General features: G+C 57.6%; 228 protein-coding genes, 3 tRNA genes and 2 riboswitches (2 of these 233 cut by a window edge). Of the genes, 105 read left to right on the forward strand and 126 right to left on the reverse strand.

The window, feature by feature from the left end:
* The 6 genes from GOV90_RS07270 to GOV90_RS07295 form a co-directional block, all read right to left on the reverse strand.
* Window positions 1–437, reverse strand: the 5' end (the start) of a protein-coding gene (locus tag GOV90_RS07270; RefSeq protein ID WP_171093290.1) for a pitrilysin family protein. 904 nt of this gene lie to the left of the window's left edge; 437 of the gene's 1,341 nt are visible here — the first part of the coding sequence; its start codon is at window positions 435–437; its stop codon lies beyond the left edge, outside the window.
* Window positions 438–518: 81 nt separating this feature from the next.
* A complete protein-coding gene (locus GOV90_RS07275) occupies window positions 519–1,034 on the reverse strand; it encodes a DUF3035 domain-containing protein (RefSeq protein ID WP_171093288.1) in 516 nt (171 codons plus the stop codon).
* Between the two features lie 50 nt (window positions 1,035–1,084).
* Window positions 1,085–1,561, reverse strand: coding sequence for a signal peptidase II (gene lspA, locus GOV90_RS07280; RefSeq protein ID WP_171093286.1), 477 nt, complete (start codon window positions 1,559–1,561; stop codon window positions 1,085–1,087).
* Window positions 1,561–3,150, reverse strand: coding sequence for a bifunctional phosphoribosylaminoimidazolecarboxamide formyltransferase/IMP cyclohydrolase (purH, locus tag GOV90_RS07285; RefSeq protein ID WP_171093284.1), 1,590 nt, complete (start codon window positions 3,148–3,150; stop codon window positions 1,561–1,563). Before purH ends, lspA begins: the two co-directional genes overlap by 1 nt.
* Before the next feature lie 22 nt (window positions 3,151–3,172).
* A complete protein-coding gene (locus tag GOV90_RS07290; RefSeq protein WP_171093282.1) occupies window positions 3,173–4,912 on the reverse strand; it encodes a heparinase II/III family protein in 1,740 nt (579 codons plus the stop codon).
* A 90-nt stretch (window positions 4,913–5,002) separates the two neighbouring features.
* Complete coding sequence (locus GOV90_RS07295; RefSeq protein WP_171093280.1) at window positions 5,003–6,262, reverse strand: RsmB/NOP family class I SAM-dependent RNA methyltransferase; 1,260 nt, start codon at window positions 6,260–6,262, stop codon at window positions 5,003–5,005.
* An 88-nt stretch (window positions 6,263–6,350) separates the two neighbouring features.
* On the opposite strand from GOV90_RS07295, the gene GOV90_RS07300 reads away from it, so the two are divergent.
* Entirely contained in the window at window positions 6,351–6,533 is a 183-nt protein-coding gene (locus GOV90_RS07300) for a DUF1674 domain-containing protein (protein WP_171093279.1), read from the forward strand.
* Window positions 6,534–6,537: 4 nt separating this feature from the next.
* Here the strand turns inward: GOV90_RS07300 and GOV90_RS07305 are convergent, their stop codons facing one another.
* A complete protein-coding gene (locus tag GOV90_RS07305) occupies window positions 6,538–7,392 on the reverse strand; it encodes a LysR family transcriptional regulator (RefSeq protein WP_171093277.1) in 855 nt (284 codons plus the stop codon).
* Between the two features lie 100 nt (window positions 7,393–7,492).
* Between GOV90_RS07305 and GOV90_RS07310 the strand changes: the two genes are divergently transcribed.
* Genes GOV90_RS07310 through GOV90_RS07320 form a run of 3 tightly spaced genes read left to right on the forward strand, consistent with a single transcriptional unit; the run spans window position 7,493 to window position 9,881 of the window.
* Window positions 7,493–8,629, forward strand: coding sequence for a TauD/TfdA family dioxygenase (locus tag GOV90_RS07310; RefSeq protein WP_171093274.1), 1,137 nt, complete (start codon window positions 7,493–7,495; stop codon window positions 8,627–8,629).
* A complete protein-coding gene (locus tag GOV90_RS07315; RefSeq protein WP_171093272.1) occupies window positions 8,626–9,216 on the forward strand; it encodes an HD domain-containing protein in 591 nt (196 codons plus the stop codon). Before GOV90_RS07310 ends, GOV90_RS07315 begins: the two co-directional genes overlap by 4 nt.
* The gene (locus tag GOV90_RS07320) at window positions 9,213–9,881 is read left to right on the forward strand and encodes an ureidoglycolate lyase (RefSeq protein WP_171093270.1); all 669 of its coding nucleotides are present in this window, start codon (window positions 9,213–9,215) and stop codon (window positions 9,879–9,881) included. Before GOV90_RS07315 ends, GOV90_RS07320 begins: the two co-directional genes overlap by 4 nt.
* Here the strand turns inward: GOV90_RS07320 and GOV90_RS07325 are convergent.
* Both GOV90_RS07325 and dapB read right to left on the reverse strand, forming a co-directional pair.
* Window positions 9,868–10,551 carry a DUF2306 domain-containing protein gene (locus tag GOV90_RS07325; protein WP_171093268.1) on the reverse strand — a complete coding sequence of 228 codons (684 nt, stop codon included), beginning with the start codon at window positions 10,549–10,551 and terminating at the stop codon, window positions 9,868–9,870. The two genes, GOV90_RS07320 and GOV90_RS07325, sit on opposite strands and share 14 nt — an antisense overlap.
* A gap of 39 nt (window positions 10,552–10,590) precedes the next feature.
* Window positions 10,591–11,400 carry a 4-hydroxy-tetrahydrodipicolinate reductase gene (gene dapB / locus GOV90_RS07330; protein ID WP_171093266.1) on the reverse strand — a complete coding sequence of 270 codons (810 nt, stop codon included), beginning with the start codon at window positions 11,398–11,400 and terminating at the stop codon, window positions 10,591–10,593.
* A 91-nt stretch (window positions 11,401–11,491) separates the two neighbouring features.
* Between dapB and rbfA the strand changes: the two genes are divergently transcribed.
* From rbfA to rpsO, 6 genes are all read left to right on the forward strand, one after another.
* Window positions 11,492–11,887: a 30S ribosome-binding factor RbfA gene (gene rbfA, locus GOV90_RS07335; RefSeq protein ID WP_171093264.1), complete on the forward strand. Its 396-nt coding sequence runs from the start codon at window positions 11,492–11,494 to the stop codon at window positions 11,885–11,887.
* Entirely contained in the window at window positions 11,884–12,627 is a 744-nt protein-coding gene (locus GOV90_RS07340) for a phosphodiester glycosidase family protein (RefSeq protein ID WP_171093262.1), read from the forward strand. The genes rbfA and GOV90_RS07340 overlap by 4 nt, the downstream gene beginning before the upstream one ends.
* Window positions 12,628–12,681: 54 nt before the next feature.
* On the forward strand, window positions 12,682–13,587 hold the full coding sequence (truB, locus tag GOV90_RS07345; RefSeq protein ID WP_171093260.1) for a tRNA pseudouridine(55) synthase TruB: 906 nt from the start codon (window positions 12,682–12,684) through the stop codon (window positions 13,585–13,587).
* Window positions 13,588–13,608: 21 nt separating this feature from the next.
* Window positions 13,609–14,112: a DUF1643 domain-containing protein gene (locus tag GOV90_RS07350; RefSeq protein WP_171093258.1), complete on the forward strand. Its 504-nt coding sequence runs from the start codon at window positions 13,609–13,611 to the stop codon at window positions 14,110–14,112.
* Window positions 14,113–14,206: 94 nt separating this feature from the next.
* Entirely contained in the window at window positions 14,207–15,220 is a 1,014-nt protein-coding gene (locus tag GOV90_RS07355; RefSeq protein ID WP_171093256.1) for a calcium-binding protein, read from the forward strand.
* 143 nt (window positions 15,221–15,363) lie between these two features.
* Window positions 15,364–15,633, forward strand: coding sequence for a 30S ribosomal protein S15 (rpsO, locus tag GOV90_RS07360; RefSeq protein WP_170329634.1), 270 nt, complete (start codon window positions 15,364–15,366; stop codon window positions 15,631–15,633).
* Between the two features lie 91 nt (window positions 15,634–15,724).
* Here rpsO and GOV90_RS07365 read toward each other — a convergent pair whose 3' ends face one another.
* Window positions 15,725–16,102 carry a helix-turn-helix domain-containing protein gene (locus tag GOV90_RS07365; RefSeq protein WP_171093255.1) on the reverse strand — a complete coding sequence of 126 codons (378 nt, stop codon included), beginning with the start codon at window positions 16,100–16,102 and terminating at the stop codon, window positions 15,725–15,727.
* A gap of 181 nt (window positions 16,103–16,283) precedes the next feature.
* On the opposite strand from GOV90_RS07365, the gene GOV90_RS21135 reads away from it, so the two are divergent.
* Together GOV90_RS21135 and GOV90_RS21355 are read left to right on the forward strand one after the other, a co-directional pair.
* Window positions 16,284–16,646 (forward strand): nuclear transport factor 2 family protein, encoded by a 363-nt coding sequence (locus tag GOV90_RS21135; protein WP_254429063.1) that lies wholly within the window; start codon window positions 16,284–16,286, stop codon window positions 16,644–16,646.
* The gene (locus GOV90_RS21355) at window positions 16,568–17,053 is read left to right on the forward strand and encodes a nuclear transport factor 2 family protein (protein WP_371732497.1); all 486 of its coding nucleotides are present in this window, start codon (window positions 16,568–16,570) and stop codon (window positions 17,051–17,053) included. Before GOV90_RS21135 ends, GOV90_RS21355 begins: the two co-directional genes overlap by 79 nt.
* A gap of 60 nt (window positions 17,054–17,113) precedes the next feature.
* Here GOV90_RS21355 and GOV90_RS07375 read toward each other — a convergent pair whose 3' ends face one another.
* Window positions 17,114–18,715 carry a BCCT family transporter gene (locus tag GOV90_RS07375; RefSeq protein ID WP_171093253.1) on the reverse strand — a complete coding sequence of 534 codons (1,602 nt, stop codon included), beginning with the start codon at window positions 18,713–18,715 and terminating at the stop codon, window positions 17,114–17,116.
* Between the two features lie 76 nt (window positions 18,716–18,791).
* On the opposite strand from GOV90_RS07375, the gene GOV90_RS07380 reads away from it, so the two are divergent.
* The 3 genes from GOV90_RS07380 (at window position 18,792) to GOV90_RS07390 (ending at window position 22,529) form a co-directional block, all read left to right on the forward strand.
* Window positions 18,792–19,079, forward strand: coding sequence for a hypothetical protein (locus GOV90_RS07380; protein ID WP_171093251.1), 288 nt, complete (start codon window positions 18,792–18,794; stop codon window positions 19,077–19,079).
* Window positions 19,080–19,197: 118 nt separating this feature from the next.
* The gene (gene pnp / locus GOV90_RS07385; protein ID WP_171093248.1) at window positions 19,198–21,345 is read left to right on the forward strand and encodes a polyribonucleotide nucleotidyltransferase; all 2,148 of its coding nucleotides are present in this window, start codon (window positions 19,198–19,200) and stop codon (window positions 21,343–21,345) included.
* A gap of 179 nt (window positions 21,346–21,524) precedes the next feature.
* On the forward strand, window positions 21,525–22,529 hold the full coding sequence (locus tag GOV90_RS07390; RefSeq protein ID WP_171093246.1) for a Hint domain-containing protein: 1,005 nt from the start codon (window positions 21,525–21,527) through the stop codon (window positions 22,527–22,529).
* A 6-nt stretch (window positions 22,530–22,535) separates the two neighbouring features.
* Here the strand turns inward: GOV90_RS07390 and GOV90_RS07395 are convergent, their stop codons facing one another.
* Window positions 22,536–23,171, reverse strand: a complete 636-nt coding sequence (locus tag GOV90_RS07395) for a DUF1326 domain-containing protein (RefSeq protein WP_171093244.1) — start codon at window positions 23,169–23,171, stop codon at window positions 22,536–22,538.
* Window positions 23,172–23,426: 255 nt separating this feature from the next.
* Here GOV90_RS07395 and GOV90_RS07400 point away from each other — a divergent pair, with 255 nt between their 5' ends.
* Window positions 23,427–24,116: an outer membrane protein gene (locus GOV90_RS07400; RefSeq protein ID WP_171105790.1), complete on the forward strand. Its 690-nt coding sequence runs from the start codon at window positions 23,427–23,429 to the stop codon at window positions 24,114–24,116.
* Between the two features lie 218 nt (window positions 24,117–24,334).
* On the opposite strand, the gene GOV90_RS07405 is transcribed toward GOV90_RS07400, so the two are convergent.
* Window positions 24,335–24,985: a peroxiredoxin gene (locus GOV90_RS07405; RefSeq protein ID WP_171093240.1), complete on the reverse strand. Its 651-nt coding sequence runs from the start codon at window positions 24,983–24,985 to the stop codon at window positions 24,335–24,337.
* A 214-nt stretch (window positions 24,986–25,199) separates the two neighbouring features.
* On the opposite strand from GOV90_RS07405, the gene GOV90_RS07410 reads away from it, so the two are divergent.
* A complete protein-coding gene (locus tag GOV90_RS07410; protein WP_171093237.1) occupies window positions 25,200–26,639 on the forward strand; it encodes an aldehyde dehydrogenase family protein in 1,440 nt (479 codons plus the stop codon).
* A 59-nt stretch (window positions 26,640–26,698) separates the two neighbouring features.
* On the opposite strand, the gene GOV90_RS07415 is transcribed toward GOV90_RS07410, so the two are convergent.
* Window positions 26,699–27,304, reverse strand: a complete 606-nt coding sequence (locus tag GOV90_RS07415) for a glyoxalase superfamily protein (RefSeq protein ID WP_371732496.1) — start codon at window positions 27,302–27,304, stop codon at window positions 26,699–26,701.
* A gap of 7 nt (window positions 27,305–27,311) precedes the next feature.
* Window positions 27,312–28,163, reverse strand: coding sequence for a bifunctional helix-turn-helix domain-containing protein/methylated-DNA--[protein]-cysteine S-methyltransferase (locus GOV90_RS07420; protein WP_171093235.1), 852 nt, complete (start codon window positions 28,161–28,163; stop codon window positions 27,312–27,314).
* A gap of 139 nt (window positions 28,164–28,302) precedes the next feature.
* On the opposite strand from GOV90_RS07420, the gene GOV90_RS07425 reads away from it, so the two are divergent.
* Genes GOV90_RS07425 through GOV90_RS07435 form a run of 3 tightly spaced genes read left to right on the forward strand, consistent with a single transcriptional unit; the run spans window position 28,303 to window position 30,878 of the window.
* On the forward strand, window positions 28,303–29,190 hold the full coding sequence (locus GOV90_RS07425; RefSeq protein WP_171093233.1) for a serine hydrolase: 888 nt from the start codon (window positions 28,303–28,305) through the stop codon (window positions 29,188–29,190).
* Between the two features lie 57 nt (window positions 29,191–29,247).
* Window positions 29,248–29,892, forward strand: coding sequence for an endonuclease III (nth, locus tag GOV90_RS07430; RefSeq protein WP_171093231.1), 645 nt, complete (start codon window positions 29,248–29,250; stop codon window positions 29,890–29,892).
* Window positions 29,889–30,878, forward strand: a complete 990-nt coding sequence (locus GOV90_RS07435) for an adenosine kinase (RefSeq protein ID WP_171093229.1) — start codon at window positions 29,889–29,891, stop codon at window positions 30,876–30,878. The genes nth and GOV90_RS07435 overlap by 4 nt, the downstream gene beginning before the upstream one ends.
* A gap of 62 nt (window positions 30,879–30,940) precedes the next feature.
* On the opposite strand, the gene GOV90_RS07440 is transcribed toward GOV90_RS07435, so the two are convergent.
* Window positions 30,941–31,582 (reverse strand): hemolysin III family protein, encoded by a 642-nt coding sequence (locus GOV90_RS07440; RefSeq protein ID WP_171093227.1) that lies wholly within the window; start codon window positions 31,580–31,582, stop codon window positions 30,941–30,943.
* Between the two features lie 66 nt (window positions 31,583–31,648).
* Window positions 31,649–32,143: an RNA pyrophosphohydrolase gene (locus tag GOV90_RS07445; protein ID WP_171093225.1), complete on the reverse strand. Its 495-nt coding sequence runs from the start codon at window positions 32,141–32,143 to the stop codon at window positions 31,649–31,651.
* A gap of 137 nt (window positions 32,144–32,280) precedes the next feature.
* Here GOV90_RS07445 and GOV90_RS07450 point away from each other — a divergent pair, with 137 nt between their 5' ends.
* A complete protein-coding gene (locus tag GOV90_RS07450; protein WP_171093223.1) occupies window positions 32,281–34,308 on the forward strand; it encodes an NADPH-dependent 2,4-dienoyl-CoA reductase in 2,028 nt (675 codons plus the stop codon).
* Window positions 34,309–34,314: 6 nt separating this feature from the next.
* Here the strand turns inward: GOV90_RS07450 and GOV90_RS07455 are convergent, their stop codons facing one another.
* Both GOV90_RS07455 and GOV90_RS07460 read right to left on the reverse strand, forming a co-directional pair.
* Window positions 34,315–34,923, reverse strand: a complete 609-nt coding sequence (locus GOV90_RS07455; RefSeq protein ID WP_171093221.1) for a LysE family translocator — start codon at window positions 34,921–34,923, stop codon at window positions 34,315–34,317.
* A gap of 67 nt (window positions 34,924–34,990) precedes the next feature.
* On the reverse strand, window positions 34,991–35,431 hold the full coding sequence (locus GOV90_RS07460) for a DUF4399 domain-containing protein (RefSeq protein ID WP_171093219.1): 441 nt from the start codon (window positions 35,429–35,431) through the stop codon (window positions 34,991–34,993).
* Window positions 35,432–35,658: 227 nt separating this feature from the next.
* On the opposite strand from GOV90_RS07460, the gene GOV90_RS07465 reads away from it, so the two are divergent.
* Window positions 35,659–36,564: a LysR family transcriptional regulator gene (locus tag GOV90_RS07465; RefSeq protein ID WP_171093217.1), complete on the forward strand. Its 906-nt coding sequence runs from the start codon at window positions 35,659–35,661 to the stop codon at window positions 36,562–36,564.
* 78 nt (window positions 36,565–36,642) lie between these two features.
* Here GOV90_RS07465 and GOV90_RS07470 read toward each other — a convergent pair whose 3' ends face one another.
* From GOV90_RS07470 to GOV90_RS07485, 4 genes are read right to left on the reverse strand one after another with little or no spacing between them, the layout of a single operon-like run.
* Complete coding sequence (locus tag GOV90_RS07470) at window positions 36,643–37,545, reverse strand: OmpA family protein (protein ID WP_171093215.1); 903 nt, start codon at window positions 37,543–37,545, stop codon at window positions 36,643–36,645.
* The gene (locus GOV90_RS07475) at window positions 37,542–38,099 is read right to left on the reverse strand and encodes a peroxidase-related enzyme (RefSeq protein ID WP_171093364.1); all 558 of its coding nucleotides are present in this window, start codon (window positions 38,097–38,099) and stop codon (window positions 37,542–37,544) included. The genes GOV90_RS07470 and GOV90_RS07475 overlap by 4 nt, the downstream gene beginning before the upstream one ends.
* A 30-nt stretch (window positions 38,100–38,129) precedes the next feature.
* On the reverse strand, window positions 38,130–38,840 hold the full coding sequence (locus GOV90_RS07480) for a GNAT family N-acetyltransferase (protein ID WP_171093213.1): 711 nt from the start codon (window positions 38,838–38,840) through the stop codon (window positions 38,130–38,132).
* Window positions 38,837–39,559, reverse strand: a complete 723-nt coding sequence (locus tag GOV90_RS07485) for a molybdopterin-binding protein (RefSeq protein WP_171093211.1) — start codon at window positions 39,557–39,559, stop codon at window positions 38,837–38,839. Before GOV90_RS07485 ends, GOV90_RS07480 begins: the two co-directional genes overlap by 4 nt.
* 50 nt (window positions 39,560–39,609) lie before the next feature.
* Between GOV90_RS07485 and sfsA the strand changes: the two genes are divergently transcribed.
* Entirely contained in the window at window positions 39,610–40,317 is a 708-nt protein-coding gene (gene sfsA, locus GOV90_RS07490) for a DNA/RNA nuclease SfsA (RefSeq protein ID WP_171093210.1), read from the forward strand.
* 164 nt (window positions 40,318–40,481) lie between these two features.
* Here the strand turns inward: sfsA and GOV90_RS07495 are convergent, their stop codons facing one another.
* Window positions 40,482–41,327, reverse strand: coding sequence for a hypothetical protein (locus tag GOV90_RS07495; RefSeq protein WP_171644533.1), 846 nt, complete (start codon window positions 41,325–41,327; stop codon window positions 40,482–40,484).
* 401 nt (window positions 41,328–41,728) lie between these two features.
* On the opposite strand from GOV90_RS07495, the gene map reads away from it, so the two are divergent.
* Window positions 41,729–42,541, forward strand: a complete 813-nt coding sequence (gene map, locus GOV90_RS07500; protein WP_171093205.1) for a type I methionyl aminopeptidase — start codon at window positions 41,729–41,731, stop codon at window positions 42,539–42,541.
* Here the strand turns inward: map and GOV90_RS07505 are convergent.
* From GOV90_RS07505 to GOV90_RS21145, 4 genes are read right to left on the reverse strand one after another with little or no spacing between them, the layout of a single operon-like run.
* On the reverse strand, window positions 42,529–42,708 hold the full coding sequence (locus GOV90_RS07505) for a hypothetical protein (RefSeq protein ID WP_171093203.1): 180 nt from the start codon (window positions 42,706–42,708) through the stop codon (window positions 42,529–42,531). The genes map and GOV90_RS07505 overlap by 13 nt on opposite strands.
* Before the next feature lie 19 nt (window positions 42,709–42,727).
* Window positions 42,728–43,369, reverse strand: coding sequence for an HAD family phosphatase (locus GOV90_RS07510; protein WP_171093201.1), 642 nt, complete (start codon window positions 43,367–43,369; stop codon window positions 42,728–42,730).
* Window positions 43,362–43,925, reverse strand: coding sequence for a 16S rRNA (guanine(966)-N(2))-methyltransferase RsmD (gene rsmD / locus GOV90_RS07515; protein ID WP_171093200.1), 564 nt, complete (start codon window positions 43,923–43,925; stop codon window positions 43,362–43,364). Before rsmD ends, GOV90_RS07510 begins: the two co-directional genes overlap by 8 nt.
* On the reverse strand, window positions 43,922–45,133 hold the full coding sequence (locus GOV90_RS21145; RefSeq protein ID WP_171093197.1) for an NAD(P)/FAD-dependent oxidoreductase: 1,212 nt from the start codon (window positions 45,131–45,133) through the stop codon (window positions 43,922–43,924). The genes rsmD and GOV90_RS21145 overlap by 4 nt, the downstream gene beginning before the upstream one ends.
* 100 nt (window positions 45,134–45,233) lie before the next feature.
* Between GOV90_RS21145 and GOV90_RS07525 the strand changes: the two genes are divergently transcribed.
* From GOV90_RS07525 to GOV90_RS07540, 4 genes are all read left to right on the forward strand, one after another.
* Window positions 45,234–45,719: a peroxiredoxin gene (locus GOV90_RS07525; RefSeq protein ID WP_171093195.1), complete on the forward strand. Its 486-nt coding sequence runs from the start codon at window positions 45,234–45,236 to the stop codon at window positions 45,717–45,719.
* A 101-nt stretch (window positions 45,720–45,820) separates the two neighbouring features.
* Window positions 45,821–46,066 (forward strand): glycine zipper 2TM domain-containing protein, encoded by a 246-nt coding sequence (locus tag GOV90_RS07530; RefSeq protein ID WP_171093193.1) that lies wholly within the window; start codon window positions 45,821–45,823, stop codon window positions 46,064–46,066.
* Between the two features lie 11 nt (window positions 46,067–46,077).
* Window positions 46,078–46,425 carry a hypothetical protein gene (locus GOV90_RS07535; RefSeq protein ID WP_171093191.1) on the forward strand — a complete coding sequence of 116 codons (348 nt, stop codon included), beginning with the start codon at window positions 46,078–46,080 and terminating at the stop codon, window positions 46,423–46,425.
* A gap of 24 nt (window positions 46,426–46,449) precedes the next feature.
* Window positions 46,450–46,758, forward strand: coding sequence for a hypothetical protein (locus GOV90_RS07540; RefSeq protein WP_171093188.1), 309 nt, complete (start codon window positions 46,450–46,452; stop codon window positions 46,756–46,758).
* Here GOV90_RS07540 and GOV90_RS07545 read toward each other — a convergent pair.
* From GOV90_RS07545 to GOV90_RS07560, 4 genes are read right to left on the reverse strand one after another with little or no spacing between them, the layout of a single operon-like run.
* The gene (locus tag GOV90_RS07545) at window positions 46,755–47,048 is read right to left on the reverse strand and encodes a 4a-hydroxytetrahydrobiopterin dehydratase (RefSeq protein WP_171093186.1); all 294 of its coding nucleotides are present in this window, start codon (window positions 47,046–47,048) and stop codon (window positions 46,755–46,757) included. The two genes, GOV90_RS07540 and GOV90_RS07545, sit on opposite strands and share 4 nt — an antisense overlap.
* Entirely contained in the window at window positions 47,045–48,232 is a 1,188-nt protein-coding gene (locus GOV90_RS07550; RefSeq protein ID WP_171093185.1) for a GNAT family N-acetyltransferase, read from the reverse strand. The genes GOV90_RS07545 and GOV90_RS07550 overlap by 4 nt, the downstream gene beginning before the upstream one ends.
* A 45-nt stretch (window positions 48,233–48,277) precedes the next feature.
* A complete protein-coding gene (locus GOV90_RS07555) occupies window positions 48,278–49,048 on the reverse strand; it encodes a glycerophosphodiester phosphodiesterase family protein (RefSeq protein ID WP_171093183.1) in 771 nt (256 codons plus the stop codon).
* A complete protein-coding gene (locus GOV90_RS07560; protein ID WP_171093181.1) occupies window positions 49,045–49,500 on the reverse strand; it encodes a RidA family protein in 456 nt (151 codons plus the stop codon). The genes GOV90_RS07555 and GOV90_RS07560 overlap by 4 nt, the downstream gene beginning before the upstream one ends.
* Before the next feature lie 290 nt (window positions 49,501–49,790).
* Between GOV90_RS07560 and GOV90_RS07565 the strand changes: the two genes are divergently transcribed.
* Window positions 49,791–50,606, forward strand: coding sequence for a VacJ family lipoprotein (locus GOV90_RS07565; protein ID WP_371732269.1), 816 nt, complete (start codon window positions 49,791–49,793; stop codon window positions 50,604–50,606).
* Window positions 50,596–51,195, forward strand: coding sequence for a phospholipid-binding protein MlaC (locus tag GOV90_RS07570; protein WP_171093179.1), 600 nt, complete (start codon window positions 50,596–50,598; stop codon window positions 51,193–51,195). The genes GOV90_RS07565 and GOV90_RS07570 overlap by 11 nt, the downstream gene beginning before the upstream one ends.
* Window positions 51,196–51,287: 92 nt before the next feature.
* Here GOV90_RS07570 and fliP read toward each other — a convergent pair whose 3' ends face one another.
* The 4 genes from fliP to fliF are packed head-to-tail and all read right to left on the reverse strand — an operon-like array spanning window position 51,288 to window position 54,475.
* Complete coding sequence (gene fliP, locus GOV90_RS07575) at window positions 51,288–52,016, reverse strand: flagellar type III secretion system pore protein FliP (protein ID WP_171093177.1); 729 nt, start codon at window positions 52,014–52,016, stop codon at window positions 51,288–51,290.
* On the reverse strand, window positions 52,016–52,303 hold the full coding sequence (locus GOV90_RS07580; RefSeq protein ID WP_171093175.1) for a FliM/FliN family flagellar motor C-terminal domain-containing protein: 288 nt from the start codon (window positions 52,301–52,303) through the stop codon (window positions 52,016–52,018). Before GOV90_RS07580 ends, fliP begins: the two co-directional genes overlap by 1 nt.
* Entirely contained in the window at window positions 52,296–52,892 is a 597-nt protein-coding gene (locus GOV90_RS07585; protein WP_171093173.1) for an ABC transporter ATP-binding protein, read from the reverse strand. Before GOV90_RS07585 ends, GOV90_RS07580 begins: the two co-directional genes overlap by 8 nt.
* Window positions 52,892–54,475, reverse strand: a complete 1,584-nt coding sequence (fliF, locus tag GOV90_RS07590; protein WP_171093171.1) for a flagellar basal-body MS-ring/collar protein FliF — start codon at window positions 54,473–54,475, stop codon at window positions 52,892–52,894. Before fliF ends, GOV90_RS07585 begins: the two co-directional genes overlap by 1 nt.
* 118 nt (window positions 54,476–54,593) lie before the next feature.
* On the opposite strand from fliF, the gene fliL reads away from it, so the two are divergent.
* From fliL to GOV90_RS07615, 5 genes are read left to right on the forward strand one after another with little or no spacing between them, the layout of a single operon-like run.
* Window positions 54,594–55,091, forward strand: a complete 498-nt coding sequence (gene fliL, locus GOV90_RS07595; RefSeq protein ID WP_171093360.1) for a flagellar basal body-associated protein FliL — start codon at window positions 54,594–54,596, stop codon at window positions 55,089–55,091.
* A 9-nt stretch (window positions 55,092–55,100) separates the two neighbouring features.
* Complete coding sequence (locus GOV90_RS07600) at window positions 55,101–55,586, forward strand: DUF6468 domain-containing protein (protein ID WP_171093169.1); 486 nt, start codon at window positions 55,101–55,103, stop codon at window positions 55,584–55,586.
* Complete coding sequence (locus GOV90_RS07605; protein WP_171093167.1) at window positions 55,583–56,167, forward strand: MotE family protein; 585 nt, start codon at window positions 55,583–55,585, stop codon at window positions 56,165–56,167. Before GOV90_RS07600 ends, GOV90_RS07605 begins: the two co-directional genes overlap by 4 nt.
* Before the next feature lie 47 nt (window positions 56,168–56,214).
* On the forward strand, window positions 56,215–57,084 hold the full coding sequence (gene motA, locus GOV90_RS07610) for a flagellar motor stator protein MotA (protein WP_171093164.1): 870 nt from the start codon (window positions 56,215–56,217) through the stop codon (window positions 57,082–57,084).
* Complete coding sequence (locus GOV90_RS07615; RefSeq protein ID WP_171093163.1) at window positions 57,081–59,219, forward strand: hypothetical protein; 2,139 nt, start codon at window positions 57,081–57,083, stop codon at window positions 59,217–59,219. The genes motA and GOV90_RS07615 overlap by 4 nt, the downstream gene beginning before the upstream one ends.
* Before the next feature lie 222 nt (window positions 59,220–59,441).
* Here the strand turns inward: GOV90_RS07615 and betB are convergent, their stop codons facing one another.
* A complete protein-coding gene (betB, locus tag GOV90_RS07620) occupies window positions 59,442–60,896 on the reverse strand; it encodes a betaine-aldehyde dehydrogenase (RefSeq protein WP_171093161.1) in 1,455 nt (484 codons plus the stop codon).
* A gap of 186 nt (window positions 60,897–61,082) precedes the next feature.
* Here betB and GOV90_RS07625 point away from each other — a divergent pair, with 186 nt between their 5' ends.
* Window positions 61,083–61,412, forward strand: a complete 330-nt coding sequence (locus GOV90_RS07625) for a hypothetical protein (RefSeq protein WP_171093159.1) — start codon at window positions 61,083–61,085, stop codon at window positions 61,410–61,412.
* A gap of 3 nt (window positions 61,413–61,415) precedes the next feature.
* Here the strand turns inward: GOV90_RS07625 and GOV90_RS07630 are convergent, their stop codons facing one another.
* Both GOV90_RS07630 and GOV90_RS07635 read right to left on the reverse strand, forming a co-directional pair.
* On the reverse strand, window positions 61,416–61,928 hold the full coding sequence (locus GOV90_RS07630; RefSeq protein ID WP_171093157.1) for a potassium channel family protein: 513 nt from the start codon (window positions 61,926–61,928) through the stop codon (window positions 61,416–61,418).
* Window positions 61,929–61,993: 65 nt separating this feature from the next.
* A complete protein-coding gene (locus tag GOV90_RS07635; protein ID WP_171105783.1) occupies window positions 61,994–62,899 on the reverse strand; it encodes a rhodanese-related sulfurtransferase in 906 nt (301 codons plus the stop codon).
* A 96-nt stretch (window positions 62,900–62,995) separates the two neighbouring features.
* On the opposite strand from GOV90_RS07635, the gene pncA reads away from it, so the two are divergent.
* Window positions 62,996–63,589 carry a bifunctional nicotinamidase/pyrazinamidase gene (pncA, locus tag GOV90_RS07640; RefSeq protein ID WP_171093153.1) on the forward strand — a complete coding sequence of 198 codons (594 nt, stop codon included), beginning with the start codon at window positions 62,996–62,998 and terminating at the stop codon, window positions 63,587–63,589.
* On the opposite strand, the gene GOV90_RS07645 is transcribed toward pncA, so the two are convergent.
* Entirely contained in the window at window positions 63,586–64,116 is a 531-nt protein-coding gene (locus tag GOV90_RS07645; RefSeq protein ID WP_171093151.1) for a hypothetical protein, read from the reverse strand. The genes pncA and GOV90_RS07645 overlap by 4 nt on opposite strands.
* Window positions 64,117–64,280: 164 nt before the next feature.
* Between GOV90_RS07645 and pncB the strand changes: the two genes are divergently transcribed.
* A complete protein-coding gene (pncB, locus tag GOV90_RS07650) occupies window positions 64,281–65,573 on the forward strand; it encodes a nicotinate phosphoribosyltransferase (protein WP_171093148.1) in 1,293 nt (430 codons plus the stop codon).
* Here pncB and GOV90_RS07655 read toward each other — a convergent pair.
* The 6 genes from GOV90_RS07655 to GOV90_RS07680 form a co-directional block, all read right to left on the reverse strand.
* On the reverse strand, window positions 65,570–67,021 hold the full coding sequence (locus tag GOV90_RS07655) for an aldehyde dehydrogenase family protein (protein ID WP_253284741.1): 1,452 nt from the start codon (window positions 67,019–67,021) through the stop codon (window positions 65,570–65,572). The two genes, pncB and GOV90_RS07655, sit on opposite strands and share 4 nt — an antisense overlap.
* Window positions 67,022–67,054: 33 nt before the next feature.
* The gene (locus tag GOV90_RS07660; RefSeq protein ID WP_171093143.1) at window positions 67,055–68,653 is read right to left on the reverse strand and encodes an ABC transporter ATP-binding protein; all 1,599 of its coding nucleotides are present in this window, start codon (window positions 68,651–68,653) and stop codon (window positions 67,055–67,057) included.
* Window positions 68,650–69,465, reverse strand: a complete 816-nt coding sequence (locus GOV90_RS07665; protein WP_171093141.1) for an ABC transporter permease — start codon at window positions 69,463–69,465, stop codon at window positions 68,650–68,652. The genes GOV90_RS07660 and GOV90_RS07665 overlap by 4 nt, the downstream gene beginning before the upstream one ends.
* The gene (locus GOV90_RS07670; RefSeq protein ID WP_171093139.1) at window positions 69,462–70,409 is read right to left on the reverse strand and encodes an ABC transporter permease; all 948 of its coding nucleotides are present in this window, start codon (window positions 70,407–70,409) and stop codon (window positions 69,462–69,464) included. The genes GOV90_RS07665 and GOV90_RS07670 overlap by 4 nt, the downstream gene beginning before the upstream one ends.
* A 40-nt stretch (window positions 70,410–70,449) precedes the next feature.
* A complete protein-coding gene (locus tag GOV90_RS07675) occupies window positions 70,450–71,520 on the reverse strand; it encodes a hypothetical protein (RefSeq protein WP_171093137.1) in 1,071 nt (356 codons plus the stop codon).
* A 62-nt stretch (window positions 71,521–71,582) separates the two neighbouring features.
* Complete coding sequence (locus GOV90_RS07680; protein ID WP_171093135.1) at window positions 71,583–73,070, reverse strand: ABC transporter substrate-binding protein; 1,488 nt, start codon at window positions 73,068–73,070, stop codon at window positions 71,583–71,585.
* Between the two features lie 170 nt (window positions 73,071–73,240).
* On the opposite strand from GOV90_RS07680, the gene panB reads away from it, so the two are divergent.
* The 4 genes from panB (at window position 73,241) to GOV90_RS07700 (ending at window position 77,124) form a co-directional block, all read left to right on the forward strand.
* Window positions 73,241–74,080 carry a 3-methyl-2-oxobutanoate hydroxymethyltransferase gene (panB, locus tag GOV90_RS07685; RefSeq protein WP_171093132.1) on the forward strand — a complete coding sequence of 280 codons (840 nt, stop codon included), beginning with the start codon at window positions 73,241–73,243 and terminating at the stop codon, window positions 74,078–74,080.
* Window positions 74,077–74,928, forward strand: coding sequence for a pantoate--beta-alanine ligase (gene panC / locus GOV90_RS07690; RefSeq protein WP_171093130.1), 852 nt, complete (start codon window positions 74,077–74,079; stop codon window positions 74,926–74,928). The genes panB and panC overlap by 4 nt, the downstream gene beginning before the upstream one ends.
* Window positions 74,929–74,997: 69 nt before the next feature.
* Entirely contained in the window at window positions 74,998–76,476 is a 1,479-nt protein-coding gene (gene glpK, locus GOV90_RS07695) for a glycerol kinase GlpK (RefSeq protein WP_171093128.1), read from the forward strand.
* A 78-nt stretch (window positions 76,477–76,554) separates the two neighbouring features.
* On the forward strand, window positions 76,555–77,124 hold the full coding sequence (locus GOV90_RS07700) for a carboxymuconolactone decarboxylase family protein (RefSeq protein ID WP_171093126.1): 570 nt from the start codon (window positions 76,555–76,557) through the stop codon (window positions 77,122–77,124).
* Between the two features lie 83 nt (window positions 77,125–77,207).
* Here the strand turns inward: GOV90_RS07700 and smpB are convergent, their stop codons facing one another.
* The 10 genes from smpB to GOV90_RS07750 all read right to left on the reverse strand — a co-directional run bounded on the left by smpB (window position 77,208) and on the right by GOV90_RS07750 (window position 85,421).
* A complete protein-coding gene (gene smpB / locus GOV90_RS07705; RefSeq protein ID WP_171093124.1) occupies window positions 77,208–77,684 on the reverse strand; it encodes an SsrA-binding protein SmpB in 477 nt (158 codons plus the stop codon).
* A 58-nt stretch (window positions 77,685–77,742) separates the two neighbouring features.
* The gene (gene idi, locus GOV90_RS07710) at window positions 77,743–78,285 is read right to left on the reverse strand and encodes an isopentenyl-diphosphate Delta-isomerase (RefSeq protein WP_171093122.1); all 543 of its coding nucleotides are present in this window, start codon (window positions 78,283–78,285) and stop codon (window positions 77,743–77,745) included.
* Window positions 78,286–78,483: 198 nt separating this feature from the next.
* A complete protein-coding gene (locus GOV90_RS07715) occupies window positions 78,484–78,897 on the reverse strand; it encodes a cytochrome c family protein (protein ID WP_171093120.1) in 414 nt (137 codons plus the stop codon).
* Window positions 78,898–79,010: 113 nt separating this feature from the next.
* On the reverse strand, window positions 79,011–80,027 hold the full coding sequence (locus GOV90_RS07720) for a P1 family peptidase (protein WP_171093118.1): 1,017 nt from the start codon (window positions 80,025–80,027) through the stop codon (window positions 79,011–79,013).
* Between the two features lie 81 nt (window positions 80,028–80,108).
* The gene (locus GOV90_RS07725) at window positions 80,109–80,855 is read right to left on the reverse strand and encodes an SDR family oxidoreductase (RefSeq protein WP_171093116.1); all 747 of its coding nucleotides are present in this window, start codon (window positions 80,853–80,855) and stop codon (window positions 80,109–80,111) included.
* A gap of 57 nt (window positions 80,856–80,912) precedes the next feature.
* On the reverse strand, window positions 80,913–81,332 hold the full coding sequence (gene arfB / locus GOV90_RS07730) for an alternative ribosome rescue aminoacyl-tRNA hydrolase ArfB (RefSeq protein ID WP_171093114.1): 420 nt from the start codon (window positions 81,330–81,332) through the stop codon (window positions 80,913–80,915).
* Window positions 81,333–81,597: 265 nt separating this feature from the next.
* Window positions 81,598–82,245: a queuosine precursor transporter gene (locus GOV90_RS07735; RefSeq protein ID WP_171093112.1), complete on the reverse strand. Its 648-nt coding sequence runs from the start codon at window positions 82,243–82,245 to the stop codon at window positions 81,598–81,600.
* 91 nt (window positions 82,246–82,336) lie between these two features.
* On the reverse strand, window positions 82,337–83,221 hold the full coding sequence (locus tag GOV90_RS07740; protein ID WP_171093110.1) for an esterase-like activity of phytase family protein: 885 nt from the start codon (window positions 83,219–83,221) through the stop codon (window positions 82,337–82,339).
* Complete coding sequence (gene mepA / locus GOV90_RS07745) at window positions 83,194–84,057, reverse strand: penicillin-insensitive murein endopeptidase (protein ID WP_171093108.1); 864 nt, start codon at window positions 84,055–84,057, stop codon at window positions 83,194–83,196. The genes GOV90_RS07740 and mepA overlap by 28 nt, the downstream gene beginning before the upstream one ends.
* Complete coding sequence (locus GOV90_RS07750) at window positions 84,054–85,421, reverse strand: MFS transporter (RefSeq protein WP_171093106.1); 1,368 nt, start codon at window positions 85,419–85,421, stop codon at window positions 84,054–84,056. Before GOV90_RS07750 ends, mepA begins: the two co-directional genes overlap by 4 nt.
* Window positions 85,422–85,550: 129 nt before the next feature.
* On the opposite strand from GOV90_RS07750, the gene GOV90_RS07755 reads away from it, so the two are divergent.
* From GOV90_RS07755 to yaaA, 3 genes are all read left to right on the forward strand, one after another.
* Window positions 85,551–85,838, forward strand: a complete 288-nt coding sequence (locus GOV90_RS07755; protein ID WP_171093104.1) for a YggT family protein — start codon at window positions 85,551–85,553, stop codon at window positions 85,836–85,838.
* 78 nt (window positions 85,839–85,916) lie between these two features.
* Window positions 85,917–87,956 carry a DNA helicase RecQ gene (recQ, locus tag GOV90_RS07760; protein ID WP_171093103.1) on the forward strand — a complete coding sequence of 680 codons (2,040 nt, stop codon included), beginning with the start codon at window positions 85,917–85,919 and terminating at the stop codon, window positions 87,954–87,956.
* Between the two features lie 133 nt (window positions 87,957–88,089).
* Window positions 88,090–88,860, forward strand: a complete 771-nt coding sequence (gene yaaA / locus GOV90_RS07765; RefSeq protein ID WP_171093101.1) for a peroxide stress protein YaaA — start codon at window positions 88,090–88,092, stop codon at window positions 88,858–88,860.
* Between the two features lie 84 nt (window positions 88,861–88,944).
* On the opposite strand, the gene GOV90_RS07770 is transcribed toward yaaA, so the two are convergent.
* Window positions 88,945–91,203, reverse strand: coding sequence for a response regulator (locus GOV90_RS07770; protein ID WP_171093099.1), 2,259 nt, complete (start codon window positions 91,201–91,203; stop codon window positions 88,945–88,947).
* Between the two features lie 116 nt (window positions 91,204–91,319).
* On the opposite strand from GOV90_RS07770, the gene GOV90_RS07775 reads away from it, so the two are divergent.
* Window positions 91,320–96,746, forward strand: coding sequence for an alpha-2-macroglobulin family protein (locus GOV90_RS07775; protein WP_171093097.1), 5,427 nt, complete (start codon window positions 91,320–91,322; stop codon window positions 96,744–96,746).
* A 36-nt stretch (window positions 96,747–96,782) separates the two neighbouring features.
* Window positions 96,783–98,819, forward strand: coding sequence for a penicillin-binding protein 1C (pbpC, locus tag GOV90_RS07780; RefSeq protein ID WP_171093095.1), 2,037 nt, complete (start codon window positions 96,783–96,785; stop codon window positions 98,817–98,819).
* Here pbpC and GOV90_RS07785 read toward each other — a convergent pair.
* The 4 genes from GOV90_RS07785 to GOV90_RS07800 are packed head-to-tail and all read right to left on the reverse strand — an operon-like array spanning window position 98,816 to window position 105,493.
* On the reverse strand, window positions 98,816–100,858 hold the full coding sequence (locus GOV90_RS07785) for a hypothetical protein (RefSeq protein ID WP_171093093.1): 2,043 nt from the start codon (window positions 100,856–100,858) through the stop codon (window positions 98,816–98,818). The two genes, pbpC and GOV90_RS07785, sit on opposite strands and share 4 nt — an antisense overlap.
* Window positions 100,855–103,617 carry a DUF4159 domain-containing protein gene (locus GOV90_RS07790; protein WP_171093092.1) on the reverse strand — a complete coding sequence of 921 codons (2,763 nt, stop codon included), beginning with the start codon at window positions 103,615–103,617 and terminating at the stop codon, window positions 100,855–100,857. The genes GOV90_RS07785 and GOV90_RS07790 overlap by 4 nt, the downstream gene beginning before the upstream one ends.
* A complete protein-coding gene (locus GOV90_RS07795; protein WP_171093090.1) occupies window positions 103,614–104,489 on the reverse strand; it encodes a DUF58 domain-containing protein in 876 nt (291 codons plus the stop codon). Before GOV90_RS07795 ends, GOV90_RS07790 begins: the two co-directional genes overlap by 4 nt.
* Window positions 104,486–105,493, reverse strand: coding sequence for a MoxR family ATPase (locus tag GOV90_RS07800; protein ID WP_171093089.1), 1,008 nt, complete (start codon window positions 105,491–105,493; stop codon window positions 104,486–104,488). Before GOV90_RS07800 ends, GOV90_RS07795 begins: the two co-directional genes overlap by 4 nt.
* A 64-nt stretch (window positions 105,494–105,557) precedes the next feature.
* Here GOV90_RS07800 and GOV90_RS07805 point away from each other — a divergent pair, with 64 nt between their 5' ends.
* A complete protein-coding gene (locus tag GOV90_RS07805; protein ID WP_171093087.1) occupies window positions 105,558–106,133 on the forward strand; it encodes a DUF1285 domain-containing protein in 576 nt (191 codons plus the stop codon).
* Here GOV90_RS07805 and GOV90_RS07810 read toward each other — a convergent pair.
* Window positions 106,116–107,072 carry a DMT family transporter gene (locus GOV90_RS07810; RefSeq protein ID WP_171093085.1) on the reverse strand — a complete coding sequence of 319 codons (957 nt, stop codon included), beginning with the start codon at window positions 107,070–107,072 and terminating at the stop codon, window positions 106,116–106,118. The two genes, GOV90_RS07805 and GOV90_RS07810, sit on opposite strands and share 18 nt — an antisense overlap.
* 178 nt (window positions 107,073–107,250) lie before the next feature.
* Here GOV90_RS07810 and GOV90_RS07815 point away from each other — a divergent pair, with 178 nt between their 5' ends.
* Window positions 107,251–108,006 carry a hydroxypyruvate isomerase family protein gene (locus GOV90_RS07815; RefSeq protein ID WP_171093083.1) on the forward strand — a complete coding sequence of 252 codons (756 nt, stop codon included), beginning with the start codon at window positions 107,251–107,253 and terminating at the stop codon, window positions 108,004–108,006.
* 62 nt (window positions 108,007–108,068) lie between these two features.
* Window positions 108,069–108,299 carry a DUF2798 domain-containing protein gene (locus GOV90_RS07820; protein WP_171093081.1) on the forward strand — a complete coding sequence of 77 codons (231 nt, stop codon included), beginning with the start codon at window positions 108,069–108,071 and terminating at the stop codon, window positions 108,297–108,299.
* Between the two features lie 42 nt (window positions 108,300–108,341).
* Here GOV90_RS07820 and polA read toward each other — a convergent pair whose 3' ends face one another.
* The 3 genes from polA to GOV90_RS07835 all read right to left on the reverse strand — a co-directional run bounded on the left by polA (window position 108,342) and on the right by GOV90_RS07835 (window position 111,940).
* Window positions 108,342–111,140: a DNA polymerase I gene (gene polA, locus GOV90_RS07825; RefSeq protein WP_171093079.1), complete on the reverse strand. Its 2,799-nt coding sequence runs from the start codon at window positions 111,138–111,140 to the stop codon at window positions 108,342–108,344.
* 70 nt (window positions 111,141–111,210) lie between these two features.
* Window positions 111,211–111,681: a hypothetical protein gene (locus GOV90_RS07830; protein ID WP_171093076.1), complete on the reverse strand. Its 471-nt coding sequence runs from the start codon at window positions 111,679–111,681 to the stop codon at window positions 111,211–111,213.
* An 82-nt stretch (window positions 111,682–111,763) separates the two neighbouring features.
* Window positions 111,764–111,940, reverse strand: a complete 177-nt coding sequence (locus tag GOV90_RS07835; protein WP_170533977.1) for a zinc-finger domain-containing protein — start codon at window positions 111,938–111,940, stop codon at window positions 111,764–111,766.
* Window positions 111,941–112,027: 87 nt separating this feature from the next.
* On the opposite strand from GOV90_RS07835, the gene GOV90_RS07840 reads away from it, so the two are divergent.
* Entirely contained in the window at window positions 112,028–113,017 is a 990-nt protein-coding gene (locus GOV90_RS07840) for an ABC transporter ATP-binding protein (RefSeq protein ID WP_171093358.1), read from the forward strand.
* Here the strand turns inward: GOV90_RS07840 and GOV90_RS07845 are convergent.
* The gene (locus GOV90_RS07845; protein ID WP_171093074.1) at window positions 113,014–113,478 is read right to left on the reverse strand and encodes a DUF1203 domain-containing protein; all 465 of its coding nucleotides are present in this window, start codon (window positions 113,476–113,478) and stop codon (window positions 113,014–113,016) included. The genes GOV90_RS07840 and GOV90_RS07845 overlap by 4 nt on opposite strands.
* A 109-nt stretch (window positions 113,479–113,587) precedes the next feature.
* Between GOV90_RS07845 and GOV90_RS07850 the strand changes: the two genes are divergently transcribed.
* The 3 genes from GOV90_RS07850 to GOV90_RS07860 all read left to right on the forward strand — a co-directional run bounded on the left by GOV90_RS07850 (window position 113,588) and on the right by GOV90_RS07860 (window position 118,051).
* The gene (locus tag GOV90_RS07850; protein WP_171093072.1) at window positions 113,588–116,506 is read left to right on the forward strand and encodes an error-prone DNA polymerase; all 2,919 of its coding nucleotides are present in this window, start codon (window positions 113,588–113,590) and stop codon (window positions 116,504–116,506) included.
* A gap of 48 nt (window positions 116,507–116,554) precedes the next feature.
* Window positions 116,555–116,968, forward strand: a complete 414-nt coding sequence (locus GOV90_RS07855; RefSeq protein WP_171093071.1) for a group III truncated hemoglobin — start codon at window positions 116,555–116,557, stop codon at window positions 116,966–116,968.
* A gap of 144 nt (window positions 116,969–117,112) precedes the next feature.
* The gene (locus GOV90_RS07860; protein ID WP_171093069.1) at window positions 117,113–118,051 is read left to right on the forward strand and encodes a DMT family transporter; all 939 of its coding nucleotides are present in this window, start codon (window positions 117,113–117,115) and stop codon (window positions 118,049–118,051) included.
* 39 nt (window positions 118,052–118,090) lie between these two features.
* Here GOV90_RS07860 and GOV90_RS07865 read toward each other — a convergent pair whose 3' ends face one another.
* Together GOV90_RS07865 and GOV90_RS07870 are read right to left on the reverse strand one after the other, a co-directional pair.
* On the reverse strand, window positions 118,091–118,795 hold the full coding sequence (locus GOV90_RS07865) for an NYN domain-containing protein (protein ID WP_171093356.1): 705 nt from the start codon (window positions 118,793–118,795) through the stop codon (window positions 118,091–118,093).
* Window positions 118,796–118,903: 108 nt separating this feature from the next.
* Window positions 118,904–120,016, reverse strand: a complete 1,113-nt coding sequence (locus tag GOV90_RS07870) for an S-(hydroxymethyl)glutathione dehydrogenase/class III alcohol dehydrogenase (RefSeq protein WP_171093067.1) — start codon at window positions 120,014–120,016, stop codon at window positions 118,904–118,906.
* 129 nt (window positions 120,017–120,145) lie between these two features.
* On the opposite strand from GOV90_RS07870, the gene GOV90_RS07875 reads away from it, so the two are divergent.
* Together GOV90_RS07875 and GOV90_RS07880 are read left to right on the forward strand one after the other, a co-directional pair.
* Window positions 120,146–120,433: an I78 family peptidase inhibitor gene (locus GOV90_RS07875; protein WP_171093065.1), complete on the forward strand. Its 288-nt coding sequence runs from the start codon at window positions 120,146–120,148 to the stop codon at window positions 120,431–120,433.
* Between the two features lie 60 nt (window positions 120,434–120,493).
* Window positions 120,494–122,146, forward strand: a complete 1,653-nt coding sequence (locus GOV90_RS07880; RefSeq protein ID WP_171093063.1) for a DUF6504 family protein — start codon at window positions 120,494–120,496, stop codon at window positions 122,144–122,146.
* 3 nt (window positions 122,147–122,149) lie between these two features.
* Here the strand turns inward: GOV90_RS07880 and GOV90_RS07885 are convergent, their stop codons facing one another.
* Entirely contained in the window at window positions 122,150–122,875 is a 726-nt protein-coding gene (locus GOV90_RS07885) for an SDR family oxidoreductase (protein WP_171093061.1), read from the reverse strand.
* 192 nt (window positions 122,876–123,067) lie between these two features.
* Between GOV90_RS07885 and GOV90_RS07890 the strand changes: the two genes are divergently transcribed.
* Genes GOV90_RS07890 through GOV90_RS07910 form a run of 5 tightly spaced genes read left to right on the forward strand, consistent with a single transcriptional unit; the run spans window position 123,068 to window position 127,274 of the window.
* On the forward strand, window positions 123,068–124,399 hold the full coding sequence (locus GOV90_RS07890) for an NAD(P)/FAD-dependent oxidoreductase (RefSeq protein ID WP_171093059.1): 1,332 nt from the start codon (window positions 123,068–123,070) through the stop codon (window positions 124,397–124,399).
* On the forward strand, window positions 124,353–124,898 hold the full coding sequence (locus tag GOV90_RS07895) for a hypothetical protein (RefSeq protein WP_171093057.1): 546 nt from the start codon (window positions 124,353–124,355) through the stop codon (window positions 124,896–124,898). Before GOV90_RS07890 ends, GOV90_RS07895 begins: the two co-directional genes overlap by 47 nt.
* A complete protein-coding gene (locus tag GOV90_RS07900; RefSeq protein ID WP_171093056.1) occupies window positions 124,898–126,121 on the forward strand; it encodes an MFS transporter in 1,224 nt (407 codons plus the stop codon). Before GOV90_RS07895 ends, GOV90_RS07900 begins: the two co-directional genes overlap by 1 nt.
* Window positions 126,118–126,735, forward strand: a complete 618-nt coding sequence (locus tag GOV90_RS07905; protein WP_171093054.1) for a DUF3833 domain-containing protein — start codon at window positions 126,118–126,120, stop codon at window positions 126,733–126,735. The genes GOV90_RS07900 and GOV90_RS07905 overlap by 4 nt, the downstream gene beginning before the upstream one ends.
* Window positions 126,732–127,274, forward strand: coding sequence for a DUF3833 family protein (locus GOV90_RS07910; RefSeq protein WP_171093052.1), 543 nt, complete (start codon window positions 126,732–126,734; stop codon window positions 127,272–127,274). Before GOV90_RS07905 ends, GOV90_RS07910 begins: the two co-directional genes overlap by 4 nt.
* A 27-nt stretch (window positions 127,275–127,301) precedes the next feature.
* On the opposite strand, the gene GOV90_RS07915 is transcribed toward GOV90_RS07910, so the two are convergent.
* Window positions 127,302–127,526, reverse strand: coding sequence for a hypothetical protein (locus GOV90_RS07915; RefSeq protein ID WP_171093050.1), 225 nt, complete (start codon window positions 127,524–127,526; stop codon window positions 127,302–127,304).
* A 396-nt stretch (window positions 127,527–127,922) separates the two neighbouring features.
* On the opposite strand from GOV90_RS07915, the gene GOV90_RS07920 reads away from it, so the two are divergent.
* Entirely contained in the window at window positions 127,923–129,299 is a 1,377-nt protein-coding gene (locus GOV90_RS07920; RefSeq protein WP_171105775.1) for a hypothetical protein, read from the forward strand.
* Window positions 129,300–129,516: 217 nt separating this feature from the next.
* Here GOV90_RS07920 and GOV90_RS07925 read toward each other — a convergent pair.
* Window positions 129,517–129,592: transfer RNA gene (locus GOV90_RS07925), tRNA-Lys, on the reverse strand.
* Between the two features lie 221 nt (window positions 129,593–129,813).
* On the opposite strand from GOV90_RS07925, the gene dapF reads away from it, so the two are divergent.
* Complete coding sequence (gene dapF, locus GOV90_RS07930; protein WP_171093046.1) at window positions 129,814–130,647, forward strand: diaminopimelate epimerase; 834 nt, start codon at window positions 129,814–129,816, stop codon at window positions 130,645–130,647.
* Window positions 130,644–131,900, forward strand: a complete 1,257-nt coding sequence (mtaB, locus tag GOV90_RS07935; RefSeq protein ID WP_171093044.1) for a tRNA (N(6)-L-threonylcarbamoyladenosine(37)-C(2))-methylthiotransferase MtaB — start codon at window positions 130,644–130,646, stop codon at window positions 131,898–131,900. Before dapF ends, mtaB begins: the two co-directional genes overlap by 4 nt.
* 144 nt (window positions 131,901–132,044) lie before the next feature.
* Here the strand turns inward: mtaB and GOV90_RS07940 are convergent, their stop codons facing one another.
* The 3 genes from GOV90_RS07940 to petA are packed head-to-tail and all read right to left on the reverse strand — an operon-like array spanning window position 132,045 to window position 134,785.
* On the reverse strand, window positions 132,045–132,836 hold the full coding sequence (locus GOV90_RS07940) for a cytochrome c1 (protein WP_171093042.1): 792 nt from the start codon (window positions 132,834–132,836) through the stop codon (window positions 132,045–132,047).
* Between the two features lie 18 nt (window positions 132,837–132,854).
* Window positions 132,855–134,186, reverse strand: coding sequence for a cytochrome b (gene petB / locus GOV90_RS07945; protein ID WP_171093028.1), 1,332 nt, complete (start codon window positions 134,184–134,186; stop codon window positions 132,855–132,857).
* Between the two features lie 14 nt (window positions 134,187–134,200).
* A complete protein-coding gene (gene petA, locus GOV90_RS07950) occupies window positions 134,201–134,785 on the reverse strand; it encodes a ubiquinol-cytochrome c reductase iron-sulfur subunit (RefSeq protein ID WP_171093027.1) in 585 nt (194 codons plus the stop codon).
* A gap of 464 nt (window positions 134,786–135,249) precedes the next feature.
* Here petA and GOV90_RS07955 point away from each other — a divergent pair, with 464 nt between their 5' ends.
* Entirely contained in the window at window positions 135,250–135,693 is a 444-nt protein-coding gene (locus GOV90_RS07955) for a cytochrome c family protein (protein ID WP_171093025.1), read from the forward strand.
* A gap of 22 nt (window positions 135,694–135,715) precedes the next feature.
* Here GOV90_RS07955 and GOV90_RS07960 read toward each other — a convergent pair whose 3' ends face one another.
* Window positions 135,716–136,324: a glutathione S-transferase gene (locus tag GOV90_RS07960; protein WP_171093023.1), complete on the reverse strand. Its 609-nt coding sequence runs from the start codon at window positions 136,322–136,324 to the stop codon at window positions 135,716–135,718.
* A gap of 70 nt (window positions 136,325–136,394) precedes the next feature.
* Window positions 136,395–137,009: an FMN-binding negative transcriptional regulator gene (locus GOV90_RS07965; protein ID WP_171093021.1), complete on the reverse strand. Its 615-nt coding sequence runs from the start codon at window positions 137,007–137,009 to the stop codon at window positions 136,395–136,397.
* 54 nt (window positions 137,010–137,063) lie between these two features.
* A riboswitch (FMN riboswitch) is annotated at window positions 137,064–137,264 on the forward strand.
* A 71-nt stretch (window positions 137,265–137,335) separates the two neighbouring features.
* On the opposite strand from GOV90_RS07965, the gene GOV90_RS07970 reads away from it, so the two are divergent.
* The 5 genes from GOV90_RS07970 (at window position 137,336) to cobO (ending at window position 141,285) form a co-directional block, all read left to right on the forward strand.
* Window positions 137,336–137,776 (forward strand): 6,7-dimethyl-8-ribityllumazine synthase, encoded by a 441-nt coding sequence (locus GOV90_RS07970; protein WP_171093019.1) that lies wholly within the window; start codon window positions 137,336–137,338, stop codon window positions 137,774–137,776.
* Window positions 137,777–137,901: 125 nt separating this feature from the next.
* The gene (gene aroC / locus GOV90_RS07975; protein ID WP_171093017.1) at window positions 137,902–139,002 is read left to right on the forward strand and encodes a chorismate synthase; all 1,101 of its coding nucleotides are present in this window, start codon (window positions 137,902–137,904) and stop codon (window positions 139,000–139,002) included.
* The gene (locus GOV90_RS07980; RefSeq protein ID WP_171093015.1) at window positions 138,986–139,648 is read left to right on the forward strand and encodes an HD domain-containing protein; all 663 of its coding nucleotides are present in this window, start codon (window positions 138,986–138,988) and stop codon (window positions 139,646–139,648) included. The genes aroC and GOV90_RS07980 overlap by 17 nt, the downstream gene beginning before the upstream one ends.
* A gap of 45 nt (window positions 139,649–139,693) precedes the next feature.
* Window positions 139,694–140,629 carry a DMT family transporter gene (locus GOV90_RS07985; protein WP_171093012.1) on the forward strand — a complete coding sequence of 312 codons (936 nt, stop codon included), beginning with the start codon at window positions 139,694–139,696 and terminating at the stop codon, window positions 140,627–140,629.
* Window positions 140,630–140,685: 56 nt separating this feature from the next.
* The gene (cobO, locus tag GOV90_RS07990; RefSeq protein WP_171093010.1) at window positions 140,686–141,285 is read left to right on the forward strand and encodes a cob(I)yrinic acid a,c-diamide adenosyltransferase; all 600 of its coding nucleotides are present in this window, start codon (window positions 140,686–140,688) and stop codon (window positions 141,283–141,285) included.
* A gap of 35 nt (window positions 141,286–141,320) precedes the next feature.
* On the opposite strand, the gene GOV90_RS07995 is transcribed toward cobO, so the two are convergent.
* The 5 genes from GOV90_RS07995 to GOV90_RS08015 form a co-directional block, all read right to left on the reverse strand.
* Complete coding sequence (locus tag GOV90_RS07995; protein ID WP_171093008.1) at window positions 141,321–141,539, reverse strand: hypothetical protein; 219 nt, start codon at window positions 141,537–141,539, stop codon at window positions 141,321–141,323.
* Between the two features lie 208 nt (window positions 141,540–141,747).
* Window positions 141,748–143,316 (reverse strand): alkaline phosphatase, encoded by a 1,569-nt coding sequence (locus GOV90_RS08000; protein WP_171093006.1) that lies wholly within the window; start codon window positions 143,314–143,316, stop codon window positions 141,748–141,750.
* A 137-nt stretch (window positions 143,317–143,453) separates the two neighbouring features.
* The gene (locus GOV90_RS08005; RefSeq protein WP_171093004.1) at window positions 143,454–143,819 is read right to left on the reverse strand and encodes a hypothetical protein; all 366 of its coding nucleotides are present in this window, start codon (window positions 143,817–143,819) and stop codon (window positions 143,454–143,456) included.
* A gap of 111 nt (window positions 143,820–143,930) precedes the next feature.
* On the reverse strand, window positions 143,931–144,881 hold the full coding sequence (locus GOV90_RS08010) for an AraC family transcriptional regulator (protein WP_171093002.1): 951 nt from the start codon (window positions 144,879–144,881) through the stop codon (window positions 143,931–143,933).
* A 106-nt stretch (window positions 144,882–144,987) separates the two neighbouring features.
* On the reverse strand, window positions 144,988–145,854 hold the full coding sequence (locus GOV90_RS08015) for a branched-chain amino acid aminotransferase (protein ID WP_171093000.1): 867 nt from the start codon (window positions 145,852–145,854) through the stop codon (window positions 144,988–144,990).
* Between the two features lie 159 nt (window positions 145,855–146,013).
* Here GOV90_RS08015 and GOV90_RS08020 point away from each other — a divergent pair, with 159 nt between their 5' ends.
* The 6 genes from GOV90_RS08020 (at window position 146,014) to dxs (ending at window position 151,272) form a co-directional block, all read left to right on the forward strand.
* A complete protein-coding gene (locus tag GOV90_RS08020; protein ID WP_171092999.1) occupies window positions 146,014–146,526 on the forward strand; it encodes a MarR family winged helix-turn-helix transcriptional regulator in 513 nt (170 codons plus the stop codon).
* On the forward strand, window positions 146,523–147,224 hold the full coding sequence (locus GOV90_RS08025) for a response regulator (protein ID WP_171092997.1): 702 nt from the start codon (window positions 146,523–146,525) through the stop codon (window positions 147,222–147,224). The genes GOV90_RS08020 and GOV90_RS08025 overlap by 4 nt, the downstream gene beginning before the upstream one ends.
* A gap of 70 nt (window positions 147,225–147,294) precedes the next feature.
* Window positions 147,295–148,221 (forward strand): histone deacetylase family protein, encoded by a 927-nt coding sequence (locus GOV90_RS08030; RefSeq protein ID WP_171092995.1) that lies wholly within the window; start codon window positions 147,295–147,297, stop codon window positions 148,219–148,221.
* The gene (locus GOV90_RS08035) at window positions 148,218–148,460 is read left to right on the forward strand and encodes an exodeoxyribonuclease VII small subunit (protein WP_171092993.1); all 243 of its coding nucleotides are present in this window, start codon (window positions 148,218–148,220) and stop codon (window positions 148,458–148,460) included. Before GOV90_RS08030 ends, GOV90_RS08035 begins: the two co-directional genes overlap by 4 nt.
* On the forward strand, window positions 148,461–149,327 hold the full coding sequence (locus GOV90_RS08040) for a polyprenyl synthetase family protein (protein WP_171092991.1): 867 nt from the start codon (window positions 148,461–148,463) through the stop codon (window positions 149,325–149,327).
* A 16-nt stretch (window positions 149,328–149,343) separates the two neighbouring features.
* Window positions 149,344–151,272, forward strand: a complete 1,929-nt coding sequence (gene dxs, locus GOV90_RS08045; RefSeq protein ID WP_171092989.1) for a 1-deoxy-D-xylulose-5-phosphate synthase — start codon at window positions 149,344–149,346, stop codon at window positions 151,270–151,272.
* A 257-nt stretch (window positions 151,273–151,529) separates the two neighbouring features.
* On the opposite strand, the gene GOV90_RS08050 is transcribed toward dxs, so the two are convergent.
* Complete coding sequence (locus tag GOV90_RS08050; RefSeq protein WP_171092987.1) at window positions 151,530–152,345, reverse strand: DUF2189 domain-containing protein; 816 nt, start codon at window positions 152,343–152,345, stop codon at window positions 151,530–151,532.
* 275 nt (window positions 152,346–152,620) lie between these two features.
* Window positions 152,621–152,696: transfer RNA gene (locus tag GOV90_RS08055), tRNA-Thr, on the reverse strand.
* Window positions 152,697–152,922: 226 nt separating this feature from the next.
* Between GOV90_RS08055 and GOV90_RS08060 the strand changes: the two genes are divergently transcribed.
* The 3 genes from GOV90_RS08060 to arsJ are packed head-to-tail and all read left to right on the forward strand — an operon-like array spanning window position 152,923 to window position 156,013.
* Window positions 152,923–153,756: a helix-turn-helix domain-containing protein gene (locus tag GOV90_RS08060; protein WP_171092985.1), complete on the forward strand. Its 834-nt coding sequence runs from the start codon at window positions 152,923–152,925 to the stop codon at window positions 153,754–153,756.
* Entirely contained in the window at window positions 153,753–154,751 is a 999-nt protein-coding gene (locus GOV90_RS08065; protein ID WP_171092983.1) for an ArsJ-associated glyceraldehyde-3-phosphate dehydrogenase, read from the forward strand. The genes GOV90_RS08060 and GOV90_RS08065 overlap by 4 nt, the downstream gene beginning before the upstream one ends.
* Entirely contained in the window at window positions 154,748–156,013 is a 1,266-nt protein-coding gene (gene arsJ, locus GOV90_RS08070) for an organoarsenical effux MFS transporter ArsJ (protein ID WP_171092982.1), read from the forward strand. The genes GOV90_RS08065 and arsJ overlap by 4 nt, the downstream gene beginning before the upstream one ends.
* Before the next feature lie 182 nt (window positions 156,014–156,195).
* Here the strand turns inward: arsJ and GOV90_RS08075 are convergent, their stop codons facing one another.
* Together GOV90_RS08075 and GOV90_RS08080 are read right to left on the reverse strand one after the other, a co-directional pair.
* Window positions 156,196–157,083, reverse strand: coding sequence for an AraC family transcriptional regulator (locus tag GOV90_RS08075; protein WP_171092980.1), 888 nt, complete (start codon window positions 157,081–157,083; stop codon window positions 156,196–156,198).
* 132 nt (window positions 157,084–157,215) lie between these two features.
* Window positions 157,216–157,292: transfer RNA gene (locus GOV90_RS08080), tRNA-Arg, on the reverse strand.
* 115 nt (window positions 157,293–157,407) lie between these two features.
* Here GOV90_RS08080 and GOV90_RS08085 point away from each other — a divergent pair.
* A complete protein-coding gene (locus tag GOV90_RS08085) occupies window positions 157,408–158,433 on the forward strand; it encodes a LacI family DNA-binding transcriptional regulator (RefSeq protein WP_171092978.1) in 1,026 nt (341 codons plus the stop codon).
* Window positions 158,434–158,480: 47 nt separating this feature from the next.
* Window positions 158,481–159,650, forward strand: coding sequence for a winged helix-turn-helix domain-containing protein (locus GOV90_RS08090; RefSeq protein WP_253284798.1), 1,170 nt, complete (start codon window positions 158,481–158,483; stop codon window positions 159,648–159,650).
* A 3-nt stretch (window positions 159,651–159,653) separates the two neighbouring features.
* Here GOV90_RS08090 and GOV90_RS08095 read toward each other — a convergent pair whose 3' ends face one another.
* On the reverse strand, window positions 159,654–160,352 hold the full coding sequence (locus GOV90_RS08095; protein ID WP_171092975.1) for a fumarylacetoacetate hydrolase family protein: 699 nt from the start codon (window positions 160,350–160,352) through the stop codon (window positions 159,654–159,656).
* A gap of 580 nt (window positions 160,353–160,932) precedes the next feature.
* Window positions 160,933–161,367 carry a homoprotocatechuate degradation operon regulator HpaR gene (hpaR, locus tag GOV90_RS08100; RefSeq protein WP_171092973.1) on the reverse strand — a complete coding sequence of 145 codons (435 nt, stop codon included), beginning with the start codon at window positions 161,365–161,367 and terminating at the stop codon, window positions 160,933–160,935.
* Window positions 161,368–161,586: 219 nt separating this feature from the next.
* Between hpaR and GOV90_RS08105 the strand changes: the two genes are divergently transcribed.
* Entirely contained in the window at window positions 161,587–162,357 is a 771-nt protein-coding gene (locus GOV90_RS08105; RefSeq protein WP_171092971.1) for an HpcH/HpaI aldolase/citrate lyase family protein, read from the forward strand.
* A gap of 4 nt (window positions 162,358–162,361) precedes the next feature.
* On the opposite strand, the gene GOV90_RS08110 is transcribed toward GOV90_RS08105, so the two are convergent.
* On the reverse strand, window positions 162,362–163,504 hold the full coding sequence (locus GOV90_RS08110) for a DUF3095 domain-containing protein (RefSeq protein WP_171092969.1): 1,143 nt from the start codon (window positions 163,502–163,504) through the stop codon (window positions 162,362–162,364).
* A 139-nt stretch (window positions 163,505–163,643) separates the two neighbouring features.
* Here GOV90_RS08110 and GOV90_RS08115 point away from each other — a divergent pair, with 139 nt between their 5' ends.
* The 3 genes from GOV90_RS08115 (at window position 163,644) to GOV90_RS08125 (ending at window position 166,995) form a co-directional block, all read left to right on the forward strand.
* Entirely contained in the window at window positions 163,644–164,816 is a 1,173-nt protein-coding gene (locus GOV90_RS08115) for an MFS transporter (protein WP_171092967.1), read from the forward strand.
* 21 nt (window positions 164,817–164,837) lie between these two features.
* Window positions 164,838–165,869 (forward strand): glycosyltransferase family 4 protein, encoded by a 1,032-nt coding sequence (locus tag GOV90_RS08120; RefSeq protein WP_171092965.1) that lies wholly within the window; start codon window positions 164,838–164,840, stop codon window positions 165,867–165,869.
* Between the two features lie 103 nt (window positions 165,870–165,972).
* Complete coding sequence (locus tag GOV90_RS08125) at window positions 165,973–166,995, forward strand: aspartate-semialdehyde dehydrogenase (RefSeq protein ID WP_171092962.1); 1,023 nt, start codon at window positions 165,973–165,975, stop codon at window positions 166,993–166,995.
* A gap of 150 nt (window positions 166,996–167,145) precedes the next feature.
* On the opposite strand, the gene GOV90_RS08130 is transcribed toward GOV90_RS08125, so the two are convergent.
* Window positions 167,146–168,024, reverse strand: coding sequence for a LysR substrate-binding domain-containing protein (locus tag GOV90_RS08130; protein WP_171092960.1), 879 nt, complete (start codon window positions 168,022–168,024; stop codon window positions 167,146–167,148).
* 117 nt (window positions 168,025–168,141) lie between these two features.
* Between GOV90_RS08130 and GOV90_RS08135 the strand changes: the two genes are divergently transcribed.
* The 3 genes from GOV90_RS08135 (at window position 168,142) to GOV90_RS08145 (ending at window position 170,409) form a co-directional block, all read left to right on the forward strand.
* Window positions 168,142–168,891, forward strand: coding sequence for an SDR family oxidoreductase (locus tag GOV90_RS08135; protein ID WP_171105767.1), 750 nt, complete (start codon window positions 168,142–168,144; stop codon window positions 168,889–168,891).
* Window positions 168,892–168,908: 17 nt separating this feature from the next.
* Window positions 168,909–169,313: an ectoine synthase gene (locus GOV90_RS08140; protein ID WP_171092957.1), complete on the forward strand. Its 405-nt coding sequence runs from the start codon at window positions 168,909–168,911 to the stop codon at window positions 169,311–169,313.
* Window positions 169,314–169,491: 178 nt separating this feature from the next.
* Window positions 169,492–170,409 (forward strand): endonuclease/exonuclease/phosphatase family protein, encoded by a 918-nt coding sequence (locus GOV90_RS08145; protein ID WP_171092954.1) that lies wholly within the window; start codon window positions 169,492–169,494, stop codon window positions 170,407–170,409.
* Window positions 170,410–170,450: 41 nt separating this feature from the next.
* Here GOV90_RS08145 and GOV90_RS08150 read toward each other — a convergent pair whose 3' ends face one another.
* Both GOV90_RS08150 and GOV90_RS08155 read right to left on the reverse strand, forming a co-directional pair.
* Complete coding sequence (locus GOV90_RS08150; RefSeq protein WP_171092952.1) at window positions 170,451–170,987, reverse strand: SRPBCC family protein; 537 nt, start codon at window positions 170,985–170,987, stop codon at window positions 170,451–170,453.
* A 99-nt stretch (window positions 170,988–171,086) separates the two neighbouring features.
* Window positions 171,087–171,737 (reverse strand): carbonic anhydrase, encoded by a 651-nt coding sequence (locus GOV90_RS08155; RefSeq protein ID WP_171092950.1) that lies wholly within the window; start codon window positions 171,735–171,737, stop codon window positions 171,087–171,089.
* 144 nt (window positions 171,738–171,881) lie between these two features.
* Here GOV90_RS08155 and GOV90_RS08160 point away from each other — a divergent pair, with 144 nt between their 5' ends.
* From GOV90_RS08160 to GOV90_RS08170, 3 genes are all read left to right on the forward strand, one after another.
* Window positions 171,882–172,271, forward strand: a complete 390-nt coding sequence (locus GOV90_RS08160) for a hypothetical protein (RefSeq protein ID WP_171092948.1) — start codon at window positions 171,882–171,884, stop codon at window positions 172,269–172,271.
* 63 nt (window positions 172,272–172,334) lie between these two features.
* Complete coding sequence (locus GOV90_RS08165; RefSeq protein WP_171092946.1) at window positions 172,335–173,717, forward strand: M17 family metallopeptidase; 1,383 nt, start codon at window positions 172,335–172,337, stop codon at window positions 173,715–173,717.
* Entirely contained in the window at window positions 173,714–174,451 is a 738-nt protein-coding gene (locus GOV90_RS08170; protein ID WP_171092944.1) for a C40 family peptidase, read from the forward strand. The genes GOV90_RS08165 and GOV90_RS08170 overlap by 4 nt, the downstream gene beginning before the upstream one ends.
* On the opposite strand, the gene GOV90_RS08175 is transcribed toward GOV90_RS08170, so the two are convergent.
* From GOV90_RS08175 to GOV90_RS08220, 10 genes are all read right to left on the reverse strand, one after another.
* Entirely contained in the window at window positions 174,448–174,798 is a 351-nt protein-coding gene (locus GOV90_RS08175) for a DUF2794 domain-containing protein (protein ID WP_171092942.1), read from the reverse strand. The genes GOV90_RS08170 and GOV90_RS08175 overlap by 4 nt on opposite strands.
* 73 nt (window positions 174,799–174,871) lie before the next feature.
* Window positions 174,872–176,536, reverse strand: coding sequence for an iron ABC transporter permease (locus tag GOV90_RS08180; RefSeq protein WP_171092940.1), 1,665 nt, complete (start codon window positions 176,534–176,536; stop codon window positions 174,872–174,874).
* A 122-nt stretch (window positions 176,537–176,658) separates the two neighbouring features.
* Window positions 176,659–177,876 (reverse strand): phenylacetate--CoA ligase family protein, encoded by a 1,218-nt coding sequence (locus tag GOV90_RS08185; protein WP_171092938.1) that lies wholly within the window; start codon window positions 177,874–177,876, stop codon window positions 176,659–176,661.
* A gap of 19 nt (window positions 177,877–177,895) precedes the next feature.
* Window positions 177,896–178,729: an ABC transporter ATP-binding protein gene (locus GOV90_RS08190; protein WP_171092937.1), complete on the reverse strand. Its 834-nt coding sequence runs from the start codon at window positions 178,727–178,729 to the stop codon at window positions 177,896–177,898.
* 99 nt (window positions 178,730–178,828) lie between these two features.
* Window positions 178,829–180,112 carry an ABC transporter substrate-binding protein gene (locus tag GOV90_RS08195; RefSeq protein WP_171092935.1) on the reverse strand — a complete coding sequence of 428 codons (1,284 nt, stop codon included), beginning with the start codon at window positions 180,110–180,112 and terminating at the stop codon, window positions 178,829–178,831.
* A 74-nt stretch (window positions 180,113–180,186) separates the two neighbouring features.
* Window positions 180,187–181,263 carry a branched-chain amino acid ABC transporter permease gene (locus GOV90_RS08200; RefSeq protein ID WP_171092932.1) on the reverse strand — a complete coding sequence of 359 codons (1,077 nt, stop codon included), beginning with the start codon at window positions 181,261–181,263 and terminating at the stop codon, window positions 180,187–180,189.
* 3 nt (window positions 181,264–181,266) lie between these two features.
* Complete coding sequence (locus GOV90_RS08205) at window positions 181,267–181,524, reverse strand: hypothetical protein (RefSeq protein WP_171092930.1); 258 nt, start codon at window positions 181,522–181,524, stop codon at window positions 181,267–181,269.
* Window positions 181,525–181,527: 3 nt separating this feature from the next.
* Window positions 181,528–182,514: a branched-chain amino acid ABC transporter permease gene (locus GOV90_RS08210; protein WP_171092928.1), complete on the reverse strand. Its 987-nt coding sequence runs from the start codon at window positions 182,512–182,514 to the stop codon at window positions 181,528–181,530.
* A 29-nt stretch (window positions 182,515–182,543) separates the two neighbouring features.
* Entirely contained in the window at window positions 182,544–183,362 is an 819-nt protein-coding gene (locus GOV90_RS08215; protein ID WP_171092927.1) for an ABC transporter ATP-binding protein, read from the reverse strand.
* A gap of 52 nt (window positions 183,363–183,414) precedes the next feature.
* A complete protein-coding gene (locus tag GOV90_RS08220) occupies window positions 183,415–185,379 on the reverse strand; it encodes an AMP-binding protein (RefSeq protein ID WP_171093354.1) in 1,965 nt (654 codons plus the stop codon).
* Between the two features lie 323 nt (window positions 185,380–185,702).
* Between GOV90_RS08220 and GOV90_RS08225 the strand changes: the two genes are divergently transcribed.
* Complete coding sequence (locus GOV90_RS08225; protein WP_171092925.1) at window positions 185,703–186,068, forward strand: cupin; 366 nt, start codon at window positions 185,703–185,705, stop codon at window positions 186,066–186,068.
* A 100-nt stretch (window positions 186,069–186,168) separates the two neighbouring features.
* On the opposite strand, the gene mutT is transcribed toward GOV90_RS08225, so the two are convergent.
* Genes mutT through GOV90_RS08240 form a run of 3 tightly spaced genes read right to left on the reverse strand, consistent with a single transcriptional unit; the run spans window position 186,169 to window position 188,645 of the window.
* Window positions 186,169–186,567 carry an 8-oxo-dGTP diphosphatase MutT gene (mutT, locus tag GOV90_RS08230; RefSeq protein WP_170334201.1) on the reverse strand — a complete coding sequence of 133 codons (399 nt, stop codon included), beginning with the start codon at window positions 186,565–186,567 and terminating at the stop codon, window positions 186,169–186,171.
* Window positions 186,564–187,790 (reverse strand): bifunctional glutamate N-acetyltransferase/amino-acid acetyltransferase ArgJ, encoded by a 1,227-nt coding sequence (argJ, locus tag GOV90_RS08235; protein ID WP_171092922.1) that lies wholly within the window; start codon window positions 187,788–187,790, stop codon window positions 186,564–186,566. Before argJ ends, mutT begins: the two co-directional genes overlap by 4 nt.
* 6 nt (window positions 187,791–187,796) lie before the next feature.
* Window positions 187,797–188,645: a peptidylprolyl isomerase gene (locus tag GOV90_RS08240; protein WP_171092921.1), complete on the reverse strand. Its 849-nt coding sequence runs from the start codon at window positions 188,643–188,645 to the stop codon at window positions 187,797–187,799.
* 176 nt (window positions 188,646–188,821) lie between these two features.
* On the opposite strand from GOV90_RS08240, the gene secA reads away from it, so the two are divergent.
* The 3 genes from secA (at window position 188,822) to GOV90_RS08255 (ending at window position 194,132) form a co-directional block, all read left to right on the forward strand.
* Window positions 188,822–191,539, forward strand: coding sequence for a preprotein translocase subunit SecA (gene secA, locus GOV90_RS08245; protein WP_171092919.1), 2,718 nt, complete (start codon window positions 188,822–188,824; stop codon window positions 191,537–191,539).
* Between the two features lie 100 nt (window positions 191,540–191,639).
* A complete protein-coding gene (locus GOV90_RS08250) occupies window positions 191,640–192,557 on the forward strand; it encodes a hypothetical protein (RefSeq protein ID WP_171092917.1) in 918 nt (305 codons plus the stop codon).
* Window positions 192,558–192,581: 24 nt separating this feature from the next.
* Window positions 192,582–194,132: a phosphate ABC transporter substrate-binding/OmpA family protein gene (locus GOV90_RS08255; protein ID WP_171092915.1), complete on the forward strand. Its 1,551-nt coding sequence runs from the start codon at window positions 192,582–192,584 to the stop codon at window positions 194,130–194,132.
* Between the two features lie 3 nt (window positions 194,133–194,135).
* On the opposite strand, the gene radC is transcribed toward GOV90_RS08255, so the two are convergent.
* The 14 genes from radC to GOV90_RS08325 all read right to left on the reverse strand — a co-directional run bounded on the left by radC (window position 194,136) and on the right by GOV90_RS08325 (window position 205,820).
* Entirely contained in the window at window positions 194,136–194,891 is a 756-nt protein-coding gene (gene radC, locus GOV90_RS08260) for a DNA repair protein RadC (protein WP_171092913.1), read from the reverse strand.
* A gap of 35 nt (window positions 194,892–194,926) precedes the next feature.
* Entirely contained in the window at window positions 194,927–195,661 is a 735-nt protein-coding gene (locus GOV90_RS08265) for an ABC transporter permease (RefSeq protein WP_171092911.1), read from the reverse strand.
* Window positions 195,658–196,386, reverse strand: coding sequence for an ABC transporter ATP-binding protein (locus GOV90_RS08270; RefSeq protein ID WP_171092909.1), 729 nt, complete (start codon window positions 196,384–196,386; stop codon window positions 195,658–195,660). The genes GOV90_RS08265 and GOV90_RS08270 overlap by 4 nt, the downstream gene beginning before the upstream one ends.
* Window positions 196,383–197,057: a thiaminase II gene (gene tenA, locus GOV90_RS08275; protein WP_171092907.1), complete on the reverse strand. Its 675-nt coding sequence runs from the start codon at window positions 197,055–197,057 to the stop codon at window positions 196,383–196,385. Before tenA ends, GOV90_RS08270 begins: the two co-directional genes overlap by 4 nt.
* A complete protein-coding gene (locus GOV90_RS08280; protein ID WP_171092905.1) occupies window positions 197,054–197,989 on the reverse strand; it encodes an ABC transporter substrate-binding protein in 936 nt (311 codons plus the stop codon). Before GOV90_RS08280 ends, tenA begins: the two co-directional genes overlap by 4 nt.
* A 20-nt stretch (window positions 197,990–198,009) precedes the next feature.
* Complete coding sequence (locus tag GOV90_RS08285) at window positions 198,010–198,975, reverse strand: HesA/MoeB/ThiF family protein (protein WP_171092903.1); 966 nt, start codon at window positions 198,973–198,975, stop codon at window positions 198,010–198,012.
* Window positions 198,972–199,568 carry a thiamine phosphate synthase gene (locus tag GOV90_RS08290; protein ID WP_171092901.1) on the reverse strand — a complete coding sequence of 199 codons (597 nt, stop codon included), beginning with the start codon at window positions 199,566–199,568 and terminating at the stop codon, window positions 198,972–198,974. Before GOV90_RS08290 ends, GOV90_RS08285 begins: the two co-directional genes overlap by 4 nt.
* Window positions 199,565–200,329, reverse strand: coding sequence for a thiazole synthase (locus GOV90_RS08295; RefSeq protein ID WP_171092899.1), 765 nt, complete (start codon window positions 200,327–200,329; stop codon window positions 199,565–199,567). Before GOV90_RS08295 ends, GOV90_RS08290 begins: the two co-directional genes overlap by 4 nt.
* A 2-nt stretch (window positions 200,330–200,331) precedes the next feature.
* Window positions 200,332–200,526, reverse strand: coding sequence for a sulfur carrier protein ThiS (thiS, locus tag GOV90_RS08300; RefSeq protein WP_171092897.1), 195 nt, complete (start codon window positions 200,524–200,526; stop codon window positions 200,332–200,334).
* The gene (locus GOV90_RS08305; RefSeq protein WP_171092895.1) at window positions 200,510–201,487 is read right to left on the reverse strand and encodes an FAD-dependent oxidoreductase; all 978 of its coding nucleotides are present in this window, start codon (window positions 201,485–201,487) and stop codon (window positions 200,510–200,512) included. Before GOV90_RS08305 ends, thiS begins: the two co-directional genes overlap by 17 nt.
* A complete protein-coding gene (gene thiD, locus GOV90_RS08310; RefSeq protein WP_171092893.1) occupies window positions 201,484–202,287 on the reverse strand; it encodes a bifunctional hydroxymethylpyrimidine kinase/phosphomethylpyrimidine kinase in 804 nt (267 codons plus the stop codon). The genes GOV90_RS08305 and thiD overlap by 4 nt, the downstream gene beginning before the upstream one ends.
* A gap of 44 nt (window positions 202,288–202,331) precedes the next feature.
* Window positions 202,332–202,438: riboswitch (TPP riboswitch) on the reverse strand.
* A gap of 207 nt (window positions 202,439–202,645) precedes the next feature.
* Window positions 202,646–203,914: an ABC transporter permease subunit gene (locus GOV90_RS08315; protein ID WP_171092890.1), complete on the reverse strand. Its 1,269-nt coding sequence runs from the start codon at window positions 203,912–203,914 to the stop codon at window positions 202,646–202,648.
* Window positions 203,911–204,717: a taurine ABC transporter ATP-binding protein gene (locus tag GOV90_RS08320; protein ID WP_171092888.1), complete on the reverse strand. Its 807-nt coding sequence runs from the start codon at window positions 204,715–204,717 to the stop codon at window positions 203,911–203,913. Before GOV90_RS08320 ends, GOV90_RS08315 begins: the two co-directional genes overlap by 4 nt.
* A 101-nt stretch (window positions 204,718–204,818) precedes the next feature.
* Complete coding sequence (locus tag GOV90_RS08325) at window positions 204,819–205,820, reverse strand: ABC transporter substrate-binding protein (RefSeq protein ID WP_171092887.1); 1,002 nt, start codon at window positions 205,818–205,820, stop codon at window positions 204,819–204,821.
* Window positions 205,821–206,111: 291 nt separating this feature from the next.
* Here GOV90_RS08325 and GOV90_RS08330 point away from each other — a divergent pair, with 291 nt between their 5' ends.
* Entirely contained in the window at window positions 206,112–206,900 is a 789-nt protein-coding gene (locus GOV90_RS08330) for an IclR family transcriptional regulator (RefSeq protein WP_171092885.1), read from the forward strand.
* A gap of 48 nt (window positions 206,901–206,948) precedes the next feature.
* Window positions 206,949–208,253 carry an FAD-binding oxidoreductase gene (locus GOV90_RS08335; protein ID WP_171092882.1) on the forward strand — a complete coding sequence of 435 codons (1,305 nt, stop codon included), beginning with the start codon at window positions 206,949–206,951 and terminating at the stop codon, window positions 208,251–208,253.
* A gap of 75 nt (window positions 208,254–208,328) precedes the next feature.
* Here GOV90_RS08335 and dnaJ read toward each other — a convergent pair whose 3' ends face one another.
* Window positions 208,329–209,477, reverse strand: coding sequence for a molecular chaperone DnaJ (gene dnaJ, locus GOV90_RS08340; protein WP_171092880.1), 1,149 nt, complete (start codon window positions 209,475–209,477; stop codon window positions 208,329–208,331).
* Between the two features lie 74 nt (window positions 209,478–209,551).
* Window positions 209,552–211,459 carry a molecular chaperone DnaK gene (gene dnaK, locus GOV90_RS08345; RefSeq protein WP_171092878.1) on the reverse strand — a complete coding sequence of 636 codons (1,908 nt, stop codon included), beginning with the start codon at window positions 211,457–211,459 and terminating at the stop codon, window positions 209,552–209,554.
* A 212-nt stretch (window positions 211,460–211,671) separates the two neighbouring features.
* Here dnaK and GOV90_RS08350 point away from each other — a divergent pair, with 212 nt between their 5' ends.
* On the forward strand, window positions 211,672–212,274 hold the full coding sequence (locus tag GOV90_RS08350; protein WP_171092876.1) for an alpha-ketoglutarate-dependent dioxygenase AlkB: 603 nt from the start codon (window positions 211,672–211,674) through the stop codon (window positions 212,272–212,274).
* On the opposite strand, the gene GOV90_RS08355 is transcribed toward GOV90_RS08350, so the two are convergent.
* Window positions 212,271–213,095, reverse strand: a complete 825-nt coding sequence (locus GOV90_RS08355; RefSeq protein WP_171092875.1) for an ABC transporter permease — start codon at window positions 213,093–213,095, stop codon at window positions 212,271–212,273. The genes GOV90_RS08350 and GOV90_RS08355 overlap by 4 nt on opposite strands.
* Window positions 213,096–213,216: 121 nt before the next feature.
* On the opposite strand from GOV90_RS08355, the gene cysQ reads away from it, so the two are divergent.
* The 7 genes from cysQ to GOV90_RS08390 all read left to right on the forward strand — a co-directional run bounded on the left by cysQ (window position 213,217) and on the right by GOV90_RS08390 (window position 221,246).
* Window positions 213,217–214,014 (forward strand): 3'(2'),5'-bisphosphate nucleotidase CysQ, encoded by a 798-nt coding sequence (cysQ, locus tag GOV90_RS08360; protein WP_171092873.1) that lies wholly within the window; start codon window positions 213,217–213,219, stop codon window positions 214,012–214,014.
* A complete protein-coding gene (locus GOV90_RS08365) occupies window positions 214,014–214,814 on the forward strand; it encodes a manno-octulosonate cytidylyltransferase (protein ID WP_171092871.1) in 801 nt (266 codons plus the stop codon). The genes cysQ and GOV90_RS08365 overlap by 1 nt, the downstream gene beginning before the upstream one ends.
* 71 nt (window positions 214,815–214,885) lie before the next feature.
* Window positions 214,886–215,869, forward strand: a complete 984-nt coding sequence (gene galE / locus GOV90_RS08370; protein WP_171092869.1) for a UDP-glucose 4-epimerase GalE — start codon at window positions 214,886–214,888, stop codon at window positions 215,867–215,869.
* 7 nt (window positions 215,870–215,876) lie between these two features.
* Window positions 215,877–216,926: a glycosyltransferase family 2 protein gene (locus GOV90_RS08375; protein WP_171092867.1), complete on the forward strand. Its 1,050-nt coding sequence runs from the start codon at window positions 215,877–215,879 to the stop codon at window positions 216,924–216,926.
* 178 nt (window positions 216,927–217,104) lie between these two features.
* Complete coding sequence (locus GOV90_RS08380) at window positions 217,105–218,091, forward strand: glycosyltransferase family 2 protein (RefSeq protein ID WP_171093352.1); 987 nt, start codon at window positions 217,105–217,107, stop codon at window positions 218,089–218,091.
* Complete coding sequence (locus tag GOV90_RS08385; RefSeq protein ID WP_171092865.1) at window positions 218,088–219,788, forward strand: beta-1,6-N-acetylglucosaminyltransferase; 1,701 nt, start codon at window positions 218,088–218,090, stop codon at window positions 219,786–219,788. Before GOV90_RS08380 ends, GOV90_RS08385 begins: the two co-directional genes overlap by 4 nt.
* A 6-nt stretch (window positions 219,789–219,794) precedes the next feature.
* Window positions 219,795–221,246: a nodulation protein NodH gene (locus GOV90_RS08390; protein WP_171092863.1), complete on the forward strand. Its 1,452-nt coding sequence runs from the start codon at window positions 219,795–219,797 to the stop codon at window positions 221,244–221,246.
* Here the strand turns inward: GOV90_RS08390 and GOV90_RS08395 are convergent.
* The 5 genes from GOV90_RS08395 to GOV90_RS08415 all read right to left on the reverse strand — a co-directional run.
* Entirely contained in the window at window positions 221,230–221,748 is a 519-nt protein-coding gene (locus tag GOV90_RS08395) for a murein L,D-transpeptidase family protein (RefSeq protein ID WP_171092861.1), read from the reverse strand. The genes GOV90_RS08390 and GOV90_RS08395 overlap by 17 nt on opposite strands.
* Window positions 221,749–221,809: 61 nt before the next feature.
* Window positions 221,810–222,595 (reverse strand): ion transporter, encoded by a 786-nt coding sequence (locus tag GOV90_RS08400; protein WP_171092859.1) that lies wholly within the window; start codon window positions 222,593–222,595, stop codon window positions 221,810–221,812.
* A gap of 21 nt (window positions 222,596–222,616) precedes the next feature.
* Window positions 222,617–223,846 (reverse strand): class I SAM-dependent RNA methyltransferase, encoded by a 1,230-nt coding sequence (locus tag GOV90_RS08405; RefSeq protein ID WP_171092857.1) that lies wholly within the window; start codon window positions 223,844–223,846, stop codon window positions 222,617–222,619.
* Between the two features lie 140 nt (window positions 223,847–223,986).
* Window positions 223,987–225,819 (reverse strand): ABC transporter ATP-binding protein, encoded by a 1,833-nt coding sequence (locus tag GOV90_RS08410; RefSeq protein ID WP_171092854.1) that lies wholly within the window; start codon window positions 225,817–225,819, stop codon window positions 223,987–223,989.
* On the reverse strand, window positions 225,816–227,444 hold the 3' portion of the coding sequence (locus tag GOV90_RS08415) for an ABC transporter ATP-binding protein (protein WP_171092852.1). 210 nt of this gene lie beyond the right edge of the window; the window shows 1,629 of its 1,839 coding nt (coding positions 211–1,839); the start codon falls outside the window, past its right edge; it ends in the stop codon at window positions 225,816–225,818. The genes GOV90_RS08410 and GOV90_RS08415 overlap by 4 nt, the downstream gene beginning before the upstream one ends.

Raw genomic sequence — 227,444 nt, forward strand, 5'->3', positions numbered from 1 at the left:
ACATCACGCTCGGTCAGGATGTCCTCTTCGCTCAGGCGAAGGTTCCGCATCCGATCGGATTCCATTTGCATCATCAGCTCAAGCCGATCAGCCGCGACGCGCTGGAAATACGCGGTGTAGTCGTATGAGGTGAACGCATTGTCATTGCCACCATTGGCCGCAACTGTGGCCGAAAACTCACCCGGAGCAAGCGTATCGGTGCCCTTGAACAGCAGGTGTTCCAGAAAATGCGCAATCCCGGATGTCCCCACCGGTTCATCCGCAGATCCGGCGCGATACCAGACCATGTGTTGCACAACTGGTGCACGGTGGTCTTCGACCACGACGACATCCATGCCGTTGTCCAAAGTGAATGTGGTAACCGCTTCTTTTCCGTCCTCGGCCAAGACCGGGGTGGCAGCGATAAGGGCAGCCGACAGGGCTAGGGCCCGAACCATGGGGCATCCTCCGTTTCGTTTCTGGTATTCAAACTACGGTGGTGCGGCCCGGGTTCAAGCCCGATGACGGAAAGTTAAGAATTATTCATTCGGAGGAGAGGACGGCGTTTCAATACCGGCACTACGGGCTGCATCGGTTTCCGCATAAGGATTGATCGATTGCCGTTCATAGACCTGACCATAGCGATCCACCGGGAACAGGCGCAATCCGGTCCAACGACCACGGCGCTTGCGGAACGCAGCATCTTCGGCTTCGACAACCTGGCGGGCATCAGGTGCGACGCCATACCGGCTGGAGGCTGTGACCAGTGCTGCGTCGGACGACGGTACCGCCGCATTCGGGTTCAACGCGGCCGGGTTTCCACCCAGTGCGGCAACGGCCTCGGCATTGGGGTTCGGATCTGTCAGGTTGCCACCGCCCGGTGTGGGTGCAGGCAAAAACGCATAATCCTGAGGCTGCGTCAGCGGTTTGACCGGCAAGACCGAAAACTCATCCGGACCCTGCCCCGGAGGCGCCAGATCCCGCAGACCGGGATTCGAACATGCCGCAACCGCTGCGACAACAGTCAGAACAAATATGGCGCGCGGCATCCGCATTGGTGTCTCCAGCCTGTTTCTGGCGCTTTTATCTCATATATTTCCGCGCGTCACGAGGGCTTTTTGCTGTCGAACAGAACCAACCCCAAAGCGCCTGCAAATATGAACACATCTGCAAGGTTGAACACAAACGGGTTGTTGATGCCGCAACATGACATGTTCAGGAAATCCAGCACATAGCCGTATAACAGCCGATCCACCACGTTTCCAAGCGCACCGCCTATCAACAGACCTGCGCAAAAGAGCATGAGTTTTGATGCGGCTGTACGGCTGAGCCAGATAAGAACGCCAACACAGATCGCAATCGAAATACCGATCAGCACCCAACGCGCGGCGTCGGAATTCCCCTGAAACAGACCGAAATTGATACCGCGATTCTCACCGTATTTGAAAACCAGCAGCGGGGGCAGAACGTCGATGCCACCGGGTTGTTCGGCCACGCGCATGACATGCACGACCAGATACTTGCTGATCTGGTCGATCGCAAAGGCGGCAATCGCCGCCCAGAGAAGCAGGCCAGACCGCATCAGTGACGGAAATGCCGCATACCGGTGAAGACCATAGCCAGACCGGCCTCATCCGCAGCAGCAATCACCTCGTCGTCGCGCATGGAGCCACCGGGTTGGATGACGCAGGTTGCACCGGCCTCGGCGGCTTCCATCAGACCGTCAGGGAAAGGAAAGAAAGCGTCAGAGGCGACAGCAGATCCGATGGTCAGCGGCTGAGGCAGGCCCAGCACATCCGCCATCCGTTCGGCTTTCTTGGCGGCGATCAGGGCCGAATCCACCCGGCTCATCTGTCCCGCACCCACGCCCACGGTTGCACCGTCTTTGACGTAGACAATGGCGTTGGACTTGACGTGTTTGGCCACTTTCCAGGCAAAAAGCAGATCGCGCATCTGTTCGTCCGTCGGGGCCTTTTTGGTGACGACCTTCAGATCATCCATGCCGACAAACCCGTTATCCTTGTCCTGAACCAGCAAGCCACCAGCTACCTGACGAACGGTTTTACCACCGGCGGTCACGTCCGGCAGACCCTCGGTCGTCAGCAGACGGAGGTTCTTTTTGGCCGCAAAGATTGCCTTGGCTTCGTCAGATGCTCCGGGGGCAATCACGACCTCGGTGAAAATCCCGGTGATCTCTTGCGCGGTTTCCGCATCCAGCGGCTGGTTCAAGGCCACGATCCCACCAAAGGCCGAAGTGCGGTCGCAGTCGAACGCGGCCTTGTATGCCTCAAGCAACGTCGCGCCTGTGGCCACCCCACAAGGGTTGGCATGTTTGATAATAGCACAAGCTGCGCCCTGAGCAGGGTCGAATTCAGCAACCAGCTCAAACGCCGCATCGGTGTCATTGATGTTGTTGTAGCTGAGTTCCTTGCCCTGATGCTGCACGGCAGTGGCCACACCGGGGCGGTTGGTCCCGTCCGTATAGAAGGCAGCCTGTTGATGGCTGTTCTCGCCATAGCGCAGGGTCTGCTTCAATTCGCCTGCAAAGGCACGGCGTTTAGGTGCTTCAAGTTCCAGCGCGTCAGCCAACCAGTTGGACACGGCGGTGTCGTAAGCAGCTGTACGGGCATAGGCTTTCTGTGCCAGCTTACGCCGGAATTTCGGGCAGGTTGCACCGTTGTGCTGATCCAAGTCGCCCAGCAATTTTTCGTAATCCTCAACATCCACAACCACGTTCACAAAGGCATGGTTCTTGGCCGCCGCGCGGATCATTGCAGGGCCACCAATGTCGATGTTCTCGACACATTCATCGTAATCGGCGCCTTTGGCGACGGTGGCCTCAAACGGATAAAGGTTCACAACCAGCAGATCGATCGCGCCAATCCCGTGCTCGGTCATCGCAGCGACATGAGTGTCGTTGTCGCGCAACGCCAGCAGCCCACCATGCACCATCGGGTGCAGAGTCTTGACCCGACCATCCATCATCTCAGGGAAGCCGGTGACTTCGCTTACGTCCTTCACCGCAAGCCCGGCCTCGCGCAGCGCCTTGGCCGTGCCACCGGTCGACAGCAGTTCGACCCCGCGCTCGGCCAGCGCCTTGCCCAGCTCGATCAGCCCGGTTTTGTCGGATACGGAAAGCAGCGCGCGGCGCACGGGGTGAAGATCGGTCATGGGTCCAAAGGTCCTTTTGGCGTCAGTCGAATTCTGGCTCGTCCCGGTGCGTATCGCGGACGGCATAGGCTGTGTCCTGCGCCTTGCTTAGCGTCCACCGGATGCGCGTCGCATACTCCATTGCGCGCCCGGATAGAACGATCTGTTTTGTCGCGCGTGGCTTTAATCGCCCTTTTTCAAGGTAAACGCTTGGCTCGACGGACAATTTTCCAATGCCATCATGGCGGAAAACCCAGATCTCACCGCTTTTGAGCGCCATGGACACCGCCGCCCCGCCCAAATCCAGCGCCGCATCCACGTCAGGATGCAGATGAAAACGGATATCGTACCCGATCCCCTTGAGCGCTGAGGCGTCCATCGCCTTGTCGAATTGGCGCTTCGCCTTGTCGGTTGCTGTCAGCAGAATATCCTCGACCGCAAGCTCGCGGCCATCGAAGCGCAACTCAAAAGTCCGGGCATGGGTCAGGCCGAACACTTTGGCATATCCATCATGACCGGCCATGAAGCGGATGCCTTCAAACGCGTCCTCGAAATCAACTGGCACGTCCTGTGGCGCATCCACCAACGCCTGACTTTCGCGGCCCGGCAATGGATTGGCCAACCGCGCGCTGGAAAACCCATCCAGGCACAATGTCGAATGCGAGGGCGTTGCCCGCCCAGCGCGTCGCCATTCCAACCCGAAGCTGGCCCCCGACCCGCAATTCACGATCAACGGACGCCGCCCCGAGGTCAACTCGAACGCCAGCGTAGAGGCATGTGCATTGAACGAGGCCGCACCAGTGGGCGGTGCGCTGGAATCCACGATTACCGTGGTACGCGCGGCAGACAGGCGCGCATAGCCCATCGGCAATTCGGTCGCCGCCTTATGTTTGACGCCGCTTTGAGCAAGGGCCTGCTCAAGCCGCCCTTCAATTCCGCGACCACCACCATGGAACCGCGCCAGCGCCCCATCCGCATGGCGCAGGCTACGCAGGGTCGGCGCGATCCGCTTGATTGCATTGACTTGCGCAACAGGCGCTCCGCGCCCCAGATCATTCAGTGCCGCCGTGGTCCAACTGAGCAACGTGAAAACTTCCAGCAACTCCTCTGGGTTGCGCGTCGGAATACCACCCTGCGCGTCCACCTGCCGATCACATTCGCTGGCAAGCGCCCGCAACGCCGGATCGGCCATATGCTCCAGCCCTTCCAACGCCAGCCCGGCCTGAACCAGACCCGCCAAAGCTTCAAATCGGGGGAGGCCGGGGGTCGCCGCCTGCCAGCGTTTGGACAGAAACCATGTCTGTTGCGCCAGCGAGCGGAAGAACAGCTTGCTTTGCCTTTCATCTGCACCGTGCAGCAGGAAAATCGCGTGGTTGATCCAGCGCATGACGCGCCGACCGGTCAGATCAGGCACCCAGCCGGGACCTTGGCCACGACCATGCGCTTCGATCCAGCCAAAAACCCAGCGCTGCGCCTTTTCACGTGCGCGCATGTCTCCAACCGCAGCCAGATCGTCCAACCAGGCAAAACCATGGCGTTCGTCGTCAAAGCCCGCGCTGGGGGCCGCGACGTCCCACAACCCGGTGTCTTCCGCCTCGACCAGATACCCGGCGAACAAAAGGTTTCCGGCAACCAGTTGCCGACCACGCGCAAACGAGCCCACAGTGCGCGGATCCGGTTGCGCGACAAACCCCGTGACCGCCTTTTGCCGCTGGCTCAGGCGCGCGTAGAAACGGTTCTGAAACCGCATCCACCGACTGGTCATGGTGTCCGAGTTCGACATGACGTGTGTTACTCTGCCCCTTGCGCTCTGCTGGCGCTTGAGACCCAACGATAGACCGCGCCGATCGTCAAGTCATCGAAAAGCGTGCGCTTAGGCGGATTTGGTCAGACAGGCGATGTAGAACCCGTCCATGCCACCGCGATCCGGCCAATAATCAGGCCGCAGACGCAGGCCGCCTTCTTCTGTTATCCAATCCGTATCAACACCTGATATGTTCACTGCGTCGCGATCCACGCTCATGTCGGAATACATCTCCAGCGCCTCTTCGATCTGTACTTCACCTTCGTCCGGCAGCAATGAACAGGTGCAATAAACCAAGCGCCCGCCGGGCTTCAACAAACCCCATGCATGGGCCAGCATCTGCGTCTGAAGCTCGATCAAGCCGCCAAATTCAGACCCATCCTTGGCGAAAGGCAAATCCGGGTGCCGCCTTATTGTACCTGTTGCCGAACACGGTGCGTCCAGCAGAATCGCGTCATACTGACCTTCATGTTCCAGCGCATCGCCGACAATGACCTGCGCTGTCAGACCCGTCCGTGCAAGGTTTTCGCGTACCCGCTCCATCCGAGCTTCTGAAACATCCAGCGCGGTGACATCCGCCCCCGCCGCAGCCAGTTGCATCGTTTTGCCACCGGGCGCAGCGCAAAGATCCAGCACGTTCTCACCGGCCTTCGGAGCCAGGACGCGAACAGGCAAAGCAGCCGCCGCATCCTGCACCCACCAGTCCCCGGCTTTGTATCCCGGCAGGGCCGAAACCTGACCGGCATCCTGCAGACGAATTGAGCCTGTCGGCAGCACATCGCCCGAGGGACCTGTCCCCCCCGGCTTCAAAGTCAGATCAAGCGGTGCGCCTGTGAAATGCGCCTGCTCCATTCCAGCCACGGCACCCGCGCCCCACGCCATGATCAAGGGATCACGAAGCCATTCCGGCAAACGCGGGACACGCATTTTGGGCCAGGCTTCAGGGCCTTCGGCGGCCACCTTGCGCAGAACCGCATTCACCAGGCCCTTCAGACGCCCATGCTTGCGCGAACGGCTAATGATCTCGACCATGGAATTCACCACACCATGCGCCGCTTCGCCGTTACACAGCTCGACTGCGCCCAGCCTGAGCGCGTTATGGACTGTCAGAGCAGGCGTGCGGTTCAAGTGATTGTCCAGCAACCTGTCGGCGCGTTCCAGCCCGCGCAAGGTCTCCAACGCCAACCTTTGAGCACGCGCGCGATCTTCAGGTCCCAGCCGGTCCAATGCACCTGCTGCAAGACATTCGGACAACAGGCGGCCCTCACCCAGAACCTGATCGAGAAGATAGATTGCGCTGCGCCGTGCTGCTGTTGCGCTGTTTGCCATGGTACCGCCTTACTGTGACTTGCGCCCGCATTGCCAATGGCGGACGCGGGCGTATATCAAGACACAGCACGGAAAGGAACCCGATGTCATGAGTGACGACCGCAAAGATCTACCCCCAGCCGCCCAACGCGCACTGGCCGAAGCGGAAGAACGCCGGCGCAAAGCCGAGGCTGAGGCCAAGGCGTTGCCCAAGGAACTGGGCGGGCGCGACGGACCAGACCCCGCGCGTTACGGCGATTGGGAAAAGAAGGGCATCGCCATCGATTTCTAAGCGCTCAGCCGCGCAGCGCCTGTAAAAAGTCTTCGATCAATGCGCGTTGTTTTTTGGACTTCGCCCGATCTTCGGGCCAGGTTAGCCAGTACCCGTCTTTGGTTTGCAATTCCGGCAGGCCCATTCTGCGCAACCGGCCCTCTTGAAGGTCGGCAAAAGCCAGAGGAACCGACCCCAGCGCCACTCCCAGCCCGCGCCGCGCCGCCGAGATCGCGTGTTCCATCGAATCAAAACTGATTTGGGACGGCGGAGCATCCTCCTGATTGCATTTCTGGGCCCATTCCCGCCATCCGGGGCGTTCTCCGCGTAAATCGATCAAGGGCGCACCCCACTCGATTCCCGGTGCCGCCATAGGCACAAGAACCTCATGCGCGATCAGGGCCGCATCGCGCCCGGCCCACATGCCACGGCCATATCGGATTTGCAGCCAGGTCCGCTCTTCATCCAAGGTCGACCGGCGTGCCCCTGAATCGGTCAGTACCCGCACCTCGGGTCGCAGTTTTTGAAACGCTGGCAAGGCCGGCAGGACAAGCGCGTGAATGTTGGACGACAATCCGGCGACGCGCAGCTCTCGTGGGGACTTTCCGAACAGATCCTCGGTATTGCGCTCTAACGCCTGCAAGCTGTCTTGCACCAAAGGCAAATAGCTCTCGCCTTCCACCGTCAGCGACACGCCCCGCGCTTCGCGCACGAACAAAGACCGACCCAGCCACGCCTCGAGATTGCCGATCCTTTGGCTTACAGCGGCCTGAGTCAAACCAAACTCTTTGGCCGCAGCCGAGAATCCACCCAAACGCCCCGCAGCTTCGAACACGCGCAACCAGTCCAGCGGCGGCAGTCCGATCTTTTTCTTAGCCATAAGTTTTTCCAAGCCTCAGCCGAAATAAGGATTAATTGTCGTAATGCCATGAACGGCGTATCTGCTCAACCAAAGCTCGCGCCGAACAGGAGACCCCCCAATGCTGCGCACCGCCACTTATGACGCTTCGGTCGTGACCGTCGCATTCGACACCGGAGCCGAAGCCCGCTTTCACGCGATCTGGTTGCGCGACAACGCGCTTGATCCTGAGACCCGCTCACCCGGAAACGGTCAGCGCCTGATCACGATCGGCGACATTCCGTCCGACGTCTCAATCAGCGCGGCCGAGGTTGTTTCTGGCGATCTGAAGATCACGTTCCAGCCCGAGGAAAAGACCGTGGTCTTCCCCGCCGAATGGTTGGCAGACCACATCTATGACCGCGATCAGGAAAACGCGTTTGGTCGCATCGCCCCGGGCATCACCACGTGGGAAAGCGGCATCAATGCACCCAGCGGCGACTGGAATGAAGTTCACGTCAGCCCGACCGCCAAGCGTGATTGGCTGGCAGCCGTCGCGGAATTCGGGTTTGCCAAGTTAACGGGTGGCCCGACCGAACCTGAATCGCTGCTGAAAGTGGCTGATTTGTTCGGCTATGTACGCGAGACGAACTATGGACCCTATTTCGAAGTGCGGACTGAGGTGAACCCGACCAACCTTGCCTATACCGGGCTTGGCTTGCAGGCGCATACCGACAACCCGTATCGCGATCCGGTGCCAACGCTGCAAATCCTGTATTGCCTTGAGAATTCTGCCGAAGGCGGAGACTCGATCGTGGTCGATGGTTTCCGCGCGGCCGAAAAGCTGCGTGCGCAGAATCCCGAAGGCTTTGCCCTGTTGGCCGACTACCCGGCGCGGTTCGAATACAAGGGTTCAGACGGGGTTTGGCTGCAGTCGCGCCGTCCGATGATCGAACTGTCTCCGGACGGAGAGTTGATCGGCGTCCGGTTCAACAACCGCTCAACTGCGCCGTTCGTCGATATCCCGTTCGACCAGATGGAGGCCTATTACGCCGCCTATCGCCAGTTGGGCGAGATAATCGATGACCCGGCCATGGGCGTGTCGTTCAAGCTGGAACCGGGCGAAAGCTTTATCGTCGACAACACCCGCGTGCTCCACGCGCGGCTGGGCTATTCCGGCGCGGGCTCACGCTGGTTGCAGGGATGCTATGCTGACAAGGACGGCTTGCTGTCCACACTCGCCGCGATGGAAATAACGCACCCGGAGGCCGCTGAATGAAACCCGATTTCTCGACGTTGAACCGTGACAATATCGTAGCCTTCATCGGTGATATTTTCGAGCGCCGCGGCGATGAGGAATATCTGGGCGAACCCGTCACCATGGCCCAACACATGCTGCAAGGGGCCACCATCGCCGAGCAGAACGGCCAGCCTGAAGAAATCATCGTCGGCGCGTTGTTGCACGACATTGGCCATTTCACCTCCGAGTTCGGAACCTACCATCCCGACGATACCGAAGACCGCCATCACGAGGATGCAGGGGCCGAGGTGCTGGAGCAGTTCTTCCCCTCGGTCATCACCGATTGCTGCCGCTATCACGTGGCGGCCAAGCGGTATCTCTGCGCCACCAAGCCCGAGTATTTCCAGCGCTTGTCTGCCGCCTCGGTTCATACGCTGGAACTGCAGGGCGGCCCGATGAGCGAAGAAGAGGTTACCGCATTCGAATCCAACCCAAACCTGAAAGAGATCATTCAGGTGCGCTATCTGGATGAGGCCGGTAAACGCGCGGATATGGAGACTCCCGATTTCGCCCATTTTGCACCCATTGTGCAGCGCATGGTCGACAAACATCTGGGCACGTCATGACTGCACCTGAATACATCTTCGAGGCCAGTTCCAAGCCCTCGCTACCCTGGCACAAAGTTCCTCTGATCCGCGCAACGGAAGAGACGGTCAAAGGCTATGGCTGTCTGGTCGATGACCCCGAGACCTTTGAAATCGAGATCGTCCGCTGGCCGCAACAAGGTTGGCGCCCCATAGACGAAGGCACCGGCGACGAAGGCGGCTGGGTCGAAGGCACGTTCAAATGTGACTGGCGAGGCGACGTGCTGTATGGCGAGAACGAAGCCGTCAAAGGGCATTACGTTCTTGGCTGGTCCACGGATCCGCAAACCGCGCAGACGGATCGGCAAACCGCGCCCCGTGATCAGGTATTGCTCTGGCACATGAACTATCACCCCGATGGCGGACAGATGTTTTGGCCTCTGGACAACAAGCCTTTCATTGTCCCCGCCGCTCTGCCCGGTGACAACCTGACGCCCGACAAGGTGGTGGCGTTCTGGTGCGACGGCTCGCGTGGCCTCTATATCCATCCGGGCATCTGGCACGAGGGGATATTCCCGGTCGAAGATGACCAAAGATTCCTAGACCGACAGGGTGCGGTTCACGCACGAGTCAGCGCTGATATCGGGAAAGAGTTCGGTGTGTACCTGGCCTGCCCATTGCGCGAAGACAGGATCAAGGACCTGTAACCAAAGCCCCTTGATGCTCTGACCGTTTGCGCATGATCCAGATCTGCGCGGCCAGCAAATAGGGCACAAAGAACGCAAAGTTCTGAACCAGATCGAAAGGGCCCGAGAAGTCGGGCTCTGACCCCAATCCGCCGGTCAGCAGATACCACAGCGTGTAATGCACCCGGTAAAGCCATGATCCCAGCGCCAGCCAGAACAGCCGCAGCCCCCAGGCCCAGTGCCCCGCGCGATCATTGCTGAGCGCCATGCGCGCCAACATCAGCGCCGAGGCAAACAGGCACAGGCCATACAGGAAAAAGCCGGCAGTCATGACTGGACCACCGATTGTTCCACGCAGGGGAATATAGGTCATCCCGGCCAGCCCGGTGATCAGAGCCAGCGCAATCAGCACAACACCCAAGGCGCGGTGAAACCAGTTGAAGCGTTGCCGAAGGGCGCGGACCAGTTGCAGCGGCACCAGTGTTACCAACACCGTTCCGGCAAAGATATGTAGAATCATCGCCGCGTTGCCGACGCTCTGACCGTCTGCAAACAAATAGCTTTGCGCAGGCGCATCATGCGACAGCCCAATGCTGATCATACCAAAGCCATGCAGCACAAACGGCAGCAGCGTCAGATAGAACACTGCCAACAACAATCCGATTGCCACACGCGATTTCAGGATCCGCATGATCTGACCTTAGCGCCTTAAGGCGATCCGTCTAAGGGCCTACAAACCCAGCACATCCACCATGTCATACTGACCCGGCGCTTTGCCCTGCCCCCACAGCGCCGCCTTCAGCGCGCCGCGGGCAAAGATCGCGCGGTCCGAGGCCAAATGGCGCAGGACGATGCGTTCTCCAGGGGCAGCGAACAGCACATCATGTTCACCAACGATATCGCCGCCGCGAATGGCGTGGAAGCCGATATCACCCCGCTTGCGCGCACCGGTGATGCCATCACGGCCTCGATCAGACACATCCGCCAGATTGACGCCGCGCCCTTCCGCGGCCGCCTCACCCAGCATCAACGCTGTGCCCGAGGGCGCGTCGACCTTGTGGTGGTGGTGGCCTTCGATGATCTCGATATCGAAATCTTCATCCAATGCGGCAGCGACTTTCTTTGTCAGTTGCACCAGCAGGTTTACACCAAGGCTCATATTGCCCGCCCGCACGATCACGGCGTGGCGTGATGCCGGTTCAAGTGCCGCGATTTGTTCGTCGGACATGCCCGTGGTGCCGATGACATGAACACAGCGCGCCTGCGCAGCCAGAGCGGCAAATTCCAAAGTCGCTTCGGGCGCGGTGAAATCGATCACCGCCTGCGCTTGCGCAAACGCCTCTAGCGGGTCATCGGTGACGGTGACGCCCAGCGCCTGACCACCCATGGCCGTGCCCACATCCTGACCGATCCAGTCATGGCCCTTACGTTCCACCACACCAACCAAACGCGCCTGTTCGCTGTCAGTGACAGTCTTGATCAGCATCTGCCCCATACGGCCCGAAGCTCCTGTGATAACGATCCCCGGAATATGGGTCATTGCGCTGGTCCTTTTCGCTAAGTCGGCTCAAAGCCTCCTACCCCGTTCGCGCCCGCTTGGCAAAGCCCCGCTTTGGGCTTAGATCGGAGATATGGCAAAGAACAAATTCCACGATGGCCCCGGCCCGTCCCAACGACAGCTGCGTGTCGGCGAACTGATCCGTCGCACCCTGTCCGAAGTTCTGGCGCGCGGAGATGTCCACGACCCTGACCTGAACCGCATGTCAATCACCGTGGGTGAGGTCCGTACCTCACCCGATCTCAAAATCGCCACCGCCTATGTGCTGCCTCTGGGCGGCAAAGGGCAAGAGGACGTGATCGACCTGCTGGCCCGCAATAAAGGCGAATTACGACGCGTGATCGGCAAGAAACTGAACCTGAAGTTCTCGCCCGATCTGCGGTTCCGTCTGGATGACACGTTTGACCGTCTGGACGACACCCGCCGCATGTTCCAGCAGGACGCGGTGCGCCGCGATCTGGACGAGTGATCCGGGCACTGACCATTTTGGGCGCGGCTTTATGGGCCGCGCAAGCCTCTGCGGTGACCTGCGAAAAGGTGACTCATGAGGATCTGCGCTACACCGTCTGCGAGGTCGATGCGACTGCAGCAGATCTGCGCCTGTTTCTGAAGGGTGAAGACGGCGAAGTGTTGGGGCATTTCTCATCGGTTAACGAGACACTTGAACCCGAGGGCAAACGGCTGGCCTTTGCAATGAACGCCGGCATGTATCACGACGACCGCTCGCCCGTCGGCCATTATGTCGAGGATGGGCAGGAGAAGATGCGGGTGATCCCGAACCCCGGCCCCGGCAATTTCGGCCTGCTGCCCAATGGCGTTTTCTGCATCCGTGACGGGCGCGCCGATGTGTTCGAGACGCTGGATTTCGTCGACCAGGCCCCCACCTGCCGCTTTGCCACCCAATCCGGCCCAATGCTGGTGATCGACGGCGGACTGCACCCGCGCTTTCTGCCTGATTCGACCTCGCGCTATATCCGCAACGGCGTTGGCACAAGCGCTGATGGCACGCGGGCGGTTTTCGCCATTTCTGAAGATTATGTCACCTTCCACGAATTCGGCAGCCTGTTTCGCGATGTTCTGAACACCCCAAACGCGCTGTTTCTGGATGGCAATATCTCACGGATGTATGACCGGGCAGGCAATCGCTCGGATCTGGGATTCTCGTTGGGACCGATTGTGGGTGTAGTTGAGGACATGCCTGCAAATTGACAGGGCGGGTGTGATCCGTTAACCCGCGCGCCTCAGCAAAAGGCAAGGTGCAAGATGGGACGCAAACGCAAGGGTCGCGACATTTCCGGTTGGCTGGTTGTGGACAAGCCTGCGGGCATGACCTCTACGTCGGTGGTCAACAAGGTGCGTTGGGCGATGGATGCCAAAAAGGCGGGCCATGCGGGCACACTGGACCCCGAAGCAACCGGCGTTCTGGCCGTGGCCTTGGGTGAGGCGACAAAGACCGTTCCCTACATAACCGATGCGCTGAAAGCTTACACGTTCACCGTGCGTTTGGGTCAAGCCACCAACACCGACGATGCCGAGGGTGAAGTGATCGCAAGCAGCGATGCGCGCCCATCGGATGAGGACATCAAACAGGCGCTGACCCCGTTTCTGGGCGACATCATGCAGGTTCCGCCAAAGTTCTCTGCGGTGAAGATCGACGGCCAGCGCGCTTATAAACTGGCGCGCGATGGCGAGGATGTAGAACTGACCGCCCGACCCCTTTGGGTCGAGGAACTGATCCTTGTCGACCGCCCCGATGAAGACCACGTGGTGTTGGAAATGACCTGCGGCAAAGGGGGCTATGTCCGCTCAATCGCGCGCGATCTGGGTGAGGCATTGGGATGCCACGGACACGTTAGGGAGCTGCGCCGCATCTGGTCCGGCCCGTTTGAGGCCGAAGATGGCCTGACCGTCGAACAAATCGACGAGATGGCCAAGACCACTGCACTGGACGCGTATCTGCACCCGCTGGAAACCGGCCTGTCGGACCTGCCCGAATTGAAATGCACCCCTGAGGGTGCCACTCGCCTGCGCAACGGCAATCCCGGCATGGTGCTGGCATCAGACGTCGAATACGGCGATGAAGCCTGGGCCTCGCTGGATGGTAAAGCGGTGGCTGTGGGTGTCTACAAATCAGGCGAGCTGCATCCCAGCCGGGTGTTCGTTTCCTGAAACACGTGCTAGGCGGTTGGCATGATCACCCGAACGCATACCAAGGGCGATGCGCCCTCAACCGCCGTCTATTCCGATTGCGAGCACTATCGCTATAGCCTGACCCGCGTATGGGATCCGGCAGGCCGCAAAGCTTTGTTCGTGATGCTGAACCCTTCGACCGCGACCGAGGTGCAGAATGACCCCACGGTGGAGCGCTGCGAACGGCGTGCGCGGGCCTTGGGGTTTGGCGCGTTTCAGGTGACCAACATCTTTGCCTGGCGCGACACCGACCCGCGCAAGATGCGCGCTGCCGCCGAGCCGGTCGGGCCTGCGAATGACAAAGCTATTCTGGACGGCGTCGCATGGGCCGATCAGGTCATCGCCGCCTGGGGCACCCACGGCGCACATCTGGACCGTGGCCTGGCAGTTGAACAGCTGTTGCGTCAGACGGGTCAACCCCTGTTCCATCTGGGTTTGACCAAAGACGGCCACCCAAAGCACCCCCTTTACATCGCATACACTCAGCGACCCGAGCAGTGGTGATAAAGTATTAACCATTTCAACGGCTTGTCTTTGACGCCGCTGTCCCCGGCATGAAACACTCATCCTCGGAGCATTCTGCTATCGGAGGAGTGTCATGTTTCTGGCCGGATTGATCGGACTGGCCGCCATTGGCGGTGCAGCCTACGCGATGAGCGACATGCTGATCGAAGACGAGGACACGTCAGAAGACGTTCCCGAAGATGAGCCGCCGACCGAAGCCGAAACCGGGGAATTTCTGGAAATCGGCGAAAACGTCGAAGACCACGTCGAAACCGAGGTCGAACCCCTGTCCACCGGTATCGTCCTTTCCGAATTCGAAGGCGATTTGGTGATTGCCGGAGAAGACGGCCCGGACATCATCACCGGAGGGGACGGTGTGGATCAGATCAACGGCTATGGCGGTGAAGATACGATCCACGGGGGCCAGGGGGACGACGTCCTGCATGGCGGCGACGGGATAGATACCATCTATGGCGGGCGGGACAACGATGTCCTGCATGGCGAAGCGGATGATGACCTGCTGTTTGGGGACACGGGCAATGACGCTCTGTTCGGGCATTTCGGCGACGACACTCTGGACGGAGGCGAGGGCGAAGATGAGCTCTATGGTGGGCAGGGCGACGATACATTGGCAGGCGGCGACGGTGACGACGCGCTACAGGGCGGATTTGGGGATGATGTCCTGACCGGAGATGCAGGCGAGGATGCGATCTTTGGCGGCGACGGGGACGATTTTGTATTCGGCATCGAAGAGGGTGCAGCCGAGCAAGATTTCCTGAATGGCGGTGCCGGCAATGACACTCTTGTTGCCGGCAGCGGTGACGTCGTGACGGGTGGTCAGGGGGCCGATGACATTGTGGTGGGACAAGGTGAAGACGATATTACCGTCATGGGGTTCCAGCCGGGTGAGGATAAGTTGCTTGTCACTTGGGAGAACGAATCCGAGCCTGAAATAGCCGTGGAACCTGACGCTGAAGATTCAAATCTTACTCGGGTGATCATTGACGGTCAGGAAGTGGCTCAGGTTTATGGTGCCGAAGGGATGACGGCAGCCGATATCCAACTGATCACCGAAGCCCAACTGGAACAGTATGGGCAGATGGTCTGACCCCGCAGATTCCCTTTGCCATTTGATAAAAATCCGCTTATACGCGCCCATCCGCATCGGAATCGGTGCGGTTTTCTCCATGGGCCTGCGCTGGACGACATCCCGGCCTGCGCCATTAACTCTAACCTTTAAAGGAGACCCCGATGTCGATCACTGCCGCTGAAAAAGCACGCGTCATGCAAGAATTCGCAACCAAAGAAGGCGACACCGGTTCGCCTGAAGTACAGGTTGCCATCCTGACCTCGCGCATCAACACCCTGACCGAGCACTTCAAGACCCACAAAAAAGACAACCACGGTCGTCGCGGTCTGCTGAAAATGGTCGCCCAGCGCCGTAAGCTGCTGGACTACCTGAAGGGCAAAGAAGAAGCGCGTTACCAGGACCTGATCAAAAAGCTGGGCATCCGCCGCTAAGTTCGGATCGCATCGCTTGCAGATTTCAGACGCCCGTCACTTTGGCGGGCGTTTTTTTTGTGCAGGTCAACCAGCTGGGAGTCAGGTGCCCTCAATCTGGGTGGGCCCGTTCATATTCCATGCGCGCGGATTTGACCTGATCCATTTGTTCGTGTGACCAATAAACAAGCGGCTTGAGCAACTCCAACAGGTCGCGACCCAAAGGTGTCAGCGCATAAGAAACCGCAACAGGCGGGCCGGGATCGACAGTGCGAGTCAGATACCCATCCCGTTGCAACCCTCTCAGGTTTTCGGTCAACACACGTTGCGTCACGTCGCCAATACAGCGTTTGAGCTCTCCAAACCGTTTCGGCTCATCCTCAAGGGCCAAAATGATGATCATCCGCCATTTGCCTGTGACGTTGGACAGAACTGAACGGATCGAGCAGTTGGACGCTTCGGCCTTGCTGTTGACGCCAATGGGGAGCATGAGGACCTCTGGTGCGGTTTAGTAACTTATAACAACAATAGAACCTCCCGAAATAATCGCAAGGCTATGTTTTTTAATGGAGTATCCTAGGAGTAACCTTGTGACTTTTTAGTGCGTAATTGAAATGTGGTGCGCTTTTAATACTTACTATCAGCACAACTCGAATCATCAGGATATGACCATGACCCCTAAAGAGCTTGTCCTCGCCCTGTTCTCAGCCGCTTTTATCGATCACGACCCGGAAGCCGCGCGCCAGATGGTGAGCGCCGATTACATCCAGCACAATCCGCAGGTTCCGACCGGCGCTGAAGGGCTGATGGGGCTGATCCCATTGGTTGGACAATCCGGCATGACTGCCACAACCCACCGTGTGATTGCCGAAGGCGACATGGTTGTGCTGCACAACACTTATGACAATGCCGACGCGGTGGAGCCTCTTCGCTTGCGGCCTTTGATATCTTCCGCGTGGAAGATGGAAAGGTTGTCGAACACTGGGACAATCTGCAACCCATCCCCGAAACCACTGCGTCAGGGCGTGGCATGACGGACGGGCCGGTTGAAATTACCGACCTCGACAAAACCCAAGAAAACAAGGCGCTGGTGCTGGGCTTTGTGCGTGATGTGCTGGGCGGTGCCGCGCCAGAGAACGTCACAACCTACATGGACCCAGAGGTCTATATGCAGCACAATCCTTCGATTGAGGATGGTCTGGCCGGATTGATGGCCGCGATCGACGCTTTCGCCGCGCAAGGCATGGTGATCACTAAGTTCGAGCCTCAGTTCGCCGTAGCTGAGGGCAATTTCGTCTTCGTGGCCACCGATGCCATCATGGGCGGTGAGCCATGGGCCTTCTTTGATCTGTGGCGCGTAGAGGACGGGAAAATTGTTGAGCATTGGGATGTTGTCTCACCCATCCCGTCTGAAATGGCGCATGACAACGGCAAGTTTTAATACCGGATCAAAAAACGCCCACCGTCTGGTGGGCGTTTTCAATTTTCATAGCGGTCGTATTTACATCTTCGCCTTTTCCGATTTCAGCGCCAGCCACAGGCAGTAGCACATCATCAGAACCACCAGCGTGAACGGTATCCCCGTTGACACCGCTGCGCCTTGCAGGGCGGACAACCCACCCCCAAGCAGCAGGGCGATGGCGACCAGACCTTCCAACGTGCACCAGAATACGCGCTGTACAACTGGCGCATCCATCTTGCCGCCTGCCGTGATCGTGTCGATCACCAGCGAGCCCGAGTCGGACGAGGTGACAAAGAACACAACGATCAGGATCAACGCGATCGGCGCGACGATGCCGTAGAGCGGCAATTCCTTCAGGAAACCGAACAGCGCACCTTCGGGGACGTAGTCTGCGATCACTGTGGCGTGGACGCCTTCGGCTCCGCCTGCGTTCAGCATGTCGATGGCCGCACCGCCAAAGGTCGACATCCACAGGGCACAGACCGCTGTGGGGGCCAGCAGCGCGCAGAGGATGAACTCACGCACCGTGCGACCCTTCGAGATACGGGCGATGAACATGCCGACAAACGGTGACCATGCGATCCACCAGGCCCAGTAGAACGTCGTCCAGCCGTGGAAATAGCTGGTGTCTTCTCGCCCGAACGGGTTCGACAGCGCCGGAAGGTGCGTCACGTAATCCACCATCACGTTGAAATACCGCGCGATGGCTGTGCCAACGCCAGTGACAACAATCACGAAAAGGAACAGGCCCACAGCCATGATCATGTTGATCTCGCTCAGCCGTTTCACGCCTGCATCCATGCCCATCAGGACTGATCCCAGCGCGATCAGCGTGATGCCGATGATCAGTAGGACGGTCACGGTTGGGCTGGGTTCGATGCCGAACACCTCGTTCAGCCCTGCCGCAACCTGTTGCGCCCCAAGACCCAAAGAAGTCGTCAGGCCGAACAACGTCGCAAACACCGCAAGCGTGTCGATGATATGGCCCCACCAGCCCCAGACACGTTCGCCAAGGATCGGATAAAAGGCCGACCGCAGGGTCAGCGGCAGATTCAGGTTGTAGGCAAAGATTGCAAGACTCAGGCCCACAGCGGCATAGACTGCCCAGCCTTCCAGCCCCCAGTGATGGATTGTGCCGACGATGCCGATATATTCATTGCCCGGAACCGCAATATCAATGCCCAAGGGCCGCGCATTCCCGCCTTCGGCAAAGTTATAGTAGACCGGCTCCATCACGCCAAAGAACAGCAGACCGATACCAATACCGGCGGCGAACATCATCGCGATCCATCCGGCATAGGAATAGTCAGGCTTGGCGTCTTTGCCGCCGATCCGTACTTTACCAACGGGCAAAACAATCAACACCAGACAGAACAGGGTGATCGCGTCAACCGAAAGAACCAGGAACCAGTCAAATGTACTGGTCAGCCAGGGCCGGAGCCAGCCGAAGAACGAGGCCGCAGCCTCTTGGTTGGCCAATGCGATCAGAACGAACGCAAAGATCAAAATACTCGAGATCAGAAAAACCGGGTTGTGAATATCCAGACCAAATGGCCGAACGTTGTCCTGCCCCAGCTCATATTCCGTTTCGAAGTCGTAAATCCGGGGGTCCGGATCCAGCATCTTCTTTGTTTGTGCCATTCGATTGCCCTTCTGTTCGCTATTTGCAAACGCCAAGGTATTCGGTCGGCGGACGGTTATGAGATAGTTACCCCCCTTGGCGCGTTTCCGTCATTTCGACCGCGGGCTTATTCGTAAAAGCTTATACAGCCTTGTTATTTTTACAATTGCATTCGATTTTTCATATGTTAGCGATGAAAGCTCTCTTGCGAGTTTTTACCGTCTGACCGGAATGAAACGCTGTGTTTCGCCACGCTCAGTTTCAAGTTTTGACCTGAAAATTGAGCTCATAAGGAAAGCCATTGCCAGTCTCAGCATGATCCAGCCACCGGATGCGGTTTCTCTTTCCTTCCAACGCATTCTCATGTATGCGCGCGGTATCTGAGACGTTGTGCCCTGACCCCGGCACTCGAATGGAAGATAAAGTGGGGTCGGCGGCAATGGGGCCGCCATGCAAACCGGAGACCCGCAGGGGCGGGAGTGCTCCGTTCTAGGATACGCATATGTTTGATGTAACGAAGAAATCGATTCAGTGGGGCGAAGAGACGCTGACACTGGAAACCGGCAAGGTTGCCCGTCAGGCGGACGGCACTGTGATTGCCACGCTGGGCGAAACCAGTGTCATGGCCAACGTAACCTTTGCCAAGCAGCAAAAGCCCGGTCAGGACTTTTTCCCGCTGACCGTACACTACCAAGAAAAATACTATGCCGCCGGTAAGGTTCCGGGTGGCTTTTTCAAGCGCGAGGCGCGCCCGACCGAGAAAGAGACCCTGACCGCGCGTCTGATCGACCGTCCGATCCGCCCGCTGTTCGTTGACGGCTTCAAAAACGAAGTTCTGGTGATGTGCACCGTGCTGTCCCACGATCTGGTCAACGATCCCGACATCGTTGCAATGATCGCTGCTTCGGCTGCCCTGACCATTTCCGGCGCGCCGTTCATGGGCCCGATCGCTGGTGCCCGTGTTGGTTTCGTGGATGGCGAATACGTCCTGAACCCGACCGTAGACGATATGCAGGACCTGCGCCTGAACCCCGAACAGCGTCTGGATCTGGTTGTGGCCGGTACCAAAGACGCCGTGATGATGGTGGAATCGGAAGCTTACGAACTGTCCGAAGCCGAAATGCTGGGTGCCGTGACCTTTGCGCATGAGCAAATCCAGCCGGTCATCGACCTGATCATCTCGCTGGCCGAAGAAACCGCGAAAGAGCCGTTTGAGTTCGTCGCCCCCGATTACTCGGAGCTTTACGCCGCTGTTGCCGCAGCCGGTGAAGAGCAGATGCGCGCCGCCTTCGCGATCACCGACAAGCAAGAGCGCACCGCCGCCGTTGCCGCTGCCCGCGAAGCGATCAAAGAAGCGCTGACCGAGGAACAGCTGGAAGACGCCAATCTTGGATCGGCGATGAAAAAGCTGGAAGCCGGTATTCTGCGCGGCGACGTCGTCAAGGGCGGCAAGCGCATCGACGGTCGTTCGACCACCGATGTACGCGCCATCGAAGCCGAAACCTCGCTGCTGCCGCGCACCCATGGTTCCGCCCTGTTCACCCGTGGTGAAACACAGGCGCTGGCCGTGACCACGCTGGGCACCGGCGACGATGAGCAGTTCATCGACGCGCTGCATGGCAACTTCAAATCGAACTTCCTGCTGCACTACAACTTCCCTCCGTATTCGGTGGGTGAAGTGGGCCGCGTGGGTTCGCCCGGCCGTCGTGAGATCGGTCACGGCAAACTGGCATGGCGCGCGCTGCAGGCGGTTCTGCCTGCGCCGACCGACTTCCCCTACACCGTGCGCGTGGTATCGGAAATCACTGAATCGAACGGCTCGTCCTCGATGGCCTCTGTCTGCGGCGGTTCGCTGTCGATGATGGACGCAGGTGTTCCGCTGAAAGCACCGGTTGCCGGTGTGGCAATGGGTCTGATCCTGGAAGATGATGGCGATTACGCTGTTCTGACCGATATCCTGGGTGACGAAGACCACCTGGGCGACATGGACTTCAAAGTGGCAGGTACCGAGAACGGCATCACCTCGCTGCAGATGGACATCAAGGTCGCAGGTATCACGCCGCAGATCATGGAAACCGCTCTGGCACAGGCCAAAGAAGGTCGGATGCACATTCTGGGCGAGATGGGCAAAGCCCTGTCCGAGACCAACGAATTCTCGGTCCACGCCCCGCGCATCGAGACCATGAACATCCCGACCGACAAGATCCGCGAAGTGATCGGCTCGGGCGGTAAGGTCATCCGTGAGATCGTTGAGGTTTCGGGTGCCAAGGTCGACATCAACGACGACGGTGTGATCAAGATCGCCTCGCCCGATGGTGAATCGATCCAGAAGGCTTATGACATGATCTACTCTATCGTGGCCGAGCCGGAAGAAGGTCAGATCTACACCGGTAAAGTGGTCAAGATCGTCGACTTCGGCGCCTTCGTGAACTTCTTTGGCAAGCGCGATGGTCTGGTCCACGTGTCCCAGATCGAAAATCGCCGCCTGAACCATCCGTCAGACGTTCTGAAGGAAGGTCAGGAAGTGAAGGTCAAGCTGCTAGGCTTTGACGATCGCGGCAAGGTCCGCCTGTCGATGAAAGTCGTCGATCAGGAAACCGGCGAAGAGATCGTTCCCGAGAAGAAAGAAAAGAAAGAAGACGCAGAGTAATCTGTACCTATCTTCAGGCTCGAAAGGCCCCGGCGCTGTCCGGGGCCTTTTTTTGTTAAGGTGTGGCTCCGACCACGCCCCCCGTAATCTGGTCTAGGTAAATCAACCATTAACGTTTCTTAAACGTATTAGCACAACCTTAAGGGTGACTTAGTTGCTCTCAGGGATGTTGTGCGACCGTGGCCACGATTACAGTCTATGAAATCAGTGCAGACCCGTTCAGCACACGCGACGTCGATATCACGGCCGCGTATTCTGTTGAAGTAACGGACAACGACGCGATCTTAGATGACCCAGACCCCGACAGCACCCAATTGGACCTGTCCGGGCTGCCGGGCTTTACCGCCTCGTCTCAGAATTTCAGTACGTTCGAGACGTATACCGGAACGATCAACGGCGCGCCTGTCAGTTTCACCCTGATCCAGTTCAGCAACCCGCGCTATATCATCGTCACTTCGGGGCAAGCTGCGCTGAATGACACCATCGAAGACACCAGCTTTGGCGGCACCGCATCTTCTACCCCGTATCAGAGCCTGCCGTCTTTCGTGTGCTTCACCACGGGCTCGCTGATCCTGACCCCTACCGGGCATCGCCAGGTGGAAGAACTGGTACCGGGGGATCCTGTCCTGACCACAGGTGGGCATATCCGGCCCGTGCGCTGGATCGGTCGACGGCATCTGAATAAGCAAGAGCTGCGCTCTTCTCCGCATCTGTGCCCAGTGCGCGTCAAGGCAGGCTGCTTCGGTCCGAACAGTCCCACCCGCGACCTGCTGGTGTCGCCGCAACATCGGGTCGCTGTAACCTCAGCGATGATGGAACTAATGCATGGCGAGACCGTGATGTTGGCCCCGGCGAAGGCGTTGATAAATGGGCAAAGCATTGTGCAGGACCCGCCTGAGCAGGGGGTCGAATATGTTCACATCCTTTTAGATCAGCATGAGCTGGTGAATGTCGAAGGAATCTGGTCCGAATCCTTTTATCCCGGCGACACGACCCTCAGTGCAATGGCACCTGCCACCCTGCGCAAGTTGTTCGACCTGTTCCCGGACCTGTCCCACGGCGCGACTGGTTACGGACCAACGGTGCTACCGGTCCTTAAACCTTTCGAAGCCGGAATGCTGAAATCAGACCTGAAGGTTCCAAATTGGTGGGTTTACCCAAATGCGCTTAAGAAGGCCGCCTAACTCGGTTTAGTGGGCAACACCACCCGGCCCGTGTTTCAAAACGTGCCATTGGCCATAGCTGTCGTTCAAATCCAGCTTGATCGCCGCGTCTGCGCGCGTTGTAGCGCTGCCGATCTCGGCCATTGAGAACTCGATACCGCCAGGAATATCGATTCGTACGCGATGCGGTCCCCCGCCATGAGGGGCTTCAATGGGGCGACCTGTCGAGCTCAGCACATCGCCGATGGACACACGGGCGGTCCGCTCTTCCATGTTCATTTCGAAATCAATCGGCAGGTAGAGCGTGTCGTGCACCTTTTCGCACATGGCACGGAACACGTACCAATGCGTCGCCATCTCCTCCGTTTCCTCACCGTGAAAGACCTTTTCCAGCGCCGCGCGCTGTGCTGGGGTCGCAGCAGGATCAATGACAACCTGCATTTCTCCGCCGCCCTCGAAAATAGGCCCCGGCCAGGCATAGATCAGCGCGGCCTTGGCACCACCCAGATCAGTGTCACCGAAATACCCTGTGCCAATCTCTAGCACTTCGAAGCCCCGGCAGTTTCCGTGGGTGGGTAGTTCTTCGAATTGGCAAGGGCAGGCATAACCGCAATTGCAGTTTCCGAAGCTTTCTCCTTCAACATACCAATCTGTAAACGCCATGGTTCTCTCCTGCAAAGTACAGTGAAATCCCGATGGCCTTCGCCTGTGGAACAGCCCCCTTGAGCCATACTAGCACGTCCCTACGAAGATCAGAAATCGACGGCCTGCCATTCAGCGACAACAACTCGAACAAGCGATTTATTCTATCACATGGCGCCAAATTAGAGTGACCCAATGTGACCGCCGGAACCCTTTCCATGCACCACCAGACACATGATCTAAGCAGGGAAACGTTTTGGAACAAAGGACATGATCATGGTTAGTCGTTTCATCCTGACCTCCGCCGCCCTGATGCTGGGCACAACCGCAGCAACCGCACAAAGCCTGGGTGACGGCACCTATGTTCAGGGCTTTATCGGCTACAGCCAACTGCAAGACAGCGACTTTTCGGGCACAATCGGGGGCGCAACACAATCGGTCGATACAGACTTTGATGCAGGTTTCGGCCTGGGCGTGGCCATTGGTAAAGAGATCCCGCAGTGGTCCAATGACACGATCGGAACACGAATCGAACTGGAGCTTTCCTATCGCGACAGCGACGTGGATGGTGTGAACTTTACCGGCAACGGACCAGCACCAGAAGGCAACATCTCTGGCGACGTTTCGCAAACCTCGCTCTTTGCCAACATCTTGTTCGACTTCAAACAAGCCGGTGCGCTGACCCCGTTTGCAGGGTTTGGTCTGGGTGCCACCTACTCGGATCTGGATTTCGCTTACGGCCCCGGTGTGGCACTGGATGACAGCGACACCGCTCTTGCGGCTCAGGTGATCGCAGGCGTGGCATATGACATCAACCCGTCGACCGCCTTTACCGTAGACGCCCGCTATGCCCGCGCCTTTGACGTATCGTCGGAGCGGCTGGCCCCGAACGGCGCGTTGACGGGCACAGTTGAAGACGATCTGGATACATTCAGCGTCAATTTCGGGCTGCGCTACAAGTTCTGATCGCTTTGGGCGTCAGGTTTCTCTCCGGTTTTCTGCCGCCTTCTTGCCCTCGCACCTCAGGTGCGGGGGCATTCAAGCAACACAACTCACGTCGGATGTACCGTGGATCGCCCTGCCCGCAACAACCGCCTGCTTCATCTGGCCGAAAATACCTTCGGGGGGAATCGTGCCGAAAGGCGCGATGGGGGGCAGACAGCCCCCCTGAACCGGCAACCGATTTAGGACGGCGCCTTGGTTTTGCGCAGATAAGGGAAGATCGTTTCAAACTCGCCGAACTTCTCTTTTGCTTCATCGTTCGACACTGCAGGCGGAATGATCACATCTTCGCCCGGCACCCAGTTAGCCGGGGTTGCAACGCCCTTAGCCGACATCTGCAGCCCGTCCAGAGCGCGCAGGATCTCGGCAAAATTCCGACCCACGGTCATTGGATAGGTCATCGACAGTTTCAGTTGCTTGTCCGGGCCGATGATAAAAACCGAACGCACAGTGGCGCTGTCAGCCGGAGTGCGGCCGTCGGGCAGATAGGCTTCTGCGGGCAACATGTCGAAGGCTTTGGACACGGCCAAACCGTCATCGGCGATGATCGGGAAACCGGGGTTGGCCTTACCGTATTCTTCGATGTCCTTCTTCCACTTCTTGTGGTCCTCGACCCCATCGACCGATACGCCGATCACTTTGGTGTTGCGCGCGGCCCATTCGTCATTCAGCTGCGCAACAGCCGAAAACTCGGTGGTGCAAACAGGGGTGAAATCCTTTGGGTGCGAGAACAAAATAGCCCAGCTGTCGCCGATCCAGTCGTGAAACTGAACGGTGCCCTGATCCGTTTCTGCTGTAAAATTGGGGACGGTATCGTTGATGCGCAAACCCATGGGGCATCTCCTTTCCTGTTAAAAACCTGAGTCGGTTGCGTGGAACCTAATCACTTTGCGCGCAGGTTAAACCATCCCCTGCGCTCAGGGATACGGAATTCGACCGCGTTAAAGGAAAATAATTTGATCAAATTCGCTATTGCTCGATCTTGGTATGGCTGCCAGAGTATGCCCTGACAACTGGGTTAGTGCCGATCCATCAGGAGGATTCACGATGATCGAAAAGCGGGATTTTTACATCAACGGTCAGTGGGTCTCTCCTTCGTCGCCCAATGATTTTCAAGTGATCGACCCTTCGACCGAGGAACCCTGTGCTGTGATTTCACTGGGTGATGAAGCCGACACAAATGCGGCTGTTGCAGCGGCCAAAGCCGCGCTGCCCGGTTGGATGGCGACTCCGGTGGAAACCCGCATTGCGCTGGTGGAAAAACTAATCGAACTTTACGCGACGCGTTCCGAGGATCTGGCGCAAGCCATGTCACTTGAGATGGGTGCACCGATTGATCTGGCCCGTTCGGCGCAGGCCGGGGCGGGTATCTACCACCTGAAAAACTTCATCCGCGCCGCCAAGGCGTTTGAGTTCGAACGCCCTTTGGGCGACCACGCCCCCAATGATCGCATCATCTATGAGGCGGTCGGCGTCGCCGCCCTAATCACGCCGTGGAACTGGCCGATGAATCAGGTCACGCTCAAGGTCGGTGCGGCGGCAATTGCGGGCTGTACCATGGTGCTGAAACCATCAGAACAAAGCCCGCTGAACGCGATGATCTTTGCCGAGATGATGGATGAGGCACGCTTTCCGCCCGGCGTGTTCAATCTGGTTAACGGTGACGGGGTGGGCGTTGGCTCGCAACTTTCCGGCCATCCAGATGTGGATATGGTCAGCTTTACCGGCTCGACCCGCGCCGGTACCGCGATTTCGAAGAACGCTGCAGAGACGCTCAAGAAAGTACATCTGGAATTGGGCGGAAAAGGCGCGAATGTGATCTTTGAGGATGCAGATGACAAGGCCGTCAAACGCGGCGTGCTGCACATGATGCAAAACACGGGCCAAAGCTGTAATGCACCCAGCCGGATGCTGGTGCAGCGCCCGATTTACGACAAGGCGGTGGAAACGGCGACTGAAGTGGCCAACATGGTCAAGGTCGGCCCTGCCATCGAAGAAGGCCGCCACATTGGCCCGGTGGTGAATGAGGTCCAGTGGACCAAGATTCAGGACCTGATTCAGAAAGGCATCGACGAAGGTGCCCGTTTGGTCGCTGGTGGCACCGGACGGCCAGAGGGGCTGAACAAAGGCTATTATGTCCGCCCTACAGTCTTTGCCGACGCCAACAATCAGATGACCATCGCACGCGAAGAAATCTTCGGTCCGGTTCTGACCATGATCCCCTTCGACACCGAAGAAGAAGCTATCGAGATCGCTAACGACACGCCGTATGGCCTGACCAACTATGTTCAGACGCAAGACGGCGCGCGGGCCAATCGTATGGCACGTGTCTTGCGGTCGGGCATGGTCGAGATGAACGGCCAATCACGCAGCGCAGGCTCTCCGTTCGGGGGTATGAAGCAATCCGGCAACGGGCGCGAAGGTGGTGTTTTCGGTTTGGAAGACTTCCTTGAAATCAAAGCGGTCGGCGGATGGGCGGCTGAATAAGTTGTCCAATGAGTCAATCAATTTGGGCGGGGCAATACAGGTGCCCCGCCCTTAGTGTTTCAAACAGGCCGCACCACAAGCTGAGGCTCTCCGTTAGATGTGTGCCGTAGGGATTGACCATCCCAGCCAATCTCTCCGGTGACGCGCTGTCGATAGGCGGAAAAGCTATCGAACCGCACCACATCGACGGGCGTATCGAAATGCAGGGTAACACGACGGCGCGCGCCATCGCCCAGCATAGTTATGCCGCGAATTTCCCCCGTGTATGCCTGACCCAGGTATCGTCCCTCAACCCGGTCACCTACACGCAGGTGCATCCGATTTCCGGCCATTGCATGCAATGTGTTCCAGTCTCGTACGCCGTGCTGATGGGCCAGCAGTTCCAGTGTGGCGCTATGCGACAGGGATACGCCCGTCGCTTTCAGTTTTTCCCGCAGGCGTTTTGCCTGCTCTTTCAGCTCTTCAACCGGAGCAACGGTTTGGAGTCGTGTCATCATGTGCCTCGTGTCCTTGAACGGGCGCGAAGTCTGGACGGGGTTCGCATTACCATCCGCGCGCCGGAAAAAGGGCAACAGATGTCTTTCAAACCGGGTTTCACCAAAGCCAAAGGCCGCGAACGGCAGGGGACCCGAACCTGCGGTGCCTTTTGGCAGCGGTCGGGTCATCTGTCAATCAGGCGTCTGCCTGCGCTGCTTCATAGGCCAGCATGGCGCGCTTCACCGGCAGACCCCAGTGATAACCACCTAACCCACCTGATTTACGCAGCGCGCGGTGACAAGGGATCAACCAACTGACCGGGTTACGCCCAACAGCCGTTCCCACCGCACGCACAGCTTGTGGTGAGCCTACGCGCTGCGCAATCTCGGAATAGGTTGTGACCTGCCCAGAAGGGATATGCATCAACGCTTCCCACACTTTGATCTGCAAAGGCGATCCGATCAGGTAAAGCGGCGTTGGTTCCAACCGGTCGCTGGCAGCCCCAAAGGCACTCAGCACCCAAGGACGCAAACGCATCGGATCCTCAACGAAATCCGCTTTGGGCCAGCGCGAGATCATGTCTTCCATCGCGGCCTCTTCCCCGGTCTCTGCCCCGAATGCCATGCCGCAGATGCCCTTGTCTGTGCCCATGACCAGCGCAGGGCCAAAGGGGCATTCGAACCAGCCCCAATAGATCGTCAATCCTGCGCCTTTCCGAGCGTATTCGCCGGGGCTCATGGATTCCCACTTCAGGAACAGATCGTGCAGGCGGCCGCTGCCGGACAGGCCAACGTTATGCGCGGTTTCCAATGTGGTGAACCGCTCGCGCAGCAGGGCCTTTGCGTGGCCCAGCGTGAGGTATTGTTGATACCGTTTCGGCGATACTCCGGTCCAGCGCGAGAACAAGCGTTGAAAATGGGCGGGGCTCATATCCATCTGACGGGCCAGCTCATCGAGGCTCAGGCCCTCGCCACCCTGATCGATCAGGTCGATTGCGCGGCGCATGACGTTGTAGTGGTATCCGCTTTCCGGGGTCTGGACATTCATGTCGCTTACCTCTTGCACTATTTCCCAGACTATACGTCGTCTGCCTATTGGTGAGCGACCCGAAACTTGCGCAACCGTATTTCTTTGAGAATTGATCTGACTTAGGGTCGAACCACATCCAATCAATTCCGGGCCGAACATGACCCTCTCCGCCGCCATGGACCAAACAGGCCGCGTTCTTCTGGACGAGTGCGGTGAATCCCTGTTTCCCTGGTGGAGCTTCACCAAAACTGCAATCGCAGTTCTTGTCATGCAGGCGTGGGAACGCCAGCAATGCGATCTTGATGCACCGTTCCGAGAGCATCCGTTTTCGCTGCGCCAATTGATGCAGCACCGCGCCGGGCTGAGAGATTATGGGGCGCTACCGGGCTATGGAGATGCCGTCGCGCAAGGTGCAGATCCCTGGTCTGTCGAGCAGTTGTTGGCAGAAGCAGATTTTCGCAACCTCGCCTACCCGCCCGGAACGAACTGGGTATATTCAAATGTGGGCTATCTGCTTTTACGCCAATTTCTGGAAGAGGTGCACAACGCCAGTCTGGCCGAAATCATGCAAGCTCGCATTTGCCAGCCACTGGGTCTGACCGCGCGTGTTGCTCGGACACGGGATGATTTCGAACAACTGTATTGGAACGCGCATGGTTATCACCCGGACTGGGTCTACCACGGCTGCCTTATGGGCACTGCAACCGACGCCTTGCGCCTGTTACCCGCCGTCCTGAACGGCGATCTGTTATCTGCTGCAAGTAAAGATCAGATGCTCAGCCCTTCCATGCAAGGCCCGGCTATTCCGGGACGGGTTTGGAGCGAAACCGGCTATGGGCTTGGTCTGATGATCGGTGCGGCCCAACCCGTGGGCCGCGTTATCGGGCACACTGGATGCGGCCCGTTTTCGGCAAATTTGATCGCGCAGTTTCCAGACACCCCTTCCGGGCTTTTGGTGGCCAGCTTTTGCCCAATGGGTGACGAGACCCCTGCAGAGTTTGAAGCTGTAAAGCTTGCAACCAAGCTAAACGAGCTTCGCGCATGACTACATAAAGCGTGTTTTCAATTGCAGCCCGCACAATCCCACGGCATTAAGGCCCGGATGGCAAAACAACTCGACTATCATACGATCCGCGAGATCTTTACGCGCTTTCAGGAGGCCGACCCCGAACCCAAGGGCGAGCTTGAGCATGTGAACGTCTATACCCTGGTCGTGGCCGTCGCGCTGTCGGCGCAGGCGACCGATGCGGGCGTCAACAAAGCCACGCGCGAATTGTTCAAGATCGCCGACACACCACAAAAGATGCTGGACCTGGGCGAAGAGGGTCTGATCGAACATATCAAGACCATCGGCCTGTTCCGTCAGAAAGCGAAAAACGTCATCAAGCTTAGCCGGATTCTGGTCGAAGATTACGGCGGCGAGGTTCCCAATTCCCGTGCTGCGTTGCAATCGCTGCCGGGTGTCGGGCGCAAGACAGCCAACGTGGTTCTGAACATGTGGTGGCGGCAACCTGCTCAGGCGGTTGATACGCATATCTTTCGCGTCGGCAACCGAACCGGCATTTGCCCCGGTAAGGACGTGGACGCAGTCGAACGCGCCATAGAAGACAACATACCTGCTGATTTCCAGCTTCATGCACATCACTGGCTGATCCTGCATGGCCGGTACCATTGCAAGGCACGCAAGCCGCAATGCCCGACCTGCATCATCCGTGATCTCTGTCGATTCGAGGACAAAACCCAATGAAAACTTACCAACTGACCGGCATCGGAAATGCCGTCGTAGACGTGATTTCCCAAGCCGACGACAGTTTCCTGGAACTGATGGGCATCGAGAAAGGCATCATGCAGCTGATCGAGCAGGAGCGCGGTGAAGTTCTCTATGCCTCGATGGAAGGCCGCGTGCAGACGCCTGGCGGTTCAGTCGCCAACACGATTGCAGGTGCGGGTGCCCTTGGACTGGACGCTGCCTTTATCGGGCGCGTGCATGACGACGCGCTGGGGCGGTTCTATGCGGATGCGATGAACGAAGACGGCGTTGACTTCGTGAACCCGCCGGTTCCGGGCGGAGAGCTGCCAACCTCGCGTTCGATGATCTTCGTCTCGCCCGATGGTGAGCGGTCGATGAACACCTATCTCGGGATTTCATCCGAGCTGTCCTCGCAGGACGTCTCGGATGACGTTGCAGGAAACAGCCAGATCATGTTCCTCGAAGGTTATCTGTTCGACAAGGAAAAGGGCAAAGCCGCGTTTCTTGAAGCCGCGCGCGCCTGTCACAAGGGCGGCGGAAAGGCCGGTATTGCCATTTCCGACCCGTTCTGCGTGGAACGTCACCGCGTCGATTTCCTCTTGCTGATCGAAAACGAACTGGATTTCGTGATCGGCAATGAGGCCGAGATCAAATCGCTGTTCGAAACCGACGATCTGGAGGAAGCGCTGGCCAAAACCGCCGCCATCTGTCCGTTGGTTGTCTGCACCCGGTCAGGCGACGGTGTGACAGTTCTGAATAGTGACAGCCGCATTGACGTGCCGGTTGAAAAGATTGTGCCCGTGGACGCAACAGGTGCGGGTGATCAGTTCGCTGCAGGCTTCCTGTTTGGCATGGCCACAGGTCGGGATTATGAGACTTGCGCAAAGATCGGCAATGTCTGTGCCCGAGAAGTCATCAGCCATATCGGCCCACGCCCGGAAGCAAACATGCAGGAATTGTTGCGCGCCGAAGGGTTGCTCTAACCTAGGATCGAGACTTTTTCACAAAATGGATTGGGGCGCCCGCGCCCCGACCCTGCCGTATATTAAGAAAACAGCGCCAGCCAGATTCCGACGAACATCAGAACCCCACCCAGGTTCACCCAGATATGCCAAATCGCATAACGAAACGGCAGTGTCTTTTGAGCGTAAAACATCGTTCCAACAACATAGCTGACTGCACCGCCCGCAATGCACCAAAGGGTGGCTGTGGGAACGGTTGTCATGTCTGGGATTGCGCCCAAACCGATGCCCCCCAAACCAAGGTATGATGCTGTCGACCATCGTGATTTGACCGTCTCATTCGCGATCTTGTTCCAGACGGCCGCGATGGTCAGCCCCCAGCATACCAAAAGCAAGGTCATGGTCCATGTCGTTCCAGCCTGAACGAAGAAAGGCGTGAATGTCCCGCAGATACTGGGATAAATCGCGGCGTGGTCGATACGGCGCAACAGCTTACGGCGATCATGCCAAGGCGCGAAATGATAGGCGCAGGACGCAAGGTTCGACGCAAGCGCACAGAGAACATAAACGATGACCGCAAGAAGCAGCGCAGCATCCAGACGCTGATAGGCGTTCACGATCAGCAGGCTGCCAGCCAAAAGGATCAGGGACAACCCAACCACATGGACAATCATGTCAGCAGTGCGGTGCGCGCGTATCGGGCTGGGATAAGTTGTTTGTACCATGAAGAGCCTGCTAAGAACGGCTCTGCGCTAAAGGTCCGCTCGGAAAATGTCCAACTTTCCCATACGTCAATCCTTCTCACCCAAGTAGCTGTCAAAAGCCTTAAGCACATGCTCATATACGTCCCGTTTGAACGGCACGATCTCGTCGATCAACCGATCAGACGCTTGCCATTTCCATTGTGAAAACTCGGGGTGATCGGTTTCGATGTTGATCTGATCATCCGTTCCGATAAAGCGTAGCAGGAACCATTTCTGCTCTTGCCCGCGATAGCGGCCTTTCCAGATCTTGGGCACGATGTCGTGCGGCAGATCGTAAGGCAGCCAACCGTCGGTTTCGGCCACGATCTCCACCAGATCCGAGGTCACCCCGGTTTCTTCCCACAACTCTCGCAGGGCCGCATCGCGCGGGTCTTCGCCCTTGTCCACACCGCCCTGCGGCATCTGCCACGCGTCTTTGTGACGGTCGTTGCGCTGACCCACAAAGATCCTGCCATCCGCGTTTATCAGCATCAGCCCGACACAAGGACGATAGGGTAGCTTGGCGATGTCTTCGGGGGTCATAGGGGGCCTCATCGGATTGTTCCGCCAACCTCTAACAACCACAGGGGCAACAGCAAAGAGGGTGACGTGGGGTTTCGCGTGACAAAGTTGACGCGAAGGTCAATCTAACTCGCATATTCGGGAGGGAGAGTTTCGCCATGACTGCGTACCCAAACATGCTGGCCCCGCTGGATCTGGGCTTTACTACCTTGAAGAACCGCGTGCTGATGGGCTCGATGCATACGGGGCTTGAGGAAACCGGTGACTGGAACCGGGTGGCTGAATTCTATGCGGACCGGGCGCGCGGTGGCGTGGCGCTTATGGTGACAGGTGGCATTGGTCCGAATCTTGAGGGCTCGGTTCTGCCCGGCGCGTCGATGATGACCAATGAAAAAGAGGTGGCGAACCATTCCATCGTGACCCAGCGGGTGCACGAAGCAGGCGGCAAGATTGCGATGCAGATCCTGCATGCAGGACGCTATGCCTATGGCCCGAAATGCGTGGCCCCCAGCCCTGTGAAATCCCCAATCTCACCCTTTCCGCCAAATGAGCTGGATGAAGACGGCATCGAAAAACAGATCAGCGACATCGTGAACGCTGCCGTTCTGGCCCAACAGGCGGGCTATGACGGGGTCGAGATCATGGGGTCTGAAGGGTATTTCCTGAACCAGTTCCTTGTTACCCATACCAACAAACGCACCGACCGCTGGGGCGGGTCCTACGAAAACAGAATGCGCTTGCCTATCGAAGTCGTGCGCCGCACGCGCGAGGCCGTTGGCCGCGATTTCATCATCATCTACCGCCTGTCGATGATTGATCTGGTCCCCAACGGCTCGACCCATGAAGAAGTGGTGCAACTGGCGCAAGAAGTAGAAAAGGCCGGTGCCACAATCATCAATACCGGCATTGGTTGGCACGAGGCGCGGATTCCGACCATCGCCACCAGCGTGCCGCGTGCAGCCTTTGCTTGGGTGACGAAAAAGCTGATGGGTAAGGTTTCGATACCTGTGATCACCTCAAACCGGATCAACACGCCCGAGGTCGCCGAAGAGGTCTTGGCCTCCGGCTGTGCCGATATGGTGTCGATGGCCCGCCCGATGCTGGCAGACGCCGATTTCGTCAACAAAGCCGTTGCGGGGCAATCTGCGCAAATCGCACCCTGCATTGCGTGCAATCAAGCCTGTCTGGATCATACATTCAGCGGCAAGCTGACGTCTTGTTTGGTCAATCCCCGCGCCTGTCATGAGACCGAACTGGTGATTGCACCCGCCACAACGCAGAAAAACGTTGCCATTGTCGGTGCGGGCCCAGCCGGTTTGTCCACCGCGATGACCGCCGCCCAGCGCGGCCACGACGTGACTTTGTTTGACCGCGCCGCAGAGATTGGTGGGCAGTTGAACATGGCCAAACAGGTTCCGGGCAAGGAAGAGTTTTGGGGGCTGGTCGATTGGTATCGCACCATGATGGCCGATCTGGGCGTAAAGGTGGAATTGAACCGTGAGGTCAGCGCCGACGATCTGACCGGCTTTGACGAGGTGATCATCGCAACCGGCGTCACCCCGCGCGACCCACAGATTCCGGGGCAGGATCGGGAAAATGTCCTCAGCTATATAGACGTGCTGCGTGGCAAGGCCGAAGTCGGCGAATCTGTCGCCGTAGTCGGCGCAGGTGGCATCGGCTTTGATGTGTCGGAGTTTCTTTTGAAGGACGGGCACAGCGCAACCACCGACTTGCCGCTTTGGATGAAGGAATGGGGCGTGACAGACCCGGCCGAGCACCGCTCGGGCCTTGCGCCAGAAGGGCCTCAACCCAGCGCGCCTGCGCGTCAGGTCACATTGCTACAGCGCAAGAAACAGGCACACGGCAAGGGATTGGGTAAAACCACTGGCTGGATTCACCGTGCAGCGTTGAAGATGAAAAACGTCAACTTCGTGGGCGGCGTGAACTATGAGCGCATCGACGATGACGGCTTGCATGTCAGCTTTGGCGAAGACCGTGCAGACCCGACAGTGATCTCGGCGGATACAATCGTTTTGTGTGCCGGGCAGGTTTCAGACCGGTCGCTGGCGGACGCGCTGATCGAACGCGGCGTTACCCCCCACGTAATCGGCGGTGCGGATGTAGCGGCCGAACTGGACGCCAAACGGGCAATCAATCAGGGAACACGATTGGCGGCCGAGCTTTAAGCTTGGTCAGTCGGACAGCGCAAGTTTCACCCCCAGCGCGCCGAAGGCCGTCGCAAAACACCGTTTGATCCAGGCCATCACTGACGGGCGGTGGATGATGTAGTCCCGCGCCACGGCCGCGCAGGCCCCGTAGGCGATAAATACAACAAAGGTCATCGCCATAAACGCAAGCGCCAGTTGCACCAAAGCCAGCCCCGCATGGTTTGTGTCGGCGGGCAGAAATTGCGGCAGGAACGCGAGGAAGAACAACGACAGTTTGGGGTTCAACACGTTGATCAGCGTGCCGGTCGCCGCAATTCTAAGGTACCCTTTGGCTGATTTATTCGCGCTGACCTCCATCGCACCGCCCTCGCGGACAATACCCCACGCCATATAGAACAGGTAGAGCACCCCAAGGTATTTGAGCACCTGAAAGGCCAGCGCACTTGTATGCAGCAGAGCGGCCAAGCCGATAATGCTGGCCACAGCGGCGGGTACGATTCCAAGCGTGCAGCCTGCCGCCGCCGCAATGCTGGCGCGAAACCCGCGGCCAAGCCCAATGGCCAGCGTGTAGATGACGCCGGTGCCCGGCAACAGCACGACGATCAAAGATGTAATGAAAAACTCAAGCGACATAGAACCCTCCGACCACTTGCCGGAGAGTTCCCCACATCAAACCGAAAGTAAACAGGCGTGCAGCTACCTACTCAACGGTAATCGTAATCACCTCGGACACAATCGGTGGGTTATGTGGCACATGGCCCGCGTCTCCCAATACCAGTTGCAGCGTGTGCTGACCTGCGGGCAGGTCCAGTGTCACCTCGGTCTGGCCGCCGCCAAAATGCATATGGTTGTCATCGGCAGGAAGGCCATAAGCCAGCTCATCCGCTCCATCCTCGCCCTCACCAATCGGGGGGCGGTTGAGCAACAGGTGGTGGTGGCCGGTGTTTTCCTTCTCGGTCCCGGCAGGGGCGACGCCCATTCCGCTGAGACCGAAGACAACCGTGACCGGTGATTGCACTGTGTCACCGTCTGAAAGATTAACGAAATAAACCTTCGCATCGGGGTTCGAAGGCGTCTCACCCCCGGCGTATGCAAAGCCCGCAAAAAGGCAAAAGGCAGCGATGGTGAAAACGGTCTTCATGGTCTCCTCCCTTGTCACAAAAATGCCATCCTCAAGGTAACACATTAGGTCGCTGCACCAAAAAACACAGCCTGACTGGGGCTCAGGCGCATTTGGAAACCACTGTTTCTGCGTTTCCCATACGCAAACGATCCGATTCAAATCCCTGATATTATCCCATGTCTGCCGCGTTTCCGCCCAGATTCAGCGCCATAGTCAGAGAGGAAATCAAGATCTGGGGAACGAGTATGGACCGACTGACTGAAATGGAAGCCTTCGCCAATGTGGTGGACCAAGGTGGCTTCACCGATGCGGCCAAAAAGATGGGCATCTCCAAATCCGCCGTGTCCAAACATGTCTCGAGCCTCGAAGCGCGTCTGGGGGCCCGGTTGCTGAACCGCACCACACGCCGGGTGTCGCCGACGGAAATCGGCCTTGCCTACTATGACCGCGCGCGGCGTGTTCTGAATGACGCGGGCGAAGCAGATTCGCTGGTCACATCAATGCAATCGGCCCCATCGGGCCTGCTGCGCATCAGCGTTGCCACCGACTTCGGCGTGAATCACCTGTCCCCCGTTCTGTCCGAGTTCCTGGCCGCCTATCCCGATATCACCGTGAACATGGTTCTGAACAACCGTTATGTCGAACTGATTTCCGAAGGATTTGACGTGGCCGTCCGCATCGGCGAGCTGGAAGACAGCACGCTGCGCGCCCGTAAGCTAACTGAAACCGTGAAACGCATGGTGGTTGCGCCCAGCTATATTGAACGCTTCGGACGCCCGCAGAAGATCGATGATCTGAACGAACACAAGCTGCTGCACTATTCCAGCCAATCCTCGGGCAACGTCTGGAAACTGACCGCGCCATCGGGTGAAAAACGTCAGGTGCGTACCGCGGGCTGGCTGAGCGTGAATGACGGGCAATCGCTGCTGAACGCGGCCATCTCGGGGCTGGGGATCGCGTATCTGCCAAGCTATCTTTATGCCGAAGCGTTGAAATCAGGACAGGTGGTCGACGCCATGCCATCTCTGCCGGACGAGGTTCAGGGCATCTATGCCGTCTACCCGCCTGGCCGCTTCACACAACCCAAAGTTCGGGCCTTCATCGACTTCCTGGTCAATTCCTACCACGACAAAGGCCCGATGGACTGGTAATTCTCCCTGAAGACCAACCTTATGACCCGCATGTCAAAGTGCGGGTCTTTTTTTGCCTTTAGGCTTGACCGTACCTGTTCAGTTGACCAGCAAAACCGCTTCGACCCGGCGGTTCAGGTCGCGTCCCTCGGGCGTCGCGTTGGACGTTATCGGAGCCAGATAGCCCACGCCCTGCGCCTCGATCCGCTCAGGGGCCACGCCATGCGCCTCGATCAATCGGGTGCGTACGGCCTCGGCCCGGCTTTTGCTGACAGAGATATTGGCCGACAGCGCGCCGGTGTCGTCGGTATGCCCTACTAACGCAAGTCGCGTATCGGGGTTGTCAGACAAGTAACCGGCGACCAGAGTCAGCGACGCGAACGGCCCTTCACCCAATGCCACCTCGCCGGTGGGAAAATGCAAATCATCCAGGATCACATGCCCTGCGCTTGTCAGAGCCTCCAGCAATCCGCCCGAGCCTTCGACGGCCTGTTCGATCACAACCGGATCAGGGTCAGGCGCATCCTGCGGCGTTACGCGGATCAACTGTACGTAGCCATCTGGCGGGTTGCGGCTGACCAACAAGCTAAGCGCAACGGATCCCTTGGTCGCTGAAAGGAAACGGTAATCCTGAATGGCGACATACATGTCTGGTGTTGGCACAACTTCCGTCCCGAAACGGAAATCGAAGCCGCCGCAAGCTTGCGCCTCACACTCAAACAGGATCTTGTAGCCTTGCGCCTCGATCTGGTCGCGCAGCGGGGCCAGTAGCTGCAGGGTCGTGCTGGAACCTGCCTGTAACCGCCACGTGAACCGCTCAACCCGACCTTCGATTGTGTCTGAGGGCACTGCACCGTTCTCATAAGGCCCCGTCGGCAGGTCATAACTGTCCAACGGCGAGGTTCGGTCACTGATCTGGCGCGCACTGGTGGGCAGGGTCAGGTCCTGCGCCAGAACCGGGCCTGTTAGTAGCATTGATAAAAGGACAGCCGTACGGATCATCGAAACTGCGCGTGATATTCTGCGTTCGGTACCATTGCGGTCGCGCTGGCCACCCGGTTGGACATGTTGAAGAAACCGGTTACGTTGGCAATGTCCCAGATGTCCCGGTCGGTGAACCCGGCATCGCGCAGCTTCTGCCGGTCGGGTTCTTCGATCTCGGCGCTGGAGGTGGTCATCTTGGCAGCAAAATCCAGCATCGCACGCTGACGTGGATCCAGCGGCGCAACGCGGTAGTTCATCACCAGCATCTCACCCAGTTGCGGATTACTCGACAGCTGACGCACCGCCGCGCCATGGGCAACCAGACAATAAAAGCACTTGTTGATCGATGAAACGACCACCGCAATCATCTCACGCTCCAGCTTGGACAGCCCGCTGTCGGCCAACATCAGGTCATTGTACATCGCCGTGAAGGCATTCAGCTTGTCGATGTCGAACGCGTTTGCTTTCAACACGTTCGGCACCATGCCCAGCTTTTCGACACAGATATCAAAGTATTTCTGCGTTTCCGGCGGCAGCGGATCGACCATGGGCAGGTTCAGCGCGGTGGGCATGTCTTTCTGTGTCACGGCGGCCTCTTCAGTTCAATCAAGGTGACGGTAATGGTATTCGCCCGCAAGCTCCATCCCGAGCGCGCGATAAAGGCCATTGGCACCTGCATTGGCCTTGGTGCAGATCACGCTGAGGGTCTGCGCGCCATTATCCCGCGCCCAGATTGCCGCCGCGCGCATGGTCCAGTGGCCCAGACCATGGCGGCGATGATCGGGCAGAATTTCAAGCGCGTGGACCATCGCAACATCCCCATGCATAGCCACAAATGCCACGCCGCTGGGTTTATCGTTATGGCGCAGCAACAGGCTGGTCTTGGGACCTTTCGCGCGCGCCATGACCGCTTGCCGTTCTGCGCCGATCCCGGCCGAAGACCAGATTTCGCGCATGATCTCAAGTGGCTCCCAGACCGAGAAGACCATGATCGGAGGAATCGGTTGATCTGTCAGCAGGTCGACCGGACAGGCATAGATGTTGACCGGGTCCAGAACGCTGTACCCCCGATCAGCCAGTTTTGTGTCCAGCGCCTCATCACCCGGACGCAGACAGAAAATGCGTTTCTGCCCCATGGCCAGCATTGCGGCCTCGGCGGCGTCAATATCCGCGTCTGTTGCAGGACCCAGCGCATTAGCCGCAGACACGCGTGACCCACCACCTTGTCCTTCGCGCAGTTGGAACGGGCCAAGCGCCTTGTAGCCTGCGGCAGGCCATGTGCCGTCGACAATATCCGCCCAGTTCAAGCTCAAAGTTGCAACTCTTTCGCCAGACGGGTCATCGCCGCATCAATCCGCCCTCCGTCAGTGCCTCGTATCACGACGTTGGCACCGAAGGCCCCGTTGATCTGGAACGGATAACACCCGATGGATAGGTCGCTGAATTCTTCGGCCAAGGCGGACAGGTTTGCGGCAATATCGCCCTCGCCCCGATCTACGCGCAGAGTTTGCGACAGCAAGGGACTGCCTCCGGTTAACGTTGGCAGAACACTGGCCACCATCGCCTGAAACACCGAAGGCACGCCGGCCATCACATGCACGTTCGCAAGGATAAAGCCCGGTGCAGTCGAGACCGGATTGTCAATCAGCGCCGCACCATCGGGAACGCGGGCCATGCGCAGTCGGGCGGCGTTCAGTTCCAACCCCGATTTGTCGTAATGCGCCTGTAACAATGCCCGCGCGTCATCCCTGATATCAATCGGCGTATTGAAGGCCCGCGCGATGCAATCGGCCGTTATATCGTCATGGGTCGGACCGATGCCGCCACTGGTAAAGACGGTGTCATAGGCATCAGACAATGCCTTAACCGCCCCTTCGATGGCAGGGGCGTCATCGCTGACAATGCGCACTTCTTTCAGGTCGATGCCATGTTTCGTCAGCTCTTGCGCCAGAAAATGCATATTCGCATCACGGGTGCGGCCGGACAGGATTTCATCCCCGATCACCAGCATCGCTGCGGTTGGATTGGCCATGGCGCTCTCCCCTCTTGATCGTTCTCAGGGGCAGGTATAGGCCCTGAACCATGCGTTTTGAAACCCCTCTTATCCCCGCCCGCCTGATCCGTCGCTACAAACGCTTTCTGGCCGATTGCACGCTGGAAGACGGGCAAGAGGTTACAGCCCATTGCGCCAATCCGGGATCGATGATGGGGCTGGCCGAACCGGGCGAGAAAATCTGGCTGGAACCCAATGACGACCCGAAGAAAAAGCTGAAATACGGCTGGCGATTGGTGGATCACGAAAACGGGCATTTCACCGGCGTTGACACCTCGGTTCCCAATCGCGCCTTAAGGGCAGCGCTTGAAGCTGGTGAGATCGCAGAACTGGCCGCCTATGACACCGTCCGGCCCGAAGTGAAATACGGCGAAAACAGCCGCATCGATTTTCTGTTAACCGAGCCGGGCCTGCCCGACGCTTATGTCGAGGTCAAAAGCGTGACCCTCTCGCGCCAGCCCGGCCTGGCCGAGTTCCCCGACAGCGTCACGGCGCGCGGCACCAAGCATCTGGGCGAGCTGGCAGCAATGGCCGCGCAAGGACACCGCGCAATCATGCTGTACCTGGTACAACGCACCGATTGCGACCGGTTTGCGCTGGCGGCTGATATTGACCAGGCCTATGCGGCGGCGTTTGAAGCAGCACAGGCGCAGGGGGTGGAACGGTTGGTGTATGGGACGAAGATTTCGCCAGAGGGGGTATGGGTGGACATGAATGGAAGCAAGATGAATGAATGACAGCATTGAGCCCAAACTAACCGAATGTTACGATCTGCGCGAATGTAGGCTTTACTAGAAGAGGCTGATACTTCAGGACCTCAGAATTCCAGAATCCGGTCAATATAATCGGAAGCGCCATAGACGAGTTGGCAAGAATGCACTTTCATGCAGTCATTGGGATGTCACAGCGTGAACGTCCGTCTGGAGTATGGGTTTGCTGGCAATCCAAGCAACGTGTCGTCAACATCTTCATCAATCCCCTCCGACAAACAATCAAGAAATCCAGCCGAGTTAATGTCTTTAGACAGCATGTCCTGCTCTATCTCATCGAGCAGCGGCGTGAAAAGTGAACAAACCTTAGCGTAGTATTCTATATCGGTACCAACCTTTGCCCGGGGATGATCCACGTAAACATAAAACGTTTTAACAAACTCAATTTCCCCGCCATTCCAAATTCCAAACGATACTTCGATTGCTGAAACCCCAGTTCCTCCGATATCCTCAACAACGTTCTGATATAGAGTCTCTTTGAAGTATCCTTTGTGTTTAGGGGAGAAAGGCCCAGAGCGAGCAATGACATTATCGTTCTTCAAAATTCGGATTTCAGCCGGCGGGTAGTAAGTGCTAATACAATAACCGTCGGCTCTCATAGCTCCACGATAGTTGAATTTAGAAACCAATTCCTTGATGTCGTAGTCAGAGATTTTATGCATGCGCTCAAAAAAGTTTCGGGCATCGAGTTCAAAGTCGGAATTGCTCAAGTTTTGTTCAAGATCTAAAAGGTCACCGAGCAGCGAGTCATAGAATTGCCCACAAACAAAGTACTCAGCCTGCCTATCGTACCCAAAGAACACATCCGACTGAGTGTTCATCATCAGTACCATTTTTGGGTTCAAGAAGTTCATTTTGTTTAAAAGGCTTTGCCGGAACTCGAGCTTCATGCCAGCATGTTCATCTTTGACGTGCTTCAAGATAGCTTCATTTCGCTTTTTCAGCCGATCCTGTGGTGATCGAAATATCCCAAACATTACTTAATGTTATCCTGTCAGTGAGCATAAGTACCGAAGTCCAAACAACCTAAATGCCACCCAGACTGATAGCAACCGCCTTCCTCTTTTGCTTGGTGAGCGCTGGTTTAAATTAGACCCAGAAAAGGTCGGTGTGCCGCCTGCCCCCAAGTCTAAGACCTCTGCAAACCGGACATTCAAATTGGAATCGCGAACGCCCTCTTCGTCCGCATAGCACAGTTTGCCCGCTTTACCGCCTGAGCGTAAACGCCGACACAGACACTCAAAATAACTACCGTCGGTTGACGCTTGAATTCGCCACTTTTTGCACCATCTGCAACCCGCAACGCTGCGCCCTCTGGTACTTTCTGCACAAGCAGCGTAAAAGGAATGCTGCGCGAAACATTTGGAGCTTAGCGTCGATGAAAGAACATCGTGGCCGCCTGACCAAAGACGGCATCCGCATCTATGAACAAAGCGACTTTGCCGGAATGCACGCGGCAGGGGCTTTGGCGGCACGCATTCTGGATGATATTGCAGAACACGTCTTTCCCGGCCAGACGACTGGCGCGATTGACGGGCTGATTACTCAGATGGTTGAAGATGCAGGCGCAACCTCGGCCACGATTGGGTACAAGGGCTATCAACACGCCAGCTGCATCAGCGTCAATCATGTGGTCTGCCATGGCATTCCGGGTGAAAAAAAGCTGAAGGATGGCGACATCCTGAACATTGACGTGACTGTTATCGTTGATGGCTGGTTCGGCGACACCTCGCGTATGTATGTGGCCGGGAAACTGCCGCGCAAGGCGGAACGGCTGATCCAAGTGACCCATGACGCGCTGTTCAAGGGCATCGAGATGGTCAAGCCCGGCAACACTTTCGGTGATATTGGCCACGCCATTCAGGCTTATGTAGAAGCGCACCGGATGAGCGTTGTGCGTGATTTTTGTGGCCATGGTCTGGGCCGCGTGTTCCACGCGCCGCCCAATGTTCTGCACTATGGCCGTCCGGGCACCGGTGCGGTTTTGGAAGAGGGTATGTTCTTTACCATCGAACCGATGGTCAATCTGGGCCGTCCTGAAACCAAGACGCTGGCCGACGACTGGACAGCTGTGACCCGCGACAAGTCACTGTCGGCACAGTTCGAGCATTCGGTGGGTGTCACGGCGGATGGGGTCGAGATCTTTACGCTCTCGCCGGGCGACAAGTTCCACCCGACCTACTCCTCCTGATCGGCAGCCTGTTCGCGCAACACTTTCAGCAGCATCGTCTCTGCCCCCCACGGCGTCACCGCGTCGTGGATGAAAACAGGCGCGCGCATCGGCTTGCGCTCGGGCCCGGTAGAGGCTTCGGCGTCGCGGGCAAACGTCCAACTAAAGGGTGTCAGGGCGCGGTCCATGACCACACGTTAGCACAATTCAGGCTCTGAGTCCCAAAAGCCGGTGCACCTGTGCCATATCCGTGATCACTTCGGCACCCAGATCAGCCAAGCTGTCGCCACCTCCGTGCGGGGCATAAGCCAAACAGCGCATGTCTGCCCGCACGGCCGCTGTGACACCATTCTGGCTGTCTTCAATAACCACAGGGGAATTTGCTTCAAAGCGCTGAGCGGCCAGCTTGAACATCTTTGGGTCCGGTTTGCCTGTTCCCAGAACATGAGCCGAGAACATAACGTCCTTAAATCGGTCCCAAAGCCCATTCTGGCCCAGAGTGATCTTCATCTTGTCCGGGCTGCCGTTTGACGCGACGCAGAACGGGATGCCGTTTTGATCCAGTGCCGCCAACAATTCGGAAACACCAGGCACCAAAGGCACCCCTTTGCGCAGGCGGTCATAGGTTTCAGCATAGATCTGATCCACCCAGCCCTCGGGTAGATCGGCCCCCATGCTGCGTGCCTTGTCGCGCACCCCGACCATCGTTCCGCCTACAAACAGCGACATGCATTCAGGCAATGTGAGGTGCAGGCCATAACCAGCCAGATTGCCCATCAGCACCTGGTTCGAGATCACTTCGCTGTCGACCAGAACACCATCGCAATCGAAGATTACCAGATCATGCATCCGATTCGTCTTTCCATATCAAAGAGATATGCGTGTCGCCGTATTTCCGACTGTCGTGCAGCTTGAACCCTGCGGGTGCTTGCATCGGGGTGTTTTCTTCCCAAACCAGCAAGGCCTCATCAGCGACCCATCCACCAGCGGTTATTGCGGTCACTGCCTTTTGGCCCAACGCTTTGCCGTAGGGCGGATCGAGAAAGATCAGATCATATGGGGCGTTCGGGTTGTCGCCCAGCCGGGTGGCATCGCGGCGGACCAGATCGGTACGCTCGGCGCTGTGGGTCAGGTCGATATTCTTGCGGATCAGCCCTTGGGCCACACGTCCGTCATCAACAAAGGTGACATGCGCCGCACCACGCGACAGCGCCTCGAGCCCCAGCGCCCCGGTACCTGCAAACAGATCCAACACGCGCAGACCGTCAAAGTCGATCTGGTGGGTCAGGACGTTGAAAAGACTTTCGCGCACACGGTCAGTGGTGGGGCGCAGATGTGCCCCCGCATCCCCTTTGCCGACCGAGGCCAAAGCGCGGCCCCGGAACTCTCCGGCGATGATCCTCACGCTTTGAGCAGCGGTTTCAGATCCGCGTCCGGGTCGGCGACCACAGCCGGATCGGCCGTCTTGCCTGCGTCGATCAAGCGTTTGCCGACCATATACGCGCGGGGATCGTTCATTGCGTCCACAGCTATCAACTGATCGCCCTTGTAGTACCAAAAGGACACGGTCTGCCCTTCGCCCTTGCGGGTCACAACGCGGTCATATCCGGTGTTCAGACCGGCGATCTGCAATTTGACGTCATACTGGTCCGACCAGAACCATGGTGTCGCCACATAATCCCTGGCCGCGCCCAGCATGTTCTGCGCGACGATCTCGGCTTGATCAATTGCGTTAGGCACACTCTCTAGCCTGATCCGGCCTTCACCGTGTGGAAACGAAGCACAATCGCCTGCCGCCCAGATCGAAGGATCCGAAGTGCGGCCATGGGCGTCGGTCTTGATACCATTGTCCAACTCAAGCCCCGCCATCTCGGCCAATTGGGTTGCGGGCGCGATGCCCACGCCAACCACAACGAAATCAACCTCCAGCTCGGTGCCGTCGGTCAACAGGGCGCCTGTGACCTTGCCGTTTTCGCCAATCAGCCGGTCCAGTCCGACGCCTTCGCGAATGTCCGCACCATACTCGCTGTGCAATGCACGGAAATAGTCGCTGGTCTCGGGTGCTGCAACTCGTTGCAGGATACGGTCGGCCATCTCGACCAGAGTCACCTTGACGCCGCGCTTGGCGCAGACGGCTGCGGCTTCAAGCCCGATATAGCCACCGCCCACGATCAGCGCACGGGCGCCTTCAGTGACCTTGGGCTCCATATCGTCGATATGCGCCAGATCGCGCACCACATGCACACCGTCCAGGTCGCCACCAATTGCCGCTGGCAGACGACGCGGATCGGACCCGGTGGTCAGCGCCAGTTCGTCGTAGGAAATGACCTCGTCGCCCAACGTCACAGTCTTGGCTTGCGGATCGATGCCCGTGACGCGCTGACCCAGACGAAGGGTGATGTTGTTCTCGGCATAGAAACTCTCGGGTCGCAGGAACAGGCGCTCCAGCTCCATCTCGCCCAGAAGGTATGCCTTGGACAAAGGTGGGCGCTGATAGGGCAAATGCGGCTCGGCTCCGATAAGGGTGATGTCCCCGTCGAACCCATCCTTGCGCAACCGCGCCACCAAAGATGCCCCCGCCTGACCGGCACCGATCACGACAATATGGTTCATGTTTTGCCCACCCTGCAGTTTTCCCGTGGTCTCTGTGTTTGGACCACCTATATTGCGGCTAAGCCCAATTCTGCAAATCCAAACGACAGGAGCAAAAAAAATGATTTCAACAGGAGATACCCTTCCCGAAGCGACATTGACCCAGATGGGCGCCGACGGACCCGAGGAGGTTCGGATTTCAGAAAAAACCAAAGGCCGCAAAGTCGTGATCTTTGCCGTTCCAGGTGCGTTTACGCCGACTTGCCATTCCGCACATGTGCCCAGCTTTATGCGTACAAAGGATCAGTTCGACGCCAAAGGCGTGGATGAAATCATCTGCATTTCAGTCAACGACCCGTTTGTCATGAAAGCCTGGGGCGAAGCGACAGGCGCGTCCGAGGCCGGATTGACCATGTTGGCCGATGCGACATCGGAATTCACCAAAGCCATTGGCATGGATTTTGACGCCCCGCCTGTCGGTCTGATTGCACGATCCAAGCGCTATGCCATGTTGGTTGAAGACGGCAAAGTCACAGCCTTGAATTTGGAAGAAAATCCAGGCGCTTGTGAGATCTCTGCCGGTGAGGGCCTGTTAGAGGCCATTTGAACAACATCGGCCCCGGGCATCCGGGGCCTTCGCACCCCAAATTAACTTGAAGACCTGCTCCATTGCGCAAATACTTGGCCTACGCATACGTGGAGTTCTTTATGAAACTTAAGACATTATCACTCATTCTAACGGGCGCAGCCCTGATCTCGGCCTGCGGACCGGCCCCTACCCCACAACAACAAGCCGCGCGCCAGCACGAGATCGCGTGCCTGGGCGGCACATTGGGCGGCGCGTTGATCGGTGGCGCCATCGGCAACCAGTTCGGCGGTGGGTCGGGCAAGACGATCCTGACCGCGGCAGGCGCTGCTGCTGGCGGATTTGAAGGCCAAAGATTTGCATGCTGAGGGGGATGGACATGACACGAGCAATTTTCATAACCGCAGCCTTTATTCTGGCATCTGCAGCAACAGCGGAAACCGTTGCTGAACTGCATGAAAAAGAGCTGAACGCCATTGATGCCAACAATGATGGCTTCTTGTCCAAGGATGAGTTCAACGCCTTCTCGGATTACGCATTCCAGACCATGGATGAAGACAAGAATGGCACTTTGGGGCTGGACGAGGCAAAGCCGTTTTTAGACATCAAGCAGTTTCAGGATGTTGACCGCAACAAGGACAGCTTTATCTCAAGAGCGGAATATGATGCTCAGATGGGTGAGGATTTCAACGCTGCGGACAAGGATGGCAATGGCCAACTGGACTAGGCCTGCCACGGACAGGAGTTTGAGATGAACAAATGGATTGGTTTGGGTGTATTGGCGTTGGTCGCAGCGTGTGACGTTCCGCAGGCCCCGGTTGTGACGGGGCCGGACGGTCAGGCCCGCATTCAAATCAATCTATCCGGGCTGACCTGTTATGAAAACCGTTGTCTCGACATTAACCCCGCCGCGCGCAGCGTGCGCCAGATTGGAAACAAGACAACGGGTATCCCAAGATCCATCGACGTCAGCGACGGGACCGTGACACCTGCCGAGTTCCGACAGATGGGCACTGCCGCGTCCCTCGCCGGTGGCCAGGGCTCAGGCAACGATCGCTAGCAAAGACTGTCCATCTTGCGTGCCAGTTTGGCATCCAACGAGGACAGCCCGCCCACGTCATGGGTGGATAGAACGACTTCAACCGTGCGGTACACGTTTGACCATTCCGGGTGGTGGTTCCATTTCTCGGACCAAATCGCCACTTGGGTCATCCACCCAAAGGCAGAAACGAAATTGTCGAAGATGAACGTTTTGGTGATCGCATCTCGGCCTTCGACCATCGTCCAGCCGTTCTTGAACAGCGGATCCAGCAGCGGGCCACGGGTTTCGGTCGACAAGAGTTCGGTCATTGCTGTTCCTCCGGGTTCGATTTCCTGAACGGGCCGTAGTCCGTTAGAATCTCGATCTCTTCTCCCACTGCACGGCCTTCGGCGTCCAGATATTTTTTGACGGCATCAGCAAAACCCGGATCGCCGACCCAGTGCAAGCTATGCGTGCGCGTTGGCAAATAGCCTCGCGCTAACTTGTGTTCACCCTGGGCGCCTGCCTCGACCCGGGCCAGACCATGGGCAATGGCAAAGTCTATCGCCCTATAATAGCACAATTCGAAATGCAGGCAGGCATGGTGTTCAACGCAGCCCCAATACCGCCCAAAAAGCGTTTCACGACCTATGAAGTTCAACGCACCCGCGATGGCATAGCCATCCCGTTCCGCCAGCACCAAGGCCATGTCGTCTGCCATGGTTTCCTGCGCAATATCAAAGAATTGACGCGTCAGATAGGGTGAGCCCCATTTGCGCGCACCGGTATCCTGATAGAACCGCCAAAATGCATCCCAATGTTCCGGGCGCAACGCGTCGCCGGTCAGGGTGCGGATGTCACCGCCAAAGTCATTGGCCTGCGCCCGTTCCTTGCGGATGTTCTTGCGTTTGCGTGATGACAGGGCAATCAGGAAAGCGTCGAAATCAGAATAGCCTTCATTTAACCAGTGAAACTGCTGCGAGATGCGCAACATCAGGCCCATCTGTTCCCCGGCCAGCGCTTCGTCTTCAGTACAAAAGGTCGCGTGCACCGATGAGACCTGATTGTCTGCCGCCAGTTGCACTGCGCCTTGCACAAGGGCTGACATGCCGATCCTCTCGTAACCAGGACGCACCAGGAAGCGTCGCCCGGTTGCCGGGGTGAACGGCACTGAAATCTGCAGCTTGGGGTAATATCGCCCACCTGCGCTTTCATAGGCATGGGCCCAGCTGTGATCGAAGATATATTCGCCCTGACTGTGCGACTTGGCGTACATTGGGGCCGCTGCAATCAGCATCCCGTCAAGATAAGCCGTGAGATATTGGGGCTGCCAGCCAGTGCCGCGCCCGACCGACCCGCTTTCTTCTAACGCCAACAGAAACCGATGGGTCGTAAAGGGATCAAGAGGCCGCCCGCCATCAGCGGCCTCGGGACAGGCGCAGGCATCCCACTCTGCCGCAGAAATCTGCGACAAGGTGCCTAGTACCTGAATTTCGATCTGTGCCTGATCCATATGTCCTCCGCGCCTGTCCATTATCTGTGACAGGTCAGAGTGGGTTCAAGCTGAATGCGCAGCCAGATACCCTTCGAATGTCACATTGTCGGCAACTTCACGGGCCTCTGCCTCTTGTTCAGGCGACCGGATGGTCCAGCACAGGATCGGCACACCACGCGCCTTCAACTCGGCCACGCGAGGGCGCGTCAGGTCGGCAGCCTCGTGACTGATGAAGCTGGCGTTGCTCCTCTCAAAATCCGGAATGTCGCGCAGGTGTTCGCGAACGGTTTGAGACAACGGCCAATCCTCCGACTCAAAGGCGCATGTTACGATCCCGCATGGCAAATGCGGGGCCAGGCGCGCCAGTTCAGCGGTCGAGTTCGGGTTGAACGACATCAGCGCCAGCGGGCCTTCATAGCCCGACAGAATACGCAGGGCCTCTTGCTCCAGCGGACCGATGCCGGTGCCCATGGCCCCGTCCTGATCTTTGAACTCAACAAGCAACGGCACCTGACCGGCGACAATATCCAGTACTTCTTTCAGCGACGGGATACCTTCACCGTCGGAATGCAGCAACGGAACCGCCGACGCCTCTGCCCCGGTGATCTGCTGAATCGCGCCGGTCTGCCCGGTCAGACGCTTGAGGTCATAGTCGTGAAAGACCATCACCTGACCATCTGCAGTCAGTTGCAGGTCAATCTCGATCCCATATCCGGCGTCAATTGCAGCCTGAATGGCGGCGCGGCTGTTCTCAGGGCGGTTGTCGGAAATGTCATGCAACGCCCGATGCGCAATCGGGCGTTGAAGAAACTCTGACGGCAATGTGGGTGTCATTGGACTTCGAAAATCCCTTCGATCTCAACCGCGACGCCCAACGGCAGTGACGCGGCACTGACGGCAGAGCGCGAATGGCGACCGGCATCGCCCAGCGCCTCGACAAGGAAATCGGACGCGCCGTTGATCACTTGCGGCTGCTGCGTGAAATCCGCCGTCGAGTTAACAAACCCTGTTAGCTTCACCACACGCACCAGCTTTTCGATGTCGCCGCCACAGGCTGCTTTGACCTGCGCCAACAGATTGATCGCGCAAACCCGTGCCGCTGCGGCTCCGGCTTCGACATCCATGTCATCCCCCAGTTTACCGGTGATCAGTTCATCGGTTTTCGAAATCTGGCCCGACACATAAACGATGTTGCCCATGCGTACGAATGGCACATAGTTGGCAGCGGGTGCAGGCGCTTCATCCAGTGTAACACCCAGGGTTTCCAGTTTTGCGGCGATGCTCATTGAGAGGGTCCTTCCCTAAATTCGACTCCGCCGGACGCTAACCGGGAAGCTTGGTTTGGGAAAGTCGAAAACCGGCAATGTCCTGTCTGCCAGCGATCTGAGCGTTTCTTTACTTATTACGAGCTGTTGATCCTTGGTCACTTTACCCGCCCCCAAATGACAGGTTACACGCAAGGTGTTTCATTTAAGACCCGAAACGACTAGTGACAGAACTTGTGCCACCCCAGCACGTGGATTTTGATTGAACGTCCGGCGGACCATGTGTCGGACCATTTTGGGAGAAGCAAACCGTGCCAAGCAGATTGCGCCTGAAACATTTTATTGTCCTGTCATGCATGGCCATTCTGTCTGCTTGCGCTACGACTCCGCCCGAGGGGGCCTCGCGTAGCGACGTTTTTGATCCGTATGAGAACAACAACCGGGCGATCCACAAGTTCAACCTTGGTGTGGACCGATTCTTGTTCCGCCCTGCTTCGAAAGGCTATGTGAAGATCGTTCCTGACCCGATGGTGACCAGTTTCAGCACCTTCGCCGAAAATATTTCGCTGCCGGGGCAGGCCGTTGATTACCTGTTGCAGGGCAATCCGAAACAGATGGGCAACGCGTTGCTGCGCTTCGTGATCAACATGACTGTGGGTGGCTTTGGTCTTTCCGCACCGGCGGATGAATTGAACCTGCCACCAGTGGATACCGATTTCGGCGAGACGTTGCACGTGTGGGGTGTGGGCGAAGGCGCATATGTTGAGCTTCCCTTCTACGGCCCATCGACCCAACGGGATGCGATCGGGGTTGTGATCAATTTGTTCTCGAACCCAATCAATTTTTCTCCGGTGCGACCCGTCGACAACATTGGCGTATACGCCGAGATCGTCCGCCGCATGGGAGATCGCGGCCGGTTCTCGGATACAGTCGATTCGATTCTTTATGAAAGTGCAGACAGTTACGCGCAGGCACGCCTGATCTTTCTGCAAAATCGCCGCTTTGAACTGGCAAGAGATGACGAAGACGCCTATCTGGATCTATATTCTGACCCCTATGCCGAAACCGGGACAGACCCGGTCAGGGACCCCTTTTTAGACCCCTACGAGGACCCCTATGCCGAATAACGATTTGAACCGCCGTCACTTCATCGCCTCGGGCCTTGCATTGGCCCTGCTGCCGATGCCAGCCTTGGCACAGACCGAAGCCGCAGCAAAAGCGCTGGTCAACAGCGTGGTTGCTGACATCAATCGGGTGATCGATTCAGGCAAGTCTGAAAAAGCAATGCTGCGCGACTTCGAAAAGATCTTTGTTCAATATGGCGATGTTCCCATTATGGCGCGTTACGCGCTGGGTGCTGATGCCCGTACGGCCAGCCCGGCCCAATTGAAAAAGTTCACCAAAGCGTTCCAGGGCTATATCTCGCGTAAATATGGCCGCCGGTTCCGAGAGTTTATTGGCGGCGAGGTCGATGTGCGCAATGCCCGGAAAATCAAGGCCGGGTACGAAGTTCGGACGCTGGTCAAACTGCGCGGCTCGGCCCCCTTTGACGTGACCTTTCTGGTTTCCGACAAGTCGGGCCGGGACAAGTTCTATAATATGTTCATCGAAGGCGTGAACCTGCTGCTGACCGAACGCACCGAAATCGGCGCTATGCTGGATGCCCGGAAAGGCAATCTGGATCAACTGATCAGAGATCTGAACAAAACAGGCTGACCTTGCGGCCGGGCGTGGTCACGCGCCGGCTCGAAGATCTTGCCAGAGCATACGAAAGGGTCAGGTTCTTCTGACCCTTTTTTGTTTCGGTTTCAGGGTGCGTAGCTGCGTACCAAAGCGCCCGCAATCAAGGCCCAGCCGTCTGCGATGACAAAGAACGCCAGTTTGAATGGCAAGGATACGATTGCCGGAGGGACCATAATCATGCCCATCGACATCAACACCGCTGCAACAACTAGATCGATGATCAGAAACGGCAGGAAAATCAGAAAGCCAATCTGAAAAGCCCGCGCGATTTCGGATAGCATGAAAGACGGCATCAGGACGGATAGCGGCGCTTGCGCCGACAGTTCCATCGCATCTCCATCGGGACGTAGGGCAGCCATGGCATAAAAAGTATCCGCATCCAAGCGGGCTGCCATGAAAGTGCGGAAGGGGCCCAGCGCCCGTTCCAGCGCGGCCTCGACCCCGATCGTTTCCTCCATCATCGGGCGAATGCCACTTTCCCAGGCTTCGGTGAACACGGGGTCCATGATGAAATAGGTCAGAAACAACGCCAGACTGACAATCAGCATATTGGGCGGCGATTGCTGCAAGCCAATCCCCTGTCGCAGGATCGACAAGACTGTAACCAGAAACGGGAAACAGGTGATCATAACTGCCAGGCCCGGCGCTATGCTCAACACCGTGATCAAAAGGATCAACTGGATGGTCCGGGCCGAAATCGACCCGCCCTCGCCAAGGGACAAAGTCACATCCTGCGCTGCAGCGAGCGATGGGGTCAGCACAATAGCCAGAGCCAGCCAGATCGCAAAGCGCATCAACCGATCCCGTTTTGAAGGTCGGCAATCTCGGTCAGGCGCACAGCCAATTGTCCGGCCTGGTCGCCCTCCATCTCTTCCAGCAAACCACGCGCAACCAGCTGGTCCCCGACGTAAAGGTCGACCGGATCTTCGATCCGTTTGTCCAGCGTCAAAACCGCGTTCTCGCCCATGTTCAACAGATCCCTGATTAGCGGACGGGCACGACCAACCGAGACTGTCACCTCGATCGGGACAGATTCAAACGGGTTTGGTTTTTCTGTTTGCGGGATTTGAGTGTCATTCATTGGACAAAGCCTCTCTTGCCTCAAAGACATAAGCGTCAAAAATCTGTGCGACGGTGGTCAGCAACGCGCTGCAATCCACTTCGCGCCGGTTGGTTCCGACCTGCAGGCGTGCTTGCCCGGCCTCGAGTGAAGGATCTTCGATGACATTCGGTTCGCGATGCGTGCCCGAGAGCAACAGCGCCTTAACATCTTCAGCGCATCCGATGGGCACCATGATCTGCATCGGCTGCTCGATCTGCGACCGTGCCATCTCGGACAATTGTTCAACAAGACGTGCGGCCAGCCCTTGTTCAACCATCTGGGGCAAAACCTTTTGGACCAGACTTTCAAACATCGGCTCCAAAGACATGGTCATCCGCATCATTGCCTCGTGACAGGTGAAAGACATGTCCTCCAGCGACTGCGCAAGCTCGGCAGAAACCTTCCCACGGCTTTGTTCCTGTGCCTGCGAGGCGTCTTCCCAACCGGCCCCGTAGCCTTCTTCGAAAGATGCGAGCCTTTGTTCTTCCAGCGTTTCCTCATCCAGCAGCAGAACGTTGCCGGTGCTGGTCTGAGCGGTGAAATCCTCAAGCAGATGGGCAATAGACATCACACCCTCTCCTCGCCTTCTTCAAGCCAACTGCGCAGAATCTCGACTGTTTCTTCTTGCTTGTCGCCGATCATTGTCCGCAATCGCGCGACCGGATCTTCAGTGGCGCTATCGCTCAGAACAGGAACGCCCCCCTGTGGCGGCAAAGATGCGAAATCAGCACCCTCGCCTGTTGCAATTTCACCAGTCAGAACCGAAGCGCCTTCACTTGCTTCGTCAGCGGCGGGCAACAGCGCCGTCGTCATTGCAGGCTTCATAAGGATCGGTCGGATGACGAACAGCGCAAGCACCAACGAGACAACAGCCAAAACCGCCATCTGGATCAGGGACATGGCATCCAGATGAATCTTTTGCCACATTGAAGACGACGCCAAGGTGCCTTGCGGCTCTACTATCGGTAAATCCAGAGACTTCAGAGTTATCACGTCCCCGCGCGCGGCATCGAAACCCACGGCCGAAGCCACCAGTTCCTGAAGCGCGTCCAGCTCTGCCTGTGGCAGCGGTGCAAATGATTCCACGCCCGAGGCATCCACAGTCCGGGTCCCGTTCACCAACACTGCAACCGTCAGTCGTTTGATCGCACCGGGTGCAGTGTGCACTTCAAGCTCTGTCTCAGAGACCTCATAGTTCACACGCTCACGTGTTTGGGTAGCGGTGGAGTTTGACTGATCCCCGCCAGCCCCATCTCCATCGGGCAGATTCGATGCCACGGTGACATCGGAAGACTGATTGCGGGCACTGTCCGAGCGTTCTTCGACATCCGTGCTGATCGCCACACGGCTCTTGGGATCAAAGAGCCGCTCGCGGATGGATTCGGTCTTGGTTTCAGTGTCCACACTGACCTCGACCACCGCATTTCCGGTTCCAACGCGCGCTTCGACCAGACGCAGAACACGTTCACGCAGCTGGCGCGATTTGTCTTCCGCTGTATCTGCCGCCACAGCTGTGTCCTGCCCACCGATCACGGCCCCGTTCGAGTCGATCACGGTCACGTTCTCGGGTGCAAGCCCGCTCACGGCTGAGGCAACCAGGAACCGGATGGCCTTGGCCTGGTCGCTGGTGATGTCGGCGCCTGAAGGCACCAGATAGACGGAAGCCGTAGGTGATACACTGCGCTGGAACGGGTTCGCCGAGCCGTTGGCGATGTGCACACGCGCCTGGCTGACATGTCGGCTGCCGACTATTGTGCGCGCCAGCTCACCTTCTTTTGCGCGCCAGTATGCTGCATCAAACATCTGCGAGGTGGTGCCAAACCCACTCAGCGAATCCAGCAGTTCATACCCCCGGTTGCCATTCGCTGGCAGACCTTCGCTGGCCAGGGTCATCCGCAACTCATCCCGCTGCGCGCCGGGGACATAGATTGATCCACCGCGAATCTCATAGACGACACCGCGCTGCTCCAAGGCACGCACGATATCCCCCGCCGCGCCGCTTTCCAGGCCTGCATACAGCAGCGTCATGGACGGCGCCGTTACAAGGCGGGACATTCCCAGAATTCCCAAAAACACCAGCGCAACCGCACCAGCAACGATAATTTGTTTACGCCTGTCCAAACTTGCCCAGACAGTTCCGATCTGCTGCACGCTCACCTCCGACTCGCCGACATTCTGCCCGGCGCATCTCTTGTTTAGACGATTGCCCTTAACAATCGGTTAGTCCCTGACCGGTTATGAAACGACAGAACGGATGAATGAGGACGTCATGACCGACGCAACGGCTGAACAGGCAGAAGTCCCTGACAAAAAGGGAAAAAAGGCGATGCTTATCGGGGTGATTCTGGCGATTGCCGGGGCTGCAGGCGGGTATTTCCTGACCTCTTCAGGGCTGATTCCGTTCGGCGGTAAAGCCGCAAAAGAATCAAGTCAGGACGTCGAAAAGGACACGCCAGCCAGAGCATTGGCAGATGTCGGGTTCGTCGATCTGCCACCCGTGATCGTATCTGTGAATTCGGGCAGTTCTCGGCATCTGAAATTTCACGCGCAGCTCGAAGTGAACGCCCCGTATGTGGCTGACGTCGAAAAAATGCTGCCACGGATCATGGATGTTCTGAACGGATATCTGCGGGCAGTGGAGTTGCGCGATCTTGAAGATCCGCTGGCGCTGATGCGCATCCGTGGCCACTTGCTGCGGCGCGTTGAAATTGTTGTAGGCGACGGTCGCGTTCGCGACGTGCTGGTCATGGAATTTGTACTGAATTAGGAGGCGAAATTGGAGCTGATTGCGGATATTTTGCTGGTCGCTGGCGCGCTGGGTGCGGGTCTGTACTGTTTTGTTCTGTCGCGCCGCCTTAAGCGGTTTACCGACCTTGAGAAAGGCGTTGGTGGTGCCGTGGCCGTGCTATCAACACAAGCGGAAGAGCTGAAGAAATCCTTGGACAACGCGCGTGACGCATCTGATCAGTCCGGTGAACAGCTTGGGGCGCTGACACAACGGGCTGAAAGCGTCGCTCAGCGACTGGAACTCATGATGGCATCAATGCACGACATTGTCCCCGAAGAGGCACCTAAGCCGGATGCAACGGAAGAACCGGTTCCGACTGAAACCCAACCAAAAGAGCCAGGCAATATTGAGCAAGAAATCTCCGCAGACCCCGCCGAGTCCGCTGCGCCTGAAGGGAAGGAACAGCAAAACAAAGCCCCCGATGGGCTGATGTTTTTCCGCCATGACCGCAATCAGGACGGAGCCCAGGCATGAGCCGTCGCCGCGCCTCCCGACAAGACGGCCGCCCGCGAGCCGGCGTCCTAACCGTCATTGCCTTACTGATGCTCGGCTCTGCCGTTATTCGTATCGGGTTGGAGGCGGGACCAGCCCTTGCGAAGCCGACAGGACCTGAGGTTGCAGAATCCAAACCCACAGCACCAAAGGCACGCGATATTCAGGCGCTCTTGAATGAACTTCTAAAGCGAGAAGAACGGGTCAAGCAACGTGAAGACATGCTTCGTGAACAGGAAAAGGCGCTGGAGATCGCCGGTCAAGCGATTGAGACGCGTTTGGTTGCGCTTGAAGAGGCAGAACAGTCTTTGCGCGCTACTCTGGCCGTTGCCGACAACGCCGCCGAGAAAGATCTGACCCGTCTGACAGATGTTTATCAGACCATGAAACCCAAAGATGCCGCCGCGTTATTTGAAACCATGGAGCCAACTTTTGCAGCTGGATTCCTGTCTCGTATGCCGCCCGACTCTGCGGCTGGGATTCTGGCGGGTCTCAGTCCTGAAGCGGCCTATACGATCAGCGTGGTCATGGCCGGGCGCAACGCCTCAGCCCCACTGGAATAGTTACCTGTGTCACCCCGTCTAGCGCACCCTCTAACCGGAGATTTCAAATGATTGGAATTGTAGGAATTGTCGTCATTTTTGTGATGGTTTTCGGCGGCTACCTTGCTGCTGGCGGCAAGATGACCATCATTCTGAAATCTCTGCCGTTCGAAATGATGATGATCGGCGGTGCAGCAGTTGGCGCTTTTCTGATCAGCAATGACATGGGCGGTGTGAAACACACGGTCAAGGATATGGGCAAGGTCTTCAAAGGTCCGAAATGGAAACCCGAAGACTATCGCGACCTTCTCTGCCTTTTGTTTTCGCTGATCCGTATTGCGCGCGCCAATCCGGTTGAGGTTGAACAACATATCGAAGATCCGGAAAACTCCAGCCTGTTTTCTGCCTACCCCAAGATTCAAGCCGACAAGGAAGCGGTTGATCTGATCTGTGACACGATGCGGTCTGCCGCAATGAATTACGATGATCCGCACCAAGTGGAAGAGGTGCTGGAAAAGCGGATGGAGGCGAACTTTCATCACGCGATGCACTCGAGCCATGCCTTACAGACAGTGGCAGACGGCTTGCCCGCGCTTGGAATCGTGGCAGCGGTTTTGGGGGTCATCAAGACCATGGGCTCGATCGATCAACCTCCCGAGGTGCTGGGCAAGCTGATCGGCGGTGCTTTGGTAGGCACGTTCCTTGGGGTTTTCCTGGCGTATGGTCTGGTGGGCCCCTTTGCCGGGAAATTGAAATCTGTGGTCGAGGAAGACAATCACTTCTATCAACTTATCAAGGAAGTTTTGGTCGCAAACCTGCACAACCACAATGCTGCCATGTGTATCGAGGTCGGCCGTCAGAATACACCCACGCACAACCGCCCCGGCTTTACCGAACTTGAAGAAGCGTTGAAGGACCTAAAGCAGGCGGCCGCATGAAACATCTCGGACTGTTGATATTGGCTGTTGTCGCAGCGGCCACCTCAGCCACGGCGCAAGACGTGGCAGTTCGGTCAGGTGAGCATGACGGATACACGCGTTTGGTGTTTAAAGTGCCGCCGAACACAGAATGGAGATTGGCCCAGCGCAGAGACGGCGCGCGATTGACGGTGGACTTGGACGGCGTGACCTTTCGAACAGGATCGGTTTTCAGCAGATTGACGACGAACCGTCTTGAATCGCTGTCACAGGCTCAACCCGGGGACGCTTTGGACCTTGAGTTCGGCTGCGAATGCGTGGCTTCGGCTTTTCTGTACCGAGGGTCGATGATCGTTCTCGACATCACGCCGGGAGAGTTCCTGCCGCCGTTGCTGGCTGATATTCCACCGCCGATGCAACAACGGCCCGTTAATGCAACAACTGCTTCGGATACAAACGCGCAAATGTCAGGGCTTGACCTGCCGCTTCTTGAGCGTGGGTTAAAAGACCAACTGTCGACCCGGTTTTTGCAGGGCGCTGACCGTAAGCTGCTTGATCTGCATCTGGCCCCGGTTGGACCGCGCAGTTCTATCACATCCAATGAAGATCCACTGTTGAGCGGCTTGAGTGCGAATATTCGCCTGACGACTGTGCTGGACGATCTGCAGGATGTGTTGAATTCCGAGGTTCTGCAACTCGACCTTCAAAAAGCCTGCATCTCGACGTCCGAATTGGGTTTCTCAAGTTGGTCCACAGCGGACCCATTCGCCACGCAGGTATCTGTTCTACGCACAGCGCTTTATCATGAGTTTGACACGCTTGACGAAGACAGCGCTCTGAAACTGGCTAAGCTGTATGCATACCACGGTTTTGGGGCCGAGGCTTTGGCCGTTTTAGAATTGACCCAGTTAGTGTCTGATGAAGCGGATCGCATCAAGGCGGTTGCGCGGATCGTAGATGAGACGACGGTGCAAAACACCAATCCATTTAGTGGTTTGCAACGATGCGACAGCGATGCTGCGCTTTGGGCTGTCCTTTCTGACAAAACGTTATCTGCCGATGCCGATGTCGAAGCAATCGAGCAGGCATATGCAGGATTGCCGGATCATCTCCGCCGCAGGTTTGGTATGCAGCTTTCACAAATTCTCGTTGAAGGAAACCAATTGGAAGCCGCGCGCAGAGTGATACGTTCAGTCGAGCGCATTGAAGAAAGCACGTCGCACAGCATGACGCGCGCAAAGGCCATAGTTGCCGCAGCCGAAGGCAACGGAGCCCGTGAAGAAAAGTTGCTGACCGAGGTTGTTACGGCAACCGAAGCAACGCCTGAAGCACCGGTGGCCTTGGCCCGTTTGGTTGAAAAGCGTTGGACCGATCGCAAAACTGTTTCCACGCAAGAGCTTGAGTTGGCTGCGTCCTATTCGGTTGAGTATCGGCGCTCGGATCTGGGCCCTATGATGGCCCGTACCCATGCGATTGCGCTGAGCCTTAGTCAGGACTTTGATCCTGCATTCGACATCATTTTGGAACTTGAAAACGGGCAGGACAGGGACCGCGCGTTCAATCGGCATCTGCACCTGTTGGCAGAGCGGTCCGATGACGTGACCTTCTTACAGCAAACATTTCACATCCTGCAGATGGAAAAAACGCCACCCCTGACCACAGACGCCGCAATCGCATTGGCTGATCGGCTCGCCACGCTCGGGTTCGCGGATCAGGCGTTTGCTCTGGCAAACAGAACCGAAGATCAAACCCGTCGGACTGAAAGGGCCCGTTTACGAGCTAGAGCAGCCATGCTTTCGGAACGCCCCCACCAAGCGCTGCTTGAATTGGCTAAGGACGACTCGGACAAAGCACTGGCGTTGCGAGCACAGGCCATGGAAATAGCGCAGGACTATTCGGGCGCAGCTGAAGTCATGCAGAGTTTGGAGCAAGACGAGGCTGCAAAAAGACTTTTATGGTTGGCGGGTTTGCTGGGAGACACGGTTGATCCTACGGATGGGAAATACGCGACTCTGAACCGGACCACTCAATCCTTGATTGCTCCCCCCGAAAGGCATTTGGAAAAACCATTGAAAGACGCACAGAATCTGCTTGAAAACAGTGAAACGACGCGACAGAAGATCGCTGAGATGTTCAATTCGATCAATAGAGAGTGACACGCGCTTCTCGCGCGCCGGAGTCAACAGGTTTTCACAATGCGGGAATACTACGTCGTGGGATGAACCCCGCGATAGCCATTCAAAGCTTCGTCGTCACCGATTTTGGTTTTGCAAGTATCAGCAACCCCAAAAAGTCGGATAGCAATCCTGTTGATGTGCTCAGCGCCCGACATTTGTGCCGGGCGCAGAAAAATGGGTCTATAGCCGAGCCATCGTTTATCAGTAGGGTGCCTCGACATCGTTCATTGAGACATAGACGGTTTTCATCTCGCTGAAGTGGTTGATCGCCAGTTTCGAGTTTTCGCGCCCCACGCCGGACATTTTCGATCCGCCAAACGGGGCTTCGACCGGGGCAAGGTTATAGGTGTTGATGTAGCAGGTACCTGCCTCAAACCCAGCCACTACGCGGTGGGCGCGTGTCAGATCGCTGGTGAAGACACCAGCGGCCAGACCGAATTCAGTGTCGTTGGCGCGGGCCATGACCTCGGCTTCGGTGTCAAAATCCAGCACCGACATGACCGGACCAAAGATTTCTTCGCGCGCGATGGTCATGTCGTCGGTCACGTCGGCAAAGACTGTGGGTTGCATGTAGAACCCGTCGCCATCAAGCCGCGCTCCACCATAGACCAGACGCGCGCCCTCGGCCTTGCCTTTTTCGATATAGCCCAGCGCGATATTCATCTGATTTTCGCTGACCATCGGACCAAAGCTGACATCCTCATCCATCGGATCGCCGATTTTGGCGTTGGCCAAACGTTCGGAGAGACGTTTGAGGAAGGCCTCTTTGATACCCTTTTGCACAAACACGCGGGTGCCGTTGGAGCAGACCTGACCCGAGGAATAGAAGTTGCCCAGGATCGCACCCGAAACCGCGTTTTCGATATCGGCGTCATCAAACACGATCATCGGGGATTTACCGCCCAATTCCATGGTGACGTGTTTCATGCCCTCGGCTGCTGCGGCATAGACCTTGCGGCCCGTCGGAACAGAGCCGGTCAGCGAAACCTTGGCCACGCGCGGATCAGTGACCAGCGAAGCGCCCACATCCCCATATCCCTGGATCACGTTGTAAACGCCTTTTGGCGCGCCGGCCTCGATGAGGATTTCTGCGACTTTCAACGCCGAAAGGGGCGTGGTCTCGGATGGCTTGAATACCATGGAATTGCCGCAGGCCAGCGCCGGGGCCCCTTTCCAGCAGGCGATTTGGGTCGGATAGTTCCATGCCCCAATCCCGACGCAAACGCCCAGAGCCTCGCGGATCGTATAGACAAAATCGCCGCCGCCCAGAGGAATGTGTTCGCCGGTTAAACTGCCGGCCAATCCACCAAAGTATTCCAGCGCGTCCGCGCCCGAAGTGGCATCCGCCACGGTGGTTTCCTGGATCGGCTTCCCAGTGTCATGGGTTTCCAGAACGGAAAGGTCGTAATTGCGTTCGCGCATGATGTCAGCCGCTCGGCGCAACACCCGGCCCCGCTCGGTTCCCGACATCGCCGCCCAGGCTGTTTGTGCGCTTTTGGCACTGTTCAGAGCCTGTTCAACAATCGCCGGTGTTGCCGAATGCAATCGCGCGATCACCTCTCCAGTGGCCGGGTAAATCACGTCGATGGCGGCACCATCTGTATCTTCGACATACGCGCCATCAATGAAATGGCTGGCTTTGGGCTGAAACTTCATACCAAGTCCTCTTCTATTCACCCGTCTGAACGGGACAATTGGTTCGTTGAAATCGGCCCTAAAGATTATTGATTGACCAGTCAATAAATTCATTCGGACGGCAGGATCATGCCAACCGAAGCCCCCAAACCTTGAAATTTTCGGTTAATGTTCTATTTATGTTCTACATAGTCAGAGGATAAACCGATGGCCCAGCACACGCGCCAATCTGCCCTGAACGGGCCCAGCAACGACTATCATCTGCTTCCGGTGACGGACCGACAGATGCGCTATGCCCGCGCAATTGCCGAAAAATCGGCATTGGAGATACCGGTCGAGGCACAACGTGACCGAAAGCTGCTTTCGGATTGGATTTCAACGCACAAACCGCGCAGCACGTCGCAATTCGACAACTACCCAACAGGCAAGCAAGTCGCCTTTGCCGAGCGGATTTCACGCAGCAAACGCCGCCCTATCCCGTCCGAGTGTTTTCGCGACAAGAAAATGATGTCGCGCTGGATCGATCACAACAAATAGAGCCTATTTAGGGTCTTCATGGCTGTGATTGCGCGCGTACAGTGAGACCGCTGCCGCAACGAACATACCCAGCAGGATGTATCCTGTCACAGCCTCGGACACGGCAAGCCCGCGACACAGGCCGGTTGGAGACATGTCGCCATATCCAACCGTTGTGAAGGTCACATAGGAAAAATACAGAATGTCACCCGGACCCTGCGCGCCGACGACACAATGATCGTTGTATCCAAACGCGCCATATACCGCAGCAAACAGGAACGGGACCACCTGTATGAAAGACACCCCCATCAGGAACAATAGCCTACGCGGTGATTTCACTTGAGTCATGTAGTACCAGGACTGCGACACCAGCCAGATCAACAGACCAACCGAAGCGATTGTGCCGATCGTGTCACCTGCGGTCGTTTCGCTCAGGCGTGAAAGGCCATACCAGGCAAGAAAGCTTGCCAGAACCAAACCCAACGCAGCCAAAAAGGTCGACTTCCACTCTTCCAGTGTTGTGGGTTTGCGGCGCATGAGTGCCCCTTCAAGCTGATTTCCAGGTGATCATCCGACCTAAAGCAATGGCCTGCAACCCGAATTCAATCCTGCCGCAAATGCGTCTCACCCCGTTCGCGCGCCAGCAGGATCTGCTTTTGCCGCTCGCGAAAGCGCATTTTATCGGCCTCGGACGTCTCATCGATACATTGGTGGCAGGACACGCCATGTTCGTACTCCGGGCATTTCATGTCCTCAGGCAAGATCGGTCGGCGGCAACCGTGGCAAAGCATGTGTGGCCCTTCTACAAGGCCGTGGCCAACGGATACGCGATTGTCGAACACAAAACACTCACCCTGCCAGGTGCTGTCTTCAGCGGGCGTCTCTTCCAGATACCGCAGGATGCCCCCTTTGAGGTGATAGACATCCTCAACCCCCTGCCCCAGCAGATAATTGGTGGATTTTTCGCAGCGGATACCGCCGGTACAGAACATGGCGACGCGTTTGTTGTGAAAACGGTCCTTGTTTTCTTCCCACCACGCCGGAAAATCGCGGAAACTGGCCGTTTCAGGGTCTATTGCGCCTTCAAACGTGCCTATTGCCACTTCGTAGTCGTTGCGCGTGTCGATGACCACAACATCGTCCGAACGAATAAGTTCGTTCCACTCCTGCGGCTCAACATAGTTGCCAACGCGGGCACGCGGGTCGACATCCGGCTGCCCCATAGTCACGATCTCTTTCTTCAGCCGCACCTTCATCTTGCCAAATGGCGGATGATCCGAGGTCGCCTCTTTCCACTCAAGATCCGCGCAACCGGGCAAGGCGCGAATATATTCCAGAACCGCATCAATCCCAGCACGCGGACCTGCGATAGTGCCGTTGACCCCTTCATGCGCCAGCAGCAATGTGCCGGTGACTGATTGGGCGCGGCACAGGTCCAGCAGCGGGTCGCGCAACGCGGCGGGATCCGGGAAACGTGTGAAATGATACAGGGCAGCGATGGTATACATAGGCGCGATTTACCTTCGTAGACCCGAAGCCGCAAGGGAGTGCATTGACGCCTGACGCCCCGCCCCCTACCGATAAGACAATCAAAGGAGGCCGCAATGACCCATGCCCTGCTCGTCATAGATGTTCAGAACGATTTCTGCCCCGGCGGTGCTTTGGCGGTGGCAGGGGGGAATGAAATCGTGGCCCCCATCAACGCAATGATGGACGATTTTGACGCTGTGATCCTGACACAAGACTGGCATCCTGCAGGACATTCCTCATTCGCCAGCTCACATGAGGGCAAAAATCCGTTTGACCTGATCGAGATGCCCTACGGCCCTCAGGTTCTCTGGCCCGACCACTGTGTTCAAGGATCGCAGGGGGCCGCGTTTCACTCTGATCTCCGCGTCAATGGCGATCTGATCCTCCGTAAAGGGTTTCGCGGTGCCATCGACAGCTACTCTGCATTCTTTGAGAATGATCACAAAACGCCCACAGGGTTGAAAGGATATCTGGAAACACGAGGTTTCGACCGCTTGACGCTGGTTGGTTTGGCCACTGATTTCTGCGTTCATTACTCGGCCGTGGATGCCGCACGGTTGGGGTTTGATGTCTCCGTTCGCATGGACGCCTGCCGCGCCATTGATATGGAGGGGTCGCTGGCCGCATCGGAACAGGCCATGCGCGACGCCGGAGTTACCCTGATTTAAGGGGTCGTCCCGGCGGCTGCCAGAAGCTTAAGAATCACAAACAAAACGACTGCCAACCCCAAAGCCAACCCGATGCGGCCAGGTACTGTTCGCCGGTCGTTGCTAGGCTGCACCGGTTTTGGCGGTGGCGTACGCACCTGACGCGCACGCACGATCCCTGCCATCGGCTGCGCAACACGCACGTAGGTCAGGAAATCCATCAGGTCGAATTCGCCGCAATATTCCCCGCGAACCCCATGCGTCTTTATATTGGCAAACAGTGACCTCAGAACCCGCACTCGGTCGGCTTGATCCTCGGCAGGGAAAACACCCGGCACGATGCCGCTGTTGCGCGACTCAAGGCTGAACCCGGCGTCCAAGAACATCTTGCGGATTTTCGGCGAAGTTCCCCGCAAAGCATCCGCAGTTCTAATGTCGCGGAAAACTGCATGCACCTGACGGCCCCCATCCCTCTGAGCCCCCGGCTTTTCAGAGTCAAAATCGTCTAGTGCAGCTTTAACAATATCAAAATCGTACTCGAGACCCATTCACAAACTCAGTTCCGTATTTCCATCCCCTCTTCTCACTAACCGGTGAAAACAATGCACAATATGCCGGTAATGTGACGTCATACTGGCATTGTCACCAAATCAGCGACTCTTGCCATTCCCGTTGTCGATTGATCTAACTACGGAAATTGCAGGAGTTCCCCATGGTCGACATTGCGACCCGTGTATACAATCACAAATGGCAGATTGACCCTATTGTCCGGTCTTTGATCGATACGGACTTCTACAAACTGCTGATGTGTCAGTCAGTGTTTCGAAACAAGCCCCAAACAACGGTGGCTTTTTCACTGATAAACCGGTCGAATCACGTTCCTTTGGCGAAATTGATCGACGAAGGAGAACTGCGGGAACAGCTGGATCACATTTGCTCACTTAGCCTGAGCCGGGGCGAAAGCACCTGGCTTCGGGGCAATATGTTCTATGGAAAACGGCAGATGTTTCGCTCGGATTTCATGGAATGGTTCGAGAATATGCGCCTGCCGCCCTACCATCTGGAACGGAAGGGCGATCAGTATGAACTAACGTTCGAAGGCAAATGGCATGAGGTCATGCTGTGGGAAATCCCTGCGCTGGCGGTGTTGATGGAACTGCGATCGCGCGCCGTTCTCAATGATATGCGACGGTTCGAGCTGCAGGTGCTTTATGCCCGTGCGATGACCCGCGTGTGGGAAAAGATCGAAAAGCTGAGCTCGGTTGACGGTCTGAGCATTGCGGACTTCGGCACGCGGCGGCGGCATTCCTTCCTGTGGCAGGATTGGTGCGTGCAAGCCATGATCGAAGGATTGGGCGCGTCGTTTACCGGGACGTCAAATTGCCTGATCGCCATGCGGCGCGAAGTTGAGGCCATAGGCACCAACGCCCATGAATTACCCATGGTCTATTCAGCGCTGGCCGACACCGACGCAGAATTGGCGCAAGCCCCTTACGACGTCCTAAGCGACTGGCATGATGAGCATGACGGCAACCTGCGTATCATCTTGCCCGACACTTACGGAACCAAAGGTTTCCTGGACAACGCCCCCGACTGGTTGGCCGGATGGACCGGAATACGCATCGACAGCGGCGATCCGGCGGCAGGGGCCGAAGTGGCCATCGAGTGGTGGAAGTCGCGCGGTGAAGATCCGACCCAAAAGCGGATCATTTTCTCAGATGGTCTGGATGTCGAGAAAATTCAGGAGTTGCACACCCAATTCGCAGGTCGCGCCAATATTTCCTTCGGCTGGGGCACTTTGCTGACCAACGATTTTCGCGGACTTGTGCCCAATGACGCACTGGCCCCGTTCTCATTGGTCTGCAAAGCGGTTTCTGCCAACGGTCGCCCGACGGTGAAGCTGTCGGACAACCCTGAAAAGGCGATGGGACCACAAGACCAGATCGAGCGGTACAAGCGTGTTTTCGGGGTCGGCGCGCAAGAAGCGATCGAGGTTGTTGTCTAACCGTGATAGGCGGCAACCGTCTTCAGTTGTGAAAACCCGTACAACGCCTCGAACCCTTTTTCGCGACCGTGACCGGATTTGCCAACACCGCCAAAGGGCAATTCAACTCCGCCCCCGGCACCGTAGTTGTTGATAAACACCTGCCCCGAATGCAGCCCTTTCGCCAGTCGCATCTGCCGGGCCCCGTCACGCGTCCAGATGCTGGCAACCAGGCCGTATTCCGTACTGTTTGCAATTGTTAGAGCCTGTTCTTCAGTGTCAAACGGGATCAAAACCTGAACCGGGCCAAAAATCTCATCCCGCGCCAGCACATGATCGGGCGATACATCTGCAAACAAGGTGGGCCGGACGTAAGCGCCGGTTTCAGGCGCGTCACTGACAATCTGCCCCTGTGCCGCGATGGTAAGATCCGTGCCTTTGCCCAGAAAACCACTGACTATCTGTTTCTGCCGATCCGAGATCAAGGGCCCCACGCGCAGATCCTGCATTGCAGGTCCGACGGTCAGCTGTTCATAGGCTTCAGACATACGGGACTTGACTTGATCGTATACGCCACGCTGAACCAGAATGCGGGACGAGGCTGAACACGTCTGGCCTGCGTTCTGTATGCCAGCATTCACCAAAAACGGCAGCGCCGCGTCCAGATCGGCATCGTCAAAGACCAGTTGCGGGGATTTTCCGCCCAGTTCCAGAGTCACGGGCACCACATTGCGCCCTGCGGCCTGTTGCACCAATGCCCCGGTAGCGACAGAGCCCGTAAACGAGATATGGTTCACACTTGGATGCGCCGACAGCGCTGCGCCCGCCTCAGCCCCCAGGCCGGGTACGACGTTCAAAGCACCGGCAGGCAAGCCCGCCTGCTGCGCCAGATGAGCAAAAGCCAGTGCCGTTAAACAAGCTTCCTCTGCAGGTTTCAGAACGCACGCATTGCCCATGGCCAGCGCCGCCCCGACCGAACGCCCAATGATCTGCATCGGGTAGTTCCACGGCACGATATGGCCCGTCACCCCATGCGGTTCTCGCAGCGTATAAACGGTGTAGCCATCAAGATAGGGGATGGTCTCTCCCATCACCTTGTCCGCTGCGCCGCCATAGAACTCGCAATACCGGGCCAGCGCAACAGCATCGGCACGGGCTTGCGTAAGCGGCTTGCCCACATCCATCGACTCAAGCTGCGCAAGATCCTCGACCCGTTCCAGCACCAGCTGACCCAACCTCGTAAGAATACGCCCCCGCTCCAACGCCGTTTTACGCCCCCAATCGCCCTGCAATGCGGCTTGAGTCGCTTGAACTGCGGCATCGACATCTGTCTCTGAACCACGTGCGATCCGGCAGATTTCGGTCCCGTCCGAGGGGTTAATGAGCGGCAGGGATTCACCCGAGGACGCGGGCACCCAGCGTCCATCAATCAGGCAAAGAGCGGGGTCGAACCATATCTTTTGCGTCAATTTTGCCTCCATTTCAGGCTCTAATCAGGAGATTTAGGCCGATATCATTTCTATCTCTGGCAATCGCGGTGCGGCTGCGATCAGAGTTTGTGTGTAGGGGTGTTGTGGCGCTTCAAAGACCTGATTGGTCTCGCCCTGTTCAACGATCTGACCGGATTGCATCACCAACACGCGATCGGTGACGGTGCGCACAACGCTCAGGTCATGGCTGATGAACAGATAGGTCAGGTCGTAGGCGTCGCAAAGCTCGGCCAGCAGATCCAGGATTTGCGCTCGGACCGACACGTCCAACGCCGAAACAGCTTCGTCAAACAAGATCAACTCGGGCTGAATAATCAGCGCCCGCGCGATGGCAATCCGCTGACGCTGCCCGCCCGAGAATTCGTGAATGTACTTACCCGCGTCATCCGGGCTGAGGCCGACCGCTGTCAGCATCTCAGCGATCCGATCCTGGCGGTCTGATCCGGTCGGCGGGGTGTCCAGCAGATGGAACGGTTCGGTGATCAGACGCGCAACACGGTGGCGCGGGTTGAAACTGCCAAAGGGGTCTTGGAAAACCACCTGCATCTTCCGGCGCACCGCAAGGTTGGGTTTGTGGCCTGTGAACACAGGCTGCCCGCCCAGTCGAATCTGGCCCGATTGCACCTCTTCCAACCCCAAGATAGCCCTTGTTAGGGTCGATTTTCCACAGCCAGACTCGCCCACAAGCCCCAAACGCTCTCCTCGATTGAGGGTAAAGCTCACACCATCCACAGCCCGGTGATGATGCGGCCTGTCAAACAAGCCCTTCCGGGGCAGGCGATACTCACGCACGACCTGGCTCACCTCCAACAACGGCTGCGGCTGCGGCGGTTCCGGCAGCGTGACCTGATGACCGGACGCCTCAAACAGCATACGGGTGTAGGGGTGCTGCATGTTGTGCAACAGATGATTGGTCGCGCCGCTTTCGACCACTTCGCCGTGACGCATGACGGTGATCTGGTCAGCCATATCCGCGACCACAGCCAGATCATGGGTGATCATCAGCAGACCCATGTCATATTCGCGCACCAGCCCCTTGAGCAAATCAAGGATCTGCGCCTGCGTGGTGACATCCAGCGCCGTAGTGGGCTCATCCGCGATCAACAGCTTGGGGCGCAGGGCGATGGCCATGGCGATCACAACGCGCTGGCGCTGCCCACCAGACAGCTCATGCGGGTAACGGGATAAAGGGAACCGATCGGCAGGTAAACCGACGCGGGTCAGAACCTCTTGAGCGCGCACCCGGGCTTGGGAATGAGGCATCGCCTTGTGGATCAGGATCGTTTCCATCACCTGATCGCCAATGGTTTTAACGGGGTTGAGCGCTGTCATCGGCTCTTGAAAAACCATCCCGATGGATGCGCCGCGCAAAGCACACATCTGGGCCTCGTACCGGGTCAGCAGATCTTTGCCCTCCAGTTGGAGCGAGCCGTCTACCTCTGCTCCGTTCGGAAGCAACTGCATCACAGCCAAGGCCGTCATGGATTTACCCGAACCGCTCTCGCCCGTGACGGCGACGATCTGACCGTGATCGATGGACAGGTCGACCTGTTTCAGGATCGATGTCCCAAGGATCGACAGTGACAGGTTCTTGATGCGCAACAAACTCATGCCCGCGCCACCCTGATCCGGGGATCCAGCCAATCCCGCAACCCGTCGCCCAACAGGTTCAGGCCCAAGACGGTGACGATAATCGCCACGCCTGGAATCAGAGCCAAATGCGGGGCAAAACTGACCATTGTCTGCGCATCCGCCAGCATTCTGCCCCAACTTGGCGTGGGCGGCTGCGCCCCCAGACCGACGTAGGACAGACCGGCCTCAGCCAAAATTCCAAGACTGAACTGAATGGTGCCCTGCACGATCAGCAGGTTGGCGACATTGGGCAGGATATGCTCGACCGATATCCGCGCTGCCCCTTTTCCCGATACGCGCGCGGCAAGGATGAACTCGCGCTCCCACAGCGACAAGGCTGCGCCTCGGGTGATACGGGCAAAAACGGGGATGTTGAAAATGCCGATGGCAATGATGGCGTTAATCGCTCCGGCACCAAACACGGCGGTGATGAGGATGGCGATAACCAGCGAGGGGAAGGCAAAAACCAGATCGTTGCCGCGCATGATGACCTCATCCAACCACGATCCTTTGCGGGCCGCGGCTGTCAGGCCAAGTGGGACCCCCAGCGCCATACCGATCCCCACGGCCACCAAAGCCACCGCAATGGACGTGCGCGCACCAACCATGATCATCGAAAACATGTCACGCCCGAAATGATCCGTACCGAACCAGTGCTGCGCATTTGGGGGCTGAAGTTTCTCTGGAATGCTCAAGGCCGAGTAATCATAGGGGGTCCAGACAAACGAAATCAGCGCGGCCAAAACCACCAGAGAAGACAAACAAGCGCCCAGAAACAGGTTGCGGCTCATGTCCTGCTCCTCAGCCTTGGGTCGACGGCGGCATAAGCCAGATCGACTAGAAAATTCACGGTGATTACGGCAAAGACCAGTAACATGACCACCGATTCAACTACGATGAGATCACGAGCCGAGATGGCCTGAAACACCAGTCGCCCAAGGCCCGGCAGGTAGAACACCTGTTCGATGATGATCGACCCGGCCAGCAGAAAGGAAAACTGCAAGCCGATGATGGTCAGCACCGGGATCAGCGCATTTCGTACCCCGTGCCGCCACAGCGCCTGACGGCGGGACAACCCCTTGGCCCGGGCGGTGCGCATGAAATCCTCGCCCAGAATATCCAACAGAGCCGACCGCATCACGCGAGCGAGGATAGCCGCCTGTGGCAAGGCCAGTGCGATTGCGGGCAGGGTCAGCGAATGTAGTCCGGCCCACAACCCGTTGCTCCAACCGACAAACCCGCCTGCATTGAACCAGCGCAGGTTGATGGCGAAGATCAGCACAAGCATCATCGCAAACCAGAAATTGGGCACGGCAATGCCCAACTGAGTGGCGCCCATTACCGCCAGATCCCCCGGCTTGCCCCGGCGGGCGGCGGCGTAGATTCCGGCGGGAAACGCGATCAAAGTTGACAGTGTCAGCGCGTAAAGTGCCAGCGGCAGCGATACCCATAGCCGGTCTGCGATCATCTGGGACACCGGCGTGCGGTACGTGTAGGACGTGCCAAAATCCCCCACCAGCATTCCGCCGACCCAGTTGAGATACCGGTGCACTTTTGACCCGTCCAGGCCCAGTTCAGCCCGCAACGCGGCAAGTGTATCCTCTTGCGCGTTCACGCCCAGCATGAACGAGGCCGGATCGCCCGGCGCGACCTCGATCACCGCAAAGATGACGACCGAGGCGACAGCCAGGCTGATCAACAGCGAAATCAGGCGTTTAAGGGCATAGCGGAGCATTGGCACCACGTTAGGGTCACATCAGGCACGGGTCCAGCATCTAAGGCACCAGAAGGTAGGCGAAAACCGCGTAGGCCACGATTGCGGCATAGCCCAAAGGATAGATCCACTTGATCGCGTAATTGTCCAGCGTCCGCGCCGCGCCTTCTTTCCCGGACACTTTGAGTTTCCGCAACGCCACATTGAACACAATCAAGGCCCCGGTCATCAGGAACATGCATTGCAGAACAAAATCCAGAAAGGTTAGATATCCAAGCTTTGGCAAATCTGCCGAGATCGCCCAGTTGAATGCAACAAAGACCAGCAGATTGCCGCCCGCAATCTCGATCCTGCGGCGGTATTCATCAAGGAAGAACAGCGCCCAGCCGACCGAAATCAGAACCAGCATCGGCAAGAATACCCGAATGACGTAGTAGGTCAGGTGCCGGTTGCCTTCGAAGACAAGCGCGACCTGATCGCTTTCTCTGCCGGACAAACCTGTGACCTTGGTTGCTTCCAGACGTGCATTGTCCAAAATCCACTCTTCTTCGCCCAACAGATCGCCAAGTCCCGAATAGTCCTCGAGCGGGCGGTATTTCACGTAGTCAGAGGGAAAGATTGATACGACTTCGAAGTGAAACTCCTGCGTATCGAACGGGTATTTACGGAAATCAAAATGCGGTGCCTGTAATGTCAGCGAGGATTTCTCGACATAAACCACATGCCCGTCATACCGCAGGGATGCCGCAGATTCGTGTATCCACTTGTTGGACTGCTGGTTGTGGATGACGAAGGCGGGCAAAACGGTACCGATGTCGGCGGCATGATCCGCCAGATCCGGCGGGCTGAATACTCGGATCTCGCGCCCGATCTCGGCTTGATCAAAAACCATCGCGGGATCCGTCCATTCGACCCGTAAAACCACGACAGCGCCATAGTTTTCCGCCTTTTGGTCGACGCTGGTGATCTGGTCGATGCGGATGCCTATGCCCACCTCAAGCGGGTTCTCCGGTGTGCCAGTCAAGGCATCCAACCGCCCACCCAACGCGTTTTGCGCCGCAGCGATGTTCGGCGCATTCGACACAAGGCCAATGGCTAGCAACAGAAGGTAAAAACTACGAAACACGAACATAACAAGAGACACCCGAAAAGAGCGTAACACCGGGGCCGCGCTAGACAGCCCCGGCATAGGTATCATTCAGACCAACTGATCTGTGTCAGGTCGATCGCCGCAGTGGGTGCGTTTGCCCACAATCCTTGCACACCGGCCTTTGCGACGCCCAGCTTGGCCAATTGGAACAGATAGCCGTTTACATAATCGGTGGAGATCAGACGCTGGGCCTCACCCAGCAGTCGTGTGCGTTCATCGGGATCAGTGGTGGCGTTCAAAGTATCCATCAGCGCCTGAAAATCAGTGCTTTCATACTGAAAGTAATAATCTGGCCGCGCATAAATTCCGATATCCATGGGTTCGGTGTGGCTGACAATCGTCAGGCCAAAATCCTTGCCCCGGAACACCGATTCCAGCCATTGCGCCCATTCGACATTGATGATCTCGGCCGTAATGCCGACCTCGGCCAGTTGCGCGGCAACGATCTCACCGCCCCGGCGTGCATAAGACGGCGGCGGCAGGTGAAGCGTAGTTTCGAACCCATTCTCAAAACCGGCCTCGGCAAGCAGCGCCTTTGCCTGTTCCGGGTCATAGGCAGACTCACCAGTCAAATCGACATAGGCCGGATGATGCGGTGCAAAATGGGTTCCAATCGGCGTGCCATAGCCGAACATCGCACCATCGATAATCGCCTGCCGGTCGATGGCATGAGCCATGGCCTGCCGGACAAGAATGTCGTCAAACGGCGGCTGTTTGTTGTTGGTGGACAGGATCGTCTCACCCTCGGTTGTACCAACCAGAACCTGAAAGCGCGGATCGGCGTCGAATTGCGGCAGGTTTTCCGGCGCAGGGAAGTTGTCAAATACGTCCACATCCTCGGCCATCATGGCCGCAAAAGCGGCGGTTGGATCCGAGATAAACTTGAATGTAGCAGTCTCTAACGCGGGCTGATCGCCCCAATAGTCGGGGTTGCGGTTCAGCGTGATGCTGTCGCCCTGGACCCAGTTGCCAAAGGTGTAGGCCCCGGTGCCAACTGGGTTGGTCTTGATGTTTTCGATGCTGTCGGGCGCGACAATGACCGCATCCCCCCAAGCCAGGTTGAACAGGAAATTGCCGTTCGGTTCCGAAAGAGTGACTTTAACGGTCAGCGGATCGACAACTTCAACGCTTTCAATCCCCGCAAACAGCGCCTTCTGGGCGTTCGCGCTGTCTTCGGCGGTGGCGCGATCAAGGGTGAACTTGACGTCCTCGGCGTCCATAGTTGTGCCGTCATGGAAGGTCACACCATCGCGCAGTCTGAAGGTATAAACCATACCATCGTCAGAAATCTCCCAGCTTTCAGCTAGGCCGGGCACGACCGAGCCATCGCCCATAAAACGGGTCAGTCCTTCGAAAATGTTTGTATAGACCACCGAGTCAATGGCCTGCGCCGCCGCGCTGGTGGGGTCCAGATGCGGGGGTTCAAGCTGCATCGCAATGGTGATGTCCGATTTGGCATAGGCCTGCGTGGCAAGCAGACCAACGCCCACCGCCAGGGTCGACGCAAACGTCCTGAACATGAATTTTGTCATGTGAACTCTCCCTACTGAAACTGGTTGTGCCCTTGATTTCAGGGCCGTTTTATCAACAGTTTTCCTGTAAACCTGAGGTCAATCAAGGGAATGTTCGCGCAACCGGGGTTTCTTTGGACCTATCCGGTCTGCTATGCCGCACTGCAACATAATACCTGCAGGAGCGACACATGAGCGCCACCGCCCGCAAGAAAGCCCCGAATGCCGAGGATATTCGCGCCCAAAAAGGCGGCGCGCCTTTGGTCTCGCTAACCGCCTATACCACGCCCATGGCACGTCTGATGGATGCGCATTGCGACTTTGTTCTGGTGGGCGACAGCGTCGGCATGGTGCTGCACGGGCTGGAATCCACGCTAGGCGTTACGATGGAGATGATGATCCTGCACGGTCAAGCTGTATCGCGCGGATTGGATAAGGCGATGATGGTCATCGACATGCCGTTTGGCAGCTACGAACACTCTCCGGCCGATGCCTTCCGCAATGCCGCGCGCCTTATGGCGGAAACAGGTGCTGGGGCCGTGAAGCTGGAAGGTGGCGTTGAGATGACTGAAACCATCCGCTTTCTGGTCAAGCGCGGCATCCCTGTGATGGCTCATATCGGGCTGACGCCACAGTCGATCAACACGCTGGGTGGCTACAAGGTGCAGGGTCGTGCCGAGCAGGCAGAAGCCGTTATCGCAGATGCCCGCGCCGTGGCCGAGGCCGGTGCGTTTTCAGTCGTTCTGGAAAAAGTTCCCCAAGGACTGGCAGACCAGATCACCGAAGAGGTCGCGATCCCAACCATCGGAATCGGCGCATCCGCAGGCTGTGACGGGCAAATACTGGTCGTGGACGACATGGTTGGTTTTTTCACCGCCTTCAAACCCAAGTTTGTCAAACGCTATGCCGAGCTGGGCCCACTGGCCGAGGCTGCCATCGCGGAATACGCCGCCGAGGTGCGCTCACGGGCCTTCCCGGCAGACGAACATGTCTTTACAGATCAGGCTCCGACCAAAGGGGCCAAAGCATGACCGCGCCGATTTTGCGGTCTCTGGCAGAGCTGCGCGCCAAAACCACTGAATGGCACCGCAATGGCGATGCGATCGGCGTGGTTCCGACCATGGGTGCGCTGCACGAAGGGCATTTGTCGCTGGCGCAGGCCGCAAAGGAAGGGTGTGACCGGGTCATCGTGACGATCTTTGTGAACCCCAAACAGTTCAACAACCCCGAAGATTTGGCCAATTACCCCCGTACCGAACATGAAGACGCCAAAAAACTGGCCCCTTACGGCGTGGACGCGATCTATGTGCCTGATCCGCAGGAAGTCTATCCTGACGGCTTTTCAACCACAGTTACGGTTGCTGGCCTGACCGATATGATGGAAGGCCCTTTCCGCCCAGGCCATTTCGAGGGCGTAGCCACCGTTGTCGCCAAGCTGTTTTTCCAAACGCAAGCAGATCGAGCCTATTTCGGGGAAAAAGACTACCAACAGCTGCTGGTTGTCCGCCGTATGGCCCGCGATTTGGACATTCCAATCGAGGTGATCGGCTGCCCGACTGTGCGCGAGCCTTCTGGGCTGGCGATGTCGTCCCGCAACCTTCTGCTTTCCCCTGATGGGCTAAAGATCGCAGAACATATGAACAAGGTCATGCAGCAGGTCGCACAAAATCTGGCCGAGGGCGGTGATTTCGCAACTTTGGCGCAAAATGCCAAAGCGCGCTTGCTGGCCGCCGGGTTTTCAGAGGTCGAATACGTGGACCTGCGCTGCGCCGAGACGCTGGAAAGCCTGCCCAGTGCCAGCAGGCCAGCCCGCCTGTTCGTAACCGCATGGGCCGATGGCGTTCGTCTGATCGATAATATCCCGGTTGATCCAGCCTGATTTCTACTCTGGCCCCTGCGCCATTGTTTGCGCTAAAGTCCCGCGAAACGAGACCGGGGGAGAGCGGACATGACCTATATTCTGGCAATCGATCAGGGCACCACGTCCTCGCGCGCCATACTTTTTGATGCGCAAATGCAGCCAGTTAGCACCGCACAGCAAGAGTTTCCCCAGCACTTCCCTCAGGAAGGTTGGGTTGAACATGACCCCGAAGATATCTGGTCCAGTGTTTTGCACGTGTGCCGCGAGGTGATGGAAGCCACCGGCATTTCCGCCAATCAGATCGCCGGGATCGGGATCACCAACCAGCGTGAGACGACCGTCGTCTGGGACAAACACACCGGCAAAGCGATCCACAACGCCATCGTCTGGCAGGACCGCCGCACCGCCGATATCTGCGCCCGCTACAAACAGGCCGGGTGCGAAGATGACGTCACCGCTCAAACCGGATTGCTGCTGGACCCATATTTCTCGGGCACCAAGGTGAAATGGCTGTTGGATACCGTTTCGGGCGCGCGTGAGAGGGCCGAAGCCGGAGAGTTGCTGTTTGGCACGATCGACAGTTTCCTGATCTGGCGACTGACCGAAGGCCGTGTCCATGCCACAGATGCCACCAATGCCGCCCGCACCCTTTTGTTTGACATCCACAAAGGCACATGGAGCGCCGAGATTTGCGACCTGCTGGATGTACCCCTGACCATCTTGCCTGACGTGCTTGATTGCGCTGCGAATTTTGCCTCCACCACTTTATTCGGGGGTGACATTCCTATTTTGGGCGTTGCAGGAGACCAGCAGGCCGCCACAATCGGGCAGGCCTGTTTCCAGCCAGGCATGATGAAATCCACCTATGGCACGGGCTGCTTTGCGTTGCTGAACACGGGCGCGCAGCCGGTTCAGTCGAAAAACCGCCTGTTGACGACCGTTGCCTATCAGTTGGATGGACAGCGTACCTATGCGCTGGAAGGATCGATCTTTATCGCCGGAGCTGCCGTGCAATGGCTGCGCGACGCACTGCAGATCATCGACTCGGCACCTCAAAGCGGTGATCTTGCCGCTCAGGCAGATCCGAACCAACATGTCATTCTTGTGCCGGCCTTCACCGGATTGGGCGCACCGTATTGGAAACCCGATTGCCGTGGCGCGATGTTCGGACTGACCCGTGGCTCGGGCCGGGCTGAGATCGCGCGCGCCACGCTGGAAAGCATCGCATTCCAAACCCGCGACCTGTGGCATGCCATGCAGGGCGACTGGGGGGCAGACACCGATGTCATCCTGCGCGTCGATGGCGGGATGAGTGCGTCTGACTGGACCATGCAGGGTCTGTCGAACTGTCTGGGCGCGCCGGTGGATCGTCCGGTGATGCAGGAAACAACTGCATTGGGGGCTGCATGGCTGGCTGGCATGAAGGCCAGTGTTTATCCCGATCAAGATGGGTTTGCTGACACATGGCGGCTGGACACGCGGTTTGAGCCAAAAATGGCGCAGGACGACCGCGATGCGGCCTATGCCCGCTGGCAACGCGCAGTACAGGCCGCAATGGCGTTTTGATCCATAGAATTGTTTTCCGAAACATGTCTGCGCCGCTGGCGTGGGCTGACGTGCAACGCAATCCCTGCAGGAAGCGCTATGACATCTTTTGAAGTCCTCACTCCCGACAACGCACCCGAAGACGCGAAGCCATTCCTGGACAAGGCCAAAGCAGACTACGGGGTGATTCCGAATTTGCAGGGCGTTATGGCGCTGTCGCCGCAATTGCTTCAGACCTACCTGGATTGTCTGGACGAGTTTGCCAAAACAACACTGACGGCGGCAGAGCAGCAAGTGGTGTATCTAACAGTGAATTTCGAGAACAACTGCGAGTATTGCGTTCCCTGGCACACAAAATTGGCGCGAATGGCCGGGCTGACGCCTGATGCTGTGGAAAGCCTGCGCTCTGGCGACACACTGCCCGACGAAAAGCTCAATGCGCTGCATGAATTCACCAAATCCATGGTACGCACCCGGGGCAGCATCGCGCCAGCGGATCTGAAAAAATTTCTGGCCGCCGGATACACTCAGCAAAACGCGCTAGAGGTTGTTTTGGGCATCGCAAACAAGGTCGTCAGCAACTACACGGCCGCATTGACGGAAGTGCCGCTGGACAGCGCTGTGGAACGGTTCGAATGGCGAAAGCCATCTTTAAGGGCAAAGCCATAGGGCATCACAGGCCGCTTGCCGACCTTTTCCGCAAGTGTAGGCAACGCAGCAGATTATACTCGGTCACATCAAGCCAGCGCGGTCTAACTGTGATCTTTCAAAAGCCGCTGCTTCTGACGTGACCAATCGCGCTTGGCCTGCGTCTCGCGCTTGTCGTGGATCTTTTTACCTTTGGCGATGCCGATTTTAATCTTCGCCCGACCCTTGTGGTTGAAATACAGGACCAGCGGCACCAGCGTCATCCCCTTACGCTGGGTCGCGTTCCACAGGTTCGACAGTTCCTTGCGTGACACCAACAGCTTACGACGACGACGTTCTTCGTGCTTGAACACCTTGGCCTGCTCGTAAGGCGCGATGTAGCTGTTGATCAGCCACAGTTCCCCGTCGTCGACCGAAGCATAGCTTTCCGCAATGTTCGACCCGCCAGCACGCAGGGATTTGACCTCGGACCCTTCCAGGACAATGCCGCACTCGATATCCTCTTCGATCGCGTAATCGAAGCGGGCGCGCCGGTTTTCGGCGATTACCTTGTAATTCGGGTCTGTCTTCTGCTTGGCCATGACGCGTTGATTTAGGCGGCTTGCGCCGACCTTGCAAGGCAGGGTTTTCCCAACTGCATCAGGATTTGGCAGAAATGATCAGATCAGGGCCAAAAATCGTGTCAGCATATTTGTGCAGATAGATCTTGAGCCATGGCGTGAAACGATCCGGGTGACGGGTCACTTCGGCCAGAAGATCATGATAGTCGATCCAGCGGATATCCATGACTTCGTCAGGGTTAGGCTCGATCTTTAGCTGCCCGCGAACATGGGCCAGAAAGACGTCGACAACTTCGTTTTCAACCATGTTGTTGCCGACATCCGCGTGGTACTCCAGACGGTGCCGGTATTCTGGATAGAGACCGGTTATCCCAAGTTCTTCGCGCAGACGGCGCACGGCACAGGTCGACGAGCTTTCATCCCAATCCGGATGCGTGCAACAGGTATTCGCCCACAGGCCGGGCGTGTGGTATTTGCCCATTGCGCGACGTTGCAGCAGAATTTCCGTTCCGCGCACAACAAACACGGACACAGCCTTGTGCTTGAGCCCTTTTTCATGCGCTTCGAGCTTGTCCACAGGGGTCAATTCGCCATCGACCCAGGCCGGGATCATGATTCCCATCTGTCCTCTCCTGCTGCCAGTCCATTTACCGGGCGGTTGTTGTGAGTTTAGCTGCCGCCGGATCGGTCTGGCTGTGCGACGGGTGGAAACCACCTGCCTGATACCAAAGTGGCTGTGATTTGCCCCGGCATCAATCGCACGAAAGGCCGCAGGGGCTGCGGCCTTTGGTCCTTGTGCTGTTGCACCTTGCGTTAAAGCTTATTCGCCTGAAACGCTGACGATATAGGCATAGACGTCTTCAGCGCCTTTTTTCAGCTTGAAGGTCATTTTCGACTTGGCCGCAGTGTCATCCAGATAGGATTTCAGGAAAGCTTTGGGATCTTGCGAGTATTCGACAAAGGTCGTCTCGTCCCAAACCAGGCCTTTTTCGCCCGCGGCAACGATGCTGTCACCGTATTTGAAGCCCTCATATGTGCCAGCGGTGCGGCCAGCGATGCCATACAGGTTCGGGCCAGTCTTACCGCCTTTGACAATCACTTCGCCTTCCGGGTCAGCGATCAGGTGGCAGGACTTGCATTTGTTGAAGGCTTTCTTACCGGCTTCGGCATCGCCTTCAGCATAGGCGGGCAGGGCCAGAAGGCCGACAATTGCGGTAGCGAGGATGCGATTCATAGCTATTGCTCCGATACAAATTTGCTGCACCGAATGGACCTTCGGCGCAAAAAAGAGTCAACGCGCAGATTGCCGCGCAGGCTTACTGTGCCACTGCGACAAATGGGATGTCCTTAACTTATGTCATGTACCCTGGACCAGCAGGGCAAAAGGTCGCCTACGGCCGGTGTCGCCAGATACACCGCCCGCGTAATGGCCCGTGCCAGACAAATCGAAGCAGCGTGACCAATCAACCCCAGCTCAGCTTCGGTTGATAAGGGTCGCCGACCGGTGCTGGCGGCAAACACCAGATCGCCGTCGCCCGGTGTATGGGCGGGCACAATTGCACGGGCAATGCCGTCATGGGCGGCAACGGCCATCCTCTGACATTGGGGCTTGGTCAAGGCTGCATCGGTTGCGACGATGGCAATGGTCGTATTTGTCTTGGCCGGGTTTGCAGATTTCATCGCCTGCGCCTTGCGGCTTTCTTGCGGAGTACCAAGAGCGGCATTGGTATCAGGCCCTAAACCGCCAAATTCGTTGCCGATTTCAAAAGGTGCCGCCCAGAAATATTGATCACCCGGTGTGGTCACACTGCCCAGCGGATTGGCTGCAACCAGCGCGCCAACAGTGGTGCCACTGTCCAGAACACACGACGCAGAGCCCAGCCCGCCCTTTTGCATCGCAGCTAAGGCTCCGGTGCCTGCGCCTGCTGAGCCGAGATCGAATTGATCCGACGCTGCCTCGTACGCTGCGCGACCCAAGGCACGATACGGGTTTTCAACCCAGTTTTTGTCACCACCGTTGAGCAAATCGAACAGGATCGCCCCTGGGACTATGGGCACAGTGACGTCGCCAACCGGAAACCCCCGCCCCCTTTTGCGCAGCCCGTCTGAGACGCCGGAACAGGCATCCAGTCCAAAGGCAGAGCCGCCAGACAATACAATCGCATCCACATGTGTCACGGCTTTGTCTGGTGCAAGAAGATCGGTTTCGCGCGTCCCGGGTGCGCCCCCCATCACATGGACCGAAGCCACAAAAGGAGCCTGCGCCGTCAAGACTGTCGCGCCGGATTTCAGCGTGTCGTCCTGCGCGTTGCCGACCATCAGGCCGGGGATATCGGTGATCAGGTTTTTGGGTCCGGGTGTCATTTTTTGCTTCGATGTTCAGGTCGAAAAGCGCGCAAGCGCGCTGCCTCCGGCGGAGGTATTTTTAGCCAGATGAAGAGCGGATCAGATGCAGCGGCCACCGTCAACCTCAAGCGCTGTACCCGTGATCATGCAGGCCTCGTCCGAGCAGAGGAAACAGGCGGCATTGGCCATGTCTTCTGGTGTGGAGAAACGGCCCAGCGGGATGGTCGACAGGAATTTGGCGCGAATCTCGGGCGTGTCTTCGCCCATGAAGGATTTCAGCAGCGGTGTTTCTCCGGCCACAGGACAGATCGCGTTCACACGCACACCGGTCGGGGCGAGTTCCACGGCCATGGTCTTGGTTGCCGTGATCATCCAGCCTTTTGAGGCGTTATACCAATTCAGGTTGGGACGCGGGGATAACCCAGCCGTTGAGGCCACGTTCAGGATCGCACCTGCCCCGCGTGCTTTCATCGCCGGGACAAACGCGCGGGCGGTCAGATAGACCGATTTCATGTTTACATTGAACACGCGGTCGAAATCGTCTTCGGCGACATCTTCGAGCGGGGTCGGCAAATGCGTGACACCTGCGTTGTTCACCAGAATGTCCAGATCTTCGAACTGATGCCTTGCGGTATCTGCCATGGCTTGAACCGAAGCCCCGTCTGCAACGTCAACCTGGTGTCCGATTGCCTGTTCACCCAGGGTGTTTGCAAAATCCAGCGCCGCTTCGCCATTGATATCCGCGATCATGACGCGCGCGCCTTCGTCCAGGAACTTCTGCACGATCCCCGCGCCGAACCCGGATGCTCCACCGGTTACGATTGCGGTTTTTCCCTCCAGCCTCATGGCGTTACCCTCCTGCCTGTCAGGGGCAGAGTAACAACGCATCGAAAAGATGCCAGATCATTCTTCTGAGACCTTGCCCCGCAGCGCTTTGACGTCGCCGCGCGCCTTCTTGGCCGCCAACCTGCGCTTGACCGACCCATAGGTCGGCTTGGTTGCGATGCGCCGTTTGGGTTTAACGAGCGCGCGGGTGATCAGTTCGGCCAGCCGTGCCCGGGCAATTTCACGGTTACGCGCCTGAGAACGGGTTTCTTCACATTGGATGATGATTGCGCCCTCTTTGGTCCAGCGCCGCCCGGCCAGCCGTTTCAATTGGTTCTTGACCGGATCCGGCAAAGAGGGGGACCGTGCCGCTTCAAACCGCAGTTCAACAGCCGTGGAAACCTTGTTGACGTTCTGCCCACCGGGACCGGAAGAACGGACAAAGCTTTCGGTCATTTCCCAGTCTTGCAGGATGATATCGTCAGTGATGCGCAACATGACGCGGACCTTACAGGGCACGGGTGGAAACAGAAAGGGCCGCCCCTTGTGGGACGGCCCTTCGAAAGTTCAGGAGGTCGGGTCGGTTAGATCAATCGACCAGCCGGAGCGAGCGCTCCGCCAAGGGCTGCCCTAGCAGGCTTTCCCCCCGGTTGTTCCGACACCTCTCTCCAATCTCTTTCTTGACACTGGATCACCTCCTTTTCTATCTGTTGCGGTTAACTTTGAGCCTGACACAAGATGCGCCATTCTCAAAGCACTTTTTTTACGCAGGCTGTGCGGCAGTCAGCCGAGCAACAATGACTTTGAACGGGATCAAAGCAATCAGCGCCAGCGACAGTTTCACCAGCCAGTCTGCAAAAGCCAGCGTCACCCACAGCGGGGCCATCGGGCCGGACAGCATAAACGGCACAGGCTCCCACGCCCAGTTGATCGCGGCGTCTGCATTAGCGCTAAAGAAGGTGACCGAGGCCGAGAAGGCGATGGTGAAGAAGATGGCGGTATCGAGCGCTGATCCAACCAGCGTCGAGACCAGGGGCGCGCGCCACCATCGGCCGCCGCGCATGGCATTGAACACAGTGACATCAGTCAGTTGCGCGATCAGGAAGGCTGTGCCCGAGGCGACTGCGATCCGCAGCGGTACGGCGGCGTATTCAAACCCGTCGCCTTGCAGCATGATCTGACTGCCGATCAGCGAACAGATGATGCCGGTGACAAACCCGGCGAACACGACCTTGCGGGCCGGACCCACGCCATAAACGCGGTTCATGATGTCAGTGACCAGGAAGGCCAACGGATAAGTGAAAGCACCCCAGGTCAACAGCCCGTCAAGGATCAGGAACTGGACCAGGATGTTTGAGGCCACAACAATGGCGGCCATGGCAATGATGCCGGGAATGTAAGCGCGTTGCATGTTTTGATGCCCGTTTTGACAAGGTAGCGGCGACTTGGCCAAGGGACCGTCCCAAGGCAAGCCGTGCGTTTAGACCTTTGCCGTGGCTCTGTCAATCGGGCAGCAGATATTCCACCAATTCGGTTCGCTGCAGGGCCAGAAAGTTGTCATCCGAGATCATCGTGGCCCGCAAACGGCCCTGATCGTCGCGCCAGATAGACAGCCCTTCGAGGTTGTCATGCGTGCCTTTTGTTGTTTCGAACAGGAACTCTTCGGCGCTGGGTGCGTCATCGGCCACATCCCATCGACGCAGCCGCGAGCGAAAGCCGACAAAACCCAGCTTACGCTCGAGCACATAAAACTTTCCGTCCGGGCCGAAGTCGGCACCGACAGGTTTGAAGCCATCGCGTTGCGGCAAAACAAAGGGAATTGACCACGCGTCGCCATCCCAACGAAAAACCGGGATGTCCCCGCCTTTGGTGCGATTCTTTTCCGGCAATGTGTAAAGCTGGCCGCGCGCATCGATTGCAAGACCTTCGAAAGACCCATTGTCAGCGAGGTCGTTAAAGCCCGGGGGTCGCGGCAAAACCCGCGCCTTGGCACCTGGCTCTGAATAATAGGCGATCCTGTGCACCCCTTCGAACGAGATATAGAGCCCACCATCTGGTGCCAGCGCAAGCCCTTCGGAGTCGCCGACACCACCTTTCATAATGCGCCCCTGACTGGACAAGACCCGCCATTGATCCAAGACATGAATGCTGGTGATCTGGTCTCCGTCCCGGTCGACGCGAGCCGTGGCTATTCTGGCCCGATCGCTCAGCACCAGTATCTGTTGACCGTCGCCCAGAACGTGCAGCGCCGAAAACCCACCAAACCAATCCGCCGGATTATTCCATTCAAAACTGTGCAGATGGGTGGCGGACTTGATTTCGACCGCCACAGCTGCCGTGGCCGCAAACAGAAAGACGCTTAGTTGGATTGCAAAACGGCGGCGCATTGTTGTGGCAAATCAGCCAGAACATATTCCCGGCGTTTCTTGGGGGCTGGGGCGTTCGGGTCAGGTGGCGGCGGATTGAGGATGTTGTTCACCCATTCCTGCGCCTGAGCGCATCCATCGCCCTTGGGGGGCGGGTCCTGATTGACGCAACCTTTCGACCCTCGGGGGCATTTCAGACGGACGTGAAAATGATAGTGATGCCCCCACCATGGTCTGATCTTGCGCAGATAGGCGCGGTTACCCTTCTCATCCTTGCACATTTGCACTTTAGCACCGGGAAAGACGAAAATACGCGCGACACGCTTGTCTTTGGCGGCTTCGCGCAGAACAGCATGGTGCTGCTTCGTCCAGTTCCCGTTGACAAAAGCCCCATTTGCGCGACGCAGAGAAATAGACGAGATATTCTCGCGCGCTTTGCGGCTGAGACGCATGTTGTCCCCGGGCAGCATCCAGATGTCGATATCCAGACCCAACTGATGGGACCGATGGCCCGACGTCATCGGCCCACCCCGTGGTTGGCTGATATCCCCGATATAGAGACCGTTCCAGCCCGGCTGTTTCGCGGCAAACTTACTGAGGTCCTTGACATAATCGATTGCCTCGGGGTGTCCCCAGTTGCGGTTGCGTGACAGACGCATAGCTTGCCAAGTGGCCCCGGTTTCGGGCAATTGCACTGATCCGGCGGCGCATCCGCGCGAATAACTGCCGAACGCGGCCGGTTTTTGTTGCGAATTGACCCTTTGCGCCCCGAACAACTGCTTTGCCAACGGCTCTGCCGTCGCTGTACCCGCCAAAGCAAGTGCAGCCACGATTATCAAAAAACGCTTTAAAATCATCTGCTCTGATCCCCTTCCGGTCTGACCCAGCGCATCAGGAATAGTCCCAGAATAAACAACCCAACGATGGGTGACACCCCCAACCGGGCACTGCCGGTCACGGTTGTTGCAATTCCGATCAAAAGCGGTGCCGCAAATGCGGTCGCGCGCCCCGACAGACCATAAAGGCCAAAGCTTTCCACCGGAGCTTCGGGATCAGTATGGCGCACCATCATCGAGCGGCTGGCCGATTGAAGAATGCCGCCCATACCACCGATCAACACACCGCAGCCGAAGAAAACGATATCCGGCAGGCTTGACCCTTCTTCGAGCTGGATGCCGTAAATCTGCGTCCGATCCATCATGACCACAGTGGCGCAGACGAATATCAGAACCCAGATCGCAACGATGATCACGGGTTTGGGGCCGTATTTCTTGTCCAGCTTGCCGCCGATCCAGGAAAACGCGGCGGCCGCTAACACGCTCACAATCCCGAAGATACCGATCTTGATCAGGTCCCACTCCAGCACCAACCGCGCATAGACGCCGCCAAAGCTGTAAAGCCCGTTCAGCGCATCACGGTAGAACATGGACGAACCGAGGTAGCTGGCAAGACTGACGCGATGGCGCAGGTTAGACACTGATTTCGCCAGTAGCCGCAGCGCTTCGCCCACGCTGCCTGTTTTGTCACTTGGTGCGTCATCGCGCACCCACAGGAAGTAGGGCACCATAAACAGAATGAACCAAGCAGCCGTAAACGGGCCGACAAAACGTGTGCCTTCCCGGGTCGCCGCATCTAGACCCAAGGCAGGCTCCATCCCGATCAGTGTCTTCCCGTTCGCCTGCTCAACAAACAGCGCCAACATGATCGCCAGTGAGATCAGGCCGCCAAAATAGCCAAACGCAAAGCCCGAGCCCGAAATCTCGCCCACTTCACTGTCGTCGCCCAGATCAGGTAGCTGAGAATTGATAAATATCAGCGCATATTCCGCGCCCACGAAACCCAGCCCAAAGGCCGACAGCATCAGCCACATGTTCGAGCCATCGGGCATCGTGTACCACAACGCGCCGGATCCAACCGCGTACATGACCGAAAACGCAAAAATCCATGGAATGCGCCGCCCCGACACATCCGCCATCGCCCCCAGCAAAGGCGCGCCAAAGGCAATGATTAACCCTGTGATCGTCAAACAGTTCGCCCAGACAGTCTGCGCCTGTGCGGCTGCGGCTTCGGCATCCAGCCCACTGTTCGCGTAATACCCGGCTGCCACCCCGGCAAAATATGGGCCAAAGACAAAGGTGACCAACAGCGTGTGATATGGCTGGCTGGCCCAGTCAAAAAACCACCAGCCCCAGATGCGCCTGCGTTTGGAAATCTCTGCCATCACTGCCTCTGTTATCGTTGTGTTTATAAGACGGGGCTTTGGTTCAATTCGCAAGCTTTGAGTTGGCGCAGACTTGCTCTTTGCAACGAGGGCGCTTAGGTCTCTTTTCGGTGAAAGAACGGAGTGCCCATGCAATCTCTATACGAAATCTTGCAAATGTTGCTGAGCGTTGTCTGGTTCATAGTCATCGCCCACGTCATCATGAGCTGGCTGATCAACTTTCAGGTGCTCAACCTTCACCAGCAACTTGTCGCGCAAATTTGGTACGGCCTGAACCGTTTATTAGAGCCGATCTACGGTCCAATTCGGCGCTTTTTGCCCCCTATGGGCGGATTGGATCTGGCACCGCTGATTGTGCTTCTCGGTGTGTTTTCGCTTCGCATTATCCTCGCCAACAATGCCGCGTTCTTCTACTGACCTCTTGTTCACCGAATCTTAGTATGTGATTGTCCTGTCTTAAGAGCAGATAAACCTTAAAACAGGGCAACCCCGCAGATGTTCGACTCCGCACCCTTGCTGCGAGATGTCTTTGGATTCGATGACTTCCGCCCCGGGCAGGAAGAGATTGTCGATGCCGTGACCGCTGGCGAAAACGTGCTTGCGATCATGCCGACCGGGGGCGGTAAATCTCTGTGTTTTCAGCTGCCCGCCCTGCTGCGAGATGGCGTGACCGTAGTGATATCGCCACTGATCGCCCTGATGCGTGATCAGGTGCGTGGGTTGCAGGAGGCCGGGGTCGAGGCCGGGGCGCTGACCTCGGGCAACACGCCCGAAGAAACCGACGCGGTGTGGGACGCTTTGGAGGCCGGACGGCTCAAGCTGCTTTACATGGCACCGGAACGTCTGGCGGCCGGGTCGGCGTTAGGCATGCTGCGCCGGATCAATGTCAGCCTGATTGCCGTGGACGAGGCGCATTGCGTCAGCCAGTGGGGCCACGATTTCCGCCCGGATTATCTGCGGATCGGTGAACTTCGGCGCGCGCTGGACGTCCCTCTTGCTGCCTTCACCGCCACGGCGGATGCAGAGACGCAAGACGAGATTGTCGAGAAACTGTTCGACGGCATCGAACCACACAAGTTTCTGCGTGGGTTTGACCGGCCCAACATCCATCTGGCTTTTGCTGCCAAGGACGGGCCGCGTAAACAGATCCTCGATTTCGCCGCTGCCCGTAAGGGTCAATCCGGCATCGTCTATTGCGGCACCCGCAACAAGACCGAAGTGCTGGCCAAGGCTTTGCGCGACGAGGGCCATACCGCCTGCCACTATCACGGCGGCATGGATCCCGAGGACAGGCGCATCGTCGAGGCCCGCTTCGCCCGCGAGGATGGTCTGATCGTTGTGGCAACCGTTGCCTTTGGTATGGGCATCGACAAACCCGATATCCGCTGGGTCGCCCATGCTGATCTGCCCAAGTCCATAGAAGCCTATTATCAGGAGATTGGCCGCGCTGGGCGCGATGGCGGCCCTGCCGAGACGCTGACACTATTCGGCCCCGACGATATCCGCCTGCGACGGTCGCAGATCGACGAAGGGTTGGCCCCGCCCGAACGCCGCATGGCCGACCATGCCCGCCTGAACGCTTTGCTGGGTCTGGCCGAGGCGCTGGTGTGCCGCCGTCAAACTCTGCTGGGCTATTTCGGCGAACAGGCCGAAGCTTGCGGGAAATGCGATCTGTGCGACACGCCGCCCGAGGTCTTCGACGGCACCACCCCCGTCCGTATGGCCCTTTCCTGTATCCTGCGCACCGAAGAATGGTTCGGCGCGGGCCATCTGATCGATATTCTGCTGGGGAACGAGACCGACAAAATACGCGCGCGTCGTCACGACGATCTGTCCACTTGGGGCATCGGTAAAGACTGGTCGCGCCCTCAATGGCAAGCGATTTTCCGGCAGATGATGGGGCATGATCTGGTCCGCCCAGATCCAGAACGCCACGGCGCATTGCGCATGACCGAAGCTGCCAAGCCGATCCTGAAAGGCGAGGCGCAGATCAACCTGCGCAAGGACACGATCCGAAAGGCCACGCGCCGCCCCGCAGTGAAAGCCATGGTGTCCGAGGAAGACGCGCCGTTACTGTCGGCCTTAAAGGCCAAACGCCGCGCTTTGGCAGAAACCGCACGTGTGCCGGCCTATGTGATCTTCCCTGATCGTACTTTGATCGAAATGGCTGAAAAACGCCCCGCTACACTGGATGACATGGCGCGTGTTGGCGGTGTTGGTGCCAAAAAGCTGGAACGCTATGGCGACACCTTCCTTGAAGTCATCGCAGGCGCGGTTGAGGCCGTGCACCCAGCCCGCCGCAAACTGGCGGGGCGGGGCCAAGGTGAGATTTACGACCGTTTGCTCGAAGTACAGTCTCAGTTATCGCGCGGCCCCGATGGGATAGATAAGCCATTGACCTGCTCGGCCTCGCAACTGGCGAAGGTAGCGCAGATGCGGCCGGATGATCCGCGCGGGATCGAGACAGTGCTGGGTGATCGGCGTCACGAAAGGTTTGGCGCTGCCTTTCTGGACGTGCTGCGTGAGGCGGGCTAGTTCGTTTTGCGTTTCAATGCTGTCAAAAGACGCTGCCTCTCCATATGGTCGACCGCGCCTTTTGACAAAAGCACTTTTGGTAAAACGCAAAACGACCTAGATACACCAAATCAGGCAAGGAAAGAGGGCGGATATGCTGGTAGTGATTTCCCCGGCCAAGCGGCTGGATTGGGCAGAGCGGGATGTCGCGGTCACACAGCCCGACTTTCAGGATGACGCGATCCGGCTGTCAAAGACCGCACGGAACCTAACACTTGGCGACCTGAAAAAGCTGATGAGCCTGAGCGACGATCTGGCACGCCTGAACCGCGACCGCTATCGCGCCTTTGTGGACGCGCCCGAGGCCGAGGCCACGCGCCCTGCCGCGCTGGCCTTTGCTGGCGATACTTATCAAGGTTTAGAGGCTGCATCTCTGGATGCGGACGAAATGGCATGGGCCCAGGATCACCTTCGCATCCTCTCGGGACTTTACGGCATGCTGCGACCTTTGGATGCGATTCAGCCTTATCGGCTGGAGATGGGCAGCAAACTGAAAACCCGGCGCGGCAAGAACCTTTATGGCTACTGGGGCGACCAGCTCAGCAAAGCGCTGAATGCACACGGCACGGAAATTGGCAGCGATGTTCTGATCAACTGCGCCAGCCAGGAATATTTTGGCGCGGTTGACCCAAATGCGCTGAAACTGCGTGTCGTCACGCCGGTGTTCATGGAAGATAAGAACGGTACGCCGAAAATCGTCAGCTTCTTTGCTAAAAAAGCACGCGGTGCGATGGTGCGTTACATCATCCAGCACCGCCTGACCAACCCCAAGGCTTTGTTGGAGTTCGACACAGGCGGTTATGCCTACCGCGCGGACCTGTCAGAAGAGGACAAACCGGTCTTTGTTAGACCCTATGCGGCCTGAAAACATCTGTAGAACAACAAAGATCAGCGATTGCGTGGCCGGAAGGAAGCGAGGGGCCAGCCCCTCGCGCTCCCCGAGGTATTTTTAGCCAGATGAAGCAGGATCCTGTTTGTTGTCACTACAGCCTCTGCTGATCTCTTCAGGATTGGTTTCATCAACGCGGGTCACGTCGTCTGGTTGATGTTGCAGGATCATTTGATGGATGAGTGTCTTGTGCAGAGGTTTGGTCAGGTAATGGTCGAGCCCGGCAGATAGGATCCCCTCATCGTCCCCTGCCATCGCGTGAGCGGTCAAGGCAACAATGGGGACGTGTCGGCCGGTTTCAACCTCGAGCCTTCGGATTTCCGTGGTGGCCTGTTTCCCGTCCATTTTTGGCATAGAGATATCCATGAATATCAGATCGGGTTCGAACTCCTGATAGATCTCAACCGCTTCGAGGCCATGCGATGCAAAGCGTAGGTCGATATTCAAATCCTTTACCATCTTTTTCAGGATCAGTTGATTGGTGCGGTTGTCTTCAGCCGCGAGAATTTTCATGTGACGGGTATTGGTTTCTTTGGTTTTGCCCTTACTGGACTCGTCAACTTTCGGCTTTGCCAAGCAATCAGCCATGGAAGACGTTTTGAGGGCCATTAGCCTGCCATAGAGTTCAGACCGGGGGATTGGTTTTTGCAAAACGCCGCTCACCAGACCGCGCGCTGGATGGGCGTGTATCAAAGCGGGATTTGCGGACATCACGATCATAGGCAGATCCCCCCAGCCTCGATCCTCGAGCGAGGTAGCAAGGTCCAACCCGTCCATGTCCGGCAGGTCGTGATCGCACAGGACCAGCTCAACCCGATCAGTTATTTTGGCCAGCGCTTCGCCCCCCGAAGTACAAACGGTGACGTCAGCACCCAGGCGGCCGAGCTGCTTCGCAAGGATGGCCCGGTTTACGGCCATATCTTCGACCACCATGACGTGTTTCACACAATCTTTCAGATCTGGAGGTTCGGGTTGCGGACCTTCGGCGGTGGGCAGCGATATGCGAAACCCAAAACAGGACCCCTGCCCCATCTCACTTTCGACCCAGACCGCGCCGCCCATCATGGAAATCAGGCGTTTGGTGATGGCCAACCCTAGCCCCGTACCTTCGAACTGGCGGTTGCGTTCGTCTTCAACTTGATTGAACTCGCCAAAGATATGGCCGATTTTTTCAGGCTCGATTCCGATGCCTGTGTCTTCGATGGCTACATGAATATCGCAGGTTTGTGCATCTGGATGAGGCACGCCAGTAACGCGGATCAAAACGTGCCCTTCGGACGTGAATTTGACCGCATTGCCAACCAAGTTGGTTAAAACTTGCCGAATCCGGCCTGGATCACCGACGAACAGAGTGGGCAGGAACAAATCATAATCTACCAGCAATGTCAGACCCTTGTCGCGTACGCTGGGCTGCAACAGCATCGCAACCTCTAGAATACAGCGCTCTAAGTCGAAGTGTTCTGGGTGCAGGACAAGTTTGTCAGCTTCAATTTTCGAATAATCCAGAACGTCATTGATAATCACAAGCAGGGCTTCACCTGAGTTTCTGATCGTATTGACGTACAAGCGCTGTTCTTCGTTCAAAGGGGTTTCGTCCAGCAGCTCGCTCATCCCGACGATGCCGTTCATCGGAGTGCGGATTTCGTGGCTCATGTTAGCCAAGAACGCGGATTTGGCGCGGTTGGCCGCCTCGGCCCGTTCACGCGCTGCTGTCAGTTCAGTCTCATGTCGCACCGAAGCCGTGATGTTAAGCGCAAGGCTGACAACGTCGCCGCCACTTCCCCGTTGGTCGATCAGACGAATGTATTGCCCATTCCACAGTTGCAACACGATCGGTAGCGGATTGGCACGGTTCCAACGCATTTGCATCTTGGCGCGCCACGCGTCAGCGGTTTCATCCCCAATGTCAACAATGCCTTCGGTTGTCAGCAATTCAAGAATTCGAGGATAAGTTATCCCGGGCACCACCTCATCCAAACCATCGAAAACACTTAGATAAGCGGTGTTGGCCCCGATCAGGCGACCATCGCAGTCAAAAAAAGCAAAACCGTCCTGAATGGTCTGAATTGAGTGCCACAGACGACGTTCTGCCACCTCGATCTTGGCATGAGCTACGGTCAGATCGGATTTGACCTTTTCATTCTCATCCCGGACGGTTTCGACCTCGGCCTGTGTTTCACCGATACGTTTGGTCAAGGCCATGGCATGCTGGCCGAGTTTCCGGTTGGCCGCCGAAAGCTCGGCCTGTTTCAGCGACAACATACGCTCGGCGGCCAGCCGCGCGCGCCGCTCCTGTGCCAATTTTTGTGCAAGACTCATCGTGATCTGTTCCGGGATGTACAGATTTCAGCATCGCGGCAGAGAATGAAAAACTGTTTAAGCCGTTGCGCAACCGGCGCGCGCCATGCAAGGCTGAGCACAAAGAGGAGGGCAGCATGCACCGCTTTGTTTTTATTTCAATAACTTATATCTTTTCACTCTTGATCCTGCCCGTCACCGCTGTGGCGCAGAACGCCGTGCCTGACTTCCGCTATATCACCACGCGGGATACCGATTTTTATGGGTCAGATCTGGATGCGGTGTTTGACACAGATCTGAAATCATGCATTCGGGCTTGCTCGGCCAATGATCGCTGCACAGCTTTCACTTATAACACGCGATCCGATGCCTGCTTTCCCAAGGACGGGGTGACCCGGCAAGAGGCGTATCAGGGTGCGCTTTCCGCGCAAAAGGTAACGACCTCGGAACAGGCTCTGATATTGGGCAAAACCCGTGCGGCGGCGTTGAGCGTGCTGGGTTCTTCTGATTTGAATCGGGCGACAGATCAGGCGCGCAACCTGGGATTCCTGCATCCTGCCGGCGGTTACGACCTGCAAACTGTGTTGGACGCAGCGAATAGCGCGGGCAGTGCGACACAAGCGATGCAATGGACCGGTGTTGCCGTGTCTCTCAGCGATGCACCGGATCTTTGGGTGGAATACGCGCGCCTGTTGCTGACCATTAATCCCTCAGGCTGGAACGAGCGGCGCGATCTTCGAAACCGTGCACTGAATGCCGCGATCAATGGTTACTTGCGGTCCGAGGCCACCGGATCACAAATCACGGCCTTGATGACTTTGGCCAACGCTCTGGAAGACGTGGACCGTGGCCGCGATATGATCCCCGTTCTTCGGCTGGCCGAACAGCTGCAGCCGCGTGAGGACGTACTGGCCGCGCTTGATGATGCAATCGGGAAATACGGGTTCCGTGTGGTCGATACCTCGGTCGAGAGCGATGCGGTCGCGCCCCGGATCTGTGTTGAGTTTTCGGAGCCACTGGTCAAGGCTGGCGTCGACTACGATCCCTTTGTGCAGCGCAACGACACAGGACTGGTTGTTCAGGCCGACGAAAAGCAGCTTTGCGTAGATGGGGTCGCGCATGGCCAGCGCTATCGCCTGACTTTACGCCAAGGTTTGCCTGCCGCATCGGGTGAGGCATTGAATCGCAACGTTGAGCTGACCCACTATGTACGCGACCGCACACCGTCGGTTCGGTTTCCCGGACGCAGCTATGTTCTTCCGAAATCTGCGGATGCGGCTTTGCCGGTCGAAACGGTCAACGTTACTGAGCTGGAGCTGATCCTGCGGCGGGTCAGTGACCGGAACCTGTTGCGCGCGGTGCAACAGGACTTCTTTGGCCGTCCGCTCAGTGAATGGCAGGAAGAGGAATTCTCGGACCAGATTGCCGAGGATATCTGGACCGGCACTGCCGAGGTATCCAATCAGTTGAACCAAACCATGACAGCGCGCCTTCCTATGGCAGAGGCCATCGCTGGCCAGTCTGCAGGCATCTATGCGCTGACAGCCCGTGTTCCGGGGGCTGATCCTTATGACGACCCCGGCGCGACGCAGTGGTTTGTGTTGTCTGATCTGGGGATCAGCACCGCACTTGGTACGGATGGGCTTCATGTGACGGTGCGCAGTCTCAGCGATGCGGCACCGCGTCAGGATGTCGAGGTTTCGCTGGTCACTAATGCAAACGCGGTCATTGCAACCGCGCGGACCGACGAAACCGGCTATGCCACCTTCGATCCCGGCCTGATCCGCGGAAAAGGGGCCAGTGCGCCTGCCTTGGTGATGGCCTCTGCCGGGGACCGCGATTTCAGCTTTTTGTCCCTCACCGATCCCGCCTTTGACCTGTCGGATCGTGGCGTCGAAGGCCGCGCGCCTGCGGGGCCGGTTGATGTCTTCCTGACCACGGACCGGGGTGCCTATCGTGCCGGAGAGGTCATCCATGTCACAGCGCTGTCCCGAGATGGTGAAGCACAGGCAATCGAAGGGCTGCCCCTCACCGCGATCCTGTATCGCCCGGACGGGGTTGAATACCGCCGATCTGTCTCAGACGGGGGCGTTGCCGGGGGGCATGTCTTTGCTCTGCCTGTCGCCGTCGACGTACCGCGCGGGGCATGGAAGATTGAGATTAAATCTGATCCCAAAGGCGATGCGCTGGCGCGTCAGACGGTACTGGTCGAGGACTTTCTGCCTGAACGTATCGATTTCGATCTGTCCCTACCCGACGCGCCCTTGCGGCCCGGCGACAGCCCACCGCTTTCCATAGATGCGCGCTATCTTTTTGGTGCGCCGGGATCTGACCTGAGCATTGACGGACAGGTCATCGCGCGCGCCGCGGATACCGTTCCGGGGTACGAAGGTTACCGCTTTGGCCGCTACGATGCTGAGGCCGTGATCAAAAGCACGTATTTCGGAAACACGCGCACGGATGCGGCGGGACAGGCCACCGTAGCCGTCGAAATTCCAGTGTTAGAGACTGAAGGAAAGCCCATTGAGGCTGAAATCATCGCACGATTGACCGATGGCTCTGGCCGTCCGGTTGAACGTCGCCTGTCTACCCCGGTCCTGCCACCGCAGCCGGTGATCGGTGTCAAAACTTTGTTCGAAGAGGTTGTTCCCGAAGGTACCGAAGCTGCGTTTCAGATCGTCGCCCTCGCTCCTGATCTAACGCCCAGCCCTATGCGCCTGCGCTGGACTCTGAACCGGGTCGAGACGCGGTATCAGTGGTATCAGCTGTACGGCAACTGGAATTGGGAACCGACAACCCGCCGCACGCGCATTGCCACCGGCGAAGTGGACATCTCTACCGATCCTTTGACTCTGGCGCAGCCCGTGGATTGGGGCCGTTATGAACTGGTCGTCCAGCGCGTCGACGGCACATATGCCGAAACCGCCGTCGATTTCTATGCAGGCTGGTATCAGGCCGCGGATGCGTCAACTACACCGGACCGGCTTGAGATGTCGCTGGACCGTGACACCTATCGCGCAGGTGATACTGCGCAGTTGCGGATCGTCCCACGCATGGCGGGCGTTGCCCAGATCGAAATCCTGTCGAACCGGCTGATCCATCGCCAGATGGTGGACGTGCCGGAAGGTGAAACCGTGATCCCGATCGAAGTGACCGAAGATTGGGGCGCGGGGGCGTATGTCACCGCCACGGTCATCCGTCCGATGAACGTCGCAGCAGGTCAAAACCCGGCGCGTGCGATGGGTGTAGCACATGCCACCATCGATCCAGCAGATCGCAAGCTGGACGTCGCAATTGATGTGCCCGAGGTCACATCTCCACGGCAAACGCAAAAGGCCCGTGTTAGGGTCGAGAACGCCTCGATGAATGACCCTGTCTGGCTGACACTGGCTGCAGTAGATGTGGGCATTCTGAACCTGACTGGATTCGAAAGCCCGGATCCGCAGGAATATTACTATGGGCAACGCCGTCTTGGCGTGGATCTGCGCGACGTTTACGGGCGCCTGATCGACGGCATGACCGGAGCGATGGGCACCGTCCGTTCCGGCGGTGACGCCGACAACGGCTTGCGTCGCCAATCCCCGCCTCCGACGCAAGACTTGATGGCCGTGTTCAGCGGCCCGGTTCAGGTCGGCCCGGACGGAGAGGTTGAGGTGGACATCCCCCTGCCCGCCTTTAATGGCACTGTCCGATTGATGGCTGTCGCGTGGTCACCCAAAGCGGTCGGGCAGGCCGAAACCGATATGATCGTCCGCGATCCGGTGGTCGTCACCGCCAGCCTGCCGCGCTTCCTTGCCCCCGGAGATCAAAGCCGAATGCGGCTTGAGATCGTTCAGGCCGATGGCACACCCGGAGAGATGGCACTTGGTCTGACGGCTTCCGGTGGATTGGAGCTGGGCGCGGCACCGACCAGCTTTGTGTTGGAAAACGGTGGCAAGGCGATCTTTGACATCCCCGTCACAGCCAGCGTTGTTGGCGATCCCGAAATCAGTGTTTCGATCACCACACCGGACGGTCGCGACCTGTCGCAAACCCTGCGCATGCCCATACGTGCCAACGATCCGGTGATTGCACAGACACGACGTTTCGCGTTGGGGGCCGACGACAGTTTCCTGTTTTCGCAGGACGTATTTGACGGGTTCCAGCCCGGTTCGGCCAAGGCCATCCTATCTGCCGGAGCTTTGGCAAAGTTCGACACGCCCGGTCTGTTGGATCAGTTGAACCGTTACCCCTATGGCTGCACGGAACAGATCACCAGCAAAGCCCTGCCGCTGCTTTATCTGTCATCCGTCGCGCAAGCCTCGGGGCTGGGGGACGGTCCGGTGGTGGATCGGCGCATCACAGAGTCCATTCGCAGCGTCCTGACCCGTCAGGCTGCCAATGGTGCCTTTGGCCTGTGGCGCGCGGACAGCGGAGATTTCTGGTTGGACGCTTACGTGACAGACTTCCTGTCCCGTGCGCGCGCTCAGGGATACCCAGTGCCGGATCGCGCCTTTGCCCAGGCCATGGATAACCTTCGAAACAGGGTCAACTATGCGCCCGACTTCGACGAAGGCGGTCAGGATATTGCCTATACCCTGATGGTTCTGGCACGAGAAGGCGCAGCCTCGATGGGTGATCTGCGTTACTATGCAGATGTCAAAGGGGATGCGTTCGACACCCCATTGGCAGCTGCACAATTGGGCGCAGCGCTGGCATCTTATGGCGATCAGACCCGGGCGGATGCGATGTTCAACCGTGCCGCTCGCATGTTGGAACAGGTCCCCGATGAGCAGGAAAATTACTGGCGCGCGGATTATGGCACGCACCTGCGGGATGCGGCGGGTCTGTTGACCCTTGCCGTGGGCGCGGGCAGCGAGGCCGTCAATCGCGACGCAATGATCCAACGAGTCAGCGCCGGTCGCGCCCCATTGTCCACGCAAGAGGCAACGTGGTCGCTGTTGGCCGCCCATGCGCTGGTGTCTGATCCGACTGGATCGGGCTTGACCGTCAACGGCTCTCAGGTGTCTGGTCCGTTTGTGCAAGTTCTGCAATCTGGTCAGGCGGATGAGGTCAACATCACGGCAAGTGACGGCCAAGCAACGGACATCACCATGACAGTCACCGGGATTCCTGAGGTTCCGCCGGAGGCGGGTGGCACCGGTTATTCGATCGAACGGCAATATTACTCGATGGATGGCGATCCGATTGACGCCAACAGCTTTGAAACCGGTGAAAGGTTTGTCACGGTTCTGACAGTGAACCCGTTCGAAAGTGGCGGGGCTCGGCTAATGATCGATGATCCACTTGCTGCCGGGATCGAAATCGACAACCCCAGCTTGTTGCGTTCAGGCGATGTGCGGTCGCTTGACTGGCTGGATCTGTCAGATGCCACCCATACCGAGTTCCGCTCGGACCGTTTCCTGGCCGCTGTTGATCTGTCCGAGCGAGAAACAGTCACGCTGGCCTACGTCGCGCGCGCGGTTACGCCGGGCAACTTCCATCATCCTGCGGCTTCGGTCGAGGATATGTACCGCCCGCAAAACCGCGCGCGTACAGCGACTGGTCGGGTCGAGGTACAGTGATTTACGCCGCGCTATATCGCTGCCCGGACGACCGTCATGCGTAGGCCGTCGCGGTTTTTGTTTGCTCTGGCCGGTGCCCTCTATCTGACGGCGCTGGCTCGGGACGGTGTCCACCGCTGGGTCGATGCCACAGTTCTTCCCCCTGTTCTGACCGAAACATCAGTCGAGATGCGGGACCGGAACGGCGACCTTTTGCGTGCGTTTCCCGTTGAAGATGGGATTTGGAGACTGAATCCCGGTGCGGTCGATCCGAATTTCACCGCAATGCTCGTCCGGTACGAAGACAAACGGTTCTGGACACATGCCGGAGTGGACCCGGTTGCGATGCTTCGCGCTGTGGGGCAAAGCCTTTGGAATGGACGCACGGTGTCCGGTGGGTCAACCTTGACCATGCAGGTCGCGCGGCTGATCGAAGATGGCTCAACCGGGCGCTGGAGCGGTAAAATTCGTCAAATTAGAGTCGCATTGGCCCTGGAGCAGCAGTTAAGCAAACGGCAAATCCTGACCCTCTATCTGACCCACGCACCCTATGGGGGCAATCTGGAAGGTATCCGAGCCGGTACCCGTGCATGGTTTGGAAAAGACGCAACTCGGTTGACCGCAGCACAGGCGGCCCTGTTAATCGCATTGCCGCAATCCCCGGAAGCTCGGCGCCCGGATCGTCAGTCAGAGACAGCCCGAGTAGCCCGTGACCGGGTTCTGCGCAGGCTCGAGCGATATGGCACCCTGACTGCGGCTGAAACCAGCGCGGCCATAGCAGAAACCATTCCAGACCACATGCGAACCTTCCCGCGTCTGGCGCCGCACCTGACCGACCGCGTGAAACGTCTGACCCCGGCAACCGGCGCGGTCGATTTGACGTTGAACGCCCGGTTGCAGGCCCGGTTGGAGGGTTTGGTGGCCCAAGCCGCTACCCGTGCCGGGCCGCGCGTATCCGGGGCCTTGATCGTCGCGGATCACCGCAGTGGTGAGGTTTTGGCCTCGGTCGGGTCCGCCGGGTATCAGGATGCCCGTCAGGGCTTTGTGGATATGACCCAAGCGCTGCGGTCGCCTGGATCAACTTTGAAACCACTGGTCTATGGGCTGGCCTTCGATCAGGGACTGGCCCACCCCGAGACCCTGATCAGCGACAGCCCCGTAATGTTCGGTCGATACGCCCCGCGCAATTTTGATGGCGCATTCCGGGGCGATGTAAGGGTTCGGGACGCTCTGCAATTATCACTGAACATTCCTGTTGTGCGTCTGACAAACGCGTTGGGACCTGCGCGCGTGATGACGGCGCTGCGCTTGGCTGGATCAGAACCACGTCTGAACGGCGGCACGCCCGGATTGGCGATCTCATTGGGCGGTGTGGGGTTGAGCCTGCGCGATCTGGTACAGATTTACGCCACTCTTGCAGCCGGTGGGCAAGGCCCGATCCTGCATCATGACGCTCTGGCGGATACGCGGCAAACTCCGCGCGTTCTGTCAGAAACCTCTGCCTGGCAGGTTGCCGACATTCTGGCCGGGCTTTCACCCCCAGCAGGCGGTGCGACAGGGGCGCTGGCCTATAAAACCGGCACATCTTATGGCCACCGCGATGCCTGGGCCATCGGCTTTGACGGGCAGCATGTCATTGGGGTCTGGCTGGGTCGTGCGGACGGAACGCCAGTTCCCGGCGCGTTCGGAGGCGATCTCGCCGCACCGCTTCTGGCCGAAGCCTTCAGCCTGCTGAAACCCGCGCTTTCCCCGCTGCGTCCGCCGCCGCCCTCGACCTTGCTGGTCGGCGCTGCGCAATTGCCCCAACCCTTGCAACGTTTCCGCCCCCGCACGGCGGCTTTTGAAAATGATCCTTCGGCGCCGGACCTGCTGTTCCCGCCTGAAAACGCCGTGTTAGAGACATTTGGAGCACCCCTAACGGTCAAACTGCGCGGGGGTGTCGCGCCATTTTCAGTGCTGGCGGATGGTGTGCCCGTGCTGACTGGACAGCGGCAGCGAGAGTTCGATATCCCCAACCCGGGGGCCGGTTTCACCTTGCTTGTTGTGGTGGATGCGCAGGGCCAATCGGACCGGGCAGCAATCAGGATTGATTAGCGCCGCCCTTCGCGCAGCCAACCGCCCAACAGGAACCCTCCTGCCAGTAGCAGAACCAGCCAGGGCGGCAACAGACCCGCCTGCGTAACATCCCGTGTTTCATACGCATTTCGTGGGGTCAGACCGATCCAACCCCGGCCAGCCGCAGGACGCCCTGCGCGCACGTCGCGGATGGATGGCAAACCGTCTTCCAAACGGATCACGCCACCCCGCATATTGGCCAAGATCGGTTCCAGAACATCGCCGGTTGCGATGGTACGCTCAAACTCCTTCGGTGCAGCAGGGCCAAGGCCAATCACGGCCATATGGTCGCCTTCCTGCAACCGGTACAGTCCGATCTCTGGCCCATAGTATTGTGCTTCGAACCGACCGGGAGAAACTTCTTCCAAGGTGATTTCCAAAGTCTCGCCATTCGGGCGCGTCACCGTCACTGGCCCAACCTCATCTTCAAGCGTCTGGCGAATGATGCGCATCGATTGCCCGTTGGCCTCGGCCCACAGCGCCTCTTCTTCCAATTCGGGTTCCTTCATCATCCAATGGGCCAGCCTGCGCAGCAGTTCCAACTGCGGGCCACCACCTTCAAAACCGCGGCTCCACAGCCAAGCGTGGTCGGAGGCCAGCATCGCAACGCGCCCCTCGCCAACGCGATCCAGAACCAGCAGCGGGCGTTCTTCAATACCTGTCATTAAAACCTCGCCCGAGCGGTGATTCACGTCAATCTGACGCAACCACGCCCCCCAATCCTCGGAATCGCCCAGATTGGTTGTCACCGGATGACGTTGCCCCAAGTCGCTGACCATTGGCACATACCGTTCTTCGAACACTCGTGCCGAAGGCTGCGCCGGCAAGATCGGCGCCAGAGGAGATCGGAAGATACTATCGGCACTGGCGAAATCGGGACCTGCCGCAATTAGAACCGCGCCCCCGTCATTGATGTAACTGGTAACGTTGTCCAGATAGATCGCTGGCAGGATGCCGCGCCGCTTGTAACGGTCAAAGATTATCAGATCGAAATCGTTGATCTTTTCCAGAAACAGCTCACGCGTGGGAAAGGCGATAAGGGACAGCTCATCAACAGGCACACCATCCTGTTTCTCAGGGGGGCGCAGAATTGTGAAATGTACCAAATCGACCGAGCTGTCGGATTTCAACAGGTTGCGCCATGTGCGTCCACCGGGATGCGGCTCCCCCGAGACCAGTAGAACGCGCAGACGATCCCGAACGCCATTCATCTGGATCAGGGCAGTGTTGTTTCGGTCGGTCAATTCACCGTCGGCCTGCGGCACAGAAAATTGGATCACGTTGCGCCCGCCATGGGGCAGCGTGATGGGCAGTTCTACATCACGACCAATGGGAACACTGAACTGCTCGGGTGCGCCGCCATCGACCGAAATCTCTAGTGGCGCAGTCGCCGCGCCCGCAGGTGCAGCACCACTGTCTTCCACCCGAAGGGTCAATGTGACCGGCTCGCCAATAATGGCAAACGCCGGCGCATTGCGGACGATAAGCCTACGATCCCAGTCACTTTCACGCCCGGTTTGCAGAAGGTGCATCGGTGCGGGCAGGTCCGGGGCCTGATCGACATCGTGCACAATCCCGTCTGACACCACCAGGATACCAGCGATCCGGGCACGGGGTTCTTCGGCCAAAGCCTCATTCAGGGCGGCCATAACCTGCGTGCCTTCATCCCCGTCCCCGTCGCCAACCTGAATGCGGCGCAGTTCCGTGTTGTTGCGCCCCTCAATCTCGGCAGCGAGTTCCTCGGCAGCCTGTGCGGTTTGTTCCGCCCTGTCCGAAAGCGACTGGCTGGCGCTTTCATCCTCGACCATCAGGACAATATCTGTCAGCGGTGCGCGATCTTCGATCTGATAAACCGGACCGGACAGAGCCGCCAGAACCACCAGAGCCGCCAACCCACGTAGCGCCCAGCCCGACAGGCCACGCCACAGGGCCAACACAACCCCAGCCACGGCAATCGCACCCACAGCGGCCAGAATAGGCCACGGGATCAGTGGGTCGAATATGACGGTTCCGGTCATTGTCCTAGCCTGTCCAGAAGGGCGGGCACGTGGACCTGATCGGATTTGTAATTCCCGGTAAGCACGTGCATCACCAGATTGACGCCAAAACGATTGGCCAGTTCTCGCTGCCGTTCTCCGGCGTAACCGCGCCCGACAGGCAGCAGAGCCTGCCCGTTGCGATCCACAGCCCAGGCCCCAGCCCAGTCATTCCCGCCGATGACGACCGGGGTCACGTTGTCATTGAGGTTGCGGAACGGCATCCCTTCGATCTGTTCCGCATCCAGTGGCGCAGCTTCGACCCAGACCTCGGTACCGGAGTAACGGCCCGGGAAATCCTGCAACAGATAGAACGTTCTGGTCAGAACGTGATCACGTGGAATCGGCTCTAATGCAGGGATATTCAACGGTGCAGCCAGTTGCTGCAGCTTGCGGCCATTCGGGCTGGACGCGCCGAAACCAGCGATGTCCGCATCACGCGTGTCAAACAGGATCATCCCACCCGAGCGCAGATAGGCGTTCAGTTTCGCATAAGCTTCAGCAGAAGGTTGAGGCTGGCTTGGGGAAATCGGCCAGTAGAGCAGCGGAAAGAATGCCAGCTCATCGCGTTCCAAATCGACGCCGATCGGTTCAGCCGGTTCCACCGACGTGCGATAGAACAAGGTTTGTGCCAATCCCCGCAAACCTGCCTGCGCAATGTCGTCCACCTGCGCGTCGCCGGTCAGCACATGTGCCAGAACCAGTTCGTGCGTCGCCGCCAAGGCGAACTCGGTGTCTTCCGGCGTCTGCGCCTGAACCTCGGGCACCAGCAGAAACGCCGCCAGAACCCCGGCAGCCGCGCGCGTCATACCCAACCGGCCGGACAGGGCCAAAGAGGCGATCACGTCGATTGTAAGCAAGATCAGGGCAAGGCTAAGCAGCAGACCTGACAGCGGCGTTTCGGTGCTGGCCTCTTGCCCTTTGATCGGCACATTGGCTGGCCAGATCACCGGGCGAAGTTCGGTATCCTCGGAAACAACGTTCAGCGCCAGTTTCTGCTTGCCGCTTTCATACAGGCCCGGACGTAAATCCGGCCCGATCTGACCTGAAATCAATTGCACCCCGTCCACACCAACCAGCGTGCCCGCGTCAGACAATGCACCAAACCCATCCATGATCTGCACCGGCTCCCACGTGGTGCCCTGCAGCTGCGCCTCTTGCCTGGATTTCGCAGCCGAGGCCACGGCCAGACGATCCAGCATTTCGACAAAAAGACCCGACAGCGGCAGGCTGGACCATTCCGCATCTGCGGTCACGTGGAACAGCACCACCTGCCCCAATCCCAACGCCTTGCGCGTTACCAACGGCGTTCCGTCGGACAAAGACGCAATCACGCGATCCGCCAGATTAGGGTCTGGTTGAGCCATGACCTGGGTCGAGACGACCACATCATCCGGGATATCCAAACCATAGAACGGTGAATTTTCGGGGAACGGGGCCAGGGTCTTGGCCTCACCCCAGCTCATCGCGCCACCAACAGATCGCCCGCCGCTGCGCAGACGTGCGGGCAATAGAGTGTCTTCGGTGTCCCGCCCCAGATCGCTGGCTGCCATGCGCGGACCGGCAAACCGCAGCAACAGGCCACCCTGTTCGACCCATTCGATCAGACCGGCCTCTTCTGTATCCGACATCTGCGCGACATCGGAAAGAACGATCACGTCCGGGTTCGCAGGCAGAACCTCAAGCAGACCCCCATCGACAAAATCCGCCGTGGGGATCAGAACCTGTGTCAGGTAATGCAGGGGCGACAACAGCTCCAGCCCTTCGCGGTTCAGGGTTCCGGCAATCAGCGCAACCTCACGCCGACGCAAGCTGTCATCTGTCAGGGTCACGGCCCCGGCGGATCTTTGGCCCTGAATTTCAAAGCGCGTGATCCGGGCGCGCAATTCCGACGGCAGTGCCAGTTCGATCTGCGCCGTGGTTTCCCCGGCTTCAAAGGTCAGGTCGACCGAATGCAGAACCCGCGCCGTGCCTGCCGGATCGCGCCCCTGTGCCAGAACCGTCACCCGCTCTTCCGGGCCGGGACCCGCGCGTTGAACCGTCAATTGGATCAGCCCGTCCTGATAGGCTGCCGGCAGGATCGCAATGGGCCTGGATGCCCCCTGATAGACCGTCACATCACCACGCGCCTGCAGGGCAGAAACCAACCCTGCATGTTGTGCATAGTCCAACCTGTCGCTGAACCAATGCGTTTCAAAGCCGCTCTCAACCTCGTCCAGTGCCGCGATGGTTTGCGAAAGCTGATCTGCGGTCGGTTGCCAAGGGTTTGGGGCCAGCCCCGGAAGGCGCCCGCGCCAGGCCTCGGCCGCTTGAAAAACGGGTTCTTCCGGCTCTGTCAGGCGCAAAATCGCCACAGTACGTCCTGCACGTCCGGCTTCGGACAGTTGAGTGTCTATCTGGTCCAGCGTGGCCGACCAGCGCGTTGCACCGGCCCAACTGGCATCCAGAACCAGCAACAGCGGACCGGTGCCGGTCTCATCCCGCGATGGGTTCAGAACCGGTCCGGCCAGACCGATGATAATGGCCGCAGCCGCCAACATCCGCAGCAGCAACAACCACCATGGGGTACGATCCGAAACACTTTCGTCATCCTTCAGCCCCAACAACAGCGTAACAGCCGGGAACATCCGGCGGATCGGTGCGGGCGGTACGGCGCGCAGGATCAGCCACAGGATCGGCAGGGTCAAAAGACCCAGCAAAACCCATGGCGCGGTAAAGCCTATGCCCGCAAGAACCGTCATCGCGCGCCCCCATCCAAGGCCCGATAAAGCCATAACAGAGCCGCTTGTGCGCTATCGCCCGTATGATGCAAGCCCAGCTGCCAGCCGGTTGCGCGGCACAACTGCGTCAGGGCATCCTTGCGGCGTGCAAGACGTTCCAAATAGCGGTCCCGCAACTCAGCCGCTTTTAGGGTTTCGTGCCGGACGGACCCTCCGACGCTTTCGAATATCGTCCGGCCCCGATACGGAAATGTCTCTTCGCCTGGATCAAGCACTTGCAACACCACACCGCGCACGCCGCGGTCAGCTGCTTTGGTCAGGGCCAATTCAACCTCATCCATGGGACCAAGGAAATCCGAGATAAACACGGCGCGGGCATGGGGGATCATGGCACGGTGTTCAGGCGGGGCGTAATCCGTTTGATCATCTTCAGACCAGGCTTGCGCCAAACGGATGATCTGCGCGTTGCCGCGCCGGGGCGGCAGGGTTGTCCCGGTCAGGCCGACACGTTCTCCGCCGCGTACCAGCAAGATCGAGGTTGCCAGCCCCAACAACCGGGCCCGATCCACCTTTGTTGGCAGCGATTTGTCAGACGAAAACCGCATAGACGCACCTTGATCGACCCAAAGCATCACCGATTGCGCGATCTGCCATTCGCGCTCGCGCACAAACTGCTGATCCCCTCGCGCAGAACGGCGATGGTCGATCATCCTGCGGCTATCCCCGATTTGCGCAGGGCGGTATTGCCAGAAATCGTCGCCCATACCCGAACGCCGCCGCCCGTGATCGCCCAACAGGACGGTTCCGGCCAAATGTTCGGCCCGCGCCAAAAGCGGCGGCAGCCGGGACGCCTCGGCCTCGGATCTTTCGCGAAGGGTCAGCGCCGCATTCACGCCGCAGCCTCGGTGCGGATCAGACCGGCAGCCGTCGAGTCAATCAGCTCGGCAAGACTGTCACCGCGCGCCCGCGCCGCAAAGTTCAATGCCATCCGGTGGCTGAGCACCGGACGCGCCATGTCCAGAACATCCTCGGCATTCGGAGCCAACCGCCCTTGCAACATCGCACGAGCCCGCACTGTCATCATAAGCGCCTGCGCCGCGCGGGGACCGGGGCCCCAGGCCACGGTTTCCGAAACGCGTTCGGACACGCCTGCTTCTTCGGGGCGAAACGCGCGGACCAGATCAAGGATCAGTTCAACCACCGATTCACCAACTGGCATCCGGCGCAGCAGGACTTGGGCCGCCAACAGGTCTTCTTTGCTGAAAATCTGATGCGCCTCTTCCTCTTCCACACCGGTTGTGGCCAGCAGAATATCGCGCTCGGTCTGCCGATCCGGGTATTCGACGTCGATTTGAACCAGAAAACGGTCCAGCTGCGCCTCGGGCAGCGGATAGGTGCCTTCCTGTTCGATCGGGTTTTGCGTGGCCAATACGTGGAAGGGCGTTCCCAGCGAACGATCTTCACCCGCCACTGTCACCGTGCGTTCCTGCATCGCTTGCAGCAAAGCCGACTGCGTTCGCGGGCTGGCGCGGTTGATTTCGTCCGCCATCAACAACTGGCAGAAGATCGGGCCGGAGATAAAACGGAAATGCCGTGAACCGTCATCGGCAGTATCCAGAACCTCGGACCCAAGAATATCTGCGGGCATCAGGTCGGGCGTGAACTGAATGCGGTTGCCGTTCAAGCCCATCACGGTCGACAGCGTTTCGACCAACCGCGTTTTTCCCAGCCCCGGCAAACCGATCAGCAGGGCATGACCGCCACACAACAGCGCGGTCAGGGTCAGATCCACGACCCTTTCCTGCCCGATGAAGCGACGGGTGATCGAGGACTTGGCCTCTTGCAGCTTGTTTTCCAGCGCTTCGATCTCGGCTACGAGGTCGGCAGGTTCGGTCATGACTTTCCCTTCCGTGGACTAATATGATTGAAGTGTATCGCGCTAAGAGGAAATGGCAAAAGCAATGAGCGGACAAAAACCTGTGAAACCGTCGCCGGATGGTCTGGCTGCATCAGTCAAAGCGGCCAAAACCAAGGGTTTACCGCCCGTTCACCTATGGAATCCCCCGTTTTGCGGCGATCTGGACATCCATATCGCAAAAGATGGCACCTGGAGTTATTTAGGCTCACCCATCAACCGTTTCGAGCTGGTGAAGCTATTTTCCTCAATTCTTAAGAAAGAAGACGGGAAATACTTCCTCGTCACACCGGTCGAGAAGGTGGGAATCACTGTTGAAGACGCCCCGTTTGTCGCCGTGGATTTTGATCGTGAGGGCGAAGGCGAGCAGCAAAACCTGACCTTTACCACTCATGTAGGCGATCATGCTGTTGCAGGTTCAGATCATCCGATCCGGATCGTTATCGACCCGGTGACAAACGAACCTTCACCCTACATCATGATCCGTTCCGATCTTGAAGCACGCATAGATCGCAAAAGTTTCTACCGCCTGGTTGAGATTGGCACCCATCACGACGGTTGGTTTGGCGTTTGGTCTGGCCAAAAGTTCTTTGGGCTGATCCCGTCAACCGAGCTTGGCTGATCCCCGGGGCTGTCGCGGCGCCCGATCCTGCGCCAAAACAACGGCCAATGCGACGACACCCGCGCCCAGCGCGCGGGTCCAGTTCCAGTCATCCCCCAGCACCAGCATGATCAGCATCACGTAAAACGGTGCGATGTTGATGTGGAACGACGCCAAGGCAACGCCCAGTTTACCGACTGACGCGATGAAAAGAACCTGGCTCAGCCCCATGGCAATCAGCGCATAGATCACAAGCATCCCAACCTGCTGCGCATCCACAGCAGCGCGCGGCATCACATCCATACCCATTTGCGCGGACCCAAAACAAAGAACCCCGGCCATCAGCAACCCACCTGTAAAGGTGATCGTGGTGCGCCCGGTTTGGCTGAGCTCGGGAAAGTCGCGAACCGTCGCCATGCTGGCCCAGCAGAAAAGTCCGGTTGACGCAATTGCACAGACAGCGCCCAGCCCCAGTTGCGCCGGAGCATTGGCGCTGGTGGCAATCAATCCGCCCACAATCGACACCAACACGCCAAGAGCGAAGTTCCACTTTAAACGCCGGGTGCCAGCGGCAAGTTCAAGCAACGTTGCTGCCAGCGGCGCGCAGGATGCAATAATTGCAACGGTCACCGGGTCCGTCAGCTTCTGAGCCAGAATCAGAAGGAACATACCGATCCCGTAGCCGAAACTGCCAACAAACATTGCCCGGCCCCATTTCGCCCTCAATACGCGGCTTGGTCCGTCAAGAATAAACCAGAGCGGCAACATCACACCGACAGCCAAAGCCAGGCGCGCCGCCAGCAGAGCAACTGGGGGCCAGCTTTGCAAAAGCACGTCGGCCGCAGGAAACCCGGCCGCCCAAGCCATCATCGACGCCACGGCCAGTCCGTTGCCCGACAGGGCCGAACTGCGCGCAGATGAGAACGATGCCACGTTCCCGCTTGCGGGTTCAGGGCTCATGGCCATGGGATCAGACCTTTTTTGTTGTTACAGCCTGGAAATGATTCGCTGGTATGGCGTGACTGTCCCTGATCCTGCGGACATGATCTGGCCGGTTTTCGACAACTTGTCGTTTTCAGTCTCTTCCCCGGAAAAGGCGTGACGGTTAGGGTCGGACTGCCAAAACCAAAGACCGCACATGCCCAGATTTGCTGCCAACCTGTCCCTGCTCTTTACTGAATTGCCCTATCTCGACCGGTTTCAAGCCGCCGCAGATGCTGGTTTCACTGCCGTTGAGATCCTGTTCCCCTATGACATGGCCGCAAAAGAAACCCGCCGTGCCCTATTGGCCAACGGGTTAGAGCTGGTACTGATCAACGCCCCACCGCCCAATTATACGGGCGGCCAACCCGGATACGCAGCGGTTCCTGGCGGCGAGGCCCGGTTTCAGTCGGATATCCGCCGCGTTCTGCGCTATGCTGATGTTCTGCGCCCGGGGCTCATCCACATCATGTCAGGATATGCCTCGGGGTCGGATGCGCTGCATAGCTTTGTCCAGAACCTGCAGTGGGCCGCTGATAGCGCCCCGCAGCAGAAATTTACGATTGAGCCGCTCAATCCAGTGTCACAGCCTGACTACTTCCTGAACAGCTACGATCTGGCAGCCGAGGTGCTGGATCGTGTGAATCGCCCGAATGTTGGTCTGCAATATGACAGCTTTCACGCCCACATGATCCATGGCGATGCACAAGCCGTTTGGGAACAATTTCACCCGAGGGTCATCCACGCGCAGATAAGCGCTGCCCCAGACCGATCTGAACCGGGGCGCGGACCAACCGATTTCCAGAACTTGTTCTCGGCCATGGACGCGTCTGGTTACACCGGTTGGGTCAGTGCCGAATACACACCTTCGACATCACGAACACCCCAAAGCCTTGATTGGATGCAGCCCTAGCACTGGTATTTCACAAGCAAATGTTGCAGATCAAAAGCAATACGACCTTCAGGATAACCGCCATGATACCAGCCCGCTATGCCCGCGCCGTATTCAGCCTGATCATGTCCGGCCTCATGTCCTTTATCGTGACAGGGATCGCAACAGTGAAAGCCATCGGGTTCGGCCCCAGCACATTCGGCGATTGGATGGCATCTTGGGCCTTCTGCTGGCCCATCGCCTTTACCGTGATTCTGCTGTTTGGCCCAACCGTGCAACGTATGGTGAACCGCATGGTCGGGCCGCAGGACTGACCCGCGACGAAGAGGGCCCGCCGGGCCGGATGAGGCGCGTCGCTAGTGCGCCTCGGCCCAATTCGCGCCTTGCCCGGCATCCACACTTAGCTTGACGTCCAGCTTGACCGCCGGGTCCGAGGCACCCTCCATCACGTCGCGCGCCACTCCGATCACCTGATCCACGGAATCCTCGGCCACTTCGAACAACAATTCGTCATGCACCTGCAGCAGCATCTTAGCCGGTAGCCCATTGATCGCCCCAGGCATCCGCACCATGGCCCGTCGGATCACATCCGCTGCAGTGCCCTGAATGGGCGCGTTGATTGCTGCTCGTTTTGAGAACCCGGCGTGAGGTCCCTTGGCGTTGATCTCGGGCGTATGAATCTTGCGCCCGAACAAGGTCTGGACATAGCCATGTTCTTTGGCAAAGGCGACGGTGTCGTCCATATAGGCTCTAATGCCCGGGAAACGTTCGAAGTAGCGGTCGATGAAGCCCTGGGCTTCGGCCCGCGGAATGCGCAGGTTCCGCGCCAGACCAAAACCCGAGATGCCGTATATCACACCAAAGTTGATCGCTTTGGCCTGACGGCGAATGTCGGGCGTCATCTCGTCCAGCGGCACATCGAACATCTCGGATGCCGTCATGGCGTGAATGTCCAACCCGTCCGAGAATGCCTGTTTCAAAGCCGGAATATCCGCAATATGCGCCAGAATCCGCAGTTCGATCTGACTGTAGTCGAGGCTCACCAGCACATTGCCCGGCTCAGCGATAAACGCCTCACGAATGCGTCGCCCTTCCTCGGTCCGCACCGGGATGTTCTGAAGGTTCGGATCGGTCGAGGCCAAACGTCCCGTATTCGCGCCGGTGATGGAATAAGACGTGTGCACCCGCCCGGTATCGGGGTTGATATGGGTCTGCAGCGCATCTGTGTAGGTCGATTTCAGCTTGGACAGCTGCCGCCAATCCAGCACCCGGCGCGGTAGTTCGTGTTCGGTCGCAAGATCTTCCAGAATGTCCGCCCCGGTCGAATATTTCCCGGTCTTCCCCTTCTTGCCACCCTCAAGACCCATTTTGTCGAACAGAATCTCACCCAACTGCGCAGGCGATCCAACATTGAAAGTCTCACCGGCCAGCTCGTGAATTTCAGCCTCTAATCCGGACATTTTCTGCGCGAATGCGTTAGACATACGGCTCAGCACATCGCGGTCCACCTTGATGCCATGCATCTCCATCTCGGCCAAGACGGGCACCAAGGGGCGTTCCAACGTCTCGTACACCGTCGTCACTTGGACCTGATGCAGTTGAGGCTTGAACAGTTGCCAAAGACGCAAGGTGATATCCGCATCCTCAGCGGCGTAGGCCGTGGCCTCATCAATTGGAACCTTGTCGAATGTGATTGCGGATTTGCCCGATCCCAGCAGCGGCTTGATCGGGATTGGCGTATGGCTCAGATAGCGCTCGGACAATGTGTCCATCCCGTGCCCATGCTCGCCGCCATGCATCGCATAAGACATCAACATCGTGTCGTCGATTGGGTCAACGTTGATGCCATGGCGCGCAAAGATCTTGGCATCGTATTTCATGTTCTGCCCAATCTTGAGGATCGACGGATCCTCGAGCATCGGTTTCAGCAAGGTTAGAGCCTCATCCAACGGCATCTGACCCTCAGCCAATGCATCCGAGCCGAACAGATCATCGGCAGTCCCATCGCGATGGGTCAGTGGGATATAGCAAGCCTCACCAGCTTCAACACAGAGCGAGACGCCGACCAAATCGGCGATCATCTCATTCAGACCGGTGGTTTCGGTATCGACAGCGACCCAACCGCGTTCATAAGCCTGATCGATCCACTTTTGCAGGGCCTTGGCGTCACGAACACACTCGTATTTCGACGCATCAAACGGAGTAAGCGTTGCCTCTGGTTTTTCAGCCGCAGGCGCAGGCGCGTCAGCAATCACCGGAGCTTCGGCCCCCAGTTTATCTGCGATGCGCTTGGTGAGAGTGCGAAACTCCATCTCGGCCAGGAACCCCAGAAGGGTTTCGGCATCCGGGTCTTTGACCTCAAGATCGTCCAGAGTGAAATCCAGCGGCGTGTTTTCGTCCAATTGCACCAGCTTCTTGGACAGCTCGATCTGGTCTCGTTTTTCCATCAGCGTCTGGCGGCGCTTAGGCTGTTTGATCTCTTCCGCGCGATCCAGCAGCGTTTCCAGATCGCCATATTCATTGATCAGCAGAGCTGCGGTTTTCACGCCAATCCCAGGGGCACCCGGCACATTGTCCACCGAATCCCCGGCCAAAGCCTGCACATCGACCACCCGTTCGGGCCCAACACCGAATTTCTCGATAACCCCGTCCCGGTCGATGCGCTTGTTCTTCATCGCATCCAGCATCTCAACGCCGTCGCCGACCAACTGCATCAGGTCCTTGTCGGAACTGACGATGGTCACACGGCCCCCGGCCTCACGCGCCTGAACGGCCAACGTGGCGATGATGTCATCGGCCTCGTACCCTTCCAATTCCTTGCATGCGATGTTGAAGGCTTTCGTCGCCTCGCGCGTCAGGGGCATCTGCGGGCGCAGGTCCTCGGGCATCGCCTCGCGGTTGGCCTTATACAGATCGTAGAGATCGTTCCGGAACGTGTGCGAACCCTTGTCGAAGATCACCGCGACATGGGTTGGCGCATCTGGTCCGGCGTTTCCCTCGACATATTTCTGCAACATGTTGCAGAAGCCCGAGACCGCCCCGATCGGTAATCCGTCGGATTTTCGAGTCAGCGGAGGCAGCGCGTGATAAGCCCTGAAAATAAAGGCCGATCCGTCGATCAGATGCAGGTGACACCCTTTTCCAAAATTGCTCATGCGCGCTCTCCCTGTCGGTCAGGGATGGTTCTGCCACAGGGGCAGGCGGGTGACCAGTCAGGAACGTGTGTTAGCCACCAAAGAGGTCGCCGAAAACGTCCGAGAAACTGTTCAGAAGCGCCATGATCACCAGAACGCCGAGGAAGGCGAAGAAAGCGAAGGCGAAGAACTGGAACAGGATCGCGCCAGTTCCAATGGCCATTCCGGCGATGGCCGGGCGTCGTTTTTCGTGACGAAGAATGCCAATCACCGAGACAACAATTGCCAGCCCACCCAGCATAGCCACACCAATTTGCAGGTAATCGTCCAGGTCACGGGTTTGGGCCACGGGTGCGGGCTGCTCCAGCCCGGCTGCGGCGCGTAGGGTGGATTTGCCAAGCTCTGCCGCCAGTTCACCCAACGAAACGCCGGTGGACTGTTGCGGCGCAAAAGGACCGGCCCAGAACACAAACAACGCAGCGAATAAAGCCAATGCAGCAAGGAAAAACCCGATCCAACCAAAAACCGGGTTGGCCGTGTCAGTGGCAGTCATGTCGGTCATCACACTCACCTACGATGGTTGTACCAACGCACTACCATGAAAATCGCGGCGAGATTTGGGCGAAACCCGGTTAGGCGGGCAATCAGCCCTGTTCTGTGCCCTTCAGAACATATTTGCAGTCGCAATAGGGGCACTCGACCCAGCCGGTGTCTTCGGGGATTTGCAGCCACACGCGCGGATGCCCCAACGCACCTTCACCGCCATCACAGGCAACACGGGTGGTTTCGACGATCTTGGTTTCCGGCGCTTCGATGGTCACGGCTGGCGATCCTTCTTCGGTTGTCGGCCTCGCGGGCATGTACTAGGTGCGTTTATGAGCGATGAGCAAACCGGGGGCAAGAGCCACATGAGCGATGCGGCAATCAGGATCGAAGGGCTGCGCAAAACCTATCGCGGCGGCAAGGGCCAGCCCGAGAAACACGCGCTGAAAGGCATAGACCTGACCGTTCCGCGCGGGTCGGTGTTTGGGCTGTTGGGGCCAAACGGAGCTGGGAAATCGACCCTAATCAACATTCTCGCTGGGCTGGTTGTGAAATCCTCGGGCCATGTATCAATTTGGGGATTCGATCAGGATCAGAACCCGCGCCAGTCGCGTGCCGCCATTGGCGTGATGCCGCAAGAGCTGAACCTGGACCCGTTCTTTTCCCCACGTGGCGCGTTGGAGGTTCAGGCCGGTCTGTACGGCGTGCCAAAGGCGCAGCGCCGCAGCGATGAGATTCTGGAGCTGGTGGGTCTCAGCGACAAGGCCGAGGCGTATGCGCGCACGCTGTCGGGCGGGATGCGGCGACGGCTGTTGCTGGCCAAGGCGCTGGTGCATCACCCGAAGATTCTGGTGTTGGATGAACCCACGGCAGGTGTGGATATCGAACTGCGTCAGATGCTCTGGACCAATGTGCGCAAACTGAATGAACAGGGCATGACCATCATCCTGACCACGCATTACCTGGAGGAAGCGCAGGAAATGTGTGATGAGATCGCCATCATCAACCATGGCGAAAAGATCGCTCAGGACAGCACCGCCAACCTGCTGGGTCGGATGGACAGCCGGACGATGGTGATCGTCCCGGACAACCCTGTGACGAAACTGCCTGCAACAGAAGGGGTCGAAGCCGCGCTGCGCGACGATGGTAGCCTTGTGCTGCAATATCAGGGCAATCAAACCAGCGCCGAGCAGGTGCTGGAAGCCGTCCGTGCCGTGGGTATCCGTATTCGCGACGTGCGTACCGAGGAAGCCGATCTTGAGGATGTGTTCCTTGCACTGACATCGTCGCGCGCCGAGGAACCTGCTGACGATCAGGATCAGCCGCGCCGGGGAATGCACCGCGTTAAGCTTTAGGCGCGGTCGATCCGCGCCTGATAGCAGTTGTTTCTGGCCGAGCGGACATGGATATAAGCGATATCCGGTCGAGCAAAGATGCCCTTCACCGCTGCGCCGATCTGCTCCATGGGCGTGATCGCCCCGGTGCCATAGACGATCCTGTCATCCGCACCATAGCCCTTGATCAGGTAGTCAGGAGAGGTGGTCAGAATCTCGGGCATCTCTTCCCCCTCATACCGCTCGCACGGTGCGGCACACAGAAAGATCGGGCCGGTTTCCGCATACGGATGTGTCTCTAAAAAAGGACGATGGGCCAATATCAGCATCTCTTCGCCTTCGGGAATGTTCTGTAGGCAGTGGCGGCAAGGGTTGCCTGTACCCGTCGAAACGGTGCGCTCGGGCGTAGCGCCATAAGCGTCCGGCGCTCCAGCTTGAAGGGCGCGAACTTCGGATGTGGGCAGTGCGGTTATCTTGAACATATCGGGTCTCCTTTTTGCCGACCCTGCCAATCTGATCGATCTCAAGCGACCCGTTTTCTGCGCAAAGGACTCGAAAAAGAACAAAACGTGAATATAATAGTGACTCGCCATGTATGCCGAGCTGTCGATCACATCGAACTTCACCTTCCTCACCGGGGCCTCGCACCCCGAGGAATACATGGAGCGTGCCGTCACCCTGGGCCTGCCCGCCATTGCGATTGCCGATGACAACTCGGTCGCCGGGATTGTCCGCGCCCACACCCAGGCGCGCGAGATTACCCGCAAGGTCCGCGAACGGCTGGAGTGGGAAGAGCAGAACACCTCCATCGGCCCACCCTGCCCTGACCACATCCCCAAACCGCCCTCGTATCCGATTCACGCAGTGCCCCGCCTGATCCCAGCCGCGCGGCTGATCTTTACCGATGCACCCACCGTCACCGCCTTGCCGCTGAACCGACAGGGTTGGGGCAACCTATGCCGCATCCTGTCCACTGGTCGCCTGCGCGCCGAGAAAGGCGACTGCATCCTGCACCTGTCCGACCTTTTGAAGTTTTCCGACGGCCTCCACCTGCTGCTCTGGCCACAAGTGGACCGATCCCAAGGCGGCGCGGATGGGTGGCGGGCACAAGCGCAACAGCTGACGCGCCGCTTTGCCGGTCGGATAAACCTGTTGATGCACCCTCGATACGATGGTGCAGACAGCGCATATTTCTCTTTATTAGAGACTGAATCAAGGGAACTGGGCATCCCCACCCTCACCAGTGCCACACCGATGATGCATCACGGCGCCCGTCGTAAGCTGGCCGACGTTCTGACCGCCATCCGCCTGCGCCGTAAGGTGGATGATCTGGGCCGCGAAGCGCTTGCCAATGGCGAACAGCGCCTGCGATCCGAGACCGAGATGTTGCGCATCTTCAAAGGTCACGAGGGCGCTGTTGCCCGCGCCCATGAACTCAGCACGCAACTCACATTCTCGCTCGACGAGCTGCGCTATGAATATCCCAGCGAAGGCAGCGAACAGGAAACTCCGACCCAACGCCTGCACCGTCTGGCGCATGAGGGGCTGAAATGGCGCTATCCTGCGGGCGCGTCGGATAAGGCTCAGAAGATGTTGGCCCATGAGCTCACGCTGATCGGCAAACTGAAATATGAACCCTACTTCCTGACCGTCCGCGACATCGTCCATTTCGCCCGATCTCGGGGCATCCTGTGCCAGGGACGCGGCTCGGCGGCCAATTCGGTGGTCTGTTTCTGCCTCGGCATCACCGAAGTCAGCCCCGAGATGGGTACGATGGTATTCGAACGCTTTGTCTCTGAGGCCCGCGATGAACCGCCTGACATTGACGTGGATTTTGAGCACGAACGCCGCGAAGAGGTGATCCAGCACATTTATGACCGCTATGGCCGCGAACGCGCGGGGCTGTGCGCCACGGTCGTGCATTACCGCGGCAAGCGGGCCATTCGCGAGGTCGGCCGTGCTATGGGGCTGACCGAGGACACGATCTCGGCGCTGTCCTCGCAGCTTTGGGGCTTCTTCTCGACCGTCGGGCTCGAAGCGCACCGGATGCGCGAGATCGGCCTCGATCCCGAGGACCGCCGTCTGAAACAGACTCTAATGCTGGTGTATGAGATTGACGGCTTCCCCCGTCATCTATCCCAGCACGTCGGCGGCTTTATCATAACCGAGGGGCGTTTGGACGAACTTGTTCCCATCGAGAACGCCACGATGGAGGACCGCACGGTTATCTGCTGGGACAAGGACGACATCGACTCGCTTGGTATCCTCAAGGTCGATGTCCTCAGCCTTGGGATGCTCACCTGCATCCGCAAGGCATTCGATCTGATCGGTCAGCACCACCAGACCAGCTATACACTAGCAACCCTGCCGCCTGAGGATCCGGTGGTCTATGACATGCTGTGCAAAGCAGACAGTATCGGCGTGTTTCAGGTGGAATCACGTGCGCAGATGAACTTCCTGCCCCGGATGCGGCCGCGCAATTTCTATGACCTGGTGATCGAGGTCGCCATCATCCGCCCCGGCCCCATTCAAGGCGACATGGTTCACCCCTATATCCGCCGCCGGAACGGAGAGGAGGAGGTCAGCTTCCCCTCGGACGAACTGGGTGAGGTGCTGGGTAAAACGCTGGGCGTACCATTGTTTCAGGAACAGGCGATGCAGATCGCCATTGTGGGCGCGGGGTTCACCCCGGAACAGGCCGATCGGCTGCGGCGGTCGCTGGCAACCTTCAAAAAGCATGGCAATGTCAGTGAATTCCGCGCGCTGTTTCTGCGCGGCATGAAGCGCAACGGGTATGACGACGACTTTGCAGAGCGGTGTTTTTCACAGATCGAAGGGTTTGGCTCATACGGTTTCCCCGAAAGCCACGCGGCCAGCTTTGCACTGCTGGTCTATGCCAGCGCCTGGATCAAATGCCACCATCCCGGTATTTTCGCCTGCGCCCTGCTGAATTCACAGCCGATGGGGTTCTATGCCCCTGCCCAGATCGTGCGCGATGCGCGGGAACATGGAGTTCAGGTGCGTCCGGTCTGCATCAATGCCAGCTTCTGGGACAACGTGATGGAGCCCGACGGCCATGGCGGGCTGGCCCTGCGGCTGGGGTTCCGCCAGATCAAGGGCCTCAGCGAGGAAGACGCCAGCTGGCTGACCGCCGCGCGCGGCAACGGCTACCATCAGGTCGACGATGTGTGGCGCCGCGCGGGTCTGGGGCCGTCGGTGATCGAACGGCTGGCCGAGGCCGATGCCTTCGCCGCCTGCGACCTGACCCGGCGCGAGGCATTGTGGCAGGCCAAGGCGATTGCAACCGCCAAGCCCTTACCCCTGTTCTCGCAGGATCTGGAAGGTGAGGCGCTGGACGAGCCCGAAGCCTATCTGCCGCAGATGACATTGGGTGAGCAGGTGGTCGAAGATTATGTCGCCACCCGCCTCAGCCTGCGGGCGCATCCGGTCGCCTTGCTACGGCATATCCTGACGCCCGAGCCGCGCGACAAAACCACGCCTGTTGCATGACGGCTGAAGGGGATACTTCCCCGGGACAGAGTCGAATTTGGTGACCTCATGACCAGACCCATCCTGCCGCCGCGCTTTCCGGCGACACCCGATCAGATCAATGCGCAGGTCCACGCCTTCTATGCCCGCGTGCGTGAAGACGCTGTGCTGGGTCCGGTCTTTGCCAACCATGTCACCGACTGGCCCGCGCATGAGGAAAAGATCGCCGCGTTCTGGCGCAACGCCATCTTGTTTGAACGCAGCTATGACGGCAATCCACAGCGGGTCCATATCGAACGGCCTGATGTAAAACCCGAGATGTTCGCCCACTGGTTGGACCTGTTCGAAGAAATAGCCACCCAGACGCTGCCGCACGACACCGCAATCCCATGGGTCGCGCTGGCCCGACGTATCGGCGTGGGGATGAAGGCAGGCGTGCAATCGGCCCGTCAACCCAAAGACGCGCCACCGATCCTGCGTTGATCCCTCTGCATGGCGGCTTTGCGATGTTAGCGGTAAAATAGGGGCTATGCGCCCCGCAAAAATAGGGTTACTCAGGGGCAAGACAGCCCCTTTGCGCTGCCACGGCACAGTGCCACCACACCGACATCACCCGAGGCCATATCGATGAGCACTCAAAACACCACCCTCAGGGGCCTTGGTTTCGCGTTTGCGGGATTCGCGGTCTTTGCCAGCCACGACGCGCTGATCAAGGTGCTGGGCGGGACCTATTCGGTGATGCAGATCATCTTCTTCGCCACGCTGTTTTCCTTTGTGCCAATGGCCGTATCCATGCTGGCCGACCGGACGCCCAGCAACTTCCGCCCGCATCATCCCTGGCTGGTTCTGTTGCGCTCGGGCCTTGTGGTCACATCCATGGTCTGCGCCTTTTACGCCTTTTCGGTGCTACCACTGGCCGAGGTCTATTCGCTGCTGTTTTCCTTCCCGCTGATTGTGACCGTCCTGTCGATCCCCATTCTGGGAGAAGTTGTGCGCGTCCAACGCTGGGCCGCGGTCGGTGTTGGTCTGATCGGCGTTCTGATCGTTCTGCGCCCGGGCGCGACAGACATCACACTCGGCCACCTCGCCGCCCTGACAGCCGCATTTTGCAGCGCGTTTGGCTCTGTTCTGGTGCGCAAGATCGGGAACGAGGAACGATCCGCCGTGCTGATCCTCTATCCTATGCTGCTGGCCATTCTGGTCATGAGCCTTGCGCAGCCGGCTGTATATCAGCCTCCATCCTTGCTGCATCTGGCGATGATGGCGCTGGTCGGCGTGTTTTCGGTCATCGCGCAGCACCTGATCATCCTCGCCTACCGCGCGGCACCCGCCGGGGTCGTCGCGCCCAGCCAATACAGTCAGATCATCTGGGCCACGATTTTCGGCATGGTCTTCTTTGGAGAACACCCGGACGGCTGGGTCGCCGTCGGGGCCAGTATCATCATTGCGTCCGGTGTCTTTGTGGTCTGGAGGGAGAGTCGCTCTAACACCACGTCTGTGAACACCCCGGTTTTGCGGGTACGGTCTCCACGATCAGATACAGGGGCGTCGCGACCGGGTGAGTGAAATCGATGCAGACTAGGCGCTACATTTTCCGAGAACAGCTCACTTTCCAGCTTTCAATCTGACTTTGTAGTCACCGTTTGCCCCTTGCTCATCAAACTTTCCTGTCGCACGAACCAAATCGCTTAGCTTGGAAAAGCCATAGCTTCTGGGGTCAAAATCAGTATAGATTTTGTTAAGCTGGCTACCCACAAATCCTAGTTTTAACCAACCTTCAGGCTCGTCAGAATTGCGCATCACGTTTCTGATCAATTGAAACGCATGGTTCAACTCGCGTTTCGGAACCTGACTATCAGATTGCTTTCCGTTCGATGCGCCGGCTTCAATATATTCAAGATAAATAAATCTATTACACGCCGCCACAAACGCCTTGGGCGCTTTAATTTCACCAATTCCAAAAACATCCAGCCCTTGCTCTCGAACGCGACTGGCCAGACGAGTGAAATCGCTGTCCGACGACACCAGTACAAACCCGCCAAATCGACCGGAATGCAGGATGTCCATCGCATCTATGACCAGCGCGATGTCACTGGAGTTTTTTCCGGACGTATTTGCAAATTGCTGTTGGGGAACGATTGCGTATTCCGCCAATGATCCAGAATTCCAACCCTGCGGCGACCCGTTCGAAAAATCTCCGTAGATCCGCCTTAGGCTGGCCTCGCCCAAGGTGGCGATTTCTTCAAAAATCTCCGGCGCGTGTTTTGCGGGTACATTCTCTACATCAATAAGGACCGCCAAGCGATCCATGCCTGCTGTTGTCACTGAAATTCCTCAAACAAAAGTAATTCGTATTGCGGAACGTAGTAACGAAAAAGGGCGAGCAAAAGCCCGCCCTTCGAGATTACTTCAGTTTTCTCAATACACTACGACCGAACGGATACTCTCGCCCTTATGCATCAGGTCGAAGCCGTGGTTAATGTCATCCAGACCCATGGTGTGGGTGATCATCGGGTCAATCTCGATTTTGCCTTCCATGTACCAGTCGACGATCTTGGGCACGTCGGTCCGGCCGCGCGCGCCGCCAAAGGCTGTGCCGCGCCATGACCGGCCGGTGACCAACTGGAACGGGCGGGTCGAGATCTCGGCACCTGCAGGGGCAACCCCGATGATAATCGATTCACCCCAGCCTTTATGCGCCGATTCTAGCGCGTCGCGCATCACGCCGACATTGCCGGTCGCGTCAAAGGTATAATCCGCGCCGCCCTTGGTCAGGTTGACCAGATAGGGAACCAGGTCGCCTTCGACCTCTTTGGGGTTCACAAAATCGGTCATGCCGAACTTCGTGGCCATCTCGACCTTCGACGGGTTCAGGTCAACGCCCACGATCTGATCTGCCCCGGCCAGACGCAGGCCCTGAATGACGTTCAGGCCGATGCCGCCCAGACCAAACACGATGGCGCGGCTGCCGATCTCGACCTTGGCGGTGTTGATGACGGCTCCGATACCGGTGGTCACGCCGCAGCCGATGTAGCAAATCTTGTCGAAAGGCGCGTCTTCACGCACCTTGGCCAGCGCGATCTCCGGCAGAACAGTGTGGTTCGAGAAGGTCGAACAGCCCATGTAGTGCAGGATCGGGTCGCCATCCAATGTCGAGAATCGCGAGGTCCCGTCCGGCATAAGACCCTTGCCTTGGGTTTCGCGGATTGCCTGACACAGGTTGGTCTTCGGGTGCAGACAGTATTCGCATTCACGGCATTCAGGGGTGTAGAGCGGGATCACATGATCGCCCGGCTTCAGGCTGGTGACGCCGGGGCCGACCTCAACCACGATGCCTGCGCCTTCATGGCCCAGAATGGCCGGAAACAGGCCCTCGGGGTCGGCACCCGACAGGGTGAATTCGTCTGTATGACAAATGCCGGTGGCCTTGATTTCCACCAGTACCTCGCCCGCCTTGGGACCTTCGAGGTTCACATCCATCACTTCCAAAGGTTTGCCCGCCTGAACGGCGACGGCGGCACGGGTGCGCATATCACTGTCTCCCTGTCTTCTTTGACCCGACCCTGCGTCAATTGCAGGGTGTTTTCAACTGTGCTTTCATGACAGACTTGCTAATTGTTTGATATTGCAGAAACGACATTGCCGGAATGAGGAACGCCAATGCACCGATTTTTACCGATTCTGATCCTTCTGGCCGCCTGCGCCGAGACCCCGACCCCCGAAGAAGCGCGACTTGCGCCCGAGGCCGCGCCGGTTGATCTGGCCTTTTGTCAGGGCGAAGCATTTGCCGACTCGGTGGGCCAGCCGGTTTCGACCATTCAGGCCGATTTGCCGGAACGCACCCGTGTGCTGGGACCTGATGACATTGCAACGCAGGATTACCGGATCGACAGGCTGAACGTCTTTGTAAATGGTGCCGGTGTAATTCAGCGCCTGACCTGCGGGTAAGCGTGGACTCGGGCGTTGATTCTCGGATAAGAACAAAATGGGAACATTTAATGTCTGCCGATGCCAAAACGCCGAATACTTTCACTGTGGTTTCCCCGTCTTGGGGCTGAACGGCTGATCCGCGCCGCGCGGGGGCTGCATTCCGGGCCGTTGGCTGTGGTCACTGAGCAGTCGAACATGCAGGTCATTACCTCGCTAAATATCGAGGCGCAGGCCGCCGGGCTGCGTGTGGGCCAGCCCGTGCGCGATGCCCATGCCATGTGCGCCAGCCTGATCACACGGCACCGCAACGCCCCGGCCGAGGCTGCGTTTCTAACCGCGCTGCGCCGCTGGGCCGGCAAGTTCAGCCCTTGGGTGGCCGAAGAAGCTCCGGATGGGCTGATCGTGGATTTGTCGGGTTGTGCGCATCTGTTTGGCGGAGAAGAGACGCTGCTGAGTGTGCTTGAAACGGACTGCGCTGATATGGGCCTCAGCGTGCAGATGGGCATTGCCGACACGCTGGGCGCAGCCTGGGCTTTGGCGCGTTATGCGGGACAAGAGGCCACATCCGACCGCAATGGCGACGCCATCAGCCAAGAGGCCCGCGCCACCCGCGCCCGTGCGGGCAAACGGCGGCACTGGACCAAAGGCGGGGCTGCACCACAGGTGATGGCCTTGGGTGGTGGCGCGCGTATTGCAGCGCCGGGGCAATCCTATGGCGCGCTCAGCCCCCTGCCCATCGCGGCGCTGCGATTGGACGACCCGGTTGTGACGCAGTTGAACCGTCTGGGCCTGCGCCGGATCGGCGATCTACTGGGACAGCCACGCGCGTCGCTGGCGCGGCGGTTCGGGCGGGGGTTGGTATTGCGGCTGGATCAGGCCATGGGCAGCGCGCCCGAGCCGGTTTCTCCGGCCCGCCCACCACATCATTTTGCGGTGCGGATGACGTTGCCCAACCCAATCGGCCTGATTGAGGATGTGATGGCCGCTGTTGATCGGGTGCTGCCCACGCTCTGCGCCAAGCTGGAAGAGAAAGATCGCGGTGTCCGCACCCTTCGGCTGGAGGCGCATCGCGCCGATCAGGCGGCCGAGGTCGTCGAGATTGGACTAGCCCGTCCGACTTATGACAAACATCGTATTCGCCCTTTGTTAGAGATGAAGATTGATAAGATCGATGCGGGCTATGGCATCGACATGCTACGGCTTGAGGCGATCCAGACCGAGCCCATCCATGCCCGCACCATCGCCGGTCACGCCGAGGCACGCCGCGTGGCCCGTAACCGGCTTGAGGGTAATACAGCCGTGGATGACCTGATCGGCAAGCTGGGTGCGCGGGTGGGGCTGGAGGCGATCACAAGACGGCATCCGGCCGCCTCTCATATCCCCGAGAAAACGGCACAGACGCTGGCGGCTGCATGGTCGGAACCCGCGCGCGACTGGCCTGCACCGCCGCGCCCACGCCCCTTGCAGATGTGGCAGCCCGAGCCGGTGATGGCACCGGAAACCCCGGATGTCCCAACCGCCTTCCGGTGGCGTGGGCGCGACTGGCAACTGGCTCAGGCCACCGGCCCGGAACGGATCGCACCGGAATGGTGGCTGGATGACCCCAACTGGCGCAGCGGCGTGCGCGATTACTGGGTGGTGGTGACGGAACAGGGCGAACGCCTATGGCTGTTCTACGGGCATGGAGGCACCATGTCGGCAGGCTGGTTCTGTCAGGGGCAGTTTTGTTAGAGTCTATTTTCCGCGATAAACCAGCAGATCCGGCAGGTAGTCGATCAGACGAATAAACCACGAGAATGGTGCCGGGAAATCGGTACGGAACCGGCGGCGCGACATCGCTTTAACCACGCGCTCTGCGGCGTCCTCGGCCGTCATCAACATCGGCATCTTGAAACTGTTCTTGTCGGTCAGGCGGGTCTTGATGAAGCCGGGATTGATAATGCGCACCGTCACACCGGTGCCCGCCAGATCATGCCGCATCGTTTCGGCCAGCGAGATCAGCGCCGCCTTGCTGGCCCCATATCCGATCGCGGCAGGCAAACCGTGATACCCGGCCAGCGACCCGATCAAAGTGATCTCTCCCTGACCTGTCTGAACAAAGCCAGGAACCGTTTCACCTAACACCCGCAACGCCCCCGAATAGTTCACATCGCTGATCCTGAGCGACGCCTCGGTATCCCAATCTCCCGAGCGCATCGGCTCGTAAGCGCCTGCATTGTAAACCAGTCCGTCGATCTGACCGGCCTCGGCCACGGCATTGCGTACAGAGTCTAAATCGGTCACATCACACGGAATCGCGCGTGCATTTGGAAGCTTGGAACAGATTTCATTCAAACGCGCGGCGTTGCGTGCAGACAAGATCAGATGCGCGCCCTTATGGCTCAACGCCTCGGCCAAGGCACGGCCCAAGCCTTCGCTTGCGCCGATGATCCAATAGGTTTTTCCGTCAAAGCTGCTCATACCCGCGCCGTTTTGTTGAAGTTATCCTTTTTACGGCCCCGCATCCGCGGTGGATCATAGGGTGACGCAAGGAAGCGGGCGCTGAAACCCGAAGTCACAAGATAGTGCATCTGTTAAAAACTTCTATCCGTATTGATCCAGCACGCCATACCCTGCGTATCTCATTGTAAAATGTCACATAACGAGGCTGGAATGTTCGACGAAACCCGGGGTGTACGAAAGAAAATTGCGATTGTAGGTGCAGGCATTTCGGGTCTCTCTGCCGCGTATTACCTTTCAGAAAACAACGACGTGACGGTGTATGAAGCCGAACCCAGGCTGGGTGGACATGCCCGTACGGTGATGGCTGGCAAAAACGGCGACCAGCCGGTCGACACCGGCTTTATCGTTTTCAACTACGCGACTTACCCTTACCTGACGCGGCTTTTTGATGAGCTGAACGTACCTGTAATCAAAAGCGAAATGAGCTTTGGAGCGACCATCGACAATGGCCGCATCGAATACGGGTTGAACAATCTGCGCACCCTGACCGCACAGAAACGCAATCTGGCGCGCCCCGCCTATTACAAGATGATCGCAGACATTCTGCGGTTCGGCAAAGAAGCGCCCGAGGCCGCCAAGGACGACGACACAACGATTGGTGAACTGGTCGATCAACTGCGTCTGGGTCACTGGTTCCGCCACAACTATCTGATGCCGATGTGTGGCGCGATCTGGTCCACCCCTGTTGAGTTCGTAGATCAGTTTCCAGCCCGTTCTCTCGTGCAGTTCTTCCGCAACCATGCCCTGCTGGCCAGTGGACGCGCCAACCAGCATCAATGGTACACGGTCAAAGGTGGCAGCATCGAATATGTCCGCCGTATAGACGCCGCTCTGCGCGCCCGTGGCTGTGACATCAGGCTGGCCGCCCCGGTTCAACACGTTCATCGCGACGACATGGGCGTCAGCGTCACCAGCCAAGGGCATACTGATCAATTCGACGAGATCATCCTGGCAACGCACTCGGACCAGTCCCTTGCCATTCTGGGCGAAGGCGCAACACCGGCCGAGGCCGCAGCTTTGGGCGCGATCCGCTACCAACCCAATACGGCAATTCTGCATTGTGACCCACGCCAGATGCCCAAGCGGCGCGCGTGCTGGTCCAGCTGGACGTATCGCTCGCAAGCCGGCGATGTGGGCGTGACCTATTGGATGAACCGGCTTCAGAACATCCCGGACAGCGATCCGCTGTTTGTGACGCTGAACGCCTCATCAGAAATTCCCGCGGACAAAATCTATGATCAGGTCGAATTTGCCCATCCGGTGTTCGACAAAGCCGCCCTGAAAGCACAAGGGCAAATCCGCGAGATGCAGGGACAGAACCGAACTTGGTTTGCCGGCGCTTATAACCGGCACGGATTTCACGAAGACGGGATTGCCAGCGCGATGCATGTCGTTGCGCGAATAAACGGCACCCCGCAAACCATCGGAGCTGACAATGGCATTTCTGGGAACGACCCGGCCATCCCTGTGGCGGCCGAATAAGGGAATTTTGCGCGCAGCGCTACTGGCAGCGGCGCTGCTGGCCCCGTCAGGGGTATTGGCATCGCCCGTAACGGACGAGTTGAAGGACGCGCAACTGCGTGGCTCAGCAACCTTTCGGTATCTGGGTTTGCCAATCTATGACGCCAAACTTTATACCCCCGGCGGCGCGCCGTTCAGTTGGAGCGAGGATATCGGCCTGCAACTAACCTACCGCAAGAACTTCAAGAAAAAAGCGCTGGTCAACTCGACTCTGGACGAGATGGACCGGATCGGACGTTCCGCCCCGGTGCGCAATCAGTTGGACCAGTGCTTCAAAGCCGTGACCAAGGGCGACAGCTTTCTCGCGGTGTCCGATGGGCCGGATAAGGTGAGCTTCTGGTTGAACGGGCAAAAGACCTGCACCATGTCCTATCCGGGCATCAAACGCAGTTTCATGTCTGTATTTCTGGGCGACAACACACGGTCCGCTTCGTTTACACAGAAACTTCAGGGGCGCTGATGCTTTACCCTCGGGTCAGCCTATATGCGCTGATGCTCGCTGCGGCGGGCATTCCGCTTTATATCCACCTGCCGCGCTTTGCGGCGGTGAATCTGGGTATTGGCCTGGGGGTTATTGGAACCGTTCTGCTGATGATCCGCCTTGTTGATCTGGTTCAGGACCCGTTGATTGGCTGGGCAATCGACAAGTGGCCAAGGGGCCAGCTTGTATTTGCTTCTCTGGCGGCGTTAGGGCTGGCGGTCGGGTTCCCTCTGCTCTTTAGCTTGCCGCAGGGTGCCAGTGTCGCCGCGCTGATCGCGATTCTGATCCTGCTGTTCTCGGCTTACAGCCTGGGCACCATCCTCTTGTATGGGCGCAGCGCAACTTTGGCAAAACGTCCAGACCCGCAAGAGCTTATGACCTTGGCCGCCTATCGCGAAGGCGGGCAACTGACCGGCGTGGTCATCGCCGCCAGCGCCCCGGCGCTTTTGGTTGCATTTGGCGCGCAAGCCCAAGGCTATCCCGCGTTTGGAGTATTTCTGGGGCTTCTGTCCGTTCTGACCCTGTTGCTGACTGTTCCGATCTGGAGGCGTACACCGATCACCGGCACCGGTCTGTCTTTTGCAGGGCTGGGTCAGGCCGGAGGGCTTCGCCTGCTGGCGCTTGCTCTGGTCAACAGCCTGCCCGTGGCCATCACGTCGACCCTGTTTTTGTTCTTTGTAGAAGATCGGTTGCAACTGCCGGGCAAAGCAGGCCCGCTGTTGATCCTGTTCTTCCTCAGCGCGGGTGCAAGCGTGCCGCTTTGGGCCAAGCTCAGCAACCGGGTTGGCCCGAAACAGACTCTGATGATTGCCATGCCCCTCTCAATCGCGGGGTTTATCGGTGCCGCCACCCTGAGTGCTGGGAATCTAGCCGGGTTTGCCGTGATCTGCCTTGCCTCGGGCGCAGCCTTAGGTGCGGATATGGTCGTGCTGCCCGCTATGTTTTCTGTCGTCCTGACTCGGGCCGGGCTGAACGCCTCTGCGGCGTTTGGCATCTGGTCTTTCGCAGGCAAGCTGGGCCTCGCCCTGGCTGCCTTTTTCACCTTGCCTCTGCTGGAACGCAGCGGCTTCAACCCCGGTCAGACCAATTCTGCTGACGCGCTAGAGACACTCAACCTTGCTTATGCGGTGCTGCCCTGCATCCTCAAGCTCGGCGCGTTTGGAATGGTCTTGACCCTGCCCACCGAGGTCACAAGCAAATGAACGCTATCGCCATCATCCTGCTGGTCCTTCTGATCGCAGTTTTCATCCGCGCCCGCCTGCTGAGCTTTCGCGCACAATCTCCTTCGGATTACACAGGAACCGGACCTGCCTTTTCACTGAAAGAGCATCTGAACGGAGAAATCCTGTCTGAAGGGCTGATCTATGGCCCCAATGGGAAGATGTCGAACAGCTTCGTCGCGCGCATGGTCGGCGAATGGAAAGGAAATTCGGGCACGCTGTCTGAATACTTCACCTATTCCAACGGAAAACAGATGACACGAAAGTGGTATCTGACACTGGGCACAGGCAACACGTTCACGGCAACGGCGGACGATATTGTCGGTGAGGGTCGGGGCATCATTTCGGGATCGACCGTCAAACTGTCCTATCGGATCATCCTGCCCGAAGATGCCGGTGGGCACACTTTGGACGTCACAGACTGGATGTATCTGACGGAACACGGCGTCATCATGAACCGATCCGAGATGCGTAAGTTCGGCCTCAAGGTCGCTGAGCTGGTTGCCACGATGCGCCCTGCTCCCGATGTAAAAACCACGCATGTGCCAGGCGCAAACGGGTATGATGCGACATCCGAAGGGAAACCACTGCAATGAGTGTTTTTCGTTCCCTTCTCACCTTTCTTGCCATAGCAAGCCTTGCGCTTCTGGCGGCCTGTTCCAGCAAGCCGAAAGTGCCCAAAACCTTCTTGTCCGACCGGCAACTGAATCTCGAAGAGTTCTTCGAAGGCAAAACAGTGGCCTACGGTCAGTTTCAGGATATTCTGGGCAATATCCCCCGCAGATTTACGGTGGATATCGACGGGACATGGGATGGTGAAACCCTGACGCTAGTTGAAGATTTCGTTTATGACGATGGCGCCACCGAACAGCGTATCTGGACGCTGACGAAAACCGGTGAAGATACGTGGACAGGGACTGCCCCTGGCGTTTTGGGCACGGCCAGCGGGATTGAACGCGGCGATACGTTCAACTGGAAATACAAGATCGACCTGCCGATCAAAGAAGGCACGATGCGTGTCAAATTCGACGACTGGATGTGGTTGCTGGATGATGATCGACTGCTGAACCGCGCCTACGTATCACGTTTTGGCGTTCGCCTGGGCGAAGTGATCCTGTTTTTTGAAAAGAAATAGGCGACGTGGGCTGACCCTTTCATTTCATCAATAAAAGATGAATTCGTCGGTCGGAACCGGCGATGATCCCTTGGTCGAGCCTGCCCTCTTCGCTCTTGTTCCATCCGATGCGGCCGCCTCGGGCGCAAGCGCGCTTTCCGCTTTGAGGCGCGCGCGCTCGATCTCGCCCCAAAGGAAAAACAGACCGTCCCTTTTGCCCATCATACGCGCAGGCACCCTGGCCCGCAAAACACGTGTTTTTGCTTGTGGCATCTGCTCTCTCACTGCCTCCGGTGTTGTCCACCTTTTTGGAAAGGCTACCGGTTTAGTTGCAAAAAATCAATTTTGCATAGGCAAAAACGCGCCCGCAACCAAGCGTTGTCAGGATGAAAAGAGTATCTCGTTTAGCGTGCCTTATACCAACGCATAAAATTGCTGAAAGCGAAGTCTTATCGTGTTTCCTTGATCGGTCGCCGAAACAGATCAAACCGCGTTTTGACCCGTTCAACCGGGACAACACAGATTCCGATTGGACCATTGATGAAACGGGGGTGCCGGGCCAGCGCTGTGAAATGTCGCGCGTTTTGCCAAGCTGTGCCGGTTACAGCGACTAGAGCGCCCATTCTCGACGGATAAACGAAAAAAGTGTACAATGAGGCAGGTGAATTTTTGACACCTGAATTTTCCAAAAGCCCTTTTTTGTATTGGATTAAGCAAATGTTAGTACAAACCACGGCGGCGTTATACGCACGCCTTGCAATCCCGTTCCTGTCCCTTCTTGCGCTGCCCGTTGTGTTATTGGCCGACGTAGAAAAACCAGAGAGTTTTGGCAAACTATCGGTCAAGTTTGAATACGAAGGCAAACCAGCAAACGGCAGCCTCATCGTGTCCAACGGGACATCGCGTCAAGAATGGGTCGATGTCTCTGAAATATTCGCAGAAGTGCCATCATCTGCGACATATATCTTCGACCTGAAGCCCCCCGACGACGATCAAACGATACCCATAACGTTCCGTGACGTTATCCCAATCCTGGAGATCCCTGATTCAGGCTCTCTCGATCTGATCGTCTCTGTGCTTCCATCTGATCTTCCCAAGCCATTTGACCCAGTTATTTTCATTCGCGAAGCAGGCGTCGATGTCACGGTATCCAACCGGGCGGAGGAAGTGTCTTCCAAACCCAACCGTCTCAAACTTACGTCTCGCATTGAAAAGTCCAAGCCGTCACTTGTTCTTTTGGATGGGATCTATTCGACCGAAGAAACAGATCCAGACGACGAACGCGACTTCACATGTGGAGACAATTGCCCACACCTCTTTCAGGACCTTAACTGCGACCCAATGTGTTACACATGTTCATCAACTTGTGTGTCCCGTGGCTACTGGAAAGCCAATTACAACATGTGCGAAGGCATCCTCACATCGGAACCGCCAGAGTCTGAGTGGGAGGAACTGCCGCCAGGTATCGGCGGTTTGCAGTTGGCCGTGGCGACAATAAATGACGGCGCGATTTACCCAAACAAGATGGAACTCAGCGGTGCAGGATACTCAGAAGTGATGGAACCGCCTTTCAAAACAAGGAGTTTCCCAGATTTCACGGCCCCTGAAGGTGACTACCTGTATTCTCTATCGTTCGATAACGCAGGGATCGACGAGACGGCTGGAACATCGAATGTCACACTTCCGCTTTCCATTCGGGACGGTCGAATTGGCAATCTCATTGTTCGCCTGCCAGTCTCACGCGATGAACTACAAGCTCCGTTCCCCATTGCAGACAATCGAATTGGTGCTGTACTCAGGGCGTATGAATTCAGCCCAGATGGCAGAAGCATCTCGCTGGATGTAACCAGCCCCGACCCCGATCCCGGCGCAATCTGGTATGCGCTTGCCCTACCGCAAGGTCTGGCAGAGGACGAAGTGAAAGTTACCAGCAATGGATACCCGGTTGAGCACAAAAGCAGATACGTTTTTGGGGTAATAACGGACCAGCCGGTATTAATTGTTAGAAGTGAAGGTCAGCGTGATGAGATAAGAATTACGTGGTAGTACCGCGGCCTTTGTCATCAAGGCGACCATCGACATATCTGTGAAACCTGCGTCGATACGCTCTTTACCCATATGGTTTCATCGATCAATACCAATGTTACAGGAACACTGGAAACCACCAGTGTCTGCGAATTTTGTCGGTGCAAGACAGTCGCAAGCTGATCAAATTGCAGCGCCACATTTTGCGGCCGGAAGCGTTTGATACAGTATGAAAAAGTGGTGAGCCGTGCAGGATTCGAACCTGCGACCCACTGATTAAAAGTCAGTTGCTCTACCAACTGAGCTAACGGCCCACTCTTTTTGCTGGATCTCTTCGATCCGTGGCGCTCTTTAAGGCAATTCCCTGATCAGGTTCAAGCCCTTAATTTGCGCCTCGTTTCACCATCACATCTTGTGTTTCCGGCGACCCGATAGGCGGCCTAATTAGGCAGGTGTCGCAGGGGGGTCAACCCCTTTTTTCACGATTCTGCGCAACAGGGTGGATTCATGTTCTGACCAGGGTTATATCGCCGCTATGCAACACAGACTCGATACCGGTTTGCCCTTCATGAAGATGCACGGGCTGGGAAATGACTTTGTCATCGTGGATGCGCGCGCCCGCGATACCCGGATCACCCCGGCTCTTGCAAAGGGAATCGGCCATCGGCAGTTTGGCGTGGGTTTCGACCAACTGGCCGTGATTGAGAACGGCCAGGCAGATGCGCATCTGATCTTCTACAATTCCGATGGATCAACCTCGGCCGCATGTGGCAATGCCACACGCTGCATCGCGCGGTTTCTGATGGATGAGACCGGAAAATCTGAACTGTCCCTGACAACTGAACGCGGTGCCCTCTTTGCGAAAGATGTCGGCGATGGTCTGACCTCGGTAAACATGGGGCAGCCTCAACTGGACTGGCAGGACATACCGCTGGCAGAAGAGATGGACACGCTGGAGTTGCCAATCGAAGGCGCGCCTACGGCAACCGGTATGGGCAATCCGCATTGCACCTTCTTTGTCGACGACGCCGAGGCAATTCCACTGACCGAGTTTGGCGCGCGTTACGAACACCATCCACTCTACCCTGAGCGCACCAATGTTCAGGTCGCACAGTTGATCGGCCCGGATAATATCCGTATGCGCGTCTGGGAGCGTGGTGTGGGGATCACACTGGCGTCTGGCTCATCCTCTTGTGCGACAGCAGTTGCAGCAGCACGGCGCGGTCTAACGGGGCGCAAAGTTCAGATCGAGCTGGATGGCGGCACGATCTGGATCGACTGGCGCGAGGATGGAGTCTGGATGACCGGCCCAACAGCGCATGTCTTCTCAGGCACTCTCACCCCTGAGTTCTTGGGGTCTTTGGGATGAACCCGCCCAAATTCACCACTTTGGGCTGCCGCCTGAACGCCTATGAAACCGAGGCGATGAAAGAGCTGTCACAGCAGGCAGGTCTGACCGATGCTGTGGTGGTGAACACATGCGCGGTGACGGCTGAGGCAGTCCGCAAAGCCCGGCAAGAGATCCGCAAGCTGCGGCGCGAAAATCCCAACGCCCGTCTGATCGTCACCGGCTGCGCGGCGCAAACGGAACCAGAAACCTTCTCCGCCATGGCTGAAGTCGACGCAGTCATCGGCAACACCGAGAAGATGCAGCCAGACACCTGGAACGGCTTGGCCGCCGATTTCATCGGTGAGACCGAAGCAGTTCAGGTCGACGACATCATGTCCGTGACCGAAACGGCGGGCCACCTGATCGACGGCTTTGGCACACGCTCGCGTGCCTATGTGCAGGTGCAGAACGGCTGTGATCACCGCTGCACCTTCTGCATCATTCCCTATGGCCGCGGCAACTCGCGCAGCGTGCCTGCAGGTGTGGTCGTAGACCAGATCAAGCGGCTGGTGGACAAGGGCTATAACGAAGTGGTTCTGACTGGGGTCGATCTGACTTCGTGGGGGGCCGACCTGCCCGCACAGCCCCGACTGGGCGATCTGGTGATGCGCATCCTCAAACTGGTGCCCGACCTGCCGCGCCTTCGGATCAGTTCGATCGATTCGATCGAGGTCGACGAAAACCTGATGCAGGCCATCGCGACCGAGCCGCGCCTGATGCCACACCTGCATCTGTCGCTTCAGCACGGGGACGACCTGATTCTGAAACGGATGAAACGCCGCCACCTGCGCGACGATGCGATCCGCTTCACCGAAGACGCCCGTAAGCTGCGCCCTGACATGACATTTGGTGCCGATATTATCGCTGGGTTTCCGACGGAATCCGAAGAGCATTTCGAAAACTCGCTCAGGCTGGTCAAAGACTGCGATCTCACCTGGCTGCACGTCTTCCCATACTCCAAGCGCGACGGCACGCCCGCTGCGCGGATCCCACAGCAAATCAATGGAACGGTGATCAAAAACCGCGCGGCCCGACTACGCGCCGCCGGGGATGCTCAGGTCTCAAAGCACCTGTCGGAGCAAATCGGCAAAACCCATCACATCCTGATGGAAAACCCCCATATGGGCCGGACCGAGCAATTTACCGAAGTGTCCTTCGCCACGCCTCAGCCCGAAGGTCAGATCGTGACGGCTGCGATCACCGGACAGACTGCAGACCAACTCACCGTCTGATCCGCCCTTCATCTGGCCCCAAATACCTCGAGGTTGAATTGGCCAAAGGCCAAGAAGGGGCAAGCCCCTTCCAAGCAACCTCGCAAATAAAAACCCCCGCAACCGGGTGGCGCGGGGGTTTCGATTTCTAACTCCGAAAAAGGATCAATCCTCAGGACGGAGTTTGCCTTTGTGCGGCGCCCACAGGCGCTTGTTCACCAGATACAGCAGGACTGACAGAACAGACAGGAAGATGACGCCAACGAAGCCTGCATTCTTGCGGTCCATCATCTTGGGCTCAGCCGCCCACATCAGGAACGCAGAAACATCTTCGGACATCGCTTCAACACTGGCGGGGTGACCATCGGCAAACTCGACCTGATCTTCTGCCAGAGGCGGGGCCATCGAAATCCAGCCACCCGGGAAGGCGGTGTTTTCGTACAGGATGGTGCCTGCCTCTTCCTTTTCCTTGCCGGTGTAGCCGTCCAGCAGCGAGGCGATGTATTCCGCGCCACCCATGCCTTTGACCAGCTGGTTGATGCCCAACCCGTAAGGACCGTGGAAGCCTGCGCGGGCTTTGGCCATCAGGCTCAGGTCAGGTGCGCCAACGGCTGTATTGGCCGGGAAGTGGTCGGTCGGGATCGCCGGGCGGAAGTCGTCCAATTCAGGGTCAAAAACCTCAAAATTGTCCGCCGCATAGGTGATGACCTGCTCTTCGTTGTAACCCAGCGCTTCCAGATCGCGCAGAGGAACATATTGCAGGCCGTGGCAGGCTGCGCAAACCTCGGTATAGATTTGCAGACCGCGTTGCAGCTGGTTTTGATCCCAGGTGCCAAACGGACCTTCGAACGAAAAGGCGAAGTCTTCGATATGCTGATCGCCACCACCTGCCGCAAAAGATGCAGCAGGGGTCAGGGCCAGAGCAAACGCAGCGCCGATTGCAAGTTTCTTGAACATGGTATCCGGTCCCTCTTCTTACTCGGCCGGCGTGGCTTCGGCGTCAGCCTTGCCATAATGCGCGTTGAAGTCTTCTTCGATGGTCTCCGGTGGGGTCAGCGGTTTTTCGATGACACCCAGGATCGGGAGGATCACGAAGAAATAGGCGAACCAGTAGGCGGACGCGATCAGAGAGAAGGTCGCATAGGGCTCTTCCGCGGGCATCGCACCCAGCCACATCAGGGCAAAGAAGTCGATGATCAGCAGGTAGAACCACCATTTGAACATCGGACGGTATTTACCCGAACGCACGCTCGATGTGTCCAGCCAGGGCGCCAGCGCCATGGCCAGGATCGCACCAAACATCGCAATCACACCAAAGAACTTGGCGTCGATGATGCCGCCGGTGATGAAGCTTGCGAATTGTACAACCCAAACCTCGCCAGTGAAGGCCCGCAGGATCGCGTAGAACGGCAGGAAGTACCATTCCGGAACGATGTGTGCAGGTGTGACCAGCGGGTTGGCTTCGATGTAGTTGTCCGGGTGGCCCAGGTAGTTCGGCATAAAGCCGACGATTGCCCAGAACACGACCAGGATTACGGCCAGCGCAAACAGGTCCTTGATCACGAAGTAGGGCCAGAACGGCAATGTGTCTTTCTCGGCCTCGGCTTTTGAACCACGGCGCACTTCAACGCCCGTGGGGTTGTTGTTGCCGGTGGTGTGGAAAGCCCAGATATGCACGATGACCAGCGCCGCAATGATAAACGGCAGCAGGTAGTGCAGCGAGAAGAAGCGGTTCAGCGTGGCGTTGTCCACAGCGGGCCCGCCCAACAGCCAGGTCTGGATTGCTTCACCCACAAACGGGATCGCACCAAACAGGCCGGTGATCACGGTCGCGCCCCAGAAGGACATCTGGCCCCAAGGCAGAACGTAGCCCATGAACGCGGTACCCATCATCATCAGGTAGATGAGCATACCGATGATCCACGTGATTTCACGCGGGGCTTTGTACGAGCCGTAATACAGGCCGCGGAACATGTGAATGTAGACCGCAACAAAGAACAGAGAAGCACCGTTCATGTGCAGATAACGTATGAAGTAACCGCCATTCACGTTACGCATGATGTGCTCGACGCTGGCAAAGGCCAGATCGACATGCGGCGTATAGTGCATCACCAGAATGATGCCGGTAACGATTTGCAGCGCCAGGCAGAACGCCAGGACGATGCCCCAGATCCACCACCAGTTCAGGTTCTTGGGGGTCGGGATCATCAGGGTGTCATACAGCAGGCCGACGATGGGAAGGCGGCTGTTCAGCCACTTTTCGCCGTCAGACTTCGGCTCGTAATGATCGTGGGGAATTCCGGACATAAACTGGGTCTCCCTTAGCCGAGTTTGATGGTTGTTGCGTCGACCCATTCCGCAGGTGGAACAGGCAGGTTCTCAGGCGCAGGACCTTTACGGATCCGGCCTGCCAGATCGTAGTGCGAGCCGTGGCACGGGCAGAACCAACCGCCAAAGTCGCCAGCATCACCCAAAGGCACACATCCAAGGTGCGTACAAACGCCCATCTGAACGATCCAGGCACCCTCGGCCTCGCCTTCGGGCGAAGGCATGACGCGGTTGGCGTCTGTTGCAGGTGCATCTGCGTTCAGGTTGAAGTTACGCGCCAGCGGATCAGGCAAGTTGCCAACGGCTTCTTCGTCCTGTTGCTGGGCTTCGGCAATCTCGGCACCGGTGCGGTGACGGATAAACACGGGCTTACCCAGCCATTTAACTGTCAGCTGTGTGCCCGGCTCAACCCCGCTCACATCCGTGCGGATCGACGAAAGCGCCTGCACGTCTGCGGACGGGTTCATTTGGTTGATCAGGGGCCATACGGCTGCACCCGTTGCAACGACACCTGCGCCGCCAGCGACGTAATACAGGAAATCTCTGCGGGTGCCTTCGTGGTCTTCTGCGTGGGACACGAGGTTATCTCCGATTGTCTGGCGCCCGCGGACGGGCAAAAAGCTCGCGCACCGCGTGAAAGCGGCGTCTTAAACGCGCTTACTATCGGGGAGAATAGTGTTCGTCCAGCGTTCATAAACGCGCAATACGCCGCATGTGCCGCTTCATTTGGGGAACGAGGCCGTTTTTTTGGTGAATCTCGCGCTCAACTTTGTTGGTCGGGTCGAATCAGGCCGTTTTGATTCGATAGCCAGCCGACACCACCGATGCCCCCGGGCAGGCGCGAAGCGTTCCAGCCATTTACCGCAGAATTGCGCCTTGAATGCTCACAATCCAACCGGCGGGAACGGGATTGTTTTCTGCAAAATCATATTCCCCAAATAGATGATTTAAATTGCAAATTGTGCAGGTTTACCCCGTTGCACTTTTTGCGCGAATACAGGACAGCGGGCAAAACGCGCGAACTCCTGTCAGGAGACCCCCTATGTCAAAAACCCTGTTGACCACAGCTTTACTTACATTGGTGCTGTCCACTCAGACCCTTGCCGCAGGTGACCCCGAAAAGGGAAAGGCGATGTATAACCGCTGCTCGTCATGCCACGCGATCATCAAAGACGGAAAAGTTCTGGTCAAAGGCGGAATCACCGGGCCGAATCTCTATGGCGTCATCGGACGGGTTGCCGGATCCGAGAATGACTACCGTTATGGCAGCGAACGCCTGCCCATCGGTATGTTCACCGACGACATGATCCGCGCCGGTGAAGAAGGTCTGGTCTGGACCGAAGAAAACATCGCCGCCTATTCCAAAGACCCCATCGGGTTCATCAAGGATTATCTCGACGATGACACCGCCCGCCCGAACATGAGCGTCAAGCTCAAGAAAGGTGCGGAAGATATCGCTGCGTATCTGGCGACGTTCAGCCAATAACGCAGACGCGGCTGCGGATGCTTTAGCCCTGAGGGCGGGTGGCCACCATGCTGGGCCGCTCGCCAAATTCCGCAAACCACTTGGCAAGCGCGTCGTTACCCTTGCGCCACCCCCGTGCATCGTGGCGCAGATCCAGATAGCCCAGCGCACAGCCGACGGCGACCTGCCCCATATCCAACGGGCCCGACAAATGCGCCATCCACCGTTGGTTCAGTACAGCACAGGCCCGGTCAATCTTGACCCACTGCGATTCAATCCAGGCATCCCACTTTTTGTCATCGGGACGCAGGCGGTCTTCGTAAGTCATCAAAAGGGCTGCATCCAGAATGCCGTCAGCAAGCGCTTCGAGTGTCAGAACATCCCAGCGACCTGCGCCCTCGGGATACAGCTTTCCACCAGCACGGGCATCCAGAAACGCACAGATTACCCGGCTGTCGAACAAGGTAGGCCCGTCCGGGCGCTCCAGCGCTGGAACTTTTGTCAACGGTGCTTTGCTAACCAGGGGCTCAGCCGGTGAGATCGGTGTGCCGGCCACGGTCTCCAGCTCAACATCTTCAAGCTGATCTGTTTCATGCAGCAATACCATGACTTTGCGAACATAGGGCGAGGTCAGACTGTGGTAGAGTTTCATCGGCAGGCTCCCTGTTTGCGCCGACCTTACAGGAGGTCCACAAAAACGAAAGCCCACACTTCGCCGACGGCTAGGCGTTGCGCATCAACTCTTGCAGAACACTCAATTCGGACCCGATCCCCGACGACGCAACCTGTTCAGACGCCCGCAAGCGCACATCATCAGGCTTGTTCTGGCTTAACTTCCAAGTGCCCTGAACATCCTCGACATGCATTCGACACGGCACGATCATCCGCATCATCTTGGTCAAAGCCTCATCTGACATCTTTCCTGTGGCCCATGGAGGTTTAGGTTGCAGGCGCTCTTCATAGAAGGCCGATTGCCGGTTCAACAGATCCAACAGCTCCTCCTGCGGGCGCAGCTCTAGCTGCCCGGTCAAATGCACGGCCACATAATTCCAGGTTGGAACCTGATCCTCCACCTCGTACCAATCCGGCGAGATATACCCATCCGGCCCCTGCACCGCGATCTTCACCGCTTTCGGCGCATCCAAGGCGCGCACGATGGGATTTGAGCGGACAAGATGAAGTTCAGCCACCAGACCATCTTCGGACAGAAGAAACGGCACATGGCTCAACAGTGGGGCACCATCTGTCGACAAGGCCAAAACACCGAATCCTCGTTCACGGGCGAACGCAATATGGCGCGCGCGGTCTTCGGCGCGAAAGGCGGGGTTGGGGTGCATGGTGATCCTCCTGCCAAATCTCTTGCAGACCAGACCCAAGATATGCAAGGTCCGTCTTGTTCTCAGGGCGGGGCGGAATTCCCCACCGGCGGTATGCGGGCGACGACCCGTAAGCCCGCGAGCGGCCCAGACGTGTCCACGATCCGAAGAGCGGCAACCGGTTTTCGGACAAAGTGTGGAAGCGCCAAAGGGTGTCAAGCAGATCTGGTGAGAGGCCAGAGCCGACGGTTACAGTCCGGATGAAAGAGAACGTGCAACACGCCGGCAATCGGCGTGCTTGCTCGTGATCGCCTTGGGTGACGTGTCTGTTGCGAAAGGAGATCATAATGACACACACCCGCTACGCTTTTGTCAAAGCCAACTGGCATTCCGATATCGTCGACCGCGCGCTTGACGGCTTCCTCGAACGCATCCCCGCCGAGCAGGTCGAAGTCTACGACGTCCCGGGCGCGTTCGAAATGCCCCTGTTAGCGCGCGACCTGGCCCAAACAGGCAAATACGCCGCCGTGGCATGCGCGGCATTTGTTGTGGATGGCGGCATCTACCGCCACGATTTCGTCGCGCAGGCCGTGGTTGATGGCCTGATGCGCGCCGGACTGGACACGGGCGTTCCTGTCCTGTCGGTCTCGCTGACACCACACCAGTATCAGGAAACCGACCACCACAACGCGATCTACCGCGACCATTTCGTTCAGAAAGGGCGCGAAGCGGCTCAGGCCGCACTGATGATCACGGATACCCGCGAGAAAGTCGCGCAGGCCGCCTAAGCTTCATCTTTTCAAAAATACTCAAATGCGCCGCCCACCGGGCGGCGTTCACGGCATCTAAGACCAAATCCGCTTGAGGCCGGGGGCCTTGCCCGCTAATCACAACCCGCAAAGGAGCACGCCCCATGTCGATGAACAGCTTTGGACACCTCTTCCGCATCACCACCTGGGGCGAAAGCCATGGTCCCGCATTAGGCGCGACGGTCGACGGCTGCCCTCCGGGCGTTCAAATCGACGAAGCCATGATCCAGCACTGGCTGGACAAGCGCAAACCGGGGCAGAACAAATTCACAACCCAACGGCGCGAACCCGATCAGGTGAAAATCCTGTCCGGCGTGTTCGAAGGCCAGACCACCGGCACACCGGTGCAGTTGATGATCGAGAATACCGATCAGCGGTCAAAAGACTACGGCGACATCATGGACAAGTTCCGTCCGGGCCACGCCGATATCACCTATTGGCAGAAATATGGCATCCGCGACTATCGCGGTGGCGGACGCAGCTCAGCGCGGGAAACCGCATCGCGTGTTGCTGCCGGAGGGCTGGCGCGAGAGGCGATCAAACAGATCGCGCCGAATGTACAAATCACCGGTTATATGACGCAAATCGGACCGCACAAAATCAACCGTGCGAACTTTGACTGGTCTCAGATCGAAAAGAACCCGTTCTGGACACCTGATGCACAAGCCGCCGAGGACTGGGCCGCTTATTTGGACGATCTGCGCAAGTCCGGTAACTCGGTCGGCGCGGTGGTCGAGGTCGTGGCACGCGGTGTTCCAGCAGGAATCGGAGCGCCCGTATACGCCAAGTTAGACACTGATCTGGCCGCTTCGATGATGTCCATCAACGCCGTCAAAGGTGTCGAAATTGGCGAAGGCATGGCGGCCGCTGAACTGACCGGCGAAGCCAACGCGGATGAGATCTTCATGGGCCAGAACGGCCCGCAATACAGCTCGAATCACGCCGGTGGCATTCTGGGTGGTATCTCGACCGGGCAGGACATCGTGGTACGCTTTGCCGTGAAGCCTACGTCGTCGATCCTGACCACACGCAAGACGATCACCAAGTCAGGCGAAGAAACCGAGATCATCACCAAAGGCCGCCATGACCCCTGCGTCGGCATCCGCGCGGTTCCGGTGGGTGAGGCGATGATGGCCTGCGTGATCCTCGACCACCTGCTTCTGCATCGCGGTCAGATCGGAGAGAATCGTGGACGGATCGGCTGATCTGCGCACGCGCCTGCGTGCGGTGGTCGCGCATCGCATGGAAACGGATCCAGCCCATGATCTGGCCCATCTGGATCGGGTCTGGACCAATGCTCAGGCCATCGCAGATGATCAAACCGATATGTCCGTGCTGCTGGCCGCAAGTTATCTGCATGATCTGGTAAATCTGCCAAAGGATGATCCAGACCGGCATCTGGCATCTCGCAAATCCGCAGTGGAATCAGAGCCTATTCTGAAGGATTTGGGGTATAACTCGAACCAGATCCGCGCCATCCAGCACGCAATAGAAGCCCATAGTTTCTCGGCCAATATTGCTCCAAAAACGGCCGAGGCACGCATCCTGCGCGATGCGGATCGGCTTGATGCTTTGGGCGCCATAGGCATCGCCCGAAACTTTTCCGTTTCAGGTGCTTTGGGGCGCACTTTGTATGACGCGGCAGATCCCTTTGCCCAAAACCGGCCTTTGGACGACCTGCATTTCTCGCTCGACCATTGGAAAGTCAAACTGCTGGGGCTGCCGGGCGACATGCTGACACAGACCGGCAGACAGATTGCGGAACAACGCACCACGCGTATGATCCGTTTTCTTGAAGAATTCGCCGAGGAAATCGGCAATTCTCTGCCTCAATCCTGGGTGAATGACTAAACCCACCCGTTGATCTTTGTCCGCCAAAGGCGCAGGTTCGCGCCGATGACAAAACCCTTAACATCGCATCGACCTCTGCTGGCTGTGACGCTGAAACTGGGCGCGCTGTTCCTGTTCACGTCGATGTCCGCCTTGGTCAAAGCTTTATCGGATGAATTCCCACCGGGCCAATTGGTGTTCTTTCGGTCCCTGTTCGCGATTCCCGTCATCATTCTTTGGCTCATCGCGCGCGGGGAATTATCCAAGGGGTTTGTGGTCAAAAAACCCATGGGCCATTTCTGGCGCGGCGTTCTGGGCACCAGCGCCATGGGGCTTACCTTTACCGGCCTAAGCCTGCTGCCCCTGCCCGAGGTAACGGCAATAGGCTACGCCACACCGATCTTCACTCTGATTCTGGCTGCAGTGATGCTGGGCGAACGCATCCGTCTGATCCGTATCGGCGCGGTGGCTCTTGGTCTGCTGGGGGTCCTGATCATGATTTGGCCGCGCCTGGGCACCACTGAAATGGAGGTTGCAGCCACCATTGGTGCGCTATGCGTTTTGGGAGCCACCATCGCGCGCGCCTTTGTGCAGATTCATATCCGGCAGCTTGTCAAAGTCGATCACCCGGCTGCGATCGTCTTCTATTTCTCGATGACCGCAACCTTACTGTCGGCGCTGACCGCGTTCTGGGGATGGTCGATGCCAACACTGAATCAGGCTCTAATACTGATCATGATGGGCCTGATTGGTGGTGTTGCACAGATTTTGGTGACGTCCTCTTATCGCTTTGGTCAGGCTTCGATGCTGGCACCTTATGATTATGCGACCATGCTGTTTGCGATTGTGATTGGCTATGTCTGGTTCGACGAACTGCCAACACTTGCTATCCTGATTGGGGCCGCTTTGGTCATCGCAGGTAATGTCGTTGTGATCTGGCGCGAACACCAGTTGGGGCTCGAGCGCGGCAAGGCCCGGTCGGTCACAGACCCAAAAGCGTGACTTTACCTTTTGTAATCTTCCCCTAGGTTGGGCCGGACAGTCAAAGAGGTTCCCCCATGAGCGACGCGCAGGATCACAAGGAAAAGATGCAGCAGGTGCAAGCCAAGCACCGCAAGAAAGTGTCCGAGGCAGTGGACCCTGGCCGCGGTCTGGTTCTGATCAACACAGGCAAGGGCAAGGGCAAGTCATCCGCCGCTTTTGGCGTGGTTATCCGCGCGCTGGGCTGGGGCCAGAAGGTCGCCGTGGTGCAGTTCATCAAGGGTAAGTGGAAAACAGGCGAGCGCCGCTTCTTTGAGGAACGCGATCTGGTGACATGGCACACGATGGGCGAAGGTTTCACCTGGGACACGCAGGATCGCGAACGCGACATCGCTGCTGCAAACGCCGCCTTCGACAAGGCGCGCGCCCTGATGTCCAGCGGCGAATATGATCTGGTTGTGCTGGACGAGGTCAACATCGCGTTGCGGTACGAGTATCTGTCTGTAGACCAAGTCATCGACGGCCTGAACGCGCGGTCGGACAAGACCAGCGTGTTCCTGACGGGCCGCGACGCGCCCCAAGCCCTGCGTGACTATGCCGATCTTGTGACCGAAATGACTGAGGAAAAGCACCCTTTCCAAACGGGGATCAAGGCCCAGCGCGGCGTGGATTTTTGATAGGTAAATGACGTGGGCTTGTTGGCCCGCTTCACTCAGCCAAAACGGCTCAGAGTCATTTCAACAATCTCTCGAAGCGAGGCGCGCGGGGTAAGGTCGTTAGGTTTTGATCTTACAGGTGGCATCGCTTCGGTTTGTTTGCGGCGCGGCTTTCGACAGTCGACATAGGCGCAATAGTCACTGTCGCAACAGGTGCATCCACATGCAGTCAACGCATCATGGCGTGCCATAATTTCATCTAGCGACTCGCTCATTTTAGCCTCGTTCTGTTTAGACAGATTCGTTTCCGGAGCGGCGGCAAGCTATCACCAATGTCATGCTAAACCTGCAAACCACCCCGAAACCATGAGCTTGATGGTACACCATCTGGCGTTGAGCATAATCTGACTATTTAAGTCGGGATTTTCAAGCCCTAAAACACCCCGAGGATTTCTCGGGGTGCAAACATGTCCTTACAAGAAATCAGAGCGCGCGATTCTGCGGGTCCAATGTTACTGACCAGAGTTCGGTATCTGCCCGGTCCATCAGCCGAACCGTCATCTGTTCGGTCGCGCCGTCAATGTCCACCAGACCAAAGAACTGCAGCCCTTCGCTGGGCGGAAGGTTTACCCCCTGCCCTTCGGCGGGCGCTTTGACGTATTTGACCTCAGGTCCGAAGGTGCCGTCCAGGGTGTTTGGACCAAATGTCCCTGCGTGCAGCGGACCCGAAACAAACTCCCAAAACGGCTCGAAATCCTGAAATTGTGCTTTGTTAGGGTCATAGTAGTGCGCAGCGGTGTAGTGGACATCCGCGGTGAACCAGACCGTGTTGGTGATGCCAGCCGTTTTGATGAAACGCAGCAGGTCCGCGATCTCCAACTCACGCCCCTTGGCCGGCCCGCTATCGCCGTTCGAAATTGCCTCTGCTCCGGCCTGTTCCTTCCAGTTGTCCCAGACGATCAATCCGATTGGCATGTCCGAGGCAATCACCTTCCAAGTCGCTTGAGATCCTGCCAGCTCTTGCTTGAGCCATGCCAGTTGTTCCGCGCCCAGAATGCGGGACTGATCCGTGATTTCATCCTCCATCGACGGGCCGTTCGGTCCACGATAGCTACGCAGGTCCAGGAAGAAGACGTCCAGCATCGGACCATAGGAAATCTTGCGATACACACGCCCTGGCTCTGCCGGCGTAATGCGCAACGGTGTCATCTCATGGAAAGCACGTCCGGCGCGGGACTGAAGAATATGCACTGACTTCTCGGTATACCGGTCATCGGAAATCAGGTCTTTCGCGTCGGACCAGTTGTTCACAACCTCATGGTCATCCCACTGGAAAAAGGTCGGACAAACGGCGTTCATGGCCTGCACATGCTCGTCCATCATGTTGTATTTCCACTGGGCGCGGAACTCGTCCAGTGTTTCGGCCACCTTGCGTTTCTCGTCGATCAGGGTTGTGTTCTTCCAGATCAATTGGCCGTCTTTCTCGACCTCATCCTGCATAGGACCGTCGGCATAGACGGTATCACCAGAATGGATGAAGAAGTCCGGCTTGTGCTGCGCCATGGTCGCGTAGGTGCGCATACCTTCGTCATCAATACCCCATCCCTGGCCGGCGGTGTCACCCGACCAGGCAAAGCGAATGGTGCGGCGCGAGGTCGGTGCAGTGCGGAATTGACCTATAATAGGCTCTGATATTGTGTTGATGTCACTCAGATCGGCAGCAACGAACCGGTAGAAAATGTCCTGTTCCGATGGCAGCCCCTCGACCAGACGTTTGACAGCAAAATCGCTGTTGGGGATGGCATCCATCGGCGGGAGTTTTCGGGCATCTGCGAAGCTTTCTGTGGTTGATACTTCCATCATCACGCGAGAGGGGCGATCCGTGCGGGTCCAGATCATGCCCGATGTCGTATCGACGTCACCGGACTGAACGCCGTGTGTGAACACAGGGCGCGATCCGGCGCGGCTGATGGCTGGCATGGCCAGTGAAGCGGCAAAGGCAGTGCTGCCTGCCAGAAACGAACGACGGTTTGGGCGTAGGATCTTGGTCATAGTAAGGCTCTCCTGTCTGGTGATCGATTCTCCGACCACGCGATTGGTGCGCCGATATGAGCCGCCAGTTTGTAAAACCCGCGGCTCAGTTTCTTGACAGTATCATGATGATACCATGACAGATGTGGATAACGTCGTCAGGCAGCGACGTCCTGCTCGGGCGCACTGAGCGAGATGACAAGCACCACAGCCGCACCGTTCAACCAGTAAAACGCCGCATCCATACCCGTGAAACCAAAGATACTGGGTGCAAACAGAAAGGTGACGCCAACCAGCAAGTCCACCGCCAGATGAAACCTGTAGGGCAGAACGCGCCAGATCCCCAGATGGTGATCGGTCAGAACCGTCAGAACAAAGGCGGCCACCCCGGTTGCAACAGACAACCACAGGGCCAGCGGATTGGACTGACCCAGCCCCAGAAGGAACGGCAAGGTCATCAGGGCAACGGCGACCGGGTAATCCAGATACGCGTGGACAGAACGTTTAACAAAACGAAGGGACATAAGATTTTCCTTTCCTCAATCAGTGATGAAAGGAAGCTAATCTGGTGATCCCGGACGCTGAATTCCTGAACGTTTCTGATTTCATGCAGATCGTTCGGAAATTTTGGTGTATCAGTGCATCGCCCTGTATGCAGCCGGTGACAGACCAACCTGCTTTTTGAATACGCGCGAGAACGCGGCTTCCGAGGCGTATCCGACTTCTGCTGCGGCATCAGCCACGTTCCAGCGTGCCTCCGTCAGACCATGGCAGGCGATCTGCATCCGCCAGTCTGTGAGGTATTGCATCGGCGTCGTTCCCATTTTCTCGGCAAAAAGCTGAGCAAAGGCAGTGCGTGACATACCGGCCTCTCGCGCCAAAGATGCGACGCTCCAATCCTCGGCCGGGGCTTGATGGAACGCGGTCAACGCCCGCGAGATGCGCAGATCGGCAAACCCGGCCAAAGCTGAATCCTGTGGACTCTGACGCTCCAGATAGACCCGAATTGCCTGCGCGAACAGCACCTCGGACAATTTCATCGCGATCAGGTCGCCGCCAATTTTCGCGCCCGAGACCTCGGAACCGATCATACGCAGGGTCGATTCCATCCAGGCCCCGGACTCCTCTCCGTAGTTTTCGATCAGGATGTAGGGCGGCAGACGGTCGATCAGCATATGCCCAGTGCCCTTCCGCCCGGCTGGACCAGTGAAGGAAAAGTGACCGCAGATCAACTGCGTATCGCGTTCGTCGTCAGGACCGCCGTAAACCAGCACACCGTCGCCTGTGTAGCCTGCCACCTCGAGCACCTGTTCCAAAGGCAACGCATCCAATGGCTTGACCTCGGCACAGAGCAACGCGTGCGGCGCACCGTGGGGAATCAGGATCAAGTCACCCTGCCGCAGCCTCAGTGTCTCGCCAGTCGTCGAGATATGCACCTTAAGCTCACCACGCTGCACAAAATGAAACCGCACCACGTTTTCGTAGCCCGGCACCTGAATGCCGAAGGGCGGTGTGAACGATGTGCGGAAGTAGAACGTGCCGCGCAGGGACAGTCGCGTGAGTATATCGCTAAGCAGATCCAACATGCGCCAAAGATACGCAATACGTGCAAATCGTCCAGCTTACCGGACGATTTGCACAAAGTTTTGCATGTTCTGCAAAGAACCCCCCGCCGAAGCGGGGGGTGAAAGCTTACGAGCGAACCAGCTTTTCGTAGTCTTCCGCAATCTCGCGGGTCAGGTCGCCCACTTCGAATGTATATTCGCCGATCTGCCCCACAGGCGTCACCTCGGCTGCGGTACCGGTCAGCCAGCATTGTTCGAAATCAGCCATCTCTTCTGGCTTGATGCGGCGTTCATGAACGGTGATGCCCTTGTCTTTCAGCATCTGAATGACTGTTTGACGCGTGATGCCATTCAGGAAGCAATCTGCGAGCGGCGTGTGAACCTCTCCATCCTTGACGAAAAAGACATTCGCACCGGTTGCTTCGGCCACATACCCGCGCCAGTCCATGAACAAGGCATCCGAGCATCCCTTGGCTTCGGCTTTGTGCTTCGAGATGGTGCAGATCATGTAAAGACCTGCGGCCTTGGCGTGAACCGGGATGGTTTCAGGGCTGGGGCGTTTCCATTCGGCAATGTCCAGCTTTGCGCCCTGCATCTTTGCATCGCCGTAGTAAGCACCCCAAGACCAAACCGCGACAGCCATGCGCACCGGGTTCTTGGCCGACGCAACTCCCATATCTTCGCCCGAGCCGCGCCAGACCAGAGCACGCACATAGGCGTCTTTCAGACCGCTGGCTTTCAGCGCTTCTTCCTTCGCAGCTTCGATTTCATCGACCGAATAGGGCATAGGCATATCCAGCGCTTCGGCTGAAGCGATCAGACGTTCGGAATGTTCGCGGCTTTTGAATATCTTGCCGTTATAGGCGCGCTCGCCTTCGAATACGGACGACGCATAGTGCATAGCGTGGGTCAGAATATGGACATTGGCCTCACGCCAGGGCACCAGCTTGCCATCCAACCAAATGGTGCCATCACGATCATCATACCCCGCCATGCGAAACCTCCTGAACCGGGTTGAATTTGCGATTGTTGCGCCGCTTAGGTCCGATGCGGACATAATGTTGCGCAAAAACTGCGATTCGATACCGCTCCGCCCTTGGAATGTCAATAAGGCTGACATAAACTCGGCCCAGAGTAACGAATGAGGCGTACCATGTCCGACATCCGCCCTGCCCCGCGTTACGGGGGCGAGAGCCTGTTGTTTTTGACCGATGAGCAATTGAGGCAGGGGATTGAGGCCATGTTCTTCGCCTATCGCGGATTTACCGCAGATCCTGACCGCATCCTGACCGAAATGGCCTATGGCCGCGCTCACCACAGGGCGATCCATTTCATCAACCGCGCGCCGGGCACGACGGTCAACAACTTGTTAGCGATCCTTGGTGTCACAAAACAGTCCCTAAACAGGGTTTTGCGGACCTTAATCGAAGATGGCCTTGTGGAAAGCCGCGTTGGCACAGTGGACAAACGTGAACGCCACCTATTTCTGACAGAGAAGGGACAGGTGCTGGAAACCACTCTGTCCGATGCGCAGCGCGCCCGAATGCGCGCTGCTTACAAGGATGCCGGTCCCGAAGCCGTGGCCGGATTTCGCAAAGTGCTTGAAGCAATGATGGATGCTGATATGCGTCATGCCTATACGAAACTTCGGGATACGACCTCATGAGCGATATGGACGCCCATCTGCTGATTGTTGACGACGACGAGCGCATTCGCGATCTGCTGAAGAAATTCCTGATGCGAAACGGGTTTTTGGTCACGGCGGCACGGGACGCGGCCCATGCGCGGCGGGTCTTGTCCGGTCTGGATTTCGACATGATCATCTTGGACGTAATGATGCCGGGCGAAGATGGTGTCAGCCTGACAAAATCGCTGCGAGAGACACATAGCACCCCCATCCTGCTTCTGACTGCCAAAGGGGAAACCGAACACCGGATTGCAGGGCTTGAGGCCGGGGCGGATGATTATCTGGCGAAGCCGTTCGAGCCAAAGGAACTGCTGCTGCGGATCAACGCCATTCTGCGCCGGATGCCAGAAACACCTGCCGAGGAAACCGCGGCGAAGATCCTCAACCTTGGCCCGATCCGATATGACATCGAGCGGGGCGAGATGTGGCAGGGTGAAGACCCGGTACGTCTGACCGCGACGGAAAGCCAGTTGATGAAAATCTTCTCGGCCCAGCCCGGCGAGCCGATCAGCCGCGCGAAGCTGGTCGAGGATCTGGGGCGCGACAAAGGCCAGGCGCAGGAACGCGCGGTGGACGTACAGATCACGCGCCTGCGGCGCAAGATCGAGCAGGATCCGAAACAGCCCAGGTATCTGCAAACGGTCCGCGGTGCGGGCTATATGCTGGCACCAGATTAAGCGTGCCGCTGCGCGGCGGTTTTGTGCCTTCGGCGAAGGTGTTTTTTAGCCAGATGAACAGGGAACCCCGATGACAACTGCCCTTTTGACCCATGCCGATTGTCTGGGCCATGTGACACCTGACGGTCACCCCGAACGGGTGGCGCGGCTGGAACATATCCTGCACGCCTTGGAAGGGTTGGACCTGAAACGGGTAACAGCGCCATTGGCGGCAGATGACGATCTGCTGCGGGTGCATCCGGAAGGTTACATTCGCGATATTCGATCCACGCGCCCGTCTGAGGGGTTTGCGCAGATTGACGGGGATACGTTCATGTCGCCGGGCTCGGTGGACGCCGCCTATCGTGCTGCGGGTGCTGTTGTCCGGGCCGTTGATCTGGTGCTGAGCGGAGATGTGTCGAACGCGTTCTGCGCCATTCGCCCTCCGGGCCACCATGCTGAAACAGACACTGCAATGGGGTTTTGCTTGTTCGGCAATGCGGCATTGGCCGCGAAACATGCGCTGGACCACCACGGGCTGAACCGTGTCGCCGTTGTCGATTTCGATGTCCATCACGGCAACGGAACACAGGACCTGCTGTGGGATGAAGCGCGCGCGCTGGTTGTTACCAGCCAGCAGATGCCCCTCTGGCCCGGATCGGGACGCACGGATGAGACGGGGGTTCACGATACGGTTCTGAATATCCCGCTGGCTCCGGGTAGCGGCGGGGCCGAGATGCGCGCCGCGTACGAGTCCCAGGCGTTTCCGCGCTTACGGGCGTTCAACCCCGATCTGATTATCATTTCCGCAGGGTTTGACGCCCATCAGGACGACCCGCTGGCCAATCTGAACTGGTCCACCGGCGATTTCGCGTGGATCACAGCCGAGCTGTGCAAGATCGCTGACGAGGTTTGTGACGGTCGTATCGTCTCGACTCTGGAAGGCGGGTATGATCTGAACGCATTGGCCGCGGCCACACGCGCCCATGTGGAAGAATTGATGAAGGCAGCACGATGACCGATACCCCAGTTGAGCAGATGACATTCGAGCAGGCCATGAAAGAGCTTGAGGCCGTTGTGGGCCAGCTTGAACGCGGCGACGTGGCGTTGGATCAGTCGATCGCGCTGTATGAACGCGGTGCGGCCCTGAAGAAACGGTGCGAGGACGAGTTGAAGCGGGCTGAAGAGAAAGTGGCCGCCATCACTCTGGATGCCACGGGGCAGCCCACCGGGACCACGCCTGTCGACGGTCAGTAAATGTTTCGCGAAAGACTGGCGCAGGATGCAGCGCGCATTCAGGCTCACTTTGACCTGATTCTGGGCGCGCTGGACGATATCGACGTCACGCGGGCCATGGCCTATGCAACGCAAGGCGGAAAACGGTTGCGCGGTTTTTTGGTGCAGGAAAGCGCGCGCTTGCATGATGTGGATGAGGGCAGTTCGATCTGGCCCGCAACGGGGATCGAGGCGCTACACGCTTATTCTTTGGTCCATGATGACCTGCCCTGCATGGATGATGATGATCTGCGGCGGGGGCGGCCCACTGTTCACGTGAAATGGAACGAAGGAACCGGGGTGTTGGCCGGCGATGCGTTGCAGACCCTGGCGTTTGAGCTGTGCACTCGACCCGAAGTCGGCGATGCGCAAATTCGTGCAGAATTGGCTCTGACTCTGGCCCAAGCCAGCGGGGCGCAAGGCATGGTTCTGGGTCAGGCGCTGGATATCGCAGCCGAAACAGCGGCTACACCTTTAACACTGGAGCAAATCACCCATCTGCAGGCAGGCAAGACAGGTGCGTTGATCGAATGGTCCGCCTGCGCAGGAGCGCGGTTGGCACAAGCCGATCCGACCCCTCTGCGTGATTATGCCCAAGCTCTTGGACTTGCCTTTCAGATTGCTGACGACATTTTGGATGTTGAAGGTGATGTCGAAAAGGCCGGAAAACGGCTGCAAAAGGACGCCGATGCAGGCAAAGCGACCTTTGTTTCGCTTTTGGGTCTTGAGGCTGCCAAATCCCGCGCGACAGAGCTGGTTGAAACGGCCTGTGCTGCGTTGGATGGGTACGGTGCGTCAGCAGAAACCTTGAAGGACGCCGCCCGCTTCGTTATTGCCCGGGACAGCTAAACCAGGAACGCGCCATATGTCTGACCGACCCAATACGCCCTTGCTGGACCTTGTGAACCGCCCTGCGGATCTCAAGCAGTTTTCGGACGCGCAGTTGCATCAGGTGGCGCAGGAATTGCGGGCCGAGACAATCTCGGCCGTGTCCGTGACGGGCGGGCACCTTGGGGCTGGTCTTGGCGTGGTCGAACTGACAACAGCGCTGCACGCAGTGTTCGATACGCCGCGCGACAAGATCATTTGGGACGTGGGCCATCAGTGCTATCCCCACAAAATCCTGACCGAGCGGCGCGATCGTATTCGCACACTGCGGATGAAGGATGGGTTGAGCGGGTTCACCAAGCGCAGCGAAAGCCCTTATGACCCGTTCGGCGCAGCACATTCCAGCACTTCGATCAGTGCAGCACTTGGTTTTGCTGTGGCGCGCGATCTGGGAGGTGTCACACCCGAAGGTCTGGGCGATGCGATTGCTGTGATCGGCGATGGCTCGATGTCTGCAGGCATGGCGTTTGAAGCGATGAACAACGCAGGCCATCTGAGCAAGCGACTGATCGTCATTCTGAACGACAACGAGATGAGCATTGCGCCACCTGTGGGCGCCTTGTCCAATTATCTGTCCCGTATCTATGCGGAAGAGCCGTTCCATGACCTGAAAGCCGCTGCAAAAGGCGCGGTTTCCCTGCTGCCCGAGCCCTTCCGCGAAGGCGCCAAACGTGCCAAGGAAATGCTGAAAGGCATGGCTGTCGGCGGCACGTTGTTCGAAGAGCTTGGTTTTTCTTACCTAGGCCCCATCGACGGACATGATCTGGACCAGTTGCTGCCTGTGCTGCGTACCGTCAAGGCGCGGGCGACCGGTCCGATCCTGATCCATGTTCTGACCAGGAAGGGCAAAGGATACGGCCCGGCCGAGCAAGCCCGTGACAAGGGGCACGCAACGGCCAAATTCGATGTGGTGACAGGTGAGCAGAAAAAGGCACCGTCCAACGCGCCCTCTTACACGTCCGTCTTTGGCAAAACCTTGGTGGATGAAGCTGCGCGAGACGACAAGATCGTTGCCGTGACCGCCGCCATGCCAGACGGTACCGGTCTGAACCTGTTTGCCGAACGCTACCCGTCGCGCTGTTTCGATGTTGCGATTGCCGAGCAGCATGGGGTGACATTCTCGGCTGCACTGGCTGCTGGTGGGATGAAACCATTCTGCGCCATGTATTCGACCTTCCTTCAGCGCGGTTATGATCAGGTGGTGCACGATGTTGCGATTCAGCGTCTGCCCGTCCGCTTCGCCATTGACCGCGCAGGTCTGGTGGGTGCCGACGGAGCCACGCATGCCGGATCGTTCGATATTGCGTATTTGTCCAACCTACCGGGTATGGTCGTCATGGCAGCTGCCGACGAAGCCGAGCTGATGCATATGGTGGCCACCGCTGTTGCGCACAACGATGGGCCGATTGCGTTCCGCTACCCGCGTGGTGAAGGCGTTGGCGTCGACCTTCCAGAGCGCGGTGAAGTGCTTGAGATCGGCAAAGGCCGCGTGATCCAGAAAGGCGCGCGCGTGGCACTGCTTTCGTTCGGTACCCGATTGTCTGAGGTGCAGAAAGCCGCCGAATCCCTTGCGGGCAAGGGCATCACCCCAACCATCGCCGACGCCCGCTTTGCCAAACCTCTGGACCGCGACCTGATCCTGGATCTGGCCGCCAACCACGAGGCTCTGATCACCATCGAAGAAGGCGCGATTGGCGGCTTTGGCAGCCATGTCGCACAGCTTTTGGCGGAGGAAGGCGTTTTTGATCAAGGGCTGAAATACCGCTCGATGGTCTTGCCCGACACCTTCATCGATCAGGCCAGCCCAGCGGACATGTATGCCGTGGCCGGCATGAACGCCGAACAGATCGAAGCCAAGGTTCTGGACGTTTTGGGCGTTGCATCAATCGGGGAAAAGCGCGCCTGAGCTGCGCGCATTAGTCTGGTGACTTCCTCCGGCGCAAGTGGGATGCGTGCTATGAGGATTGTGCCGATTGAAGTGTTCTTAGTGGAAGGAGTATCGGCGCTCCCGGTTCGTCGGTCGAAATTGCTTCACTGCAAATAAACAAACTTTAGCCGCTCCGTTGAATATAGGCGCTGAAAAAGCAGCTTAAACCTCTTCGTTGTCAGCATAAAAAAATGTGTCTGCCCCCGTTCAACTATCGGAGACGCCTTACCGTTAGATCACACCTCGTCGGGCGGCACGGCCCGCTGGTACAGGTGCCACGTGGTGTGGCCAAGGATCGGCAGAGTAAAGATCAGGCCCAAAAATGCGGGAACCAGCGATATCAGCATGGTAAACGAGATGATTGCCGCCCACGTGAGCATGACCACAGGGCTTTCCCTGACAACGCGGACAGAGGTGAGCATCGCAGAAACGAAATTGGTTTCCCGGTCCAGCAACATCGGCATGGCGACAACGGTCACCGTGAACAGGGCTGCTGACAGAAACGCGCCGACGCAGGTGCCAATGGCCAAGAAGGTCCAGCCTTGCGGCGTGAATAACACAGTATTCAAAAACCCGTCGAAATCGGAAAAGGACGCGTTCTGCAGGATGATCGCCAGCCAAAGCCGAACCTGATAAACCCACACCCAGAATATGAACAAGGTCACAAAGGCCATCCAGCCCATTTCGCGCTTGCGTTGATCTGCCATGACCGTGAGGATTTCGGACCACCCGAAACTTTCCCCATTTTGCAAGCGGCGCGACATTTCATAAAGTCCGGCAGCGGCGAACGGCGCGACCAGCGGAAATCCTACAATTGCAGGAATGATCATCCAGATCTTGCCCAGCCAAACCAAGGCCCAAACCAACAGAAGCCCGAAAACCGCATAGAACAGGCCGAAAAAGCCGCTCATGACGGGGCGCGCCAGAAAATCGGAAAACCCGGCTTTTAGCGCGGCGGTGATGTCATCCGCTGTCACTTTGTTGACCGTGGGCATGGATTGCTGCGGTGTCAGGTCGTCTGGTGGTGTGGAACCTGCGGTCTTGGATGTCATGACACATTCCTCCCAAAGCATAGCGCCGCGCTGATCCGTTGACCGACAAACCCAGCGGTGAACAGATACCAATCCTCCTAAGACAAGCATGCCTTACGCAAGGTATTGGGGCAAGGTCGGGATACGGTCGACACACGCGTGCAGGCCGCCTGCGGACATAGGGAAATGGACCTTTTCACAAAGAACCTTAGGTCGACGTCTTTGCAACCGACGCTCCGCAAATTCGAAAGCGAATACGAAATCGATACGGGGTCTTTTGAGAAACACGAGAAGAGTGGTGCCTCAAGAGGGACTCGAACCCCCGACCTTGTCCTTACGAAGGACCTGCTCTACCAGCTGAGCTATTGAGGCAATCTTTTGCGGCCGGAACTGGTTCTGTCTAGGTGCGATGGGTCATTTAAACCGTCACTCTGATGCCTGCAAGTCCAGATACACCCGCTTTTAACGTACCGCACCAAAGTGCTGATGGGAGGCAAGAGGAGGCCACCCATATGGTGGAAACTGCGTTCTGTGAATTTTTTGTAACGTCAGTCGGTTCAAATTGACTCACTGTTTTTATTTCAATATTTCATGAAATATGATAGAAAAGATTACCGATCAACTGGCTATTCTTGGCCACCCGCAGCGTATCACCGTGTTTCGCATGTTAATGCGACGGTTTCCTGACAGCGTGCCTGCTGGGGAACTGGCGTCTGAACTGGGGATCAAGCCCAGCACCATGTCAAATTATCTGAACGCGCTGCAACGATCGGGCCTTGTGACGCAAGAGCGCCTCGGAACATCCCTGCGCTATTCGATAGATATGGCTAACGTGCAGAAAATGTTTGATTTTCTGATTGTGGACTGCTGCCGTGGCCGACCTGATCTTTGTATGCCTTCAACCAAGGGAAGTGAGACGATGACTGACCGGAAGTTCAACGTGCTGTTCATTTGCGTGGGCAATTCCGCCCGCTCGATCTTTGCCGAATCTCTGTTGCGGGAAATTGGTGGTGACCGGTTCAATGTCTTTTCCGCCGGAACACAGCCTTTTTCCCAGTTGAACCCGTTTGCGGTTCAGGTCCTGCAAGACAAGGGCCACGATACGTCGGTTCTGCGGTCAAAAAATGTGTCCGAGTTTTCAGGGCCGGACGCGCCTGATCTGGATTTTGTTTTCACGGTCTGCAACCAGGCCGCAAACGAGGAATGCCCTGCTTGGGAAGGTCAACCGATCAGCGGTCACTGGGGCATGGTCGATCCTGTCAAGGCCGACGGCACAGACGCCGAAAAAAGCCTGGCTTTTCAAAACGCTTACGGCGCGCTGAAGCGCCGGATTCAAGCCTTTACATCGCTGCCGGTCGAAAGCCTCGATCGGATCGCATTGCAATCCGCTGTCGACGACATCGGGCGAACATCCTTTGAGGACATGAAATGACAACCTACGCACTAAACGGCCTTGGCCGGATGGGAAAGCTTGCGCTGAAGCCTTTGCTGGAACGGGGCGCAAAAATCGCGTGGATCAACGATGCTGTTGGTGATCCCGAAATGCATGCGCATCTGTTGGAATTCGACACCGTGCATGGGCGTTGGGATGCGGAATTCAGCCATGATGCCGATAGCATCACTGTGAACGGAACGCGTCTGCCGTTTATCGGCACCACAGACTTGGCTGCCCTGCCTTTGGATGGCGTCGATGTGGTGATCGATTGCACAGGCGTGTTCAAAACCGAGGCGAAGCTATCCCCTTACTTCGACGCTGGCGTGAAGAAAGTGGTGGTTTCCGCCCCGGTCAAGGACGGCCCGACTGCGAATATTGTCGTGGGTGTGAACGACGACACCTATGATCCTGCCGCCCATAAGATCGTGACCGCCGCATCCTGCACAACCAACTGCCTGGCACCGGTCGTCAAAGTCATTCACGAAAACCTTGGCATCCGCCATGGGTCGATGACGACGATCCACGATGTAACCAACACGCAAACCATCGTAGACCGGCCTGCCAAAGATCTGCGCCGCGCAAGGTCTGCCCTGAATTCACTGATCCCGACCACCACCGGCTCGGCCACAGCGATCACGCTGATCTATCCCGAGCTCAAAGGGCGTCTGAACGGTCATGCGGTGCGGGTGCCTTTGCTGAACGCATCGCTGACCGACTGCGTATTCGAAGTCGAGCGGGAAACGACGGCCGAAGAAGTCAACGCCTTCTTCAAAGCAGCCGCCGAAGGTGAGTTGAAGGGTATTCTGGGTCACGAGACGCGCCCGTTGGTTTCGACCGACTACACCAATGATGAACGATCATCGATTGTGGATGCGCCCTCGACAATGGTGGTGAACGGGACGCAGGTGAAGATCTACGCCTGGTATGACAACGAAATGGGCTATGCACATCGCCTGGTGGATGTGGCCTTGATGGTTGGGGCATCACTGTGACCCAACGGCCCGAAGGCATGTCGGCCTATATCGCGGTCACGGCGGCCTATTGGGCCTTTATGCTGACCGACGGGGCGCTCAGGATGTTGGTGCTGTTGCACTTTCATACCTTGGGCTTCTCGCCGGTACAGTTGGCTTACCTGTTTGTTCTTTATGAGATCGCTGGGATTGTGACCAACCTGTCCGCAGGCTGGATTGCCGCTCGGTTCGGATTGACCTCAACCCTTTACGCCGGGCTGGGCCTGCAAGTGGTGGCGCTGCTCGCCATGACGCAGCTTGATCCGAACTGGACCGTCGCCGCTTCGGTCTCCTTCGTGATGGTGGTGCAAGGGGCAAGCGGGGTGGCCAAGGATCTGGCCAAAATGTCCTCGAAATCCTCGGTGAAACTACTGGCACCGGCTGAGGGTGGAGGCTTGTTTCGTTGGGTGGCCGTTCTTACCGGGTCAAAGAACGCGGTAAAGGGCCTGGGATTTCTGCTGGGCGCGGCGATGTTGGCGACGCTTGGATTCATGACCGCAATCATTGTGATGGCGGCGATCTTGGCGCTGATCCTGTTGGCGGTCTTCCTTTTCATGCCACCGGGTCTGCCCAAAGGGCGCAAGGGCGCGAAATTCTCAGAAGTGTTTTCGAAATCCGCCAACGTCAACTGGCTGTCCGCCGCCCGCGTCTTTCTGTTTGGCGCGCGGGATGTCTGGTTTGTGGTTGGAATTCCGATCTATTTCTACGCTGTCCTGTCTGACGGCACAGAAGACGGCAATCGGGCCGCGTTTTTCATGATCGGCACTTTCATGGCCCTGTGGATCATTCTGTATGGCACCGTGCAGGCCAACGCGCCAAGGATATTGCGCGCCGCAGACCGCAGCGAAGGCGATCTGATAGGTGCCGCACGCAGTTGGGCCATTGCGCTCTTTTTTGTTCCGGCGGCTCTAACCTTGGCAGTTTTGTTGTCAGATGGGCCTGAGGTCTGGTTAACCGTGACGCTTGTGGTCGGCCTTTTGGTTTTTGGCGCGATCTTCGCCGTCAACTCGTCGCTGCATTCCTATCTGATTCTGGCTTTCACCAGATCCGAGCGTGTGACGATGGATGTGGGGTTTTACTATATGGCCAATGCCACAGGCCGTCTGGTCGGCACCGTTTTGTCCGGTCTGACCTACCAGATCGGGGGGTTGGCCTTGGTACTGGGCACGGCTGCCGTGATGGTTGCCCTGGCCGCGCTGACCTCGGGCAAGCTCACGGATCAGACGTCAGAGGCTCTGTCCTGAGCCTTCAGCTGCCACGGACCTGAAACAATTTGGACCGGCGCGGCAGTCGGGGCCATCAGCGCAGCGTTGGTGTTCAGGGCGGAATCTTCCGAAATCTATCTGGTTCGGCGCAAGCCCGATGACATGAAAGTTAAAAGACACCGGCTACAATCGGTCCGTCTGCTTTTCGAAGAGATTCCGCTTTAACCGTTCAGCGCAGCCCGAAAGGCACGCGGGGTTTGTCCGGTGACTTGCTTGAAGCTGCGGGTGAAATGCGCCTGATCCGAAAACCCGCAAGCCAGCGCAATGTCCCCGAAGGGACGGCCGGAATCCTCGATCATCTTCATCGCCTGCTCAATCCGGAACGACATAACATACTGCATAGGCGTTGACCCAAGCGTTTCCTTGAAGACTCGGGCAAAATGCGACGTACTCATTCCAGCCTCGGACGCCAGTTGGTCAACGGTGATCGTGCGATCCAGGCGCTTTTGCACATAAGCCAGAACGCGTTGATAGTGCTGGGATGTGAACCGCGACGACAGTTCAATATCTTCGGCGCGGCGTTTTCCGTATTTCTGCAAAAGCTTGACTAGAAACACCCGGCTCATGGCCTCGAACATAACCGCCGAGGACATATCATCCGTCTCCAGCGCATCCCGCAACAGAACACCTGCAACGCAAAGGTCAGGGTCGGAAAATTGCGGCAGATCCCGGAATTGCTGCGGATCAAGAAGCATCCCAAGCTCAGATTGCGCAAAACGGTCCACCTTGGCCGGGTCCAGTGTGACAACTATGACATCCGATGGCCCGAACCACCGCCAGCCTGACCGCACGCCTGCGGGCGTAACAATGACCTCATCTTTGCAAAAGGTGAAATCCCGCAGCGTGCCATCACGCCAGTTCTGCACGCGGTGGGGGCTGTCCTGCAAATTCAACAACACATGATGTTCCGCAAACACTTCTTCGGGCATCTGGTCCGGCTCTGCCTGAAAGTATCGCACAGACATCAGCGCCGCTGCTGAAGGACGATCCATCGCATCACTGTTGAGCAGCGGTTCAGACGGATAAATATCTGCGTATCTCAGCGGCACTTTTGTGTTCCCAAAGCAAGCTTGCGCAATTTACGCAGCTATCCGCCGTGCAGACAACGCATTTGATGCACCCACAAAGCCCGGGGGCATCGTGTTCCATCACCCGCCAATATCCGAAAGACTTGAAGAAAATGGCGACCCCGGCAGGATTCGAACCTGCAACCTGCCCCTTAGGAGGGGGCTGCTCTATCCAGTTGAGCCACGGGGCCGTGTGTGGCCTTCTGTAACCGGGATTTTCCGGGTTGTCATCGGCTTTGCACAATTGTTGTACACGCAGACCTGTTCACGCTACCATCGGGCAAAACAACAACACAGGTGCCTCCCGTGAACAGTGAATCCAAACGCCCGCTTACCCTTCGCGATGTGTCCGAGGCTTCTGGAGTATCCGAAATGACGGTAAGCCGGGTTTTGCGGAACCGGGGGGATGTGTCAGATGCCACCCGCACCCGCGTTCTGGCCGCCGCAAAAGAGCTTGGCTATGTGCCCAACAAGATCGCGGGCGCTCTGGCGTCCAGCCGGGTCAATCTGGTCGCGGTCATTATCCCGTCGCTGTCGAACATGGTTTTTCCTGAGGTTCTGACAGGTATCAATCAGGTGCTGGAAGACACCGAATTGCAGCCTGTTGTGGGCGTGACCGACTACCTGCCCGAAAAAGAAGAAAAGGTGCTGTACGAGATGCTCTCGTGGCGGCCTTCTGGTGTGATCATTGCAGGGCTGGAACATACTGAAGCCGCACGCGCCATGCTGGATTCAGCGGGCATTCCTGTGGTCGAGATCATGGATACCGACGGCAAGCCAGTGGATGCGATGGTCGGCATCTCGCACCGTCGCGCCGGGCGCGAAATGGCGCAGGCCATCCTTAAAGCCGGGTATCAGCATATCGGTTTCATGGGCACCAAAATGCCGCTGGATCACCGCGCCCGGAAGCGTTTCGAAGGCTTCACCGAGGTATTGGGCAAGCACGGGATCGAAATCGAAGACCGCGAGTTTTATTCCGGCGGCTCGGCCCTTGCGAAGGGGCGCGAGATGACGCAGGCGATGCTGGAACGTTCTCCCGATCTGGATTTTCTGTATTACTCCAATGACATGATCGGCGCGGGTGGCTTATTGTACCTGCTGGAACAAGGCATCGACATCCCAGGACAGATCGGTTTGGCCGGATTTAACAATGTCGAGTTGTTGCAGGGTCTGCCGCGCAAGCTTGCAACGATGGATGCCTGCCGGCTTGAGATTGGCCGCCACGCCGCCCAAATCATCGCCGAACGCCTGAAAGACCCCGATTCTGAGATTGAAACGCGCGCGACACTGACCCCAAAGATCAGCTTTGGCGACACCCTCAAGCGGCGATGACGGCCCCCCTCAAACGGCTCGATAACCGAACGGCTCGGGCCGTTTTCATGGACCGCCACGCGCTGGCAGAACAACCATCGGGAGAGGCCAAGGGCGATGCGCTTCTGGATTTGATCCAGAGGCTAGGCTTTGTGCAGCTTGACAGTATCAATACGGTCGCTCGCGCCCATGATCTGATCCTTTTCTCGCGCAGACCCAGCTATCGTGGTGCGCACCTGAAAAGGCTCTATGAAAGGGAAAAAGGGCTGTTCGAGCATTGGACGCATGATGCGGCTGTGATCCCGATGGAGTTCTACCCCCACTGGCATCTACGCTTTCAGCGCGACGCTGATTTGCTGAAGGCACGGTGGAAGAACTGGCGACGGGATGGGTTTGAACAACAGTTTGAAACGGTGTTGCAGCACATCCGAGACAATGGGCCAGTATCCTCTTCGGACGTGGGCAAGGACGAAAAGAAAGGCTCGGGCGGATGGTGGGATTGGCACCCGTCAAAAACCGCCTTGGAGTTTTTGTGGCGGTCTGGCGCGCTTACAGTTGTTGGTCGCGAGGGGTTTCAGAAACGCTATGACCTGACAGAGCGGGTTATTGAAACCCAACTCTGTCCGGGGAACATGCACTGCGATGCAGAAGCGACTGTGGATTGGCTGTGCAACGCGGCACTTGACCGGCTTGGATTTGCGACATCAGGCGAGTTGGCTGCATTCTGGGACACGGTCAGCGCAGCAGAAGCCAAAAGCTGGTGCGCCAGGGCGCTGGTCAAAGGCGACATAGAAGAGATCGAGATCACCTGCGCTGATGGGCGACACCGTAAGGTCTTTGCCCGCCCAAACCTGGCGGACCAGAGTTTGGACCTGCCCCCGCCACCCGGGCGCATCCGCGTGCTCAGCCCGTTTGATCCAATGCTGCGTGACCGTAATCGCGCAGAACGGTTGTTTGGCTTTCACTATCGGATCGAGGTCTTCGTGCCGGAACCCAAGCGCAGCTATGGCTACTACGTTTTCCCCCTGCTTGAAGGTGATCGTTTGATTGGCCGGATTGACATGAAAGCGCATCGCGACCGCGACATGTTGCACGTCAAAGCCCTATGGCCCGAACGCGGAGTACGCTGGTCCGACGCCCGTACCCGACGCTTGAACGCCGAACTGGACCGGGTACGCCGGTTGGCGGGTGTGACGCATGTCGAGTTTGCCAACAACTGGCTAAAAGACCCTAAATAGGGTCTATTCTGCATCCGTCAGGGTCAATTCGATCGGCGCGAGCCCGTCAATCTCACCGTTCAGAACATCCCCTGCCACAACCGGTCCAACACCGGCCGGCGTGCCCGTCAAGATCAGATCGCCGGGGCGCAGGTGATAAAAGCCGGACAGATGGCAGATGATTTCATCAATCTTCCAAATCAGTTCCTCAAGTGTCGCATCCTGACGTATCTCAGCATTCACACGAAGCCGGATGCGCTTGTCCGCGTCCGGAGACCAATCTTCGGCTAATGTCAGAGGGGCAAATACAGCGCCGTTTTCAACATCTTTGCCCAGATCCCAGGGGCGCTGCTTGTTTCGCTCTCGTATCTGCAGGTCACGCCGGGTCATGTCGAGGGCGCAGCCATAAGCGTATACAGCGTTCCAAGCTTGCGAACTGTTCGCGCGGAACACCGGTTTCCCGATGGCCAACGCCAGTTCCATTTCGTGGTGATAATTCTCGGTGCCCGCAGGGTACGGAACCTTTGCCCCGGACAAAACTGCGTTTGCGGCTGACTTGGTGAAGTAAAAAGGCGCTTCGCGATCGACCTCGTTTCCCATTTCAGCCGCGTGGGCAGCATAATTTCGACCAACGCAGAATATGCGCCCAACGGGATACGCGGCCGTTTTGCCAATAACAGGAATTGTGACCGGGTCAGGAAGGGAAAAAAGGCTGTTTGACATGGTGCTCTCTGACAATTGCGCTGCTTCATCTTACGAGCGTCGGGCCGGTCAGCAACACAGAAAAACACGCCGGAACTCGCCAAGGCTATTGCGATGTTTCAGCGCGAAGTCGCTCAATTCAGGTGGCCAACACAATGCCCGTTTCCAAGCCAGTTCACTTCCGCCTTTATGGCATCGTCTGGGGAAGAACACATACGACTTGGCTCAGGCATAAGTTGAACTATCTCCTTACTTGAAAGTTGTGAAGCCGACCTAACGAACGCCCGAAATCCAAACTTGCTTTTATGGCGAACCGACCTGCCTGGGCAACATTTCGGAACCACCTATCAGTCGGCATTTGGCAACACTTATTTCGGAGAGCAAAGGCATACACCCACCCCTTGGGTAAAATGCCTTGATTAGAGCCTTTCTTGGCTCGGCACACACTCCGAAGCGCAGGCCGGACCGTCAGGCTACACGTGACGCAACCGGCCTCGGGCCAGGCACATAATATCCAGTCCGAGTCTGGCCGCCCCGTCGGAGAACCCCCCCTACATTCTCCGGCGGGGTCCCTGACAAAGTTCCTTAAAGTAGACCTTGGTCAGGGGTCGAGATCCTTCAAGTCGTTCAGAAGGTCTAGCAAAAGCTCATGCTTTTCAGCCCCAAGCTGAGATCGAATGCGTTCCGCCTGTGCGATACTTACAGAGAGATTGGCGCGAATGACCTGAACGCCGCTTGCGCTGATTTTAACAATCTGCCGACGGCGATCTGCGGGATGGGACCGCCTTGAGATCAATCCGCGCTGCTCAAGTTTCTGCAAAATCCGCGTGAGGCTGGGCAACAAAAGACAAGCGCGGTCAGCCAGATGCGTTGGTTCCTGCGGACCCTCTTCGTTTAAGACACGCAACACACGCCATTGCTGTTCGGTGACACCAGCGTTAGCCAGCATGGCACGGATGGGTCCCATAACCTTTTCCCGCGCCCGCAAAAGCGCAATGGGCAAAGATCGCGACGTCAGAGGCAGATCGTCGGTCATGCTAAAATTATCGCCGAATTTCAGCTTTTTCGCAAGCAAACCGCACGTTCCCGTGAATACGCCGGACCCAATCAAGACAACAAACGGACCTGTCAAATTCAACAACGCCCCTGACAGCTTCACATTCCCGCTGGACAATTCAAAACCATCAGAGAAGATGCGCAAAGGGCCCAACCGGAGTCCTTTGAAAACCTTGGATATGTGACAAAGAGAGACCCAATGGCTGCCCCCGAAAACGCGTTTAAAATGGCTCTAAATCAGGGAAAACCCCAGATCGGATGCTGGATGAGTTTTGCCGAACCTGTCACAGCTGAGATCATGGGGACCGCAGGCTTCGATTGGTTGGTGATTGACGGAGAGCACGCTCCAAATGACATCCGCTCGATACGGGATCAGCTGATGGCATTGGCGGCCAGCCCGTCACATCCGGTGGTCCGCATTCCAATTGGCGAGACGTGGTTGATCAAGATGGTTCTGGATGCCGGGGCGCAAACCGTTTTGGTGCCGATTGTCGAAAGCGCCGAACAGGCCCGTGAACTGGTTCGCGCGTGTCGCTATCCTCCAACCGGTATGCGCGGCGTAGGCGCGATGGCGTCACGCGCGACGATGTACGGATCTGTTTCGGACTATATCCAGACGGCAGATCAAGAGATCTGTTTGCTGTTGCAGGTTGAAACCCGCGCCGGATTGGCCGCATTGGATGACATTCTGCAAGTTGACGGCGTGGATGGTGTGTTCATCGGCCCCGCCGACCTGTCCACCGACATGGGGTATCAGGGCAACAGCGCTGCGCCCGAGATGCGCAAAGTCATCAGTGACGCTTTGGCGCAGATCAAGGCCGCCGGCAAAGCACCGGGCATCCTTGCAACCAATGACGAAGCACGGCAAGCCTATAAGGATATGGGGGCACAGTTCCTGGCCGTTGGCATTGACGTGATGCTGCTGGCGCAGGCGGCCCGTTCACTGTCGGAGCAGTGGAAGGAAAAGTGAGCTGTCAGGCACGCATGGCTGCAGCGGCCTGAGCGTACCCACCGGACGCGCCATCAACAAAATGCATGTGGTCGTCGCGCGTGGCCGAGGGCACAATGCATGTCATCATCGCTTCGTCTTGTGCGTGCAGCCCATACTTGATCTTGCCACGCGCCCGCGCCTCTTCCAGCATCTGTTCGATACGCTTCAGCGTGGACGGGTCGCAATCCAGCGTCATTTTCAAACCGTCGTCAAACTTGCGAAAGTCCGCATTGCTACTGACCATGTGCTTGTAGTGGTCCGGCTCGAACTGGCCCATGCGCTTTCCCGATTTAAACAAGATCGCAATAAGCAAATTCTGAAACAGCAAAACGATTTTTTGCAGCATCATATTCCGTCCGTTGCGCGACACATGGGCATCAATCTCCAAGCCCGGTGGTGGCCATTTCATGGGCGGGCCGTTCTCGGGCACAGGATGACCCGCGCGCTCCAGTTGCTCCGACATGGACAGCACAGATTGGGCAAGATCGGCAAAGTCACGTTCTGTGGCCGACGCCGTGGGCTCCACAACCAGCGAGACGATCTGACCATGCCGTGCCATACTGTTGGACCACCTGCAGGACAGGCCGGTGAGATCCGGCTGTACCCCCGGCTCGGCACGCTCAACCATATTGCGGCCTGCTTTCATCTCAGCCTCGGCCCAGGCCAAGCCGCCGCCTGAAAACATCGCATAATCCACACCGGTTGATGGCGCATAGCGGGCTACGCGCAAGTCTCGGCCGGCGGCTCGGATATCTGCCACCGATACCAATGCTGCGCGCAGCGGCATGGAAAACTCTTCCTCCGCCCAGCGCCGCAAGGCGGCCAAAGCATCGCGTGCCGCGTCGACCTGACTGGGTGGCACGGCGAAACCAGCGCCGTCACCGCCAAAGACATAAGGAAACAGCTTACCGTCCATGGCGTTGATCATCGCTGAAATCACGGCGGCTCCGACCGTGTTAACCGTTTTGTACCGGCCCCGCGCGATTTCACCGGTTGAATCGACGATGTCTGCAACACCCAATACCCAATCGTCCGGGACAGCCGAAAACCGTGCCGGATCCGCAACCAAGGTAAAATCCCGCAAGAGGGGAAGGTTTTCATAAAACTCGGAATGGAGGTCTTTCATGGTCCCCCTCAAATCAATGTTGAGCATAAATTAGGTGGACGTTGGTCCAAGTCGCGTTTCTGAAACATACTACACACGCTTGTGCGTTGCATCATGGCATGCCAAGCCTTTGCCTAAAGTGCGCAAAAAGGGGCAAGTTATGCAGGCAGGTTTGGTGGTTTTATGCCTGGGCTATGTGCTCAGCCAATTTTTCCGCGCGTTTCTGGCTGTTCTCAGCCTCGATCTGGAACGGGACATCGGCGCAACGCCTGAAGATCTGGCATTTGCCTCGGGTCTTTGGTTTCTGGTTTTTGCCGCGATGCAAATCCCGGTCGGCTGGGCGCTGGATCGGGTTGGGCCCCGGCTGACCGCAGCGGTACTGCTGTTGATTGGTGGCGCAGGAGGTGCCGGAGTTTTTGCGGCTGCTTCATCGCCACTGCACATCAGCATTGCCATGGGGCTGATCGGTGTTGGGTGCTCTCCTGTTCTTATGGCCTCATATTTCATCTTCGCACGTGAATACCCTCCTGCTCGGTTTGCCACATTGGCTGCTGTGATGCTGGGTGTGGGGTCGGTCGGTAATCTTGTGGCATCATACCCGACAGCCCTTGCTGTAGAGTGGATGGGGTGGCGTGCCACAATGGTGGGTCTGGCCGGTATGTCCGCTGCTATTGCGGTTGGTATTTGGCTGACCGTACACGACCCAGAGAAGGCGGAAACGGATCACAAGGGGTCTTTGCTGGACCTGTTGAAAGAACCCACGCTTTGGCTGATCCTGCCGCTGATGTTGGTCGCATACGCACCCTCTGCCGCTTTGCGTGGTCTTTGGGCCGGGCCATATCTGAACGATGTCTTCGGTTTAAGCACAACACAAATCGGCACCGCGACCCTGATCATGGGGGCCGCAATGATTGCTGGCACATTTGTCTATGGGCCGTTGGATCGCATATTTGGCACTCGAAAATGGGTTATTTTTGCAGGCAATGCGCTGGGGGCCGCAGCGTTGACTTTGCTGTGCCTGTGGATTGACAACGCAATCTGGCTGTCTGTTTTGCTGCTGGCCGTCATCGGCTTTGCCGGAGCCAGCTTTCCGGTCATCATGGCCCATGGGCGGGCTTTCGTTCCGCCGCATCTGGTCGGCCGTGGCGTGACCCTTCTGAACTTGTTCGGGATCGGCGGTGTGGGCGTCGCTCAGTTCGTCACCGGCCGGATTCATGCCGCCACTGTCCAGACAGGGTCAACTGCGCCTTACACAGCGATATTCTGGTTTTTTGCCATATCGCTTGCCATTGGTTGCGTGATCTATCTATTCAGCCGGGATAGTGTCGACTGAAGCAGCCATCAGGAGAGCCCGGTGAAAGACCCCGTCGTCATAGCCCCAAATCTGAAACGCAGGCTTTCGGGCGTGACCGCAACCATCGCAAGGCTGGTTCCGCTGCAGGCACACTCCATCGACATCGCCGCAACGGGTCCGGGCCTGCCTGCTGACATCCCGCATATCCCGCTAGGTCGCCTGCCCTTTCTGTCACGCCGTCCAACACGCGTTTGGCACGCCCGCCGCAACACCGAGATGCTTCTGGGCCTGATCCTGCGGAACGTATTCCGCCTGAAACTCAAACTGCTGTTCACCAGCGCATCCCAACGCCCCCACACGGGATATACCAAATGGCTGATCGGCAAGATGGACGCGATTGTAGCGACATCGCAAAAAACCGCCGGGTATCTTGAACGCGACGCACAGGTTGTCATGCATGGCATCAACCTTGAGGACTTTACGCCCCCACAGGACAAGGCCGCCGTTCGGACGAAACTGGGGCTGCCGGACGGGCTGCTGTTGGGATGCTACGGCCGCATCCGGCACCAAAAAGGTACAGATGCCTTTGTCGACGCGATGATCGATCTGTGTGGGCAGTTCGACGACGTGTCGGGCATCGTCATGGGCCGGGCCACCGAAAAGCACACCGCATTTCTGGCCGAGCTGAAAGACAAGGTCGCGAAGGCGGGACTCTCTGATCGCATCCTTTTCATGCCCGAGGTCACGGTTGATCAAATTGCCGAATGGTATCAGGTTCTGGACCTGTTCATCGCACCCCAACGGTGGGAGGGGTTTGGGCTCACCCCCCTAGAAGCCATGGCTTGCGGCGTGCCGGTTGTGGCAACGGATGTTGGCGCGTTTTCCGAGATCGTGACCGACCCCTCGCTGGGCCGGGTCGTAGCCCCCGACGACATTCCAGCGCTGGCCGATGCAGCGGCGGAGATGCTGGAAAACCGTGATTCCCTGTCGAAGGCCAGTCAGGCCGCCCGCGCCCATGTCGAACAGAATTTCGATATTCACGGTGAAGCAGAGACGTTGGTTGCGCTCTACCAGCGACTTCTGAGCGCCTGATGCGCTTCAATTCGACGTCAAACGTTCGATTCCACGCCAAAAGCCCTTTTTTCTTCGCCGCAACGCAGCTATGAACGCGCGTCCTTAACTTTGGAGACATGAAATGGGCTATCGCGTCGTTGTCGCCGGCGCCACGGGTAACGTGGGCCGCGAAATGCTGAACATCCTGGCGGAACGCCAGTTCCCGGTCGATGAACTTGCCGCTCTGGCAAGCCGTCGTTCCTTGGGCACAGAGGTGAGCTTTGGCGACAAGACACTGACGACCCAGGACATCGACACGTTCGACTTCACCGGCTGGGACATGGCGTTGTTCGCCATCGGCTCGGACGCCACCAAAACCTATGCCCCCAAGGCCGCAGCTGCGGGCTGCGTAGTGATCGATAACTCGTCGCTTTATCGCTATGACCCGGACATTCCGCTGATCGTGCCGGAATGTAACCCCGAGGCGATCCACGACTATAAAAACAAGAACATCATTGCCAACCCCAACTGCTCGACCGCGCAGATGGTTGTCGCGCTGAAGCCGCTGCATGACCGTGCCAAGATCAAGCGCGTTGTCGTGTCGACCTATCAGTCGGTGTCGGGTGCCGGTAAGGACGGCATGGACGAGCTTTGGGATCAGACCAAAGCCATCTACAACCCGACAACCGAAGTTGAGCCGAAGAAGTTCCAGAAACAGATCGCCTTCAACGTCATTCCCCAAATCGACGTCTTCATGGAAGACGGCTCGACCAAGGAAGAGTGGAAGATGATGGTCGAGACCAAAAAGATCGTCGATCCCTCGATCAAAGTCACAGCCACCTGTGTCCGCGTTCCGGTCTTTGTCGGCCATTCCGAAGCCGTGAATATCGAGTTCGAAGAATTCCTGGACGAAGACGAAGCCCGCGACATCCTGCGCGAGGCTCCGGGTATCATGGTGATCGACAAGCGCGAAGCCGGTGGCTACGTCTCGCCCATCGAATGCGCGGGCGACTTCGCCACATTCATCAGCCGCATCCGTCAGGATTCGACCGTGGAAAACGGCATCAACCTGTGGTGCGTCTCGGACAACCTGCGTAAAGGTGCCGCCCTGAACGCTGTCCAGATCGCCGAGCTGCTGGGCCGTGAAGTTCTGAAAAAGGGCTGACGGTTCAATCCTTTCAAAGTCCAAAGAAAACCCGCTGTTTGATCAGCGGGTTTTTTTGTTTTTGCCAGCCAGACAGGTTCAAGAAACAGCCCGATGTTCTGCAAACGGAGACGGAAAAGACTTGCCTACTGTCTCGACTTGAAAACGGGATCAAATCGACATGAGCCATTTCTTGAAAATTCTCACTGTGACGCGTTCCTGATCCCCGGGTCGGCAGACAAAGTACAACCCACGATCCAATGGTACACTGCTGTCGTCAAGACGGATCAACCGGCCAAGCTTCAAGTCTCGTTCCGCCAAAAGATGCCGAGCCAATGCAACGCCTTGGCCGTCGATCGCTGCCTCAAGCAATACAGCACTATCTACGTATTTTATGTTTTGCGATTTGATCTGATCAGTGCTCAGCCCGACTTGCGACGCCCAGCTCTCCCACCCGACATTGAACGCATCGTGCAATAATGGAAGTTCCGCGACGTCCTTGGCGCGCATAGGGTGCCGTGGCGTTCCAACAAGGGACGGCGCAGCTACGACAACCAGTTCCTCTCGTCTGATTTGTTCGTGATGCAAGCCTTCCCAATCAGGTTTTCCAAACCGCAGGGCGACATCGACCTCGGACGTGTCGAAATCCGCAAAGCCATCATTTGTATCTAACAACAATGCAATACCCGGATGTTCCTGTTGAAACGAAGTGAGCAGCGGTACAAGCCATTTGAGCGCCAGTGAGGTGGACAAGGATACTGTAATTGACTGGCGATGATGTAACCGCTTCACCTCTGTTACGCCCAACTGCAATGCCGAAAATGCGCCACGCGTTGATTGATACAGGCGTTCTCCGGCATTGGTGAGTTCGACACCATTAGGACGGCGATGAAAAAGCGTCGCGCCAAGATGCAGTTCCAACAACTTGATTTGCCGACTGATCGCCCCGTGGGTGACATTCAGAACATCTGCGGCCTTGGTCAGGTTGGAATGAGTTGCGGTTTCGTCGAATGCCTGCAGGGCACGAAGGTGTCTAAGGTTTTCAGGCATGTGAGAAAACCTAATACCAATCTTCAAAAAACTCGATAGGCGATAACCAATCTTAGGAATTAAATTACCTGGTATTCAGAAAAACTCACATACTGCAATAGAATGAATGAGGACACCATGCCCAATACCAAAGTTGCCCTGATGACAGGCACAGGACAAGGCATTGGCCGGGGTTGCGCCATTGAAATGGCAAAGGCAGGTTACAAGGTTTCGCTGATGTCGCCGTCCAACCGCTCGGTCCAACTGGCAGAAGAGCTTGGAGGCATCGGCCGCCGCGGTTCAGTACTGGATGTCGATGACTTGCAAGCGATGATCAACGACACCATGAGCAAATATGGGCGGATTGATGCAATCGTCAGCAATATGGGTCATGGCGGATCGGTGCCCGAAGCCATCAAGACCGTAGGTTTTGATCCTGATTTTGATGGGCCTTTGTTAGAGCTCAGCGACGCTTTGTGGCACGAAAGCCTGGACATGTATGTGCTTAACGTTGTGAAGATCGCCCGTATTGTCACACCGATCCTGATCGAACAAGGCGGGGGCGCTTTCGTGAATATTTCGTCCATGAATGCCGTCGAACCGCGCGCTGCCTATCCCATGAGCATGTTGCGCGGCGCCCTGCACAGTTTCTCAAAGCTGCACGGGGATCGGTATGCACGACACAACATTCGTATGAACAACCTGTTGCCGGGATTCTGCGAAAACGTGAACCTGTCCGACCGGGCCCGTCGGGAAATCCCGGCTCAACGGCCAGCGACATTCGAAGAAATCGGACAAGCTTGTGTATTTCTCGCGAGCGATGCGGCACGCTATATTAATGGACAGAATATTCTGTCCGATGGCGGGATGAACCGCGCGGTACGATAACAACAAGGCGGTGAAAAATGATTGTCAAAACACTCAAGGATGTTCTTGGTTCAGACCACGATGTTTCCGGAACAGGCTGGAACAGCAGAAGGTTATTGATTGCCAAGGATGGTATGGGGTTTTCGCTGACGGATACGATCATCAAAAAGGGTGCGGCACTTGACCTGGAATACACGCATCATTTTGAGGCGTGTTACTGCATCTCAGGAAAGGGCCAAATCCGAGCTGCCGGTGATGAAACCTGGCACGCGCTGGAACCATTTACCCTCTACGCACTGGATCAACATGACCGCCATGTGGTGCGCGCCACTGAAACTGATTTGCGGCTTGTATGTGTTTTCAATCCACCGCTGAGTGGGCGTGAAGTGCACCGCGAAGATGGAAGCTATGCAGCGCCTGAAACAGAATCCTCGGTATCGTGAACCGCGCCAGTCACGGCTCTAAATTGAACCAGCGCGTCGGCACGACCCCGAACCCAACAATTCCCAACCAGTTGACAAAGATGGGCGGGCTTGCCACCTAAATACCAAGCCTTGATTGCGGCAGATGTGACAAACCAAGTCACAAGACATGCCGCGCGCAAGGTGGTTGAGGCAGAGCATGCAGGTTCCGACCGTACGCAGAATTGGCAGAACTCTGACCATCGGGTGCGCGAGTATTCTGATGGCGCTTGTCGTTGTTGGCTTTACCGGACAGATTTTTGCGGTGGGGGACTCGGTTGCCCTGCTGCGCCCGCAGGCGGGGGTTTTGCTTTTGCCTTGTGCGGTGTTGCTGCTCTACTTGCGCGCAAGATACATGGCTCTGACAACCTTGGCTGTTGCTGTGATGGCTCTCAGCTCCATTGCCGTCAGCTATGCTGCACCGTCTGTCGAATGCAATGGAACCTGCCTGACGCTGTATCAAAAGAACCTGATGAGCAAGGCTTGGCCTCGCTATCCTTTGGCGGACGATATCATCGCCTCCAACGCCCAGATCGTGACTTTGCAGGAGGTATCCAGTCACAACCAAAAATACATGAACAACCTCTTCGAACACTATCCATACAAGGCCGTATGCAGCTTTCGCCCCGAGCAGAGCGTCGCCATCCTGACGACACTGCCTATCGTCGAAAACTCAGAGTTTTGCCTTAAGGGCAGTGGATTGGTCGGCGTACAGGTCGAGGCACCCGATGAGACTGCGGTTTGGATCGTTTCGGTGCACCTGAAATGGCCGTTTCCATACGATCAGGCACAACAAAGCCAGGTTATCGCGGATCGAATCGCGGATCTGGACGGACCTGTCCTGATCGCAGGGGATTTCAACATGGTGCCTTGGGGGGCAAGCGTCCAAAGGATTGCGGCGGCGGCAGACAATCAAAGTTTTGGAACTGCGCTGAACACGCATAACCTCGGCAGTTGGAAGGTGCCTTTGCCGATAGACAACCTGCTGTTTCCCAAAGGCACAACCGGAACTGTCGAGCTGCGCCCGTTCATGGGATCGGATCATCTTGGGAAACTTGCCCGATTTCGCATTGAATAGTGTCTAAACACCGCTGTTTAGGGCGAGTTTAACGCGCGTGATCAACTGTTGTTTTCGACCAGCGCTTTCAAATTGGTCAAGCCGCGCTGGTAGTCGCCGCCCACCCAATTATCCATCATCAGCCCCATCCATCTGGACATCGGATTAAGACCCAAATCAGATTCAAAGCCCCAGGTCACCAATGTCGCCCCTCCATCCGGTTCCAACAGGAAGAACGCCGAGGCCGTCCCCATCGGACCGAAATCCAGTTCCGTTAGGACCCGTTGATTCTCAATGCTTTCGACGATCACCTGCGAACCAGTGCCAACCTGCGGATGGTCCGAGGCCCAGTTCAGGGTGTTTCCAACCCCACTGTCGGGTCCGGAATAGGCAAGTTGCGTGTCAGGATCACGGTGCAGCCAAGGAGACCATTGTTCCGTCTCTTGCATGGAATTCACGTAGGGAAAAATCGCCTCGGCTGGCGCATCTATGGTGATGCTGCGGGACACTTCGGCCTTGCCGGGCAACAGATACGACACCGCGATCAGCGCAACAACAAGCAGGCCCAATCCCGCCAGAATGCGTAAAATAACTTTCATCTCAATCTCCGAAACTGGAAACGCATGCACATATCATACAGGATTGCGGCTCTGAATCAGAACCGTAATGCGTTTCGTTTCTTCGATGTCAGCTTGGTGTCAGACCGAGACAAACTTCTTTTGATGGGGATCAAAGCATTCCAGGCCACCCGCGCCGATATCGGTCCACAAACCATGCAGGCTCAGCGCGCCCTCTTCGACCGCCGAAGAAATAAACGGGAAGGTCATCAGGTTTTCCAAAGATGCCACAACCGCCTGGCGTTCGAATTGCCTGGCTTGATCGACCGGGTCTTCGATATCCGCGACCAGCCCGTATTTTGGTTTTAGGATGTCCATCCAACGGCCAACAAAGCTTTCTTTGGCTTCCAGTTGCGGCGCTTCGCCCTTGCACATGTCGATGCACCCCTGAACGCCGCCACATTGCGAATGGCCCAACACGATCAGATGCGCGACCTTCAGCGCGGTAACGGCGTATTCAATCGCGGCACTGGTGCCGTGGTGATCGCCATCAGGCGCGTAGGGTGGAACCAGATTGGCGATATTTCGGTGAATAAAGAAATCACCCTGGTCGGCCCCGAACATCGAGGTCACATGAACCCGGCTGTCACAGCAGGAAATCACCATCGCGCGGGGGCGTTGCCCCTCTTCTGCCAACCGCTTGTACCAAACCTGATTCTCGGAATAAGTTGTGGCTTTCCACCCGTGATACCGCTTGACCAGATAGGTCGGCAAAGGCTTGGCAAAGTCCATTATGATGTCCCAGTTCTTCTCGCTTTAGGACGCTCTAAACCGAATTCAAGGAAAATTCGACCCATTATCCGATTTCCCCGCAAGGTTTTGCAAAGGAATTTACCTCCAATATCAGTTCCACGCCGTGGGGGCGTTAGAACTAGGGTGAATGTGGTGGATAAGATTACAACGCTTGAACACAAAGAATCCGTCCGGCTGGACCCGGATCAACTCAATGGGCTGTACCGCCAATTGGGGGACAAGAACGCGCTGGACGTGCTGTGCCGCACAGTTGAAGAACTGGCTGTACGCCTTTCAAACTGCGAACGGCACTGGCGGCATCGCGAATGGGCCGATCTTCGCAAATGTGCCAAATCGTTGGTCGCAATCTCTGAGCAAGTCGGGATGACGGCGCTGGCGCGTGTAGCCACTGATGTGGCCCAAACCGTCGATGCCGGTGATGCCGTAGCAGCGGGTGCAACGTTGGCGCGACTGATCCGCGTCGGTGAACGCTCTTTGACGGCCGTGTGGGATCAACAGGATCTTTCCGTCTGACAGGGGTTGCAGGCGGATCAGGCGCGGCTAGTCTGGGCTTAGAAATCAACTGCTGAGACAAATATGACTCTGTCCTTTGCCGCATCCTCCGACACCTCGATACCGCTTCATGTAATCGCCCAACCGGACCTTGAAGCGTGGCTGCACGAACAGACGCAGCACGTGCAATCCTGGGTCGCAGTAAACGGGTTTTCAGCGGCGCTGGGTCAGACATTGTTGGTTCCCGATGCAACTGGCACTGCTGAGATGGCGCTTGCCGGATACGGAACCGATGAAAAGCGCGCGCGCAAACGGTTCCCACTGGCCGCTGCTGCCCTGTCTCTGCCGGAAGGCGTCTATCATATCGCGTCTGGCCTCCCTTCGGATCGGTTAGAGATTGAGTGTTTTGGCTGGCTGATGTCTGGCTATGCCTTTGATCGCTATGCCTCACAATCCGGTGGATCAGCGGCTTTGGTCGCGCCGGATGGGGTGGATGCGGCGCGTATCGAAGCAATGGCGCAGGCCGAGGCTTTTACGCGCGATCTGGTCAATACACCGGCGTCAGATATGGGACCCGAGCAGTTGCAGCAGGCGGTAGAGGCATTGGCCGGAGAATTTGGCGCTGTGTGCAACGTTACCCTGGGTGACGCGCTGCTGGATCAGAACTTCCCGATGATCCACACCGTCGGGCGGGCCGCGGATCAGGCCCCGCGACTGATCGAGCTGAACTGGGGCACCAGTGGCCCAAAACTGACGCTTGTGGGCAAGGGCGTGTGTTTTGACACAGGGGGGTTGAACCTGAAACCGGGTGCCTCGATGGGGCTGATGAAAAAAGACATGGGTGGGGCTGCCAATGTACTTGGTTTGGCGCGCATGATCATGGCGCTGAATCTGCCGGTGCAGCTGCGCGTCCTGATCCCCGCCGTCGAGAATGCAGTTGCGGGCAACGCATTCCGGCCCGGTGACATCCTGACCTCTCGCAAGGGGCTGACGGTTGAGATCAACAACACCGACGCTGAAGGGCGTTTGGTTCTGGCCGATGCCCTAACGTTCGCGGATGAGGGTGAGCCCGATCTGGTGATCTCGATGGCCACGCTGACCGGCGCGGCGCGCGTCGCCGTGGGCCCCGACTTGGCCCCGTTCTATACGGATGACGAGACCTGTGCATTGGCTCTGTCCAACGCCGCAGTTGTTTCGGCTGATCCGGTCTGGCGTATGCCGTTTCACACACCTTACGAGGCGATGATCGAACCCGGCATCGCCGATCTGGACAATGCGCCTTCGGGCGGGTTCGCAGGTTCGATCACCGCCGCCTTGTTTCTGCGCAAGTTCGTGGGATCGCGCCGCTATATCCATTTCGACATCTACGCCTGGCAGCCCAGCAAGGAACCCGGGCGCAGCAAGGGTGGTCTGGGTCAAGGGCCTCGCGCGATTCTAAACGCTTTGCCCGAGATGTTGGGCCTATGACTCGCCTGCGCATATCCAAGCCTGTGGTCGATCTTTTGCGCGACCCTAAAGGGCCTCGCGACAGGCAGGTGCTTTTCGGTGATACGGTTCAGGTCGCAGATGAAAAGGACGGCTGGAGCAGGGTCATCGCCGACAAAGACGGGTACACTGGCTGGCTGCAAACGGATCAATTGACCCATGATATTCCCGCCACCCATTGGATTAAAGCACCGGCGACGCATGCATATGAAAGCGCAGACTTCAAAAGCCGCGATTTGGAATCGCTCAGCTTCGGAAGCAAGGTCCATGTATTGGCGGAAACAGATCGCTATCTGGAAACCGAGTTGGGCTTTGTTCCAAAGGGACACACCGCACCAATTTCTGAGACCCAGCAAGACCCTGTCGCAGTGGCCGAGTTGTTCCTTGGGACGCCCTATTTGTGGGGCGGAAACAGCCGATTTGGGATCGATTGTTCCGGTCTTGTCCAAGCAGCGCTCTTGGCCTGCGGCGTGCCGTGTCCCGGCGACAGCGGCGATCAGGAAACTGCTTTGGGCACGACACTCGCCGAAGGGTCAGCCGCACAAAGGGGCGATTTGTTGTTCTGGAAAGGTCACGTGGCCTGGGTATCCGGAGACAATATGATTTTACACGCCAACGCCAGCCATATGGCGGTAGTGTTTGAACCTATGGATCAGGCTATTGAGCGTATTCAGGCGCAGGGCAATGGCCCAGTCACGGCCCACAAAAGGCTCTAATCGGGCTTAACTGCGCGGATCAGCTTACGCTCCAACACCCGAAGAACCGCACGCAAATCGTGGCCGCGCTTCAGGATGCGACCGTCCATGCCGACCACAGAATACATCCCCTGTCGGGACCTTAGCCGCGGGTGTTTTTCGACACGATAGATCGGGTGTTCAGCAGTGCGCCGGAAGATCGAGAACACTGCCATGTCACGCAGGTTCGAGATACCGTAGTCCCGCCATTCTCCGGCGGCGACCATCCGGCCATAAACGGACAGGATTTGGGACATCTCATGCCGGTCAAAGGCGACGGGCATCTGCGCTGCACTTGCCGAGAACCGGCTGGGAGGCTGCATATTCATACATCCAGCCTTGCCGGAAATCACGTTTGAATCAAGCCTGATGCGTTACGACCCCAGAATTCAGGCAGAAGTGTTACCGCCGACCAACCTGACGGCAAATCAGGATCACCGGCAACAAACCCACGGCCAGAATGACCAGTGATGGCACGGCCGCGCCCTCCAACCGCTCATCCGAAGCCAACCTGTAGGCTTGCACGGCCAAGGTATCAAAGTTGAACGGCCGCATGATCAGCGTGGCGGGTAATTCCTTCATCACGTCCACAAAAACGATCAACAGGGCGGTCAGCAGGGATGGCGTCAGAATAGGCAAATGAACACGCCGCAAGGTCCCCAGCGGTGACTGACCCAGTGACCTCGCAGCAGCATCCATATTGGCGTGCACCGTGCTTTGACCCCCTTCATAGGCGCTGAGCGCGGCTGCCAGGAACCGCACCATATAGGCAGCGACAAGCAACCAGATCGAACCTGTGACCAGCAATCCGGTGGACACATCGAATGTCTTGCGCATCCAGGCATCCAGCGCATTGTCGAACCCGGCAAAAGGGACGATCAGACCCACCGCAATCACGCCCCCCGGCACGGCATATCCCAACCGCGCCAGATAAGCCGTCGCAGAGGACGCCCGCCCGGGCCTTAGACGTTGGAAGAACCCGATGCTGATCGCCGCAAAGACAGTGATGACCGCTGCTGTTCCGGCCAGGGTCAGCGAGTTCTGGATAAACCCGATATAGCGCCGCGACAGCAGGTTTTGTTCCGATTCCAGCCCCATCTCGACCAGAATGATCACAGGCAGCAAGAACCCGAACAGAACCGGTATCGCACACAGCAGAAAGGCCCCAAAGGCGCGCAGGCCCGTCAGATCGGCTGCCGGTTGCGCCACATGTTGTTTTCCTGCCTGATAATACTTCGCCTTTCCGCGTTGGGTGCGTTCAGCCACAGCCATGACCAAGGCAAAAACCAGCAGGCACAGCGCCAATTGCGCCGCCGCCGCGCGGTCCGCCATGGAAAACCAACTGGTGTAGATACCGGTCGCAAAGGTCTGCACGCCGAAATACGAAACGGTGCCAAAATCCGCGATGGTCTCCATCACCGCCAACAGAACGCCGCCCGCAATCGCCGGCCGTGCCATTGGCAACGAAACGCGCCGAAACGCCAGCCACGGGTTGTTCCCCAGCGCCCGGGCCGCCAAAAACGCCGTTGCGCTTTGCTGCAGAAACGCGGCACGCGCCAGCAGATAGACATAGGGGTACAGAACAAGGATCAGCATCACCGCTGCACCTTCGGTCGAGCGTATTTCCGGGAACCAATAGTCGCGCGGACCCCAGCCCGTTACGTCCCGCAATGTGCTTTGTACGATCCCCGGATGGTCCAGAATGAACGTGTAGGCATAAGCCAGAACATAGGCCGGGAAAGCCAATGGTAGAACCAGGGCAATCTCAAGAAACCGCACACCCGGAAATCGGGTCATCGTCACCAGCCAGGCCGCGCCGGTGCCGATGCAGAACGTACCTGTTGCGACAAGCACCACAAGGATCAGGGTGGTCACCGTATAACTCGGCAGAACCGTTTCCATCAGGTGCGAGATCGTATCGGTCCCACCCGTCACCGCTGCCAGCACCACCGCAACCATGGGCAGCAGGCAAGCCGCCGCCACAAGGTAAGCGATCCCAGCCAGCAGGCGGGTTCCGCGTACGCCACGATTGCGCGATCCGTTTTGTGAGTATTCGATCTGGGCCATCATCCCGGCTTGTGACTGGCAAAGGCGAAAGGTCCGCCTTTAATCGACCAAAAAGCTCGGAAACACCAGTGCGCCCGGCAACAAATCTGCGGCATTTAACGCCGCAGACGTGTTTTTTGCAGCTATTCGTAGACCCTTTGATCCTCGATGACCAAACCGTCTTTGGGAAGTGAGCCCGGGGCTACAACCTCGATCGCGCCTTTCAGCTTCAGCACTTCGGCCACCGACTTGGCATAGGCCGGGTTATCCCCGCCTGCGCTTTCGATTTGTACGGTCATCGTGTCCATCTCGCCTTGACGCATCGCGATGACGCGGGCTTTGACAATCTCGTCATGTTTGTCGACCAGTGCTGCCACCTGTTCCGGGCGCACGAACATACCTTTGATCTTGGTGGTCTGGTCCGCGCGGCCCATCCAGCCCTTGATCCTCGTGTTGGTGCGGCCACAAGGCGAAACCCCCGGCATCACCGCCGACAGATCCCCTGTCGCAAAGCGGATGAGCGGGTAATCAGGGTTCAAAGAGGTCACAACAACCTCGCCCACTTCACCCGGGGCGACCGGAATACCAGTTCCGGGGGTCACAATCTCGACGATCACATGTTCGTCGATGATCATCCCTTCCATTGCTGCGCTTTCGTAGGCGATGTTACCAAGATCCGCCGTCGCATAACATTGCAGGCACGAAATTCCGCGATCCGCATATTCCTGACGCAATGACGGAAACAGCGCCCCGCCGCCAACAGCAGCTTTCGAGAAATTCAGCGAAACGCCCATCTCATCGGCTTTGTCCAGAATGATTTTCAGGTAATCCGGCGTTCCTGCGTAGGCCGTACAACCGACGTCCCGCGCGGCTGTAACCTGCAGCTCGGTCTGACCAGTTCCAGCTGGCAGAACCGCCGCCCCGACTGCACGTGCACCGTTTTCAAAGATCATGCCCGCCGGGGTCAGGTGATAGCCAAAGCAGTTCTGCACAATATCACCGGCGCCTACACCCGCAGCATTCAGGAACCGCCCCATGCGCCACCAGTCGTGATCCGTGCTGCCCGGTTCATAAATTGGGCCCGGCGACTGGAATACATGATGAAAATGCCGCGCGGGCTTCACCGTAAACCCACCGAAGGGCGGCCGTTCTGCCTGCGCGCGGGTCAGGTCCGACTTTCGCAACACCGGCAAAAGCGGCAAATCTTCGGTCGAAACCACTTTATTAGTGTCTGAATCCGTCAGATGCGCCGCGAACCCGGGCGCGGATGACACGCGCTTGATCTGTTCGACAAGCGCTGCCGCCTGATCGGAGGCGCGTTGGTCTGCCGAACGGGTTTCGAGTGAATCGAAATAGGTCATCGCAATATCCTCCATCCGCTCACAGCCACCTCTTGCGACGGCGGTAAGACCGCACGTCACGGAAGCTTTTGCGGCCTTCATCTGACATGCCGAGGTAGAATTCTTTAACATCCGGGTTCTCGCGCAGCTCGGCAGCAGGGCCATCCATCACCACGCGTCCGGATTCCAAAATGTATCCGTAATGCGCAAACCGCAGAGCCACGTTGGTGTTCTGCTCAGCCAGCAGGAAAGACACACCCTCTTTCTCATTGAGGTCTTTCACAATGCCAAAAATCTCTTCGACCAGCTGCGGCGCAAGACCCATCGAGGGCTCGTCCAACAGGATCGTTTCAGGCCGCGACATCAAGGCCCGACCCATGGCAACCATTTGCTGTTCACCGCCCGAGGTATAGCCCGCTTGTGACTTGCGGCGTTCTTTCAGACGCGGGAAATAGTTGTAGACCAGTTCCAGATCCTGCTGGATCGCTGCAGACCCATCTTTGCGGGTATAGGCCCCCGTCAGCAGGTTTTCTTCAACAGTCAGGTGTTCAAAACAGTGGCGACCTTCCATCACCTGGATGACGCCCTTTTCCACCAGATCAGCCGGGTCGCTTTCATGCACGCTTTGACCGCGATACTTGATCGACCCTTTCGTGACCTCTCCGCGTTCCGAATGCAGCAGGTTTGACACAGCCTTGAGGGTTGTCGTCTTGCCTGCGCCATTGCCGCCCAGCAATGCTGTGATACCGCCTTTGGGCACAGTCAGGCTGACGCCCTTCAGCACGAGGATTACGTGATTGTAGATCACCTCGATATTGTTGACTTCAAGCAGGGTTTCCGCCTGCACGTCAGTGGTATTTGCCGCATCCAGCATCAGCGCGTGTCCTCATGCCTTGTTCTGTAGGAGCGGCAGAAAAACCGCCGCTCCGAACGGGTTACGAGGTCCAGACAAGATCTGGGCCTCGGGATTTGCTTACTCGCAGCGCTGCGAGATGTTGTTTTCGGCCGCATAGGCTGCCGAGTCTTCCTCGATCAGCGCGTTGATGACCTCGACGTCAGTTGGCTTGAAATCCTGAACAGGGTTCCATGTTCCAGCGGCGGCATCCCACTGGACAACACCGACAAGACCCGGGCCTCCGTGATTGTCACACGAGACCGCGAATTCAGGTCCAAACCCGGCCATGCCCAGCGCTTCCATCTTGGCGTTGGTGATTTCAAGCGCTTCCATGCCATCGCGCATCATCGACGCGTCGATATCTGCGGTGCCGTGCATCTCTTGCGCGGTTTTCACCGCTTCAGCGGCAAGCATCGCGGCATAAAGACCACGGTTATACTGCACCGTGCCCAGCTGATCGCCTGCACCTGCAGCCTTGCCAGAATCGACAACGTATTTCTGCAGATCGTCATAAACCGGGTAATCGTCACCCAGCCCGGTGAAGGTCAGCGCCTTGTAACCGGTGGCCTTTTCACCTGCGGGTTGCACGTCGAATTCAGCGCCGGACCACCATACACCGATGAAGTTTTCCATCGGGAAGCGGATGTTGGCAGCTTCCTGAACCGCAACTTGGTTCATGACACCCCAGCCCCACATGATGACAAAGTCAGGCTTTTCACGACGAATTTGCAGCCATTGCGACTTTTGTTCCTGACCAGGGTGGTCAACAGGAAGCAGTGTCAGGTCATAGCCATGCTTTTCGGCCAGTGTCTCGAGCGTGCGGATCGGCTCTTTGCCGTAAGCCGAGTTGTGGTAGACCAGCGCAATCTTCTTGCCGCTCAGATCTCCGCCATTTGATTCCAGAAGATAGTTGATCGCGCCTGACGCGCCATTCCAGTAGTTGGCAGGATAGTTGAACACGTGGCTGAACACTTTACCGTTCGCCGCCGAGGTTCGGCCATATCCCATCGTGTGCAGCGGAATGCCGTCTGCGGTCACCTTGGGAATCAGCTGATAGGTAATGCCGGTCGACAACGGCTGATACACCAGCGCGCCTTCGCCTTTGGTCGATTCATAGCATTCCACACCTTTTTCGGTGTTGTACCCGGTTTCGCATTCCAGCACGCGGGCAGGAACGCCACCGATGCCGCCATCGCGTTCGTTCAGCAGGGTGAAATAGTCGGCGTAACCGTCAGCAAACGGGATACCGCCTGCAGCATAAGGGCCAGTCCGGTAGCTGAGCGACGGGAACACAAGGTCGGCCATGACCGGACCTGCGGCCATCACGGCGCCCAGCGCCAGGGTTGCCAGTTTCTTGTTCATCGGGTGTCTCCTCCCTTGATTGATCCGATGTTGTGTTTCAGGCTTTCCGCCTGTCTTTTCCTTGGGCCAGCCCCTTAGTGCGGGAATGGCCAGAGTCTGAGTTTCTCTTTCGCAACGCGCCACAATTGGGCCAACCCGTGTGGTTCGAGGATCAGGAACATGATGATCAGTGCACCCACAATCACGAGGTTCAGGTGCGCCACGATATCTGTCGGCCAGCCAAGCAGGTCGACACCAAGCAGCTTTAGAACCACAGGTAGCAAAACCAGGAAGGCCGCCCCGGCGAATGACCCAAAGATCGAGCCTAACCCGCCAATAATCACCATGAAGAGCACCAGGAATGATTTCTGGATACCAAAGACCTCACCCACTTCGACTGCACCCAGGTAAACCGCAAAGAACAGCGCACCTGAGATGCCGACAAAGAACGAACTGACAGCAAATGCAGTGAGTTTGGCCTTGAGCGGGTTCACTCCAATGATTTCGGCTGCGATGTCCATGTCGCGGATCGCCATCCAGGTCCGACCTGTTGTTCCACGGGTCAGGTTACGCGCAATGATGGCGCAGACTGTCAGGAAGATCAGACAGAACAGGTATGTGGCCCAGGCTGGCGCATTCGGACCGGTGATGATGATGCCGAACACGTCCCGTTCGGGCGCGTTGATCTGACCTGATGCCGAATAGTTGTAGAACCATGGCACCCGGTTGAAGAGCCACACCAGAAAGAACTGTGCCGCCAACGTGGCCACGGCCAGATAAAACCCTTTGATCCGCAGTGAGGGCAGGCCAAACAAGACGCCCACAATGGCTGTGATGCCCCCAGCGAGGATCACGTGGATGAACATGCTGACATCGGGGAAAGCGGTCATCAGCTTGTAGCAGGCATAGGCCCCGACCGCCATGAAACCACCGGTGCCCAAACTGACCTGCCCGCAATAGCCCACCAAAATGTTCAACCCGATCGCGGCAATCGCATAGATCAGGAACGGCAGCAGCAGTGCGTTCGCCCAATAGTCGTTGATGATGAAGGGAATGATCCCAAATGCCACCGCCAGGACGACGTAATACCGGTACCGGTCGAACTTGATCGGGAAGGTCTGGCTGTCATCAATGTACGAGGTTTTGAAATCCCCGGCCTCACGATAGAACATGTCTTACTTTCCCCATTCTTCCTGCGCCCTGTTCCGGGTCGCGGCGTCCAGCTGGTTGGACCCTTTGGCGTATCCGCTCGCCTCTGAGGAGCGCACCAGTTTCAAGTAGGCCAGAACCCCCATGATCAGGCCCGCAAAGGCCAGAATCGCGGCGATGGTCAGCTGGCCTTCGGTCAGATCATCCGAAGTCAGGGCGATATACCCGAAGGCCCAGAACCCTGCCCATGCGATCACGTTGATGATGGCGATCAGCTTGGTCATGCACTACACCCTCTCAATGATCTTCTCGCCGAACAGACCTTGCGGTCGAAACACCAGGAAGATCAGTGCAAGAACATAGGCAAACCAGTTCTCGGTCGCGCCGCCCAAGGCGGGGCCAAGCGCGAATTCAAAGAGCTTCTCGCCCACACCGATGATCAGCCCGCCCACAATGGCGCCGGGGATCGAGGTAAACCCACCCAGCATCAGCACCGGCAGCGCCTTGAGCGCGATCAAAGACAGCGAGAACTGAACGCCTGATTTGGTGCCCCACATGATCCCTGCGACCAGTGCGACGAAGCCCGCCACCGACCAAACCATGATCCAGATAAAGTTCAGAGAAATGCCCACCGACAGCGCCGCCTGATGGTCATCCGCCACCGCGCGCATCGCGCGGCCTTGCTTTGTGTACTGGCTAAACGCGACCAGTGCTGCCACCAACAGTGCTGCGATGACCGTCGCAACGATGTCCAGATTGTCGATGAAGAAGCCGTAATCGAAGATGTTAAAGGTCGTCTCGTCGATCCACAGGTTGATGCCCTGCGGCAGGCCCACATCCAGAGTCTTGATCTCGGACCCCCACATCAGGTCGGCCACGCCTTCAAGGAAATAGGCCAGACCGATGGTCGCCATGAACAGGATGATCGGCTCTTGTCCGACCAGATGACGCATCACGAAGCGTTGCACCGCCCAGGCCAACAGCACCATAACCGCCATTGTAAGAATGATCGCCACCAGCGCAGGCACGTTCCAGCCGAAGTAATGAATATGAGTGCCGAAAATCGCGTTGATCAGATGTGCAAAGGGCACCTGACCTTTCATTATCCCAACCAGCGTCATCGCTGCGAACAGGGCCATAACCCCCTGCGCATAATTGAAAATCCCCGAAGCCTTGTAGATCAGCACAAAGCCCAGCGCGACCAGAGCATAGAGCACCCCGGCCATGAGACCGTTGAGGATGACCTCCATCGCAAATACGAGTTGTTCAGGCATCTGCGCCTCCCCAAATATCTGTCTGGATATCAATCATGGCTGACCCCCAGATAGGCGTCGATGACCTCTTGATTGTTGCGCACCTCATCAGGTGTGCCGTCCCCGATCTTCTTGCCGTAATCCATCACAACCACCCGGTCGCTCAGGTCCATCACCACGCCCATGTCATGTTCGATCAGAGCAATCGTTGTGCCAAACTCATCATTCACGTCGAGGATAAAGCGGCTCATGTCCTCTTTCTCTTCAACGTTCATGCCTGCCATGGGTTCATCCAGCAGCAGCAGCTTGGGTTCCGCCGCCAGCGCTCGCGCCAGTTCGACGCGTTTTTTCAAACCATAAGGCAGGCGGGACACGGGCGTTTTGCGGATGTGCTGAATCTCAAGGAAATCGATAATCTTCTCGACCGCCTCACGGTTCTCCGTCTCTTCCGCCTCGGCCTTGCCCTTCCACCACGCCTGCTGAAACATGTTGGTTTTCATAAAGCTCAACCGCCCGGTCATGACGTTGTCCAGAACGCTCATTCCTTCGAACAGAGCAATGTTCTGGAACGTCCGTGCGATGCCTTGTTGCGCAACCTCATAAGGCCGCATTGGTGGGCGCTTTGATCCGTGGAACCAGACCTCCCCCTCTTGCGGCACATAAAAGCCCGAGATCACGTTCAGCATCGAGGACTTACCCGCCCCGTTCGGCCCAATGATCGCACGGATCTCACCTTCGCGAATGTCGAACGAGATATCCTTGATCGCCACCACACCACCAAAACGCAGCGTGATGTTCTTCATTTCCATCACCACACCGCCAATCTGGCGGCCGTCTTCGGTGACATATCCTTCTGAATTATCCAGCATCAGTTACTCCCTGACACGAAAACGAGAAGATGGGCGGCAGGTCGAGCGGCGCTCATTCCGCCGCAACCTTGTGCTGCGCGACCGGCACAACCGGTGCGTCTACGATCTCCAGAGTTGCAGAAATCGAGCCCTTGCGGCCATCCTCATAGGTCACTTCGGTGGTGGTCGAAACGCTCTCGGACCCGTCATATAGCGCGGCAATGATGTCGTGGAACTTGTCCTCGACAAAGCCGCGGCGCACTTTGCGGGTCCGGGTCATCTCGCCATCATCGGCATCCAGTTCCTTGTGCAGAACCACAAAGCGATGGACCTGACAGCCCGACAGCATTTCATCTGCCGCGACCGATTTGTTGACCTCTTCCACATGGCCGCGAATCGTCTCTAACACGCGGGGATGACCCGCCAGTTCCTGATATGACGCATAGGCCACGTTGTTACGCTCGGCCCAGTTCCCCACAGCCGTCAGGTCGATATTGATAAAGGCGACACAGCGATCCTTGCCGTTTCCGAACAGCACGACCTCAAGGATATCGGGATAGAACTTCAGCTTGTTCTCGACATATTTCGGCGCAAACATCGACCCATCGGCCATTTTGCCCACATCCTTTGCCCGGTCGATGATCCGCAAGTGACCCGAGGTCTCCTCAATGAACCCCGCATCCCCGGTGGCCACCCACCCCTCGGCATCCTTTGTCGAAGCCGTCGAATCCGGGTTGTTATAGTACTCAACAAAAACTCCGGGTGAGCGATAGTGAATCTCACCCTTGTCGTCGATCTTCAGCTCCACATCCGGTGCGGGAACCCCAACTGTGTCGGCGCGCACTTCACCATCGGGCTGCACGGTGATGAAGACGGTTGCCTCGGTCTGACCGTAAAGCTGTTTCAGGTTGATGCCCAAAGAGCGGTAGAAATCAAAGATTTCCGGCCCAATCGCCTCACCCGCGGTATAGCCGACGCGAAAACGGCCATAGCCCAACGTATCCTTGAGCGGGCCGTAGACCAGCATATTGCCCAACGCGTATTTCAGCTTATCGCCAAAGCCCACCGGTTTGCCGTCCAGCAGCAATCCTCCGACCTTCTTGGCGTGCGCCATGAAGTGGTGGAACATGCGCTGCTTCAGCTTGCCCGCATCCTCCATCCGGATCATCACATTGGTCAGCTGCGTTTCGAACACGCGCGGCGGTGCGAAGAAATAGGTCGGCCCGATCTCGCGCAGGTCTGTCATCATCGTGTCGGCGCTTTCGGGGCAATTCACGCAGAAACCGCACCAATAGGCCTGACCAATCGAGAAAATGAAATCCCCAACCCAGGCCATCGGCAGGTAAGAGAGAATGTCTTCGTTCCGCGTCAGATGATCAAACTCGGCTGAGTTCTTGGCGCTCTCGATAACGTTACGGTTCGAAAGCACCACACCCTTGGGTTTGCCCGTGGTGCCCGAGGTATACAGCATCACGCAGGTATCGTCGTAAGTGATCGCAGCGATGCGCTTGTCCAGTTCCGCATCAAAACGCGCGTGGCCTGCACTGCCCTCGGCCATGATGTCCTCAAGCGCGTTCATCTGGGAATGGTCATACTTCCGCATTCCACGCTTGTCGGTATAGAGGATGTGTTTGACCTGATGCAGGTTTTCCTGAATTTCGATGACCTTGTCGACCTGCTCTTGATCACCGCACACGACGTATTTCGCACCACAGTGTTCCAGCACATAGGCCATCTCTTCGGCGACCGAGTCCTGATACAGGGGCACCGGAACTGCGCCGACCATCTGCGCAGCCACCATCGACCAGTAATGCGCGGGACGGTTGCGGCCTATGACGGCGATATGGTCGCCTTTCTCAACGCCCAATTCCAGAAACCCAAGCGCAATCGCGCGGATTTCCTTGGCGGCTTCCGCCCAGGTCCAGCATTGCCAGATCCCGAATTCTTTTTCCCGATAGGCCGGGGCATCCCCGAACTGGGTCACGTTGCGGTGTAACAGCGCCGGAAGGGAGCTTAACCCCTCAGCGCCCGACTGCATCTGAGCCAATCTTTTTCTCCTCCCCATCCGGCCCCTCCTCCGAGCCGGAAACGACAGATCAGGAACACGCCCCGAATGCCGATGTCCCGATAAGGGACGCAGGAAAGATCAACGTCAAGTTTTGCCTGATGTTTTCTCAATTCTTACGAATTGTAACAGGGTTGGATGGACGGTGTTTCGAGCTGTACAAGCTGTGCAACCTGTCAGAATTCATTGGCGGTTGGCGGTTTTTGGCAGGAAAATCAGGTTTGATCTCTTGATCTGCAGGACGGATTTTCTCCTATCATGTGATCAGCAATGACCAAATTTGAAGGGATCGACTTGTGCATTTTTTCAAACTTTTCTCTGATCACAAAGGCGAAAGCCATTGGGAAGATGTGCCCGTGATTCTGAACGAACGCAGCTTTGCCCCACCGGCCCGAGAGATCGAGATTTCGGAACCAGAGCCCGCCCGACAAGTTCTATTTCTCAGGTTGAGGGCGGGGTGGAACGAGCCAATTCATCCTACACCTGTCAAACAAAGACTCATCTGCTTGAAAGGCGCGGTGAAAGTTACCGCAAGCGATGGTGAAGCTCGGGAAATCAGGCCAGGCGACGTGTGGCACATGGAAGACAAACACGGGAAAGGCCATCACACAGAGGTGATCAGCCGAGGCGATTTCGAAGCGGTGATTATACAATATGAATGATCCTGGCCCGCGCGATCGTTGCGATCAGGACAGATCATAAAATAAACTAAGTTAGGTCTAAGTCGGATACGCTTCTTAGGTACAAAAACGCTGCTCGAACCTACAACCAATCCCGCAATATCGGGATCAATGGCACATCCGCCGCAGGCATCGGGTAGTTCCGCAGATCGTTCGCGCGCACCCATTTCAGCGCCTGCCCTTCTTTCGACTGCGGTATTCCCTCCCATTTGCGGCACGCAAACAGAGGCATCAGCAAGTGGAAATCGTCATAGCTGTGGCTGGCGAAGGTCAACGGCGCGAGGCACGAGGCCCAGGTGTCGATGCCCAGTTCCTCATGCAATTCGCGGATCAGCGCGGCTTCGGGGGTTTCGCCGGGTTCGATTTTTCCGCCGGGGAATTCCCACAGACCGGCCATGGATTTGCCCTCGGGACGTTGGGCCAGCAGGACGCGCCCCTCGATGTCGATCAGGGCAACGGCAGACACTAACACTGTCTTCATGAACGATAATCCGCGTTGATCTCGATATATCCATGGGTCAGGTCGCAGGTCCAGACGGTGGATGCGCCCTCGCCCAGCCCCAGATCGACCGCGATCACAAGGTCCTGACCCTTCATATATTCGGCCGCATCCTCCTCACGGTAGTCAGGGTTGACCCAACCTTTTTCCGCCACAAGAATGTCGCCGAACGAGATGCTCAGCAGGTCACGATCCGCCGCCGCGCCAGATTTGCCAATTGCCATGACGATACGACCCCAGTTCGGGTCCTCACCCGCGATGGCGGTTTTGACCAGCGGAGAGTTGGCGATGGCCAGCCCGTGGGTTTTGGCGTCAGCGTCCGTGGCGGCTCCGGTCACACGAATTTCTACGAATTTCGTGGCCCCTTCCCCGTCACGCACGACCTGTTGCGCGAGGTCCAGCATCACGGTTTCCAAAGCCTCGGCAAAGGTGGAATTGCCAGTGGCGTCCACGCCAGATGCCCCGGTGGCGCAAAGCAACAGGCTGTCCGAGGTCGACGTATCGCTGTCTACGGTAATGCAGTTGAAGGTCCGGTCAGTCTGCGCGCTCAGCATGGACTGCAGCGCCGATTGCTCGACCTGTGCGTCGGTGAAGATATAGACCAGCATCGTCGCCATATCGGGCGCGATCATGCCGGACCCCTTCGCAATCCCTGCAATAGAGACTGTTTTTCCGTCAATCTCGACCTGTGCTGATGCGCCCTTGGGGAAGGTGTCGGTGGTCATGATGGCACGCGCCGCATCCTCGATGGCATGGCGGCTCAGGCCGGATTTTAACGTCTCAAGCTGCGATACAATACGGTCATGCGGCAGCGGTTCGCCGATCACGCCGGTGGACGAGGTAAAGACACGTTCTACCGGAACGCCAGTGGCCTTGGACACGGCTTGTGTCACTTCGGCCACCGAGGTCTGGCCATAGTGACCTGTAAAGGCATTGGCATTGCCCGAGTTCACCAGGATCGCCGCAGGCCCTTCGCTGGACCCACCGATCTTGTCCTGACAATCCAGCACCGGCGCAGCCCGTGTGGCCGAGCGGGTAAAGACCCCGGCCACCGAAGTGCCTGGGTCCAGAACCGCCAGCATGACGTCGGTACGGCCCTGATAACGCACGCCGGCCTCGACAGTTGCGAAACGCACACCGTCAATCGCGGGCAAATCGGGGAAAGACGCTGGGGCCAGCGGCGAAACCTTGGTGATCTTGGCCACGGGTCTTTACTCCTGAATCAGATCCAGTTGGCGCATGATCTCGGGGCCTGCGCCTTCCAATGCGGGACGCTCGATCTGGGCCTGCTGCGTCAGTTCATCAATGCGGGCCTGAATGACTTCTTGCTGGATCGTCTGAACAAGCTCTTCGCGCACAACGTCTAATTCAGGCGCTTCGGTCTTGCGCTTGTCGTTCAGCTTGACCAGATGCCAGCCAAATTGGGTCTGAACCGGGTCCGAGATCTGCCCTTTTTCCAACGCGATCACAGCGCCTTCGAATTCGGGTACCATCTGGCCTTTGCCGAACCAGCCCAGCGCACCTCCGTTTGGGCCGGACGGGCCGGTCGAGTTCTCGCGTGCAAGTTCGGCAAAGTCGGCACCATCATCCAACTGCGTCTTAAGCTCTTTTGCTTTTTCCTCGGTCTCGACCAGAATATGGCTGGCGTCAAATTCATCTTCGCCTGCGAAATCTTTGAACTGCGCATCATAGGCCGCCTGAATGGCCTCATCCGTCACCGCAGCTTCCGTCAACGCAGTGACAGTCTGTACTGCACGCAACGAGCGTTTTTCATTTTCCAACCGCAGGGTGTTTTCGGTGGTCAGATCTTCCTGCTGCTGGCCCAGCAGTTGTTGTTGAATCATCTGCTCCAGCACAAAGTCGAACAGAACATCATCTTCAGCCTGCAGGTACTGCTGAGGCAGCGCAGCAACGGTCGCAATCAAGTGACCAAGTGTGATTTCGTCGCCATTCACACGTGCCAAAACTGTGGACGCGTCGGGCTTGGTTTCGGCGGCCAGCGGCAGCGCCATCATGGCAGTCAGAGCCAGCGATGGCAGAAAAGTGAGGCCTTTGGGCATTGAATCATCCTATTTCCTTGCCGCGACAGGGCGCAGCGTTGACACTCTGGAACCTGCCGCTTACATCGCTTTGAAGCCTTGGACAGGGCCGCCTTTCACCCCCCGTATCTATGGGTTGCGCGCAAGGTGGGCAAGCCTGTCGAAACCAAGACAAGAACAGATCCGCTGGAGTGAACATGCTGGGACTCGGAACGCTCGCCAAAAAGGTGTTCGGAACACCGAACGACCGCAAGATCAAGGCGACCCGCCCCCTGATCGAAAAGATCAACGCATTGGAGCCAGAGTTCGAAAAACTGTCGGATCAGGGCCTGATCGACAAGACCGAAGAACTGCGCAAACGCGCTCTGGATGGCGAAAGCCTGGATGATCTGCTGCCGGAAGCCTTTGCAAACGTGCGCGAAGGGGCCAAGCGTGCTTTGGGCCTGCGCGGCTTCGACGTGCAGTTGATGGGCGGCATCTTCCTGCATCAGGGCAACATCTCGGAAATGAAGACGGGTGAAGGTAAGACACTGGTTGCAACTTTCCCTGCCTATCTGAACGCACTGACCGGCAAGGGCGTGCATGTTGTCACGGTGAACGAATACCTGGCCAAGCGCGACTCAGAATGGATGGGCAAAGTATTTGCCGCTGTGGGCATGACCACAGGCGTGATCTGGTCGGGTCAGCCCGATGCAGAAAAGATGGCCGCTTACAAGTGCGACATCACCTACGCCACCAATAACGAGCTGGGTTTCGATTATCTGCGCGACAATATGAAGGCAGATCTGGAACAGGTTTATCAGAAATACCACAACTTCGCGATTGTGGACGAAGTCGACTCGATCCTGATCGACGAAGCGCGGACGCCGCTGATCATCTCGGGACCTGCACAGGACCGTTCGGATCTGTACACCGCGATTGACGCGCTGATTCCAACGCTCAGCGATGATCATTTCACGCTGGATGAAAAGTCGCGCAATGTGACCTTCACCGATGAGGGCAACGAGTTTCTGGAAGCTCAGCTGCTTGAGGCTGGGCTGATACCAGAAGGCCATTCCTTGTATGACCCGGAAAGCACGACAGTCGTGCACCACGTCAATCAGGGCCTTCGCGCACACAAGTTGTTCCAACGCGACAAAGACTACATCGTGCGTGACGGCAACGTTGTTCTGATCGACGAGTTCACTGGCCGCATGATGCCGGGCCGCCGCCTGTCGGAAGGTCTGCACCAGGCGATTGAGGCCAAGGAAGGTGTGCAGATCCAACCTGAAAACGTGACGCTGGCCAGCGTGACCTTCCAGAACTATTTCCGCCTGTATGACAAGCTGGGCGGTATGACCGGGACCGCGTTGACCGAGGCTGAGGAATTTCAGGAAATCTACGGTCTGGGCGTGGTCGAGGTTCCAACCAACAAGCCAATTGCCCGGATCGACGAGGACGATCAGGTCTATCGCACCGCAATGGAAAAATACGGTGCAATGATCAGCGAAACCCAAAAGGCTCAGGAAAAAGGCCAGCCTGTTTTGCTGGGCACTACGTCCATTGAGAAATCTGAACTACTGAGCCAAATGCTGACCAAAGAAGGCATCGAGCACAATGTTCTGAACGCCCGTCAGCACGAGCAAGAGGCGCAAATCGTTGCGGATGCAGGCCGTTTGGGTGCCGTGACAATTGCCACAAACATGGCTGGTCGTGGTACCGACATTCAACTCGGCGGCAATGTCGAAATGAAAGTGCTGAAGGCACTGGCCGAAAACCCCGAGGCTGATCCATCCGAACTGCGGGCCGCAGAAGAAGCGCGCCACGCTGAGGAAAAAGAAAAGGTTCTGGCGGCGGGCGGCCTGTACGTCATGGCGTCTGAACGCCACGAAAGCCGCCGCATCGACAACCAGCTGCGTGGTCGTTCGGGCCGTCAGGGTGATCCGGGCCGCACTGTGTTCTACCTGAGCCTTGAAGACGATTTGATGCGTATCTTTGGCTCGGAACGTCTGGACAAGGTTCTGACGACGCTAGGCATGAAAGAAGGCGAGGCAATCATCCACCCTTGGGTGAACAAGTCGTTGGAACGCGCGCAATCCAAGGTCGAGGGCCGCAACTTTGACATGCGCAAGAACGTTCTCAAGTTCGACGACGTGATGAACGACCAGCGTAAGGTGATCTTTAGCCAACGCCGCGAAATCATGTCGGCCAATGACCTGTCCGAGATCGTCTCGGATATGCGCGAACAGGTGATCGATGACCTGATCGACGAATATATGCCGCCAAAGTCCTATGCGGATCAGTGGGATACAGACGGGCTGCATGAAGCGATCAAAGACAAGCTGACCGTCGACGCGCCGGTTCAGAACTGGGCCGCTGAAGAAGGCGTGGACGACGAACAGGTGCGCGAGCGCCTGATCAAGACCGCGGATGAAATGATGGCGCAAAAAGCTGTCGCCTTTGGTCCGGAAAACATGCGCAACATCGAAAAACAGGTATTGCTGCAAACCATCGACAGCAAATGGCGCGAGCATTTGCTGACGCTGGAACATCTGCGTTCGGTTGTCGGTTTTCGCGGTTATGCCCAGCGCGATCCGCTGAACGAATACAAAAACGAAAGCTTCCAGTTGTTCGAAGGCATGCTGGACAGCTTGCGCGAAACCGTCACGCAGCAATTGTCACGCGTGCGCCCTCTGTCTGAGGAAGAGCAGAAAGAGATGCTTGCCCAGATGGCCGCACAGCAGGCTCAGGCGCAACAGGCGGTGGACAAAGCCGCCGATCAGGCCGAAGCCAAAGCCGAAGCCGCTGCGTCTGGCGATGCACTGCCAGGGTTTGATGAGACAGACCCGTCAACCTGGGGCAACCCGTCGCGGAACGATCCCTGCCCCTGCAGTTCAGGCAAGAAGTTCAAACACTGTCACGGCAGATTGACCTAACGTTAACAAACTCTGATCACATTGAGTCCGTATCGCGGCCATAAATTGGCCGCGATTCGTGGCGAGAGTGCAAGCTGCTCCTTCAACTGGGGAGGGTGTCTTGTTTGTAGTTCGCAACTACGTGACCATGTGCGGAACGGTGGTATGTGCTTTGGGCATCGGCTACCTGATGCAAAACGGATCTTCTGCGCAACACAACGCCGCGCAGGGCGGTATTGATGTCGCATCGGCGTCAGAGCAGTCTTCGGTTTTGTCCGGGCTGGAGGATATCGTTTTGACCTCAGCCACACCGTCTGACGCAATTCCCAGCAATGCAGCTCCTGTACCTGGTGGGGTTCCCTCTGCGGTCAGACCGACGGATTGCAACATCAGCGCCCGCGCTACCGCTATTCCGGGCGCGATGGCCCGCCTAACACTTAAAGCGCCTTGTAACGCGGAAGAGCGTGTTGAGGTCCATCATAGCGGTCTGACGGTCAGTCAGATGACCGACGCGTCCGGCGCACTGCAAATGACGATCCCGGCCTTGTCGGAGTATGCGATTTTTCTGATTTCATTCGAAGACGAAAGCGGCACTGTCGCCACCACTCACGTTTCTGACATTGTCGAATACAATCGCGTTGCCCTTCAATGGCAGGGTGAGACCGAATTGCAGATCCATGCTCTGGAGTTCGGCGCCACCTATGGCGGCGATGGCCACGTTTGGGCTGATGCTTCGGCGCAAGGAACAGGCGACATTGTGCGACTTGGTCAACAGGGATTGAGCAAAACGCAGAATATCGAAGTCTATTCTTTCCCGGCCAGTGCGTCGGACCAGTCTGGCACAATCGATCTGACGGTCGAAGCCGAAGTGACCGAGGCAAATTGCGGGCATACTCTGAACGTGCAAGCGTTAGAACTTTTGTCAGACCGCCGCCTCCGGTCCCGCGACATGTCGCTGGACCTGCCCGATTGTTCACACGCAGGTGAGTTTCTGGTGTTGAATAATCTTCTCTCAGACCTGACAATCGCGGCAAAGTAATCCGCAGGCAGGTTTGACTCTCTTATGACATTATTCCGTGTAGCGGCAGCTGCGCTGATTTCATTTGCCACTGGCGCTTTGGCGCAGGACATCACGCTGACGTCGCATGACGGCAAGGTCGAAGTGACCGGCAATCTGCTGGGTTTTGACGGCGAGTTTTATCGCGTTGAGACTCAGTTTGGCCCGCTGACAGTAGATGGCTCTGGCGTCACATGCGACGGCCTCGCCTGTCCAAACCTGACGGATTTTGTGGCTGAGCTGTGGTTTTCCGGCTCCTCCGTTATGGCTGAAACGGTTCTTCCCGCACTCATTATAGGGTTCGCACGGCAAGAGAACCTGACAGCAACCCCAGCCCGCGTAGATTCGGACAGTTTTGTCTATGAGCTCAGGCAGGTTGACCGCTCAGCACCACTTGCACGTTTTTATTTTGACGTTGGAACAACGGCGCGTGGGTTCAGGGATCTGGTTGCGGATCAGACAGATATTGTGATGGCCCAGCGGGAAGTGCGCGAGTCAGAACGAGAGGAAGCCGAAGCTGCCGGTCTGGGTGATCTGAAACGGGCGCGGCGCTCGCGGGTCATTGCGTTAGACGCTATGGTCCCGGTGGTCGCTGCCGACAGCATGATGCAGCAAATCTCGATGGCAGATTTGGCCCGTATCCTGTCCGGGGAAGTGACCAATTGGGTGGAATTGGGCGGACCGGACGCGCCGATTGCCCTGCATGTCCCGGAAACAGGATCCGGGCTTGCACAAGCTGTTGAAGACCAGGTCCTGAAAACCGTGGATGCAGATTTGTCGCCGTCAGCGATCCCGCACAGCCGAATCGGAGATCTGACAGACGCCGTGGCCAAAGACCCCTTCTCAATTGGGATAGCCAGCAAAGCCACAGCTGATGGCACGCGCCCCCTGCCGTTGACCGGAGGCTGCGGTCATCCGCTTGCCGCCACCCGACAATCAATCAAGACCGAGGATTATCCGCTAACCCTGCCGATGTTCCTCTACCTGCCGGATCGACGCCTGCCACGGATCGCGCGGCAGTTTCTGGCATATACCCAAGGCCCCGGAGCACAGATGGCGATACGGGGCGCTGGTTATGTGGATCAATCGCCCGAAACTCTGCCAATTGGCGTGCAGGGCGACCGGCTTGCCAACGCTATTGTCACCGGCGGCGCTGAGGTCGAGCTGGAAGAATTGCAGCGTATGATCGACACGCTGCGTCCGCTGTCGCGCCTGTCCTTGTCCGTTCGGTTTGAACCCGGATCATCGCGGCCCGATGCGCAGTCTCGTTCAAACATCCAACACTTGGCGCAAATGCTTGAAACCGGAACGCTGAAGGCGCGCAAGCTGGTGTTTGCTGGCTTCAGCGACGGTGATGGCGGGGCCGCTGCCAATGCCCGCATCGCCTTGCGGCGCGCTCAAACCGTGCGAAATACTGTGCTGGCAGCTGTGGAATCGTTACTGCCCGAAGGTATCGAGGTTTCAGCAGAAGGGTTTGGTGAGGCGATGCCAATGGCCTGCGATGACACGGAATGGGGCCGCAAAGTTAACCGCCGTGTCGAAATCTGGGTGCAGTAGGCGTTACAAATAACCTTCCGACCGAAAACTCAATTCGGTCGATTTCCCAATGATCAGATGATCGTGCAAGGTTAGCCCCAACGCCGAACACGCATCCTGAATACGGTTGGTCATGTCGATGTCCGACTGCGAGGGCGTCGGGTCACCAGACGGATGGTTATGGACCAAAATCAAGGCCGAAGCATTCAGCTCCAGCGCGCGTTTGGCAACCTCGCGCGGATAGACCGGCACGTGATCAACGGTGCCTTTGGCTTGCTCTTCATCTGCGATCAGAACGTTTTTTCGATCCAGATAGAACACGCGAAACTGCTCGGTCTCACGATGGGCCATGGTGGTGTGACAATAGTCCAGCAGCGCATCCCAGCCCGAGATCACATGCCGCTTCATCACCCGCGCACGCGCCATCCTGTGGGCACAAGCCTCAAGGATTTTCAGATCAGTGATCACCGTATCGCCCACGCCTTTGATCTGGCGCAGTCGTTCTTCGGGCGCGGTCAACACGCGGTTGAAATCGCCAAACGCATCCATCAACGCACGCGCCAGCGGCTTCACGTCTTGTCGCGGGATGGATCGGAACAGCACCAGTTCCAGCAACTCGTAATCCGGCATTGCCGCTGACCCACCTGCCATGAACCGTTCGCGCAGCCGCTTGCGATGGTCTTTGATGTAGGAGGGTAACCGACCAGAGGGCAGCGGCTGCGCGGGCGCTTCGTCCGCGTCAAACAGCATAAGGGCTTCGGCAAAGGCGTTCTGGGTCATAGCTTCACCCTGACGCAGAATCGGTTTCTGATTGGTTAACTCGCCTCGCCTGCCATGCGCGCGGTGGCGCGGCGGACGATCATATGCAGAAGGATCGAGAACACACCCAGCGTCAGCATTGCCGCAAACATCAGGTCGGTCTTGGCGCGGCCATTGGCCAGCAGCATCAGATAGCCCAAACCTTGCGACGAGCCGACCCATTCGCCAATCACCGCCCCGATCGGAGCATAAACCGCCGCCAGACGCATGCCCGAAGCCAGCGAAGGCAGCGCCGCCGGAATACGGATGTGCCACAGCACCGACCGTTTGCTGGCCTGCATCGTGCGCGCCAGATCCAGATAACCCGGTGGCGTACGCATCAGCCCATCAAAAAACGACGAGGTGATCGGGAAATAGATGATCAGCACCGCCATCGCGACCTTGGACCACAGACCATAGCCAAGCCACAGGGTCAGCAACGGTGCCAGCGCAAAAACCGGCAGCGCCTGAGTGAACACCAGCATCGGCTGCACCAACACCCGCGCAGCACGCGAATTCGCCAATTGAAGCGCTGTGATGACGCCCAGTACCGTCCCGACGGCCAGACCTATGACAACTTCAACTGCGGTGATCCACGCATGTTCGGCGATCAACCATCTGTTTTGCCACCAGGTTTCGGCCACCAAAGCGGGGCCGGGCAGAATGAATTTTGGCAAACCTGTCAGGGTCACGATCCCTTGCCAGATGATCAATGCAAACAGTGCAGCTGCGAGGGCCGACAGGTACTTCATGCTGCGTCCTCCCGCAGAAGTCGCAGCAACGCACCCTGAGTTTCCAGCGTTTCCAGATCATCCACGCTGCGTGGGGCCGGAGCATGAGGCGGGTCGCAAGGGGTCAGGCCGTGTTCGGTCATGACAACAATGGACTGCCCCAAGCGCGCGGCTTCACCGGGGTCATGCGTGACCAAAAGGACAGTTCGCCTTGCCAGAGCCTCGGCCGCCAAATCCTGCATATCGGCGCGGGTCCGGGCGTCGAGCGCTGAAAACGGCTCATCCAACAGCACGATAGGCCGATCTTCCATCAGCGTACGGGCCAGCGCGACGCGCTGTCTTTGGCCCCCCGACAGCTCGGTCGGTTTCTTGGTCATGTGATCCTGCAGGCGCATCCGTTTGATCAGGCGGTCACGCCGATCCAGATCAGGCTTTTCGCCCCGCAGCCGCGCACCAAGTGAAACGTTCTGCGCCACAGTCGCCCAAGGCAGCAATAGGTCGTCCTGCGCCATGTAAGCCACCCGATCCGAGACCGGTAAACCGTCGCTTGCTGTGATCTGGCCCGAGAACTCGGCCCCGGTTTCCAACCCGGCAATCAACCGCAAAACGGTCGTTTTTCCCACGCCCGATCCGCCCAGCAAACAGGTCCATGCCCCTGCCCCAAGGGTCAGGGTCAACGGAGCGAACAAGGTTGCGCCGTCGATTTTGGCAGACCCGTTTATGGTCAGATCAGGCGCAGGGGTCACGGGGTCAGTCCCATTTGCCAGAAATTCACTTCCAATTCCGTCGCCGTTCGGAAGGTTTGGCACAAACGATCCCAGCGGGGCGAAGATTCAAAATCCGCCCCTAGACGCCGTGTTAGAGCCGAATCCAACAACTCACCTACCGCTTGGCACGCGCCTTGATACTCTTCACCGGCATAGGTGTTGATCCAGTCGCGATAGGTATCGGACGTCGCTTCCTCCGCCAGCCGGGTACCGATCTCACCATAGCCCATAACGCAGGGGGCCAGCGCTGCCAGCAGGTCCAGCAGATCGCCGCTGTATCCGGCCTCAAGTACAAACCGCGTGTAGGCCAGGTTTTCAGCGCGTTCAGGGGTGGCGAACAATTCATCCTGTGAGATTCCAGCAGCCTCACAGATACCGATGTGCAGTTGCATTTCTTCCGCGACCAAAGCGTTCACGGTACCGACCGCTGTCAGCATTTCGGAATGCGTTTCCGATTTCACTACCGCCAAAGCCCAGGCACGAGAAAAATGGATCAGAAACACGTAATCCTGTCGCAGATAGTGAAGAAACGCCTCACGCGGCAGCGTGCCGTCTTTCATTCCTTCGACAAAGGCGTGGCGGGTATAGTCCCGCCACGGTCCCTGCGCCGCGTCACGCATCAATGTGAAGGCTTTGCCATACCCGTTCATTGCGCGGTCACATCGATGGTCAGATCACTGACCGGAAGAATGCTATCGATCATGCCGCTTTCGTTCAGGAACGCCTCGAACCGGGCATAGCGACCAGCATCAAAGCCTGCGGGGCGCAGTGCAAAACGTGGCAGCGTGTCGACCCAGGCGCGGGCGTTCAGCTCATCTTGCAGTTCAGGTGACGTGCTTGCAAAGATCTCCCAGCTTTTTTCCGGGTTGTTGACGATATACTGGGTCGCCTTTTCGGTCGCGGCCAAGAAGCGGGCGATCTTGTCTTTGTCCATCGTCTCGGGGTTGGCGACATAAATCAGTTCGTCGTAGGATGGCACGCCTTCTTCCTCGATGTAAAAACAAGTGCCCGGACGACCTTCGATATCCATCTGGTTGAGTTCAAAGTTACGGTAAGCCCCGATAACCGCGTCGACCTGACCGGTCATCAGCGAGGGCGAGAGCGAGAAGTTGACGTTGATCAGCTCCACATCGTCCAGAGCAACGTCATATTTGCCCAGAACGGTGCCAAGGATGGCCTCTTCGACACCTGCGACAGAGAAACCGATCTTCTTGCCCTTGAGGTCGGCGGGCGATTTGATCGGGCCGTCTTCCAGCACCAAAAGGCAGTTCAAGGGTGTTGCAACCAGCGTGCCAACGCGTTTCAGGGGCAGGCCCTCGTGGATTTGCAGATGTAGCTGCGGCTGATACGACACGGCCAGTTCTGCCTGACCGGCAGCTACCAGACGCGGCGGGGCGGACGGGTCCGCAGGTGGGACGATTTCAACCTCAAGCCCCTGCTCGGCGAAATAGCCGTTTTCCTGCGCCACAATAATAGGGCCGTGGTCAGGGTTGATAAACCAATCCAGCAGAACGGTCATCTTGTCTTCGGCCCAAGCTGGCACGGCGGCCAGAAGGGCAATGGCTGTCATCAGCTTTTTCATGTCTCGCGTTTCCTTTTCACTCACGAGGTTGAGGCCGCGACAAGGACGATCTCGCCCGGCCAATCTGGTTGTAACTGTTCGGCGGCGCGCCAAGACCGCAGGCCCGTCGCGCAGCAAAGTGCAAGCCTTTTGCCTTTGTTAGGGTCTAGCTTGTGAAGTTCATTCGGCAAAAAGCGAGCGGCGTTTGGATGGGTTGCAATCGGCGCTTCTTCGACACCGCGCAGCTCCACGATCTGGTCGGTATCCGTCAGTTGACTGGCAGAGAGGAACCGAAAGCACGTATTCGGCTCGGGTGCATCGTCAAACCGGAACCCGGTGCTGCGCAGGGTACGCGCGTCATACTGCACCATCTGCCCCAAAGGTGACGGCTCCAACCCGAGGATCAGGTTCAGCACCATCTGTGCCTGCATCGCCCCGATCACGCCAACCACAGGACCCAGAACGCCCGCTGTCGCGCAACTGGCCCCACTGTCCGGCGCATCCGGGAACACAGCGCGCAGGGATGGCGCACCGCCACAGAACCCGCCGACATAGCCGGAAAGCCCCAGAACCGATGCGCTGATCAACGGTTTGTCTTGCTCCAGGCACGTGTCCGACAGGATATAGCTGGCCGCGTAACTGTCAGCGCAATCCAAAACGGCATCGGCTTGCGCGACCAGAGAGGCCGCATTTTCACTGGTAAGCGCGTGATTGAAGGCAACAACTTCAACCTCGGAATTCAACGCGCGGCACCGGTCGGCGGCCCGCTCTGCCTTGGGCTGTCCGCAATCGGCCTCAGCAAACAAGGTTTGCCGATGCAGATTCGACAGGTCCACGTTGTCACCATCTACAATCGTGATCTGCCCCAAACCAGCCCCGGCCAAAAGCGGAAGGACCGGCGCGGCCAACCCGCCCGCGCCAACCACGAGAACATGAGCCGAAGTCAGGCGACCCTGCCCTTCTTCGCCCACTTCTGGCAAAAGCGTCTGACGGGCATAGCGGCTCATCGCGTGGCCTCGATCCACGCGCGCACCCGCGCTTCGGGGTCAGCATTCAGAGTAATGTCCGTCACGGCCGAGACAATATCGGCCCCGGCCTCTATAACACCTGCCGCGCGCTCAACACTCATACCACCGATGCCCACCAAGGGAATGTCGCCAACGCGAGCCTTCCATTCGGTCACGCGGGGCAGGCCCTGTTGATGCCATTTCATCTTTTTCAGGATGGTTGGATAGACGGGCCCTAACGCCACATAGTCGGGATCCATGGCCAACACGCGCTCAAGCTCAACATCGTCATGGGTAGAAACGCCCAGCTTTAGACCCGCTTTTCGGATGGCTTTCAGATCTGCATCGTCCAGATCCTCTTGCCCCAGATGAACCCAGTCGCACCCCAGATCAATGGCATGTTGCCAGTAATCATTGATCACCAGAACCGACCCATGATCGCGGCACAAATCGCGCGAAGCCGCTATCTGGTCGCGCACCTCATCATCCGGCTGATCCTTGACGCGCAGCTGCACCAGCTTGATACCCAGCGGCAACATCCGTCGCAGCCAGTCCGAGTGATCGAAGATCGGATAAAAACGGTCCAGCGTCATGACAGGAATGCCTTTCCAACAACAGGGGTAGAAGGTTCAGCCATATCGCGCGCCTCGATCGGGTCAGCCTGATGGGCCAACTGCCCGGCCAGCGTCGCCTGCGCCATCGCTTTGGCCATCAGAACAGGATCTCCGGCGCGGGCCACGGCAGTGTTCAACAGCACGGCGTCATAGCCCAGCTCCATCGCGTGGGCCGCATGGCTGGGCAGGCCAATACCGGCATCGACCACCAGTGGAACATCTGGAAACTCGGCCCGCATCGCGCGCAAGGCATATTCGTTGTTCAGACCACGCCCAGACCCAATCGGCGCGCCCCAAGGCATCAGCACCTCGCACCCTGCTTCCAGCAGGCGTTCGCCCACGATTAGATCGTCTGTGGTATAGGGAAACACCTGAAATCCGTCTTCGGTCAGGATGCGGGCGGCTTCGACCAACTGGAACACATCCGGTTGCAGGCTGTCGGTGTGTCCAATCAGTTCCAGCTTGATCCACGAGGTCTCAAAAACCTCGCGGGCCATATGGGCCGTGGTCACAGCCTCTTTCACTGTGTGGCAACCAGCGGTGTTGGGCAGGATCAGGACGCCCAGTTCCCGGATCATCTGCCAAAAGGTCTGCCCGGCACCGGATTCACGGCGCAAGGATACGGTTGCAACACCCGCACCACTGTCGCGGAAAGCCTGCTCCAAAATGGCCGGGCTGGGGTATTGGGCCGTGCCGAGCATCAGCGGGTTGGGCAGTTCCGTTCCATAGAAGGTTTTCATCCTTATCCCCCCTGCATCGGCGCAACGACTTCGACCCGATCACCATCGGCCAGTTTGTGCGCAATGCGTAGACTGGACGGCACGAAATCCTCGTTCACTGCGGTAGCGACGCGGCCAGTGAAACCGCATTCGTCCAGCAGCTCGGCCAGGGTTTCGGCGCGCACGTCCCGCGCCTCTCCGTTAAGCACGATCTTCATCGACCATCTCCGAATGTGTGTTGTCCAACGCCAGATCCGCCACACCCTGCGCCAACGCCGGGGCCAGCAGGTAACCGTGTCGATAAAGCCCGTTGGCATAGATTGTCCTGCCCAAGCGGCGGATGCGGGGCAAATTATCGGGAAAGGCAGGGCGCAGGTCGACGCCTATTTCCAGCACCTCGGCCTCACCAAAGGCCGGGTTCAGGGCATAAGCCGCACTGAGCAGTTCCAGCATGGACCGGGCCGTGATGCGGCTGCTGTCTTCGCTTTCGATCATGGTCGCACCCAGCATGTAGATGCCATCGCCCCTCGGCACGATGTAAAGCGGCATTCGAGGGTGCAAAAGGCGCACAGGACGGTTCAGCGTCACGTCGGGGCAGCGTACGACCAGCATCTCACCCTTCACGCCTCGAAGATCATGAAGATATTCTCGCGCGTGCAGTCCGCGGCAGTCGATTGCGTTCTCAAGCTGCGCGGGGGCCAGTTTACGATGGAATTCCACCCCTTGCTCTTGCAGACCTCGGTGCAAATCCAGCAACGCCTGACGCGGATCAAGGTGGGCTTCCCGGTCAAAGAACAGGCCCTTCCCAAACCCGTGCAAATCAGGCTCTAATTCGGCAACTTTCGCTCGGTCAGCATCCACATACGCCTCAGTCCGGCGCGCAAATCTGCGTAGGTCTGGCAGGTCTCTTGCACTTGCAACGACCAAGGTACCGCACCGCTGTACCTGTGTGCGACCAGCCCACCAGTCGATTGCCTGCTGACCCAGTCTCAGCACCGGTTCTTCCGCGTTTTCATATTCACACCAGGGGGCCAGCATGCCCCCGGCCCACCACGAACACCCGTGCGGGCCCGGCGGGCCGCCGGGATCAAACACCTGCACCTTCGCGCCGCGCAACACCAGTTCGCTGGCGACGGCCAAACCGGCAACCCCGGCTCCTATGACAGACCAGACGGTCACTTGGGCCAGACCTGATGGAAATGATGCACCGGACCATGCCCGGAACCCACGTTCAGCTCATCTGCGCGTCCAATCGCGCCTTGCAGGTATTCATGCGCCTGCGCAGCGGCCTCCTTCAAAGGCAGACCCTTTGCCAAACCAGCGGCAATCGAGGATGACAAGGTGCATCCGGTCCCATGCGTGTTTTTGGTGTTCAGGCGCGGGGCCAGAAACTCTGCCACGATACCTGTCGGGTCGATCAGCAAATCATGACACACCTCACCCGCGCCGTGTCCGCCTTTCATCACCACAGCGCGCGCACCCAAAGCGCAAAGAGCCTGACCCTGTGCGGCCATCTCCTCGGGAGTTTCGGCCTCTTGTGCATCCAACAGGCAAGCGGCTTCGGGAAGATTTGGGGTCAAAACCGTCGCCATCGGTAACAGCACATCGCGCAAGGTTTGAATTGCCTCTTGCGCCAGCAAGGCGTCACCGGACTTGGCGATCATCACCGGGTCCAGAACAATGGGGCCTTGAAAGTCAGCCAGCCCCTTGGCAACGGTTTGAATGATCTCGGGTGTAGCCAGCATACCGATCTTTACGGCTTTGACGTCCAGATCGCCCAGCACCGCGTGAATTTGCGCCTCGATCACGTCCAGAGGGATACCATGCACTGCTGTGACAGCCTGGGTGTTCTGTGCGGTGACGGCAGTAATCACGCTGGCCCCAAAAACACCAAGTGCTGACATGGCCTTCAGATCGGCCTGTATCCCGGCACCGCCTCCGCTGTCGGATCCCGCAATGGTCAAGGCAATTGCAGCCATGTCGTCGCTCCATCTTCTCTGGGCAACGATGTAGGAAAACTGTCTGTGTTCATAAGACCGTTCCCTACGCCGGAATTGCCCGGATCAGGTTCGATGGGTTAGCGCAGCCGCGCCTCTCAGCCCTGCGATCAGGGCACCCCAACGGTTGGCGCAGACAATCTCAGCCACCGACGCCAAACGCAAGAGCCAATTGGGCGTAATCGGCCTGCAAACTGGATATATCGCTGACCCGTTTTGTCACACGCATAGCAAGGCGGCAGGCGCACAATGAAAGAGGCGCGGCACCCGGGACCGGGAAACCGCGCCTTTTATCGGTCTAAAGGCAATCAGACGCGCGTTGACGTCTGATGCAAATCGATCAGCTTTTACCTTTCCAGGGCACCAGAACACGTTCGGCCCAGCGCATCAGCATGTCGATACCGAAGCCGATGACGCCAATCAGGATGATGCCCATGATCACGATGTCGGTGTTCTGAAATTTCGAGGCAACCATGATCATCATGCCAGCCCCTTTTTCAGCAGCGACCAGTTCTGCAGCAACAACCGTGCCCCAGCAGACCCCCATCGCAACCCGCGCACCGGTGAAGATCTCGGGCAGCGAATTGGGGATGATCACGTAGCGCATCACCTGCCACTTCGACGCCCCAAGGGAATAGGCCGCGTGTACCTTCGAGATGTTCACGCCGGACACACCAGAACGGGCCGCAATCGCCATGATCCACAGCGCCGCCAGGAACAGCAGGATGATCTTGCCGCCCTCACCAATCCCGGCCCAGATGATCACCAGCGGGATCAAGGCCAGCGGCGGAACCGGGCGCATGAACTCGACGATCGGGTCGAACCATCCACGGAACCAGTTGGACAGGCCCATTGCATATCCCAACGGAATGCCCACAAGCGATCCCAGAAGGAAGCCCACGATCACGCGGAACAGCGAATAACCCAGATGTTCCCAAAGGGTGAAGTTCCGGAAGCCTTCGCTAGCAATCTCACCCAAGCGTTCGAAAACGTTTTCCGGTGCGGGCAGCCAGATCGGTTCCATCTGCCAGCCTTTGTCCGGGTCAATATTGAGCGTGCCACGCTGCGACATGACTACACGGCCGAAATCGGTGTTCACAACGCCACCGGGTTCAATCGGCTGACCATTCACAGCAACGATCTTGGCCCCCTCGTCGCGACCGACCTCATCATTTCGGTCAAGGCGGGCCAGCTTGCTGCGATAAGCCTGAACCACTACGGCATCGTCTTTGGCAAATCCGTCACCGGGTGCGACCTCGGGTTCGTCCACCGGTGCGTCCGCAGGGTGCACAATTACCGTCACCGTGGCGTCATCGGTCTGACCATCTGCCGTTTCAACCGTGTAGGTGAACGTACCTTCTCCGACAAACGGCCCCGGCGCGTGCAAGAACGACGGCAACAAGGCCGACCCGGTGAATGCGCCCCAAAGCACGAAGATGGCGATGATCGAGATGATTGACGCCTTACGATCCGAGACAACGGCGCTTTCATCGCCAAAGGTGACCGTCTTAAGTGACGTGAAATCATGGCGGTCTGTGCCTGCGGTCACCAGTTTGACCACAAAGAATGCGCCGATGAATATCGCGATATAGATCAGAATGGGGATCATTGCGCTGCCTCCGTCCGACCCATGATTTCTTCTTCCATGTCCCAAATCATGCCCAGGATTTCTTCGCGGTTGGTGGCGAAGTCGGGGTGTTTCTTGACCTCACGCAGATCCTGGTCGACGCCCATATCTGCGAAGGGAAGGCGATATTCCTTGTGAATGCGCCCCGGTCTGGGTGCCATCACCAGCAGACGCTCGCCCAGCAGCAGCGCCTCTTCGACCGAGTGGGTGATCAGGATGATGGTCTTGCCGGTCTCTTTCCAAAGTTTCAAAACCAGCGATTGCATTTTTTCACGGGTCAGCGCGTCCAGCGCACCCAGCGGTTCGTCCATCAGGATGACATCGGGGTCATTGGCCAGACATCGCGCCAGCGCCACGCGCTGCTGCATCCCGCCAGACAATTCGTAGATCGCCTTTTCCTTGAAGTCCTGAAGGCCCACGACCTCAAGTAGATGATCGACCTCGGCCGCGTATTGCGCTTCTTTCTGGCCCTTCATCCGGGGACCAAAACTTACATTGTCACGCACGCTCATCCATTCGAACAAAGCGCCTTTTTGAAACACCATGCCACGTTCGGCATCAGGGCCAGTGACTGTGTGGCCATTCATCACGATCTGCCCTTCGGTCGGGGCCAGAAAACCCGCAACGATGTTCAGCAGTGTGGTCTTGCCGCAGCCCGAGGGGCCCAGCACGCTCATCAACTCGCCTTCGTTCAGATGCAACGTAACATCTTTCAACGCTTGCACTGCCGTTCCATTGGGCAGGTCGAAACGCATGGAGATGTTTTCGATGGATAAACCTGTCATATCCGTCTCTCTTTGATACAGGCGCCCTCACGCGCGGGCGGCGCGCCCAATTGCCGGGTCAGCACCGGCGGGCGCATCGAAATGCGCCACGCCGGACTCTGTTATTTGCCGTCGGCAATCGTCATCGGTTCAGTGTTGACCGAGTTGGCATAGCTGTCCAGCGCCCCGTCGATGCTGCCGGCTTCGACAAACACGTCGGCCACACCTTTCATGAAGGTCTGCACATTACCGCCCAGCCATTTCTCGGACAGCTGATCATCCATGCTGGGGAAGCCCATTGTCCCAATAGCGGCGCGTGCGCCGTCAAGGTCCATGCCGGATTCCTTGGCAACAACCTCAAGCATCGCATCACCGCCGGCACCCGAGTTCCAGCGCTCGTTTGCATCTGCAGTTACCTGCAGGAACTGTGCGACCAGTTCCGGATTTTCCGAGATAAAGCTTTCCGGGGACGAGGTTACGTCGAACACCAGAATGCCCAGTTCTTCTTTCTCGGCACCGGTCAACAGAACGTTCCCGTGTTCTTTCATACGGGACAGACCGCCGCCATAGCCGCAGGCGAAGTCAACCGCGCCCTGACTCAGGGCTGCCGCGCCTTCAGGCGGGGCCATGTCGACAACTTCAAGGCTGGCCAAGTCGATGCCGAAATGATCCATCTGGCGCAGGAAGCCATAATGCGCAGCTGTACCCAGCGGAACAGCGACCTTTTTGCCCGCCAGTTCGCTGGCGTTTTCCTTGTCGATCTCCAGCGCTTCCGACACGACACAGTTGTCATTCTCGGAATACGTCACGGCGACATCAACCACCTGAATCGCCTGGCCGGCGGATGCAGCAACAACGAAAGGCGGAATGCCCTGGCTGACCGCAATCTGTACGTCGCCCGAAGCCATCGCCGCGCTCATCGCGGTGCCGGTTTCAAAACTGACCCAGTTGACCTTGAGGCCAAGCGCTTCGTCATAGGTTCCGTTGGCTTTGGCTTCCAGCATGGGCAGGGGCCATTCCAGGAAGTATGCGACTGTGATTTCTTCCAGATCCTGCGCAAGCACCGCATGGCTTGTCAGTGCAAGCACACTGGTCGCTGCGAGAGTAGCGAGTGTCTTCTTCATAGTATCCTCCGGTTGGGTCACTTTTTGTTTTCAGCGCGAACCGCCGTTTTATCTTTTGAGGGAGCGTTGGTTGCGTCTTGCGACACGGTGCCGATTCTTTTGCACACCGCTTACTTTGAAGCCCTTCGCTCTATCGTGGTGCAGAACAGTTGTTCTGGAATAAAACACTAGAGAGTGCGCGTTCTTTCCGTCAACTGTTTATTGTTCAACTATACATAAACAAGCGCTCAAAAGCTTGAAATGAACAAAAACTCGTCGTAGTTCTGCAATGTAGTAGATGTGAGATCAGGTATGGCAAGACCCACAGACAGTTCCATCGTCGCAAAATGCGCAAGGATCATGGATGTTCTAACCCATGCGAAACGGCCGATGGTGTTTTCAGACATTGTCGCACAGACGGGCTTTGTCAAAAGTTCGTGCCATCGCGTTCTTGCCGTTCTGCAAAGCGAAGGTCTGGTCGAGTATGAGAAAACCGGCAGAACCTACAAACCCGGGCCACGATTTCAGGCATGGGCGCGTGCAGGGTTCCGCCACCCCGATCTTCAGCAAGTTGTCGCCGAACCCGTTGACCGCCTCAGCGAAGTGACCGGTATGAACATTGCGCTGTCTGTTCTGGATGGCGATACCATTCTGTACCTGCGAACGTCCAACCATGTCGCGATTCGATATGCTGCGCGAACAGGTGACCACGCGCCGCTACACTGCACCGCCGCAGGCAAGGTTTTCCTGGCGTTTATGACCGAGAAACAGCGCGATTCCGTACTGGGGTCATCTGGGTTGGAAAAGTTCACCGAGTTCACCAGAACCCTCCTGCCCGAGCTTGAAGCGGATCTTGATGTCGTTCGAAGCCAGGGTTACGCGATGGTCGTCAAAGAAGAATTCCTGCAGGTCATGGGCATGTCCGTCCCGATCTGGAATGAACAGGGTAAAGTAGCCGCCTGCTTGTCAATGTGGACTTTGACGGCAGACAACACACCTGACGAATTGCGCACAAATCTCAACTTGCTGAAACAAACCGCCGCCGAGATCTGCGACCAGATCGGAGGTGAAGCACCGGAAAACTTCGGCTTGACGACCTGAGTTTTACTATCGAATAATGGAATGAATGTTCCGTAATGCGAGAGTAAAATGCTTGCAACGCCGCCCGCCGTGGCGACACGGCCAAATTCGCTTTGGGCTACCACGGCACCAAAGAAGCCCGATAGCCCGCAATTGTCCGGCGATCTGCGGGCGGATGTGGTCATCATAGGCGCTGGCTTCACTGGTCTACGCGCAGCGCTGGCCCTTGCCGAAGCAGGAACGTCTGTTGTTGTGCTTGATGCCGGTGACGTCGGCTGGGGTGCTTCGGGTCGCACGGGCGGGCAGGTTAATCCGATGCTGCCCTTCAACTCGCCCAAAGACTTACAGCGTATGCTTGGACAGACATATTTTGAACGCCTGACCGAAGCGTCGCTGAATTCCGCAGACGAACTGTTTACCCTGATCGACACCTATCAAATCCCGTGCCAGGCCCGGCAGAAAGGGTGGTTGCGCGTGCTGCATAATGACCGGGCATTGCGCAAGGCCGAGGCAGATGTGAAAGCATGGAACGACTTTGGCGCAGGAATGGAGGTTTTGCGCGGGGATGATCTGCGAATCACATCAGGCACCGCTGCCTATTCAAGCGGTGTCGTGACCCCACGCGGCGGCGCGGTACAGCCAATGATGCTGGCACGCGGCGTGGCAAATGCCGCCCAACAACGTGGCGTTTCAATTTTCGGAAACAGCGCTGTTACCTCGATGAACAAGGTAGGCGGCAAGTGGCAACTGCGCACGGATCACGGCTCGGTCACGTCCGACACTGTTATTGTTGCAACCAACGGCTATACAGGCCCGCTGGTGCCGAAACTACCCAACAGCATCTTGCCCCTGACCCCGATTCAGATCGCAACAGACCCGTTGCCGGAAGACGTCATCGCTTCGATCCTGCCGCAGGGACACACGATCTCAGACAGCCGACGTATCATCATGTACGCACGGCGAGAGCCGGACAATCGGTTGGTCTACGGTGGGTTGGGGCGCGTGGATGGCGCAGGCAACTTGGGCGGTTTCGATTGGCTTCAACGAGACGCCGAACGCGTTTTCCCTCAGTTGAAAGGTGCCAATTGGTCCCATCGCTGGGGAGGGCGCATTGCGGTAACAGACGACCACTTGCCCCACCTGCATGAACCTCAGCCGGGTCTTTTAATCGGGCTAGGATACAACGGACGCGGCGTTGCCATGTCACATGTGATGGGCCGTGTTCTGGCCGAGCGCGCCCTGGGCGCTGACCCTAAGTCTCTGACCTTTCCAACAACCCCTGTGCGAACCATGTCCTATCGCCCGTTCAAGGTTGCAGGTCTGGGAACAGCGATCTGGTCGATGCGTTTGATGGATTGGCTGGAAACCAGATAGCGTCAAACGACGCCGTGTCGTGTTGGTTATCACAACAGCCAAAACGTAAAAGAGGCGGCAATCGCCGCCTCAGTCTCAGCCTTTCATTCCGTCCCAGAAGGATTTGACGGAAGAGAAAAAGCTTTTGGATTCCGGGTGGTTGTCTTCGCCCAAATCTTCAAATTCGCGCAGCAGCTCTTTCTGACGACTGGTCAGATTGACCGGAGTTTCCACCGCCAGTTCGATGAACATGTCACCAACGCCACCACCACGCAGCGCGGGCATACCTTTGCCACGCAGACGCATTTGGCGACCTGACTGACTGCCTGCCGGAATCTGGACACGTCCCCGTCCGCCATCAATGGTCGGCACTTCGATCGAACCGCCCAGCGCCGCCTTGGCCATGCTGACCGGAACCCGGCAATAGAGGTTTACGCTGTCGCGTTCGAACAGCTTGTGGTCAGAGACCTCGACAAAGATATAGAGATCGCCCGGAGGACCACCGCGCATCCCAGCTTCGCCCTCGCCAGCCAGCCGAATCCGTGTTCCGGTTTCAACACCAGCCGGGATATTGACGGACAAGGCACGGTCTTTTTCGACACGACCTGATCCCTGGCAGGATTTGCAGGGGTTCTTGATGATCTGACCCAGCCCTGAACATGTCGGGCAGGTGCGCTCGACTGTAAAGAAGCCCTGTTGCGCCCGCACCTTACCCATGCCCGAACAGGTGGGGCAGGTTGTGGGTTCAACGCCACCTTCAGCGCCGGTTCCGTCACAGGACGAACAAGCCACAGCGGTGGGGACGTTAATGGTTTTCTGCAGGCCCGAGAATGCCTCTTCCAGCGTCACGCGCAGATTGTAGCGCAGGTCTGATCCGCGTGCGGCACGACGCCCGCCGCCGCCACCGCGTTGACCGCCCATGAAATCGCCGAACAGATCATCGAAAACGTCCGAGAATGCGCTGGAAAAGTCGCCCTGACCAAAGCCGCCGCCGGGACGCCCACCGCCGCCCATGCCGTTTTCAAAAGCGGCATGGCCAAAGCGGTCATAGGCGGCCTTGCGCTCAGCGTCCTTCAACACGTCATAGGCTTCGTTCGCTTCCTTGAACTGCGCCTCGGCATCCGGGTTGTCTTTGTTGCGGTCGGGATGCAACTCTTTGGCCTTCTTGCGAAAACCCTTTTTGATCTCGTCCGCCGATGCACCCTTGGCTACGCCGAGCACATCGTAATAGTCGCGTTTTGACATCAGCGTTTCCTTCTGCCTCAACGTAATCGGGCCGGCCCGGCGAGCGGACCGGCCCAGATTGGCCCGGTTACCCGTTACTTACGCTTGTCGTCGTCCAGATCTTCGAACTCAGCGTCGACAATGTCATCGTCACCTGGTGCGGCATCTGCGGCGGCAGGCTCATCTTCACCCTCTTCGGCTTGCGCCTTGTAGATGGCTTCGCCCAGCTTCATGGCCGCTTCGGTGACGTTCTGGATGCCCGACTTGATCTTGTCGGCATTCTCGGTTTCCAACTCGTCCTTCAGTGCGGCAATGGCCAGCTCGATGGCTTCGATGGTAGTCGGGTCGACCTTGTCGGAATGCTCTTCCATCGACTTCTCGGTCGAGTGGATGAGGCTTTCCGCCTGGTTCTTGGCGTCGACCAGCTCGCGGCGTTCCTTGTCGGCTTCCGCGTTCTCTTCGGCGTCCTTGACCATCTTTTCGATATCCTCGTCGGACAGACCACCCGAAGCCTGGATAGTGATCTTCTGCTCTTTGCCGGTGCCTTTGTCTTTGGCCGAAACCGAGACAATGCCGTTGGCGTCGATGTCAAAGGTCACTTCGATCTGAGGCATGCCGCGCGGTGCGGGCGGAATGTCTTCAAGGTTGAACTGACCCAGGATCTTGTTGTCCGCAGCCATTTCACGCTCACCCTGAAACACGCGGATGGTCACGGCATTCTGGTTGTCCTCGGCGGTCGAGAAGACCTGAGACTTCTTGGTCGGGATCGTGGTGTTGCGGTCGATCAGACGGGTGAACACGCCACCCAGCGTTTCGATGCCCAGCGACAGCGGGGTCACGTCCAGCAGAACAACGTCTTTGACGTCGCCTTGCAGAACACCGGCCTGAATGGCGGCGCCCATGGCAACCACTTCGTCCGGGTTCACACCTTTGTGCGGCTCTTTACCGAAGAATTTGGTGACCTCTTCGATCACTTTCGGCATCCGGGTCATACCACCGACCAGAACAACTTCGTCAACGTCAGCAGCCGACAGGCCGGCGTCTTTCAGAGCAGCGGCGCAAGGCTTCATCGACTTCTTGATCAGGTCCGCAACCAGCGACTCCAACTTGGCACGGGTCAGTTTCATGACCATGTGCAGCGGCTGACCGTTCGAACCCATCGAGATGAACGGCTGGTTGATTTCGGTCTGCGAGGTCGACGACAGTTCGATCTTAGCTTTTTCAGCAGCTTCTTTCAGACGCTGCAGGGCCATCTTGTCTTGGGACAGATCGACGCCGTGTTCCTTTTTGAACTCATCCGCCAGATAGTTGACGATGCGCATGTCAAAGTCTTCACCACCCAGGAAGGTGTCGCCGTTGGTCGACTTGACCTCGAACAGGCCGTCGTCGATTTCCAGAATGGTCACGTCGAAGGTACCGCCACCAAGGTCATAGACCGCGATGGTTTGGGTTTCTTCTTTATCCAGACCATAGGCCAGAGCAGCCGCTGTCGGTTCGTTGATGATCCGCAGCACTTCCAGACCGGCGATTTTACCGGCGTCTTTGGTGGCCTGACGCTGTGCGTCGTTGAAGTAGGCCGGTACGGTGATGACCGCTTGCGTGACTTCCTCACCCAGATAGCTTTCAGCCGTTTCCTTCATCTTGCCCAGGGTGAAGGCCGAGATCTGGCTTGGAGAGTATTTTTCGCCGCGGGCTTCGACCCAAGCGTCGCCGTTGCCGCCATCAACAATGGCATACGGCACCATTTTCTTGTCTTTTTCGACTTCTGCATCATCCACGCGACGACCGATCAGACGCTTGACGCCAAAGATCGTGTTGTCGGGGTTGGTGACCGCCTGACGTTTTGCAGGCTGACCGACCAGTCGCTCATCTTCGGTGAAGGCGACGATCGAGGGCGTGGTCCGCGCCCCTTCAGCGTTTTCGATGACCTTCGGCTGCGAGCCGTCCATGATGGCCACACACGAGTTGGTGGTACCGAGGTCAATCCCGATTACTTTTCCCATTTTTGCAATCCCTTTCTCTTCAAGGCGATGTCCCGAGAACCGGACCCGTTACGGCATCCTGTCCCCGATCTGATGTGCGCGACAGCACTACCATCGCGCGTCCCGGCGTATATAAGGGCCAGACCAAAGGCCTGCAAGCACCGTAAAAGGCAGGTTTTCGGGAATCTGTGGCCTTTTTTGGCAAGGATTTGGAAAGGATTGGGGTTTCCGGAATGGCGCGGCTGATTTTGCGTGGGTTCGATATCAGAAAAGGCTATCTGGATCCTGCCGCCCAGACGCAGGTCATTGCCGATTTGCGACCGATTCTGAAAGCGGCACCCTTGTTTCGCCCCGTTACGCCTTCGGGTAAAGAAATGTCGGTGCGTATGACATCGGCCGGGGATTTGGGTTGGGTGACAGACAAGGCAGGCTATCGCTATCAGGAACAGCATCCCAAGGGCGGAGTTTGGCCCGGCATTCCCGACAGTATTTTGGGTATCTGGCATGACTTGGTCAGTACGGAACGTGAACCGGATTGCTGTTTGGTCAATTACTATGGCGAAGGCGCAAAGATGGGCCTGCATCAGGACAAGGACGAGGCTGATTTTTCCTGGCCCGTGTTGTCAGTTTCTCTGGGCGATGACGCCCTGTTTCGCATTGGCAACACGACCCGCGGCGGCAAGACCGAGTCGATCTGGCTGAGCTCGGGGGATGTGGTCGTTATGGGTGGGCCCGCACGGTTGGCATATCACGGGGTGGACCGGATCAGGTTCGGATCGTCGCGCTTATTGCCCAAGGGCGGGCGGATCAATCTGACATTGCGGGTGGCGCGTTAACGGCGGGCATTCCAGCTTTGCGAAACATGCTGGCGCGTAAAGAACTCACCCATCAATCCGATCATCAAAAGGGCGATCCCAACCCACACCGCGTACTCCCAACTGGTATTACGGGGGAAGTAGTTGCGGAAAATGAAGCCGCGACATTGATCGATGATGTGGAAAAGCGGATTCCACGCAAACATCATCAACAACCAACCACCCATAGTGTTTGCGACAAACATCTTTCCCGAGAAAATCATGTTCATCCGCCGATAAATATTCGTCAGCATGGAAACAGTTTTCGGGAACCAGGGCTTGATGGCCATGAACACAAGTCCGATCGCGCACCCCGTAAACCACGCCAGCAGCACCATACCAAAGGCGCCACCAGGGTTCTCAATCTCTAACGGAGCGACCGCGACACTGTATATGAACAGAAGGACGAACATCGCCATCACCTGCTTGTACAGAGTGCTGAAAGCGGCCGATAAGATCAGAACCATTACGTTCATTGGTGAATGCAACGTCATTGGGTTGTTGGCAGCACCAACCCCCGAGATTGCCCCAATCGACTGTATGTGGATCATGAATGGAAAGACGCCGGACAAGATATACAGCAGGAATTCACCCCTGATCTTGGCAATGCCACCCCGGCCCATCAGCGTTATGAGCAGGTAGAACACCATGCACATCACAACCAGCTGCACGATGTTCATCAGAATTGCGATCACCGCATTCGGATGTTGCGAGCGTACGTTCCTGACGACTGCATGGAACACCAGTTCAGCAGTTGTAAACGCGCCGCCCAGCAGCGATTGATTACGCTTGAAGTAATACACTCGAAGGTCTTTCCTGCCTCGCCGCCCTCAATCTGGCATGAATATCTTGCCGTTCCGTAACCGCCGCATCATAAGTCGGTCATGAGTTTGGATCAACAAACCACAGGAACGGAGCATTTTTGTGACTTACGACGCGCTTATCCCGGTCATCCGACGTCTGGCCCTAGAAGCAGGTGACAAGATCATGGAGATCTATGAGGCGGATGATTTTGATGTCAAAGTCAAATCGGACTCCAGCCCGGTAACCGAAGCGGATGAGGCTGCGGACGCATTGATCTCCGCCGGTTTGCGCGCAGCTTTCCCAGACATCCTGCTGGTTACTGAAGAGCAGGCCGCGTCACACTCGGAAAAAGGCGATACTTTTCTGATTGTGGATCCACTGGATGGCACCAAGGAATTCATCAACCGCCGTGGTGATTTTACCGTCAACATTGCGCTGGTTGAAAATGGCACGCCAACGCGTGGCGTGGTGTATGCGCCAGCACGGGGGCGTATGTTCTATACGCAAGCTGACGGCCGGTCGATCGAGGAAACAGGCGCGTTTGATAAGGACACACCCGGTGTGCTGACTGAAATATCAGTCTCTAAACCGGACAATTCAGCACTTTTTGTAGTGGCTTCGAAATCCCACAGGGATCAGGCGACCGACGATTACATCAACAAATACCAGACCAAGGACAGCAAAAGCGCCGGGTCGTCTCTCAAGTTCTGCCTGGTGGCGACAGGTGAGGCGGATGTCTACCCGCGCGTTGGGCGCACAATGGAATGGGACACCGCAGCGGGCCACGCGGTTTTGGCTGGCGCCGGTGGCCGGGTTGTGCGTTTTGACGACCATTCGCCGCTGCTCTATGGCAAGGAAGGATATGCCAACCCGTTTTTTATCGCCTACGCTCCGGGTGTTGAACTGAAGGAAGCCTGATGTCTGTTCTGATTGCCATCCCTGCCCGATACGCTTCGACCCGCTATCCGGGCAAACCATTGGTGCCGCTATCTGGTGCCACAGGTACGGCTATGACGTTGATCGAACGGTCCTGGCGTGCGGCCAAGTCTGTGTCGGGCGTTGATCGGGTGGTCGTTGCAACGGACGACGACCGTATCCGCGAGGTCTCGGAGGGGTTTGGAGCCGAAGTGGTCATGACCTCTGAGAATTGTCAGAATGGCACCGAACGTTGTGCCGAAGCGCATGAAATTCTGGGGGGTGGGCATGATATCGTGGTCAACCTGCAAGGCGATGCACCGCTGACGCCGCACTGGTTTGTCGAAGACCTGATCGCAGGTTTGCGCGCCGCACCAGATGCCGGTGTTGCGACACCCGTTCTGCGCTGCGACGGCGACGCGCTGAACAGTCTGCTGAACGACCGTAAGCATGACCGTGTTGGTGGGACAACGGCCGTATTCGGGCGCGATCACAGCGCGATGTATTTCTCGAAAGAGGTCGTACCGTTTACATCGCAGATCTATGCGGGCGACGAACCGACCCCAGTGTTTCATCACGTGGGTGTATATGCTTATCGGCCCGATGCGCTTGCGGCATATCCAGGCTGGCCCACTGGCCCCCTGGAACAACTGGAAGGGCTGGAGCAACTCAGGTTCATGGAGAACGGCCGCAAGGTCCTATGTGTCGAGGTCGAAGCCAAAGGCCGCCAGTTCTGGGAGCTGAACAACCCGCAGGACGTGCCCAAAATTGAAGAGATGATGGCGGCGATGGGGCTGGAGTAACCAATTTTCCCCATGACATCCGGCGGCCCCCACATCTTTTATACAAGCAATTTGGTTCCAAAGGACGCACAATGACAACTATCCTCGTAACTGGCGGCGCCGGGTATATCGGCTCGCACGCGTGCAAGGCGCTGGCGAAGGCAGGCTACGTCCCGGTGACCTACGACAACCTGGTCACAGGTTGGCAGGATGCGGTGAAATACGGACCGTTTGAGCAAGGCGACCTGCTGGACCGGGACCGTCTGGATCAGGTGTTTGCCAAACACAAACCAGCCGCGGTAATGCACTTTGCGGCCCTCAGCCAAGTGGGTGACGCAATGCGCCAGCCCGGGCTGTATTGGTCAAACAACGTCACGGGTTCGTTGACCTTGATCGAAGCTGCGGTTGCAGCCGGGTGCCTGGATTTCGTGTTCTCATCCACATGCGCCACCTATGGCGAGCATGACAACGTGGTTCTGGATGAATCCACTGCGCAGTATCCTCTGAACGCCTATGGTGCCTCAAAACGCGCAATCGAGGACATTCTGAATGATTTCGAAGCGGCCCACGGCCTGCGCCATGTCATCTTTCGCTATTTCAATGTCGCCGGGGCAGACCCGGAAGGAGAGGTGGGCGAATTCCACCGACCCGAGACCCACCTGATCCCCCTGATGCTGGATGCGATTGACGGAAAGCGTGAGGGCCTGACCGTCTTTGGCACCGATTACGACACACCCGACGGCACATGTATCCGCGACTATGTACATGTCTGCGATCTGGTCGACGCGCATGTGCTGGGATTGGACTGGCTGGAACAAGGCAAGGAAAGCCGTGTCTTCAACCTGGGCACCGGATCGGGATTTTCCGTGCTTGAGGTGATCGAGCAATCCAAATCTGTCACAAATCGCCCCGTGCCTTATTCAACCGGGCCGCGTCGGGCGGGCGATTGCACCAAGCTGGTCTCGGGCTCTGTGCGGGCCGAAACCGAACTGGGATGGACGCCAAAACGCTCAACGTTAGAGACGATGATAGCGGACGCCTGGCGCTGGCATCAGAACGGCCATTACGAAAAATGAGCCGTCCGTGACCTCCGACTCCCTGCAGAACCTGCCCCTGATCAGTTGGCGGCAAAAGTATCTGCTGCGTTGGAAACGTCGACGGCTGCTGTGGCGGTCCTTGCGCAGTCGGCACCAGTTGACGTGCCTGAAAGACCAGACCCGCGAAATCCACGCGGGCGATGTGCTGGCCTTTATCACCTTGCGCAACGAGATTACCCGCCTGCCCTGGTTCTTTCGTCACTATCGTCAATTGGGTGTGCGTCATTTTCTGATCGTCGACAACGGCAGCGATGACGGTTCAACTGAGCTTCTGCTGAATCAACCGGATGTATCTGTCTGGCAAACCTACTCCAGTTATCGGGGATCTCGGTTTGGACTGGATTGGCTGACCTGGCTTCAGATGCGATATGGGCACAATCACTGGTGTCTGATGGTCGATGCGGATGAACTGTTGGTTTATTCCCAGTGCGATACCCGACCCCTGCAGGATTTGACGGCCTGGTTGGACCGACAAGGCCGGGTGGGTTTTGGCGCGTTGATGCTGGACCTCTATCCCAAAGGTCCGTTGGGCCGTGACACCTATGATCCAGATACCGACCCGACAAATCTGCTGTGTTGGTTCGATGCCGGCCCCTATCGCGCCCAAAGGCAAAGCCCGATGGGCAATCTTTGGGTTCAGGGTGGGGTTCGGGAACGGATGTTTTTCAGCACGACCCGGCAACGGTCACCGACACTGAACAAACTCCCCCTGATGCGCTGGTCGCGACGCTATGCATATGTGAACTCATGCCATTCCGCCCTGCCGCGCCACCTGAACAACGCGTATGACGGGCCGGGCGGTTCGGCGCCTTCTGGGGTGTTGCTTCACACGAAATTCCTGCCCGAGGTTGTTGAAAAGTCCAGATCCGAAAAGCAACGACGCCAGCACTTTCATGATCCGAACCAATTCGGCGCGTATTATGACGGCATACTTAATCAACCGGACATGTGGACACCACAATCGGTGCAATACACTGGCTGGGCACAGTTGCAAGAATTGGGGCTGATGTCAGACCAAGGCTGGGTCCGACAATGAAAACGCATCAGTCAACGATACGTTTACCTTTACTGGGGTCTAAATTGTTGCCTCAGAAGATGCAAAAGTGGCATAAACCGGTAATGCCTTGTCGTGCCAACAGCAAAGACGAGGTCGGGGAAAGCTCGCGTTATAAAAAGGGTTGGGCAGTCACGTGAGCCTGTTTGAGTCCTACAAAATGAGATTGCGGCGCAAGCGCCGCATTTTGCGTTGCCTCAGGCGACGCCGTGAACTGAAACCCGCCAGCGTCAACACATCAGCAATTCGGCGCGACGACATCCTGTTGATGAGCGTTATCCGTAACGAAAAAATCCGCCTGCCCTTTTTTCTGGAATATTACCGCAAGCTTGGCATCGACCACTTTCTGTTCGTCGACAACAACAGCGATGACGGAAGCTTTGAGTTCCTGAAGGAACAGGCCGACGTGTCAGTCTGGCGGACAACAACCAGTTACAAACGCGCGGGATATGGTTTGGACTGGTCGAACTATATCCTGCGCAAATACGCCCATGGCCATTGGGTTTTGACCGTCGATCCCGACGAGTTCTTCATCTATCCGTATTGCGATACCCGCCCGATCCGCGCCTTGACGGATTGGCTGGATGGCAGCGCCGTGCGCAGTTTTGGAACCATGTTGATCGACATGTACCCCGAAGGCTCGGTCGATGCCGAACCCTACCGAGAAGGTCAGGACCCGTTCGAAATCGCGCGTTGGTTCGATCCCGGGAACTACATGATCACCAAAAACCCGGATTACAAAAACCTTTGGATTCAAGGTGGCCCCAGGGCGCGCGTGTTTTTCCGAGAAAACCCATCCAAGGCTCCGGCGTTGAACAAGATTCCCTTGGTCAAATGGGATCGGCGGTATGTCTATGTCAGCTCGACACATTCACTTTTACCCCGTGGATTGAACCAGGTTTATGACGAATGGGGCGGAGAAAAAGCCAGCGGGTCCCTGCTTCATGCCAAACTGATCAACACCCTTGGCGACAAGGCACGCGAGGAACTGGAACGTGGTCAGCATTATCGCGGTTCGGGTGAATACAAAGCCTACGCTGCGCAGCTAGAGGAAAAGCCGGTTTTCTGGTGCGAATGGTCCGAGGCATACATAAACTGGAGGCAACTTGAGATTCTGGGCCTGATGTCCAAGGGAAACTGGGCATGAGCGGTCTGGGCATCGTCATGTTGGTCCATACTTCGCTGGACCGAGCCGAACAGGTGGCGCGTCACTGGACGGCCGCAGGATGCCCGGTCGTGATCCATGTGGACCGCAAAGTAGCCGACGGTGTCTATACGCGCTTTAAAGCGTCCTGCTCGAACGATCCGGGAATTGTGTTTTCTGAACGCCACAAGTGCGATTGGGGGGGATGGGGTATCGTTGCCGCCTCACAAAGCGCATCCGAGGTGATGCTGGACCAATTCCCAGACGTACGGCATGTGTTTCTGTCCTCAGGAGCCTGCCTGCCGTTGCGGCCCGTTCAGGAACTGATCGATTACCTGGCCGACCGACCCCGTGTTGATTTTATCGAGAGCGCGACAACATCCGATGTCAGCTGGACGATTGGAGGGCTGGACCATGAGCGATTTACCCTGAGATTTCCGTTTTCATGGCGCAAACAACGTAAGCTTTTTGACGCTTACGTCAGGCTGCAACGTGCGGTGGGGTATCGCAGGCGCATTCCCGACGGGTTAGTGCCACATATGGGCAGCCAGTGGTGGTGCCTTACCCGCCAAACACTCTCGGCTATTCTTCAGGACCCCAAGCGCAAGCAGTATGACCTGTATTTCCGTCATGTTTGGATCCCGGACGAAAGCTATTTCCAAACCCTGGCCCGGCAGTATTCCACACATATTGAAAGCCGGTCCTTAACTTTGTCCAAGTTCGACTATCAGGGCCGCCCGCATATTTTCTACGACGATCACCTGCAATTGCTGCGACGCTCGGATTGCTTTGTCGCCCGAAAGATATGGCCTCAAGCAGAGCGGTTGTATCAGGCGTTTCTGACGGACCAGACCAGCGCTATGAAACCGGCAGAACCCAACCCCGGCAAGATTGATCGCATCTTCTCGAAAGCCGTTGAAAGACGGACACGTGGGCGCGACGGGTTGTATATGCAAAGCCGCTTTCCGCGACACGGCAGCGAAAATGGCCTGACATCTTCACCCTATTCCGTGTTTCAGGGCTTTTCTGAATTGTTTGAGGATTTTGAAACCTGGCTAGCAACGGCCACAAGCACAACGGTCCATGGCCATCTGTTTGGACCCGACCGGGCCGAATTTGCACAGGGCGAAACCATAACAAACGGGGCCTTAAGCGATTGCGCATCTTTGCGCGACTATAACCCCACAGCTTTCCTGTCTAGTTTGATCTGGAACACGCGGGGTGAACGGCAGTGTTTTCAGTTCAGCCCTCGGGACACACAGGAAATCAACTGGCTTCTCGCACGTGACAAGAATGCTCAGATTTCGATTATCACTGGGGCATGGGCAATTCCGCTGTTTCGGTCAAACCTGAACTTTTCGGAAATCCGATGCGAAGCCGCGCGGTTGCAGCAGATTGAAACCAAACAGCTTGAGGTGATGACCTCGGTCTGGACCAAAGCCCGTATGCGCAACTGGACTTTGGCCGACTTCATTGAATCGCCGATGGATCCGTTGCAGACGATCCTGGACGAGATCGGTGCAAATCAGGCCAGCCACCTGACAGAAGTGCCCACCATGGTTGACTTGTCCGGGTTCGGAAAGTTCCTGCAAAACCTCAAGAACCAGGGCATGCATCCTTATCTAATGGGAGATTTCCCATCTGACGATGTGTTTGGTCGGCAAACAAAACCTTTCCGCAAACCCTATCTGGTGCAGTGACGGTCGATGGCAGCCAACTATGATTACTTCGTCGTACTGGCGGCCATGCGCACAGGATCGAATTTGCTAGAGGCAAACCTGAACGCGCTGGACGGCGTGACCTGCCATGGTGAGGCGTTTAACCCACATTTTGCCGGTAATCTGAAATCTGAAACTCTGCTGGGCCTGTCGTTGGAAGACCGTGACGCGGATCCGGCAAAGTTGCTCAAGGCCATTCGCTCGGCCCCCGGTGACATCAACGGGTTCCGATATTTCCAGGAACATGACCCACGCATCCTGAAACCGATCCTGAATGACCCTCGCTGCGCCAAGATCATTCTGACACGCAACCCTCTGGACAGTTACCTTTCGCTGAAAATCGCGCGGGCAACCCAGCAATGGTTGCTTAAAAACGTCAAACGGCGCATTGAGGCCGAGATTGCTTTTGATACGCAAGAATTCACGGACTATCTGGATCAGATCCAAAACCACCAGCACATGTTGCGGCGACATTTGCAGAAGACGGGTCAGAACGCGTTTTTCGTCACCTATGATGATCTGACCGAGTTGGACGTTCTAAACGGTCTGGCGGCATGGCTGGGGGTAAAAGCGCGTTTGACCCGGCTGGATGACACGCTGAAACCGCAAAACCCGGCCCCTGCGGTTTCAAAAGTCACCAACCCCGAAGAAATGACCCAAGCTTTGAGGGATGTTGATCGCTTTGGATTGCATGAGACCAAGGGCTTTGAGCCGCAACGCGGGGCCGCCGTACCGCAATACATCGCAGCGTCAAAATCAGCCCTGATGTATTTGCCCATTCGTAACGGATTAGAGCCTGTTATTGCCCAATGGTTGACCGATTTGGATGGCAGCTCGGCTAACGATTTGATCACCGATCGAAACAGAAAACAAATCCGAACCTGGCTGAAGGATCATCCCGGTCATCGAAAATTCACCGTCCTGCGTCACCCGCTGGCACGGGCGCATACGGCATTTTGCCAACACATCCTGAGCACAGGGCCGGGCAGTTATAAAATGGTGCGAAATTATCTTCGCAATCGGCTCAAGATGCCGATCCCCGGGCAGGTGCGGGACACGAATTATTCGGTCGAGCAGCACCGGGATGCGTTTGCGGCTTTTCTGGGCTTCTTGCGCCTCAACCTGAACGGTCAGACGCCAATCCGCGTTGATGGGACGTGGTGCAGCCAATCCCGGGTTTTGGACGGGATTGCCAGTTTCCTTTTGCCGGACCTGATCCTGCGAGAAGACGAATTGGCAACAGCGCTTCCCGCACTGGCACGCGAAGTTGGGCATTCGAACCCGCCCGAGCCGGACCAATGCGCACCCGATGTGCCATTTACGTTGAGCCAGATTTACGACGCAGAGCTTGAGGCGCTGGCAGCAGAGGTCTACCAGCGCGACTATGAAGTGTTTGGGTTTGGTGCCTGGGCGCCGGACGCCACTAAGGGCGCAAGGTGATAAGCGTACCTTTGTTCACCATGGCATAGATCTCTTCCATCTCGTCATTCTTGACCGCGATGCATCCCGCCGTCCAATCCGGCGTTTTGCGAGCACGCTTGAACTCGGACCGAAGATTGGGCTGGCCGTGGATGAAAATATCGCCCCCCGGATCAACGCCCGCTGCCTTGGCCTGCGCGACATCCTGAGAGTTGGGGTACGAGATGCCCAGCGACAAATGATAACGGCTGCGGGGATTCCGGCGATCGATCAGATAGCTGCCCTCGGGCGTTCGACCATCGCCTTTCTTGGTCTTTGTTCCGCGTGGCGCAAAGCCCAAATCAACTTCATATTCACGCAATACCTGCTCATGATGCAGCAGATAGAGTTTGCGCGCGCCCTTGTTGACCACCAAAGAGGTCACTTCGGGCCCATTATATGTCAGAAATCTTGGGCTGGCTGAGGCACAAGCCGAAAGGCTCAGCGTTGCCATCACCCCCAATCCGAATGCTCGACGATCCATTTTTTCACTGCCTGCTCTGTTTTTTGGAGATTAATATGCCAAAAACCTTCAGAAACGGAAATCACTTTTTGCTGTTTATCTGCTCGGTCAGGCGACGTTCGATATTTTCCAGCCGTTCCAGCACCTCATCACGATAGGCGTCGGTTTTAACCTCGTCTTCTGCATGATGGGCATCCTGCATCGAGTTCACGATCAGACCGACCAGCAGGTTCACCACGGCAAAGGTCGTGACCATGATAAATGGCACAAAAAACAGCCATGCGTAGGGATAAACCTCCATCACGGGGCGGACGATGCCCATGGACCAGCTTTCCAACGTCATGATCTGGAACAGGGTGTAAGCCGACAGGCCCAGATCACCGAACCAGACGGGAAATGACACCGAGAACAGCTTGGTCGAGATCACCGCACCGATGTAGAACAGGATGGCCATCAGCAGGAAGACACTGGCCATCCCTGGCAGGGCCGAAATGAATCCTTCGACCACGCGCCGTAGACGGGGCGCAACAGAGATTACCCGCAACACCCGCAGAATTCGCAGAGCCCGCAGCACAGACAAACTGCCGGCACTGGGGACAAGCGCGATGCCCACGATAAGAAAGTCGAAAATATTCCAACCGCTGGTAAAGAACCTGCGCCCGGTCGCAATCAGCTTCATCGTGATCTCAGCGACAAAGATCGCAAGGCACAGCTTGTCCAGCGTGACAATCAGCGGTCCTGCTGCCTCCATCAGGGTGGGCGACGTCTCCATCCCCAAGAGAATCGCGTTGAAAATGATGACAGCTGTGATGAAACGTCCGAAAGCCGGGGCTTCGATGATGGTCAGCAAGCGCTGTTTGACACCCATGTGTCGCGTTCTCCTGTCTGTTCAAGATGCGGCGTTCAGGACAAACCGCGCAGCAAGTTCCGTATGTGACGACCATCGAAATTGGTCAACGACCTGTACCCATTCAAGGGTGTAGCCTGCGTTAACAAGGATTTTCGCGTCCCGTGCAAAGCTCACCGGGTTGCACGAAACGTAAGCAATCACCGGGCGCTTTGCTTTGGCCAGTTCTTCCACCTGCGCCTCGGCTCCGGCACGGGGTGGATCCAACACGATCGCGTCAAACGCCTTCAACTCATCGGGCATCAATGGACGACGGAACAGATCGCGGGCCTCAGTCGTTACGCGCTTCAAACCATGCGCCTTGCGCCAACCCTGATCCAATGCCTGACCCATGGCGGCCTCGCCTTCCACAGCGTGAACTTCAGCAGTTTGGGCCAAGGGAAGGGAAAACGTACCGCTACCTGCAAACAGATCGACAACGCGCTTGGCGCCCTCTGTTGCCTTCAAAACAGCCTGTAATAGAGCCTGTTCTCCGTCCTTTGTCGCCTGCAGGAACGCGCCGGGAGGCGGTGTGACGTCAGCCGTTCCAAAACGTTGAAGCGGCGCTTGTCGCATGGCGATCACTTCATCATCCCAACTCAGCCGCGCCAACCCGTGTTTCTCTGTCGCTTGAGCGAGCGCCAGTTCCAGCGGCCCGTCCAATGGTTTGCCGCCTTTGACGGCTACATCCAATCCCCCTTCGGAGAGTGTAAGCGTCACCGCCAGAATACCCTTACGGCTTCCTCCCAGAACGGCCAGCGCCTCGGCCACAGGAATGGCTGCGATCAACTCGGGATCAAGCAACCGGCAGTCGGGGATTTCAGTGATCGTGTCCGACGCGCGACCATGAAACCCGGCCAATGTGCCCTTCTTTGTTCGTCTTACAGCAACCGTTGCACGCCTGCGCGACTGTTCGGGTGACGTGTGGATCGGGCACATCTGTGCATCCAGACCCTGCGCGGCCAAGGCGTTGCGCACAATTTCAAGCTTCCAATCGGCCACAAAAGCGTCAGACGCATGCTGCAACTGACACCCGCCGCAGGCTTTGTAATGGCGACACGGCGCCTTGACCCGATCTTCGGATGGCGTTTCCACCCGGATATCGGTCAGCACTTGACCCGTCAAAGTGCCGCTTACGACCTCGCCGGGCAGGGTGCGCGGGGCATAGATCGGGCCATCGGCAATGCCGTCGCCCTGATGGCCAAGCCTTGTGATTGTGAATTGCTGTGTCATTAAGGGCCTGATAGCCGGGCTTCCACGTCAACAAAACCCCTTAGGGCGTTTTGCGTTTGCATTGGATCGGAATACGCTGCCTCTCCCTCCGGTCGAACGCGCATTCCGATACGGTGTGGTTAAGAAAACCGCAAAGGTTCTTATTCCGCAGCTTCCGCCTGAATGAAGCCGCCTGATTGACGATGCCAGAACCGCGCATAAAGCCCGCCTTGATCCAGCAGCGCCTCATGCGTTCCGCTTTCGACAATCCGCCCCTGGTCCAGAACAACGATCCGATCCATCTCGCTGAGGGTGGACAGGCGGTGCGCAATGGCCAGAACGGTCTTACCCTCCATCACCCGATGCAGCGCGGTCTGAATCGAGGCTTCAACCTCGGAATCCAGCGCCGAGGTCGCTTCGTCCAGAACCAATATCGGCGCGTCCTTCAAAATGGCACGGGCCAAAGCGATCCGCTGACGCTGCCCGCCGCTGAGTTTTACACCCCTTTCGCCCAGATGAGCGTCATAGCCTTGGCGACCATTGGCATCCTCAAGGCTGAGGATGAATTCATGCGCCTCGGCCTTTTTCGCGGCGGTGATCATCTCATCCTCGGACGCATCCGGGCGACCGTATAGGATGTTTTCGCGCGCCGAACGGTTGAACATCGCCGTTTCCTGCGTGACCATACCGATCTGGCGGCGCAGGCTGTCTTGTGTCACCTGCGACACGTCCTGCCCGTCAATACAAATAGCGCCATTTTCCCTGTCATAGAGTCGAAGCAGCAAGGAAACGAGCGTCGATTTCCCCGCCCCTGAAGCGCCGACAATACCCAGTTTTTCGCCGGGTTTTATGGTCAGGGACAGATCGATGACGCCACCAACATCCCGACCGTAAGCAAAACTGACATGCTCGAACGAAATAGATCCGTCGTTCACGGCCAGGTCTTTTGCGTCCCCCACATCCTCAACCCGGTCCCGCTTGGCCAGCGTTTTCATCCCGTTTTCGATTTCGCCCACATTGGCATACAGACCCATCAGCGTGAAACTGACCCAACCCGTCATTTGCGCGATGCGGATTGAGACCGCACCGGCCGCAACAATATCTCCTGCGGTTGCCATGCCGAGTTGCCACAACCAAAGCGTCGCTCCCAACAGCAGCACGGGCAGTACCCCGGCCAGCGTCATCAGGATGAACCGGAAACTGGCGGACAGTTTTCCAAAATCCAGCGACCGTTCGCGCAGCTCCACCATCGAGTCGCGCGCAGCCTGATCTTCGAAAGCCGAATGCGCAAACAGCTTTACGGTCTTGATATTGGTGATCGTATCGACCACCTGCCCCGACACCATAGCCCGCGCCCCGGCCCGTGCGGCTGAACGTTTTCGGATACGCGGCAGATACCAGCGGACCAGCATAAAATAGACAACTAACCAAGCGGCAAAGGGCAGCATCGCAAGCGGGTGAATAGACCCTAACAAAAGCAAAGATCCCGCCAAAGACGCCAAAGCGAACACAATGGCGCTGATCGTTTCCGACACGACCGACGCCATCGCGTTCGACGTTTGCATCTGCTTCTGCGCAATACGCCCAGCAAAATCATCGTCGAAATATGTCACCGACTGGCCCAGCGTCCAACGGTTCAGCTTGGCCAACACCAAAGGGGTGATGTTGGGCATAACGATGTAGTTGTTCGACAGGGACGACAGGCCAAACAAGATCGGACGCACCAGCATAAAGAACGCAACCGCGCCGAAAATCATCCACATGTTTTGCGCGGTCAGAAACTGTTCCGGACCGCTGGATGTTGCCACATCAATCACGCGGCCCAAAATCCAAGCTGTTCCAGCCTCCATCGCACCGGCTGTGGCCGAGAAGAAGGCTGCAACAAACAACATCGGCCAGGCCCCGGACAGGCTCCAGCGAATGAACGCCCCCAACGTCTGTGGTGGGGGCGTTTCAGTGGTTTTGAACGGTTGGATGAGGTCAGCAACCCTCATTCCGCGGCCTCCGGGTTCATGAAGCCGCCAGATTGCCGCGCCCAGAACTGCGCGTAAAGACCACCTTGCGCCAGAAGGTCAGAATGCGCGCCTTCTTCAACGATACGCCCACCATCCATGACCAGAATACGGTCCATCTGCGCGATCGTGCTGAGCCTGTGCGCAATGGCGATCACGGTTTTGCCTTGCATCATGCCGTAAAGGGTTTCCTGAATTGACGCTTCAACCTCGGAATCTAGGGCAGATGTTGCCTCATCCAACAACAAAATCGGTGCATCTTTCAGGATCACCCGCGCCAGTGTCACGCGCTGCCGCTGCCCGCCGGACAGCTTCACGCCCCGCTCACCAACATGCGCATCGTACCCGGTGCGTCCCTGCGGATCTTGCAGGTCAAGGATGAAGTCATGCGCTTCGGCCTGCTTGGCGGCCTCGATCATCTGATCCTCGGTCGCATCAGGGCGGCCATAAAGGATATTGTCCCGCACCGACCGGTGCAGCAAAGCGCTGTCCTGCTGAACCATGCCGATATGACTGCGCAGGCTGTCTTGCGTGACATCTGCGATGTTCTGCCCGTCAATCAGGATCGCACCGCGTTCGACGTCATAAAACCGCAAAAGCAGCTTGACGAGGGTCGATTTACCAGCACCAGACCGCCCGATCAGACCGATCTTTTCGCCGGGCTGAATGGTCAGGTTGATATGGTCCAGACCACCGGCTTCACGGCCATAATGGTGCGACAGGTCGCTGATTTCGATCTCGCCTTTGTTCAGCTTTAGCGACTTGGCATCAGGCGCATCCAGCAACTGGATCGGCTGGGCAATCGTCTCCAACCCCTCGGCAACTACGCCAAGCTGGCGGAACAGGCTGGTCAGCGCCCACATGATCCATCCGGTCATGGCATTCAGGCGCAGGGTCAACGCGGTTGCAGCCGCGACCACGCCAACCGAGGCTTGGCCCTGCATCCAAAGCACAATCGCCCAACCAACTACCCCGACGATCAAAAAGCCGTTCAGAGTGACCAGAAACGCATCCATAATGGTGAAAATCCGCATCTCAACCTGCACGGTTCGGCGGGTTTCTTCGATTGCCTCGCGGGCATAGATCATTTCTTGATCCGCATGCGCGAACATTTTGACCGAATGGATGTTTGTGTAGCTGTCGACGACACGCCCCGTCACAGTCGAACGTGCATCAGATGCCGCCTTGGACGCCGGACCAACACGCACGATCGCCCATCGGACCAACACCGCATATAGCGCAAACCAGATAACCAACGGCAAAAGAAGCCGCGGATCGGCGGCCATCAGCAAGATAGCAGCCCCAATCAGATAAGCGAGCGAGAAGGAAATCGCGTCAAAGACCTGAAAGACCACCTCACCTGCGGCAGGCGGTGTCTGCATGATCCGGTTGGCAATCCGCCCGGCAAAATCGTTTTCAAACCAACTGACCGACTGACGCAAAACGTGTTTATGCGCCCGCCAGCGGAACAGAGTGCCGTATTGAGGCAGGATCGCATTGTTGATCACCAGCACATCCAGAATATGCAGAATCGGCCGCAGCAGAAGGATGAACGCCGCCATCAGCAGCAATTCGGTCCCGTGATCCTGCCAGACTTCGGTGGGAGA

The organism is Ruegeria sp. HKCCA5929, from assembly GCF_013034525.1.
GTDB lineage: Bacteria > Pseudomonadota > Alphaproteobacteria > Rhodobacterales > Rhodobacteraceae > Ruegeria.

Coding starts and splice junctions, on each gene's coding strand:
- GOV90_RS08090 (WP_253284798.1), top strand. CDS start 158,481: ATGGACCGCCACGCGCTGGCAGAACAACCATCGGGAGAGGCCAAGGGC.
- GOV90_RS08190 (WP_171092937.1), bottom strand. CDS start 178,729: ATGCTGGATGCGGCAAATACCACTGACGTGCAGGCGGAAACCCTGCTT.
- purH (WP_171093284.1), bottom strand. CDS start 3,150: ATGACCGATCTTCACCCCGTGCGCCGCGCGCTGCTTTCCGTATCCGAC.
- polA (WP_171093079.1), bottom strand. CDS start 111,140: ATGAGCAATTTTGGAAAAGGGTGTCACCTGCATCTGATCGACGGATCG.
- GOV90_RS07910 (WP_171093052.1), top strand. CDS start 126,732: ATGAGTGTTTTTCGTTCCCTTCTCACCTTTCTTGCCATAGCAAGCCTT.
- GOV90_RS07870 (WP_171093067.1), bottom strand. CDS start 120,016: ATGCGCACCCGTGCCGCCGTCGCCGTTCAGGCGGGCAAACCTTTGGAA.
- GOV90_RS07510 (WP_171093201.1), bottom strand. CDS start 43,369: ATGCATGATCTGGTAATCTTCGATTGCGATGGTGTTCTGGTCGACAGC.
- GOV90_RS07890 (WP_171093059.1), top strand. CDS start 123,068: ATGTTCGACGAAACCCGGGGTGTACGAAAGAAAATTGCGATTGTAGGT.
- GOV90_RS08255 (WP_171092915.1), top strand. CDS start 192,582: ATGACATTATTCCGTGTAGCGGCAGCTGCGCTGATTTCATTTGCCACT.
- panC (WP_171093130.1), top strand. CDS start 74,077: ATGACCGCGCCGATTTTGCGGTCTCTGGCAGAGCTGCGCGCCAAAACC.
- GOV90_RS08135 (WP_171105767.1), top strand. CDS start 168,142: ATGCCCAATACCAAAGTTGCCCTGATGACAGGCACAGGACAAGGCATT.
- GOV90_RS08105 (WP_171092971.1), top strand. CDS start 161,587: ATGGCTGCCCCCGAAAACGCGTTTAAAATGGCTCTAAATCAGGGAAAA.
- GOV90_RS08325 (WP_171092887.1), bottom strand. CDS start 205,820: ATGAAGAAGACACTCGCTACTCTCGCAGCGACCAGTGTGCTTGCACTG.
- GOV90_RS07300 (WP_171093279.1), top strand. CDS start 6,351: ATGAGTGACGACCGCAAAGATCTACCCCCAGCCGCCCAACGCGCACTG.
- GOV90_RS07305 (WP_171093277.1), bottom strand. CDS start 7,392: ATGGCTAAGAAAAAGATCGGACTGCCGCCGCTGGACTGGTTGCGCGTG.
- GOV90_RS07350 (WP_171093258.1), top strand. CDS start 13,609: ATGATCACCCGAACGCATACCAAGGGCGATGCGCCCTCAACCGCCGTC.
- GOV90_RS07315 (WP_171093272.1), top strand. CDS start 8,626: ATGAAACCCGATTTCTCGACGTTGAACCGTGACAATATCGTAGCCTTC.
- GOV90_RS07425 (WP_171093233.1), top strand. CDS start 28,303: ATGACCCTCTCCGCCGCCATGGACCAAACAGGCCGCGTTCTTCTGGAC.
- GOV90_RS07325 (WP_171093268.1), bottom strand. CDS start 10,551: ATGCGGATCCTGAAATCGCGTGTGGCAATCGGATTGTTGTTGGCAGTG.
- GOV90_RS07815 (WP_171093083.1), top strand. CDS start 107,251: ATGCCCAGATTTGCTGCCAACCTGTCCCTGCTCTTTACTGAATTGCCC.
- GOV90_RS07755 (WP_171093104.1), top strand. CDS start 85,551: ATGCAATCTCTATACGAAATCTTGCAAATGTTGCTGAGCGTTGTCTGG.
- GOV90_RS07570 (WP_171093179.1), top strand. CDS start 50,596: ATGCCGAATAACGATTTGAACCGCCGTCACTTCATCGCCTCGGGCCTT.
- GOV90_RS21135 (WP_254429063.1), top strand. CDS start 16,284: ATGACCCCTAAAGAGCTTGTCCTCGCCCTGTTCTCAGCCGCTTTTATC.
- GOV90_RS08155 (WP_171092950.1), bottom strand. CDS start 171,737: ATGGACTTTGCCAAGCCTTTGCCGACCTATCTGGTCAAGCGGTATCAC.
- GOV90_RS07470 (WP_171093215.1), bottom strand. CDS start 37,545: ATGATCCGTACGGCTGTCCTTTTATCAATGCTACTAACAGGCCCGGTT.
- GOV90_RS08410 (WP_171092854.1), bottom strand. CDS start 225,819: ATGAGGGTTGCTGACCTCATCCAACCGTTCAAAACCACTGAAACGCCC.
- pncB (WP_171093148.1), top strand. CDS start 64,281: ATGGTCGACATTGCGACCCGTGTATACAATCACAAATGGCAGATTGAC.
- GOV90_RS08035 (WP_171092993.1), top strand. CDS start 148,218: ATGACCGATACCCCAGTTGAGCAGATGACATTCGAGCAGGCCATGAAA.
- GOV90_RS07700 (WP_171093126.1), top strand. CDS start 76,555: ATGACATCTTTTGAAGTCCTCACTCCCGACAACGCACCCGAAGACGCG.
- map (WP_171093205.1), top strand. CDS start 41,729: ATGAAAGAACATCGTGGCCGCCTGACCAAAGACGGCATCCGCATCTAT.
- GOV90_RS07985 (WP_171093012.1), top strand. CDS start 139,694: ATGACAAAACCCTTAACATCGCATCGACCTCTGCTGGCTGTGACGCTG.
- GOV90_RS07770 (WP_171093099.1), bottom strand. CDS start 91,203: ATGAGTCTTGCACAAAAATTGGCACAGGAGCGGCGCGCGCGGCTGGCC.
- GOV90_RS08165 (WP_171092946.1), top strand. CDS start 172,335: ATGACTCTGTCCTTTGCCGCATCCTCCGACACCTCGATACCGCTTCAT.
- GOV90_RS07845 (WP_171093074.1), bottom strand. CDS start 113,478: ATGTTCAAGATAACCGCACTGCCCACATCCGAAGTTCGCGCCCTTCAA.
- GOV90_RS07850 (WP_171093072.1), top strand. CDS start 113,588: ATGTATGCCGAGCTGTCGATCACATCGAACTTCACCTTCCTCACCGGG.
- GOV90_RS08295 (WP_171092899.1), bottom strand. CDS start 200,329: ATGAAAACCTTCTATGGAACGGAACTGCCCAACCCGCTGATGCTCGGC.
- GOV90_RS07750 (WP_171093106.1), bottom strand. CDS start 85,421: ATGGCAGAGATTTCCAAACGCAGGCGCATCTGGGGCTGGTGGTTTTTT.
- GOV90_RS07820 (WP_171093081.1), top strand. CDS start 108,069: ATGATACCAGCCCGCTATGCCCGCGCCGTATTCAGCCTGATCATGTCC.
- GOV90_RS08280 (WP_171092905.1), bottom strand. CDS start 197,989: ATGAAAAAGCTGATGACAGCCATTGCCCTTCTGGCCGCCGTGCCAGCT.
- dapF (WP_171093046.1), top strand. CDS start 129,814: ATGCAACACAGACTCGATACCGGTTTGCCCTTCATGAAGATGCACGGG.
- dnaJ (WP_171092880.1), bottom strand. CDS start 209,477: ATGTCAAAACGCGACTATTACGATGTGCTCGGCGTAGCCAAGGGTGCA.
- GOV90_RS08185 (WP_171092938.1), bottom strand. CDS start 177,876: ATGACCTATTTCGATTCACTCGAAACCCGTTCGGCAGACCAACGCGCC.
- GOV90_RS08220 (WP_171093354.1), bottom strand. CDS start 185,379: ATGCAGTCGGGCGCTGAGGGGTTAAGCTCCCTTCCGGCGCTGTTACAC.
- GOV90_RS07375 (WP_171093253.1), bottom strand. CDS start 18,715: ATGGCACAAACAAAGAAGATGCTGGATCCGGACCCCCGGATTTACGAC.
- GOV90_RS07940 (WP_171093042.1), bottom strand. CDS start 132,836: ATGTTCAAGAAACTTGCAATCGGCGCTGCGTTTGCTCTGGCCCTGACC.
- petB (WP_171093028.1), bottom strand. CDS start 134,186: ATGTCCGGAATTCCCCACGATCATTACGAGCCGAAGTCTGACGGCGAA.
- GOV90_RS08170 (WP_171092944.1), top strand. CDS start 173,714: ATGACTCGCCTGCGCATATCCAAGCCTGTGGTCGATCTTTTGCGCGAC.
- GOV90_RS08330 (WP_171092885.1), top strand. CDS start 206,112: ATGGCAAGACCCACAGACAGTTCCATCGTCGCAAAATGCGCAAGGATC.
- thiD (WP_171092893.1), bottom strand. CDS start 202,287: ATGGCTGCAATTGCCTTGACCATTGCGGGATCCGACAGCGGAGGCGGT.
- GOV90_RS08095 (WP_171092975.1), bottom strand. CDS start 160,352: ATGTCAAACAGCCTTTTTTCCCTTCCTGACCCGGTCACAATTCCTGTT.
- rbfA (WP_171093264.1), top strand. CDS start 11,492: ATGGCAAAGAACAAATTCCACGATGGCCCCGGCCCGTCCCAACGACAG.
- GOV90_RS08285 (WP_171092903.1), bottom strand. CDS start 198,975: ATGAGCCGCTATGCCCGTCAGACGCTTTTGCCAGAAGTGGGCGAAGAA.
- GOV90_RS07415 (WP_371732496.1), bottom strand. CDS start 27,304: ATGACCCGACCGCTGCCAAAAGGCACCGCAGGTTCGGGTCCCCTGCCG.
- GOV90_RS08210 (WP_171092928.1), bottom strand. CDS start 182,514: ATGCCTGAACAACTCGTATTTGCGATGGAGGTCATCCTCAACGGTCTC.
- GOV90_RS07435 (WP_171093229.1), top strand. CDS start 29,889: ATGAAAACTTACCAACTGACCGGCATCGGAAATGCCGTCGTAGACGTG.
- thiS (WP_171092897.1), bottom strand. CDS start 200,526: ATGAAGATCGTGCTTAACGGAGAGGCGCGGGACGTGCGCGCCGAAACC.
- GOV90_RS08065 (WP_171092983.1), top strand. CDS start 153,753: ATGACAACCTACGCACTAAACGGCCTTGGCCGGATGGGAAAGCTTGCG.
- GOV90_RS08010 (WP_171093002.1), bottom strand. CDS start 144,881: ATGTTGGATCTGCTTAGCGATATACTCACGCGACTGTCCCTGCGCGGC.
- truB (WP_171093260.1), top strand. CDS start 12,682: ATGGGACGCAAACGCAAGGGTCGCGACATTTCCGGTTGGCTGGTTGTG.
- aroC (WP_171093017.1), top strand. CDS start 137,902: ATGTCGATGAACAGCTTTGGACACCTCTTCCGCATCACCACCTGGGGC.
- GOV90_RS08320 (WP_171092888.1), bottom strand. CDS start 204,717: ATGACAGGTTTATCCATCGAAAACATCTCCATGCGTTTCGACCTGCCC.
- GOV90_RS08335 (WP_171092882.1), top strand. CDS start 206,949: ATGCTTGCAACGCCGCCCGCCGTGGCGACACGGCCAAATTCGCTTTGG.
- GOV90_RS07775 (WP_171093097.1), top strand. CDS start 91,320: ATGCACCGCTTTGTTTTTATTTCAATAACTTATATCTTTTCACTCTTG.
- GOV90_RS07805 (WP_171093087.1), top strand. CDS start 105,558: ATGAGCGGACAAAAACCTGTGAAACCGTCGCCGGATGGTCTGGCTGCA.
- GOV90_RS08400 (WP_171092859.1), bottom strand. CDS start 222,595: ATGGGTGTCAAACAGCGCTTGCTGACCATCATCGAAGCCCCGGCTTTC.
- GOV90_RS07310 (WP_171093274.1), top strand. CDS start 7,493: ATGCTGCGCACCGCCACTTATGACGCTTCGGTCGTGACCGTCGCATTC.
- GOV90_RS07295 (WP_171093280.1), bottom strand. CDS start 6,262: ATGGCAAACAGCGCAACAGCAGCACGGCGCAGCGCAATCTATCTTCTC.
- smpB (WP_171093124.1), bottom strand. CDS start 77,684: ATGGCCAAGCAGAAGACAGACCCGAATTACAAGGTAATCGCCGAAAAC.
- GOV90_RS07465 (WP_171093217.1), top strand. CDS start 35,659: ATGGACCGACTGACTGAAATGGAAGCCTTCGCCAATGTGGTGGACCAA.
- GOV90_RS07420 (WP_171093235.1), bottom strand. CDS start 28,163: ATGAATGTCCAGACCCCGGAAAGCGGATACCACTACAACGTCATGCGC.
- yaaA (WP_171093101.1), top strand. CDS start 88,090: ATGCTGGTAGTGATTTCCCCGGCCAAGCGGCTGGATTGGGCAGAGCGG.
- radC (WP_171092913.1), bottom strand. CDS start 194,891: ATGACCCAGAACGCCTTTGCCGAAGCCCTTATGCTGTTTGACGCGGAC.
- dapB (WP_171093266.1), bottom strand. CDS start 11,400: ATGACCCATATTCCGGGGATCGTTATCACAGGAGCTTCGGGCCGTATG.
- motA (WP_171093164.1), top strand. CDS start 56,215: ATGATTGGAATTGTAGGAATTGTCGTCATTTTTGTGATGGTTTTCGGC.
- recQ (WP_171093103.1), top strand. CDS start 85,917: ATGTTCGACTCCGCACCCTTGCTGCGAGATGTCTTTGGATTCGATGAC.
- GOV90_RS08215 (WP_171092927.1), bottom strand. CDS start 183,362: ATGCTGGATAATTCAGAAGGATATGTCACCGAAGACGGCCGCCAGATT.
- GOV90_RS07445 (WP_171093225.1), bottom strand. CDS start 32,143: ATGACCCCCGAAGACATCGCCAAGCTACCCTATCGTCCTTGTGTCGGG.
- tenA (WP_171092907.1), bottom strand. CDS start 197,057: ATGAACGGGTATGGCAAAGCCTTCACATTGATGCGTGACGCGGCGCAG.
- GOV90_RS08140 (WP_171092957.1), top strand. CDS start 168,909: ATGATTGTCAAAACACTCAAGGATGTTCTTGGTTCAGACCACGATGTT.
- GOV90_RS07475 (WP_171093364.1), bottom strand. CDS start 38,099: ATGCCCACCGCGCTGAACCTGCCCATGGTCGATCCGCTGCCGCCGGAA.
- GOV90_RS07670 (WP_171093139.1), bottom strand. CDS start 70,409: ATGCTCCGCTATGCCCTTAAACGCCTGATTTCGCTGTTGATCAGCCTG.
- hpaR (WP_171092973.1), bottom strand. CDS start 161,367: ATGACCGACGATCTGCCTCTGACGTCGCGATCTTTGCCCATTGCGCTT.
- GOV90_RS08315 (WP_171092890.1), bottom strand. CDS start 203,914: ATGATCCCCATTCTGATCTATATCGCGATATTCATCGGCGCATTCTTT.
- GOV90_RS07355 (WP_171093256.1), top strand. CDS start 14,207: ATGTTTCTGGCCGGATTGATCGGACTGGCCGCCATTGGCGGTGCAGCC.
- GOV90_RS07625 (WP_171093159.1), top strand. CDS start 61,083: ATGGCCCAGCACACGCGCCAATCTGCCCTGAACGGGCCCAGCAACGAC.
- GOV90_RS07955 (WP_171093025.1), top strand. CDS start 135,250: ATGTCAAAAACCCTGTTGACCACAGCTTTACTTACATTGGTGCTGTCC.
- GOV90_RS07525 (WP_171093195.1), top strand. CDS start 45,234: ATGATTTCAACAGGAGATACCCTTCCCGAAGCGACATTGACCCAGATG.
- nth (WP_171093231.1), top strand. CDS start 29,248: ATGGCAAAACAACTCGACTATCATACGATCCGCGAGATCTTTACGCGC.
- GOV90_RS07440 (WP_171093227.1), bottom strand. CDS start 31,582: ATGGTACAAACAACTTATCCCAGCCCGATACGCGCGCACCGCACTGCT.
- GOV90_RS07895 (WP_171093057.1), top strand. CDS start 124,353: ATGGCATTTCTGGGAACGACCCGGCCATCCCTGTGGCGGCCGAATAAG.
- GOV90_RS07455 (WP_171093221.1), bottom strand. CDS start 34,923: ATGTCGCTTGAGTTTTTCATTACATCTTTGATCGTCGTGCTGTTGCCG.
- GOV90_RS07830 (WP_171093076.1), bottom strand. CDS start 111,681: ATGACCGACATGACTGCCACTGACACGGCCAACCCGGTTTTTGGTTGG.
- GOV90_RS07720 (WP_171093118.1), bottom strand. CDS start 80,027: ATGACACCCGGACCCAAAAACCTGATCACCGATATCCCCGGCCTGATG.
- GOV90_RS07995 (WP_171093008.1), bottom strand. CDS start 141,539: ATGAGCGAGTCGCTAGATGAAATTATGGCACGCCATGATGCGTTGACT.
- GOV90_RS08180 (WP_171092940.1), bottom strand. CDS start 176,536: ATGGCCCAGATCGAATACTCACAAAACGGATCGCGCAATCGTGGCGTA.
- idi (WP_171093122.1), bottom strand. CDS start 78,285: ATGGGAATCATGATCCCGGCCTGGGTCGATGGCGAATTGACCCCTGTG.
- GOV90_RS08060 (WP_171092985.1), top strand. CDS start 152,923: ATGATAGAAAAGATTACCGATCAACTGGCTATTCTTGGCCACCCGCAG.
- GOV90_RS07615 (WP_171093163.1), top strand. CDS start 57,081: ATGAAACATCTCGGACTGTTGATATTGGCTGTTGTCGCAGCGGCCACC.
- GOV90_RS07960 (WP_171093023.1), bottom strand. CDS start 136,324: ATGAAACTCTACCACAGTCTGACCTCGCCCTATGTTCGCAAAGTCATG.
- GOV90_RS07715 (WP_171093120.1), bottom strand. CDS start 78,897: ATGAATCGCATCCTCGCTACCGCAATTGTCGGCCTTCTGGCCCTGCCC.
- GOV90_RS07915 (WP_171093050.1), bottom strand. CDS start 127,526: ATGCCACAAGCAAAAACACGTGTTTTGCGGGCCAGGGTGCCTGCGCGT.
- GOV90_RS07365 (WP_171093255.1), bottom strand. CDS start 16,102: ATGCTCCCCATTGGCGTCAACAGCAAGGCCGAAGCGTCCAACTGCTCG.
- GOV90_RS08115 (WP_171092967.1), top strand. CDS start 163,644: ATGCAGGCAGGTTTGGTGGTTTTATGCCTGGGCTATGTGCTCAGCCAA.
- mtaB (WP_171093044.1), top strand. CDS start 130,644: ATGAACCCGCCCAAATTCACCACTTTGGGCTGCCGCCTGAACGCCTAT.
- GOV90_RS07790 (WP_171093092.1), bottom strand. CDS start 103,617: ATGACGGTTCTTGCGGGCATAGGCTTTACCGCGCCATGGGTTTTGCTG.
- GOV90_RS07865 (WP_171093356.1), bottom strand. CDS start 118,795: ATGGATCGCTTGGCGGTCCTTATTGATGTAGAGAATGTACCCGCAAAA.
- GOV90_RS08380 (WP_171093352.1), top strand. CDS start 217,105: ATGAGATTGCGGCGCAAGCGCCGCATTTTGCGTTGCCTCAGGCGACGC.
- GOV90_RS07530 (WP_171093193.1), top strand. CDS start 45,821: ATGAAACTTAAGACATTATCACTCATTCTAACGGGCGCAGCCCTGATC.
- GOV90_RS07785 (WP_171093093.1), bottom strand. CDS start 100,858: ATGACCGGAACCGTCATATTCGACCCACTGATCCCGTGGCCTATTCTG.
- GOV90_RS07875 (WP_171093065.1), top strand. CDS start 120,146: ATGCACCGATTTTTACCGATTCTGATCCTTCTGGCCGCCTGCGCCGAG.
- GOV90_RS07635 (WP_171105783.1), bottom strand. CDS start 62,899: ATGTATACCATCGCTGCCCTGTATCATTTCACACGTTTCCCGGATCCC.
- GOV90_RS08265 (WP_171092911.1), bottom strand. CDS start 195,661: ATGAAGTACCTGTCGGCCCTCGCAGCTGCACTGTTTGCATTGATCATC.
- fliP (WP_171093177.1), bottom strand. CDS start 52,016: ATGCGCTTTGCGATCTGGCTGGCTCTGGCTATTGTGCTGACCCCATCG.
- GOV90_RS08240 (WP_171092921.1), bottom strand. CDS start 188,645: ATGCCCAAAGGCCTCACTTTTCTGCCATCGCTGGCTCTGACTGCCATG.
- GOV90_RS08110 (WP_171092969.1), bottom strand. CDS start 163,504: ATGAAAGACCTCCATTCCGAGTTTTATGAAAACCTTCCCCTCTTGCGG.
- pbpC (WP_171093095.1), top strand. CDS start 96,783: ATGCGTAGGCCGTCGCGGTTTTTGTTTGCTCTGGCCGGTGCCCTCTAT.
- panB (WP_171093132.1), top strand. CDS start 73,241: ATGAGCGCCACCGCCCGCAAGAAAGCCCCGAATGCCGAGGATATTCGC.
- GOV90_RS08350 (WP_171092876.1), top strand. CDS start 211,672: ATGGCGCGGCTGATTTTGCGTGGGTTCGATATCAGAAAAGGCTATCTG.
- GOV90_RS07725 (WP_171093116.1), bottom strand. CDS start 80,855: ATGAGGCTGGAGGGAAAAACCGCAATCGTAACCGGTGGAGCATCCGGG.
- GOV90_RS07580 (WP_171093175.1), bottom strand. CDS start 52,303: ATGAATGACACTCAAATCCCGCAAACAGAAAAACCAAACCCGTTTGAA.
- GOV90_RS07485 (WP_171093211.1), bottom strand. CDS start 39,559: ATGGCCAATCCAACCGCAGCGATGCTGGTGATCGGGGATGAAATCCTG.
- mepA (WP_171093108.1), bottom strand. CDS start 84,057: ATGATTTTAAAGCGTTTTTTGATAATCGTGGCTGCACTTGCTTTGGCG.
- secA (WP_171092919.1), top strand. CDS start 188,822: ATGCTGGGACTCGGAACGCTCGCCAAAAAGGTGTTCGGAACACCGAAC.
- GOV90_RS08395 (WP_171092861.1), bottom strand. CDS start 221,748: ATGGATCGTCGAGCATTCGGATTGGGGGTGATGGCAACGCTGAGCCTT.
- fliL (WP_171093360.1), top strand. CDS start 54,594: ATGACCGACGCAACGGCTGAACAGGCAGAAGTCCCTGACAAAAAGGGA.
- GOV90_RS08390 (WP_171092863.1), top strand. CDS start 219,795: ATGGCAGCCAACTATGATTACTTCGTCGTACTGGCGGCCATGCGCACA.
- pnp (WP_171093248.1), top strand. CDS start 19,198: ATGTTTGATGTAACGAAGAAATCGATTCAGTGGGGCGAAGAGACGCTG.
- GOV90_RS07675 (WP_171093137.1), bottom strand. CDS start 71,520: ATGTTCGTGTTTCGTAGTTTTTACCTTCTGTTGCTAGCCATTGGCCTT.
- GOV90_RS08030 (WP_171092995.1), top strand. CDS start 147,295: ATGACAACTGCCCTTTTGACCCATGCCGATTGTCTGGGCCATGTGACA.
- GOV90_RS07680 (WP_171093135.1), bottom strand. CDS start 73,070: ATGACAAAATTCATGTTCAGGACGTTTGCGTCGACCCTGGCGGTGGGC.
- GOV90_RS08005 (WP_171093004.1), bottom strand. CDS start 143,819: ATGTCCCTTCGTTTTGTTAAACGTTCTGTCCACGCGTATCTGGATTAC.
- GOV90_RS08200 (WP_171092932.1), bottom strand. CDS start 181,263: ATGTTCTATCGTGAGGCCGGGGATTTCAAAACCTCGTACATTGATGAC.
- GOV90_RS07540 (WP_171093188.1), top strand. CDS start 46,450: ATGAACAAATGGATTGGTTTGGGTGTATTGGCGTTGGTCGCAGCGTGT.
- GOV90_RS07800 (WP_171093089.1), bottom strand. CDS start 105,493: ATGACCGAACCTGCCGACCTCGTAGCCGAGATCGAAGCGCTGGAAAAC.
- GOV90_RS07535 (WP_171093191.1), top strand. CDS start 46,078: ATGACACGAGCAATTTTCATAACCGCAGCCTTTATTCTGGCATCTGCA.
- GOV90_RS08290 (WP_171092901.1), bottom strand. CDS start 199,568: ATGACGCTGGACCGTTTTTATCCGATCTTCGATCACTCGGACTGGCTG.
- GOV90_RS07450 (WP_171093223.1), top strand. CDS start 32,281: ATGACTGCGTACCCAAACATGCTGGCCCCGCTGGATCTGGGCTTTACT.
- GOV90_RS07585 (WP_171093173.1), bottom strand. CDS start 52,892: ATGTCTATTGCCCATCTGCTTGAGGATTTCACCGCTCAGACCAGCACC.
- GOV90_RS08405 (WP_171092857.1), bottom strand. CDS start 223,846: ATGACACAGCAATTCACAATCACAAGGCTTGGCCATCAGGGCGACGGC.
- GOV90_RS08125 (WP_171092962.1), top strand. CDS start 165,973: ATGGGCTATCGCGTCGTTGTCGCCGGCGCCACGGGTAACGTGGGCCGC.
- rpsO (WP_170329634.1), top strand. CDS start 15,364: ATGTCGATCACTGCCGCTGAAAAAGCACGCGTCATGCAAGAATTCGCA.
- GOV90_RS08025 (WP_171092997.1), top strand. CDS start 146,523: ATGAGCGATATGGACGCCCATCTGCTGATTGTTGACGACGACGAGCGC.
- GOV90_RS08020 (WP_171092999.1), top strand. CDS start 146,014: ATGTCCGACATCCGCCCTGCCCCGCGTTACGGGGGCGAGAGCCTGTTG.
- GOV90_RS07840 (WP_171093358.1), top strand. CDS start 112,028: ATGAGCGATGCGGCAATCAGGATCGAAGGGCTGCGCAAAACCTATCGC.
- betB (WP_171093161.1), bottom strand. CDS start 60,896: ATGAAGTTTCAGCCCAAAGCCAGCCATTTCATTGATGGCGCGTATGTC.
- GOV90_RS07290 (WP_171093282.1), bottom strand. CDS start 4,912: ATGTCGAACTCGGACACCATGACCAGTCGGTGGATGCGGTTTCAGAAC.
- GOV90_RS07645 (WP_171093151.1), bottom strand. CDS start 64,116: ATGGGTCTCGAGTACGATTTTGATATTGTTAAAGCTGCACTAGACGAT.
- GOV90_RS07555 (WP_171093183.1), bottom strand. CDS start 49,048: ATGACACCCACATTGCCGTCAGAGTTTCTTCAACGCCCGATTGCGCAT.
- GOV90_RS07410 (WP_171093237.1), top strand. CDS start 25,200: ATGATCGAAAAGCGGGATTTTTACATCAACGGTCAGTGGGTCTCTCCT.
- GOV90_RS08145 (WP_171092954.1), top strand. CDS start 169,492: ATGCAGGTTCCGACCGTACGCAGAATTGGCAGAACTCTGACCATCGGG.
- GOV90_RS07395 (WP_171093244.1), bottom strand. CDS start 23,171: ATGGCGTTTACAGATTGGTATGTTGAAGGAGAAAGCTTCGGAAACTGC.
- GOV90_RS07320 (WP_171093270.1), top strand. CDS start 9,213: ATGACTGCACCTGAATACATCTTCGAGGCCAGTTCCAAGCCCTCGCTA.
- GOV90_RS21145 (WP_171093197.1), bottom strand. CDS start 45,133: ATGAACCATATTGTCGTGATCGGTGCCGGTCAGGCGGGGGCATCTTTG.
- GOV90_RS07400 (WP_171105790.1), top strand. CDS start 23,427: ATGGTTAGTCGTTTCATCCTGACCTCCGCCGCCCTGATGCTGGGCACA.
- GOV90_RS08015 (WP_171093000.1), bottom strand. CDS start 145,854: ATGGCGGGGTATGATGATCGTGATGGCACCATTTGGTTGGATGGCAAG.
- GOV90_RS08000 (WP_171093006.1), bottom strand. CDS start 143,316: ATGACCAAGATCCTACGCCCAAACCGTCGTTCGTTTCTGGCAGGCAGC.
- GOV90_RS08050 (WP_171092987.1), bottom strand. CDS start 152,345: ATGACATCCAAGACCGCAGGTTCCACACCACCAGACGACCTGACACCG.
- GOV90_RS08365 (WP_171092871.1), top strand. CDS start 214,014: ATGTCTGTTCTGATTGCCATCCCTGCCCGATACGCTTCGACCCGCTAT.
- GOV90_RS07970 (WP_171093019.1), top strand. CDS start 137,336: ATGACACACACCCGCTACGCTTTTGTCAAAGCCAACTGGCATTCCGAT.
- GOV90_RS08040 (WP_171092991.1), top strand. CDS start 148,461: ATGTTTCGCGAAAGACTGGCGCAGGATGCAGCGCGCATTCAGGCTCAC.
- dnaK (WP_171092878.1), bottom strand. CDS start 211,459: ATGGGAAAAGTAATCGGGATTGACCTCGGTACCACCAACTCGTGTGTG.
- cobO (WP_171093010.1), top strand. CDS start 140,686: ATGAGCGACGCGCAGGATCACAAGGAAAAGATGCAGCAGGTGCAAGCC.
- GOV90_RS07860 (WP_171093069.1), top strand. CDS start 117,113: ATGAGCACTCAAAACACCACCCTCAGGGGCCTTGGTTTCGCGTTTGCG.
- GOV90_RS07965 (WP_171093021.1), bottom strand. CDS start 137,009: ATGCACCCCAACCCCGCCTTTCGCGCCGAAGACCGCGCGCGCCATATT.
- GOV90_RS08150 (WP_171092952.1), bottom strand. CDS start 170,987: ATGAAAGTTATTTTACGCATTCTGGCGGGATTGGGCCTGCTTGTTGTT.
- GOV90_RS08195 (WP_171092935.1), bottom strand. CDS start 180,112: ATGAACAAGAAACTGGCAACCCTGGCGCTGGGCGCCGTGATGGCCGCA.
- lspA (WP_171093286.1), bottom strand. CDS start 1,561: ATGCGGTCTGGCCTGCTTCTCTGGGCGGCGATTGCCGCCTTTGCGATC.
- GOV90_RS08175 (WP_171092942.1), bottom strand. CDS start 174,798: ATGAATATGCAGCCTCCCAGCCGGTTCTCGGCAAGTGCAGCGCAGATG.
- GOV90_RS07905 (WP_171093054.1), top strand. CDS start 126,118: ATGAACGCTATCGCCATCATCCTGCTGGTCCTTCTGATCGCAGTTTTC.
- GOV90_RS07605 (WP_171093167.1), top strand. CDS start 55,583: ATGAGCCGTCGCCGCGCCTCCCGACAAGACGGCCGCCCGCGAGCCGGC.
- GOV90_RS07545 (WP_171093186.1), bottom strand. CDS start 47,048: ATGACCGAACTCTTGTCGACCGAAACCCGTGGCCCGCTGCTGGATCCG.
- galE (WP_171092869.1), top strand. CDS start 214,886: ATGACAACTATCCTCGTAACTGGCGGCGCCGGGTATATCGGCTCGCAC.
- dxs (WP_171092989.1), top strand. CDS start 149,344: ATGTCTGACCGACCCAATACGCCCTTGCTGGACCTTGTGAACCGCCCT.
- GOV90_RS07660 (WP_171093143.1), bottom strand. CDS start 68,653: ATGAGTTTGTTGCGCATCAAGAACCTGTCACTGTCGATCCTTGGGACA.
- mutT (WP_170334201.1), bottom strand. CDS start 186,567: ATGAAGACAGTGTTAGTGTCTGCCGTTGCCCTGATCGACATCGAGGGG.
- sfsA (WP_171093210.1), top strand. CDS start 39,610: ATGCGTTTTGAAACCCCTCTTATCCCCGCCCGCCTGATCCGTCGCTAC.
- GOV90_RS07630 (WP_171093157.1), bottom strand. CDS start 61,928: ATGCGCCGCAAACCCACAACACTGGAAGAGTGGAAGTCGACCTTTTTG.
- GOV90_RS07665 (WP_171093141.1), bottom strand. CDS start 69,465: ATGAGCCGCAACCTGTTTCTGGGCGCTTGTTTGTCTTCTCTGGTGGTT.
- GOV90_RS07460 (WP_171093219.1), bottom strand. CDS start 35,431: ATGAAGACCGTTTTCACCATCGCTGCCTTTTGCCTTTTTGCGGGCTTT.
- pncA (WP_171093153.1), top strand. CDS start 62,996: ATGACCCATGCCCTGCTCGTCATAGATGTTCAGAACGATTTCTGCCCC.
- GOV90_RS08205 (WP_171092930.1), bottom strand. CDS start 181,524: ATGACCAAGCTGATCGCCATCATCAACGTGATCGCATGGGCAGGGTTC.
- GOV90_RS08385 (WP_171092865.1), top strand. CDS start 218,088: ATGAGCGGTCTGGGCATCGTCATGTTGGTCCATACTTCGCTGGACCGA.
- GOV90_RS07740 (WP_171093110.1), bottom strand. CDS start 83,221: ATGCGCCGCCGTTTTGCAATCCAACTAAGCGTCTTTCTGTTTGCGGCC.
- glpK (WP_171093128.1), top strand. CDS start 74,998: ATGACCTATATTCTGGCAATCGATCAGGGCACCACGTCCTCGCGCGCC.
- GOV90_RS08130 (WP_171092960.1), bottom strand. CDS start 168,024: ATGCCTGAAAACCTTAGACACCTTCGTGCCCTGCAGGCATTCGACGAA.
- GOV90_RS07495 (WP_171644533.1), bottom strand. CDS start 41,327: ATGTTTGGGATATTTCGATCACCACAGGATCGGCTGAAAAAGCGAAAT.
- GOV90_RS07505 (WP_171093203.1), bottom strand. CDS start 42,708: ATGGACCGCGCCCTGACACCCTTTAGTTGGACGTTTGCCCGCGACGCC.
- GOV90_RS07900 (WP_171093056.1), top strand. CDS start 124,898: ATGCTTTACCCTCGGGTCAGCCTATATGCGCTGATGCTCGCTGCGGCG.
- GOV90_RS07880 (WP_171093063.1), top strand. CDS start 120,494: ATGCCAAAACGCCGAATACTTTCACTGTGGTTTCCCCGTCTTGGGGCT.
- GOV90_RS07275 (WP_171093288.1), bottom strand. CDS start 1,034: ATGCGGATGCCGCGCGCCATATTTGTTCTGACTGTTGTCGCAGCGGTT.
- GOV90_RS07550 (WP_171093185.1), bottom strand. CDS start 48,232: ATGGATCAGGCACAGATCGAAATTCAGGTACTAGGCACCTTGTCGCAG.
- GOV90_RS07735 (WP_171093112.1), bottom strand. CDS start 82,245: ATGCAACGCGCTTACATTCCCGGCATCATTGCCATGGCCGCCATTGTT.
- GOV90_RS07405 (WP_171093240.1), bottom strand. CDS start 24,985: ATGGGTTTGCGCATCAACGATACCGTCCCCAATTTTACAGCAGAAACG.
- GOV90_RS07885 (WP_171093061.1), bottom strand. CDS start 122,875: ATGAGCAGCTTTGACGGAAAAACCTATTGGATCATCGGCGCAAGCGAA.
- GOV90_RS07855 (WP_171093071.1), top strand. CDS start 116,555: ATGACCAGACCCATCCTGCCGCCGCGCTTTCCGGCGACACCCGATCAG.
- arfB (WP_171093114.1), bottom strand. CDS start 81,332: ATGTTGCGCATCACTGACGATATCATCCTGCAAGACTGGGAAATGACC.
- GOV90_RS07810 (WP_171093085.1), bottom strand. CDS start 107,072: ATGAGCCCTGAACCCGCAAGCGGGAACGTGGCATCGTTCTCATCTGCG.
- GOV90_RS07560 (WP_171093181.1), bottom strand. CDS start 49,500: ATGAGCATCGCCGCAAAACTGGAAACCCTGGGTGTTACACTGGATGAA.